Genomic DNA, 212,441 nt, shown 5'->3' with positions numbered 1-212,441 from the left:
TCATATAGGAAAAGAAAAAAAGAGGACTGCCAACATTTTATTGTTAGACAGTCCCTTTCTTTATATCTGAATTTCAAATTATTCAGCCTTGGGAGCTTCCTCCTCTGTCTTCGGAGCTTCTTCAACCGGAGTTTCAGCAGCAGCCTCAGCAACAGGAGCGGCTTCTTTCTTGGCAGAAGTAGATCTCTTACGACGAGTCGTTTTCTTCACTTCTTCTTTCTTCACTTCCGTGTAAGTCGTGTTGTAATCAACTAATTCGATCATACACATTTCCGCGTTATCACCCAAACGGTTACCCAATTTCAAAATACGGGTGTAACCTCCCGGACGGTTAGCAATCTTCTCCGCGATGTCACTAAACATTTCAGCAACAACTTCTTTACGACGAAGATAAGAGAACACGGTTCTTCTAGAGTGAGTCGTGTCGTTTTTGGCCTTAGTCAAAAGCGGCTCAACATAGACCTTCAAAGCCTTAGCCTTAGCAACTGTCGTTCGGATTCTCTTGTGAAGAATCAAAGAACAAGCCATGTTAGAAAGCATCGCGTGTCTGTGCGAGCTAGTTCTACCCAAATGGTTAACTTTCTTATTATGTCTCATCTTACTTACTCTTTGTCTAATTTATACTTGGCAACATCCATACCGAATTCAAGGTTGTTGTTCTCCAGAAGGGCTTCCAACTCGGTCAAGGACTTCTTACCGAAGTTTCTGAACTTCAACAAGTCGTTCTTGTTAAATTGAACAAGCTCCCCTAAAGTTTCTACCTCAGCCGACTTCAAGCAGTTAAGTGCACGAACGGAAAGATCCATGTCCACCAATTTTGTTTTCAGCAACTGACGCATGTGCAATACCTCTTCATCGAACTCTTCGTTTCCATATTTATCCTCTGTTTCGAGAGTAATCTTTTCATCAGAGAATAACATGAAGTGATGGATCAAAATTTTAGCCGCCTCTTTCAACGCATCCGTCGGGTTGATAGAACCGTCGGTTTCGATCTCGAACACCAAACGTTCGTAGTCGGTCTTACCCTCCACGCGGTAGTTCTCGATTTCGTATTGCACGTTCTTGATCGGCGTGTAAATAGCATCGATAGGAATTACCCCGATTTCAGCGTCTGCAGGCATGTTCTCTGAAGCAGGAACATAACCGCGTCCTTTCTGAATGGTTAATTCTATCTCAAGGCTCGTGGCAGTATCCATGTTACAGATCACCAATTCCGGATTCAAAACTTCAAAGCTTTTCAGGAACTGGTTCATAGCACCGGCAGCAAACGTCTCTTGTCCGGAAACAGTAACGGTTAGCTTTTCAAACTCCACGTCCTCCACTTTTCTTTTCAACCGAACCTGTTTCAAGTTCAAGATAATCTCGGTCACATCTTCGATGACACCGGGGATCGTCGCGAACTCATGATCTACACCTTGAATTTTAATACCGGTAATCGCAAAGCCTTCCAAAGAAGACAACAAAATTCTGCGTAGTGGATTACCAATAGTGATGCCGTAACCTGGCTCCAACGGGCGGAATTCGAATTTACCGAATCTTTCCGTTGATTCAAGCATGATTACTTTGTCCGGTTTCTGGAAAGCTAATATTGCCATATATATTTTTATTTTACTACTTAGAATATAACTCTACGATTAACTGCTCTTTAATGTTCTCCGGGATATCTGATCTTTCCGGTACATTAAGTAGTTTCCCACTCATAGCGGCAGCATCCCACTCTAACCAAGAGTATCTGCTACTTCTATTCCCTCTCAGTGAATCATTGATCACCTCCAAAGATTTGGATTTTTCTCTGACAGCGACAACATCGCCCGGGCGGATGCGACATGACGGGATGTTGCATACTTTACCATTCACGGTGATATGTCTGTGAGATACATACTGACGAGCAGCAGCACGCGTAGGAGCTACTCCTAAACGATAAACGACGTTGTCCAGACGGCACTCCAACAATTGGAGCAATACCTCACCGGTAACACCTTTACTACTCTCGGCTTTCTCAAACAAGATACGGAATTGTCTTTCCAACAAACCGTAAGTATATTTGGCTTTTTGTTTCTCTTTCAATTGAATTCCGTACTCGGAAATCTTCTTTCTACGGTGAGCTATTCCGTGTTGTCCAGGAGGATAGTTACGACGTTCTAACGCTTTATCCGGTCCAAAAATGGGCTCACCAAACTTTCTTGCTATTTTAGACTTAGGTCCTGTATATCTAGCCATTTCTATTTGATTTTTAAAATTACACCCAATATATTAATTACACTCTTCTCCGTTTCGGAGGACGACATCCATTGTGCGGAAGCGGCGTAACGTCAATGATCTCGGCAACCTCGATACCGCAAGCGTGGATCGCACGAATTGCAGACTCTCTACCGTTACCCGGTCCTTTAACATATACCTTAACTTTTCTCATACCCAAGTCGAAAGCAACTTTACCGCAATCGGTAGCTGCCGTCTGGGCTGCATAAGGGGTGTTTTTCTTTGATCCTCTAAATCCCATCTTACCTGCCGATGACCAAGAGATAACTTGTCCGTTAGCGTTCGTCATAGAGATAATGATGTTATTAAAAGATGAATGAACGTGTGCTTGTCCCACGGCCTCTACTTTAACTAGCCGTTTCTTGTTAGATGTAGACTTCTTTGCCATAATTCAATCTCTTATCAATTATTTAGTTGCTTTCTTCTTGTTAGCAACAGTTTTCTTCTTACCCTTTCTCGTGCGGGCATTGTTCTTCGTGCTCTGTCCTCTTACGGGAAGACCGATACGATGTCTGATTCCTCTGTAACAACCGATATCCATCAGTCGTTTGATGTTCATCTGAACCGATGTTCTCAACTCTCCTTCTACTTTGTACCCATCATTGATGACCTTACGTACAGCAGCTAGTTGATCGTCATTCCAGTCCTTTACCTTAGTGTCAAAATCGATGCCGGCCTTTTCTAATATGGTCCTGGCACTACTTCTACCTATACCGAAGATATAGGTTAGAGCTATTTCCCCTCTTTTGTTGGAGGGCAAATCTACACCAACGATTCTTGCCATAAAACTCTTTTACGTTTTTACTTAATTAATAATCAACCCTGACGTTGTTTAAATTTCGGGTTCTTCTTGCAAATGACGAATAAAACGCCCTTTCTTCTTACAATCTTGCAATCAGCACTACGCTTCTTGACAGATGCTCTTACTTTCATTGCTCTACAATTTAATTTTTATATCTGAATGTTATCCTACCTTTCGTGAGATCGTAAGGGGACATATCCACTCTCACTTTATCTCCCGGAAGTATTTTTATATAGTGCATCCGCATCTTTCCTGAAATATGAGCCGTAATGATATGCCCGTTTTCCAGTTCGACACGAAACATAGCATTCGACAATGCTTCCGTTATCACTCCATCTTGCTCTATTGAAGGCTGTTTCGCCATAATTCAATTTTAGATTTTAGATTTTAGATTTTAAATTAACCCTTCATTTCCCAATTTACAATCTAAAATTTGCAATTTACAATTTCCTAATCTTCTATATATTCAAATGTTGACAAAATATCAGCTTCTCCTTTTCCGATAGCTATCGTGTGCTCGAAATGGGCTGCCGGCAAATGATCTCTTGTCTTGATCGTCCATCCGTCCGCCATCTGAAACACGTTACGCGCTCCCATGTTTATCATAGGCTCAATGGCTATCACCATCCCTACCTTCAACTTACAACCTTGTCCCCGGCGACCGTAATTCGGAACCTGAGGTTCTTCATGCAAATTCTTCCCTACCCCGTGTCCTACCAATTCCCTCACGACGGAAAAACCGTTCGCTTCGGCGTATGATTGTACGGCATAACCGATATCTCCTGTCCGCATTCCCGCTACTGCCTGTCCTATCCCTTTGTACAAGCTGTCTTTCGTCACTTGTAAAAGTTTTTTCACTTCATCGCTAATCTCCCCGACAGCAAACGTATAGGCGCTATCCCCGTAAAAGCCATTCTTCACAACCCCACAATCAACGGATACGACATCACCTTCTTCTAAACAACGAGAGGACGGTATCCCATGAACCACTTCATCATTCACTGAAATGCAAAGCGTGTTCGGAAAACCTCCATACCCGAGAAATCCGGGAATGCCACCGTTGGAACGGATAAAATCTTCCGCTATCTTGTCCAACTCTAAAGTCGAAATACCCGGGCGAACGTGTTTGGACACCTCACCCAGAGTCTTTCCTACTAATCGGTTGCTTTCCCGCAATAACTCAATCTCCTCCTGTGTCTTTAAAAAAATCATGTCGCAAAAGTACAATATTTTTCTTTAATACGCAGCAGGTCCGCCTGGATTTTTACCTTTGATTCGTCCCGACTTCATCAACCCGTCGTAGTGACGCATCAACAAGTGAGACTCGATTTGCTGTAATGTATCTAAAACTACACCCACCAAAATCAACAAAGATGTACCTCCATAGAATTGGGCAAACTGATGGTTCACGCCCGATATTTGAGCGAAAGCCGGAAGGATAGCCACAATTCCCAAGAAGATAGATCCCGGAAGAGTGATTCTCGACATAATCGTATCAAGGAACTCCATAGTTTTTCTTCCCGGTTTTACTCCCGGAATAAATCCGCCGTTCTTCTTCATATCCTCTGACATCTGCATCGGATTTACCGTGATCGCCGTGTAGAAATAAGTAAACGCGACAATCAATACAAAGAACGTGAAATTATACCAGAACCCGGTGAAGTCAGAGAATGCCGCTGCAAACCCGGACAATCCCTCCGCATTGGAGAAATTAATCAAGGATACCGGCAACAACATAATAGCTTGAGCGAAAATGATAGGCATAACCCCGGCAGCGTTGATCTTCAACGGAATGTATTGACGAACACCACCGTATTGTTTGTTACCCACGATTCTCTTGGCATACTGTACAGGCACTTTACGCGTTCCCTGTACAAGTAGAATGGAACCGCAGAACACGAGAAACAATATTATCAATTCGATCAGGAAAGCTACTAATCCTCCTCCCTGTTGAGTCACTCTGGAAGTTACTTCTGCAACGAAAGCAAATGGCAAACGAGCGATGATACCAATCATGATGATGATCGAAACACCGTTACCGATTCCCTTATCCGTGATTCTCTCTCCCAGCCACAGGACAAACATGGAGCCTGCCGCCATAATCACGATAGAGGGAAGTTGGAATTGCCAAAAACCGGTAGACACGAAAGCCTCTACAGGCACCTGAGCTTTTAAGTTTGTAAGATACGCCGAACCTTGTAATACGAGGATAACCAAAGTAAGGTACCGCGTGATTTGGTTGATCTTACGTCTTCCACTCTCTCCTTCTTTCTGCAAGCGCTGGAAATAAGGAACTGCAATTCCCAATAACTGCACCACGATGGAGGCGGAAATGTAAGGCATAATACCCAAAGCAAATACCGACGCGTTCGAGAACGCTCCCCCCGAGAACATGTCCAACAAGCCTAAAACGCCGCTGGAAGTTTGATCTTTCAAGGCCTGCAAGCCATGAGGGTCGATACCGGGCAGTACGATCTCTGTTCCTAACCTGTAAACGAGAATAAGCCCAAGCGTAGTTAAAATCCTAGTCTTGAGCTCCTCTATTTTCCAAATGTTCTTTAATGTATCAAATAACTTCATAAGTTCTTTCTTTTAAGGCATTGATCTGGGTTTTGTTAAAGTTGCTTCAAAAATAGTAATTCTATTTTAAAAACAACTTTAAACGCCCAAATTTTTAATCTTACAATTTAACTACCGTTCCGCCCGCAGCCTCAATAGCTGCTATAGCCTTAGCGGAGAAAGCATTAGCTTTCACTTCCAACTTAGTAGTTAACGCTCCATCACCTAATACCTTAAGAAGATCGTTCTTAGACATTAATCCGGCTTGAATCAAAACGTCTTTTTCAATTACTGTAAGATTTTCTCTCTCGGCCAAATCCTGAAGCATCCCTACATTAATAGCTTTATACTCTACTCTATTTATATTTTTAAAGCCAAATTTCGGTACACGTCTCTGCAAAGGCATCTGTCCTCCCTCAAAACCGATCTTGGATTTATAACCCGATCTTGATTTCGCACCTTTATGTCCTCTTGTAGAAGTACCTCCTTTTCCGGAACCCTGACCGCGACCAATTCTTTTCTCTCTGTGAGTTGATCCGGCAGCCGGTGTTAAGCTACTTAAATCCATTGTATACTATCTTTAAAATAGGTTCGACAATTACTTTACTTCCTCAACGCGAACCAAGTGTTTAACCTTGGCTACCATACCCATGATCTGGGGTGAGGTTTCGTGTTCAACACTACTGTTTACTCTTCCGAGGCCTAACGCGTTCAAAGTACCAAGCTGACGCTTATCGCTACCGCTTCTACTTTTTACCAGTGTAATTTTAATCTTTGCCATCGTTCATTCAGTTTTATCCGTTAAACACTTTGTCAAGACTAATGCCTCTCTGTTGAGCAATCATTCGGGGATCTCTCAATAACTTCAAAGCTGCAAAAGTAGCTTTTACCAAGTTGTGAGGGTTAGATGATCCTTTCGATTTTGCCAACACGTCTTTAATCCCGGCACTCTCCAATACGGCACGCATAGCACCTCCGGCTACCAGCCCGGTACCTGAAGAAGCGGGACGCATAAATACGGTTGCTCCGCTATATTTAGCTTCTTGCTCGTGAGGAAGAGTTCCTTTCAATACAGGCACCTTTATCAAATTTTTCTTCGCGGCTTCAACACCTTTTGAAATAGCGGTTGTTACCTCGTTAGCTTTACCTAACCCGTAACCTACCGTACCATTCTCGTCGCCTACCACCACGATTGCAGAGAAACTGAAGGTTCTACCTCCCTTGGTAACCTTGGTTACGCGGTTGATAGCCACCAATCTGTCTTTCAATTCCAAGTCTGCACTATTAATCTTCTGTTCCATGCTCGCCTACTTTTAAAAATTAAGACCACCGTTACGAGCTGCATCTGCTAATGCTTTCACTCTTCCGTGATACAAATACCCGTTTCTGTCAAACACAACAGCTTCGATACCGGCTGCCTTTGCTTTTTCAGCAATCATTGCACCCAACAATTGTGCCTGTTCTGTCTTGTTGCCTTTCTTTTCAGCAATCTCTTTGCAAAGTGAAGTTGCTGAAACCAATGTCTTTCCGGCATTATCGTCAATCAACTGAGCAGAGATTTGTTTATTTGAACGGAACACCGTCAAACGAGGTCTCTCAGCAGTTCCGAAGACTACTTTACGTATTCTTCTTTTTATTCTTATTCTTCTTTCTACCTTAGTTAAAGCCATAACATTACTTTTTTACAGGTGATTAAACTTTAGCTGATTTACCAGCCTTACGACGAAGAACTTCACCCACAAATTTGATACCTTTACCCTTGTAAGGCTCCGGTTTACGGAATGAACGGATCTTGGCCGCTACCTGACCGATAAGTTGCTTATCGCAACTTTCCAGCGTAATAATCGGGTTAGCACGTTTTTCATTGAGTACGCTCACCTTCACTTCATTCGGTAACACCAAGAAGATCCCGTGTGAATAACCTAACCCTAATTCAAGAACCTGACCTTCAGCATTCGCTCTGTAACCTACTCCGACCAACTCTTGTTTGATCGTGTAACCTTCAGAAACACCTACAACCATGTTATGAATCAAAGCACGATATAAACCATGCATGGCTTTATGAGCTTTATCTTCTGACGGACGCTCAACAACAAGTTGAGTTCCTTCCACCTTCACGATCATATCTCCGTGTACGTCCTGAGAAAGTTCTCCCTTCGGACCCTTTACCACGACCGTGTTGTTAGGATTTACAGTTACTGTAACCCCTTGTGGTATATCTATTGGTAATTTTCCTATTCGTGACATTTTCCGCCCTTTTTATTAATAAACATAGCACAATACTTCACCGCCAACATTCTTTTGGCGAGCTTCTTTATCAGACATTACGCCCAATGACGTTGACAAAATCGCGATACCCAATCCGTTCAGCACGCGAGGCATGTCCTCTACATTCGTGTAACGTCTCAGACCCGGTTTTGAAACACGTGTCAATGTTCTAATGGCGGGCATTTTCGTCTCGGGATGATACTTCAAAGCGATTTTGATATTGCTTCTGATACCATCTTGCTCAAACTTGTAATTCAGGATATATCCTTTTTCCTTTAAGATCTTGGTCATTTCCCGTTTCATCTTTGATCCCGGGATATCCACTACTTTATGACCTGCCTTCACTGCATTTCTGATGCGTGTAAGGAAATCTGCTATTGGATCTGTCATCTCTTCAAATTTTTAAATATTACCAACTAGCCTTCTTAACTCCGGGTATAAGCCCCGCTGAAGCCATCTCGCGGAATTGAATTCTGCTTATACCAAACTGTCTCATGTACCCTCTCGGTCTTCCTGTCAGTTTGCATCTGTTGTGCAAACGAACGCGACTGGAGTTTTTCGGTAGAAGGCTCAATCCAATGTAGTCTCCTTCCTCTTTTAATTTAGCTCGTTTTGCGGCGTACTTTTCTACCAATTTTGCACGCTTAACCTCACGGGCCTTCATTGATTCTTTTGCCATTTCGCTTTTTTTTAGTTCTTTTTAAATGGTAATCCAAATTCTCGTAGAAGAGCAAAAGCCTCTTCGTCGGTATTAGCCGAAGTTACAAAAGTGATGTTCATACCCATGATCTTGTGAACACTGTCCAACACGATTTCCGGGAATATGATTTGCTCCTCTATTCCTAAAGTGTAATTTCCTCTTCCGTCAAGCTTATTGTTGATTCCTTTGAAATCACGGATACGCGGAAGCGCGGAAACAATAAGTCTTTCTAAAAATTCATACATACGTTCTTTACGCAAAGTCACTCTTACGCCGATCGGCATGCCCTTACGTAATTTAAAGTTAGAAACGTCCTTGGTTGATTTACAAGTTACGGGCTTCTGACCGGTGATGGTCGCGATCTCGTTCACTGAAAACTCAAGGATCTTCTTATCCTGAATGGATGATCCCACACCCTGATTGATTACTATCTTCTCCAATTTGGGCGCCTGCATAACTGACTTGTATCCGAACTCCTTCATTAAAGTCGGTACAATTTCTTCGCTATACTTCTTTTTGTAATTTGGTACGTATTTCATTTATAATATTTGTTATAATGCCTCACGGCATATCATTTTCATTTTGCGGCTGCAAAACTACAAATTAAAATCATAAATTGCAAGTTGCTCTATAACAACCTGCAATTTTATTTATTCTTACTTCAACTCCTGACCGGATCTCTTAGCGTATCTCACTAATTTTCCTTCTGCGTTCCGGCGGCGTCCGATTTTGGTCGGCTTTCCGGTTTGCGGGTCAACAACGTTCAAGTTGGAGATGTGGATTGGAGCTTCTTTCTTAATGATTCCTCCTTGCGGGTGAGCAGCGTTGGGTTTGGTATGTTTACTTACCAGATTGATACCCTCAACAATAGCTCTTTGCTTATCCGGAATCATTTCAAGTACCTTTCCTTGTTTCCCTCTGTCTTCTCCTGCATTTACTTGAACTAAGTCACCTTTCTTTATATGAAACTTCTTGCTCATCGTATAAATTATTTATGATTTATGATTTACGATTTATGATTTCAAGACTTCCGATCATTATTTCAATCTAAAATCTAAAATCATAAATCTAAAATCTTAAAGTACTTCGGGGGCTAAAGATACAATCTTGGTATAACCCTCACGAACTTCTCTGGCAACAGGTCCGAAGATACGAGTTCCTCTCATTTCTCCCGCGTTGTTCAACAACACGCAAGCGTTATCATCAAAGCGGATATAAGATCCGTCCGGACGTCTGTACTCTTTGCTTACACGAACTACCACTGCCTTACTAACGGTTCCCTTCTTAATATCACCGTTCGGGATGGCGTTCTTCACGGTAACAACGATTTTATCGCCTACGCGTGCGTATCTTTTCTTGGTACCACCAAGAACACGGATACAAAGCACTTCTCTGGCGCCGCTGTTATCGGCTACGGTCAATCTACTCTCTTGTTGTATCATGATTACTTAGCTCTTTCAATGATTTCAACTAATCTCCATCTCTTGGTCTTGCTCAAGGGACGGGTTTCCATAATTCTCACGGTATCCCCGATGTTACATTCGTTCTTCTCATCGTGGGCGGTGAACTTTTTGGTCTTGCTGACGAACTTCCCGTAAATCGGGTGCTTCTCCTTAAAGTGAACAGCAACCGTGATAGACTTGTCCATCTTGTTGCTTACCACAAGACCGGTACGCTCTTTTCTAAGATTTCTTTCCATTTTCTACTACTTGTTTAATTCACGCTTGCGTAACTCCGTCATCAATCTAGCGATGTTTCTTCTTGTAGCCCGGATCAACATCGGGTTCTCAAGAGGAGAAACAGCATGGTTCATCTTCAACTTCGTCAAGGCCGATTGCTCTGTAGCGATCTTCTCCTTTATCTCTTCTGTGGTTAATTCACAAATTTCTGATTGTTTCATTTCTCTTACATTTTTTCGTTTCGAAATTCAAATAGTCAACGACTACTCGGAATAATCACGTCTAACCACAAACTTCGTAGCGATGGGCAACTTTTGAGCCGCTAAACGCAATGCTTCTTTAGCGATTGCATAAGGTACTCCATCTGCTTCGAAAAGAATACGTCCCGGTGTAACCGGAGCAACGAACCCTTCCGGAGATCCCTTACCCTTACCCATACGAACCTCAGCGGGTTTTTTAGTAATAGGTTTATCTGGAAATATACGAATCCATATCTGACCCTGTCTTTGCATGTAACGAGTTACCGCAACACGGGCTGCTTCAATCTGGCGTTGTTCGATCCACATGTTCTCCAACGCCTTGATCCCGAAAGATCCGAATGCCAGTTCATGTCCTCTTTGGGCATTCCCTCTCATTCTCCCTTTCTGCGACCTTCTGTATTTAGTCCTCTTTGGCTGTAACATAGCTCTTGATCTGTTTAAAAGTTAAAAGACTATTTTTTTCTCTTTTTAAACCCGCCTTTTTTGCCGGCATTGTTCGGACGGTTGTTCTCTCTCGGAGCACTTACCAGCGCATTCGGAACTAGTTCGCGTTTACCGTAAACCTCTCCTTTGCAAATCCAAACTTTAATACCCAGCTGACCGTAGGTAGTCAAAGCCTCGGCCTGAGCGTAGTCTATATCAGCGCGGAACGTGTGCAACGGAATTCTACCTTCCTTGTAGATTTCGGCTCTCGCCATTTCCGCACCGTTCAAACGACCGGAGATCAAAATTTTGATACCTTCCGCTCCCATTCTCATGGTTGAAGCGATAGCCATCTTGATAGCTCTACGGTAAGCTACGCGGCCTTCCAACTGACGAGCTATGTTATTGCCCACGATCACGGCATCCAACTCCGGACGCTTGATCTCGAAGATATTAATTTGAACTTCCTTATCGGTGATCTTCTTCAACTCCTCTTTCAACTTGTCAACTTCCTGACCTCCTTTACCGATGATAATACCCGGACGAGCGGTGTTGATCGTGATAGTGATGAGTTTCAAAGTTCTCTCGATAACAATTTTAGCGATTCCTGCTTTAGCGAGACGGGCGTTCAGATACTTTCTGATCTTGTAATCTTCCACCAATTTATCGCCATAGTTTTTACCGCCAAACCAGTTAGAATCCCATCCTTTGATGATTCCTAATCTATTGCTTATTGGATTAACTTTCTGTCCCATGTAACTATTCTTTTGTAATGTTTTCTACAGCTGTCTTGCTTCCCAGCACGATCGTCACGTGATTTGAACGTTTACGAATCCGGTGTGCTCTTCCTTGCGGGGCCGGTCTAAGTCTTTTCAACATACCTGCACCGTCAACGAAAATCTCTTTCACGAACAGGGCAGCTTCGTCAACACGCTTCCCTTCGTTCTTCTGTTCCCAGTTTGCAATCGCTGAAAGCAACAGCTTTTCAACCTTACGAGCAGCTTCTTTAGGACAAAACTTAAGCATATCCAAAGCTTTCTGTACATCTACTCCGCGAACCAAGTCTGCCACCAATCTCATTTTTTGAGGAGATGTAGGACAATCGCGAAGAATTGCAAAAGCCTTCTCTTTTTTGGCTTCTTTATTCTGATTTGCTCTTAATCTTTTTCTTGCACCCATTTTAATACATCTTCTTTAGTTCAACCTTACCATGCATTATTTTTTCTTCTTATCAGCATGGCCTCTAAATGTACGCGTCGGCGCAAATTCTCCCAATTTATGACCTACCATATTTTCAGTCACGAATACCGGGATAAATTTATTACCGTTGTGTACAGCGATAGTGTGCCCTACGAAGTCCGGAGAAATCATGGAATGACGAGCCCAGGTTTTAACAACCGATTTCTTATTGGACTCATTCATCACCAATACTTTTTTCTCTAGCTTGAAATCTATAAAAGGGCCTTTTTTTAACGAACGACTCATAACATCAATAATTAATCAGTTATTTTTTCCTTCTTTCTATGATATACTTGCTAGAGTGTTTCTTCGGAGCTCTAGTCTTGTATCCTTTAGCCAACAAGCCTTTTCTTGAGCGAGGATGTCCTCCTGAAGCGCGGCCTTCACCACCACCCATCGGGTGATCAACCGGGTTCATCACGACACCTCTCACGCGAGGTCTGCGACCTAACCAGCGCGTACGACCGGCTTTACCTGAACGTTCCAAAGCGTGGTCGGAGTTAGACACCGTACCTACTGTGGCGCGACAAGCTGCCAACACCATACGAACCTCACCGGAAGGTAATTTGATAGAAACGTATTTACCGTCTCTTGCCACTAACTGAGCGTATGAACCGGCACTACGAGCCATCACGGCTCCCTGCTGCGGTCTCAACTCGATGTTATGAATGATTGTACCTAGTGGGATTTCAGATAAGAACAAAGAATTACCTACTTCCGGAGCAACACCTGCACCACTCATCACGGTTTGATCAATTTGCAACCCGTCCGGTGCCACGATGTAACGTTTTTCTCCGTCTGCATACACTAATAGAGCAATTCTCGCCGTACGATTGGGATCGTACTCGATCGTTGCAACACGAGCCGGAACATTATCCTTATCGCGTTTGAAATCTATTATTCTGTATCTTTGTTTATGACCACCACCTATATATCTCATTGTCATTTTACCGGAATGGTTACGTCCACCGGTTCTTTTCTTCGGTCCTAACAATGATTTCTCAGGTCTATCTGTAGTCAACTGATCAAAGGTAATCGCTACCTTATGTCTCTGACCAGGAGTTACAGGGTTTAATTTTCTTACAGCCATCTTAATTAAATATTGCTAAAAAAATCAATACTATCACCTTCTGCTAAGGTCACAATTGCTTTCTTGAATGAAGCGGTTCTTCCGGAGATAACACCTGCTTTCGTGTAACGGGATTTTGCATCTCCCTGGTACACCATCGTGTTTACATTCTTCACGGTCACGCTGTACATTGCTTCAACTGCTCTCTTAATCTCTAATTTATTCGCTGCTTTGTTTACAACAAACGCTACTCTGTTCTGCTTGTCAGTCAATGCTGTCATTTTCTCTGACAAAATGGGCTTAAATATCACTTGCATGTCTTACTCTTCATTAAGATTGAACATTTCATTCAGGCCCTGCACTGAACTTTCAACGAACACGAGATTCTTAGCTCTCATGATATTGTAAGTTGCAAGATCGCAAACTCTCATCACATCCAAGTATTGCAAGTTACGAGCGGATAACAGAACGTTATCGTTCATCTCGTTCGTCACCAACAGGATGTTCCGATCACCTAATTTCAGGTTATTCAACAGCTGTACCATCTGTTTTGTCTTCGGTGCCTCGAAGTTGAGATCCTCAACAATAGTAACTGCATTTTCAGCAACTTTCACAGATAACGCTGATTTACGGGCCAATCTTTTCAGCTTCTTGTTTAATTTGAAGCTATAATCTCTTGGTACGGGTCCAAACACTCTACCACCACCCCTGAACAGAGGGCTCTTGATACCACCAGCACGGGCACCACCGGTACCTTTTTGCTTTTTCAGCTTGCGGGTACTACCGGAAATCTCGTTTCTTTGTTTTGACTTGTGGGTTCCTTGGCGGTTGTTCGCTAAAAACTGCTTTACATCAAGATAGATAGCGTGTTCGTTAGGCTGAATCCCGAAGATAGCGTCATTTAACTCTACCTTCCTGCCTGTTTCTTGTCCGGCAATGTTTAATACACTTAACTCCATTACTTCTCGATAATTACGTATGAACCTTTAGCTCCGGGAATAGAACCCTTCACCAATAACAAATTATTCTCGGGTATCACCTTCAACACTTCCAGATTCTGAACCGTTATTCTATCACCACCTGTTTGTCCACCCATGCGCATTCCTTTGAAAACGCGTGACGGTGTAGAACAAGCACCGATAGATCCCGGCTTTCTCTGACGGTTGTGCTGACCGTGAGTAGCCTCTCCAACTCCAGCAAAACCGTGGCGTTTCACAACACCTTGGAATCCTTTTCCCTTGCTGGTTCCTACAACATCAACGTATTCTGTTCCCTCGAACAGTTTCACGTCAATTACATCTCCTAACTTGTACTCGACATCATACCCTGAAAACTCAACGAGCTTTCTTTTCGGAGTTGTGCCTGCCTTCTTAAAATGTCCACTTAGCGGCTTCGTTGTGTGTTTTTCTTTTTTGTCATCAAAACCCAACTGAAGTGCTGTGTAACCGTCTTTCTCTACAGTTTTTACCTGAGTTACAACACATGGACCGGCCTCAATCACAGTGCATGGAACACTTTTTCCCTCGGCACTGAATACGGAAGTCATTCCGACTTTTTTTCCAATTAAACCTGGCATCTCTTTTTTTCTCTTTTTAAAAATAGGTTTTCAATCTCTCTAATAACGACATAAGTTTTCGCCGTTATCATACTTTAATCTCTACTTCAACACCGCTCGGTAACTCTAGTTTCATCAAAGCGTCGATCGTACCTGCAGTAGAACTGTAGATGTCGATCAATCTTTTGAACGTGCATACCAAGAATTGTTCACGGCTCTTTTTGTTCACGAACGTAGAGCGGTTTACAGTAAAAATACCCTTGTGAGTCGGAAGCGGAATCGGTCCGCTTACCACTGCGCCGGTAGCCTTTACTGTCTTTACAATCTTCTCTGCAGACTTGTCAACCAAGTTGTGATCGTAAGATTTCAACTTAATTCTGATTTTTTGGCTCATGTTTTTAATTATGATTTATGATTTAAGATTTACGACTCTCGATCACTCTTGAATCGTAAATCACTAATCCAAAATTCTTACAATAATTCTACTCTACCGTTATTCTTCTCTACAACTTCCTTGGCAATGCCCTTCGGTACCTCGGCGTAATGCGAGAACTCCATGGATGAACTTGCACGACCGGAAGACAAAGTTCTCAAAACGGTCACGTAACCGAATTGCTCTGCAAGCGGCACTTTGGCCTCGATCACGCGAGCTCCGGCTCTTGACTCCATTCCTTCAACTTGTCCGCGACGACGGTTCAAGTCACCGATAATATCTCCCATGTACTCTTCCGGGGTTACCACCTCGAGTTTCATGATCGGCTCCAACAACACCGGTTTCGCTTTCTGTGCTGCTTCCTTGTAACCGATCTTAGCGGCCATTTCGAAAGACAAAGCATCAGAGTCAACCGGGTGGAACGAACCGTCAAGCAAAGTAATCTTCAAGCTTACCAACTCGTATCCGGCCAAAACACCGTTTACCATGGCATCCTTGAATCCTTTCTCTACAGACGGGATAAACTCCTTCGGGATATTACCACCTTTCACCTCGTTCACGAAAGTCAAACCTTCTTTTCCTTCTTCTGCCGGTTCCATTCTGAAGATGATATCAGCGAATTTACCGCGACCTCCGGTTTGCTTCTTGAACACGTGACGGTGTTCAACCGTTCCGTTAATAGCCTCTTTGTAAGCAACCTGAGGAGCACCTTGGTTACATTCAACCTTAAACTCGCGTCTCAAACGGTCAAGGATAATATCCAAGTGAAGCTCACCCATACCACTAATCACGGTTTGCCCTGAATCCTCGTCAGTCTTCACGCGGAAAGTCGGGTCTTCTTCAGCCAATTTAGCTAAAGCCATACCTAACTTATCCGTATCTTTCTGCGTAAGCGGCTCAACAGCAATACCGATCACCGGTTCCGGGAATGTCATACTTTCAAGTACGATTTGATTTTCCTCGGTACACAAAGTATCTCCGGTACGAATATCTTTAAATCCAACGCAAGCACAAATATCACCAGCCTCGATCACATCCTTAGGCTGTTGTTTATTGGAGTGCATCTGGAACAAACGAGAAATACGCTCTTTCTTCTCTGTACGCGGGTTGTAAACGTATGAACCGGCCTCGATTTTACCGGAGTAAACACGTGTATAGCACAAACGTCCCACGAACGGGTCAGTCGCGATCTTGAATGCCAACGCGGAAAGCGGAGCATCAGGATCAATCTCGAAAGTCACGGATTCTTCTGTTCCCGGTCTTTTACCTGCAGCAGCCGGAATATCCAGCGGATGCGGCAAATAAGCGATAACAGCATCCAACAAATTCTGAACACCTTTGTTCTTGAATGAAGAACCGCACATCACCGGACAGAAATCCATAGCGATAACGGCTTTACGAACCACGGCTTTCAATTCTTCAACCGTGATAGAATCAGGATCCTCGAAGAAACGTTCCATCAAAGCCTCATCCTGAACAGCGGCAGCCTCAACCAACTTCTCTCTCCATTCTTGAGCTTCCGCTAATAAATTAGCCGGAACTTCTTTAATTGTTGCCTCCTTCGATCCATTCTCCCACACGTAAGCCTTCATCTCGATCAAATCGATTATTCCCTCGAAATTCTCTTCTGCACCGATAGGCAACACTAATGGAATCGGGTTAGCTTTCAATTTCTCGCGAATCTCACGTACTGCCTTGAAGAAGTCAGCACCTGAACGGTCCATTTTGTTCACGAAAGCGATTCTCGGAACCCCGTACTTGTTTGCCTGACGCCAAACGGTCTCCGATTGTGCTTCCACTCCGCCCACGGCACAGAACAATGCAACAGCACCGTCCAACACACGCAATGAACGCTCTACCTCAACGGTAAAGTCAACGTGTCCCGGGGTATCAATAATATTGATTTTATATTGCTGGTCCTGATAATTCCAGAAACAAGTGGTAGCGGCAGAAGTAATGGTGATACCCCTCTCCTGCTCCTGCACCATCCAGTCCATGGTAGCCGTACCATCGTGAGTTTCACCAATCTTGTGGTTCACCCCCGTGAAATACAGGATACGCTCAGTCGTTGTGGTTTTTCCGGCATCAATGTGAGCCATGATACCGATGTTTCTTGTAAAATGTAAATCTCTTTTTGCCATCTTCTTTCTATCCCTTCAATTAAAATCTGAAATGTGCAAAAGCTCTGTTGGCTTCAGCCATACGGTGAATATCCTCTTTCTTCTTGTAAGCCGCTCCTTCTTCCTTGTATGCAGCCATGATTTCAGCAGCTAGTTTTTCTGCCATGTTTCTACCGCTTCTTTTGCGAGAGAACAGAATCATATTTTTCACGGAGAGAGCTCTTTTTCTCATCGGGTTGATTTCCGTCGGCACTTGGAACGTAGCACCACCTACACGACGACTCTTCACCTCAACTTGCGGAGTGATATTCTCCAAAGCTTGTTTCCAGATTTCCAACGCAGGCTTTTCTTCTTTTTTACCTATTTTTTCTTCCACGATATCAATAGCATCGTAGAAAATTCTAAACGCGATAGACTTCTTTCCATCTACCATCAAATCATTAACGAACCGAGTTACTAATACATCGTTAAACTTCGGGTCCGGTAACAGGATTCTCTTTTTTGGTTTACTCTTTCTCATCTCTTCTAGTTTACGAATTTGTTCGTTCGCTGCCCTTTCCGGTCTTCAACGGTCTCACGACCATTTACTCAACTTTTCGGGAACAACCCATAAACAACTCCTGTTAATTCTTACTTTTTCTTACCTTTAGCGGGAGCGGCCGGAGCAGCACCTTTTTTCGGTCTCTTGGCACCATACTTGGAACGACTCTGTAAACGACCGTTAACACCGGCAGCATCCAATGTACCGCGAACCAAGTGATAACGAACTCCCGGAAGGTCTTTCACACGACCACCTCTAATCAAAACAATAGAGTGCTCTTGCAAATTGTGTCCTTCTCCCGGAATGTAAGCATTTACCTCTTTTCCGTTGGTTAATCTAACTCTGGCAACCTTTCTCATCGCTGAGTTCGGTTTCTTCGGGGTTGTCGTGTACACACGAACACAAACCCCGCGTCTTTGCGGACAACCATCCAAAGCCGGAGCCTTGCTTTTGTCCTGGATTTTTGTTCTTCCTTTTCTTACTAACTGTTGAATAGTTGGCATACAAGTACTTTTAAATTAGTTACTTTTATTCAATTTGGCTCGCGAATGTACGAACTTTATATTTCACCACCAAACAATTCTATCTTTTTTTTCAAAAAAAGGGCAAGACAGTGAGAAGGTTAGCCGTACTTATAAACAAATAAACTCACATTTTCCTTTCCCCTTCTCATCAAACTCTTTTCAAAAACCTTCCCGAACGAGTTTGAAAGGAGTTTGAAAGGAGTTTAAAAGGAATTTGTTCCCTGTCTTCACCGGGATTACACCCCGTCTTCACGGGATATTCATCGGATTTCCCCAACCTCGTGTATCGTGTTAACACCTGAAACATATTCACCGGCACCCGTCGATAAATCTATCCACGAGACCGGTGAATATTAAATTACACGATTACTCCCCGTTCCCCGTTTTCGGGTTTTCCCGGGAAGTATCCAGTATATTAAAACAAGCCAACACGTTTTTCCGGTAATAGTCCCCCAGCGGGAACCATTTCTCCCCGGCTCGCAAGGAGTTGCCCGCCCACGTGTCGACATAACGCAGGTTCAGGATAAAACCACGGTGTACACGCACAAGATAGGCGTCCGGTAGTTGCCACTCCACGCTACCCAAACGGCACGCCACGGTAATCCGGGATTTATCTTTTAAATGAAAATAACAATAATTACCCGATGCCTCTATCCAAAGGATTTCGGCATAGAAATATTTCTTGTAATACTCGTCCTGACGGATAAGCAAGCCATCTGCCACCAACGGTGACTCTCTCAAAGGTGCAGTTACACCCGATAAATCTGTTTTCATTGACAATTAAATTTATGCCTCATGAAAAACTCACCGACGGGCGTAGACAATAAATAAAAAGAGGGGAGCCATTTTCTCGACTCCCCCCCTAGCACGCACCAAATTTATAAAACACGATTACTTTTTCTTGCTCTTTTTCAGCAACTTCGCCACCGTGTCACGAAGGGCATCCCCGCGGAGGCCTTTCGCCACGATACGGTTCTCCGCGTCAACGAGGAATGTTGCCGGGAGTTCGTGTACCATGTAAAGACGGGCGATCGGGGAGGCGAAGCCTTGCAAGTCCGAGCCGTTCGTCCACACCATCCCGTCCATCCCGACGGCGTTACGCCAGTCACCACGGTTCTCGTCGAGCGAGATACTGACGATTTCCAGACCCAACGGGCGGTATTGCAGGTAAAGTTTCACGAGGTCGATGTTGTCCTGACGACAGAGCGGGTTCGTTGAAACCCAAAAGTACACCAGCTTCAACTTGGCGGGAAGGTCGTGCAACGAGAAGGTGTTCCCGTCGGGCTTCTCCGTGGTGAAATTAGGTGCCACCTCGCCAATGGCTAGTTTCTCGTAGTGTTCCAACGCCGCAGCGATCCGCTTGCCGGGAACGGTAGCACGGGCAGCCTCCCCGAGAAGGTCATACTTCGAGCGCAAGCCCTCCTCCGTTTCACCGCTGATACCGAGGGCGATCACGTGAGCCGTGGCGTACTCGTCGGGGTTCGCCTTGATCAACTCCAACATGGCATTCACCGATGCCTCGTAGGCCTTGTTTACTTTGTCTTGCAAGGTTTGAATGTTCACCCCCGGCTGTTGTACTTCTGCCGCCACCTTGGCTTGTTCTGCCAAGAAAGCTTGACTGATACGAGTGAAGCGGGTCAACAATTCCTGTTGCTTGCCGCCCTGAATTAATACCCCGGAGTTACTCACATTTACCATGAAGTTAGCGTTCTCGAGAATCAACGGTATCATGCCGTTCCCGTCAGAAAGAGCGAGGTAAGCCGCCACGGGAGCGTTCACCTTGCCTGTAAAGACGAAAACGCCGTTTTTAACCGTCACGTAACCCAGCGTATCGAGCTTCTCCCGCTCGTTACCGATTAACAGAAGAGTACCGTCTGTCACCCCGCTCACTTTGCCACTGATTCGGTAGCAATCCTGCGCTTTACAAGCAAATGCGGAAAGCATCGCCAAACCGATTAAAAATAAAATTTTTCTCATAATTCTATTAAAATACAACTCTCTTTTATTCTATTCTCGTCAAGAAAAGAAACTCCCCGCCAACACGAGAAACACATCTTGTTTCAACGTGTAGTAAACATCACCTCTCCCGCCTGTCACAAGCAGGAGAGGATAGAATATTAAAAATTCAATTTAGAAAGCGGAATAAATTTACCAAGACGCAAATTATAGGCTCCCTGATCGTCCACCTTGTGAGTACTCATGATCAAGCGAATATAACGCACGGGTTCTCTACACAAGTCTTCAGGTACGACAATATAGGTCTCCTCGGCGGGAGAGTTACCAATAATAGCACTACCGTCCGTATAAGTGGCTTTTGTCCAAGAGTAACCATCATTAGAAAATTCTATCATCAAGGATGACAACAAGTATTTCGAGTCATCTTTCTGATTCCGTTCAGGCTGTTTCACCTTGAAACCTCTCACTATTTGCGGTTTATCTCTTCCCATATCGTAGGTCACGGTAACAATACTGGCTCCCAATGTCCACCTTGGTTCAAAATAAACCTCCTCGTCCCATTCATCCCAATCGTTCTCGAAGTGAAGTTTGGCATCATAAAGCAACCAAGCCGCACCATTATCAGCGTAACCATTGCAAAGAGTATCAGAGCAAGTCACTTTCCACCCCGTGGTATCACACGACTCGTAGGTCGGTTTTGCATTCAAGTTAGTCGTCCCCAACTCGTTCACCATAATCTTTCCGAGTTCTTTAAATTTATCAACACTGTTATAAGCCTCGTAATCAGCAGAAACAAAGTAATGATTATTGTAATGTTCCACAGAAAACCCTGGGCGTATAGCCTGCAAAAACGCCAACGTTACACAAGCCACATATTTATCCGTCGTGCTCGTGAACGAACGCACGAAAGAGGGTTGCATATAACGGTTTTTACCCAAAATAACTTTTTTCAGATTCGGGAGATACAACAAATCTAGGAAAGAAGTAAAATTATAATCCAATTCCACGATTTCTACCTCATTCATCTTTTCTTCCCAACCATTACCATAAAGTTTCAACATCAATTGAGCGAACTCCGTGGACCACAATCTCTCCTCGAAATTCAAATTCATCGGCTCGAATTTAATCGTATCCACGCAACCACTCAACAATCCTCTTCGCTCAATGAATAACGGCTTCGTAAAATCAATTTTTTCTCCCGACCCCACAGGCAAAAGAAACATATTATCGGGCTCCTCAATCAGTTCCCATCCACCCCTCACGTACGATAACGTATCATCCATGTGCTCCTTGATGTTCCATCTGCACACTTCATCTTTTCCTTCAACGTGATAGCACAATTCCAATTCCCTGATATTCTCGTTATCTCGATCAAGCACGATTGCCAATTTGTCTCCCAAACGGCTAAAGAATGAAATCCCCCGCGTGAAAGTTCCCAAATCCTCGTGAGCAAACGTGTAAGGACGCCCGTACTTTTCCTCAATCAAAGACTCTGAATCGTCGGCAACCACATTACACACCCGTACCGTGTACATAGAATTACCCAATCCTTCAAGGTAAATGGTATCCATCAAATCTCCCTCGTGGTTCAGCTCCGCACGCTCGATATAACGCACCTCGGGAATCGTTTCGTTTTCTGACTGCCAAGTAACTTTCACCCGTTCAATTCCAGCATCAGCATGATTTTTCCAAATCACTTGTAAACGCTCCCAGCCGGCCTTCACCTGCACGTTCGAACATCTACCCACATAACGAATCATTCCTCCCTTGGTAAATTCGTCATATGTATCTTCCAAACTCTCGTTGCAACTCCCGGTAAAAAATGCAAACAGCATACCGAGCGCATAAATTGCGTATTTTCTCATAATTATTACTCCTTTTCTGTTTTAGCTTGTACCACTACATCGATCTCGTCAAATGTGACATACTCCTTTGTATTTTCGTTCCAATCAGCATTATAACGATTCGAACGATAAGTATCCTCCACCACAAGTATTAGATACTGGAATTCCTCTTTAGTGTAGTTGCACATCAATCTTAGCACGATGGGATCCTTGGTAGCATACTCCGCATCTGTCAAGGCATCACAACGTTCACCGCTCCCATAAATGTTATCCGTATTTTTACACCAAGAATAATTTTTCCAATAATTGAATGTATAATCCTCCTTAAAATCGCAGAGCAACGTGCAAGCACTCAAATCAACCGTATTCGGGTTTTCGCCCGCTTTCACGCCATACACCTTTGCTTTACTCGGTAAACGACTTTGGTAGTTACCACACCACAACTCTCCAAGCACTCCACTCCCCGGTTGCGGGTAATAATTACCTAAATTCAAGAAAGCGTAGACATAAAGGGCTGCCGGCACTTGCGGTGTACCAAAATCAAAAATAAAGCGTTCACTATAAGCATAAGGTCCCGCCATAAACGTGTCATACACTCGGTTTTCACCTTTCAAAATATGTGAACGATACCCCTCGCCTTTTTTCTTACCGTCAAAAAGATACTTTTCACTAAAACCATACTGCTCATTCTCCACTATATCTCCCGTGAATTCAAAACTAAAATCACCTGCCTCGTAAGACAACGTATCCATCAAGAGGTTCGGTACATCTTCTTTAACGACTAATTTCACGCGATGTCCCTCGTAATCATCGGTCCTCACCACCACATCCAAACGATCGACCTTTTGGTTTAATTCAAAATTCAACGTATCTCCACCTTCCACGATAGGATAACTTCCCATCAAAATGGAATCCAATTGTTTTGTGGTAGGATTCATCCCAATGTAAAACACGTGAATCGTACCATCCACCGTTTTGGGACTCTGGTAGGTCACGTTAAAACCACCCCAGAACGGATTGATTTCCAAATTATCGAAAATCGACACGGTAGCAGCCGGTTTCGTGCTAAAGTTTTTTTCAATAAAAGCAGACTCTACCATATCACGATTAAAGAAACTCAACCGCACAGGCACTTCCGATCGTGCTTCCGTGAATCCACCTAACAACAAAGAATCGGTGAGGTAAGAACCATCTTTATATAACTCTTTCCCAAAAGCATCGTTGTAACGCACTCTCACCCCAAATACATCCAAATTCGAGGGTAATTTATAACGCATAATAGCTCCACCCGGCACCGGTTCAAAAGCAAGATGCTGAAAGTCCACCGGTACATCGAACGTGACTTCATTGTCATCACAGGCGATAAAACCACACATCAATAGTACTATCAATAATATACTTCTCATAATCTTTGATTTATCATTCCATAATTCATATTACCATCCTATGTTCTGCACGCATCCCGCCCTTTGTACCTCTTCACTCCGGATAGGCCAGAAATAATCACGAGGAGCCACAAATTTGTTTCCCGAATAAACGACCATCGGTCTGCCATTATTATAGAAAGTATTGGCATTATTACCCAACACGTTCCAACCAAACGCTTGCTCGTTCAACTCTACATTGGCAATTTTCCAACGACGAACATTCCAAAAACGATAACCCTCGAAAGCAAACTCTATATTCCACTCCCGACGAATAATCTCACGTAAACCGCTCCGGTCTTGCACCAATCCCGGGTTCCGGGCATTTCTCCATGCCACCTCCACGTCCGGAATACCAGCACGTGTCCGAATCACGTTCAGATATTTGTAAACTTCCGCAAACGGAGCATCACACTCATTCAACGCTTCTGCCGCCGCCAAATACACCTCGGCTAACCGGAATACCGGATAGGGTGTCGTCCCGAAGCTCTGCAATTCTCCCTCGTGAACAGCCAAATTTCCCCTCGAATCACACCACTTTTTCATCCAATAACCGGTAATATTCTGTGGCTCCAAGGCATTTAAACGTTTTGCTTGCAAACCGAAATCTTCCCCTTGATAAGCTTCTACCAAATGCAAATTCTCGTCCGCAGAACCCAATCGCCAATAACAGCGATCAGCAACAATATTAGCATAAAAACGAGGTTCACGACGACGATGCAAATTCAATACCGGTTCATCAAAAGAAACCACATCCGTGTATTTAGGATCACTTTCTTTATCAAGCGCATAAGGATTACCTGCTCCCACCCATCTCAAATCCTGATCAATAGGCAGACCATTCTCGGTATAGAACATCTCAACCATCTTCAACGTGGGAGCAAAACAAGTTCCTTGCAAGGAATGACTCGAAGCATCATCATAAGCAGGCAGGGCATATCCCAACAACGAGCTACCCATAATAGGATACTTCACCATCCACAAAACCTCATCATTCATAAAATTATAAGTGTGCACGGAGTTTTCTATATCGAGCATCTTGGATTGCAAACTCGTGTTTGCCACACTTCCCTCGACTAATGATACACCACCGACTTCATCCACCAAAGCTATCAACTCTTTGGCAGCGTTGGCAGCCCGTTCCCATTTCGCTTTTTCAACTGTTACGGAGAACAGGGGCTCCCCATTTTTATTCACGAAATTCGCATAATCTGTATTACCGTTAAATAACGGGGAAGCCGCATAAAGCAACGTCCGCATTTTAAGAGCCAGCGCAGCTTCTTTGTTAAAATAAGCTCGACGGTCACTTGCCTTCATGCTGCCCGGGGGCAACACTTTAGCGGCTTCATCACAAAGACGAACGATATAATTGAAACAAGTATCCACGTGACTACGCGGGTATTTCAATGATTCCACGTCTGCGTTCGGATCAAGGTCTTCCGGTACAATAATAACAGGACCGTAACGACGTACTAATTCAAAATAGTAATACGCTTTCACCGCTATCACCTCGGCTTTCCATAACTCTTTATCGTTATCCGACAAATTATACACGTTGTCAATGCGAGTGATGAAATGATTGCACATCACTATTGCCGTGTAATAATCAAATCGATAAGAGGTATTACCAGAAAATTTCTTATCATACCATTTATCATCAAGAGGAGCAAGAACACTTTGCATCCCTTTCAGAATATCAATACCATCCGGATGATTGGTCGAGTTTCTGAAATAGTTATCCGCCACCATTTCGTCTGTCGCCCAAAAAGCAACATTATTGTACGGGTTCATGGGGTCCTGCAAAAACAAATAGCAGCTTTTCAACCAATCATCGGCACCCGCATACGTTTCAAAATCGGTGTCAATAGTTGCGATATCGTTTTCTGGCACCACGTCTAACCAACTATCACAGGACGCAAGAAAGAAAAGCGGGAGTGCCCAATAAAGTAATATTCGTCTTTTCATTTTATTCTTATTATCAAATATTAGAAACTAAAATTCAATCCGATGGCATAAGTTTTTTGAATCGGATAGTTGAAACCATTCTCTCCCAATTCCACATCCCAAGTTTTAAAATTGGAAATCAAAAACGGATTATTCACCCGGGCAAAAAATTTCATATTCTGCAAACGTAATTTCTTGTTTAAATCCCCGGGTAAATTATAAGCCAATTCTAAAGAAGTACAACGCAAGAAACGACATTCTCGCATAAAATAAGTAGACTTACGTACATCCGTTTCATTCGCGTACCAATCTTCCTGCTTATTGTAATCCACGATATTAGTCACTGAAAGACGAGGCCAAAACGGGTAATTATCTGTCGTTTTTTCCGTCCAGTGACTCTCGTAAATTTCCTTCAGCATGGCATGATTGCTCACGAACGGAGACAACGCTTTCGGGTTTATGAAGAACCCTCGTTTACCGGATCCTTGAAAAGCGAAGTTAAACTCAAAATTCTTGTAATTGATGAAACCACTGAACCCGTACACCAAGCGCGGAGTTTCCGGGAAACCGATACGCACGGCATCCTCAATATCAATAACACCATCTCGGTTGACATCACGATACCGAATATCCCCGGGCATCACCCCGGTACTTGCTTGAGGCGAAGCATCTATTTCCGCTTGATCTCGGAACAATCCCTCGGCGATATATCCCACCGGTTGGGAAATCTCGTGCCCATTCTTCAATTGATACCACGGTCTATCTACCGGTTCTTCCAAATCCTTGTAAACAGCTTTACTGTACGTTAAGGTTCCATTCAAAATAACCCAAAGATCTTTGGAGAAAGCATGTTGAACTTTAGCAGACAAATCTATACCACGAGAGCGCACTTTCCCGATATTATCCAACGGGTTAACCTCTACTCCTGCCTGAGCGGGTATTGTCACCCTGCTCTCGATAATATTATGGCGCACTTCCTGATAAAAATCAGCATTAATTTCCAAAACATCCTTGAAAAAACGGGTTTCCAAACCAAGATTAATTTGCTCAGCTATTTCCCATTTCACATCCGGATCGCCATAATTCTCAACTTTCTTACGCTCAAAGGACTCATCTTTCCCGGGACGAGGATCTTTATTACCTAATTGTGCCGTTTTAATTTCCGGCATATAAACGAAGCGCGGTGTTTTAATAATACCGTCATTTCCCACTTTTCCCCATGAAACACGAAACTTCATAAAAGAGAACCAATTACTAATATTTTGCATGAAATTCTCCTTCGACACAACCCACGCACCTCCCACTGCCGGGAAAAAGCCCATTCGATTGTTCTTGGTGAAACGCTCTGAACCATTGTAACCAAAACTAGCTTCTACGAAATAACGATCCAAATAACCGTAAGAACCACGCATCGAGAAACTCAAATTACGTGTCTCGAAACTATCAAAAAGTTCGTACGCAGGCATCGAATTTCCTTGTTGTGCCTGGAATACTGCGGTCAGTGAAGTTTGGTGATCACCCCATGCTGCAGTGTGCAGCAATCTTCCCTCGTAAACCCACTGTGTCGAGGATGACATACCTTGATTGTTACCACTCGCCGGCTTCCGCAATGTCCGGTTACCCTCCGTGGGATTCAATGCCGTTAAGGTATGCACGTCTTTTTCAAAATCATACCCGCCATTTTCCAAGTCCAAGTAATAATAAAAAGGGTTATTTGCAAATATATTATACTCGTAACCGGACTTTGAGAAAGAAACACTCGCCCGCAACTCCAATCCCTTCACGAGTGAAGAGAGGTTATGGATATATTCCATGCGACTGGTTAAACTAAAACGACTACGGTCGTTATAACCACTTTGTATGGATGCATAAGGATTATTGGCAAGATTGCCATTCTGACGCATACTACCAAAAAGCAAGTGAGGCCAGTTATGGCCCTCGTCAGCAGGATAAGTCACCGCAAAATCCACGGGTGAAGCATTAAACGCCAACTGATACGCCGAGGTCATGTCTTGCATGGGACCATGGTACTTGTCGTACGTGTACGACGTATTTACCAGCAAACGAATACCGGCACTCAAGTCCACGTTCAAATTAAGACGGGAAGAAAGAGTGGAATTCTTGATATTCACATCAAACTGGTTCAATTTATCAGTATTTAACATACCTTGATCGTTCACGTAGTTAATAGACGCATAGTATTGCATCACTTCCGAACCTCCACGTACATTAATACCAGCACGATGATTAATCGAGAAATTCTTGAACAGAATGTCATACCAATCGTTGGCGGGATACACATACGACGGATAACGAGGATCCCCCGTGCGCTCAATTTTCATCAAGGAATAAGCAGGCGTTGCACCCGGATTACGAGCTAACAAAGCCTCGTTATACATACGCATATAGGTCTTTGCATCAACTACTTCAATTTCATCCGTCGGTTGAGACATTACCGCCTCGTAACGTACTGAAGTGTAAACACTCCCCGCTTCACCTTTTTTCGTGGTTACCAAGATCACACCGTTCGCACCCCGGGCACCATACATCGCCGTTGCTGAAGCATCTTTCAACACGGAAAAGCTCTCGATATCTTCTGGCACCATACGAGCCAAATCCAAACGGGAAGATTCTACCCCATCTATCAATACTAAAGGCTCGGACACCCCATTGGAAGAACTAACTCCACGAATGTAGAATTTCGTGTTCATTTCCTCCTCAGTCAAAGCACCCGGGAGTCCCCCAGTCTGCCAACCAATGATTCCAGAAATTTTACCAGTTAAAGCAGTTGTTAAGTCGCTACTAGATGATTTCAAATCCATCGGACGCACTGTCGTGATTGCCGAAACCACACTCTCTTTTTTCTGTGTACCAAAAGCAACTACTTGAACTTCCTCAAGGTTCTCCTCCGTGGGAACCAAACGAATATTCAATTTTTCCTTCCCCTTGATTTCGACAGCTTTTGTTTCATACCCGATGAAGGAAACCCTCAATATATCGTCTGGCTTGGCGGCAATGGTATATTGACCTTCAGCATCAGAAGCAACCCCCTGTGTCGTTCCCACGATCACAACGGTAGCCCCGGCTACTGGATTTCCCTTTTCATCCACAATACGACCGCTGACTTGTAGCATCTTTACTTCCGATTGAGTCTTCGCTTGTTTCTTTATAACCACCGTCTGCCCCGTGATACTATACGCCAAGCCTTTCCCTTGCAACAACGAATCCATCGCTGTCCGTAACGAAACATCTTTCAACGAAAGCGACACATCCTTCACGTGCTCCACATCCGGAGCGTTAAACACGAACTCGTATCCCGTCTGTTGACGCAAACTCTCGATAACTTTCACGAATGTTGCATGTTTCAGATCAAGGCTGACTTTGGGCACAGCCTGCCCCCATACACGGGTATTGCCACCGCATAACAACCCGCCGATTAGAAAAATAGTTTGCAATAGCAAAATAAATTTTCTGTTTGGGCTCGTCCCAAACCATTTTCGTCGATTTTTTTGCATAACTTTGTACTTGAATTTATTTAATGAATAATTCAGCCTTAAAAGCGAGAGATGTGTGCGCATCTTTTGCTTTTTTTATTGCTGTCCTACAATCACTTTCTTTCCATGTATTTTGTATTTTATTTTTCCAGTCAAAACCACTTTATCCAATACCTCCTCCAGTGTCTTGCTCCGCTCCACGTATATATAATAACGATCGGTTTTCAAATGCTCCGATTCGTACTCCACTTCCATATCATACCAACGGGAAAGTTCATTCATCATATCTTCCAAGGTCACATCCTTGAACACGAATTCCCCGTTCTTCCATGCCAGCACTGACACCAAATCAGCCTCTCGTACAGTCAGAGCACCACCACCCGCCACACACTGCTGACCGGGATTCAATATCAAAGAATCCGGACCTGCCGCCACGCTCACTCGTCCCGTAACCAATGTCGTTGAAACATCGTCTCCCCGGTAAGCATTCACATTGAATTCCGTTCCCAACACTTTTACCGTTACCGCTGCCGCCTCCACCAGAAAAGGACAGTTTTCGTCACGAGCAACTTGAAAATACGCCTCACCCTGCAAATATACCCTACGTTCGTCTAGTTGGAATTCATCGGGGAAACGAATTCTGGATTCCGAATTTAATATCACCCGCGTACCGTCTGCCAGAGTCAACTGGTATTCTGCTCCCCGGGGAACAATCACTTCACTATAGGTTATCTCTTTCTTATCAGACTCTAGCACCTGCTTTTGTTCCAACTGCTTCAATCCATTGTTCTTTACCTCGAAACCCGGCACCTTCAAGGTAGTATTTTCACCCGTCTTAACGACATGAGTTGTACCATCAGACAACACCAAGCGAACCCCCTCTGTCTTAGTCATCTTAACCATTGGTGATACTTTCGATTCTCCATCCATTATCAAACGGACACCGAAAAATACCCCGACAACAACAGCCGCCCCGGCAATCCATCCCATCACACGGCGAGATATAAACCGACGCTTCCGTGTCCGCTGCCTCACTGCAAGCCAAGCCCTTTCAATTTCCTCCCGGGACGGGTCATTCACCTCCTGCCCCTCCCGGTAGAAAGCCTCGGCATCTTTGCAAAATCGTTCTCGTTCTTTGTCCCCCTCTTGCCATTCCGACACTTCCTGCTTTTCCCGCTCGGAAGATTCATCGAGAGCCATTCGCTTTATTTTTTCCCACTCGATTTCCATGATTCATCATTTGCTTTACATGTATAAGACGACACACTTTGAAACCGGGGGACAAAATTCACCAACTTTTTTTTCAAATTAATTTCAAAAAAATCTCATTCCCTCTTCAATACAACCTATTTCACCGTATTCCCCCCCCGAATCAAGTAATTTGCCATTACAAAGCACAAATTTCAATTAAACAATTCGCCATTCTCCTTGAAAAGGTGTATATTTGCCATGCAATAAACCTCGAAAAGGTGCATATTCATTATTTTATAAACCTTGAAAAGGTGTAATACCATTAATCCACAAAGATTAAAAAACTGTATTTTATCAAGTTACCATGAAACGAAAGATATATCAAAAAATACTCGAATGGAAGAAAGAACGCAGGGGAGAAGTGGCTCTCCTGATAGAAGGAGCCCGACGTATTGGAAAAAGTTATATCGTCGAGGAATTTGCACGTAATGAATACGATTCGTATATCCTTGTGGATTTTAGTAAAGTGAATCCTCAAGTAATGGAGTTTTTCAATCTCTATTTGGATGACCTTGACACGCTCTTTTTTAATCTTGAACTCTATTTCAAACAAAAACTTACTCCACGTGGAGCAAAAGACGAAGAAGCCCGGTCACTCATCATCTTTGACGAAGTACAATTCTGCCCGCGTGCCCGTGCAAGCATCAAACATTTGGTCGCGGACCATCGGTATGACTATATCGAAACAGGCTCACTTATTTCCATTAAAAAAAATGTAAAAGACATCATGCTACCTTCCGAGGAACACACTATAGAGATGTATCCTATGGACTTCGAGGAATTTCTTTGGGCGATAGGCGATGAAATGATGATGCCCTACATTCGCCTCCAATTCGAGAAAAGACTCCCGATGGGAACTTTTCATCGAAGGGCAATGGACTACTTCCGCCAATATCTTATCATAGGAGGAATGCCTCAAGCGGTGGCAAAGTACATAGAAACACGAGATTTTGAGAAAGTAGACGAGATAAAACGTGATATCTTAACGCTCTATCGCAACGACATTCGCAAATATGCCGACAATCAAGAAACAAAAGTGACCGCGATATTTGAAGAAATTCCCGGGCAACTCCAAAAACATGAAAAAAAGTTTCAACTGTCCGCTTTACAAGACGAAGCGCGCATGCGTGATTATTCGCAAGCTTTTTTTTGGTTGAGTGATGCTAAAATCATTAATTGCTGTTACAATTCAACCGAACCGAGTATAGGTCTAAAATTAAACGAAGAACGTACCACGTTGAAATGCTATATGGGTGATACCGGATTACTTGTCAGCCATGCCTTCGACGAACGAGGTATTGTAAATGAAGAACTATATCAAAAATTAATGTTCGGTAAATTGGAAGTAAACGAAGGTATGTTGGTTGAAAACATTGTAGCCCAAATGCTTCATGCCTCAGGACATAAACTCTATTTTTTTAGTAATAATTCTCGGACATCTGCAGAAGACCGAATGGAAATAGACTTTCTTATTTCAAAATCGGGGACCACTAGCCGTCACAACATTTCACCGATAGAAGTGAAATCAAGTAACCGATACACTCTTACCTCTCTCAAGAAGTGTATCGCTAAATACAGCAATCAACTTTCGACCCCTTATGTTCTTCATGACAAGGATGTAAAAGAGGAAAATGGTATAACGTATCTTCCCCTATACATGACACCTTTATTGTAATATATTAAAAACTATCTCCCAATGCCCTGACTTATTAGAGCCGATACGCCTGATAAGACCTTTCTCTTTTAACGTCGCCATAATGCGCTCACCTTGTCGTAAAGAAACCGAGAGCGCTCCCGCAACTTCTCTCGCGGTTATTCGACTATTAATTCGAATAAGCTCTAATGCACGTTGTTCGTTTATACCGACATTTATACCGACATTTATACCGACATCGGAACGAGATTCTATGCCTTCGTTCTCTATTGAACCCTGATAATTACGAATTGTTTGTTCAAGATTGTGGATATGTTCATCAAACATAAAGTTACGGAACAATTCAATATTATCATTCTCACGCGTAGCAATAAGAGCTTCAATGTATTCAGCTTTACGCTCTTTATTGATATTTGTCGGGATAATCTCAAATTCAAACTGTAACTGATTCATTAATAAACGAGACATCCTGCCATTACCGTCAGCCCACGGATGAATAGTTACCAAATCAAAGTGAGCATCAAAGCTCAATTTGTAGCACTCAATAACATTCGCCTTTGATAGAGTTTTTCGTCTCTGATTTATACTTTCACAAAGTTCCGCAAGCTTTGTAGGCACCTTTGAATAATTCATATAGGAATACCCCCCGGCTCCTGCCGTAACATTCAGTAAACGCAGCTCTCCATTGGCTGACGAAAATTCACCTAAAGCAGTTTGATAAGTTGTCCCTGTATTTTTCAAAACGATAGAAGATAGCTTCTTAAGCATCGCAACCGTAATATCGCTATGGCTCTTTGCAAAGTCTATCGATTGCTCGTATGCCGCTTTGAGGTCTAAATTCATCAATAACTCAGCCATTGAGCGACCTTTGGCACTAATACCTTCGTCAAATAGAAGTTGGTTTTCAATCTCAGTGACCGTTGAACCTTCAATAGCCGTCGAATGGGTAATAAGAGAATACAGATAGAATTTATTGTAATCTATCTGTTTATCGATACCCAACTCCTTAAATTGAGCCAATAAGGATAATAATTCTTGTTCTCTGGTCATGATACCCCCCCTTTCTGTGCAAACTCTTCACGTGAATATCCAAGTGCTTTGTTCTCATATATTCATTTATCGGTAGATTATCTATATTCGATGCCTTTTCGGGTACGAATATAGTGAATATTTTTAAAATAACACCCCAAAAGATAGCATTTGGGAAAATAAGCATCAACAAAAAAGAATCATTAAAACTTTATAAGGCACGGATTCGCGCAAATATTTGTACGCTCTTTTAACATAGGTATGAACGGATTCTTCCGTAATATCCAGTTCTCGTGCGATTTCCTTGTAATTCATTTTTTGGAAAACCTTCAATTCCAACACTTTTCTCTGCTGTTCCGGCAATCCTTGCATACATTGTTTTACCTTGTCCAGTAATTCTTGATTATCCTCGTACTCCACCGTACCGGAAAAAATCAAAGCCTCAGCCAATTTTTCCTTGTTGGCATCAATCACTTGCAGATGTTTTATATAATCAAGGCAGCCATGCTTCACGGATGAATAGAGATAGCTTTTCAAACGGGTACCCGCGGGCAACGAGGGTGCGGCAGACCAAAGAGACACGAAAGTGTCCTGCACCATATCCTCGGCTAAATTCTTGTTCATCAAATAGGCATAAGCCAACCTGTAGAGGCTGGGATAATAGGTTTTAAAGATTACCTCGAAGACCTCATGCGATTGATTCCTCAACCCGTTGACCAAGTATTCATTCACGTCTCCAATTTCACGCACGGCACAATAGCTTAATATTGGTCAAATGTAAATAAAATATTGATTTTTCATCTATTCTTGGAATACTTTTAACAAGAATTTTTCGGCAATGTAAACCAAAATGTAGAACCTTCGCCTTCTACCGAGTTCACCCCGATTTCCCCACCCAGTCTTACCACGATACTCTCGCAAATGGAAAGTCCCAACCCCGTGCCTTGTTGGAAGGGATTCAACTTGACGAAACGCCCGAACACTTCTCGCGTTTTATCGGCAGGAATCCCACAGCCGGTATCGGAAACAAAGAAATAAATTTTCTCATCATCCAACATTCTATACCCAAAACGGATATATCCTTTTTTGGTAAACTTTATCGCGTTCGTGATCAAATTATTCATAACCTGCATCAATCTGTTGGCATCCGAATAAATCGTACATTCCGGCAGGCGTTCCGTGAATTCAACGGACACCGCATCATTCTTCAGACGTAACCGGGCTGTTTGTTCCATTTCTACCAGTAACAGGTTAAGATTTACCTTAGAATAAACGAACTCGAATACCCCCGCCTCTATCTTTGACAAATCGAGAATATCCCCAATCAGTTGCAATAACAGGGTATTATTACTCTCGATAATCTGTATATACTCTTTTTTCTCTTCTTCGTCCACGGTTTCCGCCAACACGTTCGAGAACCCGACGATAGCATTCAACGGAGTACGAATCTCGTGACTCATGTTAGCCAAAAAGGCCGATTTCAAATGATTCGAGATTTCCGCCTGTTCTTTCGCCTTCACGAGATCCATTTCCAATTTCTTGCGGTCATCAATGATTATAGAACCTCCCACTAACATGCTCGGTCGACCGGATTCATCCCGTTCCCCCACGATAACAAAACTCTCGAACCAATAATAAACCGGGTCCTTGATGGAAAATGAAGCCCGATACTCTTCTTTTATCACATCCACCCGTCCCCCTAGCAAATCGTCATACGCCTTCTGAATCAGTTCTCGATCATCCGGATGCACTCGCGACTGGCTATCCGCTTCCGACATTATTTTCTGATCGCTCCCATCTTCAATATATTGATTTGAAATATAGGCAATATTGTATTCCACCGTGTGTTTCCGAAGATCCCAAGTCCAAGGTATCAATCCGGTTGCATCCAGTACCAAATCATATTGCCGGTTCAATCTTTCCAACGACCGCTGGTATTCCCGGGAAGCCAATGAAGCAAAATATTCATCCGTCCGATCAATGAAAAATACATCCCACACCCCTTTTTCAGTACTGGGGAAAGTCAATTTATCAAAATATCGCGTTTCATTGCCTTCCCCGGGGAAAACAAAAGAAGCCAATCGCCCGGATTCCTTATCCATCATGTAATCCAGCAACTGATTGTCCACGTCAGCTTCCGATAACCGTTTACCCACGACCTGCTCCCGTGTCGTTTTGAACACGTTCTCGAAAGTAGAATTCACGTCCAAGAAAATGAAGTCGGAAATATGTCCTTCCTTATCCGGCAACAACTGTTTTCTCACGTAAATCACAGGCATATTATCCACGAGACAGCGATATTGTGAAAGTAATTGATACTCGCGGGTCTTTTGTTTCTGTCGCTGCAACAAAAGATGAAAACGCATTAAAATCAGAGCCCCGAACAGGATAATTACAGCAATAGCTATCACGAAATAGATCTTATAGCGCTGGAAAAAATCCAATGGCATCTGGTAATATACCGCATCTTGGGGAAATAAATCCGGCTTTACCCCGTGATGCACCAAATGATGATAATTCAGATACGCACGAGGTTTTCCCCCGTTCTGAACCGGTATATCACGGGCAGCTTTACCACTCAATATTTCCTTAACCGCGGCAACCACTGTTTGCCCGAATTCCGAAGAAGAAATAAAATAACCACCCGCGAAGGTTCCCGTATTCATATCCATCTCGGACAAAGTAAAAACAGGTGACTTCGAGAAACCATAAATTATCCTCTGGAGATTATCTCCCAAGTACCGATTATCCCCTTGCTGACGTCCCATGAACCAAGAATAATATATAACTCCTACCCGTTCATCATAGAGCATCAATGAATCCAACAGACTCTCTGTCGTGATTTCTTGAGAGGAAAGCAAATCCAATTGCAGATAAGGGAAACTCTCGTTTATTACTTGACGCACCTCTTTACGTATCATCGAGCTAATATACCTCCCGTCTGAAATAAAAGCGACCTTATTCATACCCGGCAATAACCCTTGCATCAACTCCACCATCTCTTTTATAAAAGAAGGCTGCTTCAAGATTGTCACGTTATACGAACGGATCATCTCCTCCGTCGGCACAAATTCCACCTCATTATTCAAATCACCCAAAAGCAAATCCTCTAATCGAGAAGGCATCGAATCCCTAGAAAAACAAATAACAGTAGGCACATCCTTCCACTCCCGGTCAAACAGAGAACGACACAACAGCCACGCGGGATCCCCTATACACACGACAGCCTTGGGCGGCTTCGTGTATTTCCGCGATAAATCCGCCTTCTTCAAATCCGCCTCTTCCAGCGTTTTTATCATTGGTATCAACAACTCCTCCGCCCGAACCTCTATCTTTTCCGAAGAAACATCAGCCAGCACTTCTTGATACAAATTATTTGCCCATGCCTCGTTAAAATTTATCGAGTTCAAAATAAGTATATAATCTTTCTCTCGTGTATCTCCCGCGAATACATTAATACACGAACAAAAAAAGATAAACAATGCCGATATTCTCCTCTTCATAGCTAAATAATCCTACACTAAGCCTCAAAGCTACGAAATAATCATTTACCTATGATAAAGCGAGGAGAATATTTTCAGTTTTTCTACCGATGTGAAAAATATTATATCCCTTTCAATCCCTCCAAAATCTTCTCAAACTCCGGACTCGAAGGTTTCGGTAATTTCAAATTCATCACCCGCCCCTTTTTATCCAATAAAATCAACCGGGGAATCGCCCCTACCCGGAAAGCAATCATCGACGACTCGTCCCCCGCTATCCACCATTGATGACCGCTCATCTTCCCCCACCACAACTCGTTTAGCCAACGCTGTTTCTCTGTATCACAGGAAAGACTCACGAACTCTATTTTCTTATCCTTATATTTCTCGGCTAACCCCTTCAAGGTTGGATATTCCTGCTTACAAGGATAACACCACGATGCCCACACGTCAATCACCACGTATTTCCCCTTGAACTGTTTCAAGGTCATTTCCCGGTTCGCCGTATCCCGGAAAACAAACACGGGAACACGATCCCCAACTTTCAATTCCACTGTATCATGCACCGGCACTGATTCCACTCTTACCTGCGCCCATCCCATTACGGGGCACGCCATCATCATAATTACCAACCATTTTTTCATAACCAAAGTATTTACAATTTGCATAAAATCCTCATTTTAAATCTAAAGCCCACCGTTCCCGGAATATAACACCATTCCGGGTGACCCCTTCCAGTATTATCGTGTATTTCCCGTAAATATCAGCCGTGTAAAACGCCACCGTGGCATTCTTCCCCGGCTCTACCTTGACAACAGGATTCCAATATATCGTCGTACGCTCGTCGTAACGATTATCCTGACGCACAGAATCCACGTCATAACGCGGAACATAAAATTCTTCCGGTTCCTGATACCCCATCAACTTGAACATCGCCAAATTCAATCGTTCCCTCCGCCGTCCCATCCAATATCCCTGTTTAGCCGTGATAGACAATATCCCGCCCAAATCACTACTTCCTAAAAACATCCGAGCCCGCTCCCGCCCTAGTACCGAAATATTCAGTAACATATCCAACGAGATAGAACGCACCATCATCATATCCTCCTCCATATCGTTCACAAACACCCTCATCGGCAGCCCGTCCAACAAGATAACATCCAATCCCGAAGAATCCTTTGTAAACGAAATACCAGGAATTTCCTGAAGTACCAGAAACAAATCATTCCGTCCCGCATATTCCGCCAAACGTACGGAATCCAATCGATACTCTGCCAGATTATCGTAAAAAGAATACGCCTTATTCTGTTTTCTGCGGGTTACGGTCACCTCGTCCAAAACATACACCTTCTCCCCATTCTCGTAATAATAATCCAACCCACACCTTTTCAAAAAATCCTCGTCCTTCTTTTTCTCGTTCATCGTATTCGGCAAATCATATAAAGGGGGAATCAATTCATCCTCCCGAACAGCAACCTCCACCCGTTGATTCCCCTTCGCGCTCAAAGCCTGCACCAAAAAACGAGTACTATCATTAAATAAAAGATTATCTATCACGAAATTTCCATCCTCGTCCGTTTCCACCATATAACAATGACCGTAATTGGAAATCAACGCTATATTAGCTCCCGGGGACTTCTTCCCCCAGAAATTCTTCACGTGCCCGGAAACCATCTGTGCCACTTCGATCTCGTACTTCACTTTCGGGAATTCCCCCCTCGCTATCTCACCCGGGTCAAAACGAGTCCACCCGTGCGTCTGCATGACCAAATCCAAATGCTCCCCCTCCTTTCCCGTCGAACGCCCGAAATAATATCCCGGCTGATTGATATATCCCCGCAAATTTGAAGTCAACAACAAATTCGAGAGAATATGGTCTTCAAGGGTATCAATCTCCACTTTTTGGTCATCTGTCACCGACAACGAAAAGATTCCTTCCAATTCCTGTTCATCCTTCCCGTCAAAACCAATTTCCAGTTCCACCAACTCCCGGGCAACATACTTCCGTTTATTCGACTTCAATGTCAATCGAGGACGTTCATCATGTTGCACAAAGAAAAGACGTTGGCTATATACCTTCCCCTCTTCATCCAACAACACCACTTGTGAAATTCCTTCCGGTAATAATTTTCTGTCAATCTTTCCCCGACTTTTTCCCGTTATCGGGCGTATATCAAAAACTACCCCCTGACTATGTACCAACACGTATAACTTTTCCGCTAACGTGGCATTTTCTCCTTGCATCACCAAGTAATCAACTATATCCCCTTCCCTCGTCACGGATATGCCCCACCCGTCTGCCCGCGACTCCGGCAAATCAAACCATTTCTCCATACCATTCGCCGCTTTCACGAACGCCCGAAACTTCTTTCCTCCATTCACGGACAAAAGGAAACTTCCCATTCCGTCATGCTCCGTGACCATTTCAAACAAAGGAACAGAATCCTGGTATACCGTACCGTTTACCTCCACCGGATACCCATCCGAACCTATTGCTTTAAAAGCAACCCGTTGCCTGACCCCAGCCAGCAAAGTCCCCCCTTCCGGAAAAAACTGCACGTCAAAATCATCCGATAACCCGGGCACCCGTATGTAACGTTCGAAATGAAACGGTTTTCCCCCGGCAAACGCTAACTTCACCACCTCGTTAGCGGAATCCACTTTCACTTCAAGCACCCCGTCCCGATCCGTATATATTTTTTTATCCGAATAAACACTTTTCCGTTTCCCCACGGTACAAATCACCGGAAGCAAGGCAAAAGGTTCTCCCTTCCCATCCGACAACTTTATTGAAGCTATATACCCGTTTCTCCCTTTCCGATAAGTTACTTCCGTCTGCACCCTTGCATCCAACGGATTAACAACCCGAATCTTCTTCTTGAATAAACAATCATTCCCTTGCTTCTGCAAATTATAAGTATACGCCCGCAAAGAATATTCTCCCTGTGGCAATTCCTTGGCAAGATGTATCTGCCCGTAAAAACAAGAATCCCTTTGTCCCACTTTCACCCGCTCAACCAAAGAATCCCGCTTGTCCACCAAGTCCACGTATACAAAACGGCTGGGAATACTCGGTACATTTACCAATGCATGTACCCCGTATGCCCGAAACCAAATATTCTCACCCGCCACGTAAGCACTCTTATCCGTGTGTAAATAAACCTTTTCATGTGGCAGTTTCTCCACAAACGCAATGTAATTATTGATCACCCGTTTCTGAAAATCGGAATATTCCTGAAATGCGTATATCAAGAATATTCCAATCACCAGTACCCCTATTCTTTTCATATCAAACATTTTTAAGCACCCATTCTTTTACTAAAATTCAATTTTCAAATTCCTTCAGTACAACCAAAGCCTCTTCTCTCATTCGTTCAATATTACTGGAAGGAACTTTCACTTTTTTCATTCGTATAGCATTAGCCATTTGAATAGCATTTCCCTTATCCCCAAGCCGCTTGAATATTTCCATTTGCTGATATAACGGGTAAAATCTCCCCGGACACATCGTTACCGCTCTTTGCAATGCCCTTATTGCCTGGAAACAAGAATCTTGTCTTTGATAATTATCAGCGATAAGTAACCATGCATCATAATCTGCTACTTTGTGTAGATACTGTTCTAAAATTATATTACTCGCTTCATACTGACCCGCATAATTTAATTCAGCCCCGTAATTATATAAAAACATCGGGTAATATTTCATTTTTGAATATAACAAAGGGAAATCATTTATTAACGCTTTCGTTTCTCCCCGTAAACAAGCTCGTGCTACATTACTCCACTGCCTTTGATTTTGTAATACAAAACATAAATACAATATTCCAGACAAAAGAATCATCCCCGTACAATATTTTACTATAAAAGTAGATTTTATCTTCAAAAGAAATAACTTATTATCAACCAATCTGCAAATCGAATAACCAATAACTACCCAAGAAACAGGGTAATATAGCGGATAAGAGAACAACGAAACAAATAAAACTATAAACAACAATAAAAAGCACACCCTATTTTTATCATCCGTTTCGGTAAAAATCTTCTTTAACACGTATCCCAGTAAAATCAGAGCCAAAAACATAACCCACACACCAAATTCTATGCCGACAGCCAAATATTCATTAAACACTCGATTGACGTTATCCGTCAAATTTAGCCAATAACAATTTTCAACTCGTGACAAAAACATTGCTTGATGATTCATGTATTCCCGGGCAACACCGCCTATGCCATATCCCCAAGGATGATCCCACAACATATTCAAAGCCGTACCCCAAATCAATAACCGTCCATTCGCAGAATCTTGTTTTAACCAGTAAAAAAAGAATACCGTAATTATTGCAGCCAAAATAATAAATACTCGTACCCCTACATTACACTTACTCCAACAATTTCGCCAAAATCTATATCCGAACAGAAAGATACATCCTCCCGCCGCCAACAACACGGAACGAGAAGCCGATAAACTCACTGCCACAAGTACTACAATTAAAGCCAATATAGCAAACACACGATACTGTTTAATATCATTCTTGATAACAAAAAGTAAAAAAGGAATACCAAAGGCTAACGTCATCGCAAAACCTAACGTGTTATCGAAATGTCCTTTTACCGCCACGACCTGTCCTATTTGAACAAATTGGATTATTCCACAAAATGCCTCTATAACAAGAATTAATGGGATAACACGAGCCAATCGTTTATCATCCAATAAACGATTATCCACGTTCCCGCCTAAAAACAAAAAGAAAGAAAGAACTCCCGTTAATAAGGCATATTGAGAAAAACAATTTCCATCACCAATTACATATAAAACCACTGTCAATACAAAAGAAATAGTGAACCATATAGGTATAAATATCCTTTCCCGTTTACAAATTAAAGAAATTGATATTATAGCTAAAAAGAGAATAACTATCATAGAATTGGGCACAACGCACCAATCTATGTATTCTTTTGAAAAACCAAAAATACTTACGCAAAAAATTAATAGAAATATTACATTAATCATGCATATACGTTTTATTTAGATCATAAAAAGCTAGTTTTAATTCCGTAAATACAGGAGAAAGTTCTTCGTTTAAAAGTCGAAAGTCGCAAAAGATACTTATGTCCGGTTCCAAGTCTTGGTTATCTAATAATTGACAAGGAACTATAAGATTTTGTTTTAAAAGTTGTATTATCTCATTGTATTCTTTTTCAAGTCTCAAGTTTTTAGCTTCCTTTTTGGATAATGCTAGCATAAATTTATCATTTTGAATTTTTATACTAGATAATAGGATTTGTTTCTTTATTGAATTTGTCTGTATTAATCCTAATATCATAAACCTTAGCCGAAGAGGTGTTTTTTTTAAATGAGCATTCATTATTCGCACAAAGTCTTGCACATATGCCTTGTAAACCAAGGGGCATTCTCCAGTAATTATTGGCATTACTAAAGAATCATTTTTCACTTGGACTTGTAACATCTCTCCATATTTTATCCGTGCTTTTTGTTGAGATAAAGATAAATCTTTTATAGAATCCCGAATAACAAATAAATCAACCGGATTAAATACTTCATTCGTGCATCGACAAAATAGAAATATACAACAGCAAAATAGTAGTGGTTTCATACGTAAATTTGATTAAAGCTTATGATTTTAATCAAAATCATAAGCCTTTGTTCTTTTTAGTTTAATTAAACATCGTCATTGTGACCCGGTTCCACAGGGAAATTAAATGTTTTATTTATTGATGTTATAACTAAATCGGTTCCAACAAGCCCTTCGATCTCAATAGAGGTTTTAAGACGACCATCAACATGCAAATCCAAGTTTTTACCAGAATTGACAATTTTTCCAATATGAGAACGTTCTTGCCAATAAATATTAAAGCTTAATCCATAGCGGTCAGTATTTACATTTATTGTTTTAAATTCTGTTGCTATTTTTAGAACCGAATGATATTCGTATCCTGCACTTACATCAACATACATTAAGCCATTTCCCCACTTTTTTTTATAAATAGTATGCGTTTGACTACAAAGCTCTATTTTCTCGTCTGTATCTCCACCACCAATGTTACCGCCACCACCAATATTGCCGCCGCCGCCGATGTTACCTCCTCCACCAATATCACCTCCACCAATATCACCACCGCCAATATCACCGCCACCAACTTCTGAATTAAAGCTTTTTAAACGAGGAGTAACGCTTATTGTTGAATCACTATCTTCCAATGGAATATTTAAAAGCCACTCTATCGTTTTTTTATTATTTTCATCATCAATAGTAATTAAACTTCTACTATTTTGCTTTGCAGAAATAGAATAATAACTCATCTCATATTTTTTACTTAACTGACAAATTACATTATACCCTTCTTCTGACAATGAATCTTTTACCCATCTAGGAACTATTCCTTTAGGATAAACAATTTGTTCGTCTATACAATTTATACTCCTACCCATCATTCCGGAAATATTTTCATTATCCACTGCAAAATTTTCATCAAAATTTTGACACGATGAAAACATCATCGTTATTAGTAGCAAAATACTTCCAATAAACCCTTTTATTACTCTATTATTCATACTATTTTATTTATTAAATCTACAACAATTTCAATATTCCTCACTAAAAAAACCTCATTTCAAAAAATACAATTTGAAACACGCAATAACCATTAAAAATTATCCACTTAATGAAATCAACATAATGCAATATATTTAAATTTACCAATATAAAATTTCTTCTCCATCCCACGTAAATATTCTCTCTTGTTTTCCTGTAGTGAAATTACGTAACCATAACAAAGCATTCCGAGGAATATTATTATAGTCTAAACAATAATCAGTCGCAATTTCTCGTTTTAGAGATTTCCATTCATTATTATCCCAATAAAACAATTCGTAAAGATTATCAGGATAGATTCCATTTCCATCCCCCCTAGGAATTACAACAACTCGTGAAACCTGAATTGACTTTCCAAAATCCACAAGCAATGTTGCCCAACGACCGCTTATTGTAATACTTGTCAAAGGATCCCGATCAAAACCCTTTTCAAATTTGGAATCAATTTTAAAACATGTAATCGGTTTCTGCAATGAATCTTCAAAAACTATATCCGCAATATTTAAAGATGTAAATTCCCTAGCAACAATTTTCCAATAACGATATCTTTTATCGCAAGTAACATCCAAATTGAAATAATGCATATTTTCTGTCGATAAAACACCCACTGTATCGGCTTGAATAAACTCCTTATTATTAGAAGCAATAACCACAGTCCCTTCCAGTTCCTTGCTAAACTTGTAAATATCTTTATTAAATGGGTATTTACGAGTCAAATGCAGCTCCATTCGCTTATTTGTATCAGGCGAACAATATATTCTATTACCACTAAAAGACAAAATAAACGGAACACCTAACCCACAAAGTTCTTTGTTATTATAATAAGCAAGCAAATAAACAATATCTTTACCCATGTTTTTAAATACAGCACACCCTCTTTTTACATCTGCAATTGCTATAGGCTCCCATTTTAAATTACAAAATACACACAAATACACATGATGAATTTGTGGTATTTCAACTTTAACATTGACATCTGTCACATCCACGTAACTATCCGTCACATCCCTATTAAATGGATCAAGAAAAAATTCAGGGATATACTCATCACCTATCGATTGTACAATATCATTACGAGAAAAAGTTCTTCGATACACCTTAGCAACTTTTTTTAGATGTACGTTTTTTATATACTTAACTCCTGAACTAACAACCGTTTCCCAATGATGATAGCCATTTCTATGGGGATAATAAGGAATAAAATCTATAGCAGCAGGTATTCCCTTTGCCCTTTTAAGAAATACATCCCGCCGAGCTTCATCATAACAATTTGAGTACATCATATTTTTAATTAGCTGCTCATCATAAAAAGCCGTGGGCATTTTTAAATGTACATGTCGATCCAAGTCCAATACTGATCTATTTATATCTTCCTTATATCGCATTTCATTCAACTCTTCCGGTAAAATTTTCAAAGAATCAAGCCAAAAATCCAAATTTTCATGTTCTAATCGATAAGGCAAAATATATTCTAAGAAAACATCAAAGGGCACATTCTGCAACCATGAACATGTTTCCCGTAATGCGAATGCTGCATTTATATGATGGATCAAATAATCAGCTTTTATACAGAATATATCTTCCTTCTTAACGGAATTTAGCAATACTTCTCTCTTACTCTTTAAAGTAAGATCAAACATCTTTCTCGTGAAATAAGAAACACCCGATTTTTTTTGAAATTCATCGTAATATTTGTCTATTAAATCTCCTTCTAGTGTATAATGCCCCGGCATATTCTTGATTAAAAACTCAGCAGCCCTCAATTTTAATGAATCTTGAGATTTGGAAGAATAATACTGAAAAACCTTTTCCAATTCACCTCTATTCATCCCACTTGCCTCGAGTGCCGCATTCAACTGAGTATGTCGACACTCATCCTCGCAAGCCATTAATAGTAGAGCAATAACCAACAAAGCCAATAATCTCATAACGCCAGTAATTAAAAATCCCTATTAAACAAAAGAAAATCTCTGTTACTTATTACAACCGGGCAACCGCAGTCTTGAAATTACGCAAGGACGCTTTAAGAGTCGACATTTCCACCTGTTCCGCTAACTGTTCGGTCAACGTTTCCAATTCCTCTTTCTGCTTCTCGTTCCATTTCCCTTTCAAACACAGAATCGGCATAAAATACAAGTAAGCAATCTTTTCGTCCGCCATTTTCGGGAACACCTTTTTACACATTTCCAACACCTTATCCGTGTTTCCCGTTTTCATCCCTTTAATCAACTCGATATACTCGTACAAATGATCCTGTCCGGTCAACTTGTAAGCATCCAATGTTTTTTGGATACCCTCAACATCAGCCAAAGTGGCGGTTGCATTCTTTCCACGGATAATCTCCTCCAGTTGCAAATCAAATAAAGAAGCTAATTTCTTATCCACCTTCTCGACACCGACACCTTCACGAAATTGCTCCGTGTGTTTCAAGAAATAATTCATATTCCCGGAGCCGATCGGTGACAAACTTACATCCTCGTAAATAAACCAGTAAGGCTCCGTGCATTTCTGGCTATCTTCCAACGAACCAATGATATCCTGCGCCACGGCTTTCGCTTTATCCAAATCACAAGCCGTAATCAAAGCTTTCGTGTATTTCAACAAGAAATCCATCTCACGATTCCCCGCGGCGTATTCGGCTTCCAAATTAGCTGCCGAATTTTCATCAAAAGCGGCATCCACTTTCTGAATAAACTCTTTCCCGTCCAACGTGCCACCCACGACACGCTGCATCAGACTGCCATCTGCCTGCAATACCAGAAAAGTCGGATAAGCCGTAACCTTATATTTTTGGGCGAGATCCGGTCCTTCTCCTTTCTCCATGTCTACTTTGATACACACGAAACGTTCGTTCATATACTCACCCACCTCTTTCAAGGGAAGCACCTTCTCCGCCATCATCTTACACGGTCCGCACCATGATGTGTAACAATCCACGAAAACTTTCTTATTCTCGCCCTTCGCTTTCTCCAACGCTTTCTCCAGCGTCAACTCTTGAAAATTAGTCTGCGCGAACACAGACGCCATCATCAACATACCAGTAAACAACAATACAAACTTTTTCATATCCTATAATTTAAAATCTTTTCAACAACATGTGTCAATAATCTTCCTCACGGTCAATGAAAACATCGACCGTGAAGGAAATTATAACAATATCAATTAATAACGATTAATTACTTTGAGTAAATTGCACGAAAGCATGAGTACGTGCCGGATTAGCACTAAGATTAGAATTAGTCGCCATTATTTCAAAATCCTCTGAATCCACAAGTTTGAAGGCGAACATAAAACCTTTATAACTCCCCGCTATTGCCGGATCATAAGTAACAATGATCGGGATATTCACACTCACGGAATCAGCGGGAACCACACAACATTTCTCCATCTCCGGATCATCAAAAGCCACGTAATTCACTCCCGCTATCGCTTCCTCTCTACCATTCGTCAAGAAACTATACGGTTCTATATTTATCTTACGATCCATACTTCTTGCCACACCGGCAACCTGCACCCTGAAAAAGAACGTATCCCGTTGTCGTGACGAATTCACGCTAACCGAAGAAGAATTGTAATACAGATACACACTATCCGCAACATTCATTGCCGCCCCCAATCTCGACGACTCGTACTGGAAATAAATGTAATCACGTTCCAAAGAATACACCCCTACTTTCTCTTCCGAACAGGCATACCCGATCAACCCGATCACCAATGCTATAAATAACTTTTTCATAACCATCTGTTTTTTTATTATCTTTTCTTGTATTCACTCGGGGGCAATGGCAACACATACTGCTCCTCGCCACAATCTGCCGCTTCAATATCCTGCCACAACATCCGTTTCACGGCAAAACGCTTATACGTGAAGAAATTTTGTCCCTCGGCTGCAAATTCCCGTATATATTCCCACAATACCCTCTCCTGCCTATCCGATTCCGACATCGGAGTATACGTGAGATTACGAGCCGCACTATACTCCTCGTAAGCAACATTCGCCTCACTCAAACTTCCAGCTTCCATAATAATAAGATACATCTCAGCCAAACGCACCACCGGCATATTTCGTTTTGCCGTAGAACTGGGATACATCTCATTATATTTCTTCGTAACACGAACATTTTGCATCATTTGATTTCTAGTCCAACTCCAATGACTCTTGTATCTCAAATCGTTCGTGTTGCCCTCGAATAAATCAGTCACGAATGAATTATAATTGGAATTATAATATCCAAGCGTAGTCATACCCGGGTTAAAACCACTCTGCTGATAATCAAACTTATCCTGATTCACGCCACACAAATGTTCCGGATAAAAAAGATTATTACCGATATTCCCTTCCACCGCCAAAGTAAACTTCGGCGTCCCGTCCTCGTTCTTCGCATCTTTCACCATCGCGGCATAACGCACGGCACCCTCCTTATCCCCCATCCACAAACGGGCACGAGCCTGCAATCCTAACACGCCGTAATAATTAAAATGACTCTTCCGGTCTGTCCAAAATCCAGAGTATTCCGTGCTGCCATCAGACGGGTAATTCAAAATCGGGTCGGACTTCTGCAACAATTGCTCGGCCTCATCCAAATCTGCCACCAACAACTCCATGAACCGTTTGAAAGTATGATACGGGTAATTCTCTATGGAATTTTGTGTCACGTAAGGCAAATATTCCACGGAAGCATCCACCTGCGTTGGCATCGGTCCCCAAATCCGTATCAAATCCAAATGCAACGAAGCCCGCAAAGCCAATGCCTCACCTTTCACTATATTATAATACTCTTCACTCAATTTCTCCCGATTCTTATCACATCCCTCGATCATCGGGTTCAACGAATTGATGATTTTATAAAACGCCATAAATACATCATCCAAACCGGTTGCAAACGAAGCATTATCCAAATTATACACGTGGGCTGCCAAATCTACATTCGTGTTCGTCCATGTACACGCCAAATATTCGGCAAAACCACCCCCGCCCATATAACCGTTAGGCTTGTATATAGATGCGGCAGCTAAAACATAAGCTCCGTCCAAAGCCTGAAGAACACCATTATCTGTTTCAAACAAATTATCCGCTACAAGCGTAGTTTCCGGCACAATCGTAAGCCAATCGTTACACGCGCAACACCCCAGTGCCAAAGACGTGCATAATATATAAATACCTTTTCTTATCATGATATTTCCAAATTAGAATGAAAGCGAAAGAAAAAAATTCGGGTTACGAGAAAACGGATAACTTGTCCCCCGCTCCCGTTTAACAGTTGAAATGTAAAAAACATCCGAAAGATTCGCACCCAACGACAAACCTTTAAATCCTAACTTTCGGCAGAAGTGTTCCGAGAAATTATACGAAACATTAATATTCGTACATTGGAATACATTATCCTTTTGGACAAAAGCATCACAAGGAAAAGTATTCGTACTCGCGGAATTCAACATCAACTTCTTGTAAGGAACAACATCACCCGGTTTCTGCCAAGTATCCGATAACACGCGACGATCCTGATTAAGAATCAAGTAAGCGTTTTCCGTTTTATTTGCCAAAGTACTATTAAACTGTTTACCTCCCCATTTCACGCCAAAACCGACAGTCAACATAAACCCTTTATAAGCCAGATTCGTGGATAAATTACCATTTACCTTGGGTAAACGATCCCCCAAATAAACCATATCCTCCGCATTTTGAGCAAAAGTTACATCCCCGTCTTTCGTTAAAAACATCCGTTGTCCCGTGGCAGGGTCTACTCCCACGGTACGCAACCCGTAAATCGCATCCATAGAATAACCTTCACGGTATCGATAATACACATCAGCCGTGTACATACTTGAATTCAACTCCTTCAAGAACTTCTTATACCCCTCCGAAATCTTTTCAATAAGATTTTTCGTGTGATTAAAAGAACCCGTCACGCTCCAAGTAAAGCCCCTATTCGGATTACTGAACAAATTCACGGTAACTTTCGCATCCCATCCCTTGTTTCTAATTGAACCGGAATTAGCCTTAGCCGTCCCGAATCCATGAGATACGGGAAGTAACATTTCCGCTACCGTATTATTCGTCAACTTATCGTAATAACTGAATTCAAATTGCAAGCGACGATTCCACGTGTGCAATTCTACTCCCAGATTCAATTGGTAAGTATTTTGCCACTTCAACGTCGAGTTACCGAACGCTTTCAAATAAGCCCCGAATCGTGACATATAATCATTTTTCGTATCCAAAGTATACACAGCCATCGCATCTTCCGGACTGAATCCCATATTCCCGGAAACGCCATAAGAACCTTTTACCTTCAACCATTGAATAAAAGGAACGTGCTCGATAAAAAACTCTTCATTACTGATATTCCACCCGGCTCCTACCGACCAAAATGTAGCCCATCGGCTATCCTCCCCGAAAGAAGACGAGCCGTTCGCATTAAAACTCACGTCAAAGAAATAACGCATATCATAATAATAATTACCTGAAAAAATCAAAGCTATACGGCGGGTTGTATTTTTAGAACCTGTCGGATACGTGTTATCCCCATACCCCAATGCCATAGACGGGAAATCGATATTATCATTCGAGAATCCCGTGCCGGCCCATGATAGCCTCTCCTCCTTTTTTTCTTCTATCTCGCCGGAACCTCCCAATGTCAACATATGTTTCTCGTTGAAAGTATTCGTGTAATTCAAATTCAAACGCCCCTGCCATTGATTGGTTTCAGTTTCGGTTCTCCCGAACCTTCCTTTCTGATTCGCTTCTTTCCCGGCAAATTGTTTATGAGAAGGAGGTACGAAATTATCGGCTTGACTAAAATTTCGGGACAGCCCCAACGTTCCCACCAAATAAAAATTCTCCGTGAAATTATACCGTACACTGGTGGAATTCCGCACATTCGTGTATCTGGTTTTATTCCAATTCCCGATATACTTATCATATATAGGATTCTCTTTTTTGCTATCGGCAGATGTAGTAAGCGGATGATCGTAATTCTCTATCAACTTACCGTTATCATCATAGGGAGTCCAATAGGGATTCATAGCCACGTAATCTGAAAATGAACCATAAGGACTATTAGCATTATTATTCGTTCCGACGGAAAGATTTTCCGAAACCATTAATTTCTTACTTTGATAACTCAGGTTTAGCGAACCGTTAAAGTTCTTACGATCAGATCCTTTCATAACACCGATAGTCTCGTCATAAGCCAAATTGGCGCTAAAACGCCACTCTTCGTTTCCCCCCATCACGTTCAAACTATGATTTTGCCCCACGCCCGTCCGCACCGGAAGAGATAACCAATCATAATCTAAGCCGTTATCCACTTTCTCTTTCAAGTCGCGGTACAAATCTTGATAAGCTTCTGCGTCCCACGCACCCAATCGATATTCCAAATCCAACTTCTCTTTGGCATTCAACAAATCATAAGTACTCAAATCCGGTATTTCCAGTTTTACACTTCCCCGATAACTCACTTTCAACGTACCGGCTTGCGGCACAAGCGACGTGATCACCACAACACCGTTTGCTCCCCGGGAACCATAAATAGACGTCGCACTCGCGTCTTTCAATATCGTGATACTCTCGATATCTTCATTATTCAAATCTTGCACTCGCTCCAAAGAAACCTCGAAACCATCCAGTATAAACAAAGGCAAATTCAACTCCGCCCGAGTCGCCAATTGCAAATCCTGTACGTTTGCGAAAGTAGAAGCTCCCCGCAATTGGATTTCCGGCAAAGCATTCGGGTCTGAACCATAAGCATTATTCTCCACGATACGGAAACTCGGGTCTAAATTAGATAACGTCTGTAATAAATTTCGAGAAAAATTTCGTTTAATATCTTCTTTCGTCACGCTTGTCACCGCCCCCGTGAAACTCTCCTTCGGCTTGTTAAAAATACCGGTAATCACCACTTCCTCCACCTTCTGTACATCTTCCTTCATCACGATCGTCAACGGCTTCATATCATTTTTCACCTGCACTTTTTGCTGTTGAAAACCCACGAAAGAAAAAATCAATTCCATACTATCCCGCTTTGGCAAGTCAAAATCAAACTCACCTTTAGCATTCGTCACGAAACCCAAAGTTGTTCCTTGCACCCGAATCGTCACCCCCGGCAAGATTTCTCCTTTTTCGTCTTTCACTATTCCTTTCACCGTGATCTTCTGCAAGGTATCAGCAGATACAATCGCAGCCCGCTGAATAATGATCGTGCGATTAATCAACTTGTACGTCAAATTTGTACCCTTCAAACAAGCGTTCAGCACCTCCTTTATATCCGCACCGTTATAATGCAGATTCAAGTGCTGCACGCCCTCCACGTGTCGGTCTTCATACAGGAACGTGTAATCCGTACTTTTTTCCAACAACCGAATAACAGACTCGAACGAAGCGTTCTCCACTTGCAGGGTCACCTTCGCTTCCTGACTATACACTCCTGCAGTTACTTGCATAGCCGATACTAACAAAAACAGTATCACAAACCTCATAACTAACCATGTTTTTAACCACCTTCTTTTCGAAAGAAGGTCTAAAATCCTAATTTTTTTCATACATTTGTACATTAGAGTAAAACAAATACCGGTTCATCCGGTAACGAAAGACGGGATAGTGCCAATATTCCGTCTTTCATCTTTTCAATTCATTTTTTGGTTATATATATCACATTGTCCTTGATATTAAATTTCACACTTCCGGTTACTTCCAACATCTCCACTAACTTATTAAACCCGTCATAACGTCGCACATTTCCAGAGAAACTAACCTCCCGGCACCAATCGTCCACGAACACCACTTTCACGTCATACCACCTCTCCACGATATTCATAATATCTTCCAGACGTTGTTTACGGAACACGAAATTCCCGTCCTTCCAAGCCGTGTAAGGATACACGTCCACTTTTCCCTTGCTGATACCTTTTTCACCTATCACACCTTGATCTCCCGGTGTAAGCTCCACGCTCTTTCCTTGTTTCGAGGTCAATAACACCTTACCCGACACCAATGTTGTCAATTGTTGTTTTTCCTCCTTGTACGAACGGGCGTTAAACTGTGTACCCAGCACCCTTATCTCGCCCTCTTCCATCTCCACCACGAAAGGCATTCCCTCGTTTTTCTCCACCTCGAAATAAGCCTCTCCCGACAGATACACCCGCCGTTCTTCCCCCGTGAATTTCACCGGGTAACGCAATCGGGAAGCGGAATTCACGTAAACCACCGTACCATCCTGCAACTTAACCTTAAACTCTCCGCCTCTCGGGACTTTCAAGGTATTATACGCTAATTCTTCCTTCCCCGCACTCTCTCCCTGATAAGAAATCCCTTGCCCATCCTTCAAAATATCCACGCCATTCTCGTTCGTCAACGAATCCTGTAAATTTACTCCCAGCAACAATCTTTCTCCCCCGGCTAATTCCAATTCCGCTTTCATCTCTCCCGGCTTTATTTCCACCACGTTCTCCACCTTCGCGACAATCGTTTTCTCCTTCTTCCCTAGAAAATGGAAAGCCACCCCCACGCACAACAGCGGTAACACGATCCCCGCGGCATACTTCATCACTTTTACCATCGGGAACAATCGCCTTCCGCCCGTGGCCTTATTCACCCGCTCCCAAGCGGCACGTTTATTTAATTCCCGAACCGCCTCTCTCCGACGTGAACGCTCTCTTCCCGCACGCAATCGTTCATACACCTCCCTATTTTTCTCGTTTTCCCGAATCCACCCCTCCAATCGCACCTTCTCCTCGGGAGTAATCTCCCCTTGCAGGTCGCTCGCAATTAACCGGGGAATATCTTCTATATATTCGTTCAAATCTTTCATTTCTTCAATTTTACACACCTATTACAATTCACATCCCATCCGGGGTGAAAAGAAAAATAAAAAAAGAATGATTTTTTTATTGATTCAATAAAACGACCAGCATACCTATATCCGCGATATTCTGTTTCAAGCGTTTATAAGCAATCTTTTTTTGTGTCTTCACCGTGTTTTCCGACACGCCCAACAATCGCGCTATCTCCTCGTTATCCTTCCCTTGCATAGCCAGCACAAAAATCTCCCTACATCTAGGTGGTAAATCCTGTTCCGTCTGAGCCAGAATACGCTCCGTCTCCTCCTCAATCACGTAATTGATAAAACAAACTCGCGAATCCAGTTCATTTACCATAGCGGCGGCATATTCATTTTTAATCCGCTCATGCTTCAAATAATTTAAAGCATTATTACGGCATACTTGATAAAGAAAAGATTTTAAATGAACCGTCGACGCTATACTTTCCCGGTTATTCCACAACGAGATAAAAGCCTCTTGCACGCAATCCTCGCAAACGGCAACATCTTCCACGAAACGATAGACAAACAAGCACAAACTATCATAGAAAACATCAAAGACCTGCTGGTACACCTTCCGGTCTCCAGACACTAATCCTTGTATCTCTATTGAAGTTTCCAACTTCATACTCACACCATTTAATTCATATCTCGAATTTGACAAAGATACGAAAAAAATAAAACGAGGGTATGTCAAAACACACCTCTCGTCTATAAAGTTCATAAAGTCGAGCCTTCGGCTCCTAAATTCTATAAAATCAGTTATTTAATAATATATTAATATTCAGTATCATAACACTCCAATTACCTGTACATTTGACCTTACGAACTTATGGACTTTTAGACCTTATGAACGAGAGGGTGTGTTTTGACACACCCCCGTTTTTATCTCTTTTTCATCTGATCCAACAGGGAAATCCCCACGTTGGCAAAATTCGTCAGTGAATGTTTTAATTGAGACATTTGCACCTGCTCAGCCAATTGTCTGGTTAAAGCCTCCAATTCCTTTTTCTGCTTCTTATCCCACTTCTCGCCAAGCGACGTGATCGGGTTAAAATACAAATAAGAAATTTTCTCATCCGACATCTTGGGGAACATCTCCTTACACAACCGTAAAGTTTCATCCGTATCTTCCGCCATCACGGCTTTTATCAATGCAATATACCCGTTCAAGTGTTCCTGTCCCGTCAAGTGGTAAGATTCCAACAACTTTTCGGCATCCTCCACATCGGCAAGAGTCGCATTGCGATTCCGCCCGCGGAGAATATCTTCCAGTTGCATTTCAAACAATCCCGCCACGGCAGCATCCACCTTCTCAACACCCACACCTTGCCGAAATTTCTCCACGTGCTTCAACAAATACACCATATTTCCCGAACCCACGGGCGACAACTCCCTGTTCTCGTAAATAAACCAATAAGGAGCCGAACACTTCTCGTCATCGTCCAAAGAAACCAATACTTCCTGAGCAATCCCTTTCGCTTTCTCCACGTCACGAGCCTGCACCAGAGCCTCGATATACTTCATCAAGAAATCCATATCGCGATTACCATTCATGTACCGGACTTCCAATTTTCCGATAGAATTTTCATCCAATCCCTCCTGCACCTTCTTCAAGAACTCCTCTCCGGTTCCGGTACCGCCAATAACCCGGTGCAACAAACTTCCGTCCGTTTTCAACATCAAAAACGTCGGGTAAGACGTCACCCTGAACTTCTTCGCAATATCCCGTCCTTCCCCTTTCTCCATATCAAACTTCACGCACACGAAATGTTCATTCATATAAGCCCCGACCTCCTCTAACGGCAAAATCTTTTCCGCCATCATCTTACAAGGTCCGCACCACGAAGTATAGCAATCTACAAAAACATATTTATCTTCCGTCTTCGCCTTCTCCAATGCCTTCTCCAACGTCAAATTTTGAAAATTCGTCTGTGCAAACACGGATATAAGCACGAACATACTGACGAACGACAACAATAACTTTCTCATATTAAAACCTTTATACATGATACAATCACCATCCTATCTTTATCCGTCCGGCAGAAATTCCCAATTCCTGAGTCCCTTTATGAAGCACTTTAAAATCCTCATTCTCCACCAACTTGAAATTCAACACCTTTCTAGGATAAGTCGTGGGCGAAGTTATGATTATCGGAATCCGCATCTCCAAGGAATCCGCCGGAATCGTATAATATTCCTCCATCACCGGATCATCAAAAGCGATATAATCCACCCCGGGGACAGCCTCCTCTGCCACGTAACTAATATCCTCGTAAGTATATTGCTTCAACGTGATCTTCCGGGGACCTTTCCCGTAATTTCCACCCACGCCCACTTTGAAATACACCGTATCTTTCGTTTTACTACCCGAGGGAAGATTAATCGTCGTATTATAATCATACAACGAGTCTACTGCCGTCATCCCGGACATTCTCATGAAAAAGATATAACTCTCCGTTCTCTCGTAAGGCTCCACGAGTTCCTCCGAACAAGAAGCCACGACAACCATGCCAATCAAAAAAACTATTATAAATGCTTTCATAACCTTCTATTTTTTAATTAAAACTCCTTCGGGGGCAATGGCAACACGTATTGCTGTATATCGCAATCATCACTATCCTCCGGCTGATTAAACATTCGCTTCACCTCGTTACGCTTATAGGTAAAGAAATTTTGCCCCTCCGCCATCAACTCCTTGATAAACTCACGCGTCACCCGCTCCTTGCGATCGCCCTCCGTGAGAGGCACGTATGTCATCTTCCGGGCAGTACAGAACTCCTCGAAAGCGGCATTCGCCTCGGTCAATGTCCCACACTCCATAATCGTCAGGTACATCTCCGACAACCGGACAACAGGCATATTCGTCGCTTCTGCCCTCGTGTCGGGACGCATACACTCGTACTTGCGACAAGTCACGTTAAACGGGGGTCTTCTTGTAGAATAAAGCCATACCTGAAAACGTAAATCACTCGTGTTATTATCATACAACTCCAAAAACGAGAAAGCCATATTCGTCATCTCGACTTTCACATTCGTCCCACCAAAAGAACTCTTGTTATAGTCAAAAACCTCTGAAACATCCACCCCGCACAAATGCTCCGGGTACATCGTCCCGTCCCAAGCCCCATCACCGAAACTACTGAAAAGCGCCTGATCGCCCAACTTGAATTTAGGAGTACCATCCGTGTTCACCGCCTCTTTCACCATTTTCGCGTAACGCAAAGCCTCTTCTTTATCACCGTACCACAAGCGAGCCCGGGATTGCAACCCCAGAACACCGTAATAATTAAAATGACATTGACGCTTCAACCATTTCGTACTTCCGTTAGTCGTATTATTTGCGGGAAAATTCAAAATCGGGTCTGACTTCTTCAACAAAGCCTCCGCCTCGTTCAAATCCGCGAACAACTTCTCCATGTACTCGTCATACGTGTGATAAGTGTATTTCGAGGTAGAATACTCCGTGACATACGGCAAATACGTTTTCGTCCGGTCGACCTTCGTGGGCATCGGTCCCCACAAACGAATCAAATCCAAATGAACGCAAGCGCGAATCGCCAGAGCCTCCCCCTTCACGATATTATACACCTCTTCGCTTAACAACTCTTTATTCTGCTCCATCCCGTTAATCAAGGGCGTAGCGTTAGAAATAATCTTGTACAAACCCATGAAGGCACCATCAAACATACTGCCCACGAATTCATTATTTATGTTATAAATATGCTTGTTAAGATCATTCCCCATGTTCGACCACGTGGCGGCCAACCCCTCTGCGAAACCGGCTCCACCCATAATCCCGCCCGGATTATATACCGACGTCTTCATTAATATATACGTCCCGTTCAAAGCCTGCTCTACCCCCGCATCCGTCGTGTAGAGATGATCGGCAACAATCGTCGTTTTAGGTTGTACGGTCAACCAATCCGTGCACGCGCCGGAAATCAATCCCAACGCCATCCACAATATGTAAAAACTCTTTTTCATTTTATCTATCATTAAAATTAGAAAGAACAAGAAATTGAAAAATTCGGGTTCCGGGAGAACGGGTAATCGATACCCCTTTCCCGCTTAATCGTCGAGATATAGAATATATCCGACAAATTAGCGCTAACGGTCAAAGACTCCATCCCCAAGTACTTCTTCGTGAAAACCTTCGGGAACTGGTAACCGACATTGATATTCGTGCATTGCAACACGTTATCCCGCTGCACGAACATATCACACACGTTCGTGTAATCCCGATAAGGACTCGGGTCCATTTTCGTGAACAACGCGTAATCCCCAGGTTTTTCCCAACAACCGTTCAGGATTCGCCGGTCAAGATTATAAAGGAAATCCGCGTTCTCCGTTCTCGCCAACAAAGTCGAGTTAAACTGTTTTCCTCCCAAGCGAACCGCGAACCCCACGTTCAACGTGATACCCTTATAAAGCAATGACGTGGAAATCGTCCCGTTCACCTTGGGTTGACTCTCCCCGAGATACACCATATCCACCATCCTCTGGCGCAATGTCACCTGCCCGTCGTGCGTCAAATATAACCGCTTCCCGGTCAACGGATCCACACCAATCGTACGCAACCCGTATATCGCGTCCATCGAACGTCCCTCCTGATACTTGTAAAAAGTTTCATGCCCGCTCATCTTCTGGTTATCGTACTGCAATTGAGCCTCTCTATAAGTATCCGACAATTTAACCACCGTGTTGATATTACGGGAAAAACGCCCCGTCACGTTCCATGTGAACTCGCGCTCCAAATCCCGAATAATATTCGCCGTCACGTTCAACTCGTACCCCTCGTTACGAATCACCCCGATATTCGCCTTACACATTTCCACCCCGTGAGAAATAGGCAACATCATCTCCGACACCGTGTTATTCGTCCTCTTGGTATAATAATTAAACTGGAATTGCAACAAGTCATTCCACAACCCCAAATCCACGCCCACGTTCCACTGGTGCGTATTCTGCCACTTCAATTCGGGATTCCCGAACGTCTGCAAATAAGCCCCCATCCCGGATAAATACGAAACATTCGTTTCCAACTTATACGTTGCCAACGCCTCCTCCGGGGAAAATCCCATGTTACCGGACACCCCGTAAGAACCGCGGAGCTTCAGATTATTAATCACGTTCGAACACCCGTACATAAACCGCTCGTTAGTCACCGTCCAACCGCCACCCACGGAAAAGAAAGGCGCGTAACGACTCTCTTTACCAAAAGAAGAAGACCCGTCGACCCGAATACTGGCATCCAAGAAAAAGCGCATATCATAATAGTAGTTACCGGAGAAAAGCAACCCGATACGGCGAGTCGTCGTTTCGCTCCCGCCGGGCATACCTTCTGCCGGGTAACTCAACGCCATGGAAGGATGACTCACGGCATCATTCATAAAACCGACTGCCGCCCAATTCACGGCATCCGACTTCCTCTCTTCCATCTCCCCGGAGAGATTAAGCGTCACCATATGCTTCTCCGCGAAAGTATTCGTGTAATCAACCCCTAAACGCACCTGCCAACGATCGTCTTTCTTGTCCATACGGTAATTCGACCCCTTTTGGTCGATTTCCTTTCCAGCGAACGACTCGTGAGAAGGAGGCGTGTAAGTATTCCTCGTGTCCAATTGACGGGTCAACCCCAAGGAACCAACCAAATAAAAATTCTCCTTGAAATTATAGCGCAACGAAAACGTATTCCGGATATTCGTGTACTCAGCCTTATTCCAACGCCCTACGCTGGCGTCGTATATCGGGTTTTGCACACCAAGTCCGTCGCTACTCATCTTTAAAGGATGACTATAATCGTACACCGGCGTGCCGTCCTCGTTGTACGGATTCCAATACCGGTTCATCTGCGCGTATTCGGAGAACGACCCATAAGGAGAATCCGAATTCGTGTTTACCCCGACAGAAAGCACCTCGTCCACCGTAAACTTATCCGAAGTGTACGTGATATGCAACGACCCGTTAAAATTATTACGCTCCGAACCTTTCATGACACCTATTTTCTCGTCATACGACAAACTGGCCGCAAACTTCCAAATCTCGTCGCCCCCCATGATCGTCAGCACGTGATTTTGCCCCACGCCATTCCGCGTCGGCACCTTCAACCAATCGTAATTCTCCCCGTTATCCACGGCCGCCCGGATTCCCTTGTAAGCGTCCGTTTCCTTGTAATCATCCCAAACGCCGATCTTCTCTTCCAATTCCAACTTTTCCCTGCCACTCAGACGATCGTAAGTACTCAAATCCACGAGCTCCAACCGCAACGATCCCCGGTATTTCACCGTGACCTTCCCCGGTATCGGCTTCGCCGAAGTAATCACGATCACCCCGTTCGCCCCGCGCGAACCGTAAAGTGCCGTCGCACTGGCATCCTTCAACACCGTAATATTCTCCACGTCATCATCGTTCAAGTCCATCACGCGCTGCAAAGAAACCTCGAAACCATCCAAGATAAACAACGGCAAATTCAACTCGGCACGGGAACTACTCTGCACGTCCCGGATATCTACCAGCGTGGCAGGTCCCCGCAACTGAATTTCCGGCAAAGCGTTCGGGTTCGAACCCGCATTATTATTTTGCAAAATTCGTATACTCGGGTCTAAAATAGACAATGTTTGCACTAAATTTCTCGAGTAAGTCGCTCGAAACTCTTCCTTCGACACGGAAGTCACAGCACCGGTGAAACTCTCCTTCGGCTTATTAAAAATACCTGTCACCACCACTTCATCCACCGTCTGCAAATCTTCTTTCATCACCACCGTCAACGGCTTCATCCCGTCCTTCACGAACACATTGTGCCGTTTGAATCCCACGAAAGAGAAGATCAATTCCAGACTATCCCGCTTCGGCAAATCAAAATCGAACTCACCCTTGGCATTCGTCACGAAACCGATAGTTGTTCCTTTCACGCGGATTGTCACCCCCGGTAAAATTTCCCCTTTCTCATCTTTCACGATTCCCTTCACGGTAATCTTGGCAATTGAATCCGTAACCGCCGTGTACACCGGTTGAATCACGATCGTGTTGTCCACCAAACGATACGTCAACCCGGAACCTTTCAAACAAGCGTCCAGAACCACCTTGATATCAGCTTCCGTGTACTGCAAATTCAAGTTTTTGATTTGTGCCACTTGATGATCTCTATACAGGAAAGTAAAATTCGTTGAATTTTCCAACACTTTCACCACATCCTCGAAGGATGCATCCTGTAAATGAATCGTCACTCTAGCCTCTTGGCTATAAACACTCGCTGACAAATGCAGCGTCGATACAAACAGAAGTAAGACTACAAATTTCATAATCAAGCATGTTTTTAGCAACCTTTCACGCCAGGAAAGGTCATGCATTTCATTTTTTTTCATACATTTGTAAACGTTTAATGAAACAATTTCCGGTTCGTCCGGTTTCAAAAGGCGGGATACGGCCAATATCCCGTCTTTTTTATTTCTCTCTGTAAACTCTTTTTCCAATCGTTCTACACCTCCATGACACTTCAAAAAGAAAAAGGAGGTATGTCAAATATCATTTTTTTATTTTTCCCGGATAAAAATATTATTCCCCTTAATCTCGAATTCCGTGTTCCCCGTCATTTCCAACATCTCCACGACTTTAGAAAAGTCGTCATAACGACGCATTTTTCCGGTAAAAGTAACTTCTTTTTGAGAAGCATTCTCCCAAAAAATGTTCACGTTATACCAACGGGAAACAATATTCATAATCTCCTCCAACCGTTGTTGCTTGAAGGCAAACACGCCCTCCTTCCACGCCGTGTACAAATAAGTATCCACCTCCCGCGTCTCCAACTCACCCGATTTATCCAGTACGGCCTGTTCTCCCGGCTTCAACACGACAGATTCCTTCCCGACAGAGAACGCCACGGAACCATGTACCAAGGTTGTCAATATCTCCCCCTCGTCTTTGTACGCCCGAACGTCAAACCCGGTACCCAAGACTTTCACGGCAGAAGTTTTCAAATCCACGACAAACGGGTGTTCCCCGTCAGTCGTCACCTCGAAATAGGCCTCCCCGGACAGGTAAACCCGCCGTTCTCCTCCCGCGAATTTCACGGGATAACGTAATTCCGATTCGGAATTCAAATACACCACCGTACCGTCACACAACGTGATTGAATACTCCCCGCCGCGGGGAACCCGCAACGTATTATACCGTACCTCTACATCAGAAGAATCCCCCACGTAACTGACTCCCTGTTCCCGAATGACAACATTCGCGCCTTGCTGCAAAAGCAAAGAATCCGTAACGTTCGTGCTCAATATTTTGGTGGTCCCGTCAGCCAGAATTAATTCCGCTTTCACCTCCCCGTGTCGGATAACTTCTGCCACTTGTTCCGGAACGACATCTTTCTTCTCTTCGTTACCCAACCAGAAGACAACAGCGCATAGCGGTATCAACATCCCGGCTGCCACGGTAGATATCCTCCGGATTCGTCGTACCCGAACATTACGTTTCCTCTTCCGCAGAACTTCCATGTACCCCTCCACGACATCCACCCGTGCCGTTTCCCGGCATTTACGCTCTATATACCCGGCATTCACCACTTCCCCGTAAAGACGCTCGTTTGCCTCATCCGCCTCTCTCCATGCCTGCAAAGCCTCCCTCTCGTCTTCACTCAACGTGCCCGAGATGGCTTTTGCCAACAAACCGGGAATTTTCTCGTGTATTCTATCGTTTTTCATATTTAAACTCGTTTACACTTGTATGACACTTCAAAAAGAAAAAGGAGGTATGCCGCCTTCAAAAAAAATCACGCCCATGACCTACCCGTATCATACCTATAACCTGCACGAAAACAGGGATAATCCCGTATCAATTCCGGTTCACTTCTGTGTAAAACGCTATTAGTTCCCTATTAAAACGCTATTAAAACCCTATACTATAATAGCGTTTTAATAGCTTATCAAAAACTTACTAATAATATTTCAAGCGGAAGTGAACCGGAATTAATACAGGATTCATACTCGATTTATATAGGTCACTGGTAGAACAATACCTTGACATCCCATTGTAAAATACAAGATGACATTACCCGAGATATCAAAAAATACCTTATAAACAGAAAAACATGAAAAGATTACCCAATCGTTCTTTTAATACCCGACGGGCATTTTGTTTCTGCTTCTTCACCGTTTCTATCGTGATTCCCAGTTCATCCGCGATTTCTTTGGCGGAATAACCTTGTATTGCACGTGAAAAGACATTCCGACTACCGGGAGGAAGTTCTTCAACGATACTCATCACGATACGGAAAGTTTCCTCCTTTATATACTCGTTCATCTCGACAACATCCATTTCTTCCGTAAATGAACGAGTCGCATCATGACGAATCTTTTCCGCCCGTAAATGATTAAAACATTTAAAACGCACCATCTGATAGAGATAGGCGGAGAGATTTTCAACACCGCGCAATTTCTCGCGAGTTTCCCAAACCTTCACGAAAACGTCCTGCACAATATCTTGGGCAGCCTCTTCCCGTTCAACATATTTTATTGCAAATGAGATTAATGACGGATAATAATCAACAAACAGAGCTTGAAAAACATTCTCATCCCCCCCGATTAAACGACCGATATCTATAGGTGGTTCCTCTATCATAAAACCAACGTTTGTTGATATTAATAAAATTAAACACTACGCATTTTCACGACTGAAACACAAATTGATAATCAACGTCTTATCATTCAACATAAATCCAGTGCTAGAAATAATAGAACTATAATAAAACGTTCGATTATAGCTACAAATATATGGAAATAATTTGCATAACAGAAATCCCGTTTTCAAATTTATTCCCATTTCTATGCTATTTTGTCAGTTTAATCTGCTAATTTTGCAGATGAACAATTCATGGATGGGGGATTCACGCTTTACCGTTCGGCGGCGTAAATCACAAATCTTTAATTATTTAAATGGGATATGGAGGATATCAGGAATATCAAACAACGTTTTGAAATTATCGGTAATGACGCGAAACTAAATCGGGCGATAGAGAAAGCTGTACAAGTAGCACCCACGGACTTCACGGTACTGATTTCCGGGGAAAGTGGGGTAGGAAAAGAAATATTCCCGCGAATTATTCACAGTTACAGTACCCGCAAGCATGAACAGTATATTGCCGTCAATTGTGGCGGAATCCCGGAAGGGACGATTGATTCCGAGTTATTCGGTCACGAGAAGGGTTCGTTTACCGGAGCTTTAGCCGACCGGAAAGGATATTTCGAGGTAAGTAACGGGGGAACCATTTTTCTGGATGAGGTAGGAGAATTACCCCTTTCCACGCAAGCGAAATTACTGCGCGTACTGGAAACCGGAGAATTTATCCGCGTGGGATCGTCCAAAGTACAAAAAACAAACGTACGAGTGATAGCTGCCACAAACGTGGATCTCCCGACGGCGGTGAAAAACGGGAAATTCAGGGAAGACTTGTATTACCGGATCAACACGATTCCTATTCCCATCCCTCCCTTAAGGGATAGAAAAGAAGATATTTCTTTGCTTTTCAGGAAATTTGCCGCCGACTTCGCGGAGAAATACCGGATGCCCCCGGTAAGACTGACAGAAGATGCCGTGCAAGTGCTTGAAAACTATCGTTGGCCGGGTAACGTACGGGAACTGAAAAATATCACGGAACAAATCTCTATCCTCGAGCAGGAGAGATCGGTGGATGCCCTGACGTTAAAAGGGTATCTTCCGGCACACAACAATAGCCTTCCGGCTTTAACATCCATCCCGGAAAGCGACCATAGTTTTGCCAATGAACGGGAAATCTTGTACAAGATTCTTTTTGACATGAAAAAGGATATGAATGATTTGAAACATCTGGTGTACGATATTATGCAAAAAGAGCATATCACGCCGGAGCCGGAACCCCCGACCTCGATCGTGTTACGCGAGCTTTACGAAACACCTCAATCAGAGTTTCTTGCCCCACAACCGCCAAAATCTTTCTCGGCAGAGAAGGAAAGACATATAGAGGACACGGAAGCCGTTATTGAAGAATCGTTATCCCTTGAAGAGAAAGAGAAAGAAATGATTATCAAAGCTTTGGAAAAGAACCACGGCAAACGAAAACTGGCAGCACAAGATTTGGGGATATCGGAAAGAACGCTGTACAGGAAATTGAAGGAATATAATATTGACAATTGAAAATGAGAAGATGCCCCCATGAAAGATGATTCTATTAACGCGATAGACAGCGAATATATAGAGTGGTTAAAAGCCATCAAACAGCAAATTCGTTCCACGAAGATACGAATGATAAAAACAGCCAATACAGAGTTAATACACTTTTATTGGCAGTTAGGACAAATGATTTCTCTAAAACTGAAAGAACAGAACTGGGGGGACAAAGTTATAAACAAACTTTCAGCAGACTTACGCAATGAGTTTCCTGATATGCAAGGCTTTTCTCGTCAGAATCTATATTATAGTAAGAATTTCTACGAGTTCTATGCAGAACAAATACATATTTTGCCCAATAATCCAATTGTCCCCCAAGCTGAGGGACAATTACAAGCAGCTAATAATTATGACATTATCTTCAACATACCTTGGGGACATCAAAAGGTAATAATTAGCAAAGCCCAAAACATAGAAGAAGCGTTGTTCTACGCACACCAAATCCTGTCTAATAATTGGAGCAGAAGTGTTTTGGAGAATCAATTCAAGCAACAATTCTACAAACATTACGGGCAAGGACAGACAAATTTTTCACAGACGTTACCAGCCCTAACGGCAGATATGGCTCAAGAAGTTGTTAAAGACCCATATTGGTTTGATTTTGTGTCCGTATCACAAAAAGCACGAGAAAGAGATATTGAAAAACAGCTTGTTACTCACATTACCCAATTTCTTCTCGAATTAGGTAAAGGATTTGCATTTGTAGGAGAGCAATATTGTTTGAATCTAAATAACAAGGAATACTTCTGTGACCTTCTGTTCTATCATATTCCTTTAAAAGCTTATGTCGTTATAGAACTTAAGAATGGAAGCTTCAAGCCGGAACATTTGGGACAGCTAAACTTCTATCAAAACCTAATCAATAACTCGCTAAAAGGAGAATATGATAACCCGACTATTGGAATGTTACTTTGTCGGGATAAGGATAGGATTGAAGTTGAATATGCTTTGCAAAATATATCTTCACCAATTGGAGTTAGTGAGTTTAATGTTAAGGAGCTACTTCCTGAAAACTTGAAAAGTAAATTACCAACAATTGAAGAAGTTGAAGAAGAACTTAACAAGATTCTATAAAATTTAAAATCTAAAATTAACAAGAGGTGGTTTCTAATTTTATTATCTTTGTCGAAACGATAGATTTACTCATAGTTCATTATTAAGAATCAGATGATTAAAAGAATTTTACCTATATTATTATTAGCCGTGACGTTCAGCGGGTGCAAGTTGTCAAGCGTGAAATACGCTTTCTCGGGAGTATCTCTGACCAACGGGGAGAAGACTTTCTCGGTGGATTATTTTTCGAATAAAACACCTTTTGCACCGAACTTGGGTTCTGATTTCACGGAGGCATTGAAAAAATACTTGAGGGACCGCACCAGTCTGACGGAAGTGACAGACAACAACGGGGATATCCGGTTCGAGGGACAAATCACGGGCTTCACACAACGCCCGGTGGATATCCAACGGGATGAAGTGGCAGCACAGAACCGCCTCACGATCACCATCCGGGTGAAATACACGAACACGAAAGACGAAACAGGCAAATCCGATTTCGACAGTAGTTTCTCGCATTACGAGGATTACGGGATAGACGTGAATTACGACGCGGCGGAACCGGAATTAATAAAGAATATCACGGACAAGATTATCGAAGACGTGTTTAACAAAGCACTTGTAAACTGGTAGAATTTGAACACGGAAGAATTAATAGATATTATACGTTCCGGACGTAACGAAGGAGAGCTTATCGGGGAGGTTGAATCACTGATAGAGCAATACCCTTATTTCTCAACGGCACGTGTCGTGTACTTGAAAATGTTACATGACACGGGACACCCGGCATACCCGGAGAAATTACGTCAAAACACCATTTTCATCCCGGATCACAAACAATTCTACCGTTACCTGAATAACCTGTTGTCCCTTGAGAGTACTTCGCACGAGCAAGTTTACCAGCAGGAACCCGTCGCCATTGAACTTCTCGAAGATCGGGAAGAAGAGAAAAAAACTCGTTTACCGATGCCGTATTACCAGCTGGAAAATGAATTTCCAGAAGAAAAAATGTTATCACTTGACGAGCTCGCGAACGAGTGGTTGACCAAAAAGAAGCAAAAAGAGGAGCGACGGGACACGTTGATCGAGAAATTTATTGAAACGGAACCTTCTATCGCCAAATTCACGGGCGAAAGCGCGTCTTCTCCCGAGATCACGGCAACTGACACGGATTCGACAACAGAATTTTTCTCGGAAACATTGGCTAAAATATACATCCGTCAGCAATTATATGACAAGGCTATCGCAACTTATTCGAAATTAAGTTTGAAATATCCGGAAAAAAGTGTTTACTTTGCGAGTCAGATTGAAAAAATAAAAGAGAACTTAAATAATAATACGAATTAATATGTACTTAGTTGTTTCTATTTTGATCTTTATTGTTTGCGCTTTATTAATATTGATCGTATTGGTGCAAAACTCAAAAGGCGGTGGTTTATCTTCAACCTTTGCTTCTTCAAATCAAATCATGGGTGTAAGAAAAACAACCGATTTCCTTGAAAAAGCAACATGGACACTAGCCGGCGCTATGCTCGTTTTATGTATCGTGGCTGCCATGGTGATCCCGAGAGGTCAACAAGGAGGGAAACAATCGGCGATTCAAGAACAATTGAACCAATCGGCACCGACTCAAAGTGTTCCTGATTTCGGCGCACCGGTTAGCACGACTCCAGTGGATGACAACAGCGGAGATACCCAAGAATAACTAGAAGATTCTATATTTTATATTATAAACAAAAAAAATGTCAGTATGTCAGTCATACTGACATTTTTTTGTTTGGCACGGAATGTGTACCGTCAATGACGTATTTGATTTTAAAAATAGAGATAATTTCAATTAATAATAAACTTTTAAATTAAGAATTATGGCACTTAAGACAGTTCTTAACAAAATTATTGTAGAGCCGGTAGAGGCAGAAACTAAAACCGCTTCAGGAATCATCATCCCTGATTCCGCGAAAGAAAAACCACAAAAAGGCGTCGTAGTTGCAACCGGAAACGGAAAGCATGACGAACCGATGGAAATCAAGGTAGGCGATACCGTTTTATTCGGAAAATATTCAGGCACGGAAGCCACGATTGACGACAAGAAGTACTTGATCATGAATCAATCCGACATTCTAGTGGTTCTATAACAATTGAAAATGGAGAATTGAAAATTGAAAATGAATTACACACTATCGATTTTCAATTTAAAATCTAAAATCTAAAATTAAAAAGGTTATGGCAAAAGAGATAAAATTTAATGTTGAAGCCCGCGATTTATTGAAGAAGGGTGTTGACGAGTTGGCAAACGCTGTAAAAGTGACACTCGGTCCCAAAGGACGTAACGTGGTTATCGAGAAAAAATTCGGTGCGCCGCATATCACGAAAGACGGTGTTTCCGTAGCAAAAGAAATCGAATTATCTGACCCGTACGCCAACATCGGCGCTCAAATGGTGAAAGAAGTGGCTTCCAAAACAGGTGACGATGCCGGTGACGGTACCACTACCGCTACCATTTTGGCTCAATCCATCATCAACGTGGGATTGAAGAACGTTACCGCCGGGGCTAACCCGATGGATTTGAAGAGAGGTATCGACAAAGCCGTTGCCGAAGTGGTGAAGAACTTGGAAAGCCAAAAAGAAGAAGTAGGAGAAAACTACGATAAGATTCGTCAAGTGGCACGTATCTCTGCCAACGGGGATGACAATATCGGTGCTTTGATTGCCGAGGCTATGGAAAGAGTAACGAAAGAAGGTGTTATCACGGTAGAAGAAGCCAAAGGAACTGAAACAGAAGTGAAAGTGGTTGAAGGTATGCAATTCGACCGCGGATATATCTCCCCGTATTTCGTGACCGACACGGAAAAGATGAACGCTGAATTCGAGAAACCGTACATCTTGCTTTACGATAAGAAAGTTTCCACGATGAAAGAATTGTTACCTGTTCTTGAGCCTATCGCTCAAGCCGGACGTGCATTGATTATCATCGCTGAAGACGTGGAAAGCGAAGCGCTGGCTACTTTGGTTGTAAACCGCTTGAGAGGTTCGTTGAAGATAGCGGCAGTGAAAGCCCCGGGATTCGGTGACCGCAGAAAAGAGATGCTGGAAGACATTGCCATCTTGACAGGCGGTGTTGTGATCTCCGAGGAGAAAGGTTTGAAGTTGGAAACTGCCACTTTGGACATGCTGGGATGTGCCGACAAAGTAACCATCGATAAAGAAAACACCACTATCGTGAACGGTTGCGGTTCCAAAGAAGCTATCGCAGAACGTGTAAACCAAATCAAGAAATTGATCGAACATTCTACTTCTGATTACGATAAAGAAAAACTGCAAGAGAGATTGGCTAAATTAGCCGGAGGAGTTGCCGTTCTTTACGTGGGTGCCGCTTCCGAAATCGAAATGAAAGAGAAGAAAGACCGCATCGACGATGCTTTGAGCGCAACGCGTGCCGCTATCGAGGAAGGTATCATCCCCGGAGGTGGAGTCGCATACATCCGCGCTATCCCCGCTCTTGAAAAGTTGAAAGGCGAAAATGAAGACGAAGCTACCGGTATCGAGATCGTGAAACGCGCTATCGAGGAACCGCTTCGCCAAATTGCCGCTAACGCCGGAGTAGAGGGAGCCGTGGTTGTGAACAAAGTAAGAGAAGGTAAGAAAGATTTCGGTTACAACGCGCGTACCGATGTTTACGAGCACTTGATGAAGACCGGGGTAATCGACCCGAAGAAAGTGGCTCGCGTAGCTTTGGAAAATGCCGCTTCTATCGCCGGAATGTTCCTGACGACCGAATGTGTATTAGTCGAGGAAAAACAGGAAAATCCCGCACCCGCTATGCCGCCGATGGGTGGAGGGATGCCGGGTATGATGTAATACCGACAATTAAAATAAAAAAAAGCTCCCGTATGGGGGCTTTTTTTATTTAGATTGTTATACCTTTACGTCGCAAATTCTATTTATTACAAATAACTGTTTATGAATTACACGATTCTCGATTTCTTGCAATTGATCGGATCATTGGGTGTGTTCCTCTTTGGAATGAAGATGATGAGTGAGGCCTTGCAAAAGGTAGCGGGTAACAAAATGAGAACCATCCTCGCCGCAATGACATCCAATCGCGTGAAAGGTGTTATCACCGGTCTTCTAATTACCACAATCATTCAAAGTTCGTCAGCGACCACGGTAATGGTCGTCAGTTTCGTGAACGCCGGGTTACTTGACCTTGTCGGTTCCATCGGGGTTATCATGGGAGCTAACGTGGGAACCACGTTCACGGCATGGTTGATTTCCATCCTCGGCTTCAAAGTCAGCATGGTAAGCCTGTCGCTTCCCCTGATCGGTCTGAGTTTACCGCTTCTGTTCTCGGCAAAGCGGATGCGAAAGAGCTGGGGTGAATTAATCATCGGTTTCGGTCTTTTGTTTATCGGGTTGAACTTCTTGCAGGAGAATATGCCGAACATACACGAGAATCCCGAAATTCTGGATTTCCTGCATAATTACACGGACATGGGATACGGTTCCTACATCTTGTTTATGCTGATAGGAACAGCCTTAACGATACTGATACAATCTTCTTCCGCCACGATGGCATTGACGCTGGTCATGTGTGCCAACGGATGGATCGGGTTTGATATCGCCGCATCCATGGTGTTGGGTGAAAACATAGGAACCACTATCACGGCAAATCTTGCCGCCATGGTTGCCAACACAACAGCGAAAAGAGCCGCGTTCGCGCATTTCCTGTTTAACGTGTTCGGGGTATTATGGGTACTGGCCATATTCCCGATATTTCTTGGTTGGGTGGCAAAACTCAGTATAAGTCTGGGTATCGGTAACCCGTTCACGGACGTGGGTTCCGTGCCGGTTGCCTTATCATTATTCCATACTTGTTTTAATGTCGCTAACGTGTTCTTACTGATTTGGTTCACGAAAGTGATTGCCCGGCTGGTTACCCGGATGATTAAATCAAAAGAATCGGCAGACGATGCATTCACGCTGAAACACATTAAAATCGGGTTGCTTTCTACCCCGGACGCTTCTCTATTCCAAGCGAAACAAGAGATTTCACATTATGCCAAGAACACGTTGGACATGTATCGCCAAGTGGTGGAAATCATGCACACGCCGACAAAAGAGTTCGAGAAGAAATTCAACCGCATCGACAAACTGGAAGACGAGAGCGACGTGGTGGAAGTGGAAATCGCCGATTACCTGACCAAGGTTTCCGAGTCGAAGCTCTCCACGGAGAACTCCCAACGGGTACGTGCCATGTTCAAGATCGTATCGGAAATTGAAAGTATCGCAGATTCCTCGTTGAACGTGGCAAAGGCTGTCGGTCGCCGGAATGAACAGAATATAGAATTTCCCGACTTTCTTGACGAGAAATTACGCCACATGATGGCTATCGTGGACGAAGCTCTCGTTGTCATGTGCGCCAACCTTGCCATTGAATACAAGGAGGTAAAAGCAAAAAAAGCTTACGAGGTGGAGCAAACGATCAATGATTACCGTACCATCCTGCAACAGGAACACTTGACGGCTATCGAGGAGAAGAAATATAATTACGCGACAGGTATCGTTTACAGTGACATATTCTTCGAATGTGAAAAAATCGGAGATTACGCTATCAACGTGACCGAAGCGATAAAAGAAATTGGAGTAGACAATTAATTTACGATTTCAGATTACAGATTTACGATTACAAACGCAAACTGAATCTAAAATTTAAAATCATAAATCTAAAATTAAAATGGCACAAGAGGATATTTTCAAAAAGCTGGTAGCACACTGTAAAGAATACGGGTACGTGTTCCAGTCATCAGAGATATATGACGGGTTAGCTGCCGTGTACGATTACGGTCAGTACGGGGTGGAATTGAAGAATAATATCAAGAAATACTGGTGGGACTCCATGGTACTCCTGCACGAGAATGTCGTGGGACTGGATTCCGCTATTTTTATGCACCCGAGCATCTGGAAGGCTTCCGGACACGTGGATGCATTTAACGATCCGTTGATTGACAATAAAGATTCCAAGAAGAGATATCGTGCCGACGTGTTGCTCGAAGACCATATCGCCAAATACGAGGATAAGGTCGAGAAAGACGTGGCAAAGGCCAAGAAAAGATTCGGGGAGAAATTCGACGAAACGTTATATCGCCAAACAAATCCCCAAGTGCTGGAGAATATCCGAAAAAAAGAGGAACTCACGGCAAGAATGGCAAAGGCGTTGAACGATAACGACCTGACGGAAGTGCGTCAGATTATCATCGACAATAAGATTGTATGCCCTATATCCGGTACCTGCAATTGGACGGAAGTACGCCAGTTCAACTTGATGTTCTCGACCGAGATGGGTTCCACGGCAGAAGGTGCCAGCAAGATTTACCTGCGCCCGGAAACCGCACAGGGTATTTTCGTGAACTTTCTGAATGTTCAGAAGACAGGACGGATGAAGGTTCCTTTCGGTATCGCTCAAATCGGTAAAGCGTTCCGCAACGAAATCGTGGCTCGCCAATTTATTTTCCGTATGCGCGAGTTCGAGCAAATGGAGATGCAATTCTTTGTACGTCCCGGTTCGGAATTGGAGTGGTTCAAGAAATGGAAAGAAACCCGCATGAGCTGGCATCAGGCTCTCGGCTTCGGGGCTGAAAACTATCGTTTCCACGATCACGAGAAATTGGCTCACTACGCGAATGCCGCCACGGACATCGAATATAAATTCCCGTTCGGGTTCAAGGAAGTAGAAGGTATCCATTCCCGCACGGACTTTGACCTGAAACGACATCAAGAATTCTCCGGCAAAAAATTACAATATTTTGATCCGGAATTGAACGAGTCATACGTGCCGTACGTGGTAGAAACATCTATCGGGGTAGACCGTATGTTCCTGCAAATCCTTTCCGCCGCGTACAAGGAGGAGGAGATCGTGAAAGAAGACGGTTCAAAGGATGCGCGTGTCGTGTTGAAATTGCCGCCCGCCTTGGCACCGGTCAAACTTGCCATTATGCCATTAGTGAAAAAAGACGGACTACCGGAGAAAGCGGAAGAAATCATGAAATTATTACGTCTTGATTTCAGATGCCAATACGATGAAAAGGATTCTATCGGTAAGCGTTACCGTCGGCAGGATGCTATCGGAACCCCGTTCTGTATCACGGTTGACCATCAAACACTGGAAGACAATGCCGTGACCATACGTTATCGTGATACGATGGAACAGGAACGCGTGGCTATCGACCAATTATATGACATTTTGAAGAAGAAGACCGACTTGCGGGAAATCCTGAAAGAGGTCAAAATATAATTCGATGAGGGCGTGTTTTGACACGCCCTCTAGTCCATAAAGTCTTAAAGTCCATAAGGTCGTAAGGTCAAATCACTGAATTACCTGAACTTTTACTATCCTCCCTCGTATATAGTGTTACTAAATTAACCAACTAATTTGTAGCACTATGAAAAAATTGACATTGCTATTGTTGATTGCTATCTCTTGTGGAATCTACACGGGAGCACGAGCGCAAGTCAACGTGACTTCCGTGTCGGCAAAAAATGATGCGGATAACTTTTACAAAATGATGAAAGAAGCTTTTCCGCTATCCTTTAACGATCCCGCTTCCCCGAGATTTGTGTTTTTCAACAAGGATAAAAACTTCGTATTCGGCGTGGGAGGGTTTGTACAGGTGCAGGGGATTTACGATTTTAACGGAGTTCCCAATGACAATTACTTCGAAACGAACTCTATCGCCCTGAAAGGTCATCAATCCGGCGGACGTTACGGTATCGACGTGGGACAGTCCCGGTTATTTTTCAAACTGGTAGGCGATACCGAAGTCGGCAGACTGGTTACTTACATGGAAATGGAGTTCGAAGGCTCACAAAACGCTCCTATCCTAAGACAGGCTTTCATTAAGTTCAAAGGCTTCACTATTGGTAAGACATGGAGTACTTTCTGTGACATTTCCGCGGGTCCTGCCACAATCGACGAGGAAGGCCCGACCAGTGAAGTTGCCTTACGTCAACCGCAAATCCGGTACACGCGGGATTTCAACGAGCATTGGCAAGCCTCTTTAGCCCTTGAATACGTGGAACCGTCTTACACGGAAGGAGAATTCACGGATTACATTCATCAAAGGATTCCCGACATCCCGCTTAACGTGAGATACAGTTTCAAAAACGGCAGTCACTTGCAAGCCGGAGCGGTATTAAGAAACATGTATTACAAGGATGAAATCAAGGACAAAGACCAAATCGTAACGGGCTGGGGCGCCTCTTTAAGTGGAATCTGGCAGTTCTCGGAAAGCACGTCTTTCTGTTTCCAAGGTGTTTGCGGTAAAGGTATTTCCAATTATATACAGGATATATCCGGTATAGGTCTTGACCTCGTACCCAGTGCCACCGCCGAGGGAAAATTGAAAGCATCCTGCGCGTGGGGAGCCTATGGAGGTTTCTCTCACAAATGGAATGAAGAGCTTTCTTCCAACATCATGTACAGTTACGCCCGTGTAGAGGAACGGTTCGGCATGCCGACCACCTCATACAAATACGCTCAATACGCCGCCGCCAATCTATTCTGGGATTTCAGCGAATACGGTTCATGCGGTATTGAATATGTCTTCGGACGCCGTAACGACTTCAACAAAGACTACGGTAACGCAAGTCGTATCAACACGATGATACAGTATCGCTTCTAAAGTAGCGGGTTCATAAAGTTCATAAGGTTTATAAAGTTCATAAAGTTTATAAACCTTATGAATTTTATAGACTCCATTATTCGGTTATTTATATTACTTTCGCGTCAAATTGTTCAACCCATTTGAAATGAAAGTTCACCACGGAGTCGAAGGTATTAATATCAAGAACCCGGTTGTCACTATCGGTAGTTTTGACGGAGTGCATTTAGGACACGCCCGCGTGATTCAACACTTGAAAGAGAAAGCTGACCGTATCGGCGGAGAGTCCGTTATTATCAGTTTTGAACCTCACCCACGGGAAGTGTTGTATCCTCTGGAAAAGAAACCGGGTATACTGACAACTCTCGAGGAGAAAATTGCCATACTGGAACAATACGGGGTAGACCATTTGATTATCTTGAAATTCACACTCGAATTTTCCCAACAACCTTATCAAGATTTCGTGAAAAATATTCTGGTGGACAAGATTCATATCAAAGGCCTTGTCGTGGGATACGACCACCGGTTCGGGAAGAATCGGGCGGGGAATTTCGAAAGCCTGCAGGAATTATCCTTGAAATACGGTTTCTTTCTGGAACGGGAAGTTGTATTCGAGGAGAATGACGTGAATGTCAGTTCCACGAAAATACGAAACGCTTTGGCAGTTGGCGATATCAACACGGTAAACCGTTTTCTCGGTTACCCCTACTCCATTACCGGGAAAGTCGTGGACGGACGCAAATTAGGGCGGGAAATAGGTTTCCCAACAGCAAACGTGCAAATCCCGGAAGAAAGAAAATTACTCCCCGCGATAGGCGTTTATGCCGTAGAAGTTTTCATCGGGGAACAGGTTTTCCATGGGATGTTAAATATCGGGATACGCCCGACGGTGAGTAAAGAAGGCATCGTTTCCCACGAGGTTCATATTTTCGACTTCAACCAAAATATCTACAACCGGACTATCACGATAAAACTGATTACCCGCCTTCGGGGAGAACGAAAATTCGAAGATATAAAGGAGCTTCGGGAACAATTGGAAAAAGACAAGACCGAGGCTATCAGATTGTTTCAGAAATAAAAATCCTTTTGATTCCTTGACTGGCGGTTCAATGATTCGGGAAAATCATTGAACCGTCAATTAAAGTACCATTCAGTTTTTCCATCGTTTCAACGTGGGGAAAAATTTCCTCATCTCGGCTCTGGCCTCTTCTCTCGTGAACGGACGCTCCACATCTTTATTGAATTCATCTAAAAATTCAAGATTATGGTCTATCATCTCATTCATGGTATAATTGCCCGTGAAAGCCCCGTCTTGATAACAATATGTACAATACTCGGTATTCATACTACCGTCATCATTAGTACCGAATTGCTCCTCTGCCATCATGGGCATACCGCAACTCTGACAAATTTTATTCTTCATAATATTTGATGTTTAGATTCTAATATGACAAATATATCGAATTTCTACCAAATAAAGATTCACTCTATCAGCGAATAATATTTGATTTTCATATAATTTTAAGAAACTTGTCAAACGTAATTTCCGTTTAACACATAAAACATTAAAGTATGAAGAGGAAAACATTATTTATCGCAACATTATTACTGGCAGGAACGCTGGTATCGTATACCGATGCATGTACCCGAGTGGTATATATCGGACAAAACGGCATGGTCGTAACAGGCAGGACTATGGACTGGAAAGAAGATTTAAAGTCAAATATTTACGTGTTTCCCAGAGGGATTGAGAGAGCGGGAGCCGACAAAGGGAACACGATGCATTGGAAATCAAAATACGGTAGTGTCATCACCGCCGGATATGATATCGGTACTTCCGACGGGATGAACGAGAAAGGATTGGTTGCCAACCTCCTGTATCTGGCTGAATCCGATTACTACCGTCCGAATGATACTCGTCCGGTAATGGGAATCAGTATATGGACACAATACGTGTTGGACAATTTCGCCACGGTAGACGAGGCGGTAAACGAATTGCGCAAGGAAACTTTCCGCATCGACGCACCGGATATGCCGAACGGAGCCAAATCAACATTACATCTTGCTATCTCGGATGCCTCGGGTAACAGTGCCATTTTTGAATACATCAAAGGCAAACTGGTCATACACGAGGGGAAAGAATACCAAGTAATGACAAACTCTCCTTCCTATGAACAGCAAATCACGTTGAACAATTACTGGAAGCAAATCGGCGGTCTGGTGATGCTACCGGGCACGAACCGTGCAGCCGACCGTTTTGTCAGGGCTTCCTTTTACATCAATGCTATCCCGCAAACAGACAAACAACAGGAAGCCGTGGCTGGAGTATTCAGTGTTATCCGGAATGTATCAGTTCCTCTCGGGATTTCAACTCCCGATCAACCGAATATTTCCTCCACGCGTTGGAGAACTGTTTCAGACCAAAAGAATAAGGTTTACTTCTTTGAATCTACAATAACCCCGAATGTATTCTGGCTTGACTTGAAAGGTCTGGATTTCACGGAAGGAGCACCGGTAAAGAAACTGAACTTGGCAAACGGAGAAGTTTACGCCGGAAATGCTGATAAACATATGGTTACAAGTCCCTCGTTCAAATTTCTGTTCGAAGCGATTTATAATTAAAAAGAGGCTGTGCTAAAAGTGAAGTTGAAGTGAACCCTAAAAGTTAGACAAAAAACTTTTAGGGTTCACTTCAAAATGGCTTTTGACACAGCCTCTTATTAACCTTATTGTAATTGCCGGATGCGAACATCAATCTTAGTGTCCTTCAAGTTTTTTTGTAATTCTTCCACGTAAGTATTGCCGTAGTGGTAAGGATAGAGCACTTTCGGGTTTACCATTCGGGCAGCTTTGTCCGCCTGCGCGACGGTCATCGTGTAAGGCTGATTTACCGGTAAAAAGGCAATTTCTATATCTTTCAATCTCTTCAATTCGGGAATATCTTCCGTATCTCCCGCAACATAAATTCTCGTGCCGCCTAAGGTTAGGACATAACCGTTATCCCGGTCTTTCGGGTGATACATTTCTCTTCCGGGTGTCGTGTTATAAGCAGGTACAGCCTCCACTTTCAACCAAGGAGTCACTTGTATCTGATCTCCATTTTTCATGACATCTCCTTTACCCAACTTCTCTCGGCCAGAAGCGTTAATCACGATTCTGGTATCTTTCTTCTCCACGTCCGCTATGGCTTTCGGGTCCAAATGGTCAGCATGTTCATGGGTAATCAATATCACGTCCGCCTTGGGCAAAGTGCTGTAATCCGCATAGTCGGAAACCGGATCTACATAGATGATCTTCCCGTCAAACTCAAACATCAGACTACCATGTTTTATAAAAGTAATCTTCAAAGACTTCCCGTCTTTCGTCACGAACGAATCGGATTCGAATTTCTGCGCTATACTTGTCATACCTGCAATCAATAAAAGAATCGTGAATAATGTTTTCATATTGTTCAAGTTAGTTGATAAAACACTAACCCGTTTGCCTGATTTACGACAACGGGACATTCAAAGTTATATATTATTTCTCAACGAATCACAACGTGGCCACCAATTCTCTTTGACTTTTAAAGAAATGTATCCGCTGTAAATCGCCGCTCTCGGATATCAATGTCGAGAATCTTTTCAAGGAAAGAATCCAGCTTTTCACGCTCTCGAAGGTCTTATCGTCCAAAGACGCTATCCCATTCAACGTGAATGCCTTTATCAGACTAAGGTTATATTTCTGCGTGTGAACATAGGAGTACGTCGTGTCGAAATTAATATTGGATATATAAAAATGTATCCTGTTCCCGTTATCGAATCTCCCTTTTGCCGCCAAGCGTTCCAAACAATTCAAAAAATGGAACAATTCTTCTTTCAATTCCTGCACGTCGGCATTGGATATCAGGTTCACGCTGGCAAAATATTTGATATCATTGATCAGGTAAAGGAATATCATGTTATCGAATATATAACTCGTGTCTTTTACCCGACGAGCCTCCACGACCAAATCCTTCTGTATACGGACTAACCGTTCCTCCGGTACGATTTCATGTAATGTCTTCACGGAATCCAACCCGTCCCTTTGGGCTTTCCACTTGAACAGATAGAACCTTGAAAGAAATTTGTAATCCTGATAAAGGGGTTGCGGCAGTATGTTCGTGGAGGATGCACTCTCGGAATAGGTTTTCTCGTCAAGAGTCCGGAATACATCCACGTAATTCTCCATCATCAGGAAATCCGTTTCCAACGGGTTAAAAAACTCTGTCAACTTTAACTGGAAAGGCCTGCTTTTCGGGGACACGGATTCCAAAAGACTATCCACCGAAATATTCATTTCTTTCGAGATCAGCGCCGTTTCCAATAACGTGAAAGGAACGTCCCCCCGTAACCGACGATATATCGCCTCCTTCCCAATACATAATATATTTCCCAGAACACTCGCCAAATTTTCCTCGTGAGGCACTTTCGTTCGTATGGCATTCAATAAGTTATCATGCAAAACTTCTTGTTTCATTTTTCCTTTCCGTATTTTTAAATATTCTTTTGCCGATAACATACGCCTCCTTCGGATGACTCGACCAAGATACGATATTTTCAAAATAAACCAAACAAGATTTTATAATATCATTTCCGTTTTTTCCTATAAAATCAAATTATCGAAAATAATCCCGATTTCCGGTAAATATCGTTCCAAATGACGTCCATTTCAAAAAATGAGGATTCCAACATTAGACCAAGGCTTTATTTTCAAAAATAAAAACACACGCCTGATTTTCCTTTATATTTAGAACTGACAGAGGTGAAAATCCTCATTGATTCCTACTGTAATTAGAAAATCACTCTATACATTTGTCATATAACAATTAGGTCACAAAACGTAAGGAGATTTACATAAATGATAAATAAGCATCACATCACCAATGGCCACATCCAATTCCACATCCAGAAATAATCCGTAGAACGGATTATATCAATATCGTGTCCCAGGCCAGGCGATCAGATCTAGCGCACCTCAACTACCTTCAATGCCAGACTGGTCGCCATTTCTTTTTTACCCGTGCGTGCATTTTTTCCGTCTTTAAAGACTTACTTTTCAAACTCATTTTTATAACTTTGTGTTCGTGCAAAAATTTCAAGCAAATGCTAACATTTATTATTTCAATCGGATTACTAATCGTCGCTTATTTCACCTACGGGAAATTTGTTGAACGATTTTTCGGGGCATCATCCACTATCGCTACCCCAGTAAAACGTCTTGCAGACGGAGTGGATTACCATGAACTGAAGCCTTGGCGTATTTTCGTGATTCAGTTTTTAAATATTGCCGGATTGGGTCCCATCTTCGGGGCAATTCTCGGTGCCGCCTACGGTCCCATGGCTTACGTGTGGATCGTTGTCGGTTGTATATTCATGGGCGCCACTCATGACTATTTTTCCGGAATGCTATCTACCCGTCACGACGGGACCAGTCTGCCCGACATCGTGGGCAAATACCTCGGTAACGGGGTGCGCAAGTTCATGACGTTCTTCACGGGCTTTCTGTTGCTAGCCGTCGGGGTTTCTTTCGTGAACGGTCCGGCAGAACTATTAGGCAGCCTGACCAAGATGAGCATGACGCCTTGGTTATACATCATATTTGCTTATTATATTATAGCGACCTTATTACCAATCAATAAGATAATCGGTAAAATCTATCCGTTCATGGGTGCCGCCCTGATATTTATGGCTGTCAGCGTGGGAGCCTATTTGCTTTACGGCGGATTTAGCGGAGAACTTGTTTTGGAGAACCTGACTTTCGATTCCATGCGCAATATGCATGCCGATCCGCAACACAATATTCTTTTCCCGATGTTATTCATCGTGATTTCCTGTGGAGCCATTTCCGGTTTCCATGCCACGCAGTCGCCCATGATGGCACGCTGCATGACAGACGAGAAGTACGGGCGTCCGATTTTCTACGGGGCAATGATTTGCGAGGGTATCGTTGCCATGATCTGGGCCACGGCAGCCATGGCATTCTTCGGTGGAGCGGAAGGGCTGAATACGGCAGCAGAAGGAGGTGCAACCCCGGCAATTATCGTGAACCAGATATGTAACTCTTGGCTGGGACGCTTCGGAGCAATTATTGCCATCATCGGCGTGGTCGTTTGTCCCATCACTTCCGGCGACACGGCATTCCGAAGTATGCGATTGATTATCGCCGACGCCTTGAAATTTAACCAGAAACCGATTAAGAACCGCTTGATGGTATCCATTCCAATTTTCGCGGTCGCCTACCTGCTCTGCAACGTGGATTTCTCCACTATCTGGAAATACGTGGGAATAGGTAATCAAGTATTGGCAACCATCACCCTATGGACAGCCGCCACTTATCTGGCAAAGAAAGGCAAACCGCATTGGATGATGTCGCTTCCGGCAACATTCCTGAGTGTCGTGTGCGCTACCTATTTTATGATTGCCCCCTACAAGGTCGGCGGATTATTTATTGCTCCCGCCATCAGCTACCCGGTAGGAATCGTGGTCGGACTCGGGTTATTCGTGTTATTTATTACGAAAGTAGCAAAGCATAAAACTACCTAAACACGCCTAGAACAAGAGCGGGGAATTTGCAATGAAGCCGTGCGATAGAAGAGAAGCAATAATATCTCTCGTTATGCAAATCCCCCGACTCTAAAATTTTATCTCATCATCATGGATGTTTTGGGTTTATTTTCGTTTACCAATTCTTCCAATTTATCCATCAAGGCTTTTCCTCGCAAATTGGTTCCCACGATACGTCCCTCTTTATCCAACACCAAAATATAAGGTATTCCCGAGAATTGATACTGTTTCATCACGTCTTTCCCGGCTTGTGGAGCGCATACTTGTTCCCAAGGCATATTTTCCTCTGCCAAGGCTTTTTTCCAAGCGGCATCGCTCTTGTCGATAGACACGCTGAAAAAAGCCACTCCTTTGTCCGCGTACTTCTCATAAGCCTCTTTCAAGTGAGGAATCTCACCCCGGCAAGGACCACACCATGAAGCCCAAAAATCCATGACGAGATATTTCCCTTTAAAATCTTGCGGGCCTAAATTCTTTTTCCCGTCGGGAGTCGGACAAGAAAATTCAGGTGCCATTCCACCTTGCTTTATAAGCTCCTGTTGTGCACGAGCCGCTTTAAAATCTTTCACTGCCACGCTAGTCGGATATTTTGCCTCCAGTATTGTCAAGACTTTCTGAACTGTTTCGGTATACTCTTCTCCTCGCAATTTGGCAAGGACTGTTACCACGGCTTCCCGGTCTGCATATTCCTCTGCCCAATGCAGCAAACGTCCGGACATATCATGACTAACTACTTCTCCCAACCGTGTCATCAACTGTTGTTTTACAGAATCTGCAACTCCCGCCTGACTATATACCGGACGGGCAAAAGCTCCCGCTAACTGTATATTCTGGAAAGCCTCCCAATTCAATTTATCCAACACTTCATTGTTTTTTCCTCCGGCAACACGAATATACACCGGACGAATAACTTTAATTTTGGCATTCCCGAAACCGGGGAAATCAACGTGCACGTCTTCATCACCTGCCCAAAATTCAACCCGCTGTCCGCCCTGACACTCCAAAATATACACACCGGGTTGTTCCACCCTCATTTTCAATTCATAAGTCCCATCCGATTTTGCCTCACAAGAATCTATCGCTTGCTTGGAAAACCCTTCCTTCTTGAGGACTCTGATGATATTTCCTTTATCACTCAAAGCCGCAATCTTTCCGGTTATCACGATCGTGGGACGGTAATTCTTGTCATTCTTCTCCGGGTGTCTTAGCTTATCGGCAACAGCTAAAAAAGAATTCTTTAATGACGCCGATTCCTTTGCATCCGGCTTCCGGTCACAAGCCATAGCAAACTGTTCCATCCACTTTGCCACCTCTTCACGCACGGTCATATCCTTGCATCCGACATTCACTCGTAACCCCCAATTATACACGACAAAAGTATTATCTTCACCCGCTTGCAAACGTTCATTTCCCAACTGCACGTACTCTTCCCAATCTCCCGCTTTCATGGCATAATTCATACGGGCATCACTGATAATCTGTCCTTTCCTATCTATATCCTTTTTCATCAAATCTCGGACATACTTCTCGAATCCTTTTTTATCGAATACTCCGATCCCGTCTTCTACCTTCCAGTATCGGTAAGCACCACCATTGTACAATTGGAATAATTTCTTTCCTACCTCTTTCTCCCCGTACAAATTAATAAACTCTTTCCGATTCTTGTACACGTATTTAGCCTCGTCAGAATCGACATCCTTCACGTATTTTATAAACAAATCCCAATACTCCCGTTCTTTTAACTTGGTTTTATCCAACGTGTCAAAATAGTCCAAACAGATATCTGCCGATTTCTTTCCCTCCCCGGCAACATCCAGCACTTCCATGTACTCCTGTATAAAACCGGGCTGACGATTTCCTTCCGCATACATCTTATTCATTGAAGTATATCCGTTTCCTTCAATCGCCCGGACTGCTTCCCTTAACAGAATCTTCCCGTCCGGAGCCCCCACGATACGATGTGACATATTGCCGTCTTCATCCAAAAAAAGTAAAGTCGGGTACCCTGTCACCTTGTATCGTTTGTTCAATTCTTTCCCCTGAGCGGTTCCCATGTCCATCTTCACGTTGATAAAACGGGAATTAAAATATTCCCCAACTTCCGGCTTGGTAAATACTTCTTGTGCCAACCTTTTGCACGGTACACACCACACGGTATAGCAATCCATAAAAATCGGCTTACCGGTTTTCTTCGATTCGGCTAATGCCTCATTCCAAGAACCTTCAAAAAAACGTATACCCGTTTCTACTTCTGCTTTCGTTTGCACGGGCTGGGCAACTGTCATTTGAGCCCGAGAGTCTTTCACATCAGCCAATAACATCCCAATGATACTTACGATCGTAAGTAAATAACAATACTTCATATCCTTTTAATTTATAAATTAGTTTACTTTATTTTCCATCCCATGTCTTTCACTTTCCCGAAACCATAAAACGGTTTTTGAGTACTCAAATCCACCGCACCGCTGGAAGGATTCACTCTTAACTGGTACACCGTTCCTTTTCCTTCCTGTTCGTTATACGTGGCAATATACAACACTTCACAAGCATTAGGCGGAGTATTTGCCATCATCATCGAACCCTGATAATATTTCTGCAACCGGATACAAGTCACCTCATCCCCGTTCGGGTCTTCCCACACGGCATCACCGGTACTGTTCGTAGACTTATAATCGTACAGGTACACTTTACTACCGGCTGCATAATAGAGTATTTCACCCTTGTATCCGGCGGTCATAGAAGAAATCCCATCCGACAGTCCTTTACAATTTGCCATATCATACTTCCCGACGCCTATCATATTTTGAGTCATTATACTACAAAAATCGGCTGCCAGCAAATAGTAATGTTCTTGCCTGTCTTTCATGATCACGTATTCATAATGACTCCAACCGTAATCACTCATGACCAGTTCCAATCCCACATCATTACAATCGAACGCAATCCCCGCACTCTGAATAGGCAAAGCGACAACCTCCGTCCGATTCGATTTTATACACATAAACTTCCGGTTCTCCTGATCATACACGACACCGCTATAACCGGAACTCATATTCGCACACCATTTTGCCAGTTTTCCATACTCCCCGGTGCAAGGTACCCCGAAAAACAAATTCGTCCGGTCCGCCCCGCTCGTGGAAAAATTAACCGTGTGCATCTTCCCGTCATTCATTACTAATTCCCGTTTATTGTAAAAAGCGGTATAACAATCAGGAGCCTGTACAGAAGGAGTCGTCCAGAACATATCATTGAATGAATATAATTTACTGAAGGAAGAGGGTGCCACGCCAACCATATCTTTATCGGTCACCGCTATTACTGCCTGCGGATTCGTGGAAACGGAATACAGCAAACGAACAGGTTTACCGTCCAAAGGGACATCATTGAACGTCGAATATATATCCACCCATGTTTGTTCCCTAGTCACGTTCGGGGCTATCAGTTTATCCACGATCAAACCGACATCCGTTTTACCATCCCGTTCGTACAACACCATCCATCCCTCGCTCAACGCCGCATTCACTTTCAACCCGAATTTCATAAACTCCCGGGTATTCGTCTGTTTGTTCAGTACCGTGAACACCAATTCCCAGTTCCGCTCTTCCAACTCCACGGGAATCTTCAATTCAATCTGTTCGGCGACTGTATCCCGATCCGCAATCGGGGTTCCCATGCCCTGTTGATAAACTACCCAACTAAATTCCAACTCCGGGTATTGCGCCTCGGAACCATTCACCAGTTTTCCCTTGTAATACACCTTCAAAGGAATGTCCAGAACATCCATCCGGGCAATAGAATAGTCCGCTTGAATCAACCCGCCTGTCGAATCAATAACAATCTCGTCCAACTCCCGGTAATCGTAATTACCCTTGTCGTCGTAACACGCCCATAATCCCGTACAGGCAACAATCAGCGATATAATATATTTCAAAAAATTCATAGCCTTACACTTTAGAAAGTTATCGGTCCGTATTCATCCGATAGCGGACGATCCGGGTTCTCCGGGTTATTATTGTACTCCTCAACGGCAAGCCTGCATTTCGCCTGCAAATACTGGGCTTCAAAATAAGATATCTCGTAAGGTGGAGTAGGTGTACCTTGATAGATCACCCGAAGAATTACTTTTCCCGTCACCTTTATAATAAACTGATACTTCTTGTGACTATATGTACCAAAGAAATTTTTCAATGGCATATAAGTTTCCGGATCGTCATCCCAGTATTGAGGTTTTTCCTCCTTATCCTTGATATTCAATTTTAGGAAAGCATATTCCTTCGCCCCAGTTTCAAATCGTTCATTTTCCTTCAAGCCGAAAGAAAGCGAAAATGCCTTATTCTTAAAATCTGACGTATTCTTCAAATATATCGGGAAACTTCCCCCGGTAGTCCCTGCCTTTAACACGTAAGACGGCAACACGTAATGCTCCCCGGCAATCACTGTCGAGGCATCACCTCCCGTGGCTTCCAATTCAAACGTGTAATCCTCTTTCAACGGCACTCCCGCCAACTTCACGTAGAACATTACCGAGTCCAACTCCGTATTCAGCGGGCGGAACGCGTAATTGTATTCCGTACTATCCACTCTTCCTTCCAAAGATTCGGTTCCGAACCAAAGATTCAATGCACGCGACTCCTCATCAAACATCAGTTTGTCGTCTTCCTCGCAGGCACACAACACCAAAGCGATGATAACACCCAAATATATCATTTGTCTTTTCATAATACCTTCTTATTTATTGCTTACCCAACCCGGATTCTGTAACTCTGCTTTCGGCATCGGCAGTTTGTACACCCCCTGACCGATCACGTCCGCATCCGTCCCTTTGATCATCGGTAAATTCAACCGCTTGTAATGAAAAAATAATTGTCCTTCCCCGATTATTTCCTTCCGGAATTCAGACAACAGAACAGCATCAAAATCCGTCACATCAGCCTCTCCCAAGTCTGCAACGCCCCTGTGATGCCGTACTTCATTCAACGCTGCCAACACATCCCCGGATGTATAATGACGACACTCGGCAAGGATATAGTACATTTCCGACAAACGGAACAACGGCATCTTGTTCCGGTAAGACGCCGGCCAAGCAGTAGTACCATTCCCTTCCAACTGATCGTATTTTTTGAGGTAGCGCAACGTATTACTCAACCCGGTGCCGGTTTTGAACTGGTACAAATAACGATAATCCTGAGCCGACTCGTAATACCCCAATAATGTTGACTCGCTCACCGCAAAAACAGAATTACTCCCGGAGAAATACTTCTCGGCACGACTTCCCAGCGTCACCACGTTCAAAGCAAACAAATGTTCCGTGGAAAAAGAAAGATCCGCCATTTTCTCGTCCGTCAAATTGGACTGTTTCACCCACTCGAACTTACCGGACTCGATGACCTCCGAGGCACAACTTGCAGCATTCGCGTAATCTTTCTTGTACAGGTACACCCGTGCCTGCAATCCTTTCACCGCGTAATAGTTCAAGTGAACCTGTCGATGAAGTAAATACCCGTTATCGTCGGTTTCCGTGACGGTCTTTCCCGTGTATATCGGGTCATTTTTCAAGTACTCCAATGAAGCTCCCAGATCCTCCAGCACCTTACCGACAACCTCCTTCACCGTTCTCTGCGGGAAGGTTTCCGGCGTGTAAGCCGTCACGTAAGGAATTGCCATCTTATCCGGATTCTCCGCGTAGCTTGCCCCGAACAAACGTAACAAATCAAAATGCAGGAATGCACGCAAAGCCAAAGCCTCCCCTTTAATCACGTCATAATTCACACCCGAAAATACCGACTTTTTGCCGTCAATCTCTTCCAGCAGTTTATTGGCATTGGCAACCGCGTTATACAAACCGTTCCACACGGAATCAATCCGCACCTCCGGTTTCGTATTCTCGTATTTATAGTCCTTATCGTCAGTATAGTCTGTCGGCAGATTATCCCACTCCTGAGCCAACACGCCCAACATCCCGAAAGTCAACTCTTTGCCGTAAAGATATTCCTGTGTCATGATACTGTAGACACCCGCCAACGCTTCCTTGAACCCGCTCTCGGAAGAATACAGGTCCTTGTCCTTCACCTGTGATTTCGGCTCTACGTCCAACCAATCGTTACATGATGCGAACATCAGCAAAACCAAGCCGCAACACAGGTATTTTCCGTAATTATTTATTTTATTTCTCATAATCCTGTTCTGTTATCGTTAAAAAGTTGCCTGCAATCCCAAAGAATAAGTTCTGGCGAAAGGATACTCTAATCCTCTTTCGGCCTTTACCGAAGATACCCGAAACACATCCGTCATATAGAACGACATTTTCAAACGTTCCACGAACTTCGATATATGTAAATGCCGGAAATCATACGACACGTTCAACGAGGCAAGTGACAATTCGTTCAAACGCTCCACGAATCGGTCAGTCGGACGGGTTGTCGTCGGCGTATCGGAAATCTTTTTGAAGAAAGTGACATCACCGGCTTCTTTCCATGTTCCCGTGAATACCCGCTTGTCCACGTTATACTGTATATCCACGTTCTCCACCCGGTCTACCAGAGTCTGGTTGTAATAATCACCCCCCAACTTGTAACTGAAAGAGCAATTCAATGAAATTCCCATGTATTCGGCGTTAAACCCGAAATTACCCTGCATCTTCGGATTGGACTCGCCACACACCACTTGATCATTGATATTCCACACGTAAGTCTTCTTCCCGTTACGGTCTAAAAACATCTCGCTACCGGTTGCCGGATCAATCCCTAGCGAGCGTACCGCCCAGATAGCACTCGTGGATTGCCCCTCTTCAAAACGGGTATACGGTTTCGAGGGATTCACGTCGTCATCATCCTGTGCCTCGTTCGATTTCGTCAAGGCGTCAGAGATTTTCACGATCTTATTCTTGTTGGAAGAAACCGAACCGAAAACCGTGAAATAGGAATCCTTCTCTATATTATTGTATAACTTCCAACTCAACGTGGCATCAAATCCCCTGTTCTGCACCTCTCCCAGATTTTCCTTGAACGTACTGAATCCCGTAGAACCCGACAAATCAAAATCCACCAGCAGATTATCCGTGTTACTGATATAATAATCGAAACGTAACGTCAACCCGTCCAATAAACGGGCATCGAAACCGATATTGATGTCCCTTGTCTGTTGCCATTTCAACTTATCGTTTGCCATACCCATCAAATACGCGCCCACGATATTATCATACTCGGCACTCGTGAAATACTTGTATGTAGCCATCGCTTGATAAGGGTTGAAATTCTGACTTCCAGTATATCCTATTGAAGCCCGTAATTTCAGTTGATTCAGCCATTCCTGATTGCTTAGAAAACTCTCGTAGTGCATATTCCAGCCGATACCGGCAGACCAGAAACTCCCCCAACGATTGTCAGCCCCGTACACCGAAGAACCGCTCAGACGATAGGAAAGATCCGCCAGATACCGGTTATCATAGGAATAATTGACGGCTCCCACCACACCGATTTCCCGGGTTGTGGCATCATCTCCCGTCGGGGTACCGTTCTCCGCGTACTGCTTGGCAAAAGCGATATGATCTACTTTATCGTTCAAAAATCCCCATGCCTCCATACCGTGGTAATCATAACTATCCTGCTGTATATTCCAGTTCAGGTTGGCAAACAGTAAATGTTTGTCCCACTGCTTGGAATAATTAAATGTCGCATCAATCTTCAATGTCTTGTTCGTTCCGTCTTTGATATAATAAGACCCCCGTTTAAAATAATCATCCCCCGTCCAATCGGCAAACTTCGTGTGATTACCCGGGTAAAAATCTTCCCGGCTATCCTGTTTTTGCGTGTAACCGAAACGACCGATAAACTTCAAATCCGAGAACATCTGCCACTCGACGTAAAAATTATCGGTCACTTCCGTGTACTTCGAGAAATTCTTCGTCCCGAGGGTAGTATTATACAAGGGATTGTAATACACCATTGCCGTTTGCCAATCTCTCGGTTGGAATTGTCCCAGCACCCGCTTCAGATTCCCGTTCTCGTCACGAGGGCTCCAGTAAGGATTCAATTTCGTGTACTCGGAAAAACTACCATAAGGCGAATCGTTCGCTTTATTGAAAGTAACGCTCAACACGTTCCGGAATAACAAACTTTTGTAACGATACGACAACGTGATCGCCCCTGCCACGTTCTCCCTATCGGAACCTTTCATGACTCCCGCGACCTTGTTGTAAGATACGTCAACCCCGTAACGCAGATAATCATCTCCCCCTTCCAGATACAAGGAATGTTTGTGTCCCACGCCTGTCCGCAACGGCTTTGCCAACCAATAGGTATTGACACCCCGGGCGATATCTTTTTGTATCTGATTGTATTGCTCCATCCGGAATTGAGTATCTTCCGGGTAATAAGCCGTGTAACGTCCGGCATCCAGTTCTACCTGCAATTTCTCCCTCGCGTTACACAAATCATAACTCGTCAGATCCGGTCCCGTGATATTCAGGTCCCCGGAATAAGTCACTTTCAACATTCCCTTTTCCGGCTGTATCGTTTCGATTACGACCACCCCGTTAGCGGCACGCGAACCGTAAATAGCTTTGGCTGCCGCGTCTTTCAAAAGCGTAACCGAAGCCACCCGGTTCATGTCAAGGTCAAACACTTTCTCCGTGGTCGCTTCAAAACCATCCAAAATGAAAAGAGGCTGATTCGGGTTGGAACTGTAATCACCTTTCACGTTCGGTAAACTGGAAGCCCCCCGAATCTGAATATCCGGCATACGGTTCGGGTCGGAACCGAAATCCACGCTCTCCGTCACGATGAACGAAGGGTCCATGTTCTTTAAACTTTGCAAGATATTCTGATTCCCCAAGCGCTTTAAATCCGCTTGCTTGAAAGTCGTGGCAGCACCCGTGAAACTCTCCGCTTTACGGGTAAATATACCTGTAACCACCACTTGTTCCATTTCCACCACGTCGGGGTCCATCGTCACGTTCAATTCCTTCTCACCCCGGTAAGTAACTTCTTTCGTCTGCATCCCGACAAACGAGAAAACCAGAACAATATCCCCGTCCGACGACACGGGCAGCTTATACTTCCCGTCCACATCCGTGGCACATCCCAACGTAGTCCCCTTTACAACAACCGTCACCCCCGGCAACGGTTCTCCCCGCTCATCCTTCACCGTCCCGGAAATCATACGCGGCTCCACGCGAGTAACGCTACTTTTCGTACTTTTTTTAACAACATACACGCCATCCACTTTCGAGAACTCGAATCCCGTTCCTTCCAGAATCTTCCCGAGAGCCACATCAACAGGAACGTTCACCAGATTCAATTCTTTACACTTCTGATCGCCCAAGAGTTGCCGGTTGAAAAGAATCTCAACCCCGGTCTGATCCTTGAATTTGATCAAAACATTATTCAGGCTTTCAGCTTTAGTGCTAAAGGTTACCACACGAGTCGAATCCTCCGTTGCCGCATGAGCCAACGAAACGAAAAACAACAAGTGCAACACCAACAACATTTTTCGTGAAAATACAGACTGAATATGCCTGTCAGGTGTCTTTTTTTTCATACATTTGTTTTATTAATTCGTTAATATTAATGAATCAGTGGAGAATGTCATCTAAAGTTTGCCGACTACAGAATGCATTCTCTACTTTTTTACTTCCTTATCACTTTTATCGTGTCACTTTCAATCGTGAACTTCACTTCAACCCCTTCCTCGAAAAGTCGTAACATGGTTTCAATCTTCCCGTAACGACTGAGAGTCCCCGAAAAGACCAATTCTTTCAGAGCCGGATCGGTGAAAACAATCTTCACGTTATACCATCTTTCCAGTTCCCGTGCAATCTCTTCCAGCGTCTCGTTTTCAAAACTGAAACGTTTATCCCGCCACGCGATCTCGTTATACACTTTCACTTCTCTGATTTCCGGCGTTTCGGAACCTTCCGCCAGACTCAACCGGTAACCCGGTTTAAGTTTCAATTCCGCGATTCGATCACTGCTGAACCCGATTACACCTTCGACCAAAGTCGCTTTCAATTGCCCGTCGTCCCGGTAACGTTTGACATTAAACTCCGTACCGTACACCTTCACGTTACCCAAATCCGTCTCCACGATAAAAGGTTTACGATCATCCTTGGTAACGGCAAAATATGCCTCCCCCGATAAATACACGCGTCTTTCATCTCCCGCGAACACGGTCGGAATCTTCAACTCCGTATCGGAATTCAACCAAACCATTGTCCCATCACTCAATTCTACCTGATACTCACCACCCTTCGGGATCATAATCGTGTTGTACGTTACTTCCGATTTTTGAAGACCACTATACTTGATAACGCCCGCGTCTTTCTGTACCTCAATCCCGTCCACCTTATACAACATCGTATCCGCCAACATCTCCACATCCACCTTTTTCCCGTCAGCCAAAAGAATAATCGCCTTATTCCCACCGGGTACCCATTCTTTATTCACATTAGCCAACCGATCCGGCTGCTTCTCTCCTTTATTCAAGAACAAAATACCTCCGCCAACAACCAACAAGATGAATAAACAAGCGGCAAAACGATACACGTACCGAACGATCTTCTTTCGCCTCGAATCCCGCTCTTTCCGTACATGCTCGTCAAATCCCGCGATCATCACGGATATATCCGTATCCAACTCACACGTCGTTTCGTCAGCCGACCAAACCCGACGAATACGCTCGTAATACTCCTTATGCCGTTCGTCCCTCGTCAACCATTCTTGAAACATTGCCTCCTCCGCGGGCGACAACGTCCAGCGAACTTTTCGCAACAAGATATCCCAACTAATATGATTTTTCTCCATAATTTTCAATCCAATCATTCGGTTTTGTCTATAATTAACACGAGATCAAAAAACGGATGACATGATTGAGGAAAAAAATTTATCTTTGTCAAAAATATTCTATCTCGGATGGACGAATTCTCGAAAAAGGATGAACTGGGCTCCCGAATAAAAAAGCGGGATGTAAAGGCTTTTCATGAATTATACCGGACTTCATTCCGTCCTCTGCAACATTATGCCATGCGTTATTTTTATGACTGGAAAGAAGCAGAGGATATAGTACAGGAAGCCTTTCTCTCCTTGTGGTCACACCCGGAAAGGTACGATGAAAAGCAGTCCGTTTCATATTACCTGCTCGGAATCGTGAAAAACAAATGCATGAATTATTTGAGGAACCTCGACATTCAATATAAACATCAGGACAAAATCATCGAGGCAATGTTATTCTCAAATATTGAAGACCCGGAAATCGATGAAGATATTCACGAGCGACTCAACCGTATACTGGAATTATTGCCGGACAAACAACGCGAAGTCGTGTTATTGCACATCGTGGAAAAGAAGAAAATCAAAGAAATAGCGGAACAAATGGATATTGCCGAAACCACGGTAAAAACTCACTTCAAACGTGCCATGACAATCCTAAGGAACAATCTTAAATTCATTTTATTCGGGATATAAACATCATGCTGAACGCAACAAAAGACCTTGCGTTCAGCATGACACAAACAATAAAACGGACTTTCGAAACCTGTCAATCAGTTCATCCGAATAGCCCTTACAGCTTTTCCCCCGCTTCTTTTCTCCCCTTCTTTGTTATATTTTTCTTCTTCCATTTTGGCTTTGTCCGCACCTAAAGTATCGCCGTTTTTAGTCAACAGGCGGGCTTTGGAGTTCATCAAGTTAGCCTTGGCGAAATAGTCATTCGTCCGGGCACATCGAGCATCAAGCCAATCAATACCTTCCTGCACAAGGGCTTTGTCGTCACAACCGGTCAAAGCCTCAATATTGTTCTGGAAATACATCTGATCTTCCCCGCCACGGAACACGTTGTACTTGAAGGCTTCCCGCATACTGTTCAACATTCCTCGGTAATCACCCTTTCTTATATATTCGGCAGTAAATAAAGTTGCCAAAGAACCCGGCACGAAAGCATAATCCAATGACTGGAGAAGTTTGACCAATTCGGTATTTCTCGCCTCATCAAAATCCCCGTTACCCGGACGCCAATACGCGATCTCCGACACGGCTCCTTTTATTGCCATTTCCAATTTATAATCCACCACCTCTTTACCGGCAACTTCATAGAAACGACCGATATTAGCCATCACCTGCCGCAAAGGTTTTGACAACGGATCACTCACGTTCTTCTTGATCAAATCCCAGTTTTCCTTGGTCACGATCTCGTCGTCCGACAAAGCATTCAAGTATTCCGCGGCAACGGCACCCTGTTTTTCCTGCATATAGGCAGAAGCCAACGCGTTCAGATAACGACTCAACAGATCAACACTTCTCTCTCCCGCATCATAACGCATTGTCAACCCGCTCAAGTTATTCCGTGGATCATTGGCAATCTTTCCGCCCTCCATCAACCACTCGGCAGAACCGGCGCCAACCATCTTATGCACCACTTGTCGCGTGTTCGGGTCCACGAAAACCAAAGTCGGAAACGCCTTCACGTCAAAGGTGTTTTTCAGTATCACACCGTCGGCATCTTTCTCCATGTCATACTTCACGTTCACGAAATCCCGGTTAAATTGATTTCCCACGTCCTCACGGGTGAAAACATTGGCCGAAAGCATTTTACAAGGTCCGCACCATGAAGTGTAACAATCAATAAAAATCAACTTCTTCTCTTTCTTTGCTTTCTTCAGAATCTTTTTCCATTCCTTGGTTTGTTCGAAACGGATTCCCTGTTCCTGTGCCCGGGCACCCAGAACAATCGCGGTCAACAAAATGACTATCACGTACAATCTCTTCATTACATACAATATTAATTAGACATCCTTATGATTTAAACTTCTTTTTCAAGCCGGAAACGATATCGTCAAACTCCTTCGTGATACCTTCTTTAAATTCCGGGCTAAGTTCGTCAAACCCGAAGAAAACCGAAAGTACTACCTCACATTTTCCATCTCCCTTGGGATAAATGTCAAACGCGTACACCCATTGTTTTTCCCCGGCATAGTCGGATTTCGTCACGAAATAACAGATTTTGAAATTGTCATAGTCAATCACGCTGATGTGTTGACTTCTTTTCTTTCCGGCTTTCGTTTCCAATTCAATTTTGGCATTCAATGCCTTTTCCTCGCAGGTAAAAGTCTTCACTCCCGAGAATTTCCTGTAATTACCCGGTTCGGACATATAGTCCCATACCTTTTGCGCGGAAGCCTTCAAAACGACTTTCTTCTCCACCGCCGGCGGGATTCTTTTAGCCGCAGTCATTTGCGCGGAGGCGATGCCTGCCGTGCAAAGTATCATCATTAAGCACAAAAACTTTTTCATCTCTCGTTTTTTTATAGAGTTGAGGAATACCGTACGGTTGCTGTGTCGATCGAAAAGAAGCATAATATCTCTCGTTATACATGTATCCCTCAAACTCTTGTATTATTTACATGCCCATTGCCGGCATGGCAACACTCTTTTTCTTCCCGCTAACCAATTCCGCCAACTTGTCGGTCAAGGCTTTTCCCCTCAAATTCTTCGCCACGATACGCCCTTCCTTATCGATAACCAAGATATAAGGGATTCCCGAGAACTGATACTGTTTCATCACGTCTTTCCCGGCTTTCGGGGCACACACTTGCGCCCACGGCATATTCTCCTCTTTCATTGCCTTTCTCCAAGCGGCATCATCCTTGTCAATCGACACGCTGAAGAATACAACACCCTTGTTACTGTATTCCTTGTAAGCCTCTTTCAAATGAGGGATTTCCGCGCGACACGGACCACACCAAGAAGCCCAGAAGTCCAACACGAGGATTTTGCCCTTGAAGTCCTGCGGTCCCAGTTGTTTCTTTCCGTCGGGCGTGGGGAACGAAAATTCCGGAGCCATTTTCCCTTCAGCCAAACGCTCCTTCTGTGCTTTCGCCTCGGCTCTATCCGCCTTGAATCTAAGCAGGGGCGCGTAATTCGGGTTCACTTTTTCCAAACGGGCAAGCACCTGTTCTACCAATGCCTCGTCTTCCTCGCCACGCAACGCGGGCAGTACCGCCAACACGCTATTCCGGTCGGCATAATGCTCCGCGAGGAATCTTGCACGGGCACGGGACTCGTCACCCAACATATCGTAAAACTTCCCGGACACTTCCTGTTTTGCCGCATCGTCAATCCCGGGGATGCGATAAACTCCTTGAGAAATCCCGATCATCAACTGGTACCCCCGGTAACCGTCCCAGTTCATGAGATTCATCACCTCGTTGTTAGGTCCCCCGTTAATATACACGTAAGGGGGATTTTTGATTTTAATTCTAGCGGTATCCTCCCCGCGGAAATTAATTTCCAAATCTTCGTCCTCTGCCCAAAACGACACGGACTGCCATTTCTGGCAATCCAAGGTGTAAACCCCCGGTTTGTCCACTTTCATTTTAAACTCGTACGTGCCGTCAGCGTTCACTTTACATGAATCAAGAACCGTCTTGTCAAAGCCTTGACGTTCCACGATTTCCATGTTAAAACGGTTGTACGGGAATTTCACTTTTCCCTTGATCGTTATCGTCTTTTGGGCGAAAACAGAACTTGTAAGCATCACCATACAAGCCACAAACATTACACTTAAAAATTTCCTCATACTATTATTATTAAATCCATTAAAATTCAACGCGACTTATTTCAATTCAGCCGCCAATTTCTCGAAATAGGTACGGTACGACATCATACCCGCTTTTCCCTCGGCTTCTTTTTTTGCCGATTCGGCGGCGGCATTCTCGAACCAACGGGCTGCACGTGCCCTCAACTCCTTGTCTTTGCAGTTCTTGGTTATCCTTAGCCCCCAGTTATACAATAACAAATCCGAAACCTTGCCATTTTTCAACAGTGCGTCACCCTCAGTCACGTAAGTTTTCCAGTCCCCGGTCTTCTCGGCATTATTCATTCTCGCGTTCGCCGCGATGTCTTCCCAACCGTCAACTTTCGCCTTTTTCATCCGCTTCACGTAACGCTCAAAACCTTTCTTATCCAACACCTTTGCGCCCTCTTTTTCCTGCACGAACCGATTCGCCCCGGTTGCCCACACGGATTGTATCTTACGATTCACTTGTTGTTCCCCGTAAAGTGAAACGAGATGTTCCCGGTTCGCGTATACATACCGGAACAAATCACTATCCACATCATTCACGTACCGGACAAAGATATCCCAATACTTTTTCTCGTTCAATTTCTCCCGGTCGAGCGTGGCGAAATACTCCAACGTCACCTTTTGTGCGTCCTCTCCCAAGTTAGCCATCCCGAGCACTTCCAGATAAGAAGTTATAAACTCCGGCTCCCGGTTTCCATCAGCATACTCGTTTTGCATATAACTTAATCCTTTACCTTCCAACACGAGTTTCCCTTGCCTGATTAATTCATCCGCACCCAATCCTCCTACCACGCAATGTACTATTTCCCCGTCACCATGAATAAAATTCAACGTGGGATAAGCTCTCACGCCATAACGCTTGCTCAATTCTTTCCCCTCGCCCTTTTCCATGTCCACCTTCACGTTAATAAACTTCTCGTTGAACAAAGCGGCAACATCAGGATCGACAAAGGTCGTTTGAGCCATTTGTTTACAAGGTCCGCACCAAGAGGTATAGCAATCCATAAATATCAATTTATTCTCTTGTTTTGCCTTTGCCAGAATCTCGTTCCAGCTCCCGGCGGTAAATTCTATCCCCTGTGCTTTTTTCAAAGCCTCCTGCCCGTACCCGATAAAAGGTTCCGCTTCGGTGTAACCACCTGCCAAATACACGAGCTTACCATCCCCGTTCACGAAAACAAAAGCGGGATACCCCGATGTCCCGTATTTCTGTGCCAATTCCTTCTCTTTACCGAAATCCAACTTCAGATTGATAAAATTCTCGTTGTAAAAATCAGCCACTTTATCCAACGAGAAGATATTCTTCACCATCATCACGCACGGTTGGCAGTAATCGGTATAAGCATCGATAAAAATCAACTTCTTTTCCTTCTTCGCCTTCACCAACGCCTCCTTGAACCCGATTTCCTCGAATAGAATAGAACGTTTGTTACTTCTCTTTACTTCCGCTTCTTTCACCGCCTTTTGTCCCTTTTCCAAAAAAACTTCCGGTTTCTGTGCTAAAATAAAAGGACTGACGACACCCAGAATATCCCCGTCCGGCATAAAGAAACCGTAAGTGGGGTACATATTCATCACCAGCTTCGGGGCAAATGCCTTCCCCGCCTCCGTTCCCATATCTATATGAATGGCCACGATATTCCGGTTACAGAAATCCATAATCCCCGGCACGGAGAACAATTTCCGCTCCGCCTCATCCCGTTTCTTCCGGTCTTCGGGAGTACGAGCCTTCATCATCGCGTCGACCAACACGATTTTGCCCTCCTTTTGAGCCAACTCCGCGGCTTGTTCCCACGTCAGATCCTTGAATACCGATTTATACTTCTGTGCTTTCACCGGCAATCCAAACATCACCAACAGGAGAACAACACTCAACCACGTTCCGATTCTACTATTCTTTTTCATGGATAATTCTTTTTGAGGCTGTCTGAAAGATTCTTTTCAAACAACCTCATTTCTCTATACTTATTTATTCTTTGTACAATATATCAACGATCTTGCCGAAACCGCCATAAGGTTTATCGGTTCCGTCCACGATCGCACCCGTCAATTCATTGAATCCTACCAAGTAGATTTTTCCTTCTCCGCTACCTGTCAACGTCGAAACGATCAACAGTTTCCCGTCTTGAGCATGTCCGGAGTTTTTAAATACTTTAATCCCGGTAATTGTTTCCCCGGTAAACGAGTGAACGACAGTTCCCGCGTTTGTCGAAGCATATTTATACTGGCACAAGTCACTACCGGAAGAATAGAAACACACGTTTCCTTGATTTCCGAAAGCGTAATAAGAATCCCCGTTTATTCCTTCACAGTTATCCATCGCGTATTTCTTCACCGGCGAGGCTTCCGTTCCGGAGAAATCCATCACGTACAATGCGTACTCGGATGTTTGCGTGTCGTAAAAAACAGCATAAGTGTAAGAATTGAAACCGTTATCCATAAACTTCAACTCTTTGGAAGCACCGATATCATCCAGATCGAACTCACCGCTTGCGGTAGATTCAAACTCACCCACCTGTGAACCGAATATATTTATAGGGGCAAAACGTTTGTTTTTCTTGTCGAAAATCACGGTTGAGAATGTACTGGTAGATATACGCGGCAAATAAGGAGCCGCTTCATAATCCCCGTTCAACCGGTCGCCAAAGGTTGTCACCCCCATAGACGTGTGATCCCAAACGTAAACCAATCCGTTATTGATAAGCATCTCTATCGGGCGACTTGTTACCATAAAAGCCCCGGGAGCGGGAGTTATACTCATCGGGAAAGAGAACCACGACGGATAATCACTCGACATGATCTCGTATGTATCAATATCCAAGGTTACACCTCCGGTTTCAGTAAAGAAATAAAGTGCTTTATTATCCGTTGCTGCATCAACAGAAACAAATCCCAGAAATTTCCCATCCGTTATTTCCAGATCATTAACACCGGAATAGACATGATAATAAGTCTGTTCGTCCGATTCCAAGATATCCGGCAATAACTTGGCAGACTTTATCAAATGCAAATCATAGATACCGTTATTCTCATCCATCACGCACAACCCGCGGGAAACGAGAGTTTCAACATTCAACTTTAACGTGAAAGCCTCTTGAATATTCTGAAGATGGTCGGTCACCGTCAAGGTCAGGTAATACGCGCCCGGTATCTCGTAAATAATCGTATCGAACACCGCTTTCGTGTACAACACGACTGCCGAATCATATTTAGTCACATCTTCATCCTTCTGGGGGACTTGCGGGTAAATTTTCCACTCGTACGACAGATCTTCCTTGTTCCCCGCATATTTCACATCCACGGGTACTTTAAAATTCTCGAACTGATACGCCGTTTGTTGTGCCTTAATACCTGTCGTGTCGATCTGCAACGACGTTAATTCCTTGTAATCATAATTACCCTTGTCATCATAGCAATTACATAAACTGAAGATGGCAACCAGTAAAAAAATGATCTGTATTATAAATCTCTTGTTCATAAAATCATCGTTTAATTGTTAATCCGGGAATGTTACTCGATCACCTGTTTTAGGATCTACCAGAGGCCCGTTCTCGGCTTCGTACTCTGCCAATTTTTCTTTCAAGATTCTCTTCGCCGGCGAGAATTTCGCGTCATTACCCATGAATCCCATCAGATTCCAAGCTGAAAAATCCCAAACACCTAACTGCTCGTAAACGAACAAGTATTTAGTTTGATTACACTCCCCGAAATAATCACTCACTTTATTCATAAACCAATTTTCACCACCTACCCACTCTTCCGGAATGTCATCCGAAACCGTGATAAAAAGTGTTGTCCGAAGTCCCGCTTTCAAATCATCGGAATCCACGAGTTCAACCAAGAAAGATTTAGCCCCGTCCTCCAGCAAATCACTTGAACGCAAGACTTTCAACGGTATTTTTACGGAAACCTCGTTTTTAGGCAGCACAAGCCGGTCTTGTATCTCGTAATTAGTCCCGGCAACAGCTCCATTCTCGCTCGTGATCTTCAGCCCGATTGTCCGGTCGTAATTTTTAGCATATCCCATCAACAATATCTCAAGGTCAATGTCGGTATATTCATCCAGCACAAAGCCATAAACGACATCAATCGTGTCCCTTTGTAACCCCATACTCGTGTAATTAAAATTCACTCGCTCCACATCATTGTAATACGGGATTTTTTCTTTCTCGCAGGCAGTCAACACAAAGGTCAAACATACCGGAAGCCATAAAAAATATCTTATCATGAATTTCATAATCTCTGTTTTTTATTTTCCAAATTCCAGTTCATTCTCCGGTTTCGGGAATACATAATTCACCGTGTAGCCATTCAATTTCTCATCCTTCATCCGCTTATGATAGAAAAAGAGTTGTCCTTCACAAATAAATTCACGCTGGTATTCCTTCAAGATTTCCTCCTGCACGGCATCCCCGCTATTCACAACCGAAGCATCCAACAACTCCGTGTCTTCATATCCCCGGTTAGCGAGCACTTCGTTCAATCGGGCTACCGCCACGGAAGGCGTTGCCTTATCACACTCCGCCACGATATAATACATCTCGCTTAGACGGATCATCGGCATACGGTCACGCTTGGGCGTGTACAATTGACCTTCCACCGTAATTCCATCCATCTGCCACAGTTTAGAAGGTACATCCCCTATATAATTCGTGGTTTCGAAGAAGAAACTACGAAAATCATTCCCCGCGACAAACAAACTACCCGGGGAAATCCGCGTCAATAAAGGCACGCTCGTACCCGTGAAAGACCCCTCGATATAATCTTTCAACTTCCTTATATTTAAAGCGAAAAGATGTTCCGTGGAAAAAGTACGGTCACGCAACTCCTTTTTCTCGTTCAACACGTCGCCCCTCGTGCTCCAAGGAAACAACTCCCGGTTTTCGTGAGCCTCGATCACGGCAATGGCACTCTTACGGGCTTCGGTCGGATTGCCCGCGTACATGTACACGCGTGCCATCAACCCCATAACCGCGTAATAATTCAAGTGATAATTCCGGTTTATCAAATAACCGTTGTCATCACTCGCGGAAACTTCCCGTCCCGTCAGCACAGGATCATTTGCCAGACACGTAGCCGCTTCTTTCAAATCCTTGATAATTTGTTCCGTGACATCTTTCGGGGAAACCGACACGGTTACCTGCTTCGTGAGTTCATTGACATAAGGAATCCCGTCTTCGGCGGAAGCACTTGTCGCATCCGCACAAAACAAACGTAACAAATCAAAGTGCATGAAAGCCCTCAAAGCCAACGCTTCCCCTTTTATAATCTGCTTATTATCCCCCGTGAACACGGCTTTTGAATTATCAATATAAGCCAGAATACTATTAGCGTTCGCTATGGCGTTATACAACCCGTTCCAAAGCGTGTCAATAATCGGTTTCGTGTTCGTTGCCTCGTACTCGTATTTCAACGCGTTCGCGTAACGATGATTGGAGCCGATTCCTCCCCATTGCTGGGCGACCACATCCACTATCCCGTAAGTCAACTCTCTACCATACAGAGAAGATTTTGTCATCGCCGTATAAACGCCCGCCAAAGCATCCTTGAACCCATCCTCGGTGGAGAACATATCTTCGGCTTCCATCTCGGTTTTCGGTTTCACGTCCAGCCAGTCGTTACACGCCACCATGCTGAAACAAACCAAAATCCACAAACTATATTTTAAAAAACCTTTTCTCATAATCTAGTCGAATAATTGTTTAGTATATTCATAGCCTACCACCTGTTAGAATGTCGCTTGCAGCTGGAACGAGAAAGAACGGGCAAACGGGTAATCCGTACCTCTTTCCGTCTTCACCGTTGACAGACGAAATACATCATTCATGTAGAAAGACAATTTCAACCGCTCGATAATACCATTCTGCATGAACTTACAATTTCTGAAATCGTAACCGACATTCAGAGAAGTCATTTGCAACTCACTCAAATCCTGCACGAAGCGAGATGTCGGGCGCGTGAAATAATTCGGGTCGGTAACTCTCTTGAACTCGGCTTTTTGTCCCGGTGTGGTCCATCTTCCGGTATACACCCGACGGTCCACGTTGTAAGTCATATCGCAATTCTCAACCTTGTCTACCAACGTTTGATTATACATCTGTCCGCCCAAACGGAAATAGAAAGAGGTATTTACAGAGAAACCTTTCCAATCCAAGTTAAAACCGAATGTTCCCGTGTATTTCGGCAACTCGTCACCGCAAACGACTTGATCGTTGGCATCCCACGTGTAAGTCAGTTGCCCGTCCTTTGTCAGAAACAGCTCGTTTCCGGTACCCGGGTCGATCCCCAAAGACCGCACCGCCCAAATGGCACTCATCGATTGTCCCTCGGCGTAGCGAACGGACGGTTTCGTGGTCTTTTCTTTCGTACTTTGATCATAATTGAAATCTTTGTCGGAATCCTTATCATCATTCATGCTTGACAGAGCCTCGTTAATCTCTTTGATCTTGTTCGTGTTGTGCATCAAAGAACCGAACACGTTCAAGTGCAAATCCTTATCCGCGTCATTAATCGCGCGCACGCTTACCTGCAACTCGAATCCTTTGTTCTGTGATTTTCCCAGATTCTCCGTGTAAGAAGAGAACCCGGCGGAAGGCGGTAACGTTACCGGGGTCAACAAGTTACTCGTGTTCTTGATATAATAATCAAAAGTCAAATCGACACGACCAAATAATGATACATCGATTCCGACGTTATTATCCTGTGTCTTTTGCCATTGCAGGTCGGGATTAGCCAAACTCATCAAGTAAGAACCGATAATGTTATCGTAAACTTCGTTTGAATAATACTTGTAAGTAGAAACCGCCTGATAAGAATTGAAGTTCTGTGAACCCGTGTAGCCCGTGGAAATACGCAATTTCAAACGTTGCAACCACCCAATGTCATTCAAGAATTTCTCGTTGTGCATGTTCCAACCCGCGCCAACAGACCAAAAATGTCCCCAGCGGCGATCAGCCCCGAACAACGAAGACGCGTTCGCCCGATAGTTACCGTCGAACAGGTAGCGGGAATCGTAAGAATAGTTCACGGAAGCCAGAAAACTCGTTTCTCTGGACAAAGACTCGCTTCCACTCGGTTTTCCTCCGGCAAGATACTGTTGGGCATGAGTGATGTAATCCAACTTGTCATTGGCAAATCCCTCCGCTTGAAAAGTAACGGATTCCGATTTCGTTTCACCGAGGCTCCATTGAGCGTTGGCAAACATCACGTGTTTATCCCAAGTCTTCGAGTAATTCAAAGCGATATCCGTCGTTAGGGTTGTCATCTTCCCGTTCCCTTTCGTGTATTGACCTCTCTCGAAATAAGCGTCGTCCGTGATATCGATATCACGGAACATCGTGTGATCCCTCGGGTAAAAAATATCCGATTCATCCGTGCGGGAAGTGAAACCGAAACGCCCCGTGGCTTTCAAATCATCAAAGACACTCCACTCGATATAAAAATTATTTGTTATATCCGTGTATTTACTTTCGTCTTTCGTGTTTAAAGTTTTATTTATTAGCGGGTTGTAAACCGGGTTACTCCCGTAGGCCACCTCTACCGGGTTCAACACCTCCCGAATTGTCCCGTCTTCATTGTTCGCCCTCCAGTACGGGTTCAGTTTCGCGTAATCGGAAAATGACCCGTAAGGGGAATTATCGGCTTTATTATGCAACAAAGAAAGTTGTTCCCGGAAAAGCAAAGATTTGTAACGATAAGAAAAAGTAAAACCTCCGCCGAATGTTTCCCGGTTGGAACCCTTCATAACACCCGCCACGTTGTTGTAACTCACGTTAATATTATACCGGATAAACTCATCGCCACCCTCGAAATTCAACGAGTGCTTGTGCCCGATCCCGGTACGTAACGGTTTGCTCAACCAATAGGTATTGACACCCCGCTCTACCTCTTTATTCAATCCCGCGTACAATTCATCCAACCGCTGTTGACTCACCGGGTGATTTGTGGACGAGGTATATACCCCGGACAAACGCTCCACTTCCAGTTTCTGCCATGCGTTACACAAATTATAACTACTTAAATCCGGGGCTTGGATATCCATACTCCCGATATAACTTACCGTCATTTTACCGATCGCCGGACGTTTGGTCTCGATAACAACCACGCCGTTCGCCCCCTTGGAACCGTAAAGCGCCTTTGCCGTCGCGTCTTTCAACGTCGTGATCGACTCCACCCGATTCATATCCATGTCCATCACCTTCTCGATAGTCTGTTCAAAACCGTCCACGATAAAAAGCGGCTGGTTCGGGTTCGTCTGGTATTTATCCTTCATGTCCGTGAAACTGGAAGCACCGCGCATCTGGATTTCCGGCACCCGGTTCGGGTCGGAACCGAATTGATTGCTCTCTATCACCTGAAAAGAAGGATCAAGGTTTTTCAAGGCTTGCAGGACATTCATATTACTCACTTTCGCCAGATCTTCCGCTTTCACGGTACGCGCCGCACCCGTGTAACTCTCTGCCTTCCGGGTAAAGATACCGGTAACCACGACTTCTTCCATCTCCTTCACGTTCTCTTCCAACGTCACGTCTATCGTTTTCTGCCCGTCGTACACGACCTCTTTCGTCAACATCCCCACGTACGAGAATACAAGTACCATATCCTTGGTCAAGGGAAGAGCCAACGAATAGCGACCGTCAATATCGGTAGCCCCACCTAAAGCCGTTCCCTTGATGACGATTGAAACCCCGGGCAACGTTTCCCCTTTTTGATCCCGCACCGTTCCCATCAACGTGATCTGTTGCACTTTCTCCGCCTTTACTGGGGCTTTCCGTATCACCACCACGTTATTGGTCAATTCATATTCCAGCCCGGTACCTTCCAGACATTCGCGCATGGCAGAATCCACGGTAACATTCTTTACCGCGTAATCCTTTCTTCCGACATGTTTCAAATCGTCGTTACTGAACATGAAACTCAACTTCGTCTGGCGTTTGATCTCGTCAAAAATCTCTGCCAACGAAGCATTTTTCATATCCACACTAACCCGATCCGTGTTTTGTTGAGCGAATGAAAATGATACTGACAACAGTACTATCTTCACGGATAACAACAATTGGCATAGCCACCGGGGATACCCCCGAAAACTTTCATGATCTCTCTTCATAAAATAATTTGTTTGATTTTACATTAGTCTATTTCACAATCTCTTCAATTCTGTTTGCGGCAGAAATGATCGGCTTTCTTTTTTTCTTTTAATTATTTTCCATAACTTTGTTTATTGATTTTACATTAGTCTGTTAGCAGACTCACAAGGGAATGGTATTTGCGGTACCGTTCTCTTTTTATTTTAGAGTCACATGGTTCCCCTCCACGACAAACGTGATCCTTTTGATTTTTTCCATCAAATCAAATATATCGGAAACCTCCTTGTACTTCAGGATATCCATCGTGAAACGCAACTCTTTCTGCTCCGGGCTGCTGTACGAAACCTTGAAATCATACCAGCGCTGCAACTCTCTCATGATATCTTCCAAACGGGCGTTCACGAACACGATCCGTCCCAGCTTCCAAGCAATATAATCATCCACGTTGACCTCTTTCACCTCTATATTACCAGCCTCATCCACCTTCGCCTGCTCGCCGGGTACAATCCGGTGCACGCGACTCTCGCTCTTCACCTCTACCGCCCCTTGCACCAGCGTTGTCAACAAATCCGCCTCGTCAGCATAAGCCCGAACCCCGAATTCCGTTCCCAGCACGGAAATATCCGCCCGCTCCGTTCTCACCGTGAACGACCGTTGTTTCTCGTGCTCGACACTGAAATACGCCTCTCCCGTCAACCAAACGATGCGTTCCTTCGAATTAAAATGCACCGGTATTCGCAGTTCCGACTCGGAATTAAGGTACACGGTCGTACCGTCCTCCAGACGCACGATATACTCTCCCCCTCTCGGTATCTGGATCACGGTAAAACTATTATCAGCGACAACCGCCTCGTTATTTCTCATGAAATTCAGCGTATCCTTCTGATTCACCATCACCGCCAACCCGTCATTCACGCGTACCGTCGTGTCCCCGAAAAGAGCAACTTTCTCCCCGTTGGATAAGGTTACCACGGCTTTGGAACTCCCGACCTTAATCTCCTCGTGTGCCAATAAAGTTGAAGAATCTCCCTGTTTTGAATCCGACATCAACCAAATCATTCCACCCACCATCAACGGGAAAATAATCGCCGCCGCCACTCGAAGCACCCGTGAACGAATCTTTCGACTCCTGATAGCCACCGTTTCCCTTCTCAACCGCTTCCACCGATCATCCCGCGACACGCGATTACGGTCCGTGACAGCCCTTTTCAAATATTTCCCCGAGTGCAAACCTTCAAAGAAATCCCTGTTCCGCCCGGATGCATTTAACCATTCATCCAACCGGCGTTGTTCATCTTCCGAAATATCATTCAAAAGTGCCTTCGTTATCAATCTCTCAATCTCCCGTGTATTCATCAATTACTCCTATCTTAAAATATTTTTCTATCTTTCTTATCTAAGAACTCCAAAAAACAAAAAAGGTAGTATAGAAATATGGCATTTTTTCAGAAAAAAAATCTATCCTGTTCAGTTATCTTACAATAATTAATAATATATATATCAGGTATTTTACTGTTATTAAATTTTATACAAATACAATTTAAATTCTATTATTTTACCTTTAAAATAGGCTTTGAATAGGAGTTGAATAGGAGATGAATGGGAGTTGATATAAATCAACTACAATACAAATATATCATATATACTTATTATTTAACTTATTTTACCTCGAAACCAACTCTCTCGGGAACTGACCTCACCCGGATTTTTATTCTATTTATTTCCATCCCACCCCTTCCGAAGGAAAATTTTGGGATGGGAAAACTATAAAAGAGCAATAACGTGGGAAAATCAATTTAAAATCACGGCATTCACGAATACAAGTACATCATAAAACAAAGGAGATGTTTCAAACGTTCCCTCAGATAGTTATTCGCGTTTGTCTTATGTTTTTTAATGGTCGTAACGGCAATATTCAACTCCTCCGCGATCTCTTTATGACTCTTTCCTTCCAGACTCTTCGCGTACACGTTCCGACAGGCTTCCGGAAGTTCTTCAAAAATATCATTTATCAAGGCATATATTTCAGCCTCGATCATCTGGTACACGAACGACTCTTCCGCCTCCTCCACTTCAAAACCTTCCATTCGTCTATCTTGCCTCTGCTTATCCCGCAGGAACGTCAGGCAATGGTTACGCACCACCCGGTACAAGTAAGCCTTCAACTGTAACTCGTCCTCGAACTTATCCCCTTTTTCCCATAACTTAATAAAAATATCCTGCAAAAGATCACACGCCAATTCCTCATCCCCCACGTAACGCATGGCGAAATACTTTAAAGCGGCAAAATATTGTTCATATACCTCTTTAAATGTTCTCGAATCCGACAAACATATTCTTCCGCTCCGGATTGTATTTGTCATATATTCATATAATTTTAGACGAAGACAAATATAATTGTATTTCTTCAAACAAAAAAGCGGTGTCGTACACGACACCGCCTAATATCACTAAAGCATACACTATAATTCTCGCAAACTAATAGTAATATAACGCAACAGCTCCCCCGTCAAAATTTTTATTTACCCAATAATGTTTCTGTACCTCCCCGGGTTTCTGCGGATCGTCATACAATTTCAACACCCTAAAATCCCCGTTATCAAAAATAGCACCAAACACGCGCCCGTTGAAATATCGCTGGGCTGCATTGTTCCCGTCGCCTCTCCACGTTGCAGTGATAACAAAATCTTTCATATTGCCCTCTTCCGTGAATTCATGTATTTTTGAAATAGCAGTACCTTCCATACTCATCGAATACAGAGCCTTCCCCGCCCCGACATACATAAAGTCATTATAGCGCTTATCCATCGCTATTTTCACAAGACCATGTCCTTGTTCTATCAATCTTGCCGCGTCAGCAGGCAATTTCAAATTAGAAACAGCTTTATAACTTATTGAATGCTCAGCCGTGTACAAAACAGTATTTAACTCGAACGTTTGTATATAAAAATCCGAACCATCCTTATAGATAACATAAATATATTCATTAAAAAAACTTTCGTGGAAAAGTATCGAATAGATCTCCTTATCAAAATTGTCAAGAGGTATAAAACCAGCAGGTAAATTAGCAATATTGCTCGGACGAGATAAAGCATGAACCGCATAATAATCGTAACTCTGGTAATATCCGTTTGAAGCAGTCATAACAAGCAACCATTTTCTTTCTTTTTCATAAATAATCGCTAACTGGTCTTTCGCTGTCACACGTTCGGCTTTAATCTCCTCAGAACCTTTATCCGGCATATCATAAGGATCATCAAAAATCAACGGTTCAAGGATAAAACGCCCCGTGTTCGGATTACCCGCATCATAATTCACACGCGTATATATTTTCCCCGATTCATCTAATAACAACGAGAGAGCTCCAATACTTTCAAAATTAACTGGAATCAAATTAGTCGGTTCCCCTACGAACTCATCTTTCATAGACACGATCTTTTTCATGTCTTCGGAATTCACAGCAACGGATTTCCGCCAATCCCGGTCCAAGATTTGCAAAGCACTGTATCGATCATCCGGATTCGGAGCCAATCCTGTAATACGGGATATTTCCACGGGCTCTTGCCCTAATTCTTCTCCATCATTGTAAAGAGGGTACACGTTTTCATGTGGAATATATTCCGTGACCGAGAAATTAGAATAAAGCCTTCCGTCAAGTTCCACGTTTTTCTTCTCCCAATAACGCTCGACAAAATCCATTTGAGTGACACCATTACTTTTACCCAACACGACAATTCCGGTACTAAAAGGTCGGCGTATCTCCACGAGGAAACCATAGATCGTGGCATTACCAGCGTTTTTCCGATAAATAAACAACTGCCCGTTCCCTCCTTCCGTGAACACGTGCCGTAAATTTTGCTCTGTTGAAATCACTTTACCATCCATCCGCCACTCGTAAGTCAATTCATCATCACCGTTGTATTTCACCTCCAAATCTAATTGCAATTCATCACCCGCGGTCACCTTGAATCTGGCATCTATAGTATTTTCATGAAGATAAAATCTTTCTTGATCCTCTATATTTGTTATAATAACGGTATCAGGCAATACAATATCTTTATAATTCAAATTTGTTTTGTCATCCATGCAACCGGTTAATAATATATAGCCTAAGAAGCATATCATTAAAATCTTATTTCTCATAACCTATTTTTTTTGGTTCATTACAATACATATTTCTTAGTTCTATAAAAATCATCCTGTAATCGTAACAGACATTAAACGTCCATCCAACTCGTATCTAGGTGTTTTTTCCAAGGCTCTTTTAAACATGATAGCGTAATATCTCTTTTCCGAAGGATCCAAAATCCCAAAATCACGAATGCCTGTTTCTTTTACAAATTCATCATATTTCTCTTTAGAATAATCGCCCAAATAAGCCTTAGCGATATCATCTGTCCACCATTCAGGCCACGAGAAAATATCCAGCACCGTAATCTCTATAAACAGAGAATCTGCCATATAAACTTGAAAATCCGAATTAGGTACTAATTGCAATCTCAAGATTTTACTCCCTTCTTTTAATATAGCCTTTCGCTGTAATTTCACGCGCATCGTGTCAATAAAATCTCCATCCTGTTGAAACGGTTGTTCTGTTTCCAAAATGAAACAATCCTCCGGGAGTGTCGTTTTTTCTTTATCCACGTTAACGGCAAAATACAACGTTTCAGTCAAATTGTAGCCTCGAAATTCAACAGGGACGGAAATAATTTTCTCCGTGGTATTATCACTCTCGTACGCGAAATTACACTCGACTTTGTAGTAATCCTCGCCGGATTCGCTCCCGAACATGAACTTGATAAACCTTTCGGGAGTAAACATTTCCGGTTTTTCCTCTTGACACCCGTAAAACGCCAAGCAACCTAATAAAAGAAGTAAAAATATGATTCGCATAATTGTTTGCATTTATATTACACACCATTTACTGCACCCCGGCTTCCGTGTCCGGTACCGGCATAACTAATTTCCCATTATGAGCGACAGTTGTTCCATTCTCTCTTAACGGCAGGTTCAATCTCTTGTACACGTAAACCATTTGCCCCTCGCATAAAAATTCCCTACGGTATTCCTTAACCAACGCCTCCATAAAAGTACCTTTATCCACGTCAGCCTTCAAGTTATAAACCGAATTATTTCGGGCGTCTACAACTTTATTAAATATCTCGACAGCCAAAGCCCGGTCTTTATCAAAAACAGCCTCCGCCGCAATATAATAACATTCGGGGAATCGAAGTACCGGTTCCAGAGATTTTGCCGCAATCATATCACTTTCTTCCCTTCCTTCCAAAGAAAATTTAGTAACCATGTTTTTGGGGATCGCTTTCAAACGCACATCATCCGCGTTCTCCGAGAAAATTCCACTTTTATCGTTCAGCACTAAAAGCCAATCTTTAGCCGAGGAACTAAAATATCCTTCCGTCCAAGTAGACAATTCCGAGTTATAAGGAGCAAAAAGTATTTCCGAGTGTAACCGGGGTTCAATCGTACTTAACTCCATCGGGTCCCCAATATACCCGGGAGCGACAAACCTAAAATTCGTTCCTTTGTTCACAACGTTTATCACCTCATTCGCGTGTTCGAACGCCTTATCATTTTCCCCGGCATACAAGCAGACTCGGGCAAGCAATTGAGATATAGCGTAATAATTCAATCGATTGGCTCGATAATTGAAAAACTCATCAACACCTAAAACTTCCCCCGCTCCGTTATCCAGTTTAACACGGGAGTCGTTCAAGTAACTAAAAATCTTTCCCCCGGGATATTGTACATCCGTGTCAAAAGGTTTAATCCACTCTTTAGCTTTCTCCAAATCCGCAATCAAATACTTCAGAATGTTCTTCGTCGCTACCGGAGGATTCACGATAGACGGGTATGTTGTCACGTAAGGAATAAAGGCAGACTCCCCGCCATTGTCAGCGATAGGGGCTTTAGCAAAGATACGTAACAATTCAAAATGCATGAGAGCCCGTATCGCGTAAGCCTCGGCAAGAATCATATTTTTAGTAACATCCCCATACTTGAATTTTACTTCCCCGTCATTTTCCAATCCTTGAATCAAATTATTCGCCTCCGCGATAACTTTATAGCTATCCAACCAGATAGAGGCGGCTATCGACTTTGCCTCACTCTTGTCATACTCGAAATTAATCACATCCAAGTAGGGACGATGCGCTTTCTCGTTCAGACTATAACTACGTCCCCAAGCTTCCACCGCACCCCATGTCAACTCCTTCCCGTACAAATTCTTGCCGGACATATCAATATATACACCGTTCAACGCGATATAATACCCTTGTGCCTTCTCGAATAATGTTTCTTCATATATATCCAGTTCCGGCTTCACATCCAACCATTTATCACACGACGAGAATATAAATGCCAGCAAGACAATATTTATTATATATCTTTTTTTCATGACCTATATCTTTAAAAACCTACATTTACTGAAAAACTATAACTTCTGGCAAACGGGTAAGACAAACCTCGTTCCTGCTTGATTGATGATACACGGAATACATCGTTCATGTTAAAAGCCAACTTTACCCGGCTAAAACGAATCTTTTTTAGTATATCCGAAGGTAATTCATAACCGACAGATACAGATTGGAGTGTCAGCGTGTTGTCATCTTGTACAAACCTACTGGTTGGATTCGTGGGAACATTATATTGCTTCAAGCTCTTGAAGCCGGCTATATCACCTTGCTTTTTCCACCGGTCTGTAAACACTCTTTTATCCACGTTATTTTCAATATCAGCATTCTCTATTTTGGTTTGTAACGTCTGGTTATATTGCTGTCCCCCGTATGTATAAGTAAAATACACGTCCAACGTCACACCGTACAATAACAAGTTTGAAGACAAGGTACCATTCATTTTCGGTTCCGTATTCCCGATAGCAACATTCTCCGAAGCGAGCCATTCCGTACCGTAACTCCCGTCTTTATAACGGAATATCTCATCTCCTGTTTGCGGATTTATCCCCAATGACCGCATGGCGTAAATTGATGTTGTCGAAGCGCCTTCCACGTATTTCAACAAAGGTTTTTTGGTTTCGGTTTTATGGGCATTATCCTGATACTTCTCTTCTATCTTTTGATTATATGACTTCAAGGACTCGGAAATCTTCTTTATCTTATTTTTATTGGATGCCACATTAGCCGTAAAATAAAGTTGAGCGTCAGATTTAGCTAATGCTTTTACCCGTAAACTTATCTCGTAACCATTATTGGTAATCTCCCCGATATTATCCTTGTAAGACAGAAATCCCGAAGATGAAGGAATGTACATATCAGCAATCAAATCCACTGTCCTGCGGAAATAATACGTTCCCGTAAACACCAAAAGGCCGTCCAGAATATTGATTGTCGTACCTAAATCCGTTATCTTCGTTTTTTCCCATTTCAAGTTTTTATTTCCCATGGCTGTAATATTTCCTCCCAACCCTGTAGGATAAACCGATTTGCTGTTAATCGTATACAACGTGCGAGCCGTGTTAGCGGGGAAATTAGCCTTACCCGTAACACCGTATGAACCTCTGATTTTCAATTCCGAGAGCCAATTTACTCCTTTCATAAAAGCATAATTATGAATATTCAACCCCAGTCCCATCGACCAGAACGGCGCAAAACGGGTTTCGCTCCCAAAAGATGAATTTCCGTCCATTCTCCACGTGGCGTCCAACAAATAAATATTCCGGTAGGTGTAATTCAAAGATACTATCGTTCCGAACAATCTAGTTTTTTGTTGAAAAGTTGTCGGGGCATTCGGAAATTCTCTCGCGAATTGCGGATTAGCAAACCCACCCGCCGGAATATCTCTCACGTACACGCTATGGCTCTCGTCTGAACTCTCTTTCACGTTGATACCGGCAAACAAATTAATATTATGATACCCGATCATATCGTTATAATACCCGAATACACTACCGTCTATCACTGTCGCGGTTGTATTTCCAACAGTCATTTCCCCTTTATAAGGCTTGTTGTGATATTGCCCGGCTTCGGGTGAGGTATAAGCATTAGAAGAGCCTGTCGTGTAAGTCAAGGCAAGAGAACCTTTGAAATGAATTTTATTCGTCAGATAATATTGGACAGAGAAATTATCTATAAATTCCTTGCTTTTCGTTTTATCGAAACTACCCAGATAGGCATCATACAACGGATTACTGGTCGTACCGTTCGGTGTTGCAGTCTTTATTACTTCGGCAACTGTTCCGTCTTCATCCAAATAAGAATAGTAGGGATTCATAGTGGTATATTTGCTAAACGAACCGAAAGGAGATTCCTCCGAATTAACTCCCGTGTACGTGGCACTATTCTTGAATAACAATTTCCCGATATTATACTGTAACTCTAAACCCAATCCAAAGGTTTTTCTTTCGGACCCCTTCATCACCCCGTTATTCCCTTGATAATTCACGTCGATACCATAACGAAAACCGTTTGTTCCCCCTTCCATTCTTAGATAATGTTTACTACTCGCCGTATTCCGAAGCGGCAAAGCCAGCCAGTCCGTGTTATTCCCCCGCTCGATTAATCTTAGTTTCGCATGATAGTAAGCCTGCTGATAATACTCCTGATCAAACAATCCGGCTTCTTTTTCCGCCTCTACTTTTTCCTTGGCATTCATCAAATTATAATCCCGCAAGTCAGGAACCTGTACATTTAGGTTATACCCGTAATTAATCAGTATTTGCCCATCTTTAGGAGTAACGGTTGTTATCACCACAACCCCGTTCGCGGCACGAGAACCGTATATTGCCGTGGCTGCCGCATCTTTCAATAAAGTGATCGATTCAATCCGGTTAATATCCATGTCGTACACTTTATTAACACTCACCTCGAAACCGTCCAAAATGAATGTCGGTAGATTCGGGTTATTCTGCAATGCCGTTTTAGACACATTCACCTCATCCAATTCAGTCAATCCGATACCGGAATCTCCGCGAATGCTTATTTTCGGCATCACGTTCGGGTTAGAACCCATCTCGTTATTAACAGCAATCCGAAAAGAAGGATCCAATACTTGAATGGATTTCAATACATTTACTTGGGAAATCTTCTTTAATTCCGCAGCCGTCATCGTTTTCACGTTTCCCGTGTAAGACTGTCGGGAAAGATTGGCATACCCCGTCACAACGACATCTTCCAATGCAACCTCACTCTCTTTCATAACAACATTAATCGTGTCTTGACCGGTATATCTTATTTCCACGGTTTCCATCCCGATAAAAGAATATTCCAGAACAATCTGCTTACCGAGAACAAAGCGGAAAGCATACCGCCCGTCTTTATCCGTTGCCGTACCCAACTTCATATCCTTTATCTGTATTGTAACCCCGGGCAATGGAAATCCTCGTTCATCCTTTACCACTCCCACTATCTTACCCTCCTTCACGCTATCCCGAACAACCTCGGCACGCCGCTTGAAAATGACGACATTACCCATAAATTCATAAACCAGATCCGTTCCCTCGATACATTTATCCAACACGGCAACGATATCCGCCTTTTTTAAGTCCATCGTTTTCAAACCGATCTGTGAGATATCCCGGTCATTATAAACAAAATTGAATGACGTTTGTTGTTTTATCTGGGCAAAAACTTGAAGCACAGATGCATTCTTCACCGAGATATTCAACTCGACTTTCTCAACAATCGTGTCTGCCCTTAAAGCATTTATCCCCATAAACACAAAAAGAAACAATACAGACAGCATACGCCTTATCTTCCGTGTATAAAAACACAAGCGTTTCATGTAGTCTTTTTTTTCCATAAAATTGTTTTTAGTTCATATTAAATTATCATCTAAAAAAAAACGATACAAACCCCTTGAGACTAAATATTTTTAGCCTCTCCTACATTCGTTATAATTATCCTTATCTACTTCTTATAGATAAGAATCTGTTTATCACCTATTTCAAAATATACTTTGTCGGTTCTTTCTATTGATTTCAACACGGGAGTTATTTCCCCGTACTTCTCTATATCCAAGGTAAAACACTCTTGCTTAATCTCGTTGGAAAGAAAGACAGGCTCCACATTATACCACCTTGCCAAAACTTTCATGATAGACTCAAGCGTCTGATTAATAAATACAATTCGTTCATATTTCCAAGCTATAAAGGGATACGTATCGACATCCGAAACTTCCATCCTACCACTCATACCGAGCCTTGCCTGCTGGTTCGGTTTCAACCTGCATTTTGAATCCCCATAGGATACTTCCACGCTCCCTTTCACCAGTGTCGTTGTAATTTCCTGCCCCTCGTAAGCATCGAAATCGAACTCCGTACCCAGCACTCGAATTTTCAGATTTCCCGATTTCACGATAAAAGGACGTGTACTATCTTCCGTTACTATGAAATAAGCATGTCCGTTCAACTCGACTTGTCTTGAATCCTTCTTGAATTTCTGAGGAATAATTAACTCAGATTCTGCATCCATATGCACGATAGTTCCATCTTCCAAACGAGCCACATACTCTCCTCCACGGGGAACTTCGAGCCGATATTCTTTATCTGAAAAAACGTCATTCATTTCTTTCGGGAGGAAATGAATTGTGTCAAGACGATTCTCAAGCAACACCGTTTTCATCTCTTTTTGAAAAACTGTATCCCGCGTAATTACGATTTCCCCGCCTTCTGCCAGATGAAGCACGGCTTTAGAAGCAACGGGCGAGTCACTTGCGACGCATATCCCCGGTTTTCCGGCGTCTTCATTCCCTAACTGATAGAACGTGACTAACAGAACTGGAATTAATATAGCGGCAACCCATCGTACACTTTTAACCATGCGTTCCCGACGTCTGGCAAACAATATCTTTTTCTCCAATAATCTCCATTGTTCTTCCCGTATTTTCCGATGCTTCGGATCCATGGCATTTTCCAAGAACCCACGAGAACCGATCTTATTAAAAAGCAATTCATTACGATCGGACTCTTCCCGCCACTGGTTCAAAAAACGGGATTCCTCGTCATTTGTTCCAAACGTGAAATATTTCAACAATATTCGAGATACTCTATACATATTTACTCTATTATAAATTCCGGCACTCTATGTTCCAGTTTTTATATTAGAGACTCCACTTATCATGGGAGGTGTTATACACTTCGAACACTTTTTTTGAAATATTCCCCGAATTAAATATCTGAAGAGAGTAGCATCATCAATATCAATAACTTCTCTAATCGTTCCCGAATATAATGATTCGCATTATTTTTATGCCGCTTAATTGTATTTATAGCGATATGCAGTTCATCTGCAATCTCTTGATGAGATTTTCCCTCCAAACTTAAACGATATACCTTCTTGCAAGATTCCGGCAATTCCTCGAAAACTTCATTTATCATAGAAAAAACTTCCGCCTCTATAATGCGACTGACAAAATCTTCTTCAATCTCCTCCGGTACGTATCCCTGCATACGTTTCTCCGCTCTTTTTTTATTCCGTATATAAGTCAAACAATTATTGCGCACGCCCCGGTAAAGATAAACCTTAAATGTTTCTTCATTTTTAAATGTTTCTCTTTTCTCCCACAACCTCAAGAAGAAATCCTGCAATAAATCAAGAACAACATCCTCGTCTTCCAAATAATGCATGGCGAAATATTTTAGAGCGGTAAAATATCGCTCGTAGCCCTTCTTAAACTGTTTGGCATCGGATAAATCCACAACCTCCACTAACTCATTACTAAACATCTCTTAACTATAAAATAATCAATACTCGCCATTGCATAATCTTATTGTCCAAAAATAACGAAATATAAACATGGAACAACAATTGTTTTACATTTTAACATTCCGGGGTTAAACCCGCATACAACGCTACAAAAAAAAACGAGAGGTTATCTGCTTTTTAACAACCAGATAACCTCTCGTTTGTCAAGTAAATCCGTTTTTACAACCAATACACGGATAGACTATCAATTGCCTAGCAATTCTATAATCTTTTCCCGAAGTTGTTTCAAACGAATATCTTTGGCTGCAATCTTTCCATTCTTGTCCAATAACACGATGTACGGGATTCCGTTAAAATGAAATTCCGACCGGATTCCCCGCTTTTCAAACCCGTCCATGTTTCGAACATTTAGCCAAGGAAGGTTTTCTTCCTTCAAAGCTTGCTGCCATCTTGCCGGATTTTTATCCATGGAAACACTCACGAAATGAACCCCTTTGTCATGAAATTCATCATACAGACGTTTCAAGAAAGGAATCTCTCTCCGACAGGGTTTACACCAAGATGCCCAGAAGTCAATGACACAAATCCCTTCCTCCCACGTGAATTCCTGTTGTACTCCATCAAGGGTTTCAACCGGAAATTTCGGCATATCTTTCCCGATGGCAATAGATTCACACTTCAGAAGTTTTTCTTCCAATTGCTTACCCAAAGCGGATTTCTGTATTCTCGGAGTGAGCAGGTCATACAAGCTTTTTCCCCAATCGTAATTCCATCCCATCTCTTTGATGCTTAAAGAAGCAGAAAAAATATTATCAGGATACTTGCTCACGAAATCACGTACCAAATTGTACCTTATATCTCGGGATTCCAGCAAACCGCTTAGCTTGTCGTAGTATTCTTCCTGATCCACATCCTGCAAATTCAAAGCATCAAACGCTTGTTGTAACGAATCCACCATAGGAGAAATCCTGTCCTTTAACCATTCCTTTTGGAATTTCGCTTTCGCATCCTCTGCCGGCGACCCAGTTAATTTCCACTCCTGCTGACCGGAATAGTCCACATCGAGAGTCATACGGGTCCCGTCGAAATAAAAACTATTCCACCTGTCGTTTATTTTCAAGGAATACATACCTATCTCGGGAAGTTCCCCTTTTAATTTGAAATATCCGTCCTTAATAGAAGCTCTCAACAATGTATCCTGCTCAAAAGAATTTTTCATCAAAATCACATTTCCATTTGCTATCCCCCGTACATTTCCTTCCAAGTTAAATTGATAGGAAGAAGAGGATGGCGTGCACCCGCAAAATAATCCCACGAAAACGAGAAATAGTTGTGCCGTGAATATGCTCCTTTTCATTTTCCAGTACTATAAACTATTTATTTTTCAAATTCTTTTCCAGTTGCGTCAACATGGCTTGATAGTGTTCGCGAGAAACTCTATCCGGTGCGGTATGTACTTTTTGAGTCAGCAAGTTGACAATTTTTAAACCAAGAGCGTTATTACGGGTTTTGGCATCATTGATCGCAGAGGTATTTACTTTCCTTTGCCACTTGTATCCTTGCCCAAAATGGGTGATGCCCAACTGGGTAGCAACGAAACCTCTGCCATATTCGGATTCCATTTTTCTCAGTTCTTCTTTAAAGTACCGGGCAAAACCGGTTTCGTCCAAGTTATACACCAGAATTTCATCCAAGGAAGGTGCAAATTCCGTTTCCGAGGTCACCCCGAACAATCCTTTCCCATCTCCGGGATTAGCCATATTGATAATATTATTAATCATAGCTTCCTGCATCACACGATCGTTTTCGGTCACCTTACGATTTTGTATGGCACTTTCCCAAACTCCCGCGTACAAATCGTCAAAGAATTCGATTCCCGTGTATGGTTTTTCCGCCACAGATGCAGACAAGAGAACATTGGGGTATGAAGCTAACAAATTTTTCATCACAGCCGATCTTATCGTGGAAGAAGCGGGAACAGACAAGTCCAGTTTTTCCGTGATGCTTTTATTGTCAATCCAATCGCAATTTTTCAATTCGTTGAATATCCATTTCAAGGAAGCTCGTTGCGTTTCCCGCTTAACGGCACATTTTTTCTTTCCCGGGGTACCTTCTTTCACATCGGTTAAATAAATTCCCCCAACGTTATACAACACGTTCATCATATAACGCAAATATTGCGCACGAATTTGGCTATACAAACTTGCCCGATGGCTGTAATCGTCATCATCGGTAATCCATGTATTCAAGTTTTTCAGAATATATTTCAAGTTCTTAATCCCGTAAGTTCCGGCTTTCATGGGGTCATCGCCCAAATCTTCTTCGATAGCCGAGGGATCAATACGCAAATCCACCTGTTGTCTTCCGTAGCGGAAATAAGGATCTCCAACCTTTTCATCCACCCACTTTTCAATTATTTTTGCTTCGCCTAAAGCATCACTCTCGTCCGGGAAATAAGTGTAAAGCCATTTGATCGCATACTCGTCATAACAACCCAAGTCGGGAGGAGTCAACTTAACTCCTTTATCATTAGGCTGAGCCACATAATTGAAACGTGCATAGTCCATGATAGAGGGAGTAGTTCCGTATTTTTGAGTAAAACTGGCGGAACGCAATGAATCCACGGGAAAAGCGGAAGAAGCAGCCATGTTATGCATTAATCCCAACGTATGTCCGATCTCATGGGCAATCACGTAAGTCAAGGATTCTTTTATGATATCATCAGGCATTTTTTTAGCCCGTACCCGAGGATCTATTTGTGCCGTTTGAACGAAACGCCAATTGTTAATCAACTGAATAATATTGTTGTATACCAACACGGAAGCATTGATAATCTCGCCCGTGGAAGGATCCACCCAAGAAGGTCCCATGGCATTAGCTTCCGAAGAAGGGACGTAACGGATACAAGAATATTTCAAGTTTTCCGGATCGAAAGAAGGATCATTCATCGGGAAATCTTTTATCTGTACCGCATCTTTAAACCCGATTTTGGAAAATGCTTGATTCCATACCATTACAGCGTCCCGGATAGCTTCTTTCCATAATTCTGGAAAAGCCGGGTCCAGATAATAGGTGATAGGTTTAACCGGCTCGACTAATTCTCCCCGGCGATACGCTTCTTTATCTTTCGGTTCTAAACGCCAACGATGAGCTAAAGTATATTGGCTCATGCCATCTTGGTGATCAGACAACAGAACTTTTCCTTCCAAGAATATTCCCACGCGCAAATCGGAAAGGCGAGGACGCATTTTGTTTTCCGGAAGCAATAATAGAGAATGAGTGGCTTCCAATGTTAACGGCACGGTAACGGCTGTATTACCCATGATAGCAAGACTTGCATCGTAAGCAAATAATGTTTTCACAACGATGTTGTCTTCAAAAGCCTTGATGTCTTCCAACTTTGTAGCCGCACTTTTTATTGTCGCTCTCTTGCTAATAAGTCCCCCTCCTCCTTGAGTAACCGGGGAAAGTTTTGAATAACCTGTAAACACGGGAGTCATGTTAAACACGACAGCGGTACTGTCATGGTTGTAAGCGTCTATTTTGTACACCTCCATGATAGGATCGGTGAAATTCTCCCGAAGCACGTGCTGTTCCCGTTGGTCTTTCAAGTCCAAGGTGGTCGTAGTGTTCACCTTGCACATATAAACAGAACTATCCTTTAACACGAATTTGATGTGCAACGGAGTATTGCTTTTGAACCCCAAGGTAGCAAAAGTCGTACTGCTACTTGACGACGGGGCACAAGCCAATAACATCTCTCTCTGCATATATTTCAAGGGCAATTCAAAATAAAGTTTTCCCTTCACCTTGTGCACCGTCATAAAACCGCCTTCCGTAGCCACGTGGGATTTATCTTTGAATAGCTGCTCGTATTTACTGAGTTTTTTACTTTTAGGTACTGCAACTTGTGTCGTGGCAGGTGCGGGTGTAGTTTTTTTCTTTTTCTTATTTACGGCATTTACAGACCCGTTACATGATAACACGAATAAAAATGTTATCAACATAAAAATAAATGATTTCATTTGTTTCCTTATTCGTTTTTATTTATAATTCTATAATATACTCTCTTTTGGGTGTTATTATCGCTCCAATTGCTTTTTGAATAGCTCCACTACTTTTTTCATTTCTCGATATTTTCTTATGATTTTATCATACTCCCCGTACCATTGGGTTATTTCTGCCTCCGTAAACACATAAACTACTCCCGCAAAATCTTCCACGTCTTGAGCTTGCGAAGGATAAGCACTTTCTAAACGCTTGGCATAATATTTCGTGGCCCCCGGGTGTAAAAATCCTTTTTGTTTTATTTCTTTCAACCTTGCTTCCGGAAGTTCCGTGATCCCCGAGTAAGATTTATTTCCTTTCCCGTACAACGTGGAAGTAGACCCCTCGTCAGTAATATCATAAAACGCTTCTAACTCTTCCTCGAATGCCATAATTCCCGAGAAAACGGCTTTACCTATGACATGGGCTGCCCACAATTTTTCCTGAAGCTCATCTCCTGCAGACAAATCTAATATGCTAACAGAAGTAGTTACTAAAGAATTAGACACGGAATAGATAGTCTTGTATTCTCCAAAAAGCATACTTCGGTTCGAAATGGAAATCGAATCGCATAACAAGTAAGTATACGGACGATACTTTTCATTTTCAGGCAATCGCGGAGCCACTGTTTCCAACATGATTCTCGTAGCCTTGATCATTGCGGAAGTGTCAGAGGACAGCTTGTAATTCAAATAACTATCGGTCGTTATACCGTATCCCGGTCTTATACATTCGTAATAAATAATCGGTTGCCCATAACTATCCTCCCCCCGGTATTCAGAACCTATTGTATCATTAACATACAAGGATATACCATAATTCTTATAAAGTTGATACCTTAATTGATTGAGTTCACCCGGCTTATCCTCCACGATAAGCCAGTTTTTAATTGTGTTGCCGGGTTCTAATGCATCCTCTTTCTGACACCCGCAGAATTGTAATAACAGGAGTAAAATTCCCACGTGTATATATATTCTCATATCGTTTAAGATTAATGGTTATCTGTCAATACGTTGTTCATTTTGAACCAACTCTCCCTTGTTATACTCAATTTCGTAATCGGGAATAGGCATTACCCAAGCCGGATCTTCTCCCATCTTGAGTTCGGCTGTACCGTTTAACACGGGAGGATTGCCGGAATCATACATGGGATGCACGATTACACTTTTTTCGGGATATTCCGGATAAACCGCGTATCGGCGAAGATCGAACCAACGTTGCCCTTCAAAACAGAACTCACGCCTACGTTCTTCCCGAATAAATTGGATCAATTCTTTCCCGCTTAAATGACTAATGTTAGGAATCTTTTTATCCTTAAACCTATTCTTCAGCAAAATCGTCAACGTGTTGACGGCTACAGCCCCGTCTTTGTTCAACATGGCTTCAGCTTCGGCTTTATTCAAATACACTTCAGATGCCCGTAAGGCAAATTCATCAGCAACCGTGGCATAAGAAGCATTATTTACGTTTTTTTGCCCGTAGTAAGCATCTCTGACGCCGGAGATTTCACTAAGATAACATTGAAGCCGCAAGTCCTGCACGCCTTCTCCCGCATACTTTCGGTACAATTGCCCAAGGTCCTCCGACACACGGTATTTTCCCGCCCCCATAGCTTCTTTCATAAAACAAGCAAAGTAAACATGTCCTTGTGAAAAAATAATCTCGGGTGAATTGACACTTAGCGCGAAATCCCTATCAGTATCGGAGCCTGTATATTTAAACGAGTTCAAATCCTGTAGATGACATCCTAAGGCAATCACCTTATCACATTCGTCCAAGGCAGCCTGCCACTCTCCCATATAAAGATATACCCGACTCAGTAAAGTTCGTGCCGCAATTTCATTCGCCCGATAAATAGTGGACTGTTCTACCCCGACCAAGTTGCCTGCCGCATCTTTCAAATCTTGAACAATTTGTTGATAGACGGCAGCATTAGAACTTCTTTTATAATAATGGTCATCAACATATTCCGTGAGTTTCAAGGCCACACCCAAGTCTGTTTCGGCTGTTGCCCGGTTATAAGGTTTCGCGTATATGTTATTCAATAAATAGTAATAGGCTCCCCGTAAAAATTGGGCTTCCCCGGTTATTCTGCGACGCATGCTTTCTGGGTCTTGAGTAAATTCTCCAACTTGAGAAATAACCACGTTCAACAGAGCGATATGGGCATATAATTGCGACCAGCACACATCAGTCATTACCGTACCTTTCTCGGGATTCATAAAAGGCTCTTTAGCCCACCCGTAAAAAGGGCGAAATGCCACGTTGGTAGTAGTTGCATTTGGTTTATAAGTACCGGTAACATACTCCTCAATATCGTCATCCATGACGAATAACCAAGAATAATACCCGGTATTAGCGGATACTGTATAATCCTTTTCCAACTTCATATACCCTCCACCAATCAAAACCTCATCGAGATCAGAACAAGAGGTAGCGTATGTATATTCTTTAGAGTATTCTTTCAAAAAATCTCCACATGACATTAAAATGCTGCTTATTAATATAATGATTACATTTTTCATGACAATGATATTATTTAGAATGACACATTTAACTGGAACGAGTACGTGGGACGTACCGATAATACCAAATCGCTACTCCCCGATTGAGTGGGGTCCTGACCTTTCAATTTCCTGCTACAAATAGTAAACAAGTTCGTGCCGGAGAAACTGAGGTAAGCGGATTTCAACGACAATTTCTTGCAAAAGTCTTCAGGAATAACGTAACGAAGCGATATGCTTTGCAATTTCAAATAATTGCCGCTTACTACTCGCAAATTCGATTGGTCGTACATTTCCCATATATTTGAAGCAAAACGGTTTTTATCCATCTCTCTCCACCAAGGGGACAAAGTTTTGTAAAACTCGCTATTATCCAATATTCCCGGGACATTGGTATGCATCTCATCACCGGGACGCCTCCAGCGATTTACAAATTCCCTCCGGAGATTCTTTTCCGGTCCCGGGGCAATCGTTTCACCAGAAGACACATTCGGATACATTTTGAATAAACGAACCTTGGCTCCAATACTATAAGCAAGATTGAAAGAAAGCCCCCAAGACCGCCAGCCGAAATAGTTGCTGATACCTCCTTGCAGGAAAGGTTCCCGGCAACCGGAATGTTCCATCACGGTCATATACGCTTCTTCTTGGGACATCTGTTCAAGAATTTCTTTCCGGTCAACCTCTTCACCGTCAACGAGTGTAGTTTCCCCCGTGTCATAAAACATCGGACGCCCGTCAACAGGACTCAAACCTTTATATCTATAAGAATAAAACGTATTCACCGGTTTACCTGATATATAGACGTTTCCATCCAAATAGTTCTGGTAAGTGATTTCATCTTGCAAAGTCCTATTCTTGTATTTGAGTTTGTTGATTAACTGGTTCAGAACGGCTCCGAAATTAGGATCTATACGCCACATAAATCCCCGTTTCTTGCCATCAATGGATGAATTTAACATGGTATTGATAGGTACGAAATTCAAAGCGATATCATATCCTTGATTAACTAAAGTCCCCCTGTTTACTTGATACATAGAAACTCCATTAATCCGAGATACCGTTTTATCCATGAAAGCGTCCGAGGTATGGGAATAATAGTAACTGAAGGATCCGTTCAATTTATTATTGAATAAAGAAAATTCCAACCCAATATCTAAAGTAGAGGTTTTTTCCCATTTCAGGAAAGGATTGGGGAATGCCTTCACTTCTGAATAGTATTCCTTAAAGAAATCATCCCGACCTTTCTTGATCAATTGTAACTTGGGAGTACCTACATTCGACATATTCCCGCGGTAACCGAAAGAAGCCCGCAATCCCAATGTATTTATCCAATTACAATTTTGAAGTATATTTTCGTTCATATTCCATCTTCCGGAAACAGACCATATAGGCAAAAGCCGGTGGTTACTTCTCTCCCCGAAAGCATTCGAGGCATCGATTCTTATATTGGCGTTTAAAATATACGTGCTTTTATAAGCATAAGTAAGAACTCCTGTCAAATTGGCGAGATTTGTCAGTTGGTCTTTAAATTTTCCCAACGCTGCTTCGCTCTCCTGCAGCCAAGTATTATAAGCCTGATAAGGATTATTCTTATCGCTGTTCACCACTTTGTCTATAATCAACCCGCGGTCAGGCATATACCCCCGCCGCGTGATCTTGAATCCCGTGTAACGCTTTGAACTGGCCTCTCCAATCAAAACGGCTGTCATTTGATGCTCTTGAGCTTCATCCATGAATTTTGAGAAAGTAAGTTGAGCCCGCAAATTATAGCCGCTGTTTTTAGTATTATCAAGTCGGATCTCTCCTCCTTTCGGCATAAGCGAATAATAAGCATGCGGCTCGTTGGTCGTTAATAGCGTCTTACGCAATTCTCCCGCATACCACGTCTTTTCATCGAAAAATATTTCATTTTCCGTGTGGGCAACATTGTAAGAAAATTGCAGTTGCAATTTCAACGGTTCTATGATTCGGTACGACATGGCAACGTTTAACCCCAATTGGTCCGTTTGGATTTTATTAGAGCTATTCTCCTGTTCATTAAGGATACTGAACGAGTGGTCGTAATTATCTTTACTGTTAGTTGACATGCGTTGATAATACCACAAAGTTCCGTCATCATTATATGCTTTGACAGACCGGCTCGTGTTATAGGCATAATTCATTATCCCAACTTCCGTCGGAGTATACTTTCTTTTTTGCAGATTCCCGTTAATCTGGAATTGCATAGAGAATTTATTATAATTTACATCAATATTTGCCCGTCCGGAGTAACGTTTACTGCTCTCGCCAATAATGTTCCCGTAGTCATCGTTAAAACCGACAGAGGTATAATACCTCATGTGCTCAGAACCTCCGGAAAGGCTTAAAGAATGGGAATGAGAAAATGAATCTTTCAACAATAGATCAAGCCAATCCGTATTGCAGGTTTCCATCTCCGCCACACGCCGCTCAAACTCTTCTTGAGTGATGTCTTTGTTGTACAAATCATATATAGCCGCTTCGTACCCTACCCAACTACTTAAACCACCGATTTTCAATCCCTTCTCGATAACTTCTTTTGAATAATCAATCCGTTCCCGTGAATTCATCACGTTTACAGCTCGATCGGTATATCGGGGACGTTGTCTGAATGTTCCGCCCACGGAATAAGAAACCGACGGTTTACCAACCTTACCTTTTTTGGTCGTGATAACAATAACACCATTGGATGACTGCGGACCATAAATAGCCGTGGCTGAAGCATCCTTCAACACATCGATACGTTCCACATCCTCCGGGTTCAAACCGGAAATAGCATTTCCCAACAAGTTCACGAAATCCAAGTCATTGATTTGGCTCGGATCTATATTGACCGGATCATTTAAAATGACTCCATCGACAACCCACAGAGGTGCTGTTGAGCTTAATAGGGTAGTAGTACCGCGGATTTTTATTTTAGGTGTAGCCCCCACTTGACCGGAATTCATTCTATATATCATTCCCGGCACATGCCCTTCCAACATTTGGTCTAAGTTACTAATACCCGGTACAAGTATATCCTCAGCTTTCAAAGAGGTAACCGCACTGGTTGACATACGCTTATCAACATCATAATAACCCGTTGAAAACACCGCCACTTCATTCAATTGCGTAACCTCGTTCTCCATCCTTATTTTCAAAGGCTTATCATCTTTCACCTCATACTCTACACTTTTCATCCCGATAAAAGAAAAAACCAACACGCTTTTTTCCCGTTTAGGAACAACCATCCTAAATTTACCATGGATATCCGTAGTCACACCAACCGAGGAACCTTTTAGCAAGACCGTTACCCCGGGAATCGGAACTCCCGCATCGTCTTCAACTACCCCTTGAAACACCGTGACTACCGACTCACCTTTCACTTCTTTCTTAGAAATTACAATCGTGTTTTTTTCATAAGTAAATTTGAAAGGTGTCCCCGTCAATAATCGGGTAAGAGCGGAATCCACCGTAACATTTTGCACGTTTAAAGACACGGGATTAATTATCTTGATCTGTTCCGTGTTGTACATAAAATTCAATCCGGACTGTTGTTTAATCATTCCAAACACCGTCTGGACATCCGCATTAGTCACATTTATACTCACTCTTTGATTCTGTGCCGATACGGAAAGAGGAAATATAAAGACCAACAATAACACTACTGCTTTATAATTCAATACAAAATTTATACATCCGGAATACTTCGTATTCCTAAAATTGATTTTTTTTAGTTGTTTCATTGTTTCACTTGTTAATAATTACACACCATTACCATTGAAACAGAGTTACTTCTATCTCACGAACACTTCTTTCACCTAAAAATTTTCAATTTGTCATTCCGAATTCCAATAATTTCCTGCTTTTTTCATAAATTTGCTCATTAATAAAATTATACTTAACAAGGGTAAGGAAAACATTCTTTATCAAACTGATAGTTGTTCCCGCAGCTATCAGTTTTATTTTTCACTTACACTAATTACTTTATTCTTAATCAAAAATTTCACCGTCGCCGTCTTCTCCAAAATATCAAGCACATCCTCAATACTCGAGAATCGCGTGACAACTCCGGTAAAGCAGACATTTTTCACTTGTTCATTCACGTAAAACACGCCTTCAACGTCATACCATCTACATAAACGTTCCATGATTTCCTTCAAAGGCGTATTGATAAATACAAATTCACCGGATTTCCATGCCGTGTATAAATAGGTATTCACGTCCTCCCGTTTTACTTCTCCGGTTTCCACGTCGTATTCCAACATTTCTCCCGGACGAATCAGATATTCTTCATTGGTATTTTTTATCGTTATCCCAATTTTTCCTTGAACTAACGTTGCACGCACCTTCTTTTCATCCCGTGTATTCAAATTAAACTCAGTCCCGTACACTTTAACCCGAGTATCGTTAGTAACCACGCAAAACGGTCGTGTCGAATCTTTACTGACCTCAAAATACGCTTCACCTTCCAATTCTACCCTTCTTTCATCCCCAGTGAAATAAGAGGGATAACAAAGTCGAGTGCAAGAATTCAACCATACACGAGTACCATCGGAAAGAGTTACGAAATACTCCCCTCGACGAGGCACGTCTAGCGTGTGCATAACAGCATCTTCCTTATCGGATAATAACTCATAGGACAAATTACAAGAATCAACAGTTACATTTTGCCCTTCAGGAGAAGGAATATCTACCAACGTGTTTTCCCCTAAAACAATCTTTTCTTTTCCATCAATAGTAAGCACTGCCGCAACCTTCCCTTCTGTAATATTTTCAGCAACAGGAAGCAGCTCCTTTTCCTGATACCCTCGTGAATAAAATACCAGAATTACCCCTATTAACAGAATAAAAATAGCCGCATATTTAGTCCAGAGTCGAATAAAACGTTTCTGTCGGCCACTTCTTCTATTCCATCTTTTCCATGCCTCCTCGGTATCCACGCTCATAAGCAATTTTATCTTTTCCAAGGAATAAGAAGTAAACAAGTTCTCGTAGTATTGCTTGTGTACCGGATTGCTATCTATCCAGTGACGAAGTTTATTATTTTCTTCTTCAGATAATTCACCTAAAAACTGTCGGTAAATCAATTCTGTTATTTCATACTCGTGTATCTTCATATATTTTACATTCTATATATAAGACACGCGAACATTATTTTTTCATCAATAAACGACGTTTTTTTTAGAGTAATTTAATTATAATACTAATAATCAAGAATTTACTACCCAATTCTTTTTTCAATTCCCTCAAGGCTTTCGTCTTTAATGCTTTTACCTGATTCAACGAGATATCCATTTTCTGAGCGATCTCGTGCAATTTCAACCTTTCGAAGGTATTCAATTCGAGAACTAATCTTGCATCTTCCGGCAACTTACGAATAGCCTGCAACAACATAGCATGAAGCTCGGAATCTATGATGGAAAGCTCAACCGAAGTATCATCCATAATATCCATTCCATTTTCAATATCCACGATTCGCCTAAGTTGATTATGACGGAGCATATTCAGACATCTATTTCTGACGGAGGAATAAAGGTATGATTTTACACTTTCCGGATTTTCTATTTTTTTCCTATTTTCCCAAAGAGAACTAAAGCTTTCCAATACACAATCTTCTACATCATTCAAATCCCTCAAATATTTACCCGCAAATAAGATTAGTCTTGGGTAATATAAATCGAATAGTCGCTTAAAATCTATCCTCTCGCTCGTCCTCTTGTTGAATGATTTATCCATAAAATGAAAAAACTTCTTTTCCTTCTAGTCTACCATAACACAAATATATGAATTAAGGCACCTAAATACAAATATATACAACTATTTTTAACCTTAGTTTTGACTTCCGGATTAAAAATAGTTGTATAAACTTGCACACAAGTGCCTTTTTAGATATATTATCTATGATATTATTACACGACCTCGCCCTTGATTATCTCTATAATCTTCTCGTTATTAATAATAATCATACCGTGCTTGTCGCTCGTGATTCCCGGCTCTAACACGTAAGTATAAGTCGGCAACTTACCTTTCATCACGGTCGGCAGGTAAGCGAAAGTCACGTTATCACAATGCTTGCCTAACTCCTGTCCCACCTCGATAATGTGCGTCGAAATCATGAAAGCACTGTTACGTCTTTCCGCCAAGGCCTCGGTTACCGCCAAAGTGGCATCGAAAGCGTCTTTCACGTTCGTTCCCTTGAACAACTCGTCGAAGATCACGATCAAACGCTTGTTGCGGCTCACCTCAATAGCCACGTTCTTCACGCGCAATACTTCCGCATAGAAGTGACTGTAACCCATATTAATATTATCCGGCACATTGATAGAAGTGTACATACCGTCCTGTATACGGAATTGCATCGTCTTCGCGGCAATCGGGAAACCCATGTGTGCCATGTAAACGGCAATACCGAAGGATTTCATCAAAGTAGACTTTCCCGCCATATTTGCCCCGGTCAGGAAGAAAATATTTTTGGATTTCGTCACTTCCAGATCATTGGAAATCGCGCCATCGATACGAGGATGATGCAAACCCGTTGCGGCAACCAGCACTTCGCCGTCATCGGCAGCCGTCGCAAAGCAGAAATTCTTCTCTTTAGCCACTCTACCCACGACCACGTTCAAGTCGACACCCTGCAATAACTCGATAACCTCTTTGAACTGTTTGTTCAACAAGCAACGAAATACCCGGTCAAAAGCGATCAGATTGACCAATCCCGGATTATCCTGACGAGGATGTCCTAACAATTTATCAATGCGGGAATCCTTCAATAACGAACGTCCCTTCTCGACAACGCTCTGGAACGGATTACCCGCTACATCGGTCGCCAGTTTATCGAAATATTCGCGAGCCTTCCGGTAGAACTTGATCGACATCAGTATCCGCTCCCGGATAATATTGAATTCCGGATCATTACTGATATAATGCATCGACTTCGCTTTCAAAAGTTGGAATATATTCCGGAAACCGTTTTTACTACTTGCACCGGTGATATATTGCTCGACCACGTCAAACTCGTCCTTCTCGAACGGGAACCCGAAATCGTGATCCCGGAAATAACGGAACACGGAAGAACGGTCATTAATAGCCTTCGCATCCGTCAGCGGGTGCAGGAACATATTTTCCATCATACGTTCCCCGCCGCGGGTAATCGTCCCCACGAACATGCTGTAAACGGAATTATTCTTGTACTTACCTAGCAGGTTCAAATCATCTAGCGTCTGTTTATCTGTTTCAAAACTCATGCCTCTCCGTTTTTAATGATTTCAATAATCCGTTCATTATTCACGATCATCATACCATGGCGGTCATCCGTGATACCGGAAGCCAGCGTGTAAGTATAGATCGGTTTACTCCCCTCCATTTTCGTGGGCAGGTAAACAAAGTTGATATTGTCACAGCGTTCTTTAAGAACCTCACCCGCCTCGATGATATGTGTAGAGATAATAAACGTGCAATTTCGGATTCCGGCGAAAGCTTCCGTCACCGCCACCGTTGCATCGTAAGCATCTTTCACGTTCGTACCCCGGAACAACTCGTCGAATACCACGATCAGATGTTGAGTTTGACGCACTTGTTGTGCCACTTTCTTCACCCGCAACACTTCAGCATAGAAGTGACTATATCCCATGCTCAGGTTATCGGGCAGATTAATCGTCGTGAACATCCCGTTCTGCACGGAAAATTCCATCTCTTTAGCGGGAATCGGGAATCCCACGTGAGCCAAGAAGATAGAGATCCCGAAAGTTTTCATAAACGTTGATTTTCCCGCCATATTCGCTCCCGTCAGGAAAATCACGTTACTATTCTCGTCTACCTCTATATCATTGCCTACCGGTTTTGTCAGGAACGGGTGAAAAGCACCCTTCAGCTTCAAGATATTACGGTCGTTCGGATAAGCCTTACCGAAAACGAAATTGCGATCCCGTGCCACCTTCGCTACCGCCATATAAACGTCGAGCAGGTAAACGTAGTAAAGAATCTTCATCATCTTATCACGTTCCTCGAAACGGAACACGCGGTCGTAAACCACCGCTTGTTCGTAAGCCAATTTCTTCTTTCCTTTCTCGGAAGTATACCACGCCCATTTCTCGTTATCAAGCAACCCTCTCAAATTCGCCGTCAAATCGGCTATCGTCTTGTTGCCCGTGTCCGACTTTGAATTCTTCAGAAAATCACCCAAAGTATTCAACAACTCAATGCAACATACAATCCCGTTATGTAACTGGGTATATTCCGTGTCCGTTCCCACCAAATTCTTGAACTTGCGTCCCAACGTGTTATCCTGCGTCATCAATTGCGTGCGACGGTCTGTATTACCGAGGTAAAATTCCATGGTATCGAAAATCTCGCTCCGGAAAGGAAATACCGCCTCTATATCGCGGTAATAACGAATCACGTCACTCCGCTCGTTAATCTGGTCGGCATCCGACAAAGGGTAAAGGAACATCTCTTCGAGAATTCTCGCCCCACCGCGTGTTTGCGTGCGGTTAAAAATCTCGTAGACAGATTTGGTCCGGTTATTCCCGAAGATCGCCAGATCATCCAACGTTTGTTTGTCTATTTTAAAACTCATTCTATATCAATTAAAATTGAAAATTGAGAATTGAAAATGTGAATCATTACATATCCACATTTTCAAATTCTCTTATCTTTTCCATTTTAAATCTAAAATCATAAATCTAAAATCGGAAATCATACTATCTTCCTTTTCTGCGAATCCAGATAAGAACTCCAGCAGCAGCCAAAAGCAAGGGTATCAAGAGAGTAAACGACCACTTGATAATCCAAGCTCCCGTTTTCGCAACATATACCTTATCATCCGGTAGCGGCGGACGTCTCACGTCGATAGGCACCTCTCCATCCGACAACCAGAAGAATCCTCCCGTTACCAAAGTATAGTTAGAAGTACGCGCGGTCGGAACTCGTCTTCCGAACTCACCGTTACTGATACAGTCCGCATCACCCGTCAAGATAATTTTTTGTTCTTTATCCCCAACTTTTCTTGATAATGCCACAGCCGTAGAATAGGTTTTCTCTACTTCTCCGATAGCAGGATTCAAACGAATCGTGTCGTCGATAAAGTCCGTGGTTTCCAATTCGTTCCAAACACCAATGGTATCCGTCTTGAACATGGTCGTAACCTTGTATCCCTTATCCGCGATTTGCTCCAATCCGGCTACACTCGGGGTAGACATCACCATTCTATATCTACGCATCGTTCCGAAATCATAAGCGATACTGTCAGCCGCCTCTTTCGTCGGGTAAGACAAAATCACGTCAGCTTGCAGATTCGTATCCTGTTTAACCAGAACGCCCTCTGTCATCTCGAAACCGAATTTCGCGAAGAGCGGGTTCATCACGTCCCTACGTTTCGGTTCTCCCAAGATAAACAAATTACCACCGCGGTCGATATACTGTTGCAAATTAGCTTCCTCCGCAGGAGTCAACCACTCGCGCATATCGGAAATCACCACGATATTGATATGTTCCGGCACTTGTTTGTCCAAACGAACTTCTTCCACGTCAAACCCTTGATTTAACAAAGAATGACGGAAACTTTTATCGTCCGCGAACGCACTGTAATCCCGGTCTTTGCCACCATAGAAACTACGTTCCCCATGTCCCTGCACGATACCCACTTTCGGGAGTTCCATCACCATCCGTTTGAAAGCGGCAGAAATCTCTCGTTCACTCGGGAAACGTTGCATATCGTTATAAATTCGTAACCAAGCTTTTTCTCCGTTATCGCGAACGATTTGACGAACGAAAGTATTCCCTTCTCCGGACAAATCGATTTTCTTACGAATCTCTTCCGGTCCCATGAATCTGTTGGAATCCAAACCATACATCTTACAAACCTCAACCATCTTCTCGCGAAGGTTCTTATCCGGGAAACGTCTGTCCAACTGAGGATTCGCGCACGTGTCATAATAATACACGTATTTCAACTTCATATCCGGTTTGAACCGCAGATATTGTTCGAAACGATCCATATCCGGTTTCAGGAATAGAAAGCGGCATACCACGAAGCACCCGGATCAAGCGCATTAATATACGTGGTGATAGTCATTCCACCGTCCAATTTAGCCACGATCTCTTGGCTATTCGGGGTCAACGTATTCATTTTAGTTGCGGTTGCATCATAATAAACCTTCATTTTCGGCATGGAAGTGATAAATCCAAGGACACAAACCAAAAGAATAACACCAACATTTCTTCCCAACGTGATCACGAAACGAATCTTTTGACGTACCGCGTTCAAACGGATAATCGTCAACGCAAGGAACAAACAAACTACAAGGATGAAATAAAGTAAATCTTCACTACAAATCAACCCGGCGATAAACTTACCGCTTCGACCCGGCATAGCCAACCAATAGGTCACATCGCGAACGAAATCATACTCTTGCCACCAGTCCCCAATCATACTCAACACCATCAACACGGCAAACGTTCCGATAGCCGCCACGATCTGGTATGAAGTCAAACTGGACATAAAAATACCGATAGCCGCGTAAGCACAGATCAACAGGTACAATCCCAACAATCCGACAAACACCATTGGCCAATCGAAATCTTTAATAACAGACCAGCTACAAAGCGTGATTAAAAGAAGAATACCGATCATGAAAAGCCCGTAAATCATCATGGACACGAACTTACCCACGATAATCTGCAGATTGGTAATCGGAGAAGAATACAACAAACGAATAGAACCACTACTCAATTCCTTGCTGACCAAACTCATGGTCAAAAGAGGAATATAAAAATACAAGTAATTCTGCATATTTACAAAGACGGCTCCCCAAGGATTAGCGAAGATATTAAACGTGGCTCCCGCGACGCTATATCCCATTTCTTGAGAAACTACCAATCCCTCGATCTTACCGGCAAAAATCAAACCAGCCTGTATGCCGAACACGACCAAGATCAACCATGCAACAGGAGAATAGAATAACATTTGCAATTCCGTTCTCGCAATATTATATATCATTTTAAACATAACCTGATTATTTAATGTGCTTTTTTAGACAATTCCGCGAATATACTATCCAGAGAGCTCTTCTCTACCCGAATCTCGGATAGACGCCAGTCTTTAGCGGCGCTCTCCTTCACGATACGATCAATAACCTCTTGCGCTTCCGTGAAACGAATACGGAATTTCATGCTACCCAATTCTTCCACGCCCAGTACGCCTTCAATCTTGGCAAGTTCTTCCGTTGCCGGAGGATCAACCATGGAAAGATAAAGGGTATTCGGGATAATATAATTGTCAAACTCATCAACGGATCCCATGAACACGAGCTTTCCTTCCTCGATCATCATAATATGATCGCAAACGGCTTGCACCTCGGTCAAAATATGCGTGGAAAGAATTACCGTACGATCCTGCGCGATATCCTTGATCAAATGACGAATCTCCATAATCTGGTTCGGGTCCAACCCATTCGTCGGCTCGTCAAACACGACTAGAGCAGGTTTATGAACAATCGCCTGAGCGATACCAACACGTTGTTGATAACCACCAGACAAATTCTTAATCAAACGCTTGCGGAAATGAGTGATACCACATCGTGCTAAAACTTCCTCTACAGCAGATTTAAGTTCACTATCCGGAACCCAGCGCAATCTGGCACAATGAAGTAAATATTCTTCTACAGTTAAGTCACCGTATAAAGGGGGCTTCTGGGGTAAGAAACCGATATGACGTTTAGCATCCACCGGATGTTTACGGGTGTCAATCCCGCTGATAAAAACATTACCTTCCGTTTGTTTGATAACACCGCAAATAATGTTCATCGTGGTTGATTTACCGGCACCGTTCGATCCCAGCAAACCATAAATTCCCCGTACAGGAATCTCGAAACTAATGTCGCGTACCGCCCATTGAATGCTGTAGCGATGTGACAAGTGTTCGACTTTTACAATTGGCTCTTCCATAAATTTGTTATTAAAATTAATATGCTCTTACAACAACACTTTTGCAAACTTTATAAATAGACGTTTCAGAATTGATTTAGTGTTATTCCAAAATCAATTTTATGAAAACTTTAAGATTTCCCAACCATTCAAACAACTGGTTAATACAATATTACCCTTTTCTCTCCTAAATCTTCTTCACGTCATTATAAAAACACTTTTTGACATTCCATCACCTCAAAAGTAATAAATTACAAATCGCATCAACAATAAAAAATCAACTTTAACGTTTTGTTAATAACAACATTAAGAAAGTTTTCACAAACGACAACATGTGGATAAAAAAAGAACCACTCTGTTGCAGGTTAAAAGCAAATCACCTAACTTGCAAGCCTGAATCGACGCGATTAACCGGATGTAAGAAAAGAAGATGAAAAAGACGAAATGGATTTGGATTTGGGCAGCCATAGGCCTTGTACTGGGGATTGTCATTTTTTGGCCGAGTAACAAAGGAAATAAAGAAGCGATACTGGAAGCCAACGCTGTTGACGAAGTCGTGGACACGACAGAGTTACAGCAAGTACATTATAAATACGGCATCCCCTCCGATAATTTCGAGATAGCGGAAGGTGTAGTGGAGAAAAACCAGAACCTTTCTCTCATCCTCGCAAGGTACAAGGTATCCCCTGCCAAAATACACGAGATTGCGCAACGCTGTAAAGATGTTTTTGACGTGAGAAGTATCAAACGGGGTCAAAACTATACTCTTTTCCTCGCTAAAGACAGTCTTCGCACCCCCGAGTTCTTTATATACGAGAAGAACGCCCTCGAATACGTGGTGATCGACTTCAAAGAAACATCGGAAGTGTACGTGGGACAAAAAGACGTGGTAAAAAAAGAACACACTGCCAAAGTAGGTATAACCTCTTCTTTATGGAATGCCATGGTTGAAGCAAACACCGACCCCACTTTAGCGATCACGTTATCTGAAATATACGCTTGGTCTATCGACTTCTTCGGCTTGGCGAAGGGCGATTCGATACGGGTTATATACGAGCAATCGTACGTCGAGGACAAACCTCTACGTGACTTCAATGTCAAAGCGGCGATTTTCACGAACACCGGCAAAGACTTCTACGCTATCCCCTTCGAGCAAAACGACAAATTTTCCTATTTTGACGAAGAAGGCAACAGCTTGCAGAAAACCTTTTTAAAAGCCCCGTTAAAATACTCCCGTATATCCTCGGGATTCTCCAACAACCGTTTTCATCCCGTGCTGAAAAGATACAGGGCACATCACGGCGTGGATTATGCAGCCCCCACGGGAACGGAAGTGTACACCATCGGCGACGGGGTTGTCGTGAAAAAAGCATATCAGGCAAACGGCGGCGGCAACTATGTGACCATAAAACACAATAGTGTCTACTCCACCACTTACATGCACCTATCCAAATTCGCCAAAGGCATTCAACCCGGCAAACGCGTAAAACAAGGTGAAACCATCGGTTACGTCGGAGCCACCGGACTTGCCACCGGTCCTCACTTGGATTTCCGGGTGTACAAAAACGGAACCCCCATCAATCCGTTGAAAATGAGTTCTCCTCCGAAAGAACCCGTTTCACCCGAAAACATGCCTCACTTCACACAAGTGAGAGATTCACTGGTGAACTTACTAAGAAAAATCTAAGAATGAAGAAAATCTCAGAATCGTCAATCACTAAATCATAAATCATAAATCGTCTCCCCCGTCACCTTATAGTAACGCCATTTTCCGGCATGCAGCCCTTTCTTATAACGTCCCTCGCACCACAAATGTCCCGTGCCGTAATAGAACTTGGCTTCCCCGTGCCGTACGCCCTTCCGGAATCCGATTTCCGCCCGTACCGTTCCGTCCGGAAAAAATTCCTTATAATAACTAATCTCCCCTTTCTTGTAACTCACTTGCGCCAACAACTCGCCGTTCTCGTAAAAGAAGGGTGCTACCCCGTCAATCTTGCCCGTGCTGTAAGGCAACTGCCCGATCAACTTGCCCGCTTTGTCAAACACGCACCATACCCCGTCCGGATACCCGTCCTTCAATGCCCCGCGAAAAAGCACTTTATCAGTTGAATACTCGTAATATTCCCGGGAACCAATCGCGATACTATCCGGCACGACAGGATAATAAAACCCCGCTTCTATCTGATCAATCTGATTCTCGAACTGCCGGTTCAACTCCCGCATACGATACTCCTCGGGAGCCTTGGCATTATAATTTGCCACAATTTGTGTCTTAAAAGCATCTCCATTCTTGGATAGAGCAAGCCCCACCGTCTCGAAACTCAAAAACGCCCCCTTGTTCTTCTCCAGCTCATCCCGGGAATCCGCTTTAAAAGAACCGTACAAATACTCGTATGTATTCGGAGCCTGCACGTACCCGAACACGTTATTCCTGCTCCCCAGACTTTCCATCGTCTGCAAATACTTCTCGTCACGGGACAGCGTGTTTCCCAACACGTATTCCTTGATCATCTCGGTAAGCGTCTCCGGGGAATTACTGAAAACAACGTAATCTTCCAGAAAAGTATAATAAGGTCGCTCGAACCTATCAAACATCCCCCCGAAAAAGAGATTGAAGAAACCCTTCAAACGGAAATAATGAATGGTGTGCCCGTTATATTCAATCACCCGTTCCTTCACGGGAGTCGTTCGCTGAATCTGTTCCGCCAGATAAGCCAACTGATCTTTCGCCAGATCAATATCTTTCCCCCGGACAGCCAACACGATATTATCCGCCCGTTGCCCGCTTTCCAAACGAGGCTTAATGATCGTCACCTCGTTCCCTATCCATGAAGAAAACAAATCCAACACATCCACCCCCAACCATTTATTCATCCTCTCCAAAGATTTCGTGATCTCCGCGTAAGACTGCGGATTATTTGTCTTGTAATTCTCCAACAACAAAGACTCCACCTTCTCGAACGAAGGGAAACAGAAAGAGATATAAGCCGCCGTATTCTCGCCCGCAATATTCTTCACGGAAGAAGTTCCGCCCTCGAGAGAATTCACCACATCCAGCAACGAAAAGCTACTTGAGTCGGGATTCGTTTCCCCCGTGAAACGCAGATTTTTATCATTCAACTGCAACATCAACCGGGTATTCTTCAATAAAGCGACCTCGTTTACCACCGCGGATTTTTCCATAACCGAGGCAATCCATTTTCCCAATTGACGATGATCGATATCCAGAATCATATCGCCCGATGCCGCCACCATCCCGGTATTCTTCTTTATCTTACAACGGGCAAGCGAACGGGAAACCAAAGAACGGGACAACGAGGCTATCAACAGATTATCTTTGATCGTGAAATAAAACTGCAAATCCGCCCAAGTCAATTCCCGAATCTCCCCGTTCGGGTCCTTGAACCGTTTCACCCGTATTTCATCATCTTCAACGAGCGCAAGCAACCACGATTCAAACAGGCGAATCACGTTCAGTTTACCCAAATCACAAACATACAAGAGATCGTAATCATTCAGCGCCACCTGATGACAGGATATGGTCACGGGACGATCCGTCACGATACGCTTCATCTTCGGGTAACTATTCGCCAAAGAATCTATATACTGTAAATCCGAATGATACTCCTCGAAATACGGATAGCTCTTCAACGAGCGCCAGATAAAATTCCTCCGCAAACGTTCATGAACACTATTCACGGAACGAATATTCACCTTAAAAACCGCATCCGCGGGCACCGCTTGCAGGGTATTAAACTTCCCCAAGTTGCGGAAAACACCGAGCCACACGACCAAACTGAACCCCAGCAAAAGGCCTGACACGACAATTAATTTCCTCTTTGTACTTTTCCGCATATATTTCACTCCGCTACGCTATTTCGATACCACAATATTAAGAAATTTAGACGGGATTATCGTATCTTCGCGACAGATATTTAATACAAATTATGGCTTCATACTGGCAAATATTCATATCATTTTTCAAGATCGGTTCCTTCACCCTTGGAGGCGGTTATGCCATGATCCCTCTAATCCAGAAAGAGGTCGTGGAGAAAAAGGCGTGGCTGAAAGAGAGTGAATTTGTCGAAATGCTCGCCATCGCCCAATCAGCCCCCGGTCCAATAGCCCTCAACACGGCAATCTTCGTCGGGTACAAGGCACGGGGGGTAAAAGGTGTCATCTTTTCCAGCCTCGGTACCATACTACCCTCCTTTATCGTGATCCTGCTCATTGCCATGATCTTTACAGACTTCAAGGATAACCCCGGTGTAGAAAGAGTATTCAAGGGAATACGTCCCGCCGTGGTAGCCCTCATCGCCGCACCTCTCTACCAAATGGGAAAATCTGCCGGAATCACCCGCAAAACCGTCATCATCCCTACCCTTGCCGCCCTTATCGTGTGGCAAACAGGAGTATCGCCCATATATATCATCATCGCCGCCATCGCGGGAGGCATCGCGTACGGAAAATTTATAAAAAAAAATGAAAAACTTTACAAACCTTATAAACTTTATGAACCTTACGAACTGATTACATGGAAAACCTAGAACTATATATCAGCCTATTCATCACCTTCTTCAAAATCGGCCTGTTCGGTTTCGGGGGAGGCTATGCCATGCTGTCCCTGATACAACACGACGTGGTAGAAACACACCAATGGATCAGTGTCGCGGACTTCACGGACATCGTTGCCATATCCCAAAGCACTCCGGGTCCTATCGCCTTCAATACCGCCACATACATCGGCTACACCGCGACGGGAAGCATCTGGGGTTCGGCAATATGCACGATTGCGGTCAGCCTGCCGTCGTTATTCATCATGATCACCATCTCCAAATTCTTCTTCATATTCCGGCAAAACAAATACGTCGACTGGGCAATGACAGGACTGAAAACCACCGTTCTCGGTCTGATCGGTGCCGCTGCCCTGTTACTCATGAACAAACAAAACTTCATAGACTACAAAAGCTATATCATCTTCGCCATAGCCTTCCTTGCCACCTTCAAATTCAAAATGGACCCGATCCTCATGATCGTTTTGGCAGGAATCGCAGGATATATACTTTATTAAAAACAACCCTATAAGTAACAATCCACCAAGATCATAAATCGTAAATCATAAATCTCCAATAAAAAAACCGCCTTTCAGCGGTTTTAATATCTCATTAAAGCAATTTATTGATTTTGTCCACCAATGTAGCTTTAGGTACTGCACCAACTTGCTTGTCTGCAACCTGACCACCCTTAAAGAAAAGAATTGTCGGGATGTTACGGATACCATATTTAGCAGAAGCTGAACTTTCGTCCACGTTCACCTTAGCAACTACTATTTTACCCTCGAACTCTTTAGAGATTTCCTCAACGATAGGCAACATCATTTTACATGGTCCACACCATTCTGCCCAGAAATCTACTAACACGGGAACCTCTGCTTTCAGCACAACTTCCTCGAAATTTGAATCATTAACTGCAATAGCCATACTTCTATCTTTAAAGTTTATAATAATATTTTCATGCTAAAAGCGTTGGAGAATACTCGCGTAAAATCCAACGCTTCGACACGGCGAAATTAATTAATTTTCATTTTAATAGCATCATTATTCTCGAAATATTCGTACAATTCTCTTGAACGTCCTATCTTACAAGTCCTTGAAAACATCTTCACCCGATGCCCTGAATTATCATACAACACAAAACTTAATGGCAAATCTCCCTGCTCGTTCACGAACTGATTGTGTAACTCTGTCACGATCTCGTGCGTCAACTTCTCCACGTCCACCTGCAAAGTGATCGAGCGAATCAGATTCTCGCTAATTACGCTCAGCAAATCCATGCTCACCACGTTAAACGTCAGCTCCCCGGCTCCGCCCCACTTCTTCACCTGTACCCTGCCTTTTATATATACTGCCGTTTCCATGATAAAATAGTTTCTGAACTTGATAAAATCCTCCCCGAAAAACGGCAACTCGAAAGTTCCGGTAAAATCCTCGATCGTCAGTATCCCGAAATCATTCCCTTTCTTCGTTTTCCCTATCCGCATATTCACGATAATGCCCGCTATCGTCACGTCCCTGTCCTTGAAAGGCGACAAATCCGTCAAACTATCCAGCGGCGTGCAAATCGCGTTTATCTCCAACTTATACGAATCCAAGGGATGAGAAGTTAGGTATATACCTATCAATTCCTTCTCCTTACGCGCCTTTTCCACGTCCGTCCACGGCTCGCACAACGGGATGGTCGGTTTCTTCACGTCGTACTCGTCCATTCCCCCGAACAACGTCGCCTGCATCAACATGCTATCCTGTTGCTTCTTTTGCCCGAAATTCACCAGATTTTCCAGAAAAGTCGTGTGACCGTCCGGCATATAAAAATACTGTGACCGGTCCAACCCGAAACTGTCCAATCCCCCGGCTGTAATCAGGTTTTCAAGCGTCTTCTTGTTCACCGTCCGGTAATCCACCCGCTCGAAGAAATCGAACAAATCCTTAAACTCGCCTCCTTTCGTCCGCTCCTCGATAATCGAATCCACGGCTGCCAGTCCCACGCCTTTGATTGCCGCCATACCGAAACGGATATCCCCGTTATGGTTCACCGTGAAATCATTGTCCGACTCGTTCACGTCCGGCGCCAACACCTTTAATCCCATGCGCTTGCACTCGTCCATAAAAATCGTCACCTTCGTGATATCCGACAGGTTACAACTCAAGTTGGCAGCCATAAACTCCGACGGGTAGTGCGCTTTCAAAAATCCCGTCTGGTAAGCGATATAAGCGTAGCAAACCGAGTGCGACTTGTTGAACGCGTAAGAAGCGAAAGCCTCCCAGTCACCCCATATCTTCTCCACCAGCGGTTTGACCTCCTTGCCCACTTCCTTCGCGCCTTTCACGAACTCGGGATTAGCGTTACACCCGTCAAGGAATTGCGCCTTCAAAGCATTCATCGTGTCGATCTGTTTCTTACCCATCGCCTTACGCAAAGTATCCGACATACCTCGGGTAAAATTACCGAGAGCACGGGACTGCAACATCACCTGCTCCTGATACACCGTAATCCCGTACGTGTCCTTCAAGTAAGGTTCCATCATCGGGTGGTCGTACTCGATCGGAGCTTCCCCGTGCTTACGCTTAATAAAATCGGGGATATACTCCATCGGACCCGGGCGATACAAGGCATTCATCGCCACCAAATCCTCGAAACGGTTCGGCTTCAAGGCACGCAAGTGCTTCTTCATACCCGGCGACTCAAACTGGAACAGACCGGTAGTATCTCCTCGCGAAAACAAAGCGAATGTTTCGGGATCTTCCAGCGAAATGGCATCCACGTCTATCGTCATATGTCTGGACTTCTTGATATTATCCAAACACGTCTTTATAATAGAAAGGGTACGCAACCCCAAAAAGTCCATCTTAATCAACCCGATCGGTTCCACGAAATGCCCGTCATACTGCGTCGTTTTCAGACTCTCGCCCTCCGTGTTCATAATCGGAATATGATCCGTCAACGGGTCACGACTAATCAAAATACCACAAGCGTGCACCCCCGTTTGCCGCACGGAGCCTTCCAAAATCTCCGCCAACCGAATTGTCTTCGCCACCAACGGGTTGGGTGAATCTTTCTCTTTCTCCAGATCGGGATTCTCCTTGTACGCCTTCTTCAATGTCATTTTCGGCGCCTCCGGAACCATCTTCGCCAGACGGTTCGCCTCCGACAAGTCGAGCTTCAACACCCGCGCCACGTCCTTGATCGCCATCTTGGCGGCCATACTACCGAAAGTAACGATATGCGCTACTTTATCTTCCCCGTACTTCTGTGTCACCCACTCCAACACCCGTTGCCGACCGTCGTCATCGAAGTCAACGTCGATATCAGGCAATGAAATACGATCCGGGTTCAAGAAACGCTCGAACAGCAAATCGTACTTCACCGGGTCGATATTCGTGATACCCAAACTATACGCCACGGCACTCCCCGCCGCCGAACCACGTCCCGGTCCCACTATCACCCCCATATCACGAGCCGCCTGTATAAAGTCCTGCACGATCAGGAAGTAACCCGGGAAACCCATGGTTTTCATGATATGCAACTCGAAAATCAAACGCTCCATGATATCCGGCGGAATCTCCTCCCCGTAACGCTTTTTGGCTCCCTTCATCGCCAACACCTTCAAGTAATCCGCCTCCAGTTTGATACGGTACAAACGATCTATCCCACCCAATTTCTTCACTTTCTTCTCCGCCTCTTCCTGCGACAAAACGACTTCGCCCTTCTCGTTACGGGTAAACTCGTCAAAAAGGTCCTGCGCCGAGAACTTCTCACGGTACTCCTCCTCGGTTCCTAACTCCGGGGGAATCGGGAATACCGGCATCAACGGGTCGGAATCCAACTTATACTCCTCCACTTTGTCCACGATCTCCTGCGTGTTCTCCAACACTTGCGGGATATCATGAAACAAAGCCTGCATCTCCGCCGTGGTCTTGAACCACTCGTGACGGGTATATCTCATCCGGTTCGGATCATCAATATCCTTCCGGGTATTCAAACAAATCAACAAATCGTGCGCCTCGGCATCCTGCTCGTTCAAGAAATGCACGTCATTCGTGGCGATCACCTTGATGCCCAACCTTTCGCCCATCTTCAGAATCTCGGCATTACACCTCACCTGATTATCGTACACCTCCGCCCTCTCTTTCGCCGATTCTGCCGGGTGACGCATCACCTCCAGATAATAATCCTCCCCCACCAAATTCTTGTACCACAAGGCCGCTTTATCAGCCCCCTCGATATCTCCCGCCATAATCTTCTGGCAAATCTCCCCTCCCAAGCAAGCGGATGAAATAATCAACCCCTCGTGGTGCTTTTCCAGAAGAGCCTTATCAATACGCGGGCGGTAATAATACCCGTCCACGAACGCCACGGAACACAGTTTCACCAGATTCTTGTACCCTTGCAGATTCTTCGCCAGAATAATCAAGTGTTCCCCCGAACGGTCCACCGGTTTCTCCTTGCTATACAACGACACCCGTGCCACGTAAGCCTCGACACCCAGTACCGGTTTGATTCCTTTCTTCCTGCACAAATCGTAAAATAACTTCACCCCGAACATATTCCCGTGGTCGGTCAGTGAGATCGCCGGCATCCCGTCAGCAATGGCTTTATCTATCAATCCCGGAACACTCGCCGCCCCGTCCAAAATCGAATACTGCGAATGCACGTGAAAATGAGTAAATGGCATAAAAACTCCTCTTAAAAAATATAAGACAATCCCTCAATACATTGAACCTAAGCAATAAGATTCTTTGCATTTTCTTCAAATATCACAGGAACAAATATAATGAATATAACAACACGTACTCGTTAAAACAAGTTACTTTTTCCGAGTGTTTCTAACCAAACCTCTGAGAAACGATGAGAACAAGAAAGGAAGACCTTTCCATTACACACTGATTACAAGCACTATTCACACTTCAATAGTGCATCACTCCCGTATTATTTCCGTGTAAAACGCTATTAGTTCCCTATTAAAGCGCTATTAAAACCCTATACTACAATAGCGTTTTAATAGCTTACTAAAAGCTTACTAAAAACTTTACAAGCGGAATTGCACCGGAATTGATACCCTATTCATACTCTATTCAGAACTGTCTTGGGTAGTTCCTTGTCGTGAAAACAGCATTAAATCAAGATATTAAAAAGCGAAAGATTTACTATTAAGCCGGAAACCGATACCCAGCATCAAGAAGTTAGGATCATGAAAATCCCGAAGATTGTATCCCACGTGCAGAAACGAAGTTTGAGACATCGCGATTTTCAACGTGAGCATCTGGTAGAACATACTCAAATCCCCTTTCCCGATAAAATTAGTCCCCAACCCGATTCCCACGGTGAAGAAAGGCATCACGTATTCTACCCGTCCGGAAATTCCCAACGCGAACTGCTCGCCAAGAGGCGGTCTGACAATCTGCGACTTATCTATCTGCCCGTACACGTCATACTCCGTGTAAAGGTTCGCACCCCCGTCATACGTGCCGTCAAGCGACATACCAAATCGCAGTTTATAACCCGCATTATACATCGGGGTAAAATTAAACCCGAACACCGGGTAAGATTCGGGAGAAGGCGAAAGTCCGTCGGCAGTCTTGATTCCCTGACTATGCCACGAACCGAAAAATACAAAATCATAACTTACATGACGGCGAAAGGGGCGGCAAGAAGAAACATCATTCGCTTGCAACGGCTTCAAATCATCTTTCCTATGGAAATTACATTCCACCCCGAAATTCCCGCCGATCGTGTTCAGTCCCGCGTTGGGGATCGCGGTATTACCATTGGAGAAGTGCGACACGGTAATGCCCGAAGTCAGACTCACACCCGGCGATAATTGCCAACGCAAATAAAAATTAGCATTAATATAGGCATTCACCTTCGAACCTATGATTTTATTATAGGGATTGTCGTACGTGTTGAAAGTCTTCCACCCCGCGGACAAACCCAGATTCCACTCGTAATGAAAAGACACCCGGGGCGAGAAGCGGGCAACACGAGCCCCTTGAAACAGATAGAATGCTAACGGGTCACCCAACAAGCGAGGTTCCCCGAAGGTATAATACCCGAAACCTATTCCTTGATAAACGTCACCATAAGCACGGGCGGCAACACTTCCCGGACGGTAACGGAGAAAATATTTCAAATGGTACGAGAAAGCACCCCGGATCAGTTTCCCCTCCGGATTATCACCTTCTAAAAAAGAATGTGTCTGAAAAATATACTCCGGACGCACCTCCGCTTTCATTCCATGAACGAACTTACGCGAAGACAAACCGACTGTACTGTCGCGTTCCTGTCCACGCGCCCGCGGGGCTATCCCGACAAATATTATTCCCAGAAAAACAATCGCTCTCCAAATCCTTTTTGCATTATTCATACATCAACTCCATTCATTGCAGTCCACTATAACATGCCACAAATGTAAGCAAAATAGAAGCCCAAACTATCCCGTTAACTTTTTTTCTTGGCATTTCCCCGCAACAATTCCGGTTCGGGCAAAGATACCCGCGTGAAACTTACCACCGCGGCAACGAAGGCAAATATTCCGGCAAGGTACAAGGAAGCATAAGTTCCGTCGACGGGAAACATGACAAACATCAACGCCACGAGGGAGGCTCCCGTGGTCTGCCCTGTCAGACGGGACATCCCCAACATACCGCTGGCACTGCCACTCCGGTTTTGCGGCGCGGAGGATATTAATATACTGTTGTTGGGGGTTTGGAACAGCCCGAAACCAAAACCGCACATCACCATAAACAAGGCAATTCCCACCCCGGAGACTTTATCCGCCAAAACCGCCAACAAGAATAAGCCTCCCGCGAATATCGACAAACCGATTCCGCCCAATAGCCCGGCATGAACCCGTTCGATCAGTTTTCCCGCCAAAGGAGCCGCTATCATGGTGGCCAAGGGCCAAGGGGTAAGCAATATTCCGGTAGCGACCTCGCTCTTTCCCAGCGTGTGCTGCAAGAAAAAGGGCAGAGATACCATTGCCAGCATCTGGGCAACAAACGAACAAATGGAAGTACCCACCGAAAGCGAGAATATCGGGATACGCAACAAATCGACAGGCAGCAAAGGATAAGTTTGCGATAACTGCCGCCGCACGAAAAAATAACCGATCACGAATACCGCCGCAATCATCGGGAGCAATACTTTCCAGTTCATATCGTGGGTGAATCCCTCGATAGAGAAAATCAACAACCCGAAGGTCAGTGCATTCATGATACCGCTCTTCCAGTCGAACGTGCGTCCCGAGTCCTTCACCGGATTGGACGGAAGAAACTTGCACGACAAAATCAATGCCACGATCACGATCGGCACGTTGATCGCAAATAACCACGGCCACGAGGCAATGGAAAGGATTCCGGCGGCGATGGTCGGTCCCCCGGCTGCCGACACGGCAACGACCAAGGCGTTTATGCCCAATCCCCGCCCCAAGAAGCGACGGGGATAGATAATACGAATCAGAGTCGTGTTGACACTCGCCAACGCAGCAGCCCCGAATCCTTGGAAAACACGGGCAACGGTCAGTTGCGTCAAAGAAGTAGAAAGAGCGCACACCAGCGAGGTCACGCTGAATATCAGCAAGCCGGCAATATATACCCGCTTGTATCCCCAGATATCCCCCAAGGATGAGAGCGAGAGCAAGGACACTACTATCGCCAACTGGTACGCGTTCACGATCCAAATAGACATTGACGGCGTGGCATCCAAATCTCCGGCAATCGACGGTAACGCCACGTTGGCAATCGTACCGTCCAACACGGACACCGTGATTCCCATGGCAATCGCCAAGATTGCCCAATACCGCCTCGGGACGGGTATTCCGTCCCACTCAACCTCTTTTGTACTCATTTCCCTTTCAATTTACGCTACAAAATTACGAAATAAATCCAAGTTGGTTGCAAATTCGAGGTATACGGCTACATAAATAGCCTTTTATCCTACTTTTTCTTCCCGGACTTATCCGGGAAGGCGGGAATAGCCGGGATTTCTTTTTTCCCGGTTTTCAGTTTTTCGAGTATGATTCGGATGGCCCGGTTTAATTGCTCGTCATCACCCATGTATTCCAAGTAAGGATCGTTTTCCACGTCCACGTCGGGAGATACCCCCCTACCCTCGATGATAAACTCGCTGCCGTCAGCGGCATACGGGGCATACGAGGGGGTGACGATTGAACCGCCGTCCACGACACGAATGGAGCCGCTATACCCGACAACTCCGCCCCACGTGCGGCGTCCCACGACGGTACCCAATTTGTTGTACTTGAAACGATAGGGGAACAAGTCACCGTCAGAGGCCGAATATTCGTTTACCAGTAAGACTTTCGGACCGAGGAAGGTGCCCACGGGATTCACGGCGCCTTGAGTTTGATTCGTGTGCATGGTATAGAATGTCGGGGTACGCATCAGCCGCTCGGTAATCATAGGAGATACATTACCACCCCCGTTCCCGCGGTCGTCGATAATCAAAGCTTTCTTGTTCAACTGCGGATAGTAGTGCTTCACGAACTCGTTTAACCCGTCAACACCCATGTCCGGGATATGGATGTAACCCACTTCGCCGTTGGTTGCTTCTGCCACCTTGCGGATATTGTTTTGTACCCAATTATAGTAGTATAATTTCGATTCGTCGGCAAGCGGGGTGACCAGCACTTCCCGGGCGTCTTTCTCGTCGGGAGCGGAGTTTACCTTCAGGGAAACGGTTTTACCCGCCATGTCAACCAGTTCGGAAAACAGGTTATCGACGTCCTTCAACGATTTCCCGTTGATAGCCAAGATATATTCCCCTTCTTTTACTTCCACGCCCGGCATCGTCAACGGGGAACGGGTTGCTTCATTCCAGTTGGCTCCTTCGATAATCTTGGTCACTTGAAAATAGCCGGATTTGTCTTTCTTGAACTTGGCTCCCAGCAATCCCATTTTGATTCTCTCCGGGGCAGGAATCCGCCCGTTGACGGAATAAGCATGTCCCACGTTCAGCTCGGCGATCATTTCTCCTATGATATAAGTCAAATCCGTGCGGTGGTTGACGTAAGGTACCAATACCTTGTATTTTTCATACACGTGCTCCCAATCTACCCCGTGCATATTCTTGGCATAGAAGAAATCACGCATTTGTCGCCAACTCTCGTTGTATATCTGCATCCATTCCTGATGGTAGTCGATTACTTTTTTCACGTCTTTGGTCGGTACCGGAGAATTCACATCAGCCGAAAAGACCGGAACATCCAGCACTTGGAACGAGGAACCGGAGAACGCGATTGCCTTCTTGTAACCGGGAGAAAATTCCACGTACCCACCCAAGTCGGATTCACGCTTGCTACCCATGTCAAAGTACATGGTTCGACCGCCCCGGTTGTAATATACCCGGTTGCCGAGCATATGCACGTTATTATAATGATTGGAGGCAAGCACGGGCAATTCGACAAGGCGGTTGTTCAAGTTCGAGAAATCGTAAACCAATGCTTCTTCGGTCTTTTCATCTTTGACTTTTGTTCCCGTTTCTACCAGAACGACATCATTTTTCGGGGCAAAAGGCACCGAGGCGTTTTTTGCCAACGGCAACACGTACACTTTATTCATGTCGTTGTACACGTGATTCCATTCCGTACGGCTGTACGTGGGCGAAAAGGCTCGTGCCGACACGAACACGAGGTATTTGCCGTCGTCACTGAAGTTGGGTGAACTTGAACCGAACCAGCCGTCCGTGATTTGATGCTTTTCACCATTTGCCACGTTATAAACGATAATATTATCCATGCCGGCTTCCGGACGCACGTAAGTAATGTATTTGCTATCCGGCGACCAATTGTAAGAAGTCATCGAACGGATACCCGATTGCCCCACGATCTCACGCTTGCCGCTTTCCACGTCGGAGATATTCAAGGTATTCCCTTTCTCGCTCCACATGATTTTCTTGGAGTCGGGCGACCATTTGTAGTTAAAGATATAGCTTTTCAATCCTTTAATTAATTTCCGTTCCTTACCCGTGGCGGCATCCCGAAGATAAATATTAAATTCCCCGTCTTTATCGGACACGTAGCTGATATATTTCCCGTCGGGTGACCAGCCTGCCTGCATATCATTCGCGTCCGACGAGTTGGTAAGGTTATAGGTGATTCCTGTTTTGGCAGGCAGCGAAAAAATATCGCCATGAGCGGCAACGACCACCCGTTCCCCGCCGGGAGAAGTCGCCACGGTGGTAATCTGTCCGCTGACATCCGTCAGTTTCGGACGGGAATATACCTGATCGTTATCTACACGGATCGTGACTTTAGCCTCTTTTCCCGTCTGCAAGTCATAAGCATAGATGTAACCGCCCTGCTCGTAAACAATACGCTTATCCCCGATTGCCGGGAATTTTATATCATATTCCTTGTAGGAGGTAAGTTGTTTATCCTCTTTCGTGCTCACGTTGTAAGCGTAAAGATTCATCACGTTGTCCCGGTCGGATATATAATAAATCGTAGTCCCATCGGGCGACCACATAGGGATGATATCCTGCCGCACGTTATCGGTTATCTTTTCGGATTTCTTGGTAGTGAAGTCAAACACCCGTATGTCATCAGCCATACCGCCTTGATAACGCTTCCACGCACGAAATTCCCGCATGATATAGTTGTACGCCAGTTTTTTCCCGTCGGGAGAATAAGAGGCGAAACCACCGTTTTTCAAAGGCACCTCTTCAGACATTCCGCCCTCGACAGGTACCGTGAATAATTGTCCCGTGAAGTCATTGAAAGTATATCTCCGGGAACGATAGAGAATACGCTTACTGTCGGGAGTCCACCCGATGACGATATTATTGGGCCCCATGCGGTCACCCAAATCGTCCCGCCCCAGCGTAGCCGTGTAAGTCAATCGACGAGGCTCACCTCCTTCTACCGGGATCACGAATACTTCCGTGTTGCCGTCATACTGTCCCGTGAAAGCGATGTATTTCCCGTCCGGGGATATCCGGGGAAACATCTCGTACCCCACGTGGGACGTCAACCGACGTGCCGTACCACCCTCGGCTGACACGATATAAAGATCGCCCGCGTATGAAAATACCAACTTGTTCCCCACGCTATGCGGAAACCTTAATAATCTCGCTTCTTGAGCTTGCAGTATGAAGCCAATAAATAATAATCCCAGTAATACGGTAAACCTTCTCATCATAATTGAAAATTGAAAGTTGAAAATTGAACATGAATTACACGATTGACAAACATTAAATTCCACAATCGGCAATCATTCAATTTAAAATCTAAAATTTAAAATTAGAAAGACTCTTTAGAGTTTTTCCAACACTTCTTTTATCACTCGCGGAAAATGCTCGTATTCCAAGGCGTGTACTTTTTCCGCCAAGGTATCGGGGGTATCTTCAGGGGTGATGGTACATTTTGCTTGAAACAGGGCAGCCCCCTCGTCATAGTGACCGTTCACGTAGTGGATCGTGATGCCGCTTTCTTTTTCTCCCGCCGCGATGACGGCATCGTGCACGTGCATGCCGTACATTCCCTTACCGCCGTAAGAGGGTAAAAGCGCCGGATGGATGTTGACGATCCGGTCGGGATAAGCCTCAATAATAGCATCCGGGACCTTCCACATGAAGCCCGCCAACACGATAAAATCGATCTCCAGACGCCTCAACTCGTTTATTACTAAGTCGGAATGATAAAATTCATCCCGGTTAAACACGAAGGAAGGAACCCCCAATCGTTTCGCCCGTTCCAAAACGTACGCGTTCGGTTTGTTACAAAACACGATTTTCACGACATTTTCGGTGTCGTTTTCGAAATAATTAATGATGTTTTCGGCGTTAGAACCTGATCCAGAGGCAAATATTGCAACTTTTTTCATCTTGTAATCTATTAAATATCAAACGCATAAAGATAAGCAAGAGTTTATTCATGCCAAAAAATTTTCTAGGAAAAATAAATTCTCTAACTTTGCGCCCGAACTTAGAGAGTTATGACGTCTGTTATAGACGTTAGTGTGAATTTAAAAAATGTCTAATTAAAATTTAATGTTATGTCTGACATTCAAAACAGAGTTAAAGCTATCATCGTTGATAAATTAGGAGTTGACGAATCAGAAGTTACACCGGGTGCAACTTTTACAAATGATTTAGGCGCTGACTCTTTGGATACAGTAGAGTTGATCATGGAATTGGAAAAAGAATTCAATATTACTATTCCGGACGATCAAGCCGAGAAAATCGCTACCGTGGGTGACGCGATTGCATACGTTGAAGCTAACGCTCAATAATTTAATATTGATTTTATGAACCTCAAACGAGTAGTAATAACTGGTCTTGGTACTATCAATCCTTTAGGTCACAATGTGGCTGAATTTTGGGAAAACTTGAAAGCTGGCGTCAGTGGCGCCGGTCCTATTACTCGTTTTGATGCATCTAAATTTCGCACGCAATTCGCTTGCGAAGTTAAAAACTACGAGCCCACGGAATACTTCGACAAGAAGGAAGTCCGTAAAATGGATCTTTACAGCCAATTCGCTCTGATTTGTTCCAGAGAGGCTGTGAAAGATGCCGGACTCGATTTCTCGCAAGAGGACAGAAAGAGAATCGGAGTAATCTGGGGAGCAGGTATCGGGGGATTGGATACATTCTACGAAGAATGTAAAACATTTGCATTGGGAGACGGCACACCCAGATTCAACCCATTCTTTATACCCAAGATGATTGCTAACATGGGCGGAGCTATGATCGCTATAGAAGAAGGTCTGAAAGGCCCGAACTACACGACCGTATCAGCCTGTGCTTCATCCGCACACTCGTTAGTAGATGCATTAAATCTTATCCGGTTAGGAAAAGCAGACGTGATCATTGCCGGTGGATCGGAAGCAGCCATTACCCCCCCGGGAGTAGGCGGTTTCAACTCCATGAAGGCTTTGTCGACTCGCAATGACGACCCGAAAACGGCTTCCCGTCCTTTCGACGCGGATCGTGACGGTTTCGTGATTGGCGAGGGTGGTGCTTGCCTGATCGTGGAAGAGTACGAACATGCTGTTAAAAGAGGTGCCCATATCTACGCCGAACTCGCCGGCGGTGCTTCAAACTGTGATGCCTATCACATGACGGCTCCCGATCCGAACGGAGAAGGTGCCGCTGACGTGATGTTGCTCGCCGTAGAAGATGCCGGACTTACCACGCGAGACGTTGATTATATTAACGTGCACGGGACGTCAACCGGGTTAGGAGATGTGGCAGAACCTAAGGCCATTCAGAGAGCATTTGGAGAACACGCTTACGAGCTGAACATCAGTTCTACCAAATCAATGACAGGACATTTATTAGGCGCCGCCGGTGCCTTGGAGGCAATCGCTTGTGTCCTGGCTGTGAAAAACGACATTGTACCCCCTACCATTAATTTCAGCAATCTCGATCCGGAACTGGATCCGAAGCTGAATTTCACGTTCAATAAGGCTCAGGAAAGAAAAATCAATGTAGCCATTAGTAACACTTTCGGTTTCGGAGGTCACAATGCTTGCGTAGTGTTTAAAAAATAATCACTAACTAAAAACATTTGGAAAGTGATTAGTAAAATAATTCAATCCATAAAACTTTATCTTCATCGGAAAGAAAAGTTTTATGGATTGTCTATTACAGAATGGGGTTTTATACCCGGCAATAGAGGCTTGTACACCTTAGCATTGCTGCATAAATCGGCATCAAGATACACGAAAAGCGGAGCTGTCCTGAATTACGAGCGATTGGAATTTTTGGGAGACGCCGTTCTGGGAGCTATTGTCGCTGAAATTCTGTATAAATTCTTCCCCAACAAAGATGAAGGTTTCATGACCCGCCTGCGTTCCAAGATCGTGAGCAGGGAATCGTTAAACATCATCGCTATCAAAATGGGATTGAGCGAAGAGGTTATCGCCAAATCGGATATTTCCAAAAACAAACACATCTACGGGGATGTATTCGAGGCTTTCACCGGGGCAATCTATCTCGATCAAGGTTACGATAAGACAAAAGCATTTATCGAGAATTACATTTTCCCTCATTATGTGAATTTGGAAGACCTCGTTTACGTCGATAAGAATTACAAGAGCCGCCTTATCGAATGGGCACAGAAACAAAAAGCAGACCTTAAAATCGACACACTGGAAGGAAACGCCCGTCGCTCGAAATTCATCTGCACGATTACTATCGGCGAAACTATCATGGCACGAGGCGTGGGAGCATCCAAAAAAGAAGCGGAGCAAAACTCCGCCGAAAAGGTTATCCAAAAACTCCAAGCCGAAGCGAATGGAGAGATTGAAATCTAATTCAATTTTAGATTTTAAATTTCAAATTATTTTTTTCAATCTAAAATTTAAAATCTAAAATCGTAAATTACTAATCTCTCACGCGTTCCACGTATGTTCCATCCTCTGTTTTGATGCGGATTTTCTCACCGGTATTAATGAAGAGAGGAACCATTACTCTTGCCCCTGTTTCAACCTCAGCAGCTTTCAATGCCGTAGAAGAAGCAGTGTCGCCTTTCAATCCCGGCTCCGTGTAAGTTACCTCGAGAACAACTGTCGGCAATAATTCTACATACAAGGGAGTTTCCGTGTCAGCATGTACAACCATTTCAACAGCATCGCCTTCTTTCAAGAATTGAGGAGCGTTGATCAGATCTTTAGCGATTGGAATTTGCTCGTAAGTTTCGGTATGCATCATAATATAGTCTTCACCTTCCATGTACAGGAATTGATACGGGCGCCTTTCGATACGCACAACATCAATTTTTACCCCGGAAGTGAACGTATTCTCAAGCGTACGACCGGTCTTGATATTTTGCATTTTGGTTCTCACGAAAGCGGGTCCTTTACCGGGCTTCACGTGTTGAAACTGTACAATTCTGTATAAATCGTCTTTGAAAACGATGCATAATCCATTTCTAAAATCAGCGGTAGTTGCCATCTAGTATTATTTTTTAGATTTAATATTTTTCATTGAGGGTGCAAAGATAAGAAAATCAGCATAAATCTGAAAATTTTAGATTTACTATTTTAAATCGCGGATTCCAAAGATATAAAGTTAGAACGATGGATGATTCTCGAGCAAGTGATTTTTTTATTCTTATTCAAGTTCCGGTGTTTCTTGATGATCATTTTTCTTTTCTCCCGAATCATCAAGCTGCAAATGCTTCTTAGCGTTTAATGGAGAAATTATATTCTTACCTGTTTGGGCTTCGATTTCTTTCCGGGTATACCCGCTATTCGTCCCCCTTGTTGAGCAACCCGTTGACTTTCTTCAAAGGATTCCGGTTTTCTTTCTTTCGAGATTTCAGTTGTCGTGGCTTCGGCAAGCATATTCAAGATCAACTCCATGTTAGTCATATTATCCCGGAGATTTTCTTTCTTCAGTCCTTTAAACTGCTTGTATTCTCTGGTTGTCATTCCAGCCCAAGCTTGTGTTATGATATCCGTCAGCGTCGCGAATTGTTGCCCTTCTTTTACACCCCGGTGTTTCCACTCGTCGGTGGTTCTTTGCGTACCTCAATACTTTTCAAACGTTGATTTATCCAATCGTCAGAATATCCCAATCGTTTGTAATCCAGCATGGCTTGCTCGATCGACAGTTCAGGATCCTGTAATTGGTCTAAACGTTCCTTGGCAACTTGCGCCATCCACAATTTAAACGGTTCTGCTTTAGGGGAAGGAATGGATTGAATTAACCGGAATAGTTGTTCAGTATCTGCAACATCAGTCATTCGCATTTTCCCGTATGTAGCCTTTAACTTCAACTGGTGACAATTTGTCACCGTTTCATTTCCTTCTTCTTTAAGACGTTGTTTTAATTTATTCCAATACTTACGCCCATCAGTACTTTCTGTTAAAATACCAACTACATCCACGATAGAAAAATACCATTTCTCCTGTTCGCTATCTCAAACGGTACAGACTTTTCTCGCTTCAAATAATTGTACAGCTTCTTTTGGTGTCATAACTTCTTCTTATTAACGCCATAATCTATAATACACCCCCAACGGTAACGCTTTTTCAAATGAATCGGTAAAATACAATTCACCGAATTGTTCGCCACGACATTCCCCGACCAACTGACGCACCACGCTTCGGGCTAATAAGGCTGACAGTCCCATAGAGTATAAATTCAACACCAAAAAGCTGTTCGTCGGTTCCAACAACTGACCACAAAGGGTTATCAATTCGTTTATATTCTCCTCGAGTACCCATTTCTCGCCATTCGCACCGCGTCCATAGGCAGGCGGATCAAGAATAATCCCGTTATATTTTTTCCCTCGCCGCACTTCCCGATGCACGAATTTCAAAGCATCCTCCACGATCCAACGTACCCCGTCCAAACCGGAAGCTTCCATGTTTTCCCGTGCCCAAGACACCACGGGTTTCACCGAATCGACGTGAGTAACATCCGCCCCCGCACTCTTCGCAGCTAAAGTAGCCCCTCCCGTGTAAGCAAACAAGTTCAGCACTTTCGCCCCCGTGCCGATCCGTTTCACTTGCTCGAATATAAAATCCCAGTTCTCCGCCTGTTCCGGGAATATCCCCACGTGCTTGAAAGAAGTCAACCCCAAACGCATCCGGAGAGCCATGTCCCCGTACCGGTAGTTCACGAACCACTGCTGTAACATTTTCGGTTTACAAACCCACTCTCCCCGATCCTCGTTCTTCTTGTCTTTCTTGAAATAAGCATCCGCCCGTTGATGCCATTCCTCGTCGGAAAGCGATTTATTCCATATAGCCTGCGGCTCCGGTCGTGCAATCACGTAACGTCCGAAACGTTCCAATTTCTCGAAAGCACCACTATCTATCAACTCGTAATCCGTCCAATGCGACGGGTTCAATAATTTTATATTCATCACAAATAATTTTTATCACAAAACTTTTCGCTTCGGCACGGTAGCCACGAAATCCTTCAAATAAAAAGGCTCAAAATAAGCCACATCCTCAAAATCTCCCGCCTCGAATTTCCGTTCGGCAAGCAGTGTCATATTAGCCGCGGAAGTTTCTACTCCCGGAATAAATTCAGCATTCGGGTGGCGTATAACCTCCTTTACCTTATCACTCCCGTTCCCGAAGAAAAACATCTTATGCCCATCCAACAAATCGGCAAACGCACCCTCCTCTATTACTTCGGCATGAATATCCCTCACGGTAATCCCCTCCCGATCAAAAACCGCCGTGTACACTTCCATGCGACGAGCATCAATCATCGGGCAATAATACCCGCCTTCGCCTTTCCTTGCGGCAACGGCATTCGCCAGAGCTTCCAAGGTACTCACGGCTATCAAGGGCTTGCCCGCACCGAAACAAATTCCCTTGGCTAAAGAAACTCCTATACGCAACCCCGTGTATGAACCGGGTCCCATACTCACGGCAACCGCATCCAGATCATTCGCGGTCAAACCGTTTTCCTTCAGCAAATCATCCGCATACACGCCTAATAAAGTAGAATGATTGAAACCCTCGTTATTCTCTTTCAACGCGATCACCTTCCCCTCCCGGGCTATTGCCACGGAGCAAATATCCGTGGAGGTATCGATATTTAAAATTAAAGCCATAAAACAATTGAAAATTGAAAATTGAAAATTGAAAATGAATGCCATCCACAACTTCCAAAATTCAGGTTATTATTTTCTGATGATTTGGATTTCTCCGCCCGCGCCCAGCTTGATGATACTGGAAGGGGCGGGATTAGCGGTTTCTCCCTGACGGTAATCCACCACGTGATCCACTGCCGCTTTCACGGCATCACTGATCTCGGCAAAACACTTCGGGGAAGGCTCACCACTGATGTTCGCAGAAGTTGACACGATGGGTCTATGGAAACGGTAAAGCAACGCTTTCGTGAAAGCCTCCGAGGTGATCCGGATGCCGATTGTTCCATCCGTCGCAATCAGATTCTTTGCCATATTCTTCGCACCCGGGTAAATAACCGTCATCGGTTTGTCGTTCACCTCCAATAAATCGTAAGCGATATCCGGTACCGTCACGTAAGAAGCCAATTTCCCGACATCATCCAACAAAACCAACATGGCCTTGGAGTCTTCCCGGTGCTTCAACTCGTACACCTTTTTCACGGCGTCCTCGTTCGTCGCGTCACAGCCGATACCCCATATCGTGTCCGTCGGGTAAAGAATTACCCCACCGTTTCGTAAGATTTCGCAAGCCTTGCGAACTTCTTCTTTTAGTTTTTCATCATTCATGAAACCTGATTCTAATATAGATGGGACGAAAGTACAAAGTTTACGGCAGGATGTCAATTTTTAAAGAATCAATTTTAATCCCTTTTGTTAATTAACATTCCAAACGCTCAAACACCCTCGAAATAGACACAATTTGTATTATATTTGCCACGTCAAAGAAGGTAAATCGACAACATTGCGCGACATGATGAATGATAGTCTATTTTCGGCAACATTCTGGATGTATTTTTCATACGTCCTCTCTTTTGTTATACCCCTGTTCTGCGGTATCACGTTACTGATCTTAAAGGGAGCCGCGTATAGTGAAGAAGCCGGAATGCATCCCCGCCGAGTACTGGGAGTCGTGCTCACATTCTCCGGCTTGCTTTTCATCCCCGACATGATTCAAGATATACACGCGTACCGAACAAACGAGTTCTTCTTGCCCGGGTTTGATATCACGATCCATTTATTTTTGATCCCCATGTATTTCTTCTATTTCCGGAAACTCACGAAACCGGAAAAAATAGCCCGGGAGAAAATCTGGTTACATTTCATACCGGGTATCGTCATGCTTGTCGCGGGTCTGTTACTTTTCCCTCTTGAAGAAAAAGAGAGCCTTTTTCAACGAGAGTTCTATGATAAAAACTCTCTCTTTTCCATTTTTCGATATATCTGTCTGACGATTCAGGCTTCCATGATTACCGTGTACACCTCGCGTATCCTCAAATTAAAACGGGAACACGTTCAAACCGTGGAAGAAAACTATTCTTCCAAAGAAAATATAGACCTCCGCTGGCTGAATCATGCCATCCCCTTGGCTATTCTCTATGCTGTAATCATGCTTTGTACATCTTTTACCCAAGCGGTATGGAGCAATTACCTTGTTCATCTTAGTTTTATCTGTTTCGTGCCCTACCTTTTCATCCACGCCCTCAACGAACCGTATATATGCTATACCCCTCAACACGCGCAAGTCAAGGAAGAGCCGCTTCCCCCGTGTGAAGTAAAAAGCTGTCCGGATGAACTGACAATAGAACAAGAGAACGAAATATCACCCGTTTTCCCCCCTCTTCCCGAAAAATACCTGAAGAACTTAGGGATGAAAAGAGAGAAGATGAAAGACGAACTTGTTCATCTTTTCGACGAGAAAGAAATATACACGAACGGGAACCTCACCATAAACGACGTTGCCGCACTTCTCGGGACAAACCGTACTTATATCTCGAATCTCATCAATAACGAATTCGGTTTTAGTTTCTACCAATTCGTCAATAAATACCGTATCCAGAAAGCGACCATTCTATTCATCGAACATCCCGAAATGCAAATTCAAGAGGTCGCCTCTCTGGTTGGTTTCAACTCGCTTTCCTCTTTTATCTCCTCCTTTAAACTCAACGAAGGCATTACCCCCAAGCAGTGGAAACAGCGATACGTAGAATATTCCTGAAAATTACGAATACGTACAAAATTTAAAATTCATACAAAACGATAGCGAAAAAGTAAATAGAATTTGTTTTTTACATATTACTCATCCCCCTTTCCAAAAACAACTCACATTTGCAGAAGCAAAATTAAAACTTCAAGATATGAAAAAAATGATTTTCTCTTTACTTGCCATAGCAGCTATGACAAGTTGTACTACAACTTCAGAAGATGAAATTGACCCGAATGCTCCGGTGGAGATAAAATTGAATGCAGGAGTAGAAGCTTTAGCACGTGCAGAAGTGACTCTAACAACCGGGATAGCTAGTGGTGTACAATTCGCTCGAATTGATGGAACAACCACAGATTGGACAACAATATCCACCATTTCTCTAACAGGTTCAATTGCCGCAATCACGGGTACAATCACATTTAATCCCTCTCAATACTATCCCGTAGATGGAAGTAATACAAATATCGTAGGTTTTTATCCAGCTGCAACAAGTATTACAGATGGAGTTGCGAGCATGACAATTACAGGACAAGAAGATGTAATTTATGCAAATCCTACCTCCGGTAGTAAAGGAGCTCCAATGACCTCTATAGCTTTCAACCATTTACTGACACAATTCAATTTTGCAATAAAAAGAGAAGCAGCTTCAACAGATGACGATATTACAAATGTATCGGTAACAATAAAAGATGCCAACACGACATTCAAATTAGCCTTAGCAGATGGAACATTATCAGATTGGAATACAGCAGTATCAACGATTATACCAATAACAAACGGAACAGCTACCACAACTACTTCTACTGCAACTCAAAAAATAATGTTACAACCGAAAATGTCATCAATCACACTTACGGTGTCTGCCGATAAATATGACGCACAAGACATTACAATTCAAGGAACAGACGAAAATAAATTTCAAGCTGGAAAAGCTTACACGATAACCTTAACCTTTAAAGGAACTGGGATTGCCCCGAGTGCGGCTATTACAGTATGGGAAGATGGTACCGCAGGTGGTGCAGACGTTGAATAAGCCATATAATATTAAGAATATTATCTCAAAAAGAGAGTAAATTTCATTTGAAGTTCCCCCTAAAAGTGTTTCTGTCTTTTAGGGGGAACTTTGTATCCCTCCCAACTTTCTTTCCCATTCCTTGTTCTTTCAAGCAGAAAGAGTTACTTTTGTACTAACTCACGGGTACAAACTAAAAACTGGAGCAGTTATGGAAAATATAAAAAAAATCCCTTATGGAATCTCCAACTTCGTGGAAGTAGTAGAACAAAACCAATATTACGTGGATAAAACCGCGTACCTGCCCCTATTAGAAGAGCAACCCTCCAATTTATTCTTTATCCGTCCCCGCCGTTTCGGGAAGAGTATTTTCCTAAGTATGCTACGGGCGTATTACGATATCAATCAAAAAGGTGCATTTCAGAAACGATTCGGGAATCTTTGGATAGGTTCGCACCCCACGCCATTACAAGGAAAGTTCCAAATACTTTACCTCGATTTCTCGCGTGTAGGTGGGTTCGGGGGGACATTGGCTCAAAACTTTGATGATTATTGCAGTGGTGGTCTGGATGATTTCGCCCAGATTTACGAGTCATACTATTACCCGGGATTCAGAAGCGAGATGAAAGAACAATCCGGCTTCAGCAACAAGTTGAACTTTTTGGACAGAAAAGCACGCAATACCGATGCATCGCTCTACCTCATTATCGACGAGTATGACAACTTCACCAACGTCGTCCTCAACGAACAAGGCAATGAAGTATATCACGCCCTGACACACGCTAGCGGGTTCTACCGCGAGATTTTCAAGAAATTCAAAGGTATGTTCGAGCGCATCTTCATGACCGGGGTCAGTCCCGTGACCTTGGACGACCTAACCAGCGGGTTCAACATCGGCTGGAATATCAGTACTGACTTCCAATTCAACATGATGCTGGGATTCAGTGAAAAAGATGTTCGCGAAATGATTCTATATTATAAAAATGCCGGACAACTACCGACTGACCTAGACATAGAAGCCATGATAGCGGAAATAAAGCCGTGGTATGATAACTACTGCTTCGCGGAAGAAAGCTTGGAACGCGACCCGAAGATATTCAATTGTGACATGGTGTTCTATTACCTGCGTCATTACATGACTCTTGGAAAATCACCGAAAGAAATGATAGACCCCAACACTCGCACGGATTACAACAAAATGAAACGGCTCATCCAACTGGATCGTTTGGACGGTGACCGAAGAGGCGTGTTGCGTAAAATAACCGAAGAGGGGCAGATAGTCACCAACCTGGTAACTACCTTTTCGGCAGCCAAAATAGCAGACCCTGAGATATTCCCCAGCCTGTTGTTCTATTATGGCATGTTGACCATCACCGCCACACGCGGAAGTGATTTGGTACTGGGGATTCCAAACAACAACGTCCGTAAGCAATATTACGAATTTATGCTGGAAGAGTACCAAAACAGGAAATATATTAATTTGAACAAGCTGGGTTCGATGTTCTACGACATGGCTTATGACGGTCATTGGCACGAGGCATTGACATTCATCGCCCAAACCTACAAAGAAAATTCCTCCGTCCGTGACACCATTGAAGGAGAACGTAATATCCAAGGATTCTTCACCGCCTACCTGAGCACGAATGCTTACTACCTGATTGCCCCGGAAGTGGAATTGAATCATGGCTATTGCGACTTGTTCCTGATGCCTGACTTACAACGTTATAAAGTGAAGCATAGTTACATACTGGAATTAAAATACCTATCCGCGAAAGACTCCGAAGCAAAAGCCGGAACGCAATGGCTGGAAGCCGTGGAACAGATAAAAAGATACGCCGTGGCTCCGCGTGTGAAACAATTGGTTCAAGGCACAGCCTTGCATTGCATCGTGATGCAGTTTCGGGGGTGGGAATTGGAACGGATAAATGAAATCGTAATATAAAATAGCGGCTTCCCCATCTGTCACAAGCAGAGAAGCCGCTAATATATATTACCCGACAGAAATTTACACCAGATGCCTGATCAACTCCGTCCGATCGCCATACAGCATATCAATCACCGGAATCTCTATCAGCGTGTAACATCCCGGTTGTTGCTTCATGGAAGCGCGGGCGGTAGCCACGAGTATTTGTCCCGTCAGTGCCGGATTATTGATTTTCATATCAAATTCAAACAACTGATTCTGAGTCTTACCGGATACGCCTTTGCGGGTAAGATTCACGCCATGCCCCATATCTTTCAGGTTATCCACGCTCTCCACCTGCATCACGTGTGTTTCGTCATGCACGAAATAAGGATCGGTTTTGATAGCTTCCGCCACGGTCTTGAAATCGTATCCATCCTCCAATTCGACATACACCATACGACGATGAATACCCGTTCCCACTGGAATAGTCATCGAAAGAGCGGCTTTTACACCTTTCACGGCTTTCACGGCAACGGTATGTCCCATGCTCATGCCCGGACCGAAATTTGTATATGTAATCCCTTTCGGGGCGCAAGCCTCCAACAAGGCACGTACCACGGAGTCGCTTCCCGGGTCCCAGCCGGCTGAAATAACAGCCACTTTCCCGTGTTTCCGGGCAACCTCACCCAAACGTTTATGTAATCCGGTAATTTCCGTGTGAATATCGAAACTATCCACCGTGTTGATTCCCATGGCTAAAATTCGGGAAGCGTATTCCTCCACGCTACGAGTGGGGGTACACAAGATTGCCACATCAACATCTTTGACTTGAGCAATATCCGACACGACCAAATAGTCCTTCAACTCCACCGGGACATTCGCTGCATCCCGACGTACCACTCCTGCCACTTCAAAGTCGGGGGCCGCCTCCAGTGCGTCCAACACGTAGTGACCGATATTGCCATACCCGACAATGGCTGCTCTAATTTTCTTCATGTGTTTTTTGCTTTTAAAATTAACGTCGCAAATTACGAAATAATATTTTCCCGACAAAAGACAAGAACATGGAATTCACCCGATTGTTAAATAATCCACACCTGTTCTCCCGAGTAAAAAAAATTCAACACGTGAAAGACTTGTTCAGATTTAGTTCTCTATCAAAGGCAGGTATCCATCCTCTATCCCGGTAATGACATTCTCTCGCCCCCGGCAAGAAAGTCGGATGTACAAATATCATTAATTTATAGATTCACAATAGACCTTTTTAAGATTTTCCGGTACTTCATAAGATAAAGGTACAATCCTTATCCCTATTAATGAACGATGTTTAATGTATAATTTCAAATCAATAGTATGAAGATTATAATGTTTACTTTGGTAGTACTTTTCTGTGTGGCAGAGGGCGTTTCAGCTCAGGCTAAAGGAGTTTCGACAGCTTTTAAGGAGATAAAGAAGCCTCCCGTAGATTGGCCGTTGCTCTCGTTCTCAAAGGATTCTGTCTACGGTATGGAGGTTGAGCGGGCTTACGAGTTTTTAAAAGATAAACCGAAAAAGAGGAAAGTTATCGTGGCGGTTATCGATTCGGGAACAGACATTGACCACGAGGATCTAAAGGCCAATTTGTGGGTGAACCCGAAAGAGATTCCCGGTAACGGCATAGACGACGACGGAAATGGTTACGTGGATGATATTCATGGCTGGAACTTCCTTGGTAAAAGTGACGGAACGGTAATCGGACGAGGGGTTGACGAAAGAAACCGTTACTTCATGCTACACCGCGAACGTTATGACGAGTTATTCGCGAAGAAACGAAATAAACGGGAAGAAAAGGAATTTACCCGCTCGCGTGATCTTTTTCAAACATCTCCCGTGGGAAAGATATATCTTGAACTGGAAAAAGCAAAAGAAGAGGGTGACGAAGTAAAAATAGCGAACGTGGAAAAGCATTTCACGGATCTGTTCGGTCCCATGCAGGACCACCGCCCTTTGATCGGTGACAATCTAGAAAACGTGAATGATCGTTTTTACGGGAATAACATTCTTTGGTCGGCTTCGTTACACATTCGGGTACGGGATCATGGCACACACGTCGCGGGAATCATCGGTGCCGAACGAGGTAACGGTATTGGAATAGACGGTGTTGCCAATCACGTGGAATTGATGATTGTACGAGCAATCCCGGATGGAGACGAATATGACAAAGATGTGGCGAATGCCATTCGTTACGCGGTGGACAACGGGGCAAATATTATAAACATGAGTTTCTCGAAATGGATGTCTCCACGGGAAAAATGGGTACAAAAGGCGTTAGCGTACGCGGAAAAGAAAGGTGTCCTGCTCGTGCGAGGGGCAGGGAATAGCAGTATAAACGCCGACAGTATTACCCTTTACCCCAAGCCCTATATTGGGAAAAGACGAATCCGCTCGTTCTTGATTGTCGGGGCATCTGATGTACAAGGTAATCCGGCAATATTTTCAAATTTCGGGCAGAAACAGGTTGACGTGTTTGCACCGGGTGAATCGATTAATTCCACCGTCTCGGGGAACAAATATTCCCAACAAGGCGGAACTAGCATGGCTTCACCGATGGTGGCAGGGGTAGCGGCGATATTAATGGCATATTATCCGGAATTGTCCGCCATTCAAGTGAAGAATATTATCATGCAAACGGCAGTCACCCGGCGAGGCGACACCGTGTCCCGGTCATTGGGATATTCCCTGTATAGCGGAACAGTGCAAATTCCTTTCGCGTCACTCTGCATCGCGGGTGGAATCGTGAACGCGTATGAAGCCGTGAAGATGGCAGACCAAATCGTGAACAAGAGATAAGGCGAAATGGAGAACTCAACGCCCCCCGTGTAAGGGGGAGTTAGAGGGGTAGTTTACCAAGCACTCAATTCAAAATAGATTGGGGAAGTCCTGAATTCCTGCAAAAATTCTTTAAATAAAAGCACTTGTTACCGGACATAATCTAAAATCTAAAATCATTAAATCTAAAATTACCCCTCCCTTCCAACTCTTAAAAAGACTTATAATCCAATCAAGGGGTAGAAATAAAGAAGAATTTCTTTTTTATTTATACAAAAACGCCTAATTTTGCCTTTCGTTTTTAATAACAAACAGTTACAGAATAAATACATAAAAATCTATTATGGCAGAGAATGTAAACGAAAAGCTTTTCAATGAATTTGCACCCAACACGACACAGGAGTGGAAGGACAAAGTCATTGCAGACCTAAAAGGGGCTGACTTCGATAAAAAGCTGGTTTGGAGAACAAACGAGGGTTTCAACGTGCAGCCGATGTACCGGTTGGAAGACATGGAAAACCTCAAGAACTTAGCGTGCTTCCCGGGAGAATATCCTTTCGTGAGAGGTAATAAAAAAGACAACAACGCGTGGTTTGTACGCCAAGACATCATGGTAGAGGATGTTGCCGAGGCAAACAAGAAAGCGTTGGATATTTTGAACAAAGGTGTTGACTCTCTCGGTTTCGTACTTTCCAATTGCAAGAATTTCACGAAAGCCGACATGGCCGCTCTTTTAAAAGACATTTGTCTGGAATGCATCGAAATCAATTTCGTGGCTTGCTGCAACAAGGTAGCTATCTTGAATCTGTTCAAGGAATATGTTACCGAAAAAGGTATTGATCCGGAAAAAATTAAAGGTGGAATCAACATCGACCCGATCAGCAAACTCCTTTTGCAAGGTAAATTCTGCGACGCCAAACCGTTTGACGTTGTAAAAGCCGCAACCGAAAGTACCGCTGCCCTGAAAAACTTCAAGACCATTGAAGTGGGTGGATACGTGTTCAATAACTCGGGAGCTTCCATCGTGCAAGAACTCGGGTTCAGTCTGGCTGCCGGAGTAGAATACTTAAACAATTTGACTGACGCCGGAATGGACGTGAAGGACGTCGCTCCCCGCGTGCGTTTCCACTTCGCTACCGGTTCAAAATATTTCATGGAAATAGCCAAACTGAGAGCAGCCCGTTACTTGTGGGCAAAGATCGTGAAGGCTTACAATCCTTGCTGCGACTGCGTGTGCAAGATGAATATCCACGCTGAAACATCAGAATGGAACAAGACGGTTTACGACCCGAACGTGAACATGCTCCGCACACAAACGGAAACCATGTCCGCGACACTTGGCGGTGTTGACTCGTTCACGGTTCACCCGTACGACTATATCTACGAATGCCATCCTTCCGAATTGGGAGAACGCGTGGCTCGTAACCAACAATTATTGTTGAAAGAAGAATCTCATTTCGATAAGATCGTTGACCCGGCAGGTGGTTCATACTACATCGAGGAATTGACCCAATTCATTGCCGAGGCTGCTTGGAAATTATTCCTCCAAGTACAGGAACAAGGCGGAATGGTAAAAGCGATCGAGAACGGGTTCGTTCAGGCAGCCGTGAAAGCTACCGCACAGAAAAGAGATCAGGATATCGCTAACCGGAAAGAAAACTTCTTGGGTACGAACCAATTCCCGAACTTCAACGAAAAAATTGACCGTGAACTTTGCGCTTGTATCCTAGAGCCGGAAGACGAAACCGCACCGGATGCAGTGGTAGAAACATTGAAACCCTACCGTGGAACACAAGCGTTCGAGGCTATGCGCTTGAGAACCGACATGTTCGCGAAAGAGAACGGACACCGTCCGGTGGTTTACATGTTGCCGATGGGAAATTTAGCTATGCGTAAAGCCAGAGCTCAATTCGCTTGCAACTTCTTCGCTTGCGCCGGATTCCAAGTAATGGACAACAACGGGTTCAAGACAGTTGAAGAAGGTGCTAAAGCATGTATCGACAATAAGGCAGACATCGTGGTAATTTGTAGCTCTGACGACGAGTACGCAACGATTGCCCCGGAAGTTTACGCTGCGTTGAAAGACAAGGCAATCATCGTGGTTGCCGGTAACCCGGAAAGCAGACCTCAATTGGAAGAGGTTGGTATCAAGCACTACGTTCACGTGAAATGCAACGTGCTGGAAGACTTGAAAGCATACCAACAACTATTGGGAATTAAATAATTTTAGATTTCAGATTTTAGATTTTAGATTGAAAAATCAAGAATCGTAAATCGTAAATTATAAATCAAAAATTGAAAGATGAAACCAAATTTCAAAGATATAGATATCAAGTCAACAGAGAAAGCCATGACCGCCGCTGCCGAGTGGGAAAAGGCTAATCACATAGAAAAAAATTGGTTGACACCCGAGCTGATACCGGTAAAACCCGTGTACACGGCCGAAGATTTAAAAGGCATGGAACACCTGGACTATGTTGCCGGTATTCCCCCGTATTTACGCGGTCCGTACTCCGGAATGTACCCGATGCGCCCGTGGACAATCCGTCAATACGCCGGATTCTCTACCGCTGAAGAGTCCAACGCGTTCTATCGCCGCAACTTGGCTGCCGGACAGAAAGGTTTGTCCGTGGCATTCGACTTGGCTACTCACCGCGGATACGACTCCGATCACCCGCGTGTAATCGGTGACGTGGGTAAAGCCGGTGTGGCAGTGGATTCAATCATGGATATGAAAATCCTGTTCGACCAGATTCCATTGGATAAAATGTCCGTTTCCATGACGATGAACGGTGCCGTACTTCCTATTTTGGCATTCTACATTGTTGCCGGATTGGAACAAGGGGCAACACTCGACCAATTGTCAGGAACCATCCAAAACGATATCTTGAAAGAATTTATGGTGCGTAACACTTATATCTACCCGCCGAAATTCTCCATGAAGATTATCGCCGACATTTTCGAGTACACTTCCAAGAATATGCCGAAATTCAACTCTATCTCTATCTCCGGGTACCACATGCAAGAAGCAGGTGCTACTGCCGATATCGAGTTGGCATACACCTTGGCTGACGGTTTGGAATATTTGCGTGCCGGGGTAAACGCCGGAATGGATATCGACGCTTTCGCTCCCCGTTTGTCATTCTTCTGGGCTATCGGCATGAACCACTTCATGGAGATCGCCAAGATGAGAGCCGGACGTTTGTTGTGGGCAAAGATCGTGAAACAATTCAACCCGAAGAACCCGAAATCTCTGGCATTGCGTACACACAGCCAGACTTCCGGTTGGTCACTGACCGAGCAAGACCCGTTCAACAACGTGGGACGTACTTGTATCGAGGCTATGGGTGCCGCTTTGGGACACACGCAATCGTTGCATACCAACGCGTTGGATGAGGCTATCGCACTTCCGACCGACTTCTCCGCACGTATCGCACGTAACACGCAGATCTATATACAGGATGAAACTACCGTTTGTAAATCTATCGACCCATGGGGAGGTTCTTACTACGTGGAGAGCCTGACCCAAGAACTGGTAGAGAAAGCATGGGGACATATCCAAGAAGTAGAAAAATTGGGTGGTATGGCTGCAGCTATCGAGTCCGGTATCCCGAAACTTCGTATCGAAGAGGCTGCCGCTCGCACGCAAGCCCGTATCGACAGTGGTGCACAAACCATCGTGGGTACGAACAAATACCGTTTGGAAAAAGAAGACCCGATCGATATCCTCGAGGTGGACAATACTGCCGTACGCGAAGCACAAATCCGTCGTTTGCACGAGTTGAAAGCTAACCGTAACCAAGCAGAGGTTGACGCCGCATTGGCAGCAATCACCAAATGTGCTGAAACAGGCGAAGGCAACTTGCTTGAATTAGCCGTTGACGCAGCCAAGAAGAGAGCATCTTTGGGAGAAATCTCGGATGCATGTGAAAAAGTTGCCGGACGTTATAAAGCAGTTATCAGAACCGTGAGCGGAGTATATTCAAGTGTTGCCAAGGAAGACGAAGACTTCCGGAAGGCTAAAGAATTGGCAGACCAATTCTCTGAAATGACCGGACGTCGTCCGCGTATCATGATCGCTAAAATGGGTCAGGACGGACACGACCGCGGTGCTAAAGTTGTCGCAACGGGTTACGCTGACCTTGGGTTCGACGTGGACATGGGACCGTTGTTCCAAACCCCGGAAGAAACCGCTAAACAAGCCGTTGAGAACGACGTGCATGTTGTCGGAGTATCTTCATTGGCAGCCGGACACAAAACGCTTGTACCTGCCGTTATCGCCGAATTGAAGAAATTGGGACGTGAAGACATCCTCGTTTACGTGGGTGGTGTAATTCCTCACCAAGACTATCAATTCCTGTTCGATGCGGGTGCTATCGCCGTATTCGGTCCCGGTACCAAGGTATCGAAGAGTGCTATCCAAGTCCTCGAAATTTTGATTGACTTGGCTAAAAAATAAGAAGTAACACTACAAACAAGAAGAGGGTAATTCTCGGTGAATTACCCTCTTTATTTTTGTGAATTCGGGTTCTCTAAAGGCTAAGTTACACATCAAAAAAACGACGGCTTATAAAGCAAATTCTCTCAAATATTCTCCGATTTTCCCCGTCAAATAATAAGGCAAACTTAATAAGGTATAATTTTTCCCGCTTGAAGTTGTCAATATATCCTTTCTAATTTCACCCGCGTATAAGCGAACGGCAACATTACCCCGGTAAGCATCCATAAACAAGTGAAGTGAACGCAATCGTCCGGTTGCTCCAGACTTCACCTCAATCGGAATCACTCTACCGTCTAAATAGGCTAAAAAGTCTATTTCTGCCACAGAATCTTTCTTTTCACTTACCCAAAAAAGAGGTTTATGGAGCAATGATATCTGATGAGCCAATAACTCTTGGCACACAATATGTTCTGCAATATGCCCTTTATACACATTGTTCAAATCATTGGTACCAAAAACCTCTTTTTGAAGATGAGCCATATAATTTAACATTCCCGTGTCGAGTACCTGAAGACGGGGGCTTTTCTTCATATCCGGCATAAAAGGTTCACCGGTCTGTGTGGTGGGATAAATCAAATGAATCAACATCGCTTTCTCGATTGTCCGCAATGCCTCTCCTATTTCTCGTGAACCATACGCAGAATTACCAAAACCATTGAATTTTATCCGATTCCCCGCTTCCATAAACACGGATCTGATAGCGTGACGCATAATTTGAGTTTGCCCCGCGGTTGACGTGTATTTCTCAACATCATCCAAATAAGTACCTATCAAAGAATCAAACACGGAAGTCAAGGCAACAATATCCTTACTGCCAGCATACGATAATACTATTTCCGGCATTCCCCCGATTAGCGTATACAAGTGAAATAACGATAGCAGTTTGTCGTGAGCAAAAGTATCCATGGGGATTTTATGATATTGCTTCAAAGCATTGCCCTCATCCATGGCTAATAAAAACTCTTGAAACGAAAAAGGACGGACCACCTTGAATTCTACTCGCCCAACAGGAAAACTAATTTTTGTATCAAACAAAGATTCAAGCAAAGAACCTGCCGCGACAACACAATATTGCGGATATTGCTCATAAAAATATCGCAACATACTCAACGCTTCCGGAACTTCTTGAATCTCATCTATAAATATAAGAGTATCTTTTTCCTCCAAAAGTTTTTCTTTTTCGAAAAAGATAGCTTGGATTAACGTATCAATAGAGGGATATTGAATAAACAGATTGCGATCCCGGGCCGTTTCGAGATTCAAATAAATATATTGTTTAAAATCTCGGGCAAATAAATTCACTGCCGTCGTTTTCCCGACTTGCCTAGCTCCACGAAGAATCAAGGGTTTCCTTGATATCTTAGTTTTCCACGCCCGTAATTCCCCAATTATGATTCTTTCTACCATAGGACAAATATACTAATTTCCATACGATTGTCACATTTCGGGGGCTATTTTTATTTCTTTTTGTCACATTTCGGGGGTATTTTATCGAATAATTTGTCACATTTCGGGAGAAAGGGTAGCAACAATCCCATACCGTTTTTCCTCCAGCCAATCATTTGACATCCCGACCACATTGCATAAAATTACTTAATTTCCACCAAATAATTTGCATCAAACTTGGAGTTCACTACATTTGTGAAAGTAAAAAAACGAATGAATCCACGCGATAACATATTAGATTTAATCACGAAAGACGAAAGCGGTGCGTTCCGCCTTCTTTTTGAAAGGTATTATGACAACCTTTTACTATACTGTTATCATATTTTAAACGATCTTGAGGCAGCGGAGGATATCGTACAGGATTGCTTCTTCAGCTTGTGGAACAACAAAAGACTTCATTCTTTCACGGGTGATTTAGACCGATTTATCTTTAAGATGGTCAAAAACCAAGCATTCTTATTTTTGAAAGAATACAAGAAGAGGTTTGACGCACACTCCTCCTTTTTCAAGGAAAACGACACGTACGAGGATATGACCGGGGAGGAACATCAGGAGGAAATCGAACTACTTTACAACACGATAGACCGTCTTCCCGATAAATGCCGGAAGGTATTCTTGATGGCTTGCCTGAATGATAAATCGTATCAGGAAATTGCCGACGAATTGGGAACAAGCATCAACACGGTGAAAACTCAGATGAAAACCGCCCTCAAATTTTTGCGTGAAAACCTTCAAGAAGAACACTTCTTATCAATTTTACTTCTTTTAACAGAAAAACTTTAAATTCATATCACCCTTTTTTGCCGTTTTGAAAATATATAAGAAAACAACGGCAAATTATGAAGGAAAACATAGATGACATATTAGCGAAAATCCTAAACAAAGAACCACTTACGAAGGAGGAAAAGCAATTGTTGGAAGAATGGAAACATGCTACTGTCCGAAACGAGAAGGTCGAAAAGATCATTCAAAAACTGGAACATCAAAAAAAGATTCTGGACAAACACCAGAAAGAAGCCGTCGCTTTTACTAAAGTAGAAAAACGAATCCGTCAAGCGAGAAGAAAACGCCAATTCATCTATTGGTCGTCTTGCGCTGCCGGAATCATCTTACTGGTCGGTTTCTTCCTTATCTTCCGACAAGAAAATACACCCGACAAAGAAGCCGGCATCAATCAAACCTATATTTCCGGTTTATCCCTCCATCGCCCGACGGCAGAACTGATTATGCCCGACGGGAAAAAACGTCTTCTCAGCCAAAAAACAAATACCGTTATCGTGTCCGATAGCAATAAAGAGATGCGTACAGACAAACAAACCTTGATTGTCAAGTCCAACGAATCGGAAGTCAGAGAAGCAGAATACTACACGATGAACGTCCCGTTGGGAGCGGAATATAATCTGGTTCTCCCGGACGGAACAAAGATATACCTCAACGCGGGGAGTTCACTGCGCTACCCCGACCAATTCATCGGGGGAACAAGGGAAGTAGATTTAATCGGAGAGGCCTATTTCGAAGTGACAACCGATTCCTGCCACCCGTTTGTTGTACACACGGGAGAGGTCGCCGTACGTGTATTGGGAACCGCTTTCAACGTGAACGCCTACCCGGAAGGAGCATGGGTGAAAACGACGTTGGTAGAGGGGCGAGTTGAAACACGATGCGGCGATAACAATTTTGTCATGAAACCGGGAATGCAAGTCGCTTACAACAAAGAAACCCGAAAAGCGGACTATTTCCCCGTGAATACACGACAATACACCTCATGGAAAGACGGTTACTATGAATTTGAAGATATGCCGTTAGGAGAGTTAATGCAAATCTTCACCCGTTGGTACAACGTGAATATCGAATTTGCCGATTCGAATTTAAAGGAAATAAAATTCAGCGGACGATTAAAGCGGTATGACGATCTCTTACCCTTGTTCAAGATGCTAGAATACACGCGCGACATCAGATTCATTGTCACGAACGAACGGATCATCATTCAAAAGAAATAAAAAAATACAGGTTGAAGACCTGATCAATCCTCAACCTGTCATTATTCACCCATACAACCGGAATCCTTGCAAGAAACGGATGTATAAAATGTTAAATTATTAATTCACAAAACTATGAAAAAAAAGCGAGACTATGCATTACCAAGGAGTTGGAATTCATGGCGAAAGATGTTAATCTTTAAAAATTTTCTCGTAATCTTATTTCTAGGTGTGTACACTGCCATTCCGGCGAGTGCGCAAGCCCAACAAAGGACAAAGGTAACTCTTGACCTGAAAGATGTCACCTTGAACGAGATCATTGCCGAGTTGAAAAAGCAAACAGATTATGACTTTTTCTACAACAGCGAATTGGTAAAATCTAAAGGTAAGATCTCCGCAAAAGCTGAAAACAAAGAGGTCAAACAATTGTTGGATGAGATTCTTCCCAAACTGGGATTAGAATACACGGTACAACAAAGTTTGATTTCTATCCGGGAAAAAACGAAACCGGAAGTAGAAATGATCTCCGTTACCGGAAAAATCGTGGACGAAAAGGGGAATACCCTCCCCGGAGCCACTGTAATTATTCAAGGAACAACCCAAGGAGTTGTCACGGATGCGGACGGACGCTACACGATCAGCGTGCGCCCGAACGATGTTTTACGAATCTCGTACATCGGTTACAAAACTGAAGTCGTGGAACTCAAAGGGAAAACAAAAGTAAACGTCCGTCTGAATCCCACAGCCGAAAACATCGAAGAGGTTACTGTCGTGGCTTTCGGTGAACAGAAAAAGGAAAGCGTGGTATCAGCCATCACCACCGTGGATGCAAGAACCTTAAAATCTTCAAGCAGCGATTTGACATCCCAATTTACCGGAAAGATTGCCGGTATCGTCGGCTGGCAGACCGGAGGGCTTCCCGGGGCTCTGACGGAAGATGAAATGAATACCAAATTCTACATCCGGGGTATCACCTCTTTCCAAAGTAAAGCCAACATTGATCCCTTGATCTTGATCGATGGGGTGGAATCTTCCAAACTGGATCTTTCCCGTATGGTTCCGGAAGATATCGAAACGTTCAGCGTGATGAAAGATGCATCAGCTACTGCCATGTACGGTGCTCGCGGGGCAAACGGGGTAATCCTTGTAACCACCAAAAAAGGACAGGAAGGTAGTGTTTACACGTCCGTTCGGTACGAAGCGGTAGCAAGTATACCAACGAGGGAAATCGAAGTGGTTAATCCGATCAACTACATGAAGATGTACAATCAAGCATTACTGGCACGTAACCCGTCAGCTACGCCACAGTACAGCGTAACCCGTATCGAGCGTACCGGTTCTCCCCTTTACCCTTCTTACGTGTATCCTGCCAATGACTGGTACAATATCATGTTCAATGATTACTCTATCAACCATCGCGCCGGATTGAATCTCCGGGGAGGTTCCCGTTTAGTACAATACTACGCTTCAGTGAATTATGTCAGAGATGAGGGTATGTTGAAAACAGAACGTTTGAATCAGTTCAAATGTAATATCGAAAACAATACATTCTCTTTCCGCACGAATCTGAATATCGATCTGAGCGCAGGTATCCGCCTGAACATCAATTCTTCTGCAAACCTTGACAAGTATCACGGTCCCTTAGCCGATGTTAGCCAAGCTTACTATATGGCTTTCAACGCTTCTCCGGTGGATTATGCGGCGATGTATCCGGGTGATGAAACATACGGATGGCCACATCTTCGCTTTGGTTCCCTTAACAAAGACACAAAGAATCCTTACATGGAACTTCACAAGGGATATAAAGATCGTCGACGTTATGCAGCCGTGGCACGGGCAGAGTATATTCACAACTTATCCCCTATCCTCAAGGGATTGGAACTACGAGCATCTGTCTCGGTAAACTACACGGGATACTATTCCACCGGTTACCAAACCGAACCTTACCGTTACATATTAAAAAACTATGATTTTGAAACCGGTGTACACACATTAACTGCAATAAACCCGGATGAGGCATCCAGAACATTGCAAGTGGACAAGCAAAATCAAAATAATACAGGTAGTTCTGAAAACACCCAAATGAGTTACGAGGTACGGGGACTACACGTGGCAGCTTGGGGCGAACATCAGACCAGTTTAACAGCCGTATTCAACGCACAAGAAACGACCACCTCATCGGTCTCATCCGTGCTGAATGGCATTCCCCGCCGGAACATGGGATTCTCTATGCGTGGCACCTACGGGTTCCGGGATAAATACTTCGCGGAAGCCAGTTTCGGCTACAACGGTTCCGAGCGTTTCGCCGATAAACACCGATTCGGGTTCTTTCCGGCGGCAGGAGTGGCATGGATTGCCTCTAAAGAGAGTTTTCTAGCCAACCACACGGCTCATTGGCTCTCTTTCCTGAAATTTCGATTCTCTTGGGGTAAAGTAGGAAATGACGGAGTAATCAACGAGCCGCATTTCACTCATTTGCCATTGCTAACACCTACGCAAGCGGCAGATCCTTCACCCAACGGAAACAATCTACAAACCTATGAAATATCATCTTATCCCAACGATAAAATCACGTGGGAAATCGCCGAACAAATGAATCTTGGTATAGAAACCAAATTGTTCGGAGGTATCGTAGAGATCAATGCCGATTTCTACCAAGAAATACGCCACAATATTCTCGACTACCGTTACACCATGCCCGCGACAACAGGGTTGGAAAAACTACAGATCGGTAACGTGGGTAACGCACGCTCCCGGGGTATAGATCTTTCCGGCAAGATTCAACACGCCTTCACTCCGGACTTCTGGATGATTCTGAACGGGACATTCACTTACAGTAAAGCCATTTACAAAGATATAGAAGAAGCTACCGACAAACCGGAATGGCAACGTAAAAAAGGACAGGAATTATCCCAGCAAATAGGTTACATTGCTGAAGGTCTGTTCCGCGATCAAGCAGAAATCGACAACTCTCCGCGCCAAGGCGGCGATGTCATGCCGGGAGATATCCGTTATCGGGATTTGAATAACGATGGAGTAATTGACGTGAATGACGCCACCTATATCGGTTTCCCGACGACTCCCCGTGTCATTTACGGTTTCAGCGGCTTCTTTAACTTCAAAAATTTCGAGTTCAGTTTCTCTTTCCAAGGTTCAGGCAAACGAGCGTTCTTTATGAACCCGATGGCGATCAGTCCATTCGTAGAGAACAGGGCTATGTTGAAAGCTATTTACGACGACCACTGGAGCGAAAATAACATGAAAGCACGTCCTTTCTGGCCGCGTCTTTCCACTCAATCCATAGAGATTCACAATCCGCAGGAAAATTCGGGAACCGGTGCCGAGCAACGTAGATCCACTTATTTCATGCGAGAATGCAGTTTCTTGCGTTGTACCTCTATCGAATTGGCTTATAATTTACCGCAAAACTTATTAACCAAACTAAAGATGCAAAGTATCAAATTTTACACCCGTGTTAACAATCCCTTCCTGATCTCGAACTTTAAAGTTTGGGACGTGGAATTAGGAGAAGACGGTTTTAATTATCCGATACAGCGTACTTGGTCGGTCGGATTGAATATTAGTTTCTAATTTAAATACACGTGATGATGAAAAAATATTTATTATCAATATTATGTACTATTCTCCTACTTTCCGGGTGCAATTACTTGGATATGGTACCCGAGAAAGACATCGAAACCATAGAGTCTATCTTTGAACAGAAAACGAAGGTAGAACAGTGGTGGAAAGCACTTTATAGTGACTTAAACATCTTATTTGCAAGTTTCAAGACCAACAATGCCTACACGGGAGCCGATGAATTCGTTACCTGTCAGGCTTTATACAATGCAGCTTCACATCTTGCTCTCGATGGCTTGAAAGTAGCCAATGGTCAACAAATGTCACAAGACCCTTACGGTACAATATGGAACCAAATGTACATTGTTATCCGCAGGTGTAATATTCTTCTTGAAAACATCGATAAAACATACAACATCAGTGAAGAGGATCGTGAATGGTGGCGGGCAGATACAAAGGTGTTAAAAGCTTTTATCTATTTCGAATTGATACGCCACTACGGTCCTATCTGTCTGGTCCCCCAAAATATGCCGGTGGATTTGGACGTGAAACACTATCAATTACCTCGCCAACCCGTGGATACTTGTTTTAAAGAAGTTATCAGACTATTGGACGAAGCGAAAGACCATATTCCCACGTATAATCAACGGTCAGAAGTCTACGGGCACACGTTCTGTCTTGAAGCATTATACGCCCTAAAAGCCAAAGTATTGCTTTACGCCGCTTCCCCGCTGTTTAACGGGAATGCATTCTATTCTGATTTCAAAAACAAAAATGGCGAACCGCTTTTCAGTGCAACTTACGACCGGAATAAATGGCTACTGGCAGCAGAAGCTGCAGACAAGGCTGCCGAAATTTGTGCCGAAGGAGGGAGAAGTTTGTACTCGGGACAGACTTCCAAAAAAACAAAACTGTTAAACACGATGTCCGACATTGAAGCCAGCGTGTATTCCCGTTTTAATAACCAAGAATTTTTACTGGAGTGGAAATACCCGGATCAATTCTATATGTATATTTTACCTCGATTAATAGGCGATCCGGTAAATTACGAGTCATCCGCAATGGGTTGCCTCTCCCCCTCGATGAAGATGGTCGAGATGTATTATACCGTGAACGGGCTACCTATCGAATCCGATATGACTTGGAATTACAGCAACCGTTACAAATTAGGATTCGAAAGCAGCAGGGCTTACGAGGATGTTGTTGCATTGAATAGCTCAATAGTAAATCTTCATCTGGCAAGAGAACCTCGTTTTTATGCCTGCATCGCGGGCGACCGGATGTATTGGCAACGCGGTACAAACACGGGGAATGTAGACTTTAACTTACTTGTTGAGGCTCACAAAGACGAAGAACCTTGGGGTACTCAAGCAGACTTTCTTGTTAGTAATGACTGGCAAAATATCAATGGTTACTGGTTGAAAAAACATCTTTTCTCGTGGCTTCCTACCCAAAATTACGCGAGCGGACTTCAAAACGAATCGGCACCCATTATCCGTCTTGCAGAAGTTTATTTGATGCAAGCCGAAGCCTGGAACGAGTATTTGGAGCAACCGGACAACCGTGTGTACGACCCACTGGATAAAGTACGGGAGCGGGCTGGCATATTACCGGTACGGGAAGCATGGCGCACCTATTCCAACAACCCCGCAAAGGTGGATTCAAAAGTAGGGATGCGGGATATTATTCATCAGGAATATAATATCGAATTCGCTTTCGAGGGACACCGGTATTGGAACATCCGTCGATGGTTAAAAGCCCAACAAGTTATGAACGAAAAACAATATGGTTGGAATATCCTCGGTACATCAGCCCAAACATTTTATAACAACGAAGAGGGACCTATCGTGGTGTGGAGTAAGAATAAATTCGTGGCTCCGCGAGATTACTTTGATCCGTTCAACGCTGAAGAAATATTAATCTCGGGAATGGTTCAGAATCCGGGATGGTAAATGAATTTTAGATTGTAGATTTATTACTTAAAAAATAGAATCATGAAAAATTCAATATGGTTATTATTACTGATATTCAGCCTTTATTCCTGTAATGACGACGATAAATCCTTTAATGTATCGCCGGAAGGTCTGGAAGTCAAGTTTACTCCCGTGGCAGGAGGAGCAATGATGCATTACACTCTACCTGACAATAGGGATATTTTTGCCATGAATGTTCGCTACACGAACTCTCAAGGACAAAAGGTATTGAAAACCTGCGGTTACAGTGGTGATTCACTGCTACTGGACGGTTTCACGCAAGCACATGAGGTTACCGCCAATATTTCTTTCGTGAATAGAAGCTACGAGGAGTCCGAATCCCGTGAATATCAATTCAAAACACTAGACAGTGCACCTTGGGCTTTTTTCAACGACATACAAGTAGCTTCTGCATGGAACGGTTTTCAAGTCATCTACAAAAGTCCTTCGGTCGTAACCGGAATGGCTCACGTTTTTTATCTAGGTACCAATCCTTTAACTAACGAACCGGATACTATTCTTGTAAATAGCTTCCCAATCAGCCGGGGTGGAGATACTTTAGTTTTCAAAGTGCAACAAGAAAGACCGAAAAACACAATTATTATTCGTACTGAGGATTTTCAAGGTTTTCGGGTAAGACAGGAAATCTATCCCGATATTGATGCATTCCTTTCGGAACAATGGAAAATGACCGCATCGGATTTCATAAGTGGTCCCAGTGTAGAAAATTCAAAAGCAAAAACAGGCGTGCAATACCTGTTTGACGGTGAACTAAGAGGAAGAGAACGCTTCCTTGCCTCCGCTCATCAAAATCCGTTAACACAACCGTCCACGGAAGTATTTGCTACCTACTTGGCAGGACCTTACGCTCTCGACAAACCCGTTATACTCGACCTGCGAGAGCAAAAAACACCGGCATGGATTCGTATGTATGCCCTATGTCCCATGTATGCCAATACACCGGCAGGAGGTAATCAGGAATTAGGGTTGGTTTGGAATGGTTGTTACGAGGATAAACTGCCCTGCCAAGTAACCGTCTACGGTAATAAAAATTCCTCTGATCCGGAGGACGCCGGATGGGAATATTTGGGACGTTTAAACCAAGATCCCTACGCCTCGACTGAAAAAGACAAATGGACGTATAAATCATTAGAACTAATGTATGCTCCAAAAACTGTAGATGAACTTGACAAAATGGATCCCTACTATGTGGATATTTCATTCCCGGCCCTGAACAACACTTACCGTTATTTAAAGATAATGGTACATGATACATTCAGAAAAAGGCAATCCTCAACCAATACAAATAGGAACGCTTATTTTACGTTACATGAATTGGAAATTTTCGTGAAAAAGAACTAAACCATGAGAAAAAGAAAATACATATTAAACTTATTTGCAGCGGCGGCATTGTTTGTCGGATGCAGCGAAAGTCTGGAAGACACGTACAGTGATTATTCCGGGGACGGAAATATCCACTACGTGGCAAAATGTACAGATGTTCATGCCATACCCGGATGGGAACGATTAGTAGTAGAGTGGGTAAACGGTACGGATGCAACTATAGAAAATATCAAAATAGTGTGGTCGTGTGAAGACCGCAAAGATTCGGTTTCGCTTCCTAAAGAAACCACTTCTTTCGAACTGAAGAATTTGACAGACGGGAATTACCGTTTTGATATCTGTGCGGTAGACAAAGAAGGAAACGAATCTTTGAAAGAAACAACTTACGCCCGTCCCTATACACGAGATCACGAAGTAATGCTCGCGTTCTCGAGAGGGGTCTTAAAGACTTACTTTCTAGATAATAGTATTGTTTTCTTTTCCGATCAGTGGAACGAGAATATCGATACAATAATAATTCAATACAAGAATACGCAAAAGGAAATCAAAGAATACGGTTTTGACAAAAAAACAAGTTATGGCTCTCTCATCTCAATCATGGACGTGAGCACAGATCCCGCGGATTCGATTTACGTTTTACGGAAAGGGAAAGTAGAGGATTGCCCGGATATAATAGAATTCGAGCCAATTGTTCTAAACCATAAAAAAACTTTTAGTGCAGGGTTCGCGTATGCCATTCAACGACGCTACGGCTACTCGATAGACACAAAAGAAAACGAGGAACAGTTCGAGAAATTTATTAATGAAGTCGAAGAATTGGAAATCGATTATAACATAGAAACTTTTGAAGATATACTCTATTGTCCGAACCTAAAAAAACTTGTATTAGGCAAAAATCGTTATTTCAAACAGGACGCCAATTCGGAACAAAGCCAAAGCCAATTAATGGGATCTATGGAAAAAAGTATACAAGTATTGGATAAAGCCAACGAATTGTTAGGATTAGAGATTGAATATTACGGACACGAGGGTTTTCTAGCACACTACTTCGGCGGGGACGACCTCCCATATATGACATACAAAGGATATCCCCAATTACCCGAACTGGATATTATTGACAAAGAAGCCTTCAAGCCGTTCAATGATGGAAATATAATCTCCTGTATCCCGACAGATCTTTACGCTGAATTGGATAATCTTTTGGACGACAATCCTCAAACCGTATGGGTAACGACCGCCACTAACTCACTGCGCAATTATGAAATGCTGATGGAATTTAAAGAACTGACCGAAATTCGCGGGGTTAAAGTGACACAACCCATGTATTATGCATGGAACACGGCTACCTCCAATTTTGTTCCTTCGGTTATTTCCATACAAACTTCTATTGACGGGGCAATATGGGAAAATCTGACATTCTTTGAAGCCAACGACCTAGGAGAGGCTTCAGGTGAGGTTACATTGATGCCCGTTCACGAGGGAACACGCCAAGTACGCTATATCAAGTTCAATTTACGCGATAAAGCTGACAGCCAAGGAAGTTGTAAAGTTAATTTAGGAGACATTCTTATTTATAAATAAGATATCATAATAACGACCGCTCCGGCGGTCGTTATTCAAACACAACCAAAAAGTATGTTAAAAATAAGTCATTTAACCAGACTCTTTTTTAGCGGGATTCTGCTATTGAGCTTCTCCGGTGTATTCAGTCAGGAGCAAGAGGATAAACTCTTGCAACTGATGAAGCAGGAATTGAAATACAACATGGAGGAGTTAAAGAAACAGGAAAATATCCCCTATTACATGAACATGCGGGCGATGGACGACTATACCATAACGGTGGTAAGCTCGTTCGGGGCTGTAACTACCGCCAATGCAAACCGCACACGCACTCTAGTACCGCAAATCCGTTTGGGAAGCCCGGAACTGGATAATTTCAAGTATAATATGCAGGGAGGATTTGCCGGACCTAACGCACAAGGAGCACAGGGCGTAATTTTACCCTTGGATGATAACGCTTCGGATGCCATCCGGGAAGCGATCTGGCGGGAAACTCTGCAACGTTACGAGTATGCCCGTACCATGTATGATCAGGCAAAGACTCGCGCCACGGTAAGCGTGGAGGACGAAGACAAAGCACCGTGTTTCTCTGAAGCGCCCGTGGAACATTACTACGAAGCGCCCGTGGCTGCAGGAAGACAAAAAATGGATATTAAACGGGCTTGGGAGCAACGAATGGACGAGGTTTCCGCCGTGTTCAAGACTTGTCCCGAATTGCGTCAAGGCTCTGCCAGCTTTAGTTTCCAAGTATTACGCACCTATTTCGTGAACAGCGAAGGAAGCGTGGTCGTGCAGAACCGGGTATCCACTCGGGTAATGTTAATGGCATCACTGAAAGCAGCTGATGGGATGGAATTACCATTGAACATGGATTATTTTGCCTACACGCCGGACGAGTTGCCGGATAACGACCGGATGGTCGCCGACGCACAAGATATGATCAAACGCTTGCTGGCACTGCGTGACGCACCGGTAGCCGACCCGTACACGGGACCCGCCATTCTCTCGGGCCCCGCGAGCGGCGTGTTCTTTCACGAGATTTTCGGTCACCGTTTGGAAGGTCACCGTTTGAAATCGGGCGGTCAGACCTTCAAAAAAATGGTTGGAGAACAGGTATTGCCCACTGATTTTCAAGTGTATTGTGACCCCTTACAAAAGCGTTATGCCGACACGGATTTGTACGGTCATTACGTGTACGATGATGAAGGCGTGAAAGCTCGCCGGGTAGATAACGTGGTGAACGGTGTGCTGAAAGAATTCCTCATGAGCCGAGTACCGTTAGACGGTTTTCCGGTGAGCAACGGTCACGGGCGTACCTCCGGGGGAGGCGATCCTGTTTCCAGACAATCTAATTTAATCATCGAAACCAATCGTCCCTACACGGAAGACGAATTGCGTGCCATGCTAGTGGAAGAAGCCAAAAAGCAAGGAAAAGAATACGGTTATTATTTCCGCACCGTAACAAGTGGTTTCACGTACACGGGTGAGGGAGGAAGCCTGAACTCGTTCAACGTGACTCCCTTAGAAGTGTATAGGGTATTCGTGGATGGTCGCCCGGATCAACTGGTGCGAGGCGTGGACATGATCGGGACTCCCCTGTCCATGTTCTCGAACATCACGGCTGCCGGCAACAAACCGAGCGTGTTCACGGGCGTTTGCGGGGCAGAGTCAGGCTGGGTACCCGTGACAGCAACCTCTCCCACGATATTCGTGAGCCAGATAGAAACACAACGCCGGGCACAAGCACGTGATATAGCCCCGGTTTTACCTTCACCGAAACCGGAAAATAAAGTTACCGGTAACACGGACGAAACGATTTTCGCGGCAATGCGTTCCGAGCTGGAGCGCAATAACGCAGCACTGATTTTACCAAACGGCCCGAAACCTTACTATATCTCGTACACAGTGGCACGTTACCGTCGCTTCTCGGTAGCCGGTTCATTAGGAGGCATCATGTTCTCGAATGTTTCACCGTGGCAAATGAACGGAGGTACGCAAGTGATGCTCGGGGATTACCAACATAACAGCGACGTACAATACTCGGAACAAATTGCCCCCACGCAATTACCCTCGGAAGTGGATTACGACATCATCCGCCGCGGGTTCTGGGAAGCATCAGATATGATGTACAAGTACTCGCTAGGAATGATGGCACAGAAAGCGAATTACTTGCAACAAAATCCCCGGTCACCCGAGGAATCTGCCTTGGCGGAAATGCAACAATTACCCGCGGTTACCCGCATACAAGAACGGGAAACAAAATTCGAGATCAATCAAGCCGCCTTGGAACAGCTTGTAACCGAAGCCTCGGCTGTATTCAAAGAGTACAAGGATATTTATAACTCCAGCGTGGCAATCAGCGGAACAGAAATAGACCTTTACCGGCTGACCACGGAAGGTGTGCAATTAAAAGAACCCGGCGGGCACGTGACCGTGTCGGTTTCCGCAGAGGCCCGTGCTGACGACGGTTCAACCGTGGGAGATTCTTTCTCGCTCTCGTTACTGAGTCCGGCAGAACTCCCCTCCGTCGAGGAGTTAAAAGAACGGGTGAAAGCCTTTGCCGAAGGATTGATGCAATTGAAAGCTGCGCCCCCGGTGGCAGAGTACTACAACGGACCGATCATGTTCGAGGGAGGAGCCGTGGCAACGATTCTGGCAAACAATCTCTTGTACCGCGGCGGATTGATCGCCGCCCGTTCACTTGGTCCGTCCCGGGGAGGACTGGAAGACCAGTTCGGGAGCAAGATCATGGATAGCCGTCTGACAGTCAAAAATTACACGGCGATGAAAGAATACAACGGTACACCGTTGTACGGGCATTACGAGATAGACGGCGACGGTGTTACCCCGGAAACAGAAATGACTCTGGTCGAGAAAGGAGTATTCAAAAAGATGCTGAACGGACGCATCCCGACACAGAAAGCCCCGGAAACAACAGGCAGTTCCCGCTTTATACTATCACCGCAAAGCCCGACTGTTACAACGGGAACCGGAACGATTCACGTGCAGGTGGAGAAAGGCACTTCCCACGAAAAAATGAAGAAGATACTCATCAAAGCGGCAAAAGAAGCCGGACAATCGTGTGCCTACATCGTGAGAGGAATTGCCGGATCGGCACTCGTGGTCTACCGCGTTGATCTCAAGGACGGGAAAGAAACCCGTGTCCGTACCACCGGATTCCGCATGCCCGACTTGACAAAATTGCAGAAAATCACGGCGATATCGTCAAAAGAAGAAATAATGAATTACCTGCCGGAGTACTATCCCGCCTCTATGATCTATCCTGCCGGAATGATCGTGGACGGCTTGGTAATCGACAAGGCAAACCCGAAAACTGCAAAGGAACCGGCACTAAAAGTCCCGAGACAACGGGAACAAGAATAATCAAGTTATCCATTTTAACTAAAAATCTCCCGTGAAAATCAATCCGAATCAACACGGGAGACTTTTAAAAACGAACGAGAAGATGAAAAAGTTTTTATTTACCGTATGCATGTTATTCAGTTGTGTCATGTTAGCTGTGGCACAAGGAGATAGTTACAAAATCGAGGGACGGTTAGACAACTCCGTCAACGGAAAATTACTGTTGGTTGCCAACACGGAAAACGGAATGATCGATATCGGCGAGGCCGTGATCACGAACGGAGCTTTCGAGTTTACAGGCCGGATGCCGGAAACGACACTGGTCTACTTGATGCCGGTCAAGAAAAACACTATATTGGCAGCCATGATGTTGGAGAACGCAGTTTACACGATTACCATGGGCACCAACGAACTGCTCGTGGAAAGTAGCGGTGAAGCCCAGAATATATGGAAAGAATTCAACGATCTGGACAAGTATCTGGCACAAAGCGAACAACAGCTACAAGCACAAGCCCGGTCAAATCCGGCGCAAGCACAAAAACTGCAACAGGATTTCAAAAAAATAATCACACAAGTAGAGGCAGAAGAATTGGCATTACTAAAAAAATACAACGACACGTACGTGGCAGCCTACGTCGTGGCAGCCAAATTGCCTCAAACTCTTGACGAAACGAAACTGGCAGAACGCTACGATATACTGGGAGAAAAGGCAAAAGCAACCATTTACGGCAAACAAATCGCTACCGAACTGGCAAAGATCCAAAAAATAGCGATAGGAGCTGTTGCGCCCAATTTCAGTGCCCCGCTATCCGATGGCGGCGTACTTTCTTTGTACGAAACAAAGGCAAAAGTAAAAGTCATCGACTTCTGGGCATCTTGGTGCGGTCCCTGCCGACGGGAGAATGTGAACCTGATAAAAATCTACAAACGCTTCCGCCCGAAAGGACTGGAAATCATCAGTGTTTCAATCGACGACAACAAACACGCTTGGTTAGCCGCAATTGGTCAGGACGGCTGTAATTGGAAAAACGTGTCCGACTTGAAAGGACGACATTCCGAAATCGCCGCCGAATACTGCGTGAAAGGCATCCCCTGCACCTTTATCCTCGACGAGGAAAACCGCATCGTGGCTAAAAACCTCCGCGGCAGAGAACTCGAGAAAAAGATTGAGGAAATGCTGAAAAAGAAGAAGGATTAGTACTAGAGTATATACTTGTCATTGTATTGGTTGGATAAATAGTATTCAACCGACACAATGACAAGCAATATATTAAATCACTGTTTTATAACTCTAAACAACCTCTAAAAATCAAGATTATGAACAAGAAATTTAAATTAATTTTTGGTAGTGTTGTCTTTTTGGCGGGTGCTTTATTAATTGTTCTCAGTCCATCACATTTTATTACAACGATACTGATGCTTATAGGTATAATTTTCATCCTTAATGCATTAATCAAAAGAAAGGTCGTTTTTTTAATAATATCCATAATATTGACAGTGCTGGCTATATTAGTATATATTAATATACATAGCTTCAGGAGTATCGAGCGTATTGAACAACAAGTAAACAAAGTAGAGTATATTGAAAATGAATAGTTAATAAACAAAATTCAATTTGCTCATTTTGTACACTAAAGTAATATTTAACTAATTAAATTTATTGCCTATGGAATAATAAAAACAACTATTCACCAAATAGATATGAATTATCAATGAATAATACCTAATTCCCAATATTATGAAACTACTACTACTATTTTTGGTAATAAGTACATTGATCTGCTTATCGTCATGTGCATCGTTACATGAAAACTTGTCGAAAAAGGAACTTGAAGAAGCTGTCCGTGCAAAAATAGATAGCCGGAAATATAGAATTGATTTAACACCTCAGGCTTTTACCGGGGAAGAGGGTACAAACTTGTATATCCCGGAGTATTTTCAAGTGTGCGGAGATTCTATAATCTCTTGCATGATATATGATAATCCTTTTCCGGGTTCGTTCCCACCTAAAAATTATATACAACACATGCGAAGCGTTAAGTATGGAATTTTGGACTACAAACAAACAGAAACCCGACGAGGTCGTATAATTGTCAGCTTTTGGTATAAAATAAAATACGACGAGTATGACCCTTATGTGTTGGCAAAATATAAAGACAGGCTTGTACCTTTGCATTACAGATTAGAATTTGGTAAAACACCTAGAGTGCGTGTTATCCAACAAAATGGATACATGGTATTTGGAACATTATCATTATAGAATGATGATGCCATAAATTCATTATCAACCAACAATTTATGAATTATGAAAGAATCGAAGATCTTTTTATTTGTATTTCTAGCTTGCTTCAGCATCACCGTCCCGATAGAAGTTTCGGGACAAAGCATAGTGATTATCGGGCAAGACTCTTTTGAAATGTACTCCAACCCCTTAAAAGCAAAACAAATCCTGCATGACAAAGTATATGAACGCATACCCGAGGGTGACTATATCCGGGATATGCCACCTTACGTGGCATGGTGGCGGTTACAGAATGACTCGTTATTTCTGGATAGAATCGTGGATTGTTACAGTACCGTACGTTCTGATAATCATAAAACCGTTTTAATGGATATAGAAGGCATATTCGATGCTTACCTGCAAGACGGAAAGATTTTTGCCTCGTGGTATAGCGGGGAGTTGGACGTCGCAGGTGGGGAGTGTATATATCAGGCAGGAATGGGATTCCGATCGGATTACGAAGATCAATGGATATACCGGGTAGAAAATGGATGCGTTGCATCTAAAACGACATACCGTAATGAAAGAAGGGAGACAGCCCTTTCGGACAACATTGTATCTTTAATAGAAACCCTATTTAACGGAGATCGCTTTCCCGAGTTAGCAGATAACTACGTGATTGCTAAAGTGCAGGTAATTCCCCGCCCTGACGGTTCCATCGACAGCCTTGGTCTTGCCATTCGCGTGGTAGCGGATAAATCCTCTATCAGTCAAGTGAGAGATGATGACGGGCAATGGATAGAAAATGATTTTTCCAATCCCTACATACAAGAATTGAAAGAATGTGTGCTACTTGTACCCGCATGGGACTACGTGAAACTCCGCGGTCAAGTGCATCCCATGCCGGGATGCGAATTGAGGATATGGGAAGGCAAGGGATGCAAGGATGTCTGTTCTAATTCTTTTGACAACTGGGCATTCATCGACACGCTTTCCGCAAACGGGAAAACCTACAAGTTAAAAAATACCCCTCTCCAATATGATATGAACCTTTATGCCCGAATACGTTCCCGTTTGCGGGATGAGTTCATTCCCTCTTGTTTACGGGGATATACTGCTAACTGGGAAATCCGGGATGGCAAACTCTACCTCATCTCGATCCGGGGAGCAAAATCTAGACAGCCGCTCCCTCTTGATGTCATTTTTCCCGGGAACAACGGAAACCCAATAGAAGCAACATGGTACACAGGTGAATTATATTTATCAACTGGGAATGACTTGGAAAGGGGCAACTCTGCCCGGAGAAACACATCTTACAAAGTGAAAAAAGGAAAGATTATCAAGTAAACGGTCTTCAACAATTGTTATATAGTCGGTGTTTGTGTGGAGGGGGAGCCTGACCTGTTTGGCTCTCCCTCGTGCTTACAGAAGAAAAGCTCATTATAATCTCGACCTCGGGAAATTTTCCCGACTTCATCCAAAATAAAAAAACGCATATAGAAGATAGGCCCCGGGATACGGATAAGCGATATTGATTTTTACGGTTATTCATTGAAAGGATGATAAACGAAATTGCCCGCCGGTGAGTTCTTCACGAGGCATAAAAATCAATAACATGGAAAATAAAAAAACAGGAACAAAAACATCATCCAACGAACCCCGGTACGGGGGTGAACACGTGTTTATCTGGGGTGAAGGCTATTGCAAGCGAGCCTTGTACGCGGATATACTTTACGTGCAGGGATCGGGCAGTTACAGTACATTCCACTTTACCGACGGAACTCAAATAATTGTTTCCTACTGCCTGGCAATAACCGAACGGTCGTTACCGGAGAGCAGTTTCGTCCGGGTACACCAGAGTTTTATCCTTAACTGGCATTTTATCGACACGCTGGTAGGAAATTCGGTGAAAATAGGGAGCGAGTGGTTCCCCGTCGGAAGGGCTTACCAGAAGCGTTTGCAGGGAACGTTACATTTCTCGGAAATTTCTCGGAAAACCCGCAAAACAGAATCATAGTATCAATAATCTAAAATAATAACCACACCTCGCGGGTATATTTATCGGCGGGATTCCGTGGAAAAGTTTACCCTTCACTATATTCAGAATCCCGGGAACAATACCCGGTGTAGAGCCGAAGTGCATTCGATGAGATAAGGGTGTAATAAGGGATCAAAGACGTTTCACCTTCGATACAAAGACGTTTCAAAGACGTTCGGGGGCGTAGGCGAAAGGTCTTTGACCCGGGAGTGCCGCGGGAATGATTTTTTTCTACCCGATTTCTTCCCCGGGATATCGAAAGAAGTTACGGGGTGAGCGGTTTTTTGTCGGAATTCGACGTTAAATCGTCGAATTTAAAAAGATAACGTCGTTTTTAAATTAGAGTTGCAACACGGTAGTAGCAGGCAATATCTTTGTCCCGGACAATGGGAGAAAAGGACGGAGAGGAAAGAAAAATAGTAGTAATGAATTAAAAAGGACGAAGAATGGCAAAGACGGAAGAATCTATTCGAGGGAAAGTTGGAAACACGGTATTTTACCGGGTAGGCAACGAAACCCGGGTGAGAAGTACGGCGTCAAATTATATTGACGCAGACACGGTGAAACAGCGGGCAAATCGTTCCTGCCTGAGAGTGGCAGTACGTTTTTATCAACACCTGAAGGGGACTATATTACAAGAGGCATGGAAAGTGGCGGCGGGAGGCTCCGGGATAAACGGTTACAATGCATTCATGAAACTGAACATGACGGTGTTCCGGTCGGACGGCAAGATCGGGGATTTCTCCCGCCTGCAATTGTCCGTGGGGCTGTTGCAAAAAGCGAACCACCTGAAAGCCACGGTCGCAGACGACGACACGGTGACACTGACATGGGAGAAGGGTATGGATGTGCCCTCGGCACGGGAGAATGACGGCTTGGTGGTAGTCGTGCTGTACGCGAATCGCTCTTTCTCGCCCGTGTTTATCGATACGGACGGCGCAACGCGAGGGGGCGGGAAGGCAATATTCCGCCTGACACGGAAACAAGGTACGGCAGCCCATTTATACAGCTTTTTCAAGGAAAAGGAGGGGAAGGCGTATTCGGCGAGCCAATACATTCGAATTTAAGATTTATGATTTAAGATTTATGATTTTATTAATTCAGTGATTTACATTTTCAATTTTCAACTTTCAATTTTCAATTAACATGAAGAGAGTGATTAACAACATCGAAAAAGGAGAAGAAATAACCCTGTTATTACTGCGGCAACTGAAAGAATACCGGCAGGAGGTAAGGTTAGCGATAGAAACGGCGGCAAACGTATCGCACAGATTGATGACCGCGGCGGAAGTTTGCAAGGCAATGAATATCTCCGCCCACACCTTGCGCCGTTACGAGAAGTTGTTCGCTATTCCCGTGCGGAGAGTGGGGAACAAGAAGTTTTACTTCGAGGCAGAGATCAAGAATAGTATTGTCACGGGATTGAGATGGTGGAAAGAGTAAAGGGCGTTGTCAGTGCGGTCGGCGGGGTGATCGACCGCCTGACGCTCCCGGCGAGGGAGAAGAAGCAATTGGAAACGGATTTGCTGCGGATTTTTATCGAATGGGAAAAGCGGGTAATGGAAGCCCGCGCGGCAGTGCTGACGGAAGAGGCCCGGGGTACATGGTTACAACGATCGTGGCGTCCGTTGGTGATGTTGACATTCGCCTTGATTGTTCTCGCGGGGACATTCACGAGCCTGCCCATGCTCGCCGATACCTCCCGCTTTTGGGATTTGCTGGAAATCGGGTTAGGCGGCTACGTGGTGGGAAGAAGCGGGGAAAAAATCGTGCAAGCCTTCACGGGAAAAAAACGCTTCTAATTTTTGATTTATGATTTACGATTTATGAGTTCATTTTCAATTTTCAATTCTCCATTTTCAATTGTTAACCACCGTTTGGTGGGAGACGGGGTAAGGCATCTGGTGTGCGCGAAGAACACGCGTAAACTTGTAGGACCGGATATGATTGTTTTACATTACACGGCGGCAGCGGGTAGTGAGGCGGCGGCAATTTATCTGACAAGACCTGACGTAAGCGCTTCAGCACATCTGGTGATCGGGCGGGAGGGAAAGATCATTCAACTGGTGCCGTTTGACACGGAGGCGTGGCATGCCGGGCGGAGCTGGTACGCGGGACGTTCGGGACTGAATCGTTATTCCATAGGGATCGAACTGGATAATCTCGGCTTATTGCGGTTACGTGAAGGGTTGTTTGTTGCCGAGTGTGGACGAATCGTTGCGCCGGAGGAGGTTTACACCCATGACTCGAACGGGAAATTGACTTACTGGCATCGTTACACGAGGGTACAGGTACAAGCATTGATGAAGGTATGCGAAGTGCTGGAAGAATATTACCCGATCAAAGACGTGGTGGGACATTCGGCTATCACGACAAGGAAAATCGACCCGGGACCGGCGTTGGAGGAAGCGTTTAAAAATTTATGATTTATGATTTCATGATTTTTGATTCATGGATTTAAGTGTTTACATTTTCAATTTTCAACTTTCAATTTTCAATTATTTTATGGCAGAATTTAATTCTTATTTGTTAGGTAAAGCGAGAAAATCAGTTGGTAACATCACGTTGTGTTACACGAAAGGGAAGAACATCGCGAAGGCGAAGGTGTTCTCGAGGAAAGACAACCCGACACCGGAGATACTGGCACAGCGGGCAAGGATGAAAGCATTGGTGCAACTGGGACGGAATCTTTTACCGGTGATCCGCAAAGGATTCACGGGTATCGGGAAAGGTTCGACGTCAAACGCATTCGTGGCAACGAATCAAGAGGCGATCTTGGTGGACAACAAGAACGTGGCAACGGTGGACTTCGAGCGGCTGCGGGTGGCAACGGGGTTACTTACTCCGCCGAAGGTGACGATGGCGTACGACGAGGAGAGTAAGAAGTACCAGTTCACGCAGGAGGTACAGGAAGAGGAAGACGGGTACGCTTCCGCAGAGGACAAGGTGTACGGCGTGTTGTACGAAACGGAACGGGACAGGTCAAGGCTAGTGATGTTGAGAGCCCGCGGCGAGAGTGGCAGCACAAGTTACGCGCTCCCGGAAGACTGGGATAGCACGAAGGTGAAAGTGTATTGCTTCGCCATGCTGAAGAACGGGAAAGGAGCATCGGACAGCGTACTGATTTCTTGATTTATGATTTCTGATTAGGTGATTCCTGCCGCACGGGGCTTTGCTTTTGTGCGGCAGAATCCTCTTTCATTTTCAATTTTTAATTTTCAATTGTATGAATTATTTTATGATAGGAATGTTTTCGACACTGAGTTTAAATTCAGTGTTGTCGCAAATGGCGGATCATTTTTTCGCCGGGGTAGTAAGTATCGTGGGCGGAGTGGTTAGCTCCATCGTTGTCGCCCGGGTGAAACGGCGATGGAGACGACGACAGGAATAGTGGTAATAGATTCCGATTCGGCACCGAACTGGTGCCGAATCACAAAAGAAGCATAGTATTGTTAAGTACTTGTTACTCAAACACGAAGTAATTGTTCCAGCTTTCAAAAGCCGATAAATATGGATTTCACGAAAGAGTTTTGTAACTTGCAGCAACTTAAAAACAAACGATATGTACAATTTTGACCAAATAATAGATCGCCGGAACACGGCTTGCGCAAAATACGATAATCTGGCAAACGTGTTCGGGGTTACGGATATCCTTCCCATGTGGGTGGCAGATATGGATTTTCAGGCAGCACCTGAAATTCTGGAAGCCGTACGCCAATGTTGTGAAAAAGGAGTTTTCGGGTACACGTTCCGAACGGATGAAGCAAAACAGGCTTTCATTGACTGGACGGCACGTCGCCACGGCTGGCAGGTAAAACAAGAGTGGATATTAAGTAGCCCGGGTATCGTGACGGCATTGTCCCTCGCCGTGCGAGTGTACACGGGGAAAGGGGATAAAGTACTTATTTTTACCCCCGTTTACCCGCCATTCCATGCCGTGGTGAAAGACAATCAACGGGAACTCGTGTGCAGCACGTTGAAAGTAGAAGACGGACATTACCGCATCGACTGGGAAGATTTCGAGCGGAAACTGCAAGAAGGAGTGAAACTGCTTATCATCAGCAACTCGCACAACCCGGTAGGCAGGGTATGGACGAAAGATGAACTCACCCGCGTGGGTAATCTTTGCCTGCAACACGGGGTAACCATTCTCTCCGACGAGATACATGCCGACCTTGCCCTGTTCGGACACAAGCACACGGTAATGGCAGCCCTGTCACCTGAAATTGCCGACATTACGGTAACCATGATGGCTCCCAGTAAAACATTCAATATCGCCGGAATGATGAATTCCGTTATCGTGATTTCATCTCCCGAACTACGCCGCCGTTTTGAAAAGGAAATATTATGCCTGCACTTGGATTTAGGAAATATCTTCGGGCATATCACGTTGGAAGCAGCCTATAAACATGGTGATGCATGGCTGGACGAGATGCTCCGCTACCTCGAAAAGAACATTACCTACACGCAACAATTCCTGCAACAAGAACTTCCCCGGGTAAAAATGATTCCCCCGGAAGGCTCATTCCTGCTCTGGCTGGATTTCCGGGATACCGGGTTGACACACGAACAGGTGCGGGAAAAATTACTCAAGGAAGCAAAAATAGGGCTCAATAGCGGTACCGACTTCGGCGAAGAAGGCAGAGGATTCTTCCGCATGAACATCGGTTGCCCCCTTGCCACGGTAAAAGAGGGACTCGAACGAATAAAGAAAACATTTATTCCCCTATTGTAATAATCATTACAAAATATCTCTCCCTCGTGCCTTATCTTTGTATCAGAAATCAAAAACAACTACAAGATGAAACGAACAATAATCAAGATAGACGAGGAAAAGTGTAACGGTTGCGGTTTATGCGTACAAGGTTGTCACGAGGGAGCGTTACAGTTAATAGACGGGAAAGCCGTCATGATCAGCGATTTGTATTGCGACGGGCTGGGTGCGTGTATCGGGGAATGTCCCGTCGGCGCTATTGAACTGGAAGAGAGAGAAGCGGAACCTTATAGTGAAGAGGCTGTCATGGAGCGTATCGCTCCTAAAGGGCAACACGTGACACTGGCTCATTTACACCATTTGAAAGAACATGGAGAAACAGAATTGTTAAAACAGGGAATGGAATACCTTAAACGCCATAACATTCCCGTGAACCTGCAAGAATTACATCCCGCCCAAAAACTGGGATGCGGGTGTCCCGGCTCCATGGCAAGAGAACTGAAACCTGTCACGAAAGCCGCCCCGGTCGCTTGTGCCGGAAATTCGGAACTCCGGCAATGGCCCGTTCAATTACATCTGCTTAACCCGCAAGCCGGGTATTTCCAAAACGCGGATGTACTCCTTGCTTCCGACTGTTCGGCATTCGCCGCCGGAAACTTTCACGAGCGTTTCCTGAAAGGCAAGATTCTGGCAATCGCCTGCCCGAAACTCGACCACAACACGGACTCCTACGTGGATAAACTTCGCGGTATGATTGACGATGCCAAGATCAACACGTTAACGGTGGTAATCATGGAAGTTCCCTGTTGCGGCGGACTATTCCAAATGGCATTGAAGGCAAGAGAACAAGCCTCACGCAACATTCCGGTCAAACGAATTATCCTTTCTGTGGAAGGAGAAGTAAAAAGCGAAGATTGGATGTAGTATCCTGTTGTAAAACATCTTATAACGAGAGCAATCGACATACATTATTACTATTTTTGTCCCCTCAAAAATAGGATTATGCATATAGATTTCACTACCATTATCGACTATATCGGGACCTTCGCTTTCGCGATCAGCGGTATCCGTCTTGCTTCTGCCAAACGTTTTGACTGGTTCGGGGCTTATGTTGTGGGAGCAGCCACGGCTATCGGGGGTGGAACAACCCGGGATTTATTACTGGGTGTCACCCCTTTCTGGATGCACCAACCATCCTACCTGATTGTCACGGGACTTGCCCTCCTGTTCGTCATCATGTTCGGAAAACACGTGATCCGGCTAAATAATACCTTTTTCATTTTCGACGCCATCGGTCTGGGGCTATTCACCGTGGTCGGCATCGAGAAGAGCTTACTCGCCGGATTTCCCACGTGGGTAGCAATCATCATGGGTATGACCACCGGAGCCGTCGGAGGAGTCATTCGTGACATTTTCATCAACGAAGTACCCCTTATCTTCCGAAAAGATATTTACGCCATCGCCTGTATTCTCGGCGGCTTTATCTACTTCGCCTGTGATGCCCTCGGCATCGGTCACGTCACCACGCAAATCGTCACTGCCGGAAGCGTCATCCTTGCCCGTGTTGTCGCAGTGAAATACCACATCAGCCTCCCGGTACTGAAAGGGCATGAAGATCATTAGTATGAATCGGAAAAATGTGCCTGAAATTGTATTCCATAAGATACAACTCCAAGCACATTATTTCTCGGTCACTACGAGCTTTGCACGTCTACGATAATATCTATTTCACTATAATCCTGAAAATATCATCCTTTACGAAATGATAATCTTCATTACTTATTTCTATTGATAATATATACACACCCTTGGGGATTTCGTGATGAAACGGGATAGTAAAAATCCCGCCGCCATTAATTGTACAAGCCGCTTTCATAGCTTCGGCATCACCTTCTCCGTCCACCTTTACATCTGCCACCCGATAAGTAATCGGAGCCGTTCCCAACACCCCCTGTATCCCCGTGGAAACCCAATCGGATTCATTCTCCCATCGTATGTACTCCTCCACTGTCCATTCCAAATTCACCACCAACGAGTCCGGAACATAAACAGCATTTTCCGTTTCCAAATAGCCAATTTTCACATCATGACATGACATCGCCACGACAACCAGCAATAAAAAACCAGCAATATATTTTCCCATAATTCTATTCATTTATAATTCACCACAATAAAAATTGTAATCCAAGGAAATCACGACACCTGTATTCGTTTGAATATCCGGACAAGCCAACGGAATACTTTTTTGAAAATCCAAAGAAACGCAATAAAGAGTCAGCGGACCGGCATCTTCCACCCCGTGAGCAGGAGTAGACACCGTGTAAAGCCACACCTTTCCTCCTCCCAAAGTTGACATTTCAACACCACCGTCACGTCCGGAAGAGGCACTCGTGCCGATACTGCCGCGAGGAATATCCGTCATCATGTACCGGCCTTTAATCACGTGGCGCAACACGATTTTCTTACACGTGTCCGCGGGGATACTGTTTACATCAATGTACGCGCTGTCATACATCCAATTACGGATAGAATGATTAGTCGGTCCCAAAAACGTTATCTGCTCCCCGGGTCCCTCTCCCTCAAACAAAGAAGTTAACCCGGCACGTTCAATAACACGTACAATGGTATCCCAATTATATGAATCCCCTTTCAAGTACTCCAGCATAGAACAATCATGAACTCCATCTGAAATACCCGTATCAATATAATTATATTTTGTATTACAAGCCCAAAACGTGGCTAACAACAGTCCAATAATTAATTTTTTCATGGCTATAACTTTATTTTCTATTAAACCAATATGTATTCTGAATCATCATAGGATTCAAAAGGAACGCTCCATCCCCTATCGGTAAAAAAAGAGCACCATCCGCCACTTCCTGATCCGTCAATAAACTATACACTTCCTCCTCTTCCTCGTGAGGGAACGGGAAAGGAACAAACACCTTATTTTTAGGCAATTCTGTTTTATAATATCCTTTATTTCGCATGATATCAAAGTAACGGTGGTCTTCAAAAATCAATTCTTTTTCTCTTTCCCGGAAGATCGCCATTTGTAAATCACCATCCGCATATTCAACGGCTTTTGATCTCCGCTGAACTCTCCACAAATCCTGCACGGCACCGTTTGTATTCCCTAAATGCATCCGTGCCTCCGCCCTCAACAGAATCAAATCGGCCAAACGCCAAACCATCCTGTTCACGTCGAAATTCACAAATTCTAAAGTCTGTTCAGAAGTCGTGGAAGTACTGTACAACCCTTTTCTGTATTTATACTCGAAAGCATATCCGCCACAGGCGCGTGCGCTGTCCGGATCATTTGAATATAATTCCGGTTTATAAAAAAAAGCGTTCTTGCGTTCATCTGCTCCCGGGTACATATCGAGAACCGTTTGAATTTTCAATTTCCATTGATTACTATTAATATCTCCCGGAAGTGCTCCCGGAACAACAGGAAAACCGACAAACCAACGAGCGGATGTAAAAACAGTCCCATCCAATGTTTTATCTTGTGCGTTCAATTCTATCTCGAAAATACTCTCTTTACCATTACGTGTATTTAAAGTATTCGCAACCAATAACTCGGCACTATTCTCCAATTCATAAAACCCGCACTCGTCCGTGTCGATCACTTTGGATGCATAAGTATCCACCTTTTCCCAACATGCACGCACTTCTTCATCACTCAAACCTTTCCCCATCGCAGCTTTCCACGCGTAGATGTGTGCTATCAAAGTTGCCGCACTACCTTTACTACCGTATTGCTTCGAGGTAATTCTGGCTCCGGCATAATCCACCAATTCTTCATGCTTCTTCAATAACATGAAAGCTCTTTCCGCACAAGCTAATGCCGTATCCAAAACCTCCACCATCGGCTTTTTAGGACGAGCTTGAGTATCCTCTGTATGTCCGGAAATAACGGCATCTCCCCAATAACGGGCCAATTGCAGATAACATACCCCTTTTATGAAATTTGCCTGTCCATAATAAAAATCCATCCGATCTTGAGCGCACACGGGTTGTTGGACGTTATCAAACAACAAATTGCATTGATAAATCGCATCATAGAAACTCTTCCAACTTGTCCCGACAGAATTCCATAAATGAAAACGCATAAAAACATCGGGAGATGGGAAATGACCGGAAGGAGAAGCATCCGTTTTCACCCCCGCATATTCCAACGTATTAAAAGTTCGAAACGACCATGCCAGTATCGCGTGCATTCCGCGAGTCAGCGCGGCTATATCCTGTTCATTTTTATAAAAATTAGTAAAGGTAACAGAATTTTCAGGCTCAACGTCCAACATACTGCTGCATGAAATACTCAAGCACAACACAATTGCAGCCAATAATTTTATCAATTTTCTCATAACCTATTCATCTAAAAATTTACGGTAAGTCCTAAAGATATCTTCCGGGCCAACGGGTAGTAATTAAAATCATCCATCCCCGAGTACATATCCACGACCTCCGGATCTAAACCGGAATAATTCGTCAATGTGAAAAGATTCTCGCCCGTGAAGAACAATCGCACACCGGACAGCTTCAATTTCTTTACAACCTGTTTAGGCACATCATAACCTATCGTGAATTGTTTCAACTTGATATAACTTACCTTTTCCAAGTTGGAAGCCAAAGTCCCCCCAAATTGCTGCAAAATATCACTATAAGCAGCCTTTCTCGGGTAATCGGTAATATCTCCCTCTTTTTCCCAAAAAGATACTTTACCCACGTTCTCCAAAATCGGAACATCCGGGTTTCCTGTTAAAGATTTATGATTATAAGTTCTATACATCTTACGTCCAAGAGAGTAAGTGAAAAGAATGTTCACATCGAACCCTTTCCATTTAACTTCATTCACCCAACCTCCATAAGCCAACGGCAAGGCACTACCTTGGTAAACCATATCTCCCGCACCGATCATGCCATCCCCATCAATATCCAAAATTCTCCTTGTTCCCTCCTCATAACGGGTAGCAGCATTACCGCTTCCGTTTGCACCTACATACATTTTATGCTTGTAACCTCTTTGGTCATAAACATAAGGGATCTCATCATCCGTCTGATAATAACCGTCATCCTCGTACAAGAAAATAGAATAAAGCGGTCGTCCGATAACGTATTTTTCCACGTCACGCCCCGTGTAACTCTTCTTGAAAAGATTCCAGTTACGGGAAATATTAAATTTCATCCTCCAAGAAACGGCTGTTTCACGGAAGATATCAGCCTCCAGCTCCAGTTCCAATCCCTCGTTCGAAACCCGCATGGCGTTCTGCCATTGATTCGTCATAAAACTCCAATTACCGCCCAAGGGAACGTAATACAAAAGACCTTTCGTCAATTTATAATAATAATCCAACTTAAATTTTATACGATAATCAAACATATCCATATCCAGCCCCAAATCATACTGGTCACTCTCTTCCCATGTCAACCGACGATTAATCATTCCACCCATGGGATTCGGAGAAATTGTCGTTTGTCCCAAGAAAGTCCCGTTCGGAACCATCACGCCGTGCGCCAAGTATGCCTGCCCGAACTGTTGCCCGGAACGTCCCCAAGAAGCACGAATTTTACCAAAATTCAACCAAGACACGTCTTCCAGAAAACTTTCTTCTGAAAAAGCCCACCCGACAGCCGCCGACGGGAATGTAGCCCAACGCACCTTATTCCCAAACACGGAAGAACCATCCTTACGCCAAGTTGCTTCAAAAAGATAGCGTTGCATATAATTATACGCCAAACGGGCATAATAACTGACCAACACTTTTTCTGTCCGATCCGTTTTAGCTTCTTTCAGGTATATGGTCTGCCCATTAACCTCAACAGATGTTCCCTCGTCCACGATATAATGAATCTTGTCACTGGCTCCCCCCAATCCTTTCGCCGCGATATAATCGTTCTGATCAGACTGGTAAGAAATACCGAACAACGCGTCTATATTGTGTTTCTCGTTAAAAGAGGTTTTATAGGTCAACATATTCTCGTTCAAAATTAACAAGTTCCGGTCGACCTCCCCGATAGAAGAACTCAGACCGTTTGTCGGATCCAAAGTACTGGGTCGAAAATTATTTCTCATTCCTTGATTGTAATCCAAGGAGCCAAGTACAGACAAATTCAATCCCTTGTACAACTGGTATCTTAAGTTCAGATTCGCACGCAAACGGTAAGATTCATTCTTCTCAATGGAAGTATTCAACTCTTCGAGCAATTTCTCCTCATTTATCCCCCCGGCGGCAAGAAGAGAGGAAGTAGTTTTGGGATCTACCGTCAACCTCTCGATTTTTGACCCGGACATGGTACCACCGGTACCGGCCCCGCGGCTACGGTCTGTATACGCAAAATACAACCTTGTATCCAGACTCAAATTCCGGGCAGGTTGCGTACCTAAATTTACAATCAGATTTACACGGGAGAAATCACTCCCGTACATGATCCCCTTTTCAGTATAATAGCCGGCCCCCACGAGGTAATTTATCGTTTCACTTCCCCCGCTTGCTTGAATATTTGCGTTTACGATTTCCCCGGCACGGAATGCATAACGGAACCAATCCGTGGAATTATTATAATACGGATTCAAGGAATCCTGTAACTGTCTTTTCCCGCTTGTGCGCTTCATCGCGTTGTACCACCAACGGTCATATAATCCCAAACCGGTTTTAGAATCCAAATAATTCTGCGGGAATATATATTCCCCGTTATTATACCCGGCCATATGTTCATTCTTCATCACGTCAAAATTAAAAGCCCTCTCGCCTCGCCCTCCCGTTTGTACCGGAGTCTCGGGTAATATAGAGTAAGAATAGGATACATTTGCAGAAAAACTGGCCCTACCGGCTTTACCCTTTTTCGTGGTAATCAGGATCACTCCATTTCCGGCACGAGAACCGTAGATTGCCGCAGAAGCTGCGTCTTTCAATACCTCGACGGACTCTATCGTCGACGGGTCAATCTCTGCCAACGCATTCGTCCCCGTGATTGGAGAAGTAAACGAATGTACAGGAACCCCGTCAATCACGTACAACGGTTCCCCGTAATCGCGACCGTCCCCCACGAACAGGGAATTATATCCCCGGATAGCAACAACACTACCGCCGCCACCGGGAGCACCGCTCTGCGTATTGATCTCGACTCCCGCCATCCGGCCTTGCAACAGATTTTCGAGGCTTGCCGTCGGAACCTCTTTGATATCGTCCGCTTTCACGGAGGATATAGCCCCCACGACTTCCCGCTTTTTCCGTTCCCCGTAAGCCACCACGGTTACCTCGTCAATACTTGCCAAATCCTCTTCCAACGTGATTCTAAGCGTATCAGAGGGGAGCTTGAATTCCAGCTCTTTCGTCTTAAACCCGACGAAACTCAATACCAGCGCACCTTTCGTGATCGGCAACCGGAAAACAAAAATCCCTTTATTATTTGTTGCCGTACCGATATTCGTGTTTTTCAATCTTACTGTTACGCCCGGTATAGGCTCCTTCTTCTCGTCTATCACTCTACCGACCAACACATGTTCTTTTTGAACCGAATCCCTCGTGACAACCGGGTTTTTCGTGTTAAGAATAACCACGTTATTCACGATGGAATACGTCAGATTCGTACCCTTCAACACGTGCAACAACACATCCTCCAAAGCCATATCCTTCACGTCGATAGAAATATTCCTGACGCTTTTGATATCCTTGTTATCAATGTTATAAAAGAACCCGTAATCCGTTTGCAATTTCAACGATTGAATCACTTCTTCCAAAGTCGCCCCGTTCAATTTAAGACTGACCGTCTTATTCTGAGAATAGAGGCTTGCCGATACATTCATCGACATCACGAACAAAAAAACTGTCAATAATCTTGTCATAAGCCACATTTTTCGAAAACAGTTCCCCCGTATAGGAACGTTCCAACGATTTTTTTTCATACATTTGTTATTCTTAAATGAAACATTACCGGGAACAACACCTGCAAAATGTTTGTTCCCTATTTGTTATTGACAAGAAGTTGCTGCAAACAACTTCTTGTTTTATTTTTACTCTTTCACGATAACCGTCCGACCACTCACGTTAAATTGCACATCACCCGCTTTGGCTATAATTTCAAGCACTTCATCCAAACAAGTCTGTTTTTTCATGATACCGAAAAAACGTTTCTCTTTCAAACCCGGATTTTGATAAAACACCTCTACATCATACCAGCGTGCCACCTTCCGCATAATGGATTCCAAATCATCATTCCGGGAAACAAACAGCCCATCCTTCCAAGCCACGTAAGAGAATACGTCCACCGTCTCTATTCTCACCTCCCCGGACTGTTTATGCAAACGGAATTGTTCTCCCGGTACTATTCTCCGGAACACATCCTTCCTCTCTCCTTTTACATTTATCCCGACGCTTCCTTTCACCAAGGTTGTTTGCACGACATCCTCATCCCGATAAGCCATCACGTTAAACTCCGTTCCGAATACCTTCACCTCTTCCTGCAAAGTTTCAACGATAAAAGGTCTCTTCTCATCTCTGTAAACAACAAAATACGCCTCTCCTTCCAGAAATACCCTGCGTTCATTCATTCCAGTGAAAGACGTCGGGTAACGCAAACGGGAATCCGAATTCAAGTATATTTTCGTGCCGTCAACCAATTCCACGATATACTCTCCGGAAGGCGGAACAACCAGCTCGTTAAAAACAGGAGCCTCCGTAATAACCGTGTTTTGTCGATAACGCAAAACGCCATTCTCAACTTGAATCGCTACACAATCCTGTCCGACGGTTTTTTCCGAGAACGTGGAATCAATAACGATTTTTTGTCCCCCTCCCAATGAAAGTATCACATTCTTATGACCGGGGGAAAACCGGGAACCCGAATTAACTTCTTGAACATTCTTCGTGCGACCGTTTTGCCAATAAACCGTTCCGAGCATCACGGACAATAGCAAAGAAGCCGCAATTCCTCCCCAAGTCCATCGGTTCATATAACGATGTCGCTTTCCCCGAATACTTGCATATCCTTTCCGGACATCGACACGGGAACATTGTCTTTCCATAATCTTCTCCTGTTGCCGGCAAAAACGTTTATAATACAACCGATGTTCCTTGTTCTCGGCGTACCACGCATCAAATGCCTTCTGTTCCTCCGCGGAAAGAAGTTCCCCCGTCATTTTCCGGTAAAGAAGAGATACATTTATAAACTCCGATTCACTCATCTGTTTAAATTTTTACACCTATGACGTAAAAATGAAAAAACAGGGTGAACGAAAAATGAAAAAAATTATGGATTGAATAACTTTAAGATTGCTTTTCGTCTCATCTTCAGCAGAACAAAAGACAAAAAAAGATGTACATGCTGATCAGAAAGAGTCTCTCGTAAATCTTGATATGCTTTTTTCATGTGAGTTTTTACCGTGTTGACAGACAATCCCGTGACTTCCGCAATCCGCGGATAACTCATCCCCTCGTAGACACTCAACTTCAACACTTCCCGCCGTTGCTCCGGTAATTTTTCAATTTCCTCCTCGACCCTGCAAATCAATTTCTCCTGCTCCAACACATCAAAATCTCCCGTGTAGTAAGCCGCATCAAACAACTTCACGTCCAAAGGATCGGTAATCTTTAATTTACGTAGGTAATCCACGCACCCGTTCTTCACGCAACTATAAAGATAGGAACGGCTATACTCCACATTCTTTAAATCCTTTCGGGATAAAAGTGCTAAAAAAACATCCTGCACCATATCTTCCGCCGTTTTCAAATCCCCCACGTACCCCTCGGCAAATAAGACAAGGCGCTCGTAATACTTCTCAAATAATATGTCGAACTCACTTTTCACCGTATATACACTTTATCCACGGACAAAGATAAAGAATATAATTATTTCCCAACAACGGTGACACAATTTATTACCACAAACCACTTTATAACACAATTATCCCGCTACTGAACGGTAGCGGGATAACAAAGCATATTTATAATAAACGAATTGTTGCATTATCAATCATAAATCTCCTCCAGAACGGCGTCCAATTGCGCTCCCCGCATATCCGTTTTAAAAATACGTCCTTCCCTATCCAAAAGAATACACGTAGGAACACCCTGCACGTTATACACTTTAGCAACCGGACCGTTAAACTCTCCCGGATCATTCAATTGCGTCCAAACCATATTCTCCTCTTTCATGGCTTTTTTCCACTCCGCATCGTTCCGGTCGATAGAGATACTGATAATCTCGAAACCTTTATCCTTATATTCCTTGTATACTTCTCTCAGGTGAGGGATTTCTCCCCGACAAGGTCCACACCACGAAGCCCAGAATTCCAACATCGCGTATTTCCCCGCGGGCACGTATTCCGACAACTTCACTTTCTTCCCCTCCGGATTCACCAACTCAATATCTGGGTACTTGGCGCCCACGGCGATACGCTTTCCAACTTCCGCCATTTTCTTGAACTCGGTAGCCTTTTCCGTGTTTGGCCATGCTTTCTCCACCAAGGTTTCCAATTCATCTATCTGCCCCGGGGTGATACGGACGTACATATCCTGAAAATACTGTTTAGCCATATCAAACCCCACCACGGTCTGGATATTATTCTTCACGAATTCCCATTTCATATCAGCCAACTGCTTTTGTAGCTTCTCCATATCACGAGCCAACTCGATCCCTCTCTCCTTGTTGAAAATGCCATCCAGCGCCGGACGGTGATATTCTTCCAAATACTGTTCATACAAATCACCCGAACGGTTTCTCAACTCCCGTCCATCCGCCTGAAATTTCTGATAGAGGTCTTCCATCGCCGACCCGGTCACTTTCGGTGCCTTCTGCGGTTTATCACTCCAGTACATCGTGGGCAAACTATCAATATTTCCCGAAAAGCTAATCACTGAATTCTCCAAATAGAACGGACTATTCGTGACATTTCTCGGTGAGAATTCCTCTCCCTTTGGATTTCTGTCAATCTGTATCGTGTAGTACCCCGGCTCCGCAAGTACACCCTCGAACACAAACTTTCCATCCTTAATTACCGTACTGTCAATTAATTCCAATTGCGGGTAATCTATCCTATTCAATGTCACCTTCATACCCTCCGCATTACCGGAGATTTTCCCGTTAACAACATAACGGGGTGCCTTCTGGCAGGAATATCCCGCCAATAAACACGTTAAAACAATAATTACTGTCCTCATATACTTTTTTTATAATGGATTTTGTTCTAACAAATTATTTCCGGCCAATGCTGTTTGCGGCATCGGGAAAATCAACTGCTTATCCGAAACGACGGTCGGCTTCACGTCTGAAATCTTCAAGTCGCCCTCTATATGATAGCGTACCAAATCGAACCATTCTTCATAAACCTCCGCAATTAACTCCAACATCTTATGCTGCCGCACCATCTCCAGCAGTTGATTATCAGGAATCGTATTCACGTAATCCGTATCATACCCTGCACGATCGGTAATTTCCTTTAAACTTGCCCGAGCACCGGCATAATCATCATATCCGCGAATAGCGGCTTCCGCGTGAATCAAGTAAACCTCTGCCAAACGCAAATAAAAATAAGAATTTGACTGTCCATTCAGATCACTCTCGTTCAATGGATATTTTCCATTTAAATTCGGGCCATAAGTACTTGTTGCAAAAGTCACAGCAAACCGCAAATCAAATCCTGCTCCGGTCACCAAGTCACCATCTTTCACCCCACCCACTAACACATCAGCAACTTGTTGGGGATAACTTCCCGGCTTCGTTGACCTTATATTTGTAATCAACCTCTCTTTGAAACCCCAAGCATAAGCGGCAAATAAGGCTTCAGAAGAAGTATGTCCATGCTTGAATATATCCGCAAAATTAGTTTCCATCGTGTAACCATACCCTGCCGCTTCATCCAATACCTCTTTTGCCAAATCGGCAGCCTCTTTATATTTCTTTTGATATAATAAAACCTTCGACTTAAATGCCCTTGCCGTAAGATTACTAATATAATAATGTTCAGTCGGTTCTTCTGGTATCATTTTAATTGCATCCTCCACATCCTCCATAATATACTTGTAAGAATCCTCCACGGAACTCCTCACAGCTGCTTTATTCTCCGTCATGTGTCGTTTTACCAGTATGATCCCAAGGGTAGAATTTTCATCATAAAATTGTCCGTAAGCACGCAATAAAAAGAAATTTGCCATTCCCCGGAGGAATCGACATTCTCCAATCATCCGTGACGTACTGACAGAATCCAAACCTACGGCTCTCCCCTCTTCTAATTGTTCGCCTACGAGACTCGCATAATTCACGATAGCATAAAGCCCTTTATAATATTTTGCGATCGTTTCAGATTCTGGTTTGACCGTATTATCACTAAACACTGCCCTATCTGTCAGAGAACTTGCCGTTAATGACCCCGCCAATAATCCCATATTAGGAGTAATCATACTAATATCACTACTACGCCATAACTCGTACACGCCTCGTAAGGCAAGATCAGCAGACTTCGCATCCCGTATCAAAGAACTCTCGTCTAACTGATAATAGGGTTTTATGTTATCAATATCCCCGGTCAAATCACAGGATGCTAAACCCAAAAACCCGATGAAGGAATATAGTAAATATCTTAATTTCATACCATCTCTATTTATATTATTAAAAACTAACCTTGAGTCCAAAAGTAAATGTCTTACTTAAAGGATAATTGTCATTACTGAACACAGCCTGCGTGATCGGATTTCTACCCACGGTTACATCGTCTCCCATCAATTCAGGATCCAAACCCGGCCAATTCGACCATGTCCATAAATTAGATGTGCTCACGAACAATTGTGCACTTTCCAACCCAACCCGTTTTGCCCAAAGATTCGGCAAATTATAGGAAAGCGTGATATTCTTCAGCCGCAAATAAGAAGTCTTAAATACGTAACGGTCCGAAGTTCTATAATTTTTCCCGGGATCTGACACCAGTAATTGAGCGTACCGAGCATTCGTGTTTTCCGGCGTCCATGTATTATGATAAAATTCTCTGGGAATACTATATCCTAAATTTCCATAAGCAGACGTTGACAAATCATTTAACATAGCTTCCGCGCCTTGAGAGAATTGGAATACCACCGCCAAATTCCAATTTTTATAGGTAACCGAATTAAAGAAACCTCCGAAAAACTTCGGTTCCGGATTAGCTATCACTTTTCTATCATCGCTCGTGATACGTCCATCCCCGTCTAAATCGCGATATTTATAATCGCCGGCACTTGTACCTGACTCTTGGAAATAAATACTATTATCCGTCGGGTCAACCCCGTTTGCCAAACGTGCCTCGTAATTATAGCGATCAACCTCTTCATTCGACTGAAATATTCCATCCACGACATATCCTTTCATCACTCCCGCCGGATATCCCACGACAATTTGATCGACTTGGGAAGAGGACAGTGTAGCCCCGTGCAAATCTTTCACTTTATTCCGGTTAAAAGCAATATTAAAACTAGAAGTCCAACTCCAATCATCATTCCGAATAATATCGCTACTCACTTCCACTTCCAATCCTTTATTCGTCAAGTCCAGCAGATTTGAATAATATGTTATCGATCCCGTTTCAAGTGCCACGGGAGAAAGACTCAAAGCCCCATCCGTGAACCTGTAATAAGCATCTACACTCCCGTAAAGACGACGATTAAAAAATGAAAAATCTACTCCGCCATTATATTCTGTCGTCATTTCCCAACGCACATCTCGATTCGGGAACGCACCTTTCGGTAATACCGAAGGTTTTTGTGCCCATAGATCGTTGCTTGCCCTACCAAACAATTGTTTATAAACGAAATCGTCAATATTCGTCGATCCGGTCTGTCCCACGCTGAAACGCAATTTCAAATCATCCAATTTGGAAAAATCTTCCATGAAACGCTCGTTACTCATTCTCCAACCTAAAGAAAGCGAAGGAAAATACCCGCGTTTATTACCGGGTCCGAACTTAGAAGAAGCATCCGAACGGAAATTCACTTCAGCCAGATAACGATCCGAGTAAATATAACCGATACGGGCATACATGGAATTCAGACCGTTTACCGATTTACCATCACCGTAATATACAGCACTAGCTGCCGACCCAATATTGTTCAACACCTCATCGTCCGCAAAATCTTGGTAACCGGCATACTCACTCGTCGAGAAAGTACGATCCCATCCATACCCCACCATGAAACTCAAACGGTGGTCCTCAATATCCAAACTATAATCCGCCCGAAAATTAATAGATGTGTTTGAAACATCACTACTCGTTACATCACGGGTAGATGGATATGTACTTCCGCCAATAGCAGACCAATCTTCTTGGGTAAAAGCCGGAGTAAAACTACTGCCCTTGGATTGAAAATTTGCAATATTAATATCTCCCCGGACCTTCAACCCGTCTATAATACGATATTCCGCATAGGCACTCCCGATAAATTGATACATCTCCGACCTGTTGCTTATCTGTCTTTTAGCAACCGGATTAGCCCCATATACCGGCATCCCCCACGATGGACTAAGATCTATTTGTCCCCAATCCCCGTTTTCTTTTTTAACCGGTGCGTCCGGACGTATGTTCCAAACCTTGTAAAACTCATCTGCAGCTCCCGTGGCATCTTTCCGCTTAGATAACGAATACCCCATAGTCACCCCACTTCTCAACCGGTCGGTAACATTAGCATCCACGGCAAGACGACCGCCATATCGCTTAAAACCGTCATTAATATAAATACCATCTTGATTCACCGAATTGAATGAAAAAGAATAATTAATATTTTGACTGCCACCACTTATTCCCAAATTGAATTGTTGATTCGTGGCATTAGAATTCTCTATTTCTTTCACCCAGTTGGTATTAACATCACCAATAACTCCTTCCAAAAGACCATTATATGTCGTACTTAACGGAGTATAATAATCCACGTCATATACAACATCCAAATCACCCATAGTTAGCATATTACCGAGCATCATCCCACGTGTTCCCTCGTCTATCCGGTAACCACCGCCTATTTGGGCTGACTTTTGGGCATTCATTGCCTCAGCAGAATATTTCATCATCATATCCTGTACTTCCGCAAATTGAGCCGTATTCAACGGTTTGTACCTTTTCACCGGATTCGCCACCGTCACGCTATAACCTGCCGTCACGGTCAACTTCTCATTCCGTCTCCCGCTTTTAGTTTTCACGATAATTACACCGTTAGCCCCCCTCGAACCGTAAATCGCTGTAGCGGCGGCATCTTTCAACACGTCGATACTCTCGATATCATTCGGGGAAATCACCAATAACGGGCTCATCCCGCCTTGTTGCGAGAAAAACGGCACATCATCGATCACATACAACGGTTCATTCGAACTACCCGACACGGGCGAGGTAATACCTCTCACGTTGATCTTCGAGGGAGCACCCGGTGCACCGTTATTTTGTGTTACCAACACACCTTTCAACGCACCACCCAGCATCCCGTCAAAAGACGTTGCGCTACTGGAAAACTTACTCAATCGATCGGCATTAATCGAAGATACCGAACTCGTCACGTCATGCTTTGACTTCGTACCATAACCGATCACGACCACGTCACCCAGACTCACTTGCTCTTCCTCCAGAACCACGTTGATCTCTTTCTGTCCCGTGTAAGGAACTTCCTTGCTTTGCATTCCCACGAAAGAGAAGACAAGCGTAACATCCTGCCGTTCGGCAAAAGTCAGCGTGTAATTCCCGTCGATATCGGTAGCGACACCCACCGTTGTCCCCTTCACGATCACGGATACTCCCGGCAGGGGCAGACCGTCCTTATCTTTCACGTTACCGGTTACCCGGATCTCTTTCATTTCCTTTTTCACGTTATCTCTCGCCACTATCGCGATAGAATTTCCCTCGATAGTGTACGTGTAAGGAGTCCCTTCCAACACCTTGTTCAGCACGTTCTCCACCGTCTCCGCCGTCACATTCAACGTCACCGGCTTCAACTTATCCATCTGATCGTCGCTATACACGAAATTGTAAGTCGTTTGTTTACGGATTTCGGCAAACACTTGCTTGACCGCCGCATTCTTAAGATTAATAGTCACCCGTTGCGGTGATACAGAAGAGGAATTAGCCCAAAGATTCGTTACCATGCACAAACACAGCGTCATAATCACGAACACTTTGCAATAAATCCCCGCAAAAGCTTTCTTTTCTCGCGAATTTTTCATACTCTTGTAAATTAATTGATGATTCAATTGCCTAAACCTCCAATTTAGGCGGTTAACTTATTTACGACGGGAAGTGCTGGTAACACTTTCCGTCTCTTTATTTAGTAATGGTTATTTTATTTCCATCCACTTGAAATTTCACTAATAGCGTACGCTGAAGCAAATTCAACACGTCCCGGAAATCCTCGCTCCTGTCCACCCGTCCCGAGAACCGTTGGGAACGGGCATCATCAGCCGCGAACACCACCTCCACGTCATACCAGCGTCCCAATTTTTCCATAATCTGCTCCAGACTTTCACCCTCGAAAGAGAAATATCCCTCTTTCCATGCCACGTACGCCGAAGCATCCACTTCCGTCACCACACATTCCCCCGTTTCCGTATTCACCTCCGCCATCTCGTCCGGGCTCATCATCCGTTCTCTCGAAGCATGTTCCAAAGACCTTACTCCCACTCGTCCCTCTACCAGCACAGTCTGTACCTGCCGCGGGTCATAGCTGTTCACGTTAAACCGTGTCCCGTAAACCTTCACTTCCACCCCGTTCACGCTCACCTTAAACGGCTTCTTGTCCTTCGTCACCTCGAAATAAGCCTCCCCTTTCAAAGAAACCTCTCTCGTCGTGTCATTAAAAATCACCGGATAAGTAAATTCAGACTCGGAATTCAACCAAACGACAGTACCGTCTGCAAGCTCTACCCGAAACTCTCCCCCGCGAGGAATGATCAACGTATGGTGATCCGCTTTCTTTCCCTGATTTGTCGATTCCGTGTAAGCGATTCCATCCTTTCCCGAAGAAACTACTCCGCCCGCGAGTTGTTTCAACAAATTGCTCTCTTTCGCCAAATTCACCCGTGTTCCATCCCCCGTTACCAAAATCGGTTGCGCTTTCCCGTGAACCGCCACGGGCAACACATTCTCGGGCATCACCTCCCGCGAACCGTTCGCGTACCAGAAATACAACCCCACACCCAACAACATGATAAACACCGCCGCATAGCGAGTGAAATATACCAGACGTCGTTTACTATCTTTCCGCTTATTCTGCCGAAATTTATCCACGTACCGGTTCCGGTCATGTTGATACGTTTCCCCGGACAATCCCGCGATACCTTCCGAACGGTCAAACTTAGAAATCCGATTGTAAAAAGCCCGATGCTCCGGAGAAGCATCCAACCAAGCATTCAATTGCTCCTGCTCCTCTTTTGTCAAATCCTCTGCAAGACTCTTCCTAATTAGCGTCCATTCCAAAGATTCATCGTTTCTCTTTTCCATAGTTTTCGGGTTTAATTTTTATTAAGACGCCTCAAAAGAGAAAAAGGTTAAGACAAAATATCATTATTTTTTGATAAAAATTTTCAAGGTAGCGCATACCAACAAACAAAATACTAATTAACAACTAATTAGCAAATGAAAAATCGGATAAAAAAATTACCAATAAAAGAGTCGCCTGCGGCGAGTTACAAGTTACAAGTTGCATTTGCCTTCGGCAAGTTACAACTCGCCGAAAGCGACTCTAGCCCCTTAAAACAAAGCGAACAACAATAAACGATCTTTCAGATAAGGCAATTTTTCCCGGATCATTCGGATAGCCCCGTTCATCTGAACCTTAGCACTATTTTCCGAAATCCCTAATTTTTCGGCTATCTCCTTAAACTTGTAATCCTCGGTGACACGCAAACGAAAAACTTCTTTCATCCCCGGGGGCATCTTATCGACAATTACCTGCAACTCGTCCAACACGGAGCCGTCCTCTATCGCATCCACGGTATCCGAATACAGGTGGGCTTCCAGTACATTTTGTTTATACGAGTCTTTGATTTTCAGATTCCGAAGGAAACTCAGACAACGATTCCTCACTGCCATAAACAGATAGGCCTTTACCGAAGTCGTTATATTCAACACCTCGCTCTTCTCGAAAAGATCCGTGAACAAATCCTGCACGATATCATGAGCTGCCTCGGGATCGCATAAATAATTGGCAGCGAAACGATACAAACGGTTATAATATTGCTCGAACAAGAAAACATAAGCCTTCTCCTCCCGGTTCTTTAATTGTTTCACGAGCAAAATATCGTTTTCGTCCATAAAGTGATAGAGTAAGTCCTACAAAGATAACATACGCGAGTTAAAAAGCAAAATATACTCGAAACAATAAGAATACGGTAGAAAATTCCATAATAATAGCGTATCAATTCCGGTTCAATTCCGTCATGAACGCTATACGAACCCTATATGAACCCTATACGAACCCTATTTATAATAGCGTTCATAAAGGGTTATAAAAGCTTACTTAAAGTTTTTTACACGGAAATGAACCGGAAGTGATCTACTACTATAGTTGATTTCTTCTATATAATGGATAGTACTTCCTCATAACTTCCCACTGAATATCAGACAAAAAAAAGAAATTAGAATTTGTATTCCTCAACAGAACCTATACCCTCGGCAATCTCTTTGATTATACCTTTTTCCACGTAAACCGGACGGGCATATTTCCGTACTATCGGGCGGTAGTGTTCAAAAATCAAAGAAGCTATAAAACAACAGGCACCTGACAACAGGATAATATTCTGCAATCCCGCGCACTTCTCGATAGCCCCCAACACCATACTTCCCACGGGTGCCATACCCGTGAATGCCATAGCCATATACCCCATTACCCGTCCCCGCTTATCTTCCCGCGACAGCGTTTGCAACAAAGTGTTGATGGAAGCTACCGCCGCGATAATCATGAACCCGACAGGCACACACAAGACAGCCGCCACCCACGGCACGGTCACGAAAGACATCACGGCAAGACCGATTCCCAGCAACGCGCCGGAGAGCATAACCACTTTTCCCAATCCCAACACGCTCTTCCGTGCCGCGAGATATAAAGCCGCGATAAACGACCCGACACCCACGCACGACAGTAACAACCCCAGCATCTCGCTCTCCCCACCCAAAATGGTCTTCACGTAAGCGGGAATAAACGTCATCAACGGCAAACCGAAAAAGCTAATCGCGCTCATCAACAACAACAGCGAACGGATAGGCATATCGTGTGCCACGTACAGGAATCCATCCCGCATATCTTCCCACACCCGTTGTTTCACGACGGTTTCCCGGTTCGGTTTTATCCGCATCATCAATAAGGCGATAATCACGGCGATATAACTGACACCGTTCAACAGAAAGCATATTCCTTCGCCCAACAAGCCGATCAGCACACCTCCCACGGCAGGACCTATCAAACGGGAACCGTTGATCACGGCGGAATTCAAGGCGATAGCGTTACCCAATTTCTCCGCAGGCACCAGACTCGGGTAGAACGACTGGCGGGTAGGATTATCCAAAGCATTGATCAACCCGATAAGCAGGCTCAACACCATAATGTGCCACACTTCGATCCAGCCCGTTAGCGTCAATAATGCCATC

Annotated in this window: 172 protein-coding genes and 1 pseudogene (1 of these 173 running past the window's edge); 49 read left to right on the top strand and 124 right to left on the bottom strand. The window is 43.8% G+C overall.

Annotated elements, in window-relative coordinates; translation table 11 throughout:
• Positions 1-78: 78 nt before the first annotated feature.
• The 40 genes from rplQ to L0M98_RS06515 all read right to left on the bottom strand — a co-directional run bounded on the left by rplQ (position 79) and on the right by L0M98_RS06515 (position 30,323).
• Positions 79-597 (bottom strand): 50S ribosomal protein L17, encoded by a 519-nt coding sequence (gene rplQ, locus L0M98_RS06710; RefSeq protein ID WP_186975987.1) that lies wholly within the window; start codon positions 595-597, stop codon positions 79-81.
• A 5-nt stretch (positions 598-602) separates the two neighbouring features.
• On the bottom strand, positions 603-1,595 hold the full coding sequence (locus L0M98_RS06705; protein WP_099291632.1) for a DNA-directed RNA polymerase subunit alpha: 993 nt from the start codon (positions 1,593-1,595) through the stop codon (positions 603-605).
• Positions 1,596-1,611: 16 nt separating this feature from the next.
• Positions 1,612-2,220 (bottom strand): 30S ribosomal protein S4, encoded by a 609-nt coding sequence (gene rpsD, locus L0M98_RS06700; RefSeq protein ID WP_227217878.1) that lies wholly within the window; start codon positions 2,218-2,220, stop codon positions 1,612-1,614.
• Between the two features lie 37 nt (positions 2,221-2,257).
• Positions 2,258-2,647: a 30S ribosomal protein S11 gene (gene rpsK / locus L0M98_RS06695; RefSeq protein WP_099291630.1), complete on the bottom strand. Its 390-nt coding sequence runs from the start codon at positions 2,645-2,647 to the stop codon at positions 2,258-2,260.
• An 18-nt stretch (positions 2,648-2,665) separates the two neighbouring features.
• Complete coding sequence (gene rpsM, locus L0M98_RS06690; RefSeq protein ID WP_099291629.1) at positions 2,666-3,043, bottom strand: 30S ribosomal protein S13; 378 nt, start codon at positions 3,041-3,043, stop codon at positions 2,666-2,668.
• A 32-nt stretch (positions 3,044-3,075) separates the two neighbouring features.
• Positions 3,076-3,192 (bottom strand): 50S ribosomal protein L36, encoded by a 117-nt coding sequence (gene rpmJ, locus L0M98_RS06685; protein WP_018337663.1) that lies wholly within the window; start codon positions 3,190-3,192, stop codon positions 3,076-3,078.
• 11 nt (positions 3,193-3,203) lie between these two features.
• A complete protein-coding gene (gene infA / locus L0M98_RS06680) occupies positions 3,204-3,425 on the bottom strand; it encodes a translation initiation factor IF-1 (protein WP_018337664.1) in 222 nt (73 codons plus the stop codon).
• An 86-nt stretch (positions 3,426-3,511) separates the two neighbouring features.
• Positions 3,512-4,273: a type I methionyl aminopeptidase gene (map, locus tag L0M98_RS06675; protein ID WP_186975989.1), complete on the bottom strand. Its 762-nt coding sequence runs from the start codon at positions 4,271-4,273 to the stop codon at positions 3,512-3,514.
• Between the two features lie 24 nt (positions 4,274-4,297).
• Complete coding sequence (secY, locus tag L0M98_RS06670; RefSeq protein ID WP_099291627.1) at positions 4,298-5,641, bottom strand: preprotein translocase subunit SecY; 1,344 nt, start codon at positions 5,639-5,641, stop codon at positions 4,298-4,300.
• A gap of 100 nt (positions 5,642-5,741) precedes the next feature.
• Positions 5,742-6,188, bottom strand: coding sequence for a 50S ribosomal protein L15 (rplO, locus tag L0M98_RS06665; RefSeq protein WP_099291626.1), 447 nt, complete (start codon positions 6,186-6,188; stop codon positions 5,742-5,744).
• 30 nt (positions 6,189-6,218) lie between these two features.
• Positions 6,219-6,401 (bottom strand): 50S ribosomal protein L30, encoded by a 183-nt coding sequence (rpmD, locus tag L0M98_RS06660; RefSeq protein ID WP_099291625.1) that lies wholly within the window; start codon positions 6,399-6,401, stop codon positions 6,219-6,221.
• A gap of 13 nt (positions 6,402-6,414) precedes the next feature.
• Positions 6,415-6,921, bottom strand: a complete 507-nt coding sequence (rpsE, locus tag L0M98_RS06655) for a 30S ribosomal protein S5 (RefSeq protein WP_099291624.1) — start codon at positions 6,919-6,921, stop codon at positions 6,415-6,417.
• Positions 6,922-6,933: 12 nt separating this feature from the next.
• Entirely contained in the window at positions 6,934-7,290 is a 357-nt protein-coding gene (gene rplR, locus L0M98_RS06650) for a 50S ribosomal protein L18 (RefSeq protein ID WP_099291623.1), read from the bottom strand.
• Between the two features lie 22 nt (positions 7,291-7,312).
• A complete protein-coding gene (gene rplF / locus L0M98_RS06645; protein ID WP_099291622.1) occupies positions 7,313-7,867 on the bottom strand; it encodes a 50S ribosomal protein L6 in 555 nt (184 codons plus the stop codon).
• 15 nt (positions 7,868-7,882) lie between these two features.
• Positions 7,883-8,278, bottom strand: a complete 396-nt coding sequence (gene rpsH, locus L0M98_RS06640; RefSeq protein WP_099291621.1) for a 30S ribosomal protein S8 — start codon at positions 8,276-8,278, stop codon at positions 7,883-7,885.
• A 19-nt stretch (positions 8,279-8,297) separates the two neighbouring features.
• Positions 8,298-8,567: a 30S ribosomal protein S14 gene (gene rpsN, locus L0M98_RS06635; RefSeq protein ID WP_027201662.1), complete on the bottom strand. Its 270-nt coding sequence runs from the start codon at positions 8,565-8,567 to the stop codon at positions 8,298-8,300.
• A gap of 11 nt (positions 8,568-8,578) precedes the next feature.
• Positions 8,579-9,127, bottom strand: coding sequence for a 50S ribosomal protein L5 (gene rplE / locus L0M98_RS06630; RefSeq protein WP_099291620.1), 549 nt, complete (start codon positions 9,125-9,127; stop codon positions 8,579-8,581).
• Positions 9,128-9,244: 117 nt separating this feature from the next.
• On the bottom strand, positions 9,245-9,568 hold the full coding sequence (gene rplX, locus L0M98_RS06625) for a 50S ribosomal protein L24 (protein ID WP_099291619.1): 324 nt from the start codon (positions 9,566-9,568) through the stop codon (positions 9,245-9,247).
• Positions 9,569-9,664: 96 nt separating this feature from the next.
• On the bottom strand, positions 9,665-10,030 hold the full coding sequence (gene rplN / locus L0M98_RS06620) for a 50S ribosomal protein L14 (protein ID WP_018337676.1): 366 nt from the start codon (positions 10,028-10,030) through the stop codon (positions 9,665-9,667).
• Between the two features lie 2 nt (positions 10,031-10,032).
• Positions 10,033-10,287, bottom strand: coding sequence for a 30S ribosomal protein S17 (gene rpsQ, locus L0M98_RS06615; RefSeq protein WP_018337677.1), 255 nt, complete (start codon positions 10,285-10,287; stop codon positions 10,033-10,035).
• Between the two features lie 6 nt (positions 10,288-10,293).
• Positions 10,294-10,488 (bottom strand): 50S ribosomal protein L29, encoded by a 195-nt coding sequence (gene rpmC / locus L0M98_RS06610; RefSeq protein ID WP_099291618.1) that lies wholly within the window; start codon positions 10,486-10,488, stop codon positions 10,294-10,296.
• A gap of 42 nt (positions 10,489-10,530) precedes the next feature.
• Positions 10,531-10,950 (bottom strand): 50S ribosomal protein L16, encoded by a 420-nt coding sequence (gene rplP / locus L0M98_RS06605; protein ID WP_099291617.1) that lies wholly within the window; start codon positions 10,948-10,950, stop codon positions 10,531-10,533.
• A 29-nt stretch (positions 10,951-10,979) separates the two neighbouring features.
• Entirely contained in the window at positions 10,980-11,705 is a 726-nt protein-coding gene (gene rpsC, locus L0M98_RS06600; RefSeq protein WP_099291616.1) for a 30S ribosomal protein S3, read from the bottom strand.
• Between the two features lie 4 nt (positions 11,706-11,709).
• Entirely contained in the window at positions 11,710-12,129 is a 420-nt protein-coding gene (gene rplV, locus L0M98_RS06595; RefSeq protein WP_099291615.1) for a 50S ribosomal protein L22, read from the bottom strand.
• A gap of 36 nt (positions 12,130-12,165) precedes the next feature.
• On the bottom strand, positions 12,166-12,435 hold the full coding sequence (gene rpsS, locus L0M98_RS06590; RefSeq protein ID WP_018337682.1) for a 30S ribosomal protein S19: 270 nt from the start codon (positions 12,433-12,435) through the stop codon (positions 12,166-12,168).
• 19 nt (positions 12,436-12,454) lie between these two features.
• On the bottom strand, positions 12,455-13,279 hold the full coding sequence (gene rplB / locus L0M98_RS06585) for a 50S ribosomal protein L2 (protein ID WP_099291614.1): 825 nt from the start codon (positions 13,277-13,279) through the stop codon (positions 12,455-12,457).
• A 5-nt stretch (positions 13,280-13,284) separates the two neighbouring features.
• The gene (rplW, locus tag L0M98_RS06580; protein ID WP_099291613.1) at positions 13,285-13,575 is read right to left on the bottom strand and encodes a 50S ribosomal protein L23; all 291 of its coding nucleotides are present in this window, start codon (positions 13,573-13,575) and stop codon (positions 13,285-13,287) included.
• A gap of 3 nt (positions 13,576-13,578) precedes the next feature.
• Positions 13,579-14,217 carry a 50S ribosomal protein L4 gene (gene rplD, locus L0M98_RS06575; protein ID WP_186975991.1) on the bottom strand — a complete coding sequence of 213 codons (639 nt, stop codon included), beginning with the start codon at positions 14,215-14,217 and terminating at the stop codon, positions 13,579-13,581.
• Positions 14,217-14,834, bottom strand: coding sequence for a 50S ribosomal protein L3 (rplC, locus tag L0M98_RS06570; RefSeq protein WP_099291611.1), 618 nt, complete (start codon positions 14,832-14,834; stop codon positions 14,217-14,219). Before rplC ends, rplD begins: the two co-directional genes overlap by 1 nt.
• A 67-nt stretch (positions 14,835-14,901) precedes the next feature.
• Entirely contained in the window at positions 14,902-15,207 is a 306-nt protein-coding gene (gene rpsJ / locus L0M98_RS06565) for a 30S ribosomal protein S10 (protein ID WP_009137840.1), read from the bottom strand.
• Between the two features lie 77 nt (positions 15,208-15,284).
• Positions 15,285-17,387, bottom strand: coding sequence for an elongation factor G (fusA, locus tag L0M98_RS06560; RefSeq protein WP_227217879.1), 2,103 nt, complete (start codon positions 17,385-17,387; stop codon positions 15,285-15,287).
• A 19-nt stretch (positions 17,388-17,406) separates the two neighbouring features.
• On the bottom strand, positions 17,407-17,886 hold the full coding sequence (gene rpsG / locus L0M98_RS06555; protein WP_186975992.1) for a 30S ribosomal protein S7: 480 nt from the start codon (positions 17,884-17,886) through the stop codon (positions 17,407-17,409).
• A 110-nt stretch (positions 17,887-17,996) separates the two neighbouring features.
• Positions 17,997-18,410, bottom strand: a complete 414-nt coding sequence (gene rpsL, locus L0M98_RS06550; RefSeq protein WP_099291608.1) for a 30S ribosomal protein S12 — start codon at positions 18,408-18,410, stop codon at positions 17,997-17,999.
• 387 nt (positions 18,411-18,797) lie between these two features.
• Positions 18,798-19,205: a LytR/AlgR family response regulator transcription factor gene (locus L0M98_RS06545; RefSeq protein WP_237961676.1), complete on the bottom strand. Its 408-nt coding sequence runs from the start codon at positions 19,203-19,205 to the stop codon at positions 18,798-18,800.
• A 117-nt stretch (positions 19,206-19,322) separates the two neighbouring features.
• A complete protein-coding gene (locus L0M98_RS06540; protein WP_237961675.1) occupies positions 19,323-20,408 on the bottom strand; it encodes a TlpA disulfide reductase family protein in 1,086 nt (361 codons plus the stop codon).
• 140 nt (positions 20,409-20,548) lie between these two features.
• Positions 20,549-22,252: a DUF4998 domain-containing protein gene (locus tag L0M98_RS06535; RefSeq protein ID WP_227216620.1), complete on the bottom strand. Its 1,704-nt coding sequence runs from the start codon at positions 22,250-22,252 to the stop codon at positions 20,549-20,551.
• Positions 22,253-22,257: 5 nt separating this feature from the next.
• A complete protein-coding gene (locus L0M98_RS06530; RefSeq protein WP_227216619.1) occupies positions 22,258-23,637 on the bottom strand; it encodes a DUF4959 domain-containing protein in 1,380 nt (459 codons plus the stop codon).
• 30 nt (positions 23,638-23,667) lie between these two features.
• The gene (locus L0M98_RS06525; RefSeq protein ID WP_227216618.1) at positions 23,668-25,620 is read right to left on the bottom strand and encodes a RagB/SusD family nutrient uptake outer membrane protein; all 1,953 of its coding nucleotides are present in this window, start codon (positions 25,618-25,620) and stop codon (positions 23,668-23,670) included.
• Positions 25,621-25,640: 20 nt separating this feature from the next.
• Complete coding sequence (locus L0M98_RS06520; protein WP_370645589.1) at positions 25,641-29,114, bottom strand: TonB-dependent receptor; 3,474 nt, start codon at positions 29,112-29,114, stop codon at positions 25,641-25,643.
• 75 nt (positions 29,115-29,189) lie between these two features.
• A complete protein-coding gene (locus L0M98_RS06515; protein WP_227216616.1) occupies positions 29,190-30,323 on the bottom strand; it encodes a FecR family protein in 1,134 nt (377 codons plus the stop codon).
• 325 nt (positions 30,324-30,648) lie between these two features.
• On the opposite strand from L0M98_RS06515, the gene L0M98_RS06510 reads away from it, so the two are divergent.
• Complete coding sequence (locus tag L0M98_RS06510) at positions 30,649-32,019, top strand: ATP-binding protein (protein ID WP_227216615.1); 1,371 nt, start codon at positions 30,649-30,651, stop codon at positions 32,017-32,019.
• On the opposite strand, the gene L0M98_RS06505 is transcribed toward L0M98_RS06510, so the two are convergent.
• From L0M98_RS06505 to L0M98_RS06410, 20 genes are all read right to left on the bottom strand, one after another.
• The gene (locus L0M98_RS06505; protein WP_227216614.1) at positions 32,011-33,048 is read right to left on the bottom strand and encodes a Fic family protein; all 1,038 of its coding nucleotides are present in this window, start codon (positions 33,046-33,048) and stop codon (positions 32,011-32,013) included. The two genes, L0M98_RS06510 and L0M98_RS06505, sit on opposite strands and share 9 nt — an antisense overlap.
• A gap of 165 nt (positions 33,049-33,213) precedes the next feature.
• Positions 33,214-33,777 carry an RNA polymerase sigma factor gene (locus tag L0M98_RS06500; protein ID WP_227216613.1) on the bottom strand — a complete coding sequence of 188 codons (564 nt, stop codon included), beginning with the start codon at positions 33,775-33,777 and terminating at the stop codon, positions 33,214-33,216.
• Positions 33,778-33,845: 68 nt separating this feature from the next.
• Positions 33,846-36,530 carry a sensor histidine kinase gene (locus L0M98_RS06495; protein WP_227216612.1) on the bottom strand — a complete coding sequence of 895 codons (2,685 nt, stop codon included), beginning with the start codon at positions 36,528-36,530 and terminating at the stop codon, positions 33,846-33,848.
• Between the two features lie 101 nt (positions 36,531-36,631).
• Positions 36,632-37,153 carry a TlpA family protein disulfide reductase gene (locus L0M98_RS06490; protein ID WP_227216611.1) on the bottom strand — a complete coding sequence of 174 codons (522 nt, stop codon included), beginning with the start codon at positions 37,151-37,153 and terminating at the stop codon, positions 36,632-36,634.
• Between the two features lie 31 nt (positions 37,154-37,184).
• Entirely contained in the window at positions 37,185-39,797 is a 2,613-nt protein-coding gene (locus tag L0M98_RS06485; RefSeq protein WP_227216610.1) for a hypothetical protein, read from the bottom strand.
• Positions 39,798-39,834: 37 nt separating this feature from the next.
• Positions 39,835-41,520 (bottom strand): O-antigen ligase family protein, encoded by a 1,686-nt coding sequence (locus L0M98_RS06480; RefSeq protein ID WP_227216609.1) that lies wholly within the window; start codon positions 41,518-41,520, stop codon positions 39,835-39,837.
• Complete coding sequence (locus tag L0M98_RS06475; protein WP_227216608.1) at positions 41,513-42,124, bottom strand: hypothetical protein; 612 nt, start codon at positions 42,122-42,124, stop codon at positions 41,513-41,515. The genes L0M98_RS06480 and L0M98_RS06475 overlap by 8 nt, the downstream gene beginning before the upstream one ends.
• A gap of 65 nt (positions 42,125-42,189) precedes the next feature.
• Complete coding sequence (locus L0M98_RS06470) at positions 42,190-43,083, bottom strand: hypothetical protein (RefSeq protein WP_227216607.1); 894 nt, start codon at positions 43,081-43,083, stop codon at positions 42,190-42,192.
• A 141-nt stretch (positions 43,084-43,224) separates the two neighbouring features.
• Positions 43,225-45,051 carry a hypothetical protein gene (locus tag L0M98_RS06465; RefSeq protein WP_227216606.1) on the bottom strand — a complete coding sequence of 609 codons (1,827 nt, stop codon included), beginning with the start codon at positions 45,049-45,051 and terminating at the stop codon, positions 43,225-43,227.
• Between the two features lie 52 nt (positions 45,052-45,103).
• Positions 45,104-46,189, bottom strand: a complete 1,086-nt coding sequence (locus L0M98_RS06460) for a thioredoxin family protein (RefSeq protein WP_227216605.1) — start codon at positions 46,187-46,189, stop codon at positions 45,104-45,106.
• A gap of 106 nt (positions 46,190-46,295) precedes the next feature.
• Positions 46,296-46,859: a DUF4843 domain-containing protein gene (locus tag L0M98_RS06455; RefSeq protein WP_227216604.1), complete on the bottom strand. Its 564-nt coding sequence runs from the start codon at positions 46,857-46,859 to the stop codon at positions 46,296-46,298.
• 17 nt (positions 46,860-46,876) lie between these two features.
• Entirely contained in the window at positions 46,877-48,298 is a 1,422-nt protein-coding gene (locus tag L0M98_RS06450) for a RagB/SusD family nutrient uptake outer membrane protein (RefSeq protein WP_227216603.1), read from the bottom strand.
• Positions 48,299-48,310: 12 nt separating this feature from the next.
• The gene (locus L0M98_RS06445) at positions 48,311-51,601 is read right to left on the bottom strand and encodes a SusC/RagA family TonB-linked outer membrane protein (RefSeq protein WP_186976002.1); all 3,291 of its coding nucleotides are present in this window, start codon (positions 51,599-51,601) and stop codon (positions 48,311-48,313) included.
• Between the two features lie 152 nt (positions 51,602-51,753).
• Entirely contained in the window at positions 51,754-52,932 is a 1,179-nt protein-coding gene (locus tag L0M98_RS06440) for a FecR family protein (protein ID WP_227216602.1), read from the bottom strand.
• Between the two features lie 76 nt (positions 52,933-53,008).
• On the bottom strand, positions 53,009-53,569 hold the full coding sequence (locus L0M98_RS06435) for an RNA polymerase sigma-70 factor (protein ID WP_227216601.1): 561 nt from the start codon (positions 53,567-53,569) through the stop codon (positions 53,009-53,011).
• A 257-nt stretch (positions 53,570-53,826) separates the two neighbouring features.
• Positions 53,827-54,933 carry a thioredoxin family protein gene (locus L0M98_RS06430; protein WP_227216600.1) on the bottom strand — a complete coding sequence of 369 codons (1,107 nt, stop codon included), beginning with the start codon at positions 54,931-54,933 and terminating at the stop codon, positions 53,827-53,829.
• A 25-nt stretch (positions 54,934-54,958) separates the two neighbouring features.
• Positions 54,959-55,486 (bottom strand): hypothetical protein, encoded by a 528-nt coding sequence (locus L0M98_RS06425; protein WP_099291581.1) that lies wholly within the window; start codon positions 55,484-55,486, stop codon positions 54,959-54,961.
• 17 nt (positions 55,487-55,503) lie between these two features.
• On the bottom strand, positions 55,504-56,928 hold the full coding sequence (locus L0M98_RS06420) for a RagB/SusD family nutrient uptake outer membrane protein (protein ID WP_227216599.1): 1,425 nt from the start codon (positions 56,926-56,928) through the stop codon (positions 55,504-55,506).
• A 17-nt stretch (positions 56,929-56,945) separates the two neighbouring features.
• Complete coding sequence (locus tag L0M98_RS06415) at positions 56,946-60,245, bottom strand: SusC/RagA family TonB-linked outer membrane protein (protein ID WP_227216598.1); 3,300 nt, start codon at positions 60,243-60,245, stop codon at positions 56,946-56,948.
• A 231-nt stretch (positions 60,246-60,476) separates the two neighbouring features.
• Positions 60,477-61,643 carry a FecR family protein gene (locus L0M98_RS06410; protein ID WP_227216597.1) on the bottom strand — a complete coding sequence of 389 codons (1,167 nt, stop codon included), beginning with the start codon at positions 61,641-61,643 and terminating at the stop codon, positions 60,477-60,479.
• A gap of 22 nt (positions 61,644-61,665) precedes the next feature.
• Between L0M98_RS06410 and L0M98_RS06405 the strand changes: the two genes are divergently transcribed.
• Entirely contained in the window at positions 61,666-61,809 is a 144-nt protein-coding gene (locus L0M98_RS06405; RefSeq protein WP_237961674.1) for a hypothetical protein, read from the top strand.
• A 204-nt stretch (positions 61,810-62,013) separates the two neighbouring features.
• Here the strand turns inward: L0M98_RS06405 and L0M98_RS06400 are convergent, their stop codons facing one another.
• Entirely contained in the window at positions 62,014-62,559 is a 546-nt protein-coding gene (locus L0M98_RS06400; protein WP_186976008.1) for an RNA polymerase sigma-70 factor, read from the bottom strand.
• Positions 62,560-62,880: 321 nt separating this feature from the next.
• Here L0M98_RS06400 and L0M98_RS06395 point away from each other — a divergent pair, with 321 nt between their 5' ends.
• From L0M98_RS06395 to L0M98_RS06345, 11 genes are all read left to right on the top strand, one after another.
• On the top strand, positions 62,881-64,110 hold the full coding sequence (locus L0M98_RS06395) for a sigma-54 interaction domain-containing protein (RefSeq protein WP_099291578.1): 1,230 nt from the start codon (positions 62,881-62,883) through the stop codon (positions 64,108-64,110).
• Between the two features lie 18 nt (positions 64,111-64,128).
• A complete protein-coding gene (locus L0M98_RS06390) occupies positions 64,129-65,217 on the top strand; it encodes a PDDEXK nuclease domain-containing protein (RefSeq protein WP_227216596.1) in 1,089 nt (362 codons plus the stop codon).
• Positions 65,218-65,310: 93 nt separating this feature from the next.
• Positions 65,311-65,829, top strand: coding sequence for an LptE family protein (locus tag L0M98_RS06385; RefSeq protein WP_099291577.1), 519 nt, complete (start codon positions 65,311-65,313; stop codon positions 65,827-65,829).
• Positions 65,830-65,832: 3 nt separating this feature from the next.
• Entirely contained in the window at positions 65,833-66,543 is a 711-nt protein-coding gene (locus L0M98_RS06380; protein WP_186976011.1) for a hypothetical protein, read from the top strand.
• Position 66,544: 1 nt separating this feature from the next.
• Positions 66,545-66,901, top strand: coding sequence for a preprotein translocase subunit SecG (secG, locus tag L0M98_RS06375; RefSeq protein ID WP_099291575.1), 357 nt, complete (start codon positions 66,545-66,547; stop codon positions 66,899-66,901).
• 160 nt (positions 66,902-67,061) lie between these two features.
• On the top strand, positions 67,062-67,331 hold the full coding sequence (locus L0M98_RS06370; RefSeq protein WP_099291574.1) for a co-chaperone GroES: 270 nt from the start codon (positions 67,062-67,064) through the stop codon (positions 67,329-67,331).
• A gap of 88 nt (positions 67,332-67,419) precedes the next feature.
• Positions 67,420-69,054 (top strand): chaperonin GroEL, encoded by a 1,635-nt coding sequence (gene groL / locus L0M98_RS06365; RefSeq protein WP_186976012.1) that lies wholly within the window; start codon positions 67,420-67,422, stop codon positions 69,052-69,054.
• 102 nt (positions 69,055-69,156) lie between these two features.
• The gene (locus tag L0M98_RS06360) at positions 69,157-70,851 is read left to right on the top strand and encodes a Na/Pi cotransporter family protein (RefSeq protein WP_186976013.1); all 1,695 of its coding nucleotides are present in this window, start codon (positions 69,157-69,159) and stop codon (positions 70,849-70,851) included.
• 79 nt (positions 70,852-70,930) lie between these two features.
• Positions 70,931-72,487: a glycine--tRNA ligase gene (locus tag L0M98_RS06355; RefSeq protein ID WP_227216595.1), complete on the top strand. Its 1,557-nt coding sequence runs from the start codon at positions 70,931-70,933 to the stop codon at positions 72,485-72,487.
• 148 nt (positions 72,488-72,635) lie between these two features.
• Entirely contained in the window at positions 72,636-73,874 is a 1,239-nt protein-coding gene (locus tag L0M98_RS06350; RefSeq protein ID WP_227216594.1) for a DcaP family trimeric outer membrane transporter, read from the top strand.
• A 127-nt stretch (positions 73,875-74,001) separates the two neighbouring features.
• Entirely contained in the window at positions 74,002-74,931 is a 930-nt protein-coding gene (locus L0M98_RS06345) for a bifunctional riboflavin kinase/FAD synthetase (RefSeq protein WP_186976016.1), read from the top strand.
• A 72-nt stretch (positions 74,932-75,003) separates the two neighbouring features.
• Here L0M98_RS06345 and L0M98_RS06340 read toward each other — a convergent pair whose 3' ends face one another.
• Positions 75,004-75,276, bottom strand: coding sequence for a zinc ribbon domain-containing protein (locus L0M98_RS06340; protein WP_186976017.1), 273 nt, complete (start codon positions 75,274-75,276; stop codon positions 75,004-75,006).
• A gap of 149 nt (positions 75,277-75,425) precedes the next feature.
• Here L0M98_RS06340 and L0M98_RS06335 point away from each other — a divergent pair, with 149 nt between their 5' ends.
• A complete protein-coding gene (locus tag L0M98_RS06335) occupies positions 75,426-76,475 on the top strand; it encodes a linear amide C-N hydrolase (protein WP_099291568.1) in 1,050 nt (349 codons plus the stop codon).
• Between the two features lie 104 nt (positions 76,476-76,579).
• Here the strand turns inward: L0M98_RS06335 and L0M98_RS06330 are convergent, their stop codons facing one another.
• Complete coding sequence (locus L0M98_RS06330) at positions 76,580-77,299, bottom strand: MBL fold metallo-hydrolase (protein ID WP_227216593.1); 720 nt, start codon at positions 77,297-77,299, stop codon at positions 76,580-76,582.
• 88 nt (positions 77,300-77,387) lie between these two features.
• Positions 77,388-78,350 carry a helix-turn-helix domain-containing protein gene (locus L0M98_RS06325; RefSeq protein ID WP_186976018.1) on the bottom strand — a complete coding sequence of 321 codons (963 nt, stop codon included), beginning with the start codon at positions 78,348-78,350 and terminating at the stop codon, positions 77,388-77,390.
• Between the two features lie 626 nt (positions 78,351-78,976).
• Between L0M98_RS06325 and L0M98_RS06320 the strand changes: the two genes are divergently transcribed.
• Complete coding sequence (locus L0M98_RS06320) at positions 78,977-80,416, top strand: carbon starvation CstA family protein (protein WP_099291566.1); 1,440 nt, start codon at positions 78,977-78,979, stop codon at positions 80,414-80,416.
• 98 nt (positions 80,417-80,514) lie between these two features.
• Here L0M98_RS06320 and L0M98_RS06315 read toward each other — a convergent pair whose 3' ends face one another.
• The 6 genes from L0M98_RS06315 to L0M98_RS06290 all read right to left on the bottom strand — a co-directional run bounded on the left by L0M98_RS06315 (position 80,515) and on the right by L0M98_RS06290 (position 91,236).
• A complete protein-coding gene (locus L0M98_RS06315; protein ID WP_227216592.1) occupies positions 80,515-82,800 on the bottom strand; it encodes a TlpA family protein disulfide reductase in 2,286 nt (761 codons plus the stop codon).
• Between the two features lie 23 nt (positions 82,801-82,823).
• Positions 82,824-84,377 carry a PKD-like family lipoprotein gene (locus tag L0M98_RS06310; RefSeq protein WP_186976021.1) on the bottom strand — a complete coding sequence of 518 codons (1,554 nt, stop codon included), beginning with the start codon at positions 84,375-84,377 and terminating at the stop codon, positions 82,824-82,826.
• Between the two features lie 11 nt (positions 84,378-84,388).
• Positions 84,389-85,156: a DUF4843 domain-containing protein gene (locus L0M98_RS06305; RefSeq protein WP_227216591.1), complete on the bottom strand. Its 768-nt coding sequence runs from the start codon at positions 85,154-85,156 to the stop codon at positions 84,389-84,391.
• A 9-nt stretch (positions 85,157-85,165) separates the two neighbouring features.
• Positions 85,166-86,611, bottom strand: coding sequence for a RagB/SusD family nutrient uptake outer membrane protein (locus tag L0M98_RS06300; RefSeq protein ID WP_227216590.1), 1,446 nt, complete (start codon positions 86,609-86,611; stop codon positions 85,166-85,168).
• An 18-nt stretch (positions 86,612-86,629) separates the two neighbouring features.
• Positions 86,630-89,974 carry a SusC/RagA family TonB-linked outer membrane protein gene (locus tag L0M98_RS06295; RefSeq protein ID WP_227216589.1) on the bottom strand — a complete coding sequence of 1,115 codons (3,345 nt, stop codon included), beginning with the start codon at positions 89,972-89,974 and terminating at the stop codon, positions 86,630-86,632.
• 89 nt (positions 89,975-90,063) lie between these two features.
• Positions 90,064-91,236, bottom strand: coding sequence for a FecR family protein (locus L0M98_RS06290; RefSeq protein ID WP_227216588.1), 1,173 nt, complete (start codon positions 91,234-91,236; stop codon positions 90,064-90,066).
• A gap of 108 nt (positions 91,237-91,344) precedes the next feature.
• Between L0M98_RS06290 and L0M98_RS06285 the strand changes: the two genes are divergently transcribed.
• The gene (locus L0M98_RS06285) at positions 91,345-91,896 is read left to right on the top strand and encodes an RNA polymerase sigma factor (protein WP_227216587.1); all 552 of its coding nucleotides are present in this window, start codon (positions 91,345-91,347) and stop codon (positions 91,894-91,896) included.
• A 77-nt stretch (positions 91,897-91,973) separates the two neighbouring features.
• Here L0M98_RS06285 and L0M98_RS06280 read toward each other — a convergent pair whose 3' ends face one another.
• The 28 genes from L0M98_RS06280 to L0M98_RS06150 all read right to left on the bottom strand — a co-directional run bounded on the left by L0M98_RS06280 (position 91,974) and on the right by L0M98_RS06150 (position 134,272).
• Positions 91,974-93,197: a thioredoxin domain-containing protein gene (locus L0M98_RS06280; protein WP_099291559.1), complete on the bottom strand. Its 1,224-nt coding sequence runs from the start codon at positions 93,195-93,197 to the stop codon at positions 91,974-91,976.
• 25 nt (positions 93,198-93,222) lie between these two features.
• Complete coding sequence (locus tag L0M98_RS06275) at positions 93,223-93,720, bottom strand: SRPBCC family protein (protein WP_099291558.1); 498 nt, start codon at positions 93,718-93,720, stop codon at positions 93,223-93,225.
• Between the two features lie 106 nt (positions 93,721-93,826).
• Positions 93,827-95,005, bottom strand: a complete 1,179-nt coding sequence (locus L0M98_RS06270) for a TlpA disulfide reductase family protein (RefSeq protein ID WP_099291557.1) — start codon at positions 95,003-95,005, stop codon at positions 93,827-93,829.
• A gap of 36 nt (positions 95,006-95,041) precedes the next feature.
• The gene (locus L0M98_RS06265; RefSeq protein ID WP_227216586.1) at positions 95,042-96,916 is read right to left on the bottom strand and encodes a thioredoxin fold domain-containing protein; all 1,875 of its coding nucleotides are present in this window, start codon (positions 96,914-96,916) and stop codon (positions 95,042-95,044) included.
• 64 nt (positions 96,917-96,980) lie between these two features.
• Entirely contained in the window at positions 96,981-98,489 is a 1,509-nt protein-coding gene (locus tag L0M98_RS06260; RefSeq protein WP_227216585.1) for a PKD-like family lipoprotein, read from the bottom strand.
• An 18-nt stretch (positions 98,490-98,507) separates the two neighbouring features.
• Positions 98,508-99,248 carry a DUF4843 domain-containing protein gene (locus L0M98_RS06255; protein WP_099291554.1) on the bottom strand — a complete coding sequence of 247 codons (741 nt, stop codon included), beginning with the start codon at positions 99,246-99,248 and terminating at the stop codon, positions 98,508-98,510.
• Between the two features lie 12 nt (positions 99,249-99,260).
• Positions 99,261-100,694 carry a RagB/SusD family nutrient uptake outer membrane protein gene (locus tag L0M98_RS06250; protein ID WP_099291553.1) on the bottom strand — a complete coding sequence of 478 codons (1,434 nt, stop codon included), beginning with the start codon at positions 100,692-100,694 and terminating at the stop codon, positions 99,261-99,263.
• Between the two features lie 45 nt (positions 100,695-100,739).
• Positions 100,740-104,117: a SusC/RagA family TonB-linked outer membrane protein gene (locus L0M98_RS06245; RefSeq protein WP_227216584.1), complete on the bottom strand. Its 3,378-nt coding sequence runs from the start codon at positions 104,115-104,117 to the stop codon at positions 100,740-100,742.
• Positions 104,118-104,295: 178 nt separating this feature from the next.
• Positions 104,296-105,453: a FecR family protein gene (locus L0M98_RS06240; protein WP_227216583.1), complete on the bottom strand. Its 1,158-nt coding sequence runs from the start codon at positions 105,451-105,453 to the stop codon at positions 104,296-104,298.
• 455 nt (positions 105,454-105,908) lie between these two features.
• On the bottom strand, positions 105,909-106,460 hold the full coding sequence (locus L0M98_RS06235; protein ID WP_186976030.1) for an RNA polymerase sigma-70 factor: 552 nt from the start codon (positions 106,458-106,460) through the stop codon (positions 105,909-105,911).
• Positions 106,461-106,575: 115 nt separating this feature from the next.
• Positions 106,576-108,240, bottom strand: a complete 1,665-nt coding sequence (locus tag L0M98_RS06230) for a PKD-like family lipoprotein (RefSeq protein ID WP_186976031.1) — start codon at positions 108,238-108,240, stop codon at positions 106,576-106,578.
• A 51-nt stretch (positions 108,241-108,291) separates the two neighbouring features.
• Positions 108,292-108,990 carry a DUF4843 domain-containing protein gene (locus L0M98_RS06225; protein ID WP_227216582.1) on the bottom strand — a complete coding sequence of 233 codons (699 nt, stop codon included), beginning with the start codon at positions 108,988-108,990 and terminating at the stop codon, positions 108,292-108,294.
• 28 nt (positions 108,991-109,018) lie between these two features.
• The gene (locus tag L0M98_RS06220) at positions 109,019-110,512 is read right to left on the bottom strand and encodes a RagB/SusD family nutrient uptake outer membrane protein (RefSeq protein ID WP_186976032.1); all 1,494 of its coding nucleotides are present in this window, start codon (positions 110,510-110,512) and stop codon (positions 109,019-109,021) included.
• Between the two features lie 11 nt (positions 110,513-110,523).
• A complete protein-coding gene (locus L0M98_RS06215; RefSeq protein ID WP_227216581.1) occupies positions 110,524-113,871 on the bottom strand; it encodes a SusC/RagA family TonB-linked outer membrane protein in 3,348 nt (1,115 codons plus the stop codon).
• Between the two features lie 107 nt (positions 113,872-113,978).
• A complete protein-coding gene (locus L0M98_RS06210) occupies positions 113,979-115,124 on the bottom strand; it encodes a FecR family protein (protein ID WP_099291546.1) in 1,146 nt (381 codons plus the stop codon).
• A gap of 113 nt (positions 115,125-115,237) precedes the next feature.
• Positions 115,238-115,795: an RNA polymerase sigma-70 factor gene (locus L0M98_RS06205; RefSeq protein WP_227216580.1), complete on the bottom strand. Its 558-nt coding sequence runs from the start codon at positions 115,793-115,795 to the stop codon at positions 115,238-115,240.
• A gap of 224 nt (positions 115,796-116,019) precedes the next feature.
• On the bottom strand, positions 116,020-117,132 hold the full coding sequence (locus tag L0M98_RS06200) for a TlpA disulfide reductase family protein (RefSeq protein WP_227216579.1): 1,113 nt from the start codon (positions 117,130-117,132) through the stop codon (positions 116,020-116,022).
• Between the two features lie 16 nt (positions 117,133-117,148).
• Positions 117,149-119,782, bottom strand: a complete 2,634-nt coding sequence (locus L0M98_RS06195) for a zinc-dependent metalloprotease (protein ID WP_227216578.1) — start codon at positions 119,780-119,782, stop codon at positions 117,149-117,151.
• Positions 119,783-119,857: 75 nt separating this feature from the next.
• Positions 119,858-120,802 (bottom strand): hypothetical protein, encoded by a 945-nt coding sequence (locus L0M98_RS06190; RefSeq protein WP_227216577.1) that lies wholly within the window; start codon positions 120,800-120,802, stop codon positions 119,858-119,860.
• Between the two features lie 18 nt (positions 120,803-120,820).
• On the bottom strand, positions 120,821-122,347 hold the full coding sequence (locus L0M98_RS06185) for a RagB/SusD family nutrient uptake outer membrane protein (protein ID WP_227216573.1): 1,527 nt from the start codon (positions 122,345-122,347) through the stop codon (positions 120,821-120,823).
• Between the two features lie 14 nt (positions 122,348-122,361).
• A complete protein-coding gene (locus tag L0M98_RS06180; RefSeq protein ID WP_227216571.1) occupies positions 122,362-126,072 on the bottom strand; it encodes a SusC/RagA family TonB-linked outer membrane protein in 3,711 nt (1,236 codons plus the stop codon).
• Positions 126,073-126,288: 216 nt separating this feature from the next.
• The gene (locus L0M98_RS06175) at positions 126,289-127,446 is read right to left on the bottom strand and encodes a FecR family protein (RefSeq protein ID WP_099291539.1); all 1,158 of its coding nucleotides are present in this window, start codon (positions 127,444-127,446) and stop codon (positions 126,289-126,291) included.
• Positions 127,447-127,510: 64 nt separating this feature from the next.
• Positions 127,511-128,065 (bottom strand): RNA polymerase sigma-70 factor, encoded by a 555-nt coding sequence (locus L0M98_RS06170; protein WP_227216569.1) that lies wholly within the window; start codon positions 128,063-128,065, stop codon positions 127,511-127,513.
• Positions 128,066-128,238: 173 nt separating this feature from the next.
• The gene (locus tag L0M98_RS06165; protein ID WP_099291537.1) at positions 128,239-129,573 is read right to left on the bottom strand and encodes a MutS-related protein; all 1,335 of its coding nucleotides are present in this window, start codon (positions 129,571-129,573) and stop codon (positions 128,239-128,241) included.
• Complete coding sequence (locus L0M98_RS06160) at positions 129,570-130,904, bottom strand: MutS-related protein (RefSeq protein WP_099291536.1); 1,335 nt, start codon at positions 130,902-130,904, stop codon at positions 129,570-129,572. The genes L0M98_RS06165 and L0M98_RS06160 overlap by 4 nt, the downstream gene beginning before the upstream one ends.
• 124 nt (positions 130,905-131,028) lie before the next feature.
• A complete protein-coding gene (locus tag L0M98_RS22665; protein WP_317198046.1) occupies positions 131,029-132,324 on the bottom strand; it encodes a Gldg family protein in 1,296 nt (431 codons plus the stop codon).
• A gap of 8 nt (positions 132,325-132,332) precedes the next feature.
• On the bottom strand, positions 132,333-133,334 hold the full coding sequence (locus L0M98_RS22660) for an ABC transporter permease (RefSeq protein ID WP_317198045.1): 1,002 nt from the start codon (positions 133,332-133,334) through the stop codon (positions 132,333-132,335).
• 11 nt (positions 133,335-133,345) lie between these two features.
• Complete coding sequence (locus L0M98_RS06150) at positions 133,346-134,272, bottom strand: ABC transporter ATP-binding protein (protein ID WP_227216567.1); 927 nt, start codon at positions 134,270-134,272, stop codon at positions 133,346-133,348.
• 409 nt (positions 134,273-134,681) lie between these two features.
• On the opposite strand from L0M98_RS06150, the gene L0M98_RS06145 reads away from it, so the two are divergent.
• Entirely contained in the window at positions 134,682-135,938 is a 1,257-nt protein-coding gene (locus L0M98_RS06145) for a M23 family metallopeptidase (RefSeq protein ID WP_099291533.1), read from the top strand.
• 35 nt (positions 135,939-135,973) lie between these two features.
• Here L0M98_RS06145 and L0M98_RS06140 read toward each other — a convergent pair whose 3' ends face one another.
• Entirely contained in the window at positions 135,974-138,106 is a 2,133-nt protein-coding gene (locus L0M98_RS06140; RefSeq protein WP_227216565.1) for a DUF3352 domain-containing protein, read from the bottom strand.
• Between the two features lie 92 nt (positions 138,107-138,198).
• Here L0M98_RS06140 and L0M98_RS06135 point away from each other — a divergent pair, with 92 nt between their 5' ends.
• A complete protein-coding gene (locus L0M98_RS06135) occupies positions 138,199-138,798 on the top strand; it encodes a chromate transporter (protein ID WP_227216564.1) in 600 nt (199 codons plus the stop codon).
• On the top strand, positions 138,786-139,322 hold the full coding sequence (locus tag L0M98_RS06130; protein ID WP_227216562.1) for a chromate transporter: 537 nt from the start codon (positions 138,786-138,788) through the stop codon (positions 139,320-139,322). Before L0M98_RS06135 ends, L0M98_RS06130 begins: the two co-directional genes overlap by 13 nt.
• Before the next feature lie 94 nt (positions 139,323-139,416).
• Here L0M98_RS06130 and trxA read toward each other — a convergent pair whose 3' ends face one another.
• The 6 genes from trxA to purN form a co-directional block, all read right to left on the bottom strand.
• Positions 139,417-139,731, bottom strand: coding sequence for a thioredoxin (trxA, locus tag L0M98_RS06125; RefSeq protein ID WP_099291530.1), 315 nt, complete (start codon positions 139,729-139,731; stop codon positions 139,417-139,419).
• Positions 139,732-139,820: 89 nt separating this feature from the next.
• Entirely contained in the window at positions 139,821-143,483 is a 3,663-nt protein-coding gene (dnaE, locus tag L0M98_RS06120; protein ID WP_227216560.1) for a DNA polymerase III subunit alpha, read from the bottom strand.
• Positions 143,484-143,936: 453 nt separating this feature from the next.
• A complete protein-coding gene (locus L0M98_RS06115; RefSeq protein ID WP_227216559.1) occupies positions 143,937-145,172 on the bottom strand; it encodes an acyloxyacyl hydrolase in 1,236 nt (411 codons plus the stop codon).
• A gap of 74 nt (positions 145,173-145,246) precedes the next feature.
• Positions 145,247-146,653 carry an MFS transporter gene (locus L0M98_RS06110; protein WP_227216557.1) on the bottom strand — a complete coding sequence of 469 codons (1,407 nt, stop codon included), beginning with the start codon at positions 146,651-146,653 and terminating at the stop codon, positions 145,247-145,249.
• Between the two features lie 89 nt (positions 146,654-146,742).
• Positions 146,743-149,961 (bottom strand): S41 family peptidase, encoded by a 3,219-nt coding sequence (locus tag L0M98_RS06105; RefSeq protein WP_410492080.1) that lies wholly within the window; start codon positions 149,959-149,961, stop codon positions 146,743-146,745.
• A 114-nt stretch (positions 149,962-150,075) separates the two neighbouring features.
• Complete coding sequence (gene purN / locus L0M98_RS06100; protein WP_099291524.1) at positions 150,076-150,645, bottom strand: phosphoribosylglycinamide formyltransferase; 570 nt, start codon at positions 150,643-150,645, stop codon at positions 150,076-150,078.
• Between the two features lie 171 nt (positions 150,646-150,816).
• Between purN and L0M98_RS06095 the strand changes: the two genes are divergently transcribed.
• The 3 genes from L0M98_RS06095 to rnc are packed head-to-tail and all read left to right on the top strand — an operon-like array spanning position 150,817 to position 153,078.
• Complete coding sequence (locus L0M98_RS06095; protein WP_018337766.1) at positions 150,817-151,053, top strand: acyl carrier protein; 237 nt, start codon at positions 150,817-150,819, stop codon at positions 151,051-151,053.
• A 15-nt stretch (positions 151,054-151,068) separates the two neighbouring features.
• A complete protein-coding gene (fabF, locus tag L0M98_RS06090; protein ID WP_227216555.1) occupies positions 151,069-152,313 on the top strand; it encodes a beta-ketoacyl-ACP synthase II in 1,245 nt (414 codons plus the stop codon).
• A 24-nt stretch (positions 152,314-152,337) separates the two neighbouring features.
• The gene (rnc, locus tag L0M98_RS06085; protein ID WP_227216553.1) at positions 152,338-153,078 is read left to right on the top strand and encodes a ribonuclease III; all 741 of its coding nucleotides are present in this window, start codon (positions 152,338-152,340) and stop codon (positions 153,076-153,078) included.
• Positions 153,079-153,148: 70 nt separating this feature from the next.
• Here rnc and efp read toward each other — a convergent pair whose 3' ends face one another.
• The 5 genes and pseudogenes from efp to L0M98_RS06060 all read right to left on the bottom strand — a co-directional run bounded on the left by efp (position 153,149) and on the right by L0M98_RS06060 (position 156,986).
• Complete coding sequence (gene efp, locus L0M98_RS06080; RefSeq protein ID WP_099291522.1) at positions 153,149-153,718, bottom strand: elongation factor P; 570 nt, start codon at positions 153,716-153,718, stop codon at positions 153,149-153,151.
• A gap of 159 nt (positions 153,719-153,877) precedes the next feature.
• Positions 153,878-154,745: pseudogene (locus L0M98_RS06075) on the bottom strand (BRO-N domain-containing protein).
• A 12-nt stretch (positions 154,746-154,757) separates the two neighbouring features.
• Positions 154,758-155,639 (bottom strand): class I SAM-dependent methyltransferase, encoded by an 882-nt coding sequence (locus L0M98_RS06070; RefSeq protein ID WP_099291520.1) that lies wholly within the window; start codon positions 155,637-155,639, stop codon positions 154,758-154,760.
• Between the two features lie 15 nt (positions 155,640-155,654).
• Positions 155,655-156,341 carry a tRNA (adenosine(37)-N6)-threonylcarbamoyltransferase complex dimerization subunit type 1 TsaB gene (tsaB, locus tag L0M98_RS06065; protein WP_227216551.1) on the bottom strand — a complete coding sequence of 229 codons (687 nt, stop codon included), beginning with the start codon at positions 156,339-156,341 and terminating at the stop codon, positions 155,655-155,657.
• A 69-nt stretch (positions 156,342-156,410) separates the two neighbouring features.
• A complete protein-coding gene (locus tag L0M98_RS06060) occupies positions 156,411-156,986 on the bottom strand; it encodes an L-threonylcarbamoyladenylate synthase (protein ID WP_099291519.1) in 576 nt (191 codons plus the stop codon).
• 184 nt (positions 156,987-157,170) lie between these two features.
• Here L0M98_RS06060 and L0M98_RS06055 point away from each other — a divergent pair, with 184 nt between their 5' ends.
• The 3 genes from L0M98_RS06055 to L0M98_RS06045 all read left to right on the top strand — a co-directional run bounded on the left by L0M98_RS06055 (position 157,171) and on the right by L0M98_RS06045 (position 161,357).
• On the top strand, positions 157,171-158,415 hold the full coding sequence (locus L0M98_RS06055) for a helix-turn-helix domain-containing protein (RefSeq protein WP_227216549.1): 1,245 nt from the start codon (positions 157,171-157,173) through the stop codon (positions 158,413-158,415).
• 139 nt (positions 158,416-158,554) lie between these two features.
• Entirely contained in the window at positions 158,555-159,436 is an 882-nt protein-coding gene (locus tag L0M98_RS06050) for a fimbrillin family protein (RefSeq protein ID WP_227216547.1), read from the top strand.
• A 190-nt stretch (positions 159,437-159,626) separates the two neighbouring features.
• Positions 159,627-161,357: an ATP-binding protein gene (locus tag L0M98_RS06045; RefSeq protein ID WP_186976052.1), complete on the top strand. Its 1,731-nt coding sequence runs from the start codon at positions 159,627-159,629 to the stop codon at positions 161,355-161,357.
• 63 nt (positions 161,358-161,420) lie between these two features.
• Here the strand turns inward: L0M98_RS06045 and L0M98_RS06040 are convergent, their stop codons facing one another.
• On the bottom strand, positions 161,421-162,317 hold the full coding sequence (locus L0M98_RS06040; RefSeq protein WP_227216545.1) for a diaminopimelate dehydrogenase: 897 nt from the start codon (positions 162,315-162,317) through the stop codon (positions 161,421-161,423).
• A 357-nt stretch (positions 162,318-162,674) separates the two neighbouring features.
• On the opposite strand from L0M98_RS06040, the gene L0M98_RS06035 reads away from it, so the two are divergent.
• The 3 genes from L0M98_RS06035 (at position 162,675) to scpA (ending at position 168,588) form a co-directional block, all read left to right on the top strand.
• Complete coding sequence (locus L0M98_RS06035) at positions 162,675-164,150, top strand: S8 family peptidase (RefSeq protein WP_227216543.1); 1,476 nt, start codon at positions 162,675-162,677, stop codon at positions 164,148-164,150.
• Positions 164,151-164,472: 322 nt separating this feature from the next.
• Complete coding sequence (locus L0M98_RS06030) at positions 164,473-166,353, top strand: methylmalonyl-CoA mutase family protein (protein ID WP_227216541.1); 1,881 nt, start codon at positions 164,473-164,475, stop codon at positions 166,351-166,353.
• Between the two features lie 78 nt (positions 166,354-166,431).
• On the top strand, positions 166,432-168,588 hold the full coding sequence (gene scpA / locus L0M98_RS06025) for a methylmalonyl-CoA mutase (RefSeq protein WP_227216539.1): 2,157 nt from the start codon (positions 166,432-166,434) through the stop codon (positions 168,586-168,588).
• A 108-nt stretch (positions 168,589-168,696) separates the two neighbouring features.
• Here the strand turns inward: scpA and L0M98_RS06020 are convergent, their stop codons facing one another.
• Entirely contained in the window at positions 168,697-170,037 is a 1,341-nt protein-coding gene (locus L0M98_RS06020) for an ATP-binding protein (RefSeq protein WP_227216537.1), read from the bottom strand.
• 252 nt (positions 170,038-170,289) lie between these two features.
• Between L0M98_RS06020 and L0M98_RS06015 the strand changes: the two genes are divergently transcribed.
• The 21 genes from L0M98_RS06015 to L0M98_RS05915 all read left to right on the top strand — a co-directional run bounded on the left by L0M98_RS06015 (position 170,290) and on the right by L0M98_RS05915 (position 194,470).
• Entirely contained in the window at positions 170,290-170,859 is a 570-nt protein-coding gene (locus tag L0M98_RS06015; protein WP_186976058.1) for an RNA polymerase sigma-70 factor, read from the top strand.
• Positions 170,860-170,915: 56 nt separating this feature from the next.
• Positions 170,916-172,076: a FecR family protein gene (locus L0M98_RS06010; protein ID WP_227216535.1), complete on the top strand. Its 1,161-nt coding sequence runs from the start codon at positions 170,916-170,918 to the stop codon at positions 172,074-172,076.
• A 114-nt stretch (positions 172,077-172,190) separates the two neighbouring features.
• Positions 172,191-175,646, top strand: a complete 3,456-nt coding sequence (locus L0M98_RS06005; RefSeq protein ID WP_227216533.1) for a TonB-dependent receptor — start codon at positions 172,191-172,193, stop codon at positions 175,644-175,646.
• 14 nt (positions 175,647-175,660) lie between these two features.
• Positions 175,661-177,586, top strand: a complete 1,926-nt coding sequence (locus L0M98_RS06000) for a RagB/SusD family nutrient uptake outer membrane protein (RefSeq protein ID WP_227216531.1) — start codon at positions 175,661-175,663, stop codon at positions 177,584-177,586.
• A 42-nt stretch (positions 177,587-177,628) separates the two neighbouring features.
• Positions 177,629-178,969: a DUF4959 domain-containing protein gene (locus L0M98_RS05995; protein WP_227216529.1), complete on the top strand. Its 1,341-nt coding sequence runs from the start codon at positions 177,629-177,631 to the stop codon at positions 178,967-178,969.
• 3 nt (positions 178,970-178,972) lie between these two features.
• Complete coding sequence (locus L0M98_RS05990) at positions 178,973-180,532, top strand: DUF4998 domain-containing protein (protein ID WP_227216528.1); 1,560 nt, start codon at positions 178,973-178,975, stop codon at positions 180,530-180,532.
• A gap of 54 nt (positions 180,533-180,586) precedes the next feature.
• Entirely contained in the window at positions 180,587-183,895 is a 3,309-nt protein-coding gene (locus L0M98_RS05985) for a metallopeptidase TldD-related protein (protein WP_227216526.1), read from the top strand.
• Positions 183,896-183,977: 82 nt separating this feature from the next.
• Complete coding sequence (locus L0M98_RS05980) at positions 183,978-185,072, top strand: TlpA disulfide reductase family protein (protein WP_227216524.1); 1,095 nt, start codon at positions 183,978-183,980, stop codon at positions 185,070-185,072.
• 119 nt (positions 185,073-185,191) lie between these two features.
• Positions 185,192-185,470 (top strand): hypothetical protein, encoded by a 279-nt coding sequence (locus L0M98_RS05975; RefSeq protein WP_186976066.1) that lies wholly within the window; start codon positions 185,192-185,194, stop codon positions 185,468-185,470.
• Positions 185,471-185,612: 142 nt separating this feature from the next.
• Positions 185,613-186,134, top strand: coding sequence for a hypothetical protein (locus tag L0M98_RS05970; RefSeq protein ID WP_186976067.1), 522 nt, complete (start codon positions 185,613-185,615; stop codon positions 186,132-186,134).
• A 45-nt stretch (positions 186,135-186,179) separates the two neighbouring features.
• A complete protein-coding gene (locus L0M98_RS05965) occupies positions 186,180-187,442 on the top strand; it encodes a hypothetical protein (protein WP_227216522.1) in 1,263 nt (420 codons plus the stop codon).
• Positions 187,443-187,710: 268 nt separating this feature from the next.
• A complete protein-coding gene (locus L0M98_RS05960) occupies positions 187,711-188,112 on the top strand; it encodes a LytR/AlgR family response regulator transcription factor (RefSeq protein WP_186976070.1) in 402 nt (133 codons plus the stop codon).
• A gap of 467 nt (positions 188,113-188,579) precedes the next feature.
• The gene (locus L0M98_RS05955) at positions 188,580-189,200 is read left to right on the top strand and encodes a DUF6266 family protein (RefSeq protein ID WP_186976071.1); all 621 of its coding nucleotides are present in this window, start codon (positions 188,580-188,582) and stop codon (positions 189,198-189,200) included.
• Positions 189,201-189,279: 79 nt separating this feature from the next.
• The gene (locus L0M98_RS05950) at positions 189,280-189,576 is read left to right on the top strand and encodes a MerR family transcriptional regulator (RefSeq protein WP_186976072.1); all 297 of its coding nucleotides are present in this window, start codon (positions 189,280-189,282) and stop codon (positions 189,574-189,576) included.
• Complete coding sequence (locus L0M98_RS05945; RefSeq protein ID WP_227216520.1) at positions 189,561-189,935, top strand: 3TM-type holin; 375 nt, start codon at positions 189,561-189,563, stop codon at positions 189,933-189,935. The genes L0M98_RS05950 and L0M98_RS05945 overlap by 16 nt, the downstream gene beginning before the upstream one ends.
• Before the next feature lie 24 nt (positions 189,936-189,959).
• On the top strand, positions 189,960-190,559 hold the full coding sequence (locus tag L0M98_RS05940) for an N-acetylmuramoyl-L-alanine amidase (RefSeq protein ID WP_237961673.1): 600 nt from the start codon (positions 189,960-189,962) through the stop codon (positions 190,557-190,559).
• Positions 190,560-190,638: 79 nt separating this feature from the next.
• Positions 190,639-191,265 carry a DUF6266 family protein gene (locus tag L0M98_RS05935; protein WP_227216510.1) on the top strand — a complete coding sequence of 209 codons (627 nt, stop codon included), beginning with the start codon at positions 190,639-190,641 and terminating at the stop codon, positions 191,263-191,265.
• Positions 191,266-191,359: 94 nt separating this feature from the next.
• Entirely contained in the window at positions 191,360-191,524 is a 165-nt protein-coding gene (locus tag L0M98_RS05930) for a hypothetical protein (RefSeq protein ID WP_227216508.1), read from the top strand.
• 171 nt (positions 191,525-191,695) lie between these two features.
• Positions 191,696-192,868, top strand: a complete 1,173-nt coding sequence (locus tag L0M98_RS05925; protein WP_227216506.1) for a MalY/PatB family protein — start codon at positions 191,696-191,698, stop codon at positions 192,866-192,868.
• 66 nt (positions 192,869-192,934) lie between these two features.
• The gene (locus L0M98_RS05920) at positions 192,935-193,771 is read left to right on the top strand and encodes an ATP-binding protein (RefSeq protein ID WP_227216504.1); all 837 of its coding nucleotides are present in this window, start codon (positions 192,935-192,937) and stop codon (positions 193,769-193,771) included.
• Positions 193,772-193,849: 78 nt separating this feature from the next.
• Entirely contained in the window at positions 193,850-194,470 is a 621-nt protein-coding gene (locus L0M98_RS05915; RefSeq protein WP_099291486.1) for a trimeric intracellular cation channel family protein, read from the top strand.
• A gap of 100 nt (positions 194,471-194,570) precedes the next feature.
• Here L0M98_RS05915 and L0M98_RS05910 read toward each other — a convergent pair whose 3' ends face one another.
• The 12 genes from L0M98_RS05910 to L0M98_RS05855 form a co-directional block, all read right to left on the bottom strand.
• A complete protein-coding gene (locus L0M98_RS05910) occupies positions 194,571-194,990 on the bottom strand; it encodes a hypothetical protein (RefSeq protein ID WP_099291485.1) in 420 nt (139 codons plus the stop codon).
• Positions 194,991-195,002: 12 nt separating this feature from the next.
• Entirely contained in the window at positions 195,003-195,617 is a 615-nt protein-coding gene (locus L0M98_RS05905; RefSeq protein WP_227216502.1) for a fasciclin domain-containing protein, read from the bottom strand.
• 10 nt (positions 195,618-195,627) lie between these two features.
• Positions 195,628-197,217, bottom strand: a complete 1,590-nt coding sequence (locus L0M98_RS05900) for a RagB/SusD family nutrient uptake outer membrane protein (protein WP_227216495.1) — start codon at positions 197,215-197,217, stop codon at positions 195,628-195,630.
• Between the two features lie 11 nt (positions 197,218-197,228).
• Entirely contained in the window at positions 197,229-200,699 is a 3,471-nt protein-coding gene (locus L0M98_RS05895; RefSeq protein ID WP_227216486.1) for a SusC/RagA family TonB-linked outer membrane protein, read from the bottom strand.
• 168 nt (positions 200,700-200,867) lie between these two features.
• Entirely contained in the window at positions 200,868-202,037 is a 1,170-nt protein-coding gene (locus L0M98_RS05890) for a FecR family protein (protein ID WP_227216477.1), read from the bottom strand.
• Between the two features lie 65 nt (positions 202,038-202,102).
• Positions 202,103-202,660, bottom strand: a complete 558-nt coding sequence (locus L0M98_RS05885) for an RNA polymerase sigma-70 factor (protein ID WP_099291480.1) — start codon at positions 202,658-202,660, stop codon at positions 202,103-202,105.
• A gap of 161 nt (positions 202,661-202,821) precedes the next feature.
• Positions 202,822-204,012 (bottom strand): TlpA disulfide reductase family protein, encoded by a 1,191-nt coding sequence (locus L0M98_RS05880; protein WP_227216475.1) that lies wholly within the window; start codon positions 204,010-204,012, stop codon positions 202,822-202,824.
• A 9-nt stretch (positions 204,013-204,021) separates the two neighbouring features.
• Positions 204,022-205,440: a RagB/SusD family nutrient uptake outer membrane protein gene (locus L0M98_RS05875; RefSeq protein WP_227216472.1), complete on the bottom strand. Its 1,419-nt coding sequence runs from the start codon at positions 205,438-205,440 to the stop codon at positions 204,022-204,024.
• Between the two features lie 19 nt (positions 205,441-205,459).
• Complete coding sequence (locus L0M98_RS05870; protein ID WP_227216463.1) at positions 205,460-209,023, bottom strand: TonB-dependent receptor; 3,564 nt, start codon at positions 209,021-209,023, stop codon at positions 205,460-205,462.
• A gap of 97 nt (positions 209,024-209,120) precedes the next feature.
• Positions 209,121-210,296: a FecR family protein gene (locus tag L0M98_RS05865; protein WP_227216461.1), complete on the bottom strand. Its 1,176-nt coding sequence runs from the start codon at positions 210,294-210,296 to the stop codon at positions 209,121-209,123.
• Positions 210,297-210,545: 249 nt separating this feature from the next.
• Entirely contained in the window at positions 210,546-211,109 is a 564-nt protein-coding gene (locus L0M98_RS05860; protein WP_099291475.1) for an RNA polymerase sigma-70 factor, read from the bottom strand.
• 323 nt (positions 211,110-211,432) lie between these two features.
• Positions 211,433-212,441, bottom strand: partial view of an MFS transporter gene (locus L0M98_RS05855; protein ID WP_227216459.1) — the 3' portion only. 356 nt of this gene lie beyond the right edge of the window; only the last 1,009 of its 1,365 coding nucleotides appear in the window; the start codon falls outside the window, past its right edge; its stop codon occupies positions 211,433-211,435.

This window comes from Butyricimonas sp. DFI.6.44, from assembly GCF_022132345.1.
GTDB classification, from domain to species: domain Bacteria; phylum Bacteroidota; class Bacteroidia; order Bacteroidales; family Marinifilaceae; genus Butyricimonas; species Butyricimonas muris.
Note: the sequence above shows the minus strand (reverse complement) of the source record. Positions and strands in the feature narration are given on the sequence as shown.

What these genes read in the sequence shown, in the direction of transcription:
- L0M98_RS06240 (WP_227216583.1), bottom strand. Translation starts at nt 105,453, where the DNA reads ATGAATACACGGGAGATTGAGAGATTGATAACGAAGGCACTTTTGAAT.
- L0M98_RS05915 (WP_099291486.1), top strand. Translation starts at nt 193,850, where the DNA reads ATGCATATAGATTTCACTACCATTATCGACTATATCGGGACCTTCGCT.
- L0M98_RS22665 (WP_317198046.1), bottom strand. Translation starts at nt 132,324, where the DNA reads ATGGATCGTTTCGAACAATATCTGCGGTTCAAACCGGATATGAAGTTG.
- L0M98_RS06450 (WP_227216603.1), bottom strand. Translation starts at nt 48,298, where the DNA reads ATGATAAGAAAAGGTATTTATATATTATGCACGTCTTTGGCACTGGGG.
- purN (WP_099291524.1), bottom strand. Translation starts at nt 150,645, where the DNA reads ATGAAAAAAGTTGCAATATTTGCCTCTGGATCAGGTTCTAACGCCGAA.
- rplD (WP_186975991.1), bottom strand. Translation starts at nt 14,217, where the DNA reads ATGGAGTTAAGTGTATTAAACATTGCCGGACAAGAAACAGGCAGGAAG.
- rplV (WP_099291615.1), bottom strand. Translation starts at nt 12,129, where the DNA reads ATGGGTGCAAGAAAAAGATTAAGAGCAAATCAGAATAAAGAAGCCAAA.
- L0M98_RS06250 (WP_099291553.1), bottom strand. Translation starts at nt 100,694, where the DNA reads ATGAGAAAAGGTTTTTTAAAATATAGTTTGTGGATTTTGGTTTGTTTC.
- L0M98_RS06205 (WP_227216580.1), bottom strand. Translation starts at nt 115,795, where the DNA reads ATGTTTAGTAATGAGTTAGTGGAGGTTGTGGATTTATCCGATGCCAAA.
- L0M98_RS06300 (WP_227216590.1), bottom strand. Translation starts at nt 86,611, where the DNA reads ATGAGAAATAAAATAAATAATTACGGAAAATACCTGTGTTGCGGCTTG.
- L0M98_RS06320 (WP_099291566.1), top strand. Translation starts at nt 78,977, where the DNA reads ATGCTAACATTTATTATTTCAATCGGATTACTAATCGTCGCTTATTTC.
- L0M98_RS05975 (WP_186976066.1), top strand. Translation starts at nt 185,192, where the DNA reads ATGAACAAGAAATTTAAATTAATTTTTGGTAGTGTTGTCTTTTTGGCG.
- efp (WP_099291522.1), bottom strand. Translation starts at nt 153,718, where the DNA reads ATGGCAACTACCGCTGATTTTAGAAATGGATTATGCATCGTTTTCAAA.
- L0M98_RS06385 (WP_099291577.1), top strand. Translation starts at nt 65,311, where the DNA reads ATGATTAAAAGAATTTTACCTATATTATTATTAGCCGTGACGTTCAGC.
- L0M98_RS06190 (WP_227216577.1), bottom strand. Translation starts at nt 120,802, where the DNA reads ATGAGAATATATATACACGTGGGAATTTTACTCCTGTTATTACAATTC.
- L0M98_RS05925 (WP_227216506.1), top strand. Translation starts at nt 191,696, where the DNA reads ATGTACAATTTTGACCAAATAATAGATCGCCGGAACACGGCTTGCGCA.
- L0M98_RS06540 (WP_237961675.1), bottom strand. Translation starts at nt 20,408, where the DNA reads ATGAGAAAAATTTTATTTTTAATCGGTTTGGCGATGCTTTCCGCATTT.
- scpA (WP_227216539.1), top strand. Translation starts at nt 166,432, where the DNA reads ATGAAACCAAATTTCAAAGATATAGATATCAAGTCAACAGAGAAAGCC.
- L0M98_RS06400 (WP_186976008.1), bottom strand. Translation starts at nt 62,559, where the DNA reads ATGATAGAGGAACCACCTATAGATATCGGTCGTTTAATCGGGGGGGAT.
- L0M98_RS06475 (WP_227216608.1), bottom strand. Translation starts at nt 42,124, where the DNA reads ATGAAACCACTACTATTTTGCTGTTGTATATTTCTATTTTGTCGATGC.
- L0M98_RS06130 (WP_227216562.1), top strand. Translation starts at nt 138,786, where the DNA reads ATGGAAAACCTAGAACTATATATCAGCCTATTCATCACCTTCTTCAAA.
- L0M98_RS06000 (WP_227216531.1), top strand. Translation starts at nt 175,661, where the DNA reads ATGATGAAAAAATATTTATTATCAATATTATGTACTATTCTCCTACTT.
- rpsD (WP_227217878.1), bottom strand. Translation starts at nt 2,220, where the DNA reads ATGGCTAGATATACAGGACCTAAGTCTAAAATAGCAAGAAAGTTTGGT.
- L0M98_RS06350 (WP_227216594.1), top strand. Translation starts at nt 72,636, where the DNA reads ATGAAAAAATTGACATTGCTATTGTTGATTGCTATCTCTTGTGGAATC.
- groL (WP_186976012.1), top strand. Translation starts at nt 67,420, where the DNA reads ATGGCAAAAGAGATAAAATTTAATGTTGAAGCCCGCGATTTATTGAAG.
- rpsJ (WP_009137840.1), bottom strand. Translation starts at nt 15,207, where the DNA reads ATGAGCCAAAAAATCAGAATTAAGTTGAAATCTTACGATCACAACTTG.
- L0M98_RS06480 (WP_227216609.1), bottom strand. Translation starts at nt 41,520, where the DNA reads ATGATTAATGTAATATTTCTATTAATTTTTTGCGTAAGTATTTTTGGT.
- L0M98_RS06005 (WP_227216533.1), top strand. Translation starts at nt 172,191, where the DNA reads ATGAAAAAAAAGCGAGACTATGCATTACCAAGGAGTTGGAATTCATGG.
- L0M98_RS06060 (WP_099291519.1), bottom strand. Translation starts at nt 156,986, where the DNA reads ATGAATGATGAAAAACTAAAAGAAGAAGTTCGCAAGGCTTGCGAAATC.
- L0M98_RS06340 (WP_186976017.1), bottom strand. Translation starts at nt 75,276, where the DNA reads ATGAAGAATAAAATTTGTCAGAGTTGCGGTATGCCCATGATGGCAGAG.
- L0M98_RS06010 (WP_227216535.1), top strand. Translation starts at nt 170,916, where the DNA reads ATGAAGGAAAACATAGATGACATATTAGCGAAAATCCTAAACAAAGAA.
- L0M98_RS06160 (WP_099291536.1), bottom strand. Translation starts at nt 130,904, where the DNA reads ATGAGTTTTAAAATAGACAAACAAACGTTGGATGATCTGGCGATCTTC.
- L0M98_RS06225 (WP_227216582.1), bottom strand. Translation starts at nt 108,990, where the DNA reads ATGCGAATCATATTTTTACTTCTTTTATTAGGTTGCTTGGCGTTTTAC.
- L0M98_RS06460 (WP_227216605.1), bottom strand. Translation starts at nt 46,189, where the DNA reads ATGAAAAAGTTTGTATTGTTGTTTACTGGTATGTTGATGATGGCGTCT.
- L0M98_RS05935 (WP_227216510.1), top strand. Translation starts at nt 190,639, where the DNA reads ATGGCAGAATTTAATTCTTATTTGTTAGGTAAAGCGAGAAAATCAGTT.
- rpmC (WP_099291618.1), bottom strand. Translation starts at nt 10,488, where the DNA reads ATGAAACAATCAGAAATTTGTGAATTAACCACAGAAGAGATAAAGGAG.
- rpsK (WP_099291630.1), bottom strand. Translation starts at nt 2,647, where the DNA reads ATGGCAAAGAAGTCTACATCTAACAAGAAACGGCTAGTTAAAGTAGAG.
- L0M98_RS06495 (WP_227216612.1), bottom strand. Translation starts at nt 36,530, where the DNA reads ATGAAGAGGAGAATATCGGCATTGTTTATCTTTTTTTGTTCGTGTATT.
- rplB (WP_099291614.1), bottom strand. Translation starts at nt 13,279, where the DNA reads ATGGCTGTAAGAAAATTAAACCCTGTAACTCCTGGTCAGAGACATAAG.
- L0M98_RS06220 (WP_186976032.1), bottom strand. Translation starts at nt 110,512, where the DNA reads ATGAAAAAAAGATATATAATAAATATTGTCTTGCTGGCATTTATATTC.
- secG (WP_099291575.1), top strand. Translation starts at nt 66,545, where the DNA reads ATGTACTTAGTTGTTTCTATTTTGATCTTTATTGTTTGCGCTTTATTA.
- L0M98_RS06535 (WP_227216620.1), bottom strand. Translation starts at nt 22,252, where the DNA reads ATGAGAAAATACGCAATTTATGCGCTCGGTATGCTGTTTGCATTTTTT.
- L0M98_RS06415 (WP_227216598.1), bottom strand. Translation starts at nt 60,245, where the DNA reads ATGAAATTTGTAGTCTTACTTCTGTTTGTATCGACGCTGCATTTGTCA.
- L0M98_RS05865 (WP_227216461.1), bottom strand. Translation starts at nt 210,296, where the DNA reads ATGGAAAAGAGAAACGATGAATCTTTGGAATGGACGCTAATTAGGAAG.
- L0M98_RS06515 (WP_227216616.1), bottom strand. Translation starts at nt 30,323, where the DNA reads ATGGAAATCGAGTGGGAAAAAATAAAGCGAATGGCTCTCGATGAATCT.
- rpmD (WP_099291625.1), bottom strand. Translation starts at nt 6,401, where the DNA reads ATGGCAAAGATTAAAATTACACTGGTAAAAAGTAGAAGCGGTAGCGAT.
- L0M98_RS06015 (WP_186976058.1), top strand. Translation starts at nt 170,290, where the DNA reads ATGAATCCACGCGATAACATATTAGATTTAATCACGAAAGACGAAAGC.
- L0M98_RS06030 (WP_227216541.1), top strand. Translation starts at nt 164,473, where the DNA reads ATGGCAGAGAATGTAAACGAAAAGCTTTTCAATGAATTTGCACCCAAC.
- L0M98_RS06465 (WP_227216606.1), bottom strand. Translation starts at nt 45,051, where the DNA reads ATGAGATTATTGGCTTTGTTGGTTATTGCTCTACTATTAATGGCTTGC.
- L0M98_RS05900 (WP_227216495.1), bottom strand. Translation starts at nt 197,217, where the DNA reads ATGAGAAAATTGATAAAATTATTGGCTGCAATTGTGTTGTGCTTGAGT.
- L0M98_RS06405 (WP_237961674.1), top strand. Translation starts at nt 61,666, where the DNA reads ATGACACTTCAAAAAGAAAAAGGAGGTATGCCGCCTTCAAAAAAAATC.
- L0M98_RS06110 (WP_227216557.1), bottom strand. Translation starts at nt 146,653, where the DNA reads ATGAGTACAAAAGAGGTTGAGTGGGACGGAATACCCGTCCCGAGGCGG.
- L0M98_RS06180 (WP_227216571.1), bottom strand. Translation starts at nt 126,072, where the DNA reads ATGAAACAACTAAAAAAAATCAATTTTAGGAATACGAAGTATTCCGGA.
- L0M98_RS06395 (WP_099291578.1), top strand. Translation starts at nt 62,881, where the DNA reads ATGGAGGATATCAGGAATATCAAACAACGTTTTGAAATTATCGGTAAT.
- L0M98_RS06310 (WP_186976021.1), bottom strand. Translation starts at nt 84,377, where the DNA reads ATGAATTTTTTGAAATATATTATATCGCTGATTGTTGCCTGTACGGGA.
- L0M98_RS06470 (WP_227216607.1), bottom strand. Translation starts at nt 43,083, where the DNA reads ATGAATAATAGAGTAATAAAAGGGTTTATTGGAAGTATTTTGCTACTA.
- rplW (WP_099291613.1), bottom strand. Translation starts at nt 13,575, where the DNA reads ATGCAAGTGATATTTAAGCCCATTTTGTCAGAGAAAATGACAGCATTG.
- L0M98_RS05920 (WP_227216504.1), top strand. Translation starts at nt 192,935, where the DNA reads ATGAAACGAACAATAATCAAGATAGACGAGGAAAAGTGTAACGGTTGC.
- L0M98_RS06050 (WP_227216547.1), top strand. Translation starts at nt 158,555, where the DNA reads ATGAAAAAAATGATTTTCTCTTTACTTGCCATAGCAGCTATGACAAGT.
- rplF (WP_099291622.1), bottom strand. Translation starts at nt 7,867, where the DNA reads ATGTCACGAATAGGAAAATTACCAATAGATATACCACAAGGGGTTACA.
- L0M98_RS06145 (WP_099291533.1), top strand. Translation starts at nt 134,682, where the DNA reads ATGAAAAAGACGAAATGGATTTGGATTTGGGCAGCCATAGGCCTTGTA.
- tsaB (WP_227216551.1), bottom strand. Translation starts at nt 156,341, where the DNA reads ATGGCTTTAATTTTAAATATCGATACCTCCACGGATATTTGCTCCGTG.
- L0M98_RS06420 (WP_227216599.1), bottom strand. Translation starts at nt 56,928, where the DNA reads ATGAAAAAGAGTTTTTACATATTGTGGATGGCGTTGGGATTGATTTCC.
- L0M98_RS06265 (WP_227216586.1), bottom strand. Translation starts at nt 96,916, where the DNA reads ATGAAAAAGAATAGTAGAATCGGAACGTGGTTGAGTGTTGTTCTCCTG.
- L0M98_RS06165 (WP_099291537.1), bottom strand. Translation starts at nt 129,573, where the DNA reads ATGAGTTTTGAAACAGATAAACAGACGCTAGATGATTTGAACCTGCTA.
- L0M98_RS06275 (WP_099291558.1), bottom strand. Translation starts at nt 93,720, where the DNA reads ATGAAAAAGTTTTTGTGCTTAATGATGATACTTTGCACGGCAGGCATC.
- rplX (WP_099291619.1), bottom strand. Translation starts at nt 9,568, where the DNA reads ATGAGCAAGAAGTTTCATATAAAGAAAGGTGACTTAGTTCAAGTAAAT.
- L0M98_RS06315 (WP_227216592.1), bottom strand. Translation starts at nt 82,800, where the DNA reads ATGAAGTATTGTTATTTACTTACGATCGTAAGTATCATTGGGATGTTA.
- L0M98_RS06105 (WP_410492080.1), bottom strand. Translation starts at nt 149,961, where the DNA reads ATGATGAGAAGGTTTACCGTATTACTGGGATTATTATTTATTGGCTTC.
- L0M98_RS06135 (WP_227216564.1), top strand. Translation starts at nt 138,199, where the DNA reads ATGGCTTCATACTGGCAAATATTCATATCATTTTTCAAGATCGGTTCC.
- L0M98_RS06335 (WP_099291568.1), top strand. Translation starts at nt 75,426, where the DNA reads ATGAAGAGGAAAACATTATTTATCGCAACATTATTACTGGCAGGAACG.
- L0M98_RS06215 (WP_227216581.1), bottom strand. Translation starts at nt 113,871, where the DNA reads ATGGAAAAAAAAGACTACATGAAACGCTTGTGTTTTTATACACGGAAG.
- rplE (WP_099291620.1), bottom strand. Translation starts at nt 9,127, where the DNA reads ATGAAATACGTACCAAATTACAAAAAGAAGTATAGCGAAGAAATTGTA.
- L0M98_RS05890 (WP_227216477.1), bottom strand. Translation starts at nt 202,037, where the DNA reads ATGAGTGAATCGGAGTTTATAAATGTATCTCTTCTTTACCGGAAAATG.
- L0M98_RS05930 (WP_227216508.1), top strand. Translation starts at nt 191,360, where the DNA reads ATGAATTATTTTATGATAGGAATGTTTTCGACACTGAGTTTAAATTCA.
- L0M98_RS06325 (WP_186976018.1), bottom strand. Translation starts at nt 78,350, where the DNA reads ATGAAACAAGAAGTTTTGCATGATAACTTATTGAATGCCATACGAACG.
- rplQ (WP_186975987.1), bottom strand. Translation starts at nt 597, where the DNA reads ATGAGACATAATAAGAAAGTTAACCATTTGGGTAGAACTAGCTCGCAC.
- L0M98_RS06305 (WP_227216591.1), bottom strand. Translation starts at nt 85,156, where the DNA reads ATGAAAAGACAAATGATATATTTGGGTGTTATCATCGCTTTGGTGTTG.
- L0M98_RS06045 (WP_186976052.1), top strand. Translation starts at nt 159,627, where the DNA reads ATGGAAAATATAAAAAAAATCCCTTATGGAATCTCCAACTTCGTGGAA.
- L0M98_RS06295 (WP_227216589.1), bottom strand. Translation starts at nt 89,974, where the DNA reads ATGAAAAAAAAGACACCTGACAGGCATATTCAGTCTGTATTTTCACGA.
- L0M98_RS06235 (WP_186976030.1), bottom strand. Translation starts at nt 106,460, where the DNA reads ATGACAAATACAATCCGGAGCGGAAGAATATGTTTGTCGGATTCGAGA.
- L0M98_RS06140 (WP_227216565.1), bottom strand. Translation starts at nt 138,106, where the DNA reads ATGCGGAAAAGTACAAAGAGGAAATTAATTGTCGTGTCAGGCCTTTTG.
- L0M98_RS06035 (WP_227216543.1), top strand. Translation starts at nt 162,675, where the DNA reads ATGAAGATTATAATGTTTACTTTGGTAGTACTTTTCTGTGTGGCAGAG.
- L0M98_RS05995 (WP_227216529.1), top strand. Translation starts at nt 177,629, where the DNA reads ATGAAAAATTCAATATGGTTATTATTACTGATATTCAGCCTTTATTCC.
- L0M98_RS06355 (WP_227216595.1), top strand. Translation starts at nt 70,931, where the DNA reads ATGGCACAAGAGGATATTTTCAAAAAGCTGGTAGCACACTGTAAAGAA.
- L0M98_RS06410 (WP_227216597.1), bottom strand. Translation starts at nt 61,643, where the DNA reads ATGAAAAACGATAGAATACACGAGAAAATTCCCGGTTTGTTGGCAAAA.
- rplP (WP_099291617.1), bottom strand. Translation starts at nt 10,950, where the DNA reads ATGTTACAGCCAAAGAGGACTAAATACAGAAGGTCGCAGAAAGGGAGA.
- L0M98_RS06185 (WP_227216573.1), bottom strand. Translation starts at nt 122,347, where the DNA reads ATGAAAAATGTAATCATTATATTAATAAGCAGCATTTTAATGTCATGT.
- L0M98_RS06440 (WP_227216602.1), bottom strand. Translation starts at nt 52,932, where the DNA reads ATGAAAGATTTGAACGAATATATAGAAGATATTCCCCGGTTAATTGCG.
- L0M98_RS05895 (WP_227216486.1), bottom strand. Translation starts at nt 200,699, where the DNA reads ATGACAAGATTATTGACAGTTTTTTTGTTCGTGATGTCGATGAATGTA.
- rpsH (WP_099291621.1), bottom strand. Translation starts at nt 8,278, where the DNA reads ATGACAGATCCAATAGCAGATTTCCTTACACGCATCAGAAATGCAGTG.
- infA (WP_018337664.1), bottom strand. Translation starts at nt 3,425, where the DNA reads ATGGCGAAACAGCCTTCAATAGAGCAAGATGGAGTGATAACGGAAGCA.
- dnaE (WP_227216560.1), bottom strand. Translation starts at nt 143,483, where the DNA reads ATGCCATTTACTCATTTTCACGTGCATTCGCAGTATTCGATTTTGGAC.
- rpsN (WP_027201662.1), bottom strand. Translation starts at nt 8,567, where the DNA reads ATGGCAAAAGAATCAATGAAGGCCCGTGAGGTTAAGCGTGCAAAATTG.
- L0M98_RS06530 (WP_227216619.1), bottom strand. Translation starts at nt 23,637, where the DNA reads ATGAGAAGTATATTATTGATAGTACTATTGATGTGTGGTTTTATCGCC.
- L0M98_RS05980 (WP_227216524.1), top strand. Translation starts at nt 183,978, where the DNA reads ATGAAAAAGTTTTTATTTACCGTATGCATGTTATTCAGTTGTGTCATG.
- L0M98_RS06430 (WP_227216600.1), bottom strand. Translation starts at nt 54,933, where the DNA reads ATGAGAAAGTTATTGTTGTCGTTCGTCAGTATGTTCGTGCTTATATCC.
- rpsC (WP_099291616.1), bottom strand. Translation starts at nt 11,705, where the DNA reads ATGGGACAGAAAGTTAATCCAATAAGCAATAGATTAGGAATCATCAAA.
- L0M98_RS06545 (WP_237961676.1), bottom strand. Translation starts at nt 19,205, where the DNA reads ATGAAAACAGATTTATCGGGTGTAACTGCACCTTTGAGAGAGTCACCG.
- L0M98_RS06285 (WP_227216587.1), top strand. Translation starts at nt 91,345, where the DNA reads ATGGACGAATTCTCGAAAAAGGATGAACTGGGCTCCCGAATAAAAAAG.
- L0M98_RS05985 (WP_227216526.1), top strand. Translation starts at nt 180,587, where the DNA reads ATGTTAAAAATAAGTCATTTAACCAGACTCTTTTTTAGCGGGATTCTG.
- rpsL (WP_099291608.1), bottom strand. Translation starts at nt 18,410, where the DNA reads ATGCCAACTATTCAACAGTTAGTAAGAAAAGGAAGAACAAAAATCCAG.
- L0M98_RS06455 (WP_227216604.1), bottom strand. Translation starts at nt 46,859, where the DNA reads ATGAAAAAGTTATTTATAGCATTGGTGATCGGGTTGATCGGGTATGCC.
- L0M98_RS06505 (WP_227216614.1), bottom strand. Translation starts at nt 33,048, where the DNA reads ATGACCAGAGAACAAGAATTATTATCCTTATTGGCTCAATTTAAGGAG.
- rpmJ (WP_018337663.1), bottom strand. Translation starts at nt 3,192, where the DNA reads ATGAAAGTAAGAGCATCTGTCAAGAAGCGTAGTGCTGATTGCAAGATT.
- L0M98_RS06195 (WP_227216578.1), bottom strand. Translation starts at nt 119,782, where the DNA reads ATGTTGATAACATTTTTATTCGTGTTATCATGTAACGGGTCTGTAAAT.
- rpsE (WP_099291624.1), bottom strand. Translation starts at nt 6,921, where the DNA reads ATGGAACAGAAGATTAATAGTGCAGACTTGGAATTGAAAGACAGATTG.
- L0M98_RS06345 (WP_186976016.1), top strand. Translation starts at nt 74,002, where the DNA reads ATGAAAGTTCACCACGGAGTCGAAGGTATTAATATCAAGAACCCGGTT.
- L0M98_RS06490 (WP_227216611.1), bottom strand. Translation starts at nt 37,153, where the DNA reads ATGAAAAAATGGTTGGTAATTATGATGATGGCGTGCCCCGTAATGGGA.
- L0M98_RS06330 (WP_227216593.1), bottom strand. Translation starts at nt 77,299, where the DNA reads ATGAAAACATTATTCACGATTCTTTTATTGATTGCAGGTATGACAAGT.
- rpsG (WP_186975992.1), bottom strand. Translation starts at nt 17,886, where the DNA reads ATGAGAAAGAGTAAACCAAAAAAGAGAATCCTGTTACCGGACCCGAAG.
- L0M98_RS06200 (WP_227216579.1), bottom strand. Translation starts at nt 117,132, where the DNA reads ATGAAAAGGAGCATATTCACGGCACAACTATTTCTCGTTTTCGTGGGA.
- L0M98_RS06070 (WP_099291520.1), bottom strand. Translation starts at nt 155,639, where the DNA reads ATGAATATAAAATTATTGAACCCGTCGCATTGGACGGATTACGAGTTG.
- L0M98_RS06425 (WP_099291581.1), bottom strand. Translation starts at nt 55,486, where the DNA reads ATGAAAGCATTTATAATAGTTTTTTTGATTGGCATGGTTGTCGTGGCT.
- L0M98_RS05870 (WP_227216463.1), bottom strand. Translation starts at nt 209,023, where the DNA reads ATGAAAAATTCGCGAGAAAAGAAAGCTTTTGCGGGGATTTATTGCAAA.
- L0M98_RS06245 (WP_227216584.1), bottom strand. Translation starts at nt 104,117, where the DNA reads ATGAAGAGAGATCATGAAAGTTTTCGGGGGTATCCCCGGTGGCTATGC.
- L0M98_RS06705 (WP_099291632.1), bottom strand. Translation starts at nt 1,595, where the DNA reads ATGGCAATATTAGCTTTCCAGAAACCGGACAAAGTAATCATGCTTGAA.
- L0M98_RS06435 (WP_227216601.1), bottom strand. Translation starts at nt 53,569, where the DNA reads ATGAAGTTGGAAACTTCAATAGAGATACAAGGATTAGTGTCTGGAGAC.
- rpsQ (WP_018337677.1), bottom strand. Translation starts at nt 10,287, where the DNA reads ATGGAAAGAAATCTTAGAAAAGAGCGTACCGGTCTTGTGGTAAGCAAC.
- L0M98_RS06255 (WP_099291554.1), bottom strand. Translation starts at nt 99,248, where the DNA reads ATGAAATTCATGATAAGATATTTTTTATGGCTTCCGGTATGTTTGACC.
- L0M98_RS05940 (WP_237961673.1), top strand. Translation starts at nt 189,960, where the DNA reads ATGAGTTCATTTTCAATTTTCAATTCTCCATTTTCAATTGTTAACCAC.
- L0M98_RS06150 (WP_227216567.1), bottom strand. Translation starts at nt 134,272, where the DNA reads ATGGAAGAGCCAATTGTAAAAGTCGAACACTTGTCACATCGCTACAGC.
- L0M98_RS06170 (WP_227216569.1), bottom strand. Translation starts at nt 128,065, where the DNA reads ATGGATAAATCATTCAACAAGAGGACGAGCGAGAGGATAGATTTTAAG.
- L0M98_RS06290 (WP_227216588.1), bottom strand. Translation starts at nt 91,236, where the DNA reads ATGGAGAAAAATCATATTAGTTGGGATATCTTGTTGCGAAAAGTTCGC.
- rplO (WP_099291626.1), bottom strand. Translation starts at nt 6,188, where the DNA reads ATGGATTTAAGTAGCTTAACACCGGCTGCCGGATCAACTCACAGAGAG.
- L0M98_RS05880 (WP_227216475.1), bottom strand. Translation starts at nt 204,012, where the DNA reads ATGAGGACAGTAATTATTGTTTTAACGTGTTTATTGGCGGGATATTCC.
- L0M98_RS05875 (WP_227216472.1), bottom strand. Translation starts at nt 205,440, where the DNA reads ATGAAATTAAGATATTTACTATATTCCTTCATCGGGTTTTTGGGTTTA.
- L0M98_RS06020 (WP_227216537.1), bottom strand. Translation starts at nt 170,037, where the DNA reads ATGGTAGAAAGAATCATAATTGGGGAATTACGGGCGTGGAAAACTAAG.
- L0M98_RS05990 (WP_227216528.1), top strand. Translation starts at nt 178,973, where the DNA reads ATGAGAAAAAGAAAATACATATTAAACTTATTTGCAGCGGCGGCATTG.
- L0M98_RS06510 (WP_227216615.1), top strand. Translation starts at nt 30,649, where the DNA reads ATGAAACGAAAGATATATCAAAAAATACTCGAATGGAAGAAAGAACGC.
- L0M98_RS05950 (WP_186976072.1), top strand. Translation starts at nt 189,280, where the DNA reads ATGAAGAGAGTGATTAACAACATCGAAAAAGGAGAAGAAATAACCCTG.
- rpsS (WP_018337682.1), bottom strand. Translation starts at nt 12,435, where the DNA reads ATGAGTCGTTCGTTAAAAAAAGGCCCTTTTATAGATTTCAAGCTAGAG.
- fabF (WP_227216555.1), top strand. Translation starts at nt 151,069, where the DNA reads ATGAACCTCAAACGAGTAGTAATAACTGGTCTTGGTACTATCAATCCT.
- L0M98_RS05955 (WP_186976071.1), top strand. Translation starts at nt 188,580, where the DNA reads ATGGCAAAGACGGAAGAATCTATTCGAGGGAAAGTTGGAAACACGGTA.
- L0M98_RS05970 (WP_186976067.1), top strand. Translation starts at nt 185,613, where the DNA reads ATGAAACTACTACTACTATTTTTGGTAATAAGTACATTGATCTGCTTA.
- rplN (WP_018337676.1), bottom strand. Translation starts at nt 10,030, where the DNA reads ATGATACAACAAGAGAGTAGATTGACCGTAGCCGATAACAGCGGCGCC.
- L0M98_RS22660 (WP_317198045.1), bottom strand. Translation starts at nt 133,334, where the DNA reads ATGTTTAAAATGATATATAATATTGCGAGAACGGAATTGCAAATGTTA.
- L0M98_RS06260 (WP_227216585.1), bottom strand. Translation starts at nt 98,489, where the DNA reads ATGAACAAGAGATTTATAATACAGATCATTTTTTTACTGGTTGCCATC.
- L0M98_RS06360 (WP_186976013.1), top strand. Translation starts at nt 69,157, where the DNA reads ATGAATTACACGATTCTCGATTTCTTGCAATTGATCGGATCATTGGGT.
- L0M98_RS06525 (WP_227216618.1), bottom strand. Translation starts at nt 25,620, where the DNA reads ATGAAAAGACGAATATTACTTTATTGGGCACTCCCGCTTTTCTTTCTT.
- L0M98_RS06095 (WP_018337766.1), top strand. Translation starts at nt 150,817, where the DNA reads ATGTCTGACATTCAAAACAGAGTTAAAGCTATCATCGTTGATAAATTA.
- L0M98_RS05905 (WP_227216502.1), bottom strand. Translation starts at nt 195,617, where the DNA reads ATGAAAAAATTAATTATTGGACTGTTGTTAGCCACGTTTTGGGCTTGT.
- rplC (WP_099291611.1), bottom strand. Translation starts at nt 14,834, where the DNA reads ATGCCAGGTTTAATTGGAAAAAAAGTCGGAATGACTTCCGTATTCAGT.
- fusA (WP_227217879.1), bottom strand. Translation starts at nt 17,387, where the DNA reads ATGGCAAAAAGAGATTTACATTTTACAAGAAACATCGGTATCATGGCT.
- trxA (WP_099291530.1), bottom strand. Translation starts at nt 139,731, where the DNA reads ATGGCTATTGCAGTTAATGATTCAAATTTCGAGGAAGTTGTGCTGAAA.
- L0M98_RS06390 (WP_227216596.1), top strand. Translation starts at nt 64,129, where the DNA reads ATGAAAGATGATTCTATTAACGCGATAGACAGCGAATATATAGAGTGG.
- L0M98_RS05965 (WP_227216522.1), top strand. Translation starts at nt 186,180, where the DNA reads ATGAAAGAATCGAAGATCTTTTTATTTGTATTTCTAGCTTGCTTCAGC.
- secY (WP_099291627.1), bottom strand. Translation starts at nt 5,641, where the DNA reads ATGAAGTTATTTGATACATTAAAGAACATTTGGAAAATAGAGGAGCTC.
- rplR (WP_099291623.1), bottom strand. Translation starts at nt 7,290, where the DNA reads ATGGCTTTAACTAAGGTAGAAAGAAGAATAAGAATAAAAAGAAGAATA.
- map (WP_186975989.1), bottom strand. Translation starts at nt 4,273, where the DNA reads ATGATTTTTTTAAAGACACAGGAGGAGATTGAGTTATTGCGGGAAAGC.
- L0M98_RS06230 (WP_186976031.1), bottom strand. Translation starts at nt 108,240, where the DNA reads ATGAGAAATAAGATTTTAATGATATGCTTCTTAGGCTATATATTATTA.
- L0M98_RS05960 (WP_186976070.1), top strand. Translation starts at nt 187,711, where the DNA reads ATGGAAAATAAAAAAACAGGAACAAAAACATCATCCAACGAACCCCGG.
- rpsM (WP_099291629.1), bottom strand. Translation starts at nt 3,043, where the DNA reads ATGGCAAGAATCGTTGGTGTAGATTTGCCCTCCAACAAAAGAGGGGAA.
- L0M98_RS06210 (WP_099291546.1), bottom strand. Translation starts at nt 115,124, where the DNA reads ATGTATAGAGTATCTCGAATATTGTTGAAATATTTCACGTTTGGAACA.
- L0M98_RS05910 (WP_099291485.1), bottom strand. Translation starts at nt 194,990, where the DNA reads ATGGGAAAATATATTGCTGGTTTTTTATTGCTGGTTGTCGTGGCGATG.
- L0M98_RS06175 (WP_099291539.1), bottom strand. Translation starts at nt 127,446, where the DNA reads ATGAAGATACACGAGTATGAAATAACAGAATTGATTTACCGACAGTTT.
- L0M98_RS06445 (WP_186976002.1), bottom strand. Translation starts at nt 51,601, where the DNA reads ATGAGGTTTGTGATACTGTTTTTGTTAGTATCGGCTATGCAAGTAACT.
- L0M98_RS06270 (WP_099291557.1), bottom strand. Translation starts at nt 95,005, where the DNA reads ATGAGGAAATTTTTAAGTGTAATGTTTGTGGCTTGTATGGTGATGCTT.
- L0M98_RS05860 (WP_099291475.1), bottom strand. Translation starts at nt 211,109, where the DNA reads ATGGACGAAAACGATATTTTGCTCGTGAAACAATTAAAGAACCGGGAG.
- L0M98_RS06040 (WP_227216545.1), bottom strand. Translation starts at nt 162,317, where the DNA reads ATGAAGAAAATTAGAGCAGCCATTGTCGGGTATGGCAATATCGGTCAC.
- L0M98_RS06485 (WP_227216610.1), bottom strand. Translation starts at nt 39,797, where the DNA reads ATGAAAAGAATAGGGGTACTGGTGATTGGAATATTCTTGATATACGCA.
- L0M98_RS06115 (WP_227216559.1), bottom strand. Translation starts at nt 145,172, where the DNA reads ATGAATAATGCAAAAAGGATTTGGAGAGCGATTGTTTTTCTGGGAATA.
- L0M98_RS06370 (WP_099291574.1), top strand. Translation starts at nt 67,062, where the DNA reads ATGGCACTTAAGACAGTTCTTAACAAAATTATTGTAGAGCCGGTAGAG.
- L0M98_RS06280 (WP_099291559.1), bottom strand. Translation starts at nt 93,197, where the DNA reads ATGAAGAGATTGTACGTGATAGTCATTTTGTTGACCGCGATTGTTCTG.
- L0M98_RS06055 (WP_227216549.1), top strand. Translation starts at nt 157,171, where the DNA reads ATGATGAATGATAGTCTATTTTCGGCAACATTCTGGATGTATTTTTCA.
- L0M98_RS06520 (WP_370645589.1), bottom strand. Translation starts at nt 29,114, where the DNA reads ATGCAAAAAAATCGACGAAAATGGTTTGGGACGAGCCCAAACAGAAAA.
- L0M98_RS05945 (WP_227216520.1), top strand. Translation starts at nt 189,561, where the DNA reads ATGGTGGAAAGAGTAAAGGGCGTTGTCAGTGCGGTCGGCGGGGTGATC.